This window comes from Allopusillimonas soli, from assembly GCF_004153445.1.
GTDB lineage: Bacteria > Pseudomonadota > Gammaproteobacteria > Burkholderiales > Burkholderiaceae_B > Allopusillimonas > Allopusillimonas soli.
This window is the reverse complement of sequence record NZ_SDQC01000001.1, coordinates 795690-1021898: the sequence shown is the minus strand read 5'-3', so window position 1 is coordinate 1021898 and position 226209 is coordinate 795690. Positions and strand designations below refer to the sequence as shown.

Genomic DNA, 226209 nt, shown 5'->3' with positions numbered 1-226209 from the left:
CCGGGCTCGGCCAGCAGCTTCAGTGTTGCCAGCCCCGCTGCGACGGCCACTGGATTGCCCGACAGCGTGCCGGCCTGGTAGACCGGCCCGAGCGGTGCGATCTGTTCCATGATATCGGCCCGTCCGCCGAATGCGCCGACCGGCATGCCGCCCCCGATGACCTTGGCCAGGGTCGTCAGGTCGGGCGTGACGCCTGTGAGACCCTGCACGCCTTGCGGTCCAGCGCGAAAGCCCGTCATGACCTCGTCGAAGATAAGCAGGGCGCCGTGCTGGCTGCACAGGGAACGCAGGCCCTCCAGGAAGCCCGCCACCGGTTTGACCAGGTTCATGTTGCCCGCCACGGGCTCCACGATGACGCAGGCAATATCATGCCCGTATTCCGCGAAGGCGGCTTCCACCGCATCGATACGGTTGTAGTCCAGCACCAATGTATGCTGGATGAACTCGGGCGGCACACCCGCCGAGGTAGGATTGCCGAAAGTCAGCATTCCCGAGCCGGCCTTGACCAGCAGGCTGTCCGCATGGCCGTGATAACAGCCCTCGAACTTCACGATCTTGTTGCGTCCGGTGGCGCCCCGCGCCAGACGGATAGCAGACATGGTGGCCTCGGTGCCGGAGCTCACCAGCCTGACCTTGTCTATGGATGGAATGCGGGCCACAATGGCCTCGGCAATTTCAATCTCGGCAAGCGTGGGCGCGCCGAAAGACAGGCCGCCAGTTGCGGCATCCTGTACTGCCTTGATGACATCCGGGTGGGCGTGGCCAAGAATTGCCGGACCCCAGGAGCCCACATAATCGATATAACGGTTGCCTTCCGCATCCCACACATGGGCTCCCTGCGCTCGCTGGATGAAGCGGGGGGCGCCGCCCACGGAGCGGAAGGCACGTACCGGGGAATTGACGCCGCCCGGGATGGATTGACAGGCGCGTTCGAACAGTTCTGCGTTGCGGGTCATGAGAGGTACTCTGGAAAAGCTGTTGCGAGGATACATGGAAGGATAACAGTTTGAGGCGCGCCGCCGTCCGCGTCGGCGCACCGGTGCGCGTTCACTCCCGGTGCCTTAGGCGAATAGGGCGGAGCAGCGTGCCGCTGTGGCCCGGATATCGCTGCTGCTGAACAAGGCGCTGATCATGGCTACGCTATCTGCGCCCGCATGGATGACGGCTGCGGCATTTTCGGCGGTAATGCCGCCTATGGCGACGACAGACGGACGGGGCCGTTCCCCGCGGCTTTCGGCCAGCAGGCGGCCTGCCTTGATGTGTTCGAGCGTGGCATGTACCGCCTGGGGCTTTGTGCTGGAGGGATAGATCGCCCCGAAGGCAACATAATCGGCGCCTCCCTCCAAGGCCAGCGCCGCCAGCGCAGGCTCGTTGTAGCAGGAGCAGCCAATAATCTTGTCCGTGCCGAGGGCAATGCGCGCCTCCGCCAGGCTGCCGTCGTCGCGGCCCAGATGCACGCCGTCGGCATCCACCAGCGCTGCCAGGCGCCAGTCGTCGTTGATGATGGATACGACACCCAATGTCCTGCACTGGGCTACGACCTCTCTGGCCTGCGCCACCCGCTGTCCGGGCGCGATGTTCTTGCGCCGCCATTGCAGCGCGGTCATCCCGCCCGCAGCGGCGTTGGCGATGGCTAGGCGCAACGCTTCAGTATCATCCCATTCGGGGGTGATGCCATACAGGCCGCGTGGAAATCGGATTGGACTTGTCATGACGCCGCGCTGCGATTGATCAGGCGCAGGCCCATGCCTGGCTGGAAATAGCGTGCTGCAAGCGGTGCTGCGACGGCGATGGCGGCTTCGACAGCCTGCGGCACCGGTTTGCCGTTGGCCAGTTCCGCCGTGACGGCGCAGGCCAGCGGGCCATCGGCGTCGGCAAGCCGTTCGGGCGGTGGCTGCAGCGGCCAGCTCATGGTTTCGCCGCGGCTGCCCTGCAGCATGTAGCCGCGCTGTCCGGGCCGCAGACTGGCGCCTGTCGTGAGCAGCCACCCGGCACCGAACTCCAGCATGGCCTGCGCGGGTGTCTGTGCGTCGCTGCCGGCAAATATGCCTTGCGACTGCCATTGCTCGAGCAGGAGATGGTCGATCACAACGACATCGGTTTGCGGCAGGAGCAGTTCGAGCATGGCCATCTGCACATCCTCCGTGTCGATGTCTTCCAGGGCGGATTCGTCGGGATAGGGGGCCAGTTGCAGCAACAGCGGGACATGGTTGTAGTCGGCTGCGATCTGGGCGAGCACGCTGACAGCCTCGGCGGTGTACAGGGCTCCCACCTTGATGGCCTGCACATTCATGTCTTCCAGCACGCATCGGGCCTGGTCGTCTATGGTTTCGGGACCTACGGGTAGAATGCTTTCCAGATTGGCGCTGTCGCGGACCTGTATGGCCGTGAGCGTGCCCAGGGGGTGGCAGCCCAGGCTGGCACAAGTAACCGCATCGGCGGGCAGGCTACTGGACCCGCTGGGGTCGAAAGCGCCGAAAATGAGTACAACAGGAGGCTGCGTTGATTGCACGGTATAAAGGCTATGATTTCAGCGGCGACTTTTGGGTAACATGGGGGTATTGCTATTGGGTTTATGGCCCTCAGCCCCCATTCTAATGTAAGCCTTCGGAATTGGCCGGAGCTGGAACGGGTAAATTATTTTAGTGAGTTACAAAACATGCGAACGTGGATGTGTCTGATTTGCGGCTGGATATATGATGAAGAAGCCGGCCTGCCGGAAGAAGGGATTGCGCCCGGTACCCGGTGGGAAGACGTCCCGCCCAATTGGGTCTGTCCCGAATGCGGCGCGCGCAAGGAAGACTTTGAACTGATCGAGGTGTAAATTCAGCTACATCCATATACCCGGTTTTCCCACTCCCCAGGAGGACAAGTCATGAATGAAACGCCCAAACGGTCTGCCCCGGAAGCAAGCGTCGACTTGTCCCGGCAGCTGCTGCTGGCCATGCCCGGCATGGTGTCAGGCGAGCTTGCCGATACGGTCATCTACGTGTGCGAACACACAGGCGATGGTGCGCTCGGCCTGGTCATCAACCGTCCTACCGACATCACCGTGGGTGATCTGCTCAAGCGCATCGACCTCGATCTGTCCGACGATACCGGACCCGTCCAAGATGCTCCCGTCTTTTTCGGCGGGCCGGTCCAGACGGACCGTGGATTTGTGCTGCATGCGCCTGCGGGCGGCTACAGTTCCAGCATTAGCCTGGGCGATGTTGCCCTTACCACCTCCCGCGACGTGCTCCAGGATGTCGCGCAAGGCAAGGGGCCCGTGCGCCTGCTTATTACGCTGGGTTATGCGGGGTGGGGGGCGGGCCAGCTCGAAAGCGAAATGTCGCGCAATGCCTGGCTCAATGTTGCAGCCAATGCCGATATCCTGTTCGATACGCCAGCTGAAAACCGCTATCAGGTCGCCTTGCGGCAACTAGGCATCGATCCGATGATGCTGGCCGGGGAAGCCGGCCATGCCTGACCGGACGCTGCTGGCGTTCGACTATGGCATCAAGAAGATAGGGGTTGCACTGGGCAATACGCTCACCCGCCATGCGCGGCCGCTCGAAATCATCAGGCCTGCCACGCGCGTGCAGCGCTTTACCGAAATCGAAAGAGTACTGCGGGCATGGCAGCCTGACACGGTGGTTGTCGGCTTGCCGCTCACGCTCGACGGCCAGGAGCAATCCGCCAGCGTGCGCAGCCGCCGTTTCGCAAACCAGCTGCGCGGGCGCTTCGGCCTGGATGTCATACTGATCGACGAGCGCGGATCCAGCCTCGAAGCGCAGGCCATCCTGGGTACGAACGAGGCCGATGACGCGATGGCCGCCGCAGTCATCCTCCAACGTTATCTCGATGGCCTTGGCCAATCTGACGCCGCACCATAAAGGCCTGTCTTGTCGCTTCTGCGTTTTCTTCCCCGTTTTCTCCTTGTCGCGATATGGATCGTGGTGGGCCTGCTCAGCGTTGGCCTGATCTACCCCATGGCATCCGGCCGGCTTCGAGCCTGTATGAATCGGCGCTGGTCCCGCATGCTCATGTGCTTGTGCGGGATCCGGGTGACGGTCTCGGGCCAGCCCCGTCTTCATGGTCCCGTCATGCTGGTGGCCAATCACGTGTCGTGGGTGGATATATTTGTGCTGAACGGCGTACGCCCCACGGCATTTGTCGCGAAAAGCGACATCCGCGGCTGGCCCGTCATAGGCTGGCTGGTGGCGGGCGCCGGCACGGTATTTATAGAGCGGGGGCAGCGCCATGCGGTGCGCGCGGCCGGCGAAGCGCTGCGGCAACGCTTTCTTGCGGGAGAGGCCGTGGGCTTGTTCCCTGAAGGCACGACCTCGCCCGGCTACGATGTGCAGCCTTTTCATGCCAGTCTGTTCGAGGCTGCGATTCAGGCAGGAGCCGATATCCAGCCCGTTGCGTTGCGGTTTTTCCACCGTGGGCGGCGCAGCGATTACTTCTCCTTTGTGGGAGAGCAGAACCTCATGCAGAATCTATGGTGTCTTCTGGGCACGCGCGGCGCCAGGGTGGAAGTGGTTTTTCTGGAGCCTATGGACGGTGAGCGCTGCCGCCGGGACGGCCGGGCCAAGGTCGCAGCGCATGCGCACCATGCGATACGCCAGGCGGTTGTGGCTCGACGTGCTGCGGATTGATCCTCAGTGTTTTCCGGGCCGGCGTTGCTGGGGGCAGGGCACGTCGACAAGACCGTGATCGCGCAGCCGCATGGCAGTCAGTTGCCTTCCCCAGATGCAGCCTGTGTCCAGGCAGATGGCGTCGGGGCGTACCATGAGTCCTAGCGTCGACCAGTGGCCGAACACAATGGTGGTGCCGCGCTCCATGGCCCGGCCAGGCACGTCGAACCAAGGCATGATGCCCGGATTTTTGCCTGGTGCGCCCTTATGCGAGAACTCGAGGCGGCCCTGCGCATCGCACATGCGCATGCGCGTCAGAATGTTGATGATGGCGCGTAGCCTGTCGTCGCCACGCAGCGCATCGTCCCATATATCGGGTGTATTGCCGTACAGCTTGCCCAGTGCGCTCTTCCAGTCGGGGCCGGCCAGCACTTCGTGTGCTTCGGCGGCCAGCGCGAGTGTGGTGGCAGTGTTCCAGGTCTTGAAAACCCCGGCATGCACCATGAGATGGCCCTGCTCGTAATGGGCCAGCGGCCGGCGCCTCAGCCAGTCGAGCAGCTCGTCGGCATCGGGCGCATCCAGAATGGGACGCAATGTATCGGATTTCTTCAGGGTACCCGCGCCCGCGGCAACAGCGAGCAGATGCAGATCGTGGTTGCCCAGCACGCAGATGGCGCGCTTGCCCAAGGACTTCACCTTACGCAGCGCACCCAGGGAATCGGGCCCGCGGTTGACCATGTCGCCCGCGAACCAGAGACGGGACTCGGGGTTGCCGGCTATGTCGGGGTGGGCAAGCAGCGCCTCCAAGGGTGCAAGACAGCCCTGAAGATCGCCGATGATCCAGATATCGTTGTGCTTGGCATTCATGCTGCGCTGCGGCTCCAGGGGCTGTTGGCCCGGTTGAAGCGCCGCACGTTGTGCCGGTTCTCCATCAGTATGAGCGCACCGAGCGCAATGCCGAGCGCGGCGAGATTGGGCACCAGGGCCGTAACCCAGGCTGCCCATTTGCTGAGCATGCCGACATTGAGCGCCAACTGGTTCAGCATGAAAAAGCCAACCCCCAGGAGAATGCCGATGAAAACCTTGCTGCCCACGCCGCCCCGACGTGTCTGCATGAAGCCTATCGGCGCCGCGATAGTGATCATGACGAGCAGGGTGAAGGGGTAGGCCATCTTGCGCCACAGTGCAACCACTTGCCTTTCCGTCTGGAGCTGGTTGGCCTTGAGGTAGTCGATATAGTCGGCAAGATCCATGATGGACATGCGCTCGGGCGTGAGCACGCGCGCGATCAGGCGTTCCGGCGTGAGGCTGGTCGCCAGCACGCGTTCGGGCAGCGTGCGCAGCTCGGTAAGAGGCGCGTCGGGCTTGCTGCCGTCCTTGAGCGCGGAAACGGAGTGTGCGTTGATGCGAGTCTGCTTGACATCGTTCAGCACCAGTGTGCCGTCGCCAAAGTGGCCCTTGGCTGCCTGCGAGAACGTTGTGAGTACCTGTTCAGGCCCGAACTCGTACAGTGTGACATCCTCGACGGCGCCGGATGCGCGCAGCCGGGAAATATTAATGATACGGTTGCCGCCGTGTCCATCGGATTCCTTGAACCAGTAGCCGCTGGCCAGGCGCCCGCCTTCCGCCTCGCCCAACAAAGAGAGCTTGGCTTCGCTGACCTTGAGCTCGGCGGCGGGCGTGACGATCTCCGACAATATAAAAGCGCCGATGACCAATGGAATGGTGAGCGTCCACAGCATGGCCATCAGCTTCATCCCGCTCACGCCGGATACCCGCAGGATGACGAGTTCGTTTCGCTGGGCCAGGCCGGCCAAGGCCAGGATGGCGCCGATCAGCAGGCCGATGGGCAGCAGATCGTAGAGCCTGGTGGGCAGTTGCAGGGACTGAAGATAGAACAAGTTGAGCAAGGTGAACTTGCTGCCAACGTCATCCAGCTCTTCGATCAGGGCAAAGAAAGTGAACAGGCCCAGCAGTGCCAGCAGCACGACGGCGCTGGAACGATAGATTTCGCGGGCGAGGTAGCGGCGGGCGGTACGCATCGAGGCAGATTAGCGGGTAAAGCCGAAACTGCAAGATTACCATTAGTGGCCCCCAGGACGGCAGGGGCGTGCTCAAGGTATTTCGACTTGGGACATGCGGTGACGGACCGTGTTTGCCCGCGAACGCAGATAAGCGGTTACGCCGTGCGCGTCGTAGTAATCGGGGTTGGGCAGCATGGCGGCGAGTGTGGCGGCCTGCGAGGCGCTGAGTCTTGAGGCGCTTGTGCGATAGTAATGTCGGGCTGCCGCCTCGGCGCCGAATACATCCTTGCCCCACTGCGCCACATTCAGATAGAGCTCCAGGATACGTTGCTTGCTCATCGCCAGCTCGATCATATAAGTAAGGACGAGCTCCTGCGCCTTGCGCAGGTAGCTGCGCTCGCTGGTGAGAAAAAGGTTCTTGGCCAGTTGCTGGGTAATGGTGGAGCCGCCGCGCCGCTTGTCTGTGCCCTTGCTGGCCTGTCTTTGGTTGTATTTCCAGGCCTTGCGGATGGCCTCCCATTCCACGCCGCTGTGATCGACGAAACCGCTGTCCTCGGATGCGACGACGGCGCGCTTCAGGTTATTGCTGATCTGTTCGTAAGAAACCCATGTATGCTTGATGGCGGCATCGGGGTTTTCCGCGCGCAGTTGGGTCAGGGTGGCATTCATGAATGCGCTGCTGGATGGGTTGCGCAGGCTCAGCCACAGCACCATGACGAAAAGCCCGAACTGATACAGCAGCAGGGCCGCGAAGCCCACGAGTATGGCGGCCAATACCACTTTGGCCTTGTTGATTTTGCGCGCGGAGGCGCGGCCGCGTCGTGCAGCCATGGCTCAGGCGCCGGCGAGCTGGCCGCGCAGCCCCTCCATAACCTGGGTGATGTCCGGGGCGACACCATGCCAGATGGCAAAACTTGCGGCGGCCTGGGCAACAAGCATGCCCAGGCCGTCGGCGGCTTGGGCCGCGCCCGATGCCAGTGCCTGCTGCATGAAAGGTGTGGACTGGGCGGCGTAGACCATGTCGTAGGCCAGCGCGCCTTGGGCATAGAGCCCGGCGGGTAGATCTGGCGATGTCTGGTCCAGGCTGCTGGATGTGGCATTGATGACGATGTCCCAGGCTCCCTCGGCCTCGGGAAGACCGCCGGCCTCCAGCTTGACCGCAAACGACGGGACGCGTTGCGCCACGTGATCACGAAGCTGGCGAGCCCGGTCGGGCGTGCGATTCACGACGCGCAATTTTGCGCAGCCCGCCTGAAGCAGCGGAAACATCACGCCGCGCGCGGCACCGCCCGCACCCACGAGCAGTATGCGGCAGCCTCCTGGCGGGTGACCCAGCCGCACCAGATCATCAAGCAGGCCGACGCCATCGGTGTTGTCTCCCTGAATGGCGCCGTCGTGCAGCCAGAGCGTATTGACGGCGCCGGCCAGATCGGCGCGCGGATGCAGATGGGCCTGTGCCAGGTCGAATGCCTGTTCCTTGAAGGGAACAGTCACGTTCAATCCTGATCCTCCCTCCTGGAAAAAGGCCTGCACCGTGTCGGCGAATCGGTCCAGGGGAGCCTGGATGCGCTCGTAGCTCAGCGAGATGCCTGTCTGATGCGCAAAGGTCTCATGAATATAAGGCGAACGGCTGTGGGCGATGGGATTGCCGACGACGCCATAGCGTGCGGGTGAAGGAGTGCTGGTCACGGGCTGTTCGCCTCCAGTTGTTGATTGACGAAGTTCCAGGTGCGTGTAATGGCCAGAATCTGGGCTTCATGTGCGATGGACGGCGGCAGAGGCGCAAAAGGCGCAGCCAGTTGGACGATACGCGACGCCGCCAGATTCAATATGGCATGTTGCGACGGCCGTTCTATATCGAAGTGATCAAGCGTGCCATCGCTTCGGATATACACCGTTATGCGCAGGCTGCCGTATACCTTGCCGCGCGCTTCTTGTGGATAGTGCTGTGTGCCGATCAGCTCGATTTTTTTGCGCCATGCCTCGACATACGCGGCATAGTCCACGCGCGCCGCCGAAGGCCCGACAAACTGCCGCCGTGGCCTTGCATTGTAGCGGTCGATGCGATCCTTGATGGCACTGATGCGTGCATTGATCACGGCGCTTTCCTGATCGCGTTCATCTTCGCCCTGTTCGCCCGATTGTCCCTGGGAGTCGGGCCTGCGACGGGCCGAGAGCACTTGTTCGCGCGCCAGCAGCCGGGTATAGAGACGTCGCTGCTCGGCTTCTAGCTGTGCCTGCCGCCGGCGCAGCGCGGCCAGCACAATCTCATCCGGCGTCTGGTTGGCAGTGCGTGGCAGCGGTGATGCGGCATAGCCTTCTTCGACCTCTCCTCCGCCGTCGAGCTGCTGCTGCGCCAGCACTTTCGGCTGGAGGGGCATGCGTTCGCTGCGTGCGTTCACCAGGGTCACTTCAAGATTGCGGGGTTGGGCCGGCGGGCGCTGCGGCGTCGCAAAGCGCAGCGCCAGCAGAGCGCCGTGTATCGCCACCGACAGGACGAGTGCGATGGCCAGGTAGTCGTTGCGCGGCGTGTGCGCGCCGGGCAGGGTGGTGACATTCGGCATACGCGCTTTCCGGGATGGCGCCGGATCAGGCGGCAGCGGTTTCCCGCAGCCTGCAGTCCAGCTCCAGTGACAGTTCGTCGAAACCCAGCACGTCCAGTGTAACGGACTGGCCGCGTTCCAGTGCCGGCAAGGCGGGCACGCGCGTCACGAAGGGAGCGCAATCGAGCCGCACGAGATCGTCGCGAATGACAGCGCCCTGCACCGTACGCATGCCCTGCTGCTGCATCCAGCGCATGCACCAGTAGCGTTCCATGGCCGACTGGAAGTCGCCCCATGCCGCGTACTGGGCGTCGAATGCCCCGATGATGGCGTACAAGTCGGCATCCTTGGGCTTGAACGGGGCTGCCAGGCGCGCCGATACGCCGTGCTCCGCCGCGGACAGGATTTGCCACTGATTCACCATGTCGACATAGCGTCGCAGCGGCGAGGTCGACCAGGCATATTGCGGCACGCCTATGGCTTCGTGGGGCAGAGCTTGCGTGGACATGCGGACACGGCCCATTTGCTGCGACCGGTAAATACCGGGCACACCGTGGCGGGCCAGCAGGCCGCCCCAGGTGGCATTGGCCAATATCATGAATTCTGCCACCAGCCTGTCCAGCGGGGCGTTGCGCCGCCGAGGTATAAGTTTTACCGGGGTGTCGGGATCGTCATAAGGCCCGTCGAGTTCGAAGGAATAATCGACGCGGTTGTTGTTCTCGGGCTTGCCCCGCACGGCCTCGCGCTGTGCGCACAGATGGCGCGCCAGCCTCCATAGCGGGCGCAGCCAGTGCGCATAAGGCAGCGGCGCCTCGGGATTGTCGAGGGATTCTTCGGTGACGGCCTCGTCAAGCTGATTGTGGCGCAAGTTTTCACATACAGTGATGCGCTCCAGCCGGGTTTCGGTGGCCAGGATTTCGCCTGTGGAGAGATCGGCGTCCACATACAGCGACAGTGCTGGCCGGGGGCTACCCGCGTCCAATGAAAAGGCGGCGATGAGTTCGGCTGGCAGCATCGGTACCTTGAGGCCTGGGATGTACACGGTGGACATGCGCCCTCTCGCAATGGCGTCCAGATCACTGCCGCGCGTGACTGCCAGACCGGGAACGGCGATATGCACACCCACGCGGACGCGGTCTCCGTCGAGCGGTGTGACAGACAGCGCATCGTCGATTTCAATGGTGCTGCTATCGTCGACGGAGTAGGCCTGTACCTGCGCCAAGGGGAGATCCGCGCCTGCCGAGCCCGGATCGGCCGCAGGCAATTGCGTGCCCTTGGGAAAATGGTTTGCGAAGAAGCGGTACTGATGCAGGGCCAGGGCATGCGGCCAGGCTCCGCAGGACAGAAGAAGTTTTTCCGGTGTTGTTTGCAATTGCTGGACGGCTGCTTCGAAAGCCTTCCATTGCATGGAGTTTTTGTCGGGGCGGGTGATCAGGCTGCCGGCAACCGCGGCAATTTCGGCAGGCAATGATCCCGATACCAGGGCATCGGTCCAGGCCTGCTGCTGTATGGCCTGCTGCCTCTTTTTCTCGATGGCGGCCAGCGCTGCCTGGAGAATATCGGGCGGCGCTGGCCGATAGCAACCCTTGCCACGACGGTGGAAATAGGCAGGCGCGGCGTTCAGCGCAAAAATCAGCGCCGCCTTTTCGACGGCCGAAGGCGTATGGCCAAAGTATTCTTGCGCAAACGCGGCGGCTTCGAACTCTTGTTGTGGAGCGCATTCCCACAGGAAATCGATTTCGAAGGTATCAGCCATAGTGCGCGCCTGCGTGAGCAGATCGGCGGGGCCGGGCTGTTCAAACTGGAACAACACACTGGCCTTTTTGATCTTGCTGCGCTTGCCCGATTCGGATTCGACCTGCATGGTCGAGTCGCTGTCGGAGAATATTTTTGCTGCCTTGAAATTTCCGCTTTCTTCGTAAAGAACGTACATAATGATCCGATGCGGCACGCGCAGCGCGCGTGTCAGTGTTTGGGGGATGGCGCAGGGGCTGGATCGCCCAGGGCAAAGTCCAGGATTTCAGGAAGCCACTGCTCGAAGCCGGTCAGGCCATGATCGCTGCCTTCCAGAATGCGGCCTTGCGCGCCCGCGAACCAGTCGGCCATTTCGCGCCAGTCGAGCACTTCGTCGCCCTTGGCTGCCAGCAGGTAGTAGCGCTGGGGCTGTGTGGGCCGTCCGACCGCCATGTCGGCCAGTTCATCCACATACTCGGGTTCGAACACGAAAGGCGCGTCGGAGTGATACATGCTGTGCGTGCCGACCTGTGTGGCAAGGTCGCGGGCCGCGTAGACAACCGGATTCAGCAGCACAGCGCGGCACTGGTAGCGCTCCGCCAGGCACGATGCGTAGTAGCCGCCCAGAGATGAACCCACCACCACCAGTTGAGTCCGCACCGCCATGCCTCTGTCGTGTGCCGCGCTGACAAGGCGGTCGCAGAGATCCATGGCCAATCGGGGACTGGCCGGCAACTGTGGGCAGAGCCATTGGCCAGACAGACCGCGTTTCGCCATGGCCTGCGCCATGATGGTGGCCTTGTGCGACTGGGGAGAGGAACGGAATCCGTGCAGGTAAAGAATCATGGTCGTTATGGAGAAGTGCGGGCCAGCGTCTCCAGGATTTTTTGGTGTATGCCGCCGAAGCTGCCGTTGCTCATGGCCACGATAGTATCGCCCTGGCGGGCCTCGCTACAAAGGTCTGCCACCATTTTATCCAGTTCAGCGTACACCGTGGCACGGTTGCCCAATGGTGCAAGCACAGCGGCCGGGTTCCATCCGAGCGCATGCCTGCCCTGTGTTTCCCCGTAGCAGAAGATCCGGTCGGCCTGGGCAAGCGCATCCGGCAGCCGGGCTGCCATGGCGCCAAGCTTCATGGTGTTGGAGCGCGGCTCGAGGGCGGCCAGAATGCGCCCTGCGCCAAGCTGCCGCCGCAACCCATCCAGCGTTGTTGCAATCGCAGTGGGATGATGGGCGAAATCATCATAGACGGCCACGCCTCTCACCGTTCCCCGCAGTTCCATGCGGCGCCTGACTCCCGCAAAGCTGGACAGCGCCCGTATGCCCTCGCTGGTCGGCACGCCCGCCTGCTCCGCCGCTGCAAGCGCCGCAAGAGCGTTCATGCGGTTGTGCGTGCCCGTCAAGGCCCAGCTTACGGTACCCAGGACGTCGCCATCGTGCACGATGGCGAATGCATCGCCCGGCGCCGCGGTGGTCAGGCTGGCGGCGCATACGGTTTGTTGCGGGCGAGCTTCGTCCGCCTGCCAGTTCCCGTCGGACCCGAATGTCTGTATGGGTGTCCAGCAGCCCCGCGCCAGGACGCGGTCTATCGCTTCGGATCGGGCGGGGCGCACTATGACGCCTGAAGCGGGGATGGTGCGCACCAGATGATGGAATTGGGTTTCGATGGCCGCGAGATCAGGGAAGATATCCGCGTGGTCGTACTCCAGATTGTTCAGAATGGCCGTGCGGGGACGATAGTGGACGAATTTGGATCGTTTGTCGAAAAAAGCCGTGTCATATTCATCGGCTTCGATGACGAACAAGGATGACTCGCTGCGGTAACGGGCCGACACGTGCAGGCCTGGAGCAACGCCGCCGATCAGGAAGTTGGGGTCCAAGCCTGCTTGCGCCAGTATCCACGCCAGCATGGAACTGGTCGTGGTTTTACCATGCGTTCCCGCCACGGCCAGCACGTGCTGGCCGCGCAGGATATGCTCGCCCAGCCACTGCGGACCGGATACGTAGGGCAAACCTTGATCGAGGATGGCTTCCATCAGTGGATTGCCCCGTGACACGACGTTGCCCACAACGAAGAGGTCGGGTTTGAGTCCCAATTGGTCGGCACCGTAGCCCTCGACCAGGTCTATGCCCTGTTCGGTAAGCTGGGTGCTCATGGGCGGGTAGACGCCCTTGTCGCAGCCGGTGACGCGATGCCCCGCAGAGCGGGCGATCAGCGCCAATCCGCCCATGAATGTGCCGCAGATGCCAAGAATATGTAGATGCATGGTGATCCTCCGGCAGCCATTTTATCCGCCATGTGTGCGGTCTCGTTCGCGGCGCGGCGGCAGGCCATGGGTGCGATGCTATGATGGCCGCTGCAGTGCTTCCTGTTGAATCAGAAGGCTCGCTGGCGCCCAGAGGGGCGCCCGGCCTACAATATCCGGCATGAATCGTCGTCTTTTTCTCGGCGTGGCCGCCCTGGCGGCCGGCGCCCCATTGTATTTACCGGTGCACGCGACCCGCGCGGCAGTCGCCAACCCTTTCTATGCGCAATCGTTTGCGGCCCTGGACGGAAGCGAGGTTGCGTTCACGCAATATCTGGGCAAGCCCGTCGTGCTGAATTTCTGGGCGACCTGGTGTCCGCCCTGCGTCAAGGAAATGCCTGATCTCGAGGCGCTTCACAAGCGGCACGGGCAGGTGCGTTTCGTTGGCCTCGCCATCGATTCCGCAGCCAATGTCGAGCGCTTCAACAAGGAAAAGGTTCATGTCAGCTATCCCTTGCTCATTGCCGGACACAAAGGCATAGAACTGATGCGCAATCTCGGCAACAAGCAGGGAGGGCTGCCCTTCACCGTCGTGTTCGATGCCAAGGGAAGTGTTGCCCACACAGTGCTTGGTCCAGTCAAGCCCGACCAGTTGGAAGCCCGGATCCAGAGGCTTTCCTGACGGCGGATTGCCTTTCATTACAACCGTCTTTTGTAGACAAATAGCGCCATTTAGCGTAAAAAGGCGGTCTGTCTTAACAAAACATCCACAATGGCGCAGCATATTCTCGTCCTGCATGGTCCAAATCTGAACCTGCTTGGTTCGCGCGAACCAGGCATTTACGGACGCCAGACCCTGGCCGATATCAACGCCCGTCTGCAGCAGGTTGCCGCCGAATCGCACGCGCAATGCACGGCCTTCCAGAGCAACCATGAAGGCGCGCTGGTTGACCGCATCCAGGCCGCCGCGCAGGATGGCACCGATTTCATCATTATCAATGCGGCGGCCTATACGCATACCAGCGTGGCGCTGGCCGACGCCTTGTCCGCAGTCGATATTCCTTATATCGAAGTACATTTATCCAACGTTTACAAGCGGGAAGCGTTCCGCCATCACTCCTATCTGTCGTCCAAGGCGCAGGGCGTGGTGGCGGGTCTGGGCAGCTTTGGTTATGAAGCCGCCCTCAGGTTTGCACTGGCCCCGTAGCGCGAGCCAGGCAAGCACGTCATTTTTATATCTACGATCAACAGCCTTACTCTGCGGGCATACTGCGGAGTAATACATGGGAAGCCGGCATGGACTTACGAAAACTCAAGACGCTTATAGACCTGGTTGCCGATTCGGGCATCGCCGAACTGGAAATCACCGAGGGTGATGGCAAGGTGCGCATCGTCAAATTCTCCCAGGTCACGCAGCCTGTGGCTTATGCCCAGGAGCCTGTCGCGGCTGCGCCAGCGGCGCCGGCGGCTCCAGCCGATCCCGCGGCTGCGCCAGCGGAGGCCGCGGCGCCTGCCGGCCATCTGGTCAAATCTCCCATGGTCGGAACTTTCTATCGCGCGCCCAACCCGGGCGCGTCGCCTTTTGTGGAAGTTGGACAGGCAGTGAAGGAAGGCGATGCGGTTTGTATTATCGAGGCCATGAAGCTCCTGAATGAGATCGAGGCGGACCGCGCCGGGGTCATCAAGGAGATTCTGGTGGAAAATGGCGAACCGGTCGAGTTCGGTCAACCTCTGTTTGTTATCGGCTAAGCCATGTTCGAGAAAATTCTCATTGCCAACCGTGGCGAGATTGCGCTGCGCATACAGCGGGCCTGCCGTGAGTTGGGCATCAAGACCGTTGTCGTGCATTCCGAGGTCGATCGCGACGCCAAGTATGTGCGTCTGGCGGACGAATCCGTCTGCATCGGGCCGGCCTCGCCCCGTGAAAGCTACCTGAATATGCCGGCCATCATATCGGCGGCGGAAGTTACCGACGCCGAGGCCATCCATCCCGGCTACGGGTTTCTTTCCGAGAACGCCGATTTTGCCGAACGGGTAGAGAAAAGCGGCTTTGCATTCATCGGCCCGCGGCCCGAAAGCATTCGTTTGATGGGCGACAAGGTCAGCGCCAAGCACGCCATGATAGAGGCCAATGTCCCGGTGGTGCCGGGCTCCGCTGGCGCCTTGCCCGACGATCCGGATGAAATCCGTCGCATTGCCAGCGAAGTCGGTTATCCCGTCATTATCAAGGCTTCGGGCGGTGGCGGTGGCCGCGGCATGCGCGTGGTCTACACAGAGGCGGCCTTGCTTACGGCGGTTGCCACCACGCGCACCGAGGCAGGCGCGGCATTCAACAACCCCGAGGTCTATCTTGAGAAATATCTCGAGAACCCACGGCACGTCGAGATACAGGTGCTGGCCGACGGAGGCCGCAACGCCATCTGGCTGGGCGAACGCGACTGTTCCATGCAACGGCGGCACCAAAAGGTCATTGAGGAAGCGCCTGCGCCCGGCATACAGCGCCGCCTGGTGGAGCGCATAGGCGAACGCTGCGCGGAAGCCTGCCGCAAGATGCAATATCGCGGCGCGGGCACCTTCGAGTTCCTGTACGAAAAAGGCGAGTTCTATTTCATCGAAATGAACACGCGCATTCAGGTCGAACACACGGTCACGGAAATGATCACGGGCATCGATCTTGTCCAACAGCAGATTTTCATCGCGGCTGGCGAGAAGTTCGCTTTGCGCCAGCGCGACGTGCAATTGAAGGGGCATGCCATCGAATGCCGCATCAATGCCGAGGATCCATTCAATTTCATGCCCAGCCCTGGCCGCATCACCAGTTGGCATACACCGGGCGGCCCCGGTGTCCGCATGGAGTCACATGTATTCAGCGGCTATACAGTGCCGCCCAATTATGATTCCATGATAGCCAAGCTGATCACTTATGGCGATACGCGAGAGCAGGCCATTGCGCGCATGGATATTGCACTGTCTGAAATGGTGGTCGAAGGTGTCAAGACCAATATCCCTCTTCATCGGGAACTGCTGCACGATGCGCGCTTCCGTGAGGGGGGCACCAGCATTCATTATCTGGAGCAAAAGCTCTCGCAACGGCCCTGAAGGTAGTGCGCAAGGCAAAAAAACGGGGGCACTGCCCCTGTTTGACTATGGAATGAAGAAATAATGCGCGAACTCGTGCTGTATTGTCTGGAGCATCAGGCCGAGACCCTTTCCGATGGTCTGCTTGATGCAGGGGTGCTTTCGGTGTCGGTGGAGGATGCAGACAGCGACACCGAGGCTGAGCGCGCATTGTTTGGCGAGCCGGGCCTGGAGCCTGAGATACAGGCCTGGCATCGCAATCGTGTGGTGGCCCTTCTTCCCGATGGGCTGGATCCCGGACAGGTGCTGGAGTATGTCCGCGGGGCCGGCCTTGCCGACGCCGATGGCGAATGGGCGTTGCGCGAGGTGCCCGATGCCGATTGGGTCCGTCTGACACAGTCGCAGTTCCAGCCCATCCAGATCGGGCAGCGGATATGGATCGTGCCGAGCTGGCACAATGACAACCCCGAGGTTCCCGCTGCAAAGGGAGAAGGCGACCCTTCTCTGATACGAATCCAGCTTGATCCGGGACTGGCCTTCGGCACCGGCAGTCATCCCACGACCCATTTGTGCCTGGCGTGGCTGGAGCAGGGGCTGACCAAGGGCAGTACCGTTCTCGATTATGGCTGTGGCTCGGGCATATTGGCCATTGCTGCGCGACTGCTGGGGGCCGGCACGACACTGGCGGTGGATATCGACGAGCAGGCGGTTCAGTCGACCCGCTACAATGCACAGGTAAATGCAGCGGATGTGCGCGCCATGCTGCCTGACGAATTGCCCGCTGGCCAGTTCCAGGTTGTTGTCGCCAATATCCTGTCCAACCCCTTGAAGGTGCTTGCGCCCATGCTGGCCAATCGGGTTGCGCCGGGGGGACGATTGGTTCTGTCCGGCGTGCTGGAACGACAGGCGCAGGAGGTTGCCCAAGCCTATGCGCCCTGGCTGGCCTTGAATGTATGGCAGGCGCGAGACGGATGGGTATGCCTGCATGGCCAGTGCTGATCACCGCAATCGGTTTTGATATTTATGGATCTGACTACGCGCTGTCCCCAATGTGGCATTACGTTTTCCGCCAGCCTTGAGCAGCTGCAGCTGCGCAAGGGCTATATCCGGTGCATCAACTGTGCACATATATTCGATGGCTTCGAGGCCGTGGTGGCGAATGGTGATGCGGACAATGCCGCCTTGCGACCGTCTGCGCCCGGCCCGGCTTTTCCGCGGCCTTCGGAGCCAAGGTCCATGCGCCCCGCCGGTCCGCAGGCGCCGGCGGCGCAGGAACAGAAACCCCTGCGGGCTTCAGCGGCGCCGCCTGTCGAGCCGCAGGTGCCCCCCAGTGTGCTTCGCCAACGCGCGGGCCAGGGGCCGAACCATACCATTTCCTCGGGCACTGCACCGCGGGAAGAAGCGTCATTTTCCATCCCATCGTCTAGCGTGAATCCGCATGGTGCTGCTGGCGAGCCCAGCTTCAGCATGGGACGGGACATCCCCGCAGGACGTGAGCCGGTGATCGATCTGGAGCGTGTCCAACCATTTCGGGAAGAGCGCGTCGAGCCGCGTGCAAAGGCGGCCGTGCATGCCGGCCTGGCGGCTGCAGACGATTTCCAGCCCGAACCTTCCTCAGCGAGCGAAATATACGTTGAGCCGCGCAGATCCCATGCGCGCGAAACCCGCCACCCGGCTGCAGTAGCCGGCTACGATGATGCCGGCGCAACGTATGGGGGCGGCGCATCGCTCCTGCGTCTGGTATGGCGGGTGCTTGTCCTGCTGGCGCTCTTGGTGCTGCTGGCCCAGTTGGCTTATGTATACCGAGCGCAGATCGCTGGCGAGGTGCCCATGCTGCGTCCCGCGCTTGAAAAGGCTTGCGCATCGCTTGACTGCCGCGTGCCCTATGCGCGTCGCATTGAGAAAATCGTCATCACCAGTTCGTCGCTACGGCGCGGCTCCGTGGCCGAGGCGCAGGCGGCAGGCCAAACAGAGGGGCAAGCGGCAGGCCGGGCTGGCGGCACAACGGCTCCAGCCGACACAACGGCGCCGGCCGACACCATGGTGCTGCAACTGACACTACGCAACACTTTGCCACAGCCGCAGGAGTGGCCCACGCTCGTGCTGACGCTCACGGATGCATCCGGCACCATGCTGGTGCGCAGGAACCTTCCGCCGGATGCCTATCTGCCCGCGGATGCGCTGTCGCAACCCTTTCCCGCTGACCGCGAAGTGACCATACGCGTTCCCGTCATGCTGAACGGCCAGAAGGTAAACGGCTATCAGCTCGATAAATTCTTTGATTGATTAAGGCGTGCAATGACCGACCGGGTTTTGATTTGTGGTTCGATAGCTTTCGATACCATTACCGTCTTCGAAGGTAATTTCAGAGAACATATTCTTCCCGACAGCATACAGTCGCTCAGTGTTTCGTTTTTTGTGCCGAGCATGCGCAAGGAATATGGCGGTTGTGCAGGCAACATTGCCTACAGCCTGCGCCTGCTGGGCGGCAATCCGGTGCCGGTTGGAACGGTGGGTGGCGATGCGGCCGATTATATTGCTCATATGAAGGAGCTGGGCATCGACACCAGCATGGTGCGCGTACTGCCTGATATGTTCACGCCCCAGTGTTTCATTACAACCGATCTCGAAAGTAATCAGATCGCATCGTTTCACCCGGGTGCAATGACCCGCTCGGACGAAAACGACCTGAGCGGTCAGGAGGCCGCCTGGGCCATTGTGGCGCCGGATTCCAAGGAAGGGATGTTTGCGCACGCGGAGCGGCTGCATCGCCAGGGCACGCCATTCATTTTCGATCTTGGCCAGGCCATGCCACTGTTTTCGGGTGACGATATCCGGCGCATGCTGTCCCTGGCCGATATGCTTACCGCCAACGACTACGAGGCCAGCGTCGTGGCGCAGCGGACTGGGCGCAGTATCGCCGATATTGCGGGAGATATGAAGGGGGCTATCGTCACGCATGGCGCCGACGGAGCCATCCTCTATACTGACGGGCAGGAGATGCTTGTGCCGCCTGTGCCGTCGCTGGCGGTGGTAGACCCAACCGGTTGCGGCGACGCGCACCGCGCGGGCGTGCTGTACGGCCTGACCCAGGGCTGGAGCCTGCTTGATTCGGCGCGCTTGGCGAACGTCATGGGGAGCTTTAAAATTGCTGCCAAGGGTCCGCAGAATCATCGTCCCAGCCTGCAGGATATCGACGCAGCCCTGCACACGCATTATGGCCTACGGTTGAACGCATAACGCAGACTGGCATGCAGTTCGCCCCGCCCTGTTTTCCGGCAATTGCTGCCGGCGCTTCAAAAGGAGTACCCGAGTGCAATCCATTTCTCCCTGGCAATCCGGCGTGCGAGCCAGCCGGCTGATCGCCCTGACGGCAGTTCTCGGCACAATCGCCTTGGTGGCCGGTTGCGCCAACCATAGCGCTTCTTCTTCGGTCTATACATATGGGCAGGCGCAGCGCGAACAAATCGTACGTACAGGCACGGTCGAGGCCGTGCGGCCTGTAACCATCCAGACAGACGAGTCCTCCGGCATGGGCGGGCTGGCCGGGGGCGCCATGGGCGGCGTGGCTGGTAGCGCCATCGGCGGCGGACGCGGCAGCATCCTGGGGGCCATAGGCGGCACCGTATTGGGCGCGCTGGCGGGCAATGCGGTAGAAAACCGCATGGGCAAGAGCCAGGGCCTCGAAATAACCGTCAAGCTCGATAACGGCGAGACGCGCGTCATTGCGCAAGAAGCGGACGTGCCCATTTCGGTTGGGCAGCGCGTGCGCCTCATCAGCGGAAACGGGCCTACGCGGGTCGCGCCGCTGTAGACCAAGCCCTTCGTGCTTGAACGGCGCTTCAGGGCCGGAGCACGAATTGAACGGCACCCCAAAAGTTGGACATTGATGCAACCTTTTGGGGTGTTTTTCAATTTCCTGCGAGATCTGTAGATTTGCTACATGCCAACCAGCGTGAAGGTGAGATGCTGGATAATCATCATGGCAACCTGCGCCAGTACCAGAAGCACCAGCGGCGAAAAATCGATGCCGCCCAGGTTGGGCAGCATGCGGCGTATGGGATCGAGCAAAGGCGCTGTGAGCGTGTGTAGTACCGGCATGACGGGCGCAAGCGGATTAACCCACGACAGAATGGCCTGGATCAGCGTTATCCATAGAATGACATTGAAGGTCCACTTGAGCACAGTGAGCACGGCAGCGATCAGCAGCGCCGGCAGCATGTCCATGCCCGGCAGCTGGCCTATCAGCAATCCCCAGAACGCCGCCTGATAGACCAAGGCCGCCAGCAGGCAGGCACAAATGCTGGACCAGTCAAGCAGGTTTCCTGGCTTGATCACCTTGCGTATGGGTTGCACCAGCCAATCGGTAATGCGCAATATGGCCTGGGAGTATGGGTTGAAGGGGTGCAGTCGGATCGCGAATATCCAGGCGCGGATGATCAGAGCGATGCCAAACAGGGTAAAGATAATATTAAGAAGGAAGTGCAGGACGCTGAGCATGGCAAGGCGTTGAGTGTGTGGAACGCGTCATTGTCGCATGGCGTGCAGGTTGACGGAAGCCGTCGCGTCTTTGCGTGATACAGGATAAAAAAAGCCCGGCTATGCCGGGCTTGGTTTGCAGCGATATCAGGCAGACGCCGCGGAATGCACATCCTTAGGGACGGCCTCCGGTTGGAAAGGGCCAAGACGAAGCGGGATTGATGGTTTGCTTCGCCGCGGGCGCTTCGGCAGCTTGCTTGGTCGCCTGGGCAGCTGATTTCACGCTGGCTTTCTTGGGCGCCTTTTTTGCAGGTCCTTTTTTGGCAGCCGCTTTTTTTGCAGGCGCCTTTTTCGCAGCTGCTTTTTTGGCGGGGGCCTTCTTCACTGCCTTTTTAGCGGGCGCTTTTTTGGCTGCCGCTTTCTTGGCCGGTGCCTTCTTTACTGCCTTTTTGGCTGCTGCTTTCTTGGCGGGTGCTTTTTTAGCTGCCGCTTTCTTGGCCGGAGCCTTCTTGACAGCTTTCTTCACAGCCTTCTTGGCAGTGGCTTTTTTGGCAGGCGCTTTCTTGGCAACCGTTTTTTTCACTGCCTTTTTGGCGGTTGCTTTCTTGGCGGTTGCTTTCTTGGCGGTTGCTTTCTTGGCTACCGTCTTTTTGGCGACTGATTTTTTTGCTGCCACTTTCTTGGCCGGAGCCTTCTTGACAGCTTTCTTCACGGCCTTCTTGGCGACGGTTTTCTTGGCTGCGACCTTTTTCGCCGGTGCCTTCTTGGCTACCGTCTTGCGGGCTGTTGCCTTTTTAGCGACGGTTTTCTTTACTGCTGTTTTTTTGGCGGGTGTAGCTTTCTTGGCGGGTGCAGCTTTCTTGGTTGCCGCCTTCTTGGCGGCCTTCTTGGCTGTTGCCATAGTAATGCTCCTTGAGATCGAGTCGAAGAGAACGTTCACCCATTTGATATGGCCCCCATGTGAGGATGCGACCCATCTCAAATGGCGCAAGCGTGCAGAGTAATGAATACTCCGCACGCCTAGAGTCTAACGTAGCTTCGCTTATCGACCAAGCATTATTCCCAGCTTAGTGCTCCGCCAGTCTGATATTCAATGACGCGTGTCTCAAAAAAGTTGCGTTCCTTCTTGAGATCTATCATCTCGGCCATCCATGGAAATGGATTTTCTTCTTGAGGGAAGAGTGCTTCGATGCCGATTTGCTGGCAACGGCGATTGGCGATGAATCGCAAATAAGACTTGAACATCGATGCGTTCAGACCGAGCACGCCGCGCGGCATGGTGTCCTCAGCGTAAGCATATTCAAGGTCTACAGCCGTTTTGAAGAGTTCGCGAATCTCTTCGCGAAAGGATGCCGTCCAAAGATGCGGGTTCTCAAGTTTGATCGTGTTGATCAGATCAATGCCGAAATTGCAGTGCATGGATTCGTCGCGAAGAATGTACATGTACTGCTCGGCGGCGCCCGTCATTTTGTTCTGTCGGCCTAACGCAAGTATTTGCGTAAAACCAACATAAAAGAACAAGCCCTCCATCAGGCACGCAAAAACAATGAGTGATTTGAGCAGTTTCTGATCTGCCTCGGGGGTGCCGGTCTTGAAGTCAGGATCGGCGATTGCATCGATGAATGGAATCAGAAATTCATCTTTCGCACGGATGGATGGGACCTCGTTGTAGGCATTGAATATCTCGGACTCATCCAGATCCAGGCTTTCGACAATGTATTGATAGGCGTGCGTGTGAATGGCTTCCTCGAAAGCCTGGCGCAGCAGGAACTGCCGGCATTCCGGAGCCGTGATATGGCGGTAGGTGCCCAGCACGATATTGTTGGCGGCCAGCGAGTCTGCCGTGACGAAAAACCCCAAGTTGCGCTTGACGATGCGGCGCTCGTCTTCGGTGAGCCCATTGGGGTTCTTCCACAAGGAGATGTCGCGGGACATATTGATTTCTTGCGGCATCCAGTGATTGGCGCAGGTGGCCAGGTATTTTTCCCAGGCCCACTTGTACTTGAACGGCACAAGTTGATTGACATCGGTCTTGCCATTGATGATGCGCTTGTCGGCGGCGCGAACCCGGCCAGCCGTATCGGCCGGCACAGAGGCAGCCGCGGCTTGCGGTGCGGGCATGGCCGTATCGGCCATGCCGTGTTGGCGGTCTTGCGCCGGCGCCGCGGCGCCGCCGGTGGAGGGCGTCGCGGGTTGCGTGGCAGGCGTTTCGTCCCAGTTCAGCATGATTTCGATTCCCTGAAGAAGTTTATTGGCAGGCTTCGCACTCTTCGAAGCCTTCGTCGCCGGGGCGCAGCGTGCAGACCGTGCCCACAACCTCGGCTTCGGGCAGGGCTGCCATCGCGGACGCCGAGGTGGCTGATGCGGATGAGCTGGCAGCAGCGGTGGGTACGGCATTCAGCTCGCCACCCTTGCCGGTTGATTTTTCCGCGTTGGTGGCGCCTATGGAGCGCAGGTAGTAAGTAGTTTTCAGCCCGCGCACCCAGGCTAGCTTGTAGATGTCGTCCAGCTTCTTGCCCGACACGCCGGCCATGAATATATTGAGCGACTGCGCCTGGTCTATCCATTTCGAGCGGCGAGCCGCGCATTCGACTACCCAGGTCGGGTCGACTTCGAAGGCGGTTGCATACAGATCGCGCAGATCATTGGGTATGCGGTCGATGCGGGCAAGGCTGCCGTCGAAATATTTCAGGTCGGCCACCATGACCTCGTCCCACAGCTTGCGCTCCTTCAGGTCACGTACCAGATAGTCGTTGACGACGGTGAATTCGCCCGACAGATTGGACTTGACGTACAGATTGCGATAGTTGGGCTCGATGCATGGCGAGACGCCGATGATGTTTGAGATGGTCGCAGTCGGGGCAATGGCCACGCAATTGGAATTGCGCATGCCATGTTTGCCGATGTGGGCGCGCAGCGAGTCCCAGTCGAGCGTGCTGCTGTCATCCACTTCGACGTAGCCGCCGCGCTGGTCGTCCAGCAGCCGCAGGGTGTCCTGCGGCAGAATGCCGCGATCCCAGAGCGAACCCTTGAAGCTGCCATAGGCGCCGCGCTCGACTGCCAGCTTGCTGGAGGCCCAGTAGGCGTAGTAGCACAGCGCCTCCATGGAGCGATCGGAGAACTCGACCGCAGCATCGGAAGCAAACGGCACGCGCATCATGTGCAGGCAGTCCTGGAAGCCCATGACGCCCATGCCCACCGGGCGATGGCGCACATTGGAGTTTCGGGCCTTGGGAACGGCGTAGTAGTTGATGTCGATCACGTTGTCGAGCATCCGCATGGCCGTGGCCACCGTGCGCTCGAGCTTGGCATGGTCAAGCACATAGTGGCCGCTTTCGTCCTGCTTCAGGTGGGCGGCCAGATTGACCGACCCCAAGTTGCACACGGCGATCTCGGACTCATTGGTATTCAGCGTGATTTCGGTGCATAGATTGGAACTGTGCACGACGCCCACATGCTGCTGCGGCGAGCGTACGTTGCACGCATCCTTGAATGTGATCCAGGGGTGGCCGGTCTCGAACAGCATGGACAGCATCTTGCGCCATAGCTGCACGGCGGGCACTTTCTTGAACAGCTTGAGCTCGCCGCGGGCAACCTTGTCTTCGTAGCCCACGTAGGCTTCTTCGAAGGCCTTGCCGTATTTGTCGTGCAGGTCGGGGCAATCGGAGGGCGAGAACAGGGTCCACTCTCCGTTTTCCATGACGCGCTTCATGAACAGGTCGGGTATCCAGTTTGCCGTGTTCATGTCGTGTGTTCGACGGCGCTCGTCACCCGTGTTCTTGCGCAGCTCGAGAAACTCTTCGATGTCCAGGTGCCAGGTCTCCAGGTAGGCGCATACCGCGCCCTTGCGCTTGCCGCCCTGGTTTACGGCCACGGCGGTGTCGTTGACCACCTTCAGGAAGGGCACGACGCCCTGGCTCTCGCCATTGGTGCCCTTGATATGGCTGCGCAGCGCCCGCACGGGCGTCCAGTCGTTGCCCAGGCCGCCGGCATATTTGGCTAGCAGGGCATTCTCCTTGATGGCGTCGTAGATGCCGGCCAGGTCGTCGGAAACCGTGGTGAGATAGCATGAAGACAATTGGGAATGCAGCGTACCCGAGTTGAACAGCGTGGGCGTGGAGCTCATGAAGTCGAAGGAGGACAAGACCTCATAGAACTCGATGGCGCGTGCTTCGCGTTCGATTTCGTTGAGCGCCAGGCCCATGGCAACGCGCATGAAGAACACCTGGGGCAGTTCGATACGTTGGCCGCGCAGGTGCAGGAAATAGCGGTCGTAAAGCGTTTGCAGTCCAAGGTAATTGAACTGGAGGTCGCGCTCGGACTTCAGGGCGGCGCCCAGCTTGGCCAGATCGTATTGGCCGAGTTTTTCGTCCAGCAGCTCGCCTTCGATACCGGCCTTGATGAACTGGGGGAAGTACTCGGCGTAGCGCGTGGCCATGTTGGCCTGCGACACTTCCTCGCCCAGAACTTCCTTGCGTATGGTGTGCAGCAGAAGGCGCGCGGTGACCTGGCTGTAGGACGGGTCGTTCTCGACCAGCGCGCGGGCGGACAGGATGGCCGATTTGAACACCTCGTCGACAGGAATGCCGTCGTAGATATTCTTGATGGTTTCCTTCAGGATGCCATCGACATCGATTTCTATGGGCAGGTTCTGGCCGGCGTCGGCGATGGTGGCGCGCAGCAGCGCGACGTCCAGCGGGCGCTTGATGCCGTTGTCGGTGACCTGGATGGCGCTTTGCTCCACGGCGGGCTGCACCGGTGTGCTGCGCGCGCGCTCCTGGGAACGCTTTTCACGGTACAGGACATAGGCTCGTGCCACGTCGTGTTCGCCCGAGCGCATGAGCGCGAGCTCGACCTGATCCTGCACTTCCTCTATATGAAAGGTGCCGCCGCCCGGGCGATTGCGCACCAGGGCATTGACGACTTGCGCCGTCAGGGTTTCGACGAGCTCGCGCACGCGGGCCGAAGCAGCACCCTGGCCGCCATTGACAGCCAGGAAGGCTTTGGTCATGGCGATGGCGATCTTGCCGGGCTCAAAGCCCACGACCGCGCCATTGCGCCGGATGATATGGAAGTTGTCCCACTGGCCCGCGGCCTCCTGGGGGCTGGGCGCCGCGACGGGAGGGGGGGCGGAATGGGACCTGGTTTCGGTCTGGCTGGTTTGCATGAAGGCTCCTGGAATCGGGGCAGCGGCGCATGCGCCGGGCGTTTTCGTGGTTGGCGGAGGCAAACTGCGGTTTGCTGCGAAAAGGCGGCCTGACTGCGTATGGGTGCAGCCAAACCACTATATATTGTGGTTTGTACGTGTTTGAGCACTAATTGTAGTGATAGTCTCGAGTGGTGGCAAGCGCGTTTGGGGCTTGATTTTTGTGGCTGCTTGTGCCTTTTTTAGGCCATATGAACACGCCCGCGCCGCCATGCCCTGTGGCGGCGCGGGTAATGCCAGGAAAACTTGCCAGACAGGCTGGCAAGCAATGCTCAAGAATGCGCGCGTAAAACTTTGTTAACGGATGGCCGGGGAGTATGGGCAGGCCGGGCCGCAGCCCTGAGGCGTGCCTGGCACGCCAGCGCCGCTGCTTCCTTGACGGGGCCGAAGCCGCGCACGGACAGCGGCAGTTCGGCCAGCTCGACCGCGGCTTCGAAGGATTTTTCGTCCAGTCCGGGCAGTATGGCGGCCAGCGCATTGCAGTAGTCGGTGATCAAGGCTCTTTCCAGCCGTCTTTCCCTGGAATGAGCAAATGGATCCAGCCAACTGCCTCGCACGCGCCGACAGCGGGCGAGCAACCGAAACAAATACATCATGCCGGGTCCGAAAGTCATTTTGCGGGGGCGCCCCGTGGCGGGATCACGACGAGCCAGCAAGGGCGGCGCCAGATGGAAACGCAGCGTCACGTCGCCTTCGAATGTTTCTTCCAGCTTGCGCCTGAAACGGCCATCGGTGTATAGGCGAGCCACTTCGTACTCATCCTTGTAGGCCATGAGCTTGTACAGGGCGCGGGCAGCGGCCAGCGCCAAGCGCGGCCTGGCCTGGGGGTGCAGTGCATGCTCGGCGGCCAATACCGTGTTCACGGTATCAATATAGCGCTGCGCATAGGCCGCATCCTGGTAGGCGACGAGGTCCTTTTCGCAGCGTTCCATGACCGCCGTCAGCGGTTCGGGCATATGAATGACTGTGGCTTTCGGCTCAACCGCGCCCAGCGTATCCGGACGCGCCGCCGCCAGCCGGCCCAGTCCAAAAGCCTGCTTGTTGGCCTCCACTGCCACGCCGTTCAACGCCAGTGCGCGCATGATGGCGGCTTCGCTCAGCGGGATGCCGCCGCGCTGCCATGCGTGGCCAAGCATCATCATATTGGCCAGTATGCCGTCCCCCATCAGGGATGTGGCCAACCCATGCGCATCGAGCATGGCATGATCATCTGCGCCGGTGGTTGCACGTAGCTGATCGATCAGGCCCTGGGGGTCGAGGTTGGCCTGTGGATCACGCGTGAACTCGGCTGTGGGCGCCAGATAAGTGTTGAGCACAACCAGCGTGCCATGGCGTCGCAGCGCCTGCAGGGCATCGGGTCTGCTTGCTGCAACCACATCGCACAGAATGGCTGCGTCGGCCTGTTGCGGGCCAATGCGAACGGCGCCAGGCTGGCGGGCATCGCGCGAAAGCCGGATATGGCTGATCACCGCGCCGCCCTTCTGGGCCAGGCCGGTAATGTCCAGCACCGATGCGGACCGCCCTTCGAGATGGGCTGCCATGGACAGGATGGCTCCCACCGTAATGACGCCGGTGCCGCCTATGCCTGCAACCAGAATGTTGCAACATGCTGCCTCGCTTTGCGTCGCGGGCGAGGGCAGCGCGGCGGCGAGCGCTGCCAGATGCTGTGGATCCTGTTTGCCGCGGGCCTTGCGTGGCCTGCCGCCCTCCACGGAAACAAAGCTCGGACAGAAGCCGTCGACGCAGCTGTAGTCCTTGTTGCAGCTGGATTGGTCTATGGCGCGCTTGCGCCCGAACGGCGTATCCACCGGAACCAATGACAGGCAGTTCGATTGGGTGCCGCAATCTCCGCAACCTTCACAGACTGCTTCGTTGATGAACAGGCGCCGGGTCGGTTCGGGCATGATTTTTTTCTTGCGGCGGCGCCGCTTTTCCGCCGCGCAGGCCTGATCATGAATGAGTACCGTGACGCCCGGTATTTCGCGCAGTGTGCGTTGAAGGCGATCCAGTTCGCTGCGCGGATATGCCTTGACGCCCGAGGGCAGATCGCCTGGGCCGTACTTTTGAGGGTCGTCGCTGGTGACAACGATATGACCCACCCCTTCGCCCAGCAACTGCTGGCATATTCCCGGCACGGAAATGCGTCCGTCCACGGGCTGGCCGCCGGTCATGGCCACGGCGTCATTGAACAAAATCTTATAGGTGATGTTCGCCTTGGCTGCGACCGCCTGGCGTATGGCCAGATAGCCTGAATGAAAATAAGTCCCTTCGCCCATGTTCTGGAATACGTGCGGTGTCTTGATATAGCGTGACAGGCCGATCCAGTCCGCGCCTTCGCCGCCCATCTGTGTCAGTCCGCTGGTGCTGCGGTCCATCCATGTTGCCATGTAGTGGCAACCCACACCGGCCAGCGCCTGGCTGCCTTCCGGCACCTTGGTCGAGGTGTTGTGCGGGCAGCCGGAACAGAAATAGGGGCGTCGGCTCAGCGCGGTCGGCGTTGGCTTGCGGGCAATGTCGACCGGAGCGAACGCGGGTCGTGGCGTTTCCCGGGCCGGCTTGGCCGCCGGTGTGTCGGCGCCGCGCGCTTCGGTGCGCCGCCGAGTTTCATCAAACAGGGCCGGCGCACTGTGTTGCGGCAGCGCGTCCGTATCATGCAGCCAGTCCAGCACGGCCGCCAGGACGCTGTCTGGCGTGAGCTGGCCGCTGCGCGCGAGGAGGGTCTGTTCGCGCAAGCCCCGCTCACCGCACACCGTGGGGCGTCTGGCCTGATTGAACAGGAGGTCTTTCACTTGGCTCTCGACAATGGTCGATTTTTCTTCGACCACGAGAATATGGTCCAAGCCGCGGGCAAAATCCAGAAGCCCGGATGGCTCGACGGGCCATATCAGGCCCAGCTTGTAGTGCCGTATTTCCGGCAGCGGAACGCCGGCCAGGTCCGCCTCGCGGTTCAGTTGCGCGAGCGCGTCCTCAGCGTCCAGAAAACCCTTGCCACTGGAGACAATGCCCACGCGCGCGCCGGGGGCCGGACAGGACAGTATGTCCAGGCGGTGGCGGCGCGCGAATGCACGCACGGCTTGCACTCTTTGCAATATTCTTTGCTCAATGGCGGGCGTCAGGAATTCCCGCGCACTATAGGGTAGTGCTGCTTTATGGGGATCGTCGTCGGGTGTGGCAAAGTCGGGGATCGGCTGCAATGCAAACGAGCGCCCGCTTTCCACGGTTTCCGTAACAGCCTTGAGTGCGACCCATGCACCGCTGTAGCGCGACAGCGCCCAACCCCAGCGGCCAAACAGTTCGTACTCGGCAACCGAAGCGGGGTTGATGACTGGAATGTGCCAGGCGGCAAGCGAGGCTTCGCTGGCGTGAGGAATGGATGACGATGCTGCCGTGGGGTCGTCGCCCACCACCATCAGCACACCGCCATGGGGCGAGGCGCCGGCGGCATTGCCATGGTGCAGGGCATCTCCCGCCCGGTCGAGGCCGGGGCCCTTGCCATACCAGAGTGCAAACACGCCATCGACGATGCGATCGTCCCGCATTCCCGCCTGCTGCGTGCCCATGACCATCGTGGCGCCCATATCTTCGTTGATGGCGGGCAGAAAGCTGATCTCGCTTTCCTGGAGTTGATCCTGCGCGCGCCACATGGCCATGTCAACGCCGCCCAACGGCGAGCCGCGATAGCCTGTGACGAAACCGGCCGTGTTCAGGCCCGCAGCCTTGTCGGCGGCGCGCTGTGACAGCATCATGCGGACAAGCGCCTGCGTGCCGGTCAGGAATATGCGTCCTTCGCGGGCGGTCAGGCTGTTTTCCAGCCTGTAGCCCATATCCAGAATGCGAAGTTGATCTGCAATGACGGCTGCCATGTATTGCCTCCAATCTTTTCTCCATGGTAGGCGCGTTGCACATGGTTTTTATTGCGTATTCATCGCGTAAAATCCCTTACAAACGAAATATTCATTTCGTTTAGGGAGGAAAATGGATCAAACTGATATAAAAATCTTGAAACATCTGCAAGAAGATGGTCGCGCCTCGGCGCAGCAGATATCCGATGAGGTGGGCCTCTCGGCGGCGCCCGTATGGCGGCGCGTCAAGGCCATGGAAGCCGCAGGCGTCATCCTTGGCTATTACGCGCAGGTAGACCGGAGCAAGGCGGGGCTGCAGGGATGCATGTTCACGCAGATCAGCCTCGAGCGGCACTCAAGCGAAATGGTCGAGAACTTTGAGCGCTCTGTGCGCGATGCGCCCGAGATTCTGGAGTGCTACGCGGTTACGGGCGACGCTGATTATCTGCTCAAGGTTCTGGTACCCAGCCCGGAAGCATACGACCGCTTCCTGCACCGATTCCTGTTCAATCTGCCTGGCGTGCGGCAGACTCGCACAATTGTCGCCTTGCGCGAGATCAAGCATGATGTGAAGCTGCCGTTGTAGATGGTACGATTCAACCCGTAGGCGTCGCCGTGGGACGCCTGCGTTTTTGCAAGGAAGGCATCTATGCAAGACACTACCATGCGCTGGCGCGTCGTTGGGGCCAGCCTGATCACGGCGGTCCTTGCGGCTGGCTGCACTGCGCCGCGCAAACCGGCACCCGCCCAACCGCCGGCGCCGCCGGCCTGCAAGGCGCCTGCCGCCCATGACAACGTTACGGGCAACTGGCTAAGCATCCACAGACAGAAAGGCGTACGCGGAGAACTGCGTACGCTGTACACACTGAACCCCGACGGCACGCTGGCCTATACCGAACAGCTCAAGCGTTCGGGAAAACCATCGCAGGGCTTATCGGAAACCGGCTGCTGGTCTCGTGCCGGCAGCACACTTGAGCTACGCACGCTCGAATCGAACGGCGCGCCCGTCAACCAGAAAGATCCGATCTACACCAATCGCTATACTGTGATGTCCGCAAGCGGAGACAGGCTGGTTTTGCGCTCGGAAGACGGTACGGAAATCAACGCGCGCCGCATGTCGCCGGGCTATCGGCTGCCGTTCTGATCAGTATGCGCGCACCGCCCGTCAGCCGGGCCCTCTCGCAGGCCTGGAGCGGGCTGTAAAAAGCAAAGGGCAGGGCTCAGGCCGCGGCGAGACGTTCAAGTACGCGTTCGCGGCCTAGAATCGCAAGGACTGCGCCAATGGAAGGCGTCTGCTTGCGTCCGGTGACCACCAGGCGCAGCGGTATGCCCAGCTTCGGCATCTTGACGCCATGCTCCTGCAGCAGCGTCTTGATCAGGGCATCGAGAGACTCGGTATCCCATTCCGCCAGTGCCGCGGCCTTCGCGGCAAAGTCCGCCAGCAGGCCGCGCGCGGCGTCGTCCACATGGGTGGCAAGCAGATCCGGGTCGGCGCAGGTGTAAGGCCCGCAGAACAGCATTGCGCCTTCGGCGAGATCGTTCAGGGTTTCGGCGCGATCCTTGAGCAGCCCCATGACGGCAGCAAGGTCCACCGCCTGCGGGTCGCCTCCCAATGATTGGATGCGGGCCGCTACGCGCTGGGCCAGGTCGGTATTGTCTGCCTGTTTGATGTAGTGGGCATTGACCCAATTCAGCTTCTTTGGGTCCCACTGTGCGGCTGATTTGGTCAGGCTGTGGGTATCGAACCACTGCACCAGTTGCTCGCGCGTGAAGAGCTCGTCGTTGCCGTGGCTCCACCCGAGGCGGGCAAGGTAGTTGACCATGGCTTCGGGGAGGTAGCCGGCCGTGTCGTACTCCATGATGCTGACGGCGCCATGGCGTTTGGACAGCTTTTCCCCGTCGGGACCCAGTATCATGGGCAGATGCCCATATTCGGGAATGGTGGCGCCCAGCGCACGCAGGATGTTGATCTGGCGCGGTGTGTTGTTCACGTGGTCGTCGCCGCGAATGACGTGAGTGATGCCCATGTCCCAGTCGTCCACCACCACGCAGAAGTTGTAGGTAGGCGTGCCGTCGGGACGGGCAATGACGAGATCGTCCAGTTCGGCGTTGTCAATGGTGATGGGGCCTTTGATGATGTCGTGCCAGCCGGTGGCGCCTTCTTGCGGATTGCGGAAGCGCACCACGGGCTTGCGGCCCTCGGGCACCGGCGGCAGCGTCTTGCCCGGCTCCGGGCGCCAGGTGCCGTCGTAGCGGGGCTTGCGGCCCTCGGCGCGCGCTTTGGCTCGCATGACTTCGACATCTTCGGGCGAACTATAGCAATGATAGGCCGTGCCGGCCTCCAGCATCTGCGCGATGACCTCGCGATAGCGATCCATGCGCTGCATCTGGTAAAACGGGCCTTCGTCCGGCTGCATGCCCAGCCACGCCATCCCGTCCAGAATGGCCTGCACTGCTTCGGGCGTCGACCGTGCCAGGTCGGTGTCTTCGATGCGCAGCACAAACACGCCGTTGTGGTGCCGGGCAAATGCCCAGCAGAACAGGGCGGTGCGGGCGCCTCCGAGATGAAGATAGCCGGTGGGCGATGGGGCGAAACGGGTGCGTACGGCGGAAGATGCGGGCGTGCTCATGTGAAATTTCAGGCTTGGGGAGACAGGCGGTGCGTGGACAACAGACCGCTATTGATGAATGCAATAGTGCTATTTTAGATTACGGATAGAATCCCGCAGGAATTCCTGGACATACGCCTATGCTTCGACACCGCTTGGCCGCCCTTTTCGAGCCTCGAACCGTCATGGTCGTGGCGGATAGGACGTTGCCGCTGGACGACGATCCTCCACGGTGGCTGGCCGGCAGCCATGCACATGCCAATGTGGCGCCTGGCCAGCCGATAGCGCTTCCGCCCATGCCTGGGCTGCCCGAGGACGAGCGGCTCGACCAGGCCTTGCTGTGCGTGCCGCCTGAGCGGTTGCCCGAGGCTCTGGCCGTGCTCAAGCCCTTGCGCCCACGCTGTGTGGTACTGCTGCCGCACGTTCAGGCGCCGGCGGATCCGCTGGAGGACATGATCTACTGCCGCGCGTGGGGCAGGCTGAACGACTGCCTGGTGCTGGGCCCGCACAGCCTGGGTGTGCAGAGGCCTCATCTGGGCTTGAACCTGAGTCAGCTGCCGCGCATGGCGCTGGGTGGCAGGGTAGCGCTGGTGGCCCAGTCGCGCTCCATCGCCTCGGCGGTGCTCGACTGGGCGCAGGATATCAACATGGGCTTCTCCGCAGTGGTGTCGCTGGGCGACGAGGCCGGCCTGGATCTGGCCCAGGTCCTGGACTACCTGGCGCTGGACGCACGCACGAACAGTATTGCTTTATATCTCGAAGAGGCGAGCTCCTCGCGCGATTTCGGCAGCGCGTTGCGGGCCGCCGCCAGCATCAAACCCGTGGTCGTGCTCAAGGCGGGTCATGCCGCCGACGCGCACACGACAGAGGATGCCGCCTTCAATGCGCTGCTCAGGCGAGCGGGTGCCGTACGCATCCGCTACTTTGTCCAGCTTTTTTCGGCGATCAAGGTTCTGGGATATGCGCAGCGCCCTCGTGGCAGGCGCATCGCGCTCTTCTCGAATGGCGGCGGAGCCCCTCAATTGGCGCTTGATGTCATGGGAGATGGCGGCTCGGTGGTGCCCGCGGCGCTATCGTCGGCCACCCTCAAGGCGCTGGGCCAAATACTCACGCAGACGGGGCGCGTAGGCAATCCTGTGCTGACCTATACGAACCTCACACCGGTCCGGGTGCGTCAGGTCATTGATGTGCTTGTGGCCGACGCGGGCGTGGACGGCGTATTGGTATTGTTGTCGCCCGACCCGCTTTCCGATCTGGAGGCCGTCGCAAGAGAGCTGGCCGATATAGCGCCCGCCGCGCGCAAGCCCATCGTTACGTGCTTCATGGGGGACGCTACCATGCGGCCCCTGCGTCACATGCTCGACGCCGTTGGCACGCCTGCCTTCCGCACACCGGAGTCCGCCGCCAATGCGTTTGGCATCCTGGGTGCCTATCACTATAACCAGACGCTCGCGCAGCAGACACTTCCGCCGGAGCCGTTAGGCAAGCCTCCGCGCCTGGAAGAGGCGCGCGCCCTCGTGCGCGAAGTGCGCGAGGCGGGCCGGCTGGCGCTGTCCCGGGAGGAGTGTGTACGCCTGCTCTCCTGTTTTCATGTCCCGCTGATTCACATCTCGGCAGCGGACGCGCGAGGCCGTGATATTGATGATGAAGATCTGCCCATGGCCATCCGGGTGCGTCGCGACGACAAGTTCGGCCCGTATATTACATTCGGATCGGGCGGGCAGGATGCGCTGCTGTCCGAGTCTAACCGCACTCTCGAGCTGCCGCCGCTGAACCGCTATCTGGCGCGCCAGCTCGTGCAGCGCAGCACGCTCTGGCGCAAGGCTTTGTCGCGCCGCCTGCAGCCCGCCGTGTATGAAATATTGTTGGAATCGCTGGAGCATATTTCGGGACTGGTATCCGATGTGCCCGACCTGCTTTCACTAACCATAGACCCATTGATTTCCGACGATACGCATCTGCTCGCCCTGGGGGTGCGGGGAGCGCTGTCTCGTTCGCCCATGCTTGTGCTGCCCGAGCATTCGGGCTACCGGCACATGGCCATTCACCCTTATCCGCGGCGTCTTGTGCAGGCCAAGGCATTCAAGAACGGACAGCCCTGGCTGCTCAGGCCCATCCGGCCAGAGGACGCGGAGATTCTGCAGACTTTCATACGCGGCCTTTCGGACGAGTCCCGATACATGCGCTTCGTATCCATGCTGCGCGAGCTCACGCCGCGCATGCTGGAACGATATACGCGCATCGATTACGACCGTGAGCTTGCGCTGGTTGCCACGGTGCTCGTACCCAATCCCGAGCACCGTGGGCATCCCCGCGAGGAGATCATCGGTTTTGCGCACTACCTGCGTAACGCCGATGGCCGCGGCGCCGAGTATGCGCTCGTCATCGGCGACGCCTGGCAGCGCCATGGCCTGGGCGCACAACTGATGCGAGCCCTGATCGAGGCAGCCCGGGAACAGGGTCTGGCCTATATAGATGGTGTCGTACTGGCCACCAACCGCCCCATGTTGAGCTTGATGGCGCATCTGGGCTTCCGCAACGACGTTGATAGCGAGGATCCCACTATGCGCCGCGTATGGCTGGATCTGGGCGATACCCGGCAGCACTGAGCAGGCGCTCGGCCCGCTTGGGCGGCCGGATTCGCTGCGGTCCGCGGGCTTGCGGCTTGCGTTTTTTATACCCAGGGTGGCGGCGCGCCAACTGTCTGGCGCGATGCTGGATCTCAGGCGAGAACGCGGCGCAGGAACGCGGAAATATCCATCACCTCTTCCAGGCACACCGAGTGGGGCATGGGGTAGGTGTGCCATGCCACCTTGTATCCCATGGCGGTCAGTGCGGCTCTCGATGCCTCGGCGCGGTTCAGCGCCACAACTGGATCCATGACGCCGTGCGCCAGGAAAATAGCTGTGTCCTGATTTGCCTGGCTGCGTTCCGCAGGGGTGAGGTCGGCCAGCGGCAGATAGCCCGACAGCCCGATGAGCCCCGCCAGGGTCGATTCCAGTCTCAGGCCGGTTTGCAGGGCAATGGCGCAGCCTTGGGAAAAGCCCGCGAGTACCATGTGCTCGTAAGCAATGCCGCGGTCGTTTTCCCGTTTAAGCAAGGCTTGCACTTGTTGCTGCGAGGCGCGCAGGCCGGCTTCGTCCTCGCGCCGCACCAGATCGAACGCCAGAATGTCGTACCAGGCACGCATGACCATGCCTTGGTTGATTGTGACCGGACGCATGGGCGCGTGGGGAAAGATGAACCGGATGTCCGGCAGTCCGTCCAGCTTCAGTTCGGGAACCAGCGGCGCGAAATCATTGCCATCGGCGCCCAGGCCGTGCAGCCATATCACGGCGCGCTGTGGGTTGGGGCCTGTTTCGATCTCTATGCACTCAAGCGGCGGCGTGGCGCTCATGAACTGTTTCCTTCCAATGACTTGAGCGCCTGGAAAAGCGCCCGGTAATGTTTGCGTTTCGGCTCGCGGCCAGGCGGCAGGCCTGCATTTGCCGCGGCTTCCTTGCGCGCTTCCCGTATGATGGTGCGCAGCGCCTGCACATCCGTGCCCGGGTGTGCGCGCAGGAACGGCGTGAGCGCCTCGTCGTCCTTCAGCAACTGGTCGCGTAGCGCTTCCAGGCGATGCATGGAAGCGGTCTGCTGGCGGGATCCGTATTTCCATGTGTCCAGCTGTGCTCGGATGGCTGGCGCATCCACGTCGCGCATCAGCTTGCCCACATAATGGATCTGGCGCCTGCGGCCTTCGCGGCTTGTCGTGCGTTGTGCCAGCAGGATGGCTTCATACAGTCGATCCGGAAGCGGCAGTTGGCGAAGTTGCGTGGCCGCCAGGTCGACGAGTTCCTTGCCCAGCTGCTGCAGTGCGTGCATTTCGCGTTTAACCTGGGACTTGCTTGGGCGCTCGTTGGCGCTCTCCGCGCTGGCCGGTGCGGTGCCTGGCTGGCCGTCCGGATCAGCACCAGGGTGCACATCGATGGTATCTGACGTCATGAAAGCAAAAATTATGTCGGCGAATTAGCTATGATAACCGTCTGTCCGGTCGTGCGCGCCGTGGCGGCCAGTTCCGGGCCCGCCGCACGCGCCATCGTCCTACCCTTTTTTGCCTTCGATTCCTCTCGAGGCCGTCCAGATCATCTCAATGAACGATTCAACCTCTTCTTCCTTGCCTATCACTCAGAACCAGGCGCTCTTTCGGGAACTTGTCTCCGACGCGCTGGCTCACGCCAGATCGCTCGGCGCCTCCGACGCGGCGGCGGAAGTATCGGAAAGCCGGGGCCTGTCGGTGTCGGTGCGAAACGGCGACACCGAAACCGTGGAGCAAACCCAGGACCGCTCTCTGGATCTCACCGTCTTTGCCGGCAAGCGCCGCGGCTCCGCCTCGACATCCGATTTTTCCCCCAAGGCCCTGCGCGAAACGGTCGAAGCCGCCTGGCATATCGCCCGTTACACGGCGGAAGATCCAGCCGCCGGCCTGCCCGATGCTGAGGATCTTGCCGGCATCCAGGATAGCCAGACCGATCTGGCGCTGCATCACCCATGGAAGATCGACGCGGAAAAAGCGGCTGCCCTGGCTATTCGCGCCGAGCGGGCGGCGCACGATCTGAGCCCGCTCATTACCAATACCGACGGCGCCTCGGTGGATACCTACGAAGGCCATTTTGTGCTGGGCAATACCCGGGGCTTCATGGGAGGGTATCCCTATTCACGGCACGGCTTGTCCGTGGCGCCTATTGCCGGAAAGGGCAATGGCATGCAGCGCGACTACTGGTACAGCGCTGCGCGGGATGCCGCCCGGCTTGCTGATCCGCAGGCCCTGGGCCGCTATGCGGCCGAGCGCACACTGGCGCGCCTGTCTGCGAGACGCATCAAAACCGGGCGCTTTCCGGTCCTCTTCGAGGCGCCGCTTGCCGTTGGGCTGCTGGGCGCCCTGGTCCAGGCCTGCAGCGGCGGCGCCCTCTATCGCAAGGCCAGCTTTCTGGTCGATGCCCTGGGCAAGCCGGTCATGGCGGATCATATCGATATCTTCGAAGATCCTCATGTGCCCGGCGGTATGGGCAGCTCATGCTTCGATAGCGAAGGCGTGCGCACGGCGGCGCGCGACGTCGTGTCCGCGGGTGTGCTGCAGGGCTATTTTCTGTCCAGCTACACCGCGCGCAAGCTCGGCATGCGCACCACGGGCAATGCGGGGGGCTCGCACAATCTACGCCTCGCATCGCGTCTTGCACACCCCGATGACGACTTCCGCGCCATGTTGCGCAAGCTCGACACGGGCCTCCTGGTGACCGAACTCATCGGACAGGGCGTCAACTATGTCACGGGAGATTATTCCAGGGGCGCATTCGGCTATTGGGTCGAGAAAGGCGAAATTCGCCACGCTGTGCAGGAAATCACCATTGCGGGAAACCTGGCCGATATGTTCCGTCAGATCGTTGCGGTGGGCGCTGACGAGATCACGCGCGGCGCCAAGACCACAGGCTCCATCCTGATCGGCCAAATGGCCATAGCGGGGCTGTAAAGCACGTCCCATGCCCTGTTCAGGCTTACAGGAACTGATACAGGGTGTAATATTCGCGGTGGCAGTGTGACCCACTGTATAAAACACTCAAATCCAAAGGAGAGCATTTCATGCAGCGCCGTTCATTCCTCAAAAAGGCCAGTCTGGGCGCCGTCGCGGGCACGACATTGGCCACGCCTGTGTTTGCACAGAGCAACCCTAAGATCAACTGGAAGATGACCACGACGTATTCGCCGTCGTTGCCGCCGCTCTACAATACGGCGGATACCTTCTGCAAGATGGTGAATGAAGCGAGCGGCGGCAACTTCTCCATACGCCTGTATCCCGCCGGCGAGATCGTGCCGGGCTATGGCGTCATGGATGCGGTCAGCAACCGCACTGTTGAAGCAGGCCAGACCGCCTCCTATTATTATTACGGCAAGGATCCTTCCTTCTGCTTCGATACCGCCGTGCCATTCGGCCTGAATACCCGCCAGATGAACGCCTGGATGTACGAGGGTGATGGCCTGAAGCTCATGCGTGAGCTGTTCGCGCCCCGCCATATCATCAACTTCCCGCTGGGCAATACAGGTACCCAAATGGGGGGCTGGTATCGCAAGGAAATCAAATCCATTGACGACCTCAAGGGCCTCAAGATGCGTACGGCGGGTTTTGCGGGCGAGGTACTGTCGCGCATGGGCGTCGTGCCACAGCAAATCCCTCCGGGCGATATTTATCCCTCGCTGGAGAAAGGCACGCTGGATGCGGTCGAGTTCGTGGGCCCCGTCGACGATGAAAAACTCGGCTTCCAGAAAGTGGCCAAGTACTACTATTATCCGGGCTGGTGGGAAGGTTCCGCACAGGTCTCCCTGTACGTGAACGATGCCGCCTATAACGAACTGCCCAGCGCCTATCAGTCGCTTATTGACACGGCATCCCGCGCTGCTGGTTCGCGCATGGTATCCGACTACGATGCACACAACCCGGCCGCGCTGCGTCGGCTCATTGCCGGCGGCGCCGTGCTCAAGGCTTTCCCTCGCGACGTCATGGATGCGTCCTTCAAGACCGCCAACGAGGTCTATAAAGACTTCTGCGACAAGGATCCCAACTTCAAGAAGATTCACGACAACTATATGTCGTTCCGAGACAGCGTTGTGCCCTGGTTCCGTGTGGCCGAAGGCTCTTACGACAACTACCTGGGCATAGCCTTGGCGAACCGCAAGAAATAAGACGCAGCGCGCCGCGCCCCGGCGTGGCGAAATCCTGCCAATGTGCCCTGAAGGGCCGCCATGCAGCGCGTGGCGGCCCTTTTTCCATTCAAGCTCTCCCGCCGATATGATCGCGATGATATTTTTCAATCGATGACATCGATTGTTTTGATTGTTATTAATCATTTTTATATGTGATTTAGGCTGCGTAGAATGCGTGGCAATACAACACCAAGACAGGAGAGAGACAATGAAACTATCCTTGGCTGCAGCCTTCCTGGCTGCGAGCGTCATTGCGGGACCCGCATCCGGCGCGTTCCCTGACAAGCCCATTCGCATGGTCGTCCCCTTCGGGCCAGGCACGTCCACAGACACCACAGCACGGCTTATTGCCGACAGCCTGGCCAAGAAGCTGGGCCAGCCAGTCGTGGTCGAGAACAAACCGGGAGCCGGTGGTGCCATTGGGATCGATATGGTCGCCAAGGCTGAACCCGACGGCTATACCCTGGGTTTCGGCACAGTCGGCACATTCGCGATCAACAAGGGACTCTACAGTTCCTTGCCCTACGATCCGGTCACCGATTTCACCTATCTCGCCATGCCCGGCTACACACCCACCCTGCTGGTGGTTGGGAAGGCATCCCCCTACACCTCCCTGGCAGCGCTTATCGATGATGCGAAACAGCGGCCCGACAAGATTGCCTTCGCCTCGGCCGGCAATGGCACATCGGGGCATCTGGCCGGAGAGTTGCTCAAGGAAATGGCCGGCGTGTCCATGCTGCATGTTCCCTACAAGCAGGGCGCCCAAGCGCTGACGGATACGATGAGCGGTCAGGTGTCGTTCATGTTCTATCACCCGGTGGTCGTGATGCCGCACGTCAAGGCCGGCGAACTGCGAGCCTTAGCAGCAAGCTCCAGCAAGCGATCATCGCTGGCGCCGGACGTGCCCACCATCTCCGAGTCGGGATACAAGGATTTTGATCTCACTGCCTGGTACATGCTGGCCGCACCAGCCAATCTTCCGGACGACGTGCGCCGCAGATTGCTGGAGGCATCGAACAAGGCGGTGCATGATCCCGCCGTGACATCGGCCCTGAAGAAGCAAGGCCTGGAAGGGGGGCCGCTTCCAGAAGACCAATTGTCCGCTTTCGTCAACGACGAGATCAAGAAATGGGCTGGCGTCATCAACGCCGCGGACGCCCGCATCGACTGACACGAACCGCGAAGGGTGGGCGCCCGCCTACGGGTTCCATCCACGCGGGAACATCGCGCATGCAACAGGTATCACATAGGTGCACAACATGAGAATAGGAAAGCAGGATCAGCCGTTTACCGCCATCTCCACTTCGGACGCGGCGTCGATAACGGTCCGGGGCAAGGATCTTTGTGCCGACCTCATCGGCAAGATGAGCTTTACCGACTACTTCTATTTCATGCTCACCGGCGCGCCGCCCTCTGAATTGCAGCGCTATTTTCTGGATGCGCTATTGCTGTCCATTGCCGAACATGGCCTGGTGCCCAGCGTACAGGCTGCACGCATGACATACGTGGCTGCACCCGAAGCGCTGCAGGGCGCAGTGGCGGCTGGATTGCTGGGCTGCGGTTCCGTGGTGCTCGGCAGCGCCGAGGCTTGCGGACGGCTTCTGCATGCGTTGGTGGGCACGGCGCAGGAGACCGGACAGCCATTCGAGCGTGTCGCAGCCGAAGCGCTGGCCGGCATGAAGGCGGAGGGCAGGTCGATCCCGGGCTTCGGCCATCCTCAACATTCCGCGGGCGACCCGCGCGCAGCCACCTTGCTGGAGCTGGCTGGCGCGCGGCAGGCCTATGGCGATCATTGCCGCATGCTGCATACCCTGGAGCAGTGCATGGCAGATGCCGTCGGGCGTGCGCTGCCTATCAATGTGTCGGGCGCCATTCCAGCCGTCGCCCTGGATGTCGGCTTTCCTCTAGCCGCGCTCAAGGGTATTCCCATATTGGCGCGCACGGCCAGCCTTATTGCGCATCTGAACGAAGAAGCCTCCCGCCCCATAGGCTTCGTCATGTCCCATCTGGCGGCGCAGGGCATTCGTTACGACGGGCAATGACATCAGAAGTGGTGGAGCAGGGATGATAAAAGTACTGGATGGAATCAAGGTCATTGATCAGGGCACCTTCATAACAGGGCCCGCAACGGGTATGTTGCTGGCGGACTTGGGCGCAGAGGTGATCAAGGTCGAACAGCCGGGCAAGGGAGACCCGTTCCGCGCATTCAAGAATGGCCTGTACAGCCCGCATTTCCAGACCTACAACCGGAATAAACAGAGCATCGCGCTCGATACGCGGGATCCCGCCGACTTGGCAACCTTCGACGCGCTTATCGAGGCGGCGGATGTTTATATCCAGAATTTCCGGCCGGGCGCCGCGGACAGGCTCAATGCGGGCGCCGACCGGCTGCGTCAGATCAATCCGCGCCTGATTTACTGCGCCATCAGCGGTTTCGGTTCCACCGGTCCGGCCGCGCATCGGCCGGCATACGATTCCGTGGCCCAGGCGGCCAGCGGGCTGCTGCAGCTTCTGGTCAATCCCGGCAACCCCAGGGTGACCGGCCCGGCCCTGGCCGATGCCATTACAGGTATGTATGCGGCGCAGGGAATAATGGGCGCACTGCTCGAACGCTCACGAAGCGGTCATGGCCACAAGGTCGAGGTATCCATGCTGGAAGCCATGTGTCATTTCAACCTCGATGCCTTCACGCACTTTTACTCTATGGGCGAAGTCATGGGCCCGTACAGCAGGCCGCGCGTGTCGCAGTCCTATGTCTTTGAATGCGCCGACGAGAAATGGATCGCATTGCATATGTCCTCCCCCCTTAAATTCTGGGATGGCCTGGCACGCGCCATAGCGCAGCCTGCGCTGCTGGAGGACCCCCGGTTTGCCGACCGGAGCGGCCGTATTGAGCACCAGGAAGACTTGATCGAGATTCTTGGCGGGATCTTCAGGAAGCACGACCGCACCTATTGGTGCCGGGCGCTGGAGGAGCAGGATGTGCCTTATTCGCCCATGTACGATGCGAGCGAGGCGCTGCGGGATCCCCAGGCACTGCATCTGGGCCTGACAGTGACGGGTGAGCACGCAACCATGGGCACCTTCAGAACGGTGCGCTGCCCGATTTCCTTCGATGGCGAGCGTATGCGCGAGGTGGAGCCGCCTCCACTACTCGATGAGCAGCGTGATCAAATACTGGCCGGTCTGGCCAAAGCGGGCAGTGGCGGCCGGGGAAGCGGCGGACGTGGCTGAGCCGTGTTGATTGCCTGGGCTCGCCAGGGTGCTAAGGCAAGCCATCGCGCCGGTTCAGCGGTTTTCCTTGACCAGTCTGGCGAATTCCAGGGCGATCTTTGGATAATGCCTGTTCTTCTTCCACAGAAGGGCGGCCGTGCGGGTGGGGGCGGGGTCCTGGAGAATGATTTTATGGAGACCCGCTTCGTCGGGGATGGCCCGTTCGGAGAGAATGGCCGCCACGGGGTGGTGGCGGATGAGACTGAGGATGGGTCCGACGGTGTTGGCCTCCGCGACGATCAGCGGTTCGATGCGCGCCTTGCGAAAGTGTCCATCCAGCATCTTGCGCGTGGCGTAGCCTTTTGACAGCAGGATCAGCGGCTGGTTGTGCAGCTCCACCATTCGGACGCGTTTTCGCGACGCCAGCGCATGTAGCTTGCTGACGACAAGTACCAGGGCCTCTGTGAACAGCGGCTCGGACCACAAACCTTCATGGCTGGCTGGTGTGTAGGCGATGCCGATGTCCAGCCGTTCGTCCAGGAGGCCAGCCTCGATGTCGTGGGCGGAGAGCTCCTGGAGGTCCAGCCGGACGAGGGGAAACTCCTTCACAAACGGCACCAAGTACTGGCCCAGCGCTTTCACTGAGAATGTGTGCGTGGATCCTATGCTGAGCGTGCCGGTCAGGGGCTGCGCCAGCGAGCGGATGCCTCTGATCGTATCATCTATGCCCTCGACCGCCCTGTTTGCGCCTTCCAGCAGGTACTGGCCGGCATGGGTCAGGGAAATGGATTTACCCTCGCGCCTGAACAGCGGCGTGCCAATTTCGTCCTCCAACTGCTTGATCTGATGGGACAGGGTCGATTGGGTGATATACAGCTTCTCCGCCGCACGGGTGAAGTTCAGCGTGTCGGCGAGGACACGGAAATAACGCAGATGTCGCAGTTCCATGATGCTGGGGCCGGCCTTCCCGGGGAAATAGTGCGGTCGCAATGGAAAATTTCCACCAATATGTTATTATGATCGACTTTTCCGGATGTTTGTACGGGCAACGAACAATGCCTAGACAGGTTAGTAGCGCCGGGAAACCTTCAAATTTTTATATTTAGGACCCATCATGAAGACCTTTGTGGCCAAGCCGCATGAAGTCAAGCGTGACTGGTACGTGATCGACGCCAAGGGCAAAGTCCTGGGCCGTGTGGCCAGCGAAGTCGCACGCCGCCTGCGTGGCAAGCACAAACCAGAATTCACGCCCCACGTTGATACCGGCGATTACATCGTCATTATCAACGCCTCGGAAATCGTCGTTACGGGCAATAAGCGCGAAGACAAAAAGTACTTCCGCCACTCCACTTACCCGGGCGGTATCACGGAAACCAACTTCCGGAAGATGCAGGAGCGTTTTCCCGGCCGTGCCATCCAGAAAGCCGTCAAGGGCATGCTCCCCAAGGGGCCTCTGGGTTACGCCATGGCCAAGAAGCTGAAGATATACGCCGGCGCGGAGCATCCGCATACGGCTCAGCAACCCAAGCCGCTGGATTTCTAAGGACAGGTCATGATCGGTAACTGGAATTATGGAACTGGCCGCCGCAAGACGTCGGTGGCTCGCGTGTTCCTCAAAAAAGGATCGGGCAACATTGTCATCAATGGCAAGCCCGTTGACGAGTACTTCGCCCGCGAAACCGGCCGCATGGTCGTTCGCCAGCCTCTGGTGCTTACAAATCATCTCGAATCGTTCGACTTCCATGTCAACGTGCACGGCGGCGGCGAGAGCGGCCAGGCTGGTGCGGTTCGTCACGGCATCACCCGCGCGCTCATCGATTACGACGAGTCGCTCAAGTCATCGCTGAAACAAGCTGGCTATGTCACGCGCGATGCCCGCGAGGTCGAGCGCAAGAAGGTCGGCTTCCACAAGGCGCGTCGCCGTAAGCAGTTCAGCAAACGCTGATCCGCCTGTCTGGCCTGTATTGGCCTGTCAAGACAGCAGGGCCCCCGGCATGCCGGGGGCTTGTGCCGTTTGGACGCATGCCAAGGGGAACCGAACAAGGGGCCTCGGGTCTATGTTTTCATGACAAGCAAGCAAATCGATACCGCCACAGGCCGGCGCGGCGCCGGCCTGTGGCTGGCTGTTTTGGCTCTGATCCTGGGCCTGGCACTAGGCGCTGCAGGTGGACGTTACTGGTTCAAGGCGCAGGCACTTAGCCGCTACGATGCCTTGAAACAGCAATTGGAAGGGGATCTGGTCAGCGCACGTGCCCAATTGGCCGAATCCCAAGCCCGTGTCGACGCACTCACCGGCAATCTCATGGTCGAGGAAAGCACGCGCAAGGGCCTGGAAACAACCCTGACTCGCGTTCAGGCCGATCTGGGGCAAGCCAACGAAAAATTGGCTTTCTTTCATCAGCTTTTTCCTCCAGGACCAGCGGGCGCCGTCAGTGTGCGGGCCCTCACAATGGAATGGCAGGGCGCAAACCTGAGCTACAGGGCGTTGTTCATGCGAAATGCCCTGCAGGCACCCACATTTCAGGGGCGCATTCAGTTTGTTGCCAAGGGGTCGCGGGACGGAAAACCCGCCAGTGCGGTGCTATTGCCCGCGCAAGGCGCCCCCCAGAACCAAGCGGTCGATTCCGATGCCAAGGATGAGCCTGCCGAAGACGACACGGACGCGTTCACACTGCATTTCGACGAGTTTCAGCGCAGTGCGGGACTTTTGGCGGTGCCTGACGGCTTCACGCCCGAAAGTGTCACGCTGAACGTGCTGGAGGGGGATACCCTGCGGGTATCGCGTAGCATCAAGCTGGACCCCGCTCCCACACCGTAGTGTTATAGTAGTTTCATATGCATGGCGCAGCACTTTGCGCCGCGACGGAGTACCCCATGACCACGAGCACGCTTATTGAATCCGCCGACCTTCAGGCGCCTCCCTCTCCGCTCATCTTCACCGACGCAGCGGCTGCCAAGGTCAAAGAGTTGCTGGATGAAGAGGGCAATCCCGAGCTCAAGCTGCGCGTTTTTGTGCAAGGAGGCGGCTGTTCCGGCTTCCAATACGGTTTTACTTTCGATGAAACCGTCAACGACGACGATACCACCATCGACAAGGAAGGCGTTCAGTTGCTGGTAGACCCCATGAGCTTCCAGTATCTGGTCGGTGCGGAAATCGACTACAAAGATGATCTGGACGGTGCGCAGTTTGTTATCCGCAACCCCAACGCCACGTCCACTTGTGGCTGCGGTTCTTCATTCACGCCCTGATTCACTTCCGGCGCTCAGCCATGCCAGGATAGCGGCATCCCAGTATTGTGGCATGGGCCGCGCCGGTCACGGCCGGCAGGCCGGCTGGCAGGCCTTCGTCATGCGCCCAGGCCAGCCAGGCGAATGCCAGGGCTTCCACCCATTCCACTGGCACGCCCACCTCTGAAGTAGGGCGGACCGCGCAATTCATCGCCTTGTGAAGCGCTGCCATAAGGCAGGGGTTTTTTGCCCCGCCGCCGCATACCAGCACCTCTTGTGTTGCCGGCGCTTGTGCGAGAATCGCCTGGGCGGCGCTATGCGCGGTGAAATCGACCAATGTGGCCTGGATGTCGGCATCTGACAGGCCTTGGCTGCCGAACGCCTGCAACTGATTGTGCAGCCAGGCGCTATTGAACATATCTCGCCCTGTGGATTTGGGTGGCGGCAAACTAAGCCAGGGCTCGGAGGCAAGCAGATGGGCCAGAAGGGCGGGGCTGGATGTGCCTGTGCGGGCCCAGGCGCCGTCGGCGTCAAATGGCAGCCCTTTTTTTTCGGTGATCCACGCATCGAGCAACACATTGGCTGGCCCGGTATCGAATCCGCGTACGGGATGCTGCGCATCGGCGTCAAGGAGGGTAGCGTTGGCGATGCCGCCCAGATTCAGGACTACGCAGGGTGCCTGTGCGCCGAACAGCGCCTGATGAAACGCGGGTACCAGCGGGGCACCCTGCCCGCCAGCGGCGATGTCGCGCGAACGAAAATCGGCAATGACGTCCACGCCGGTGCGCTCGGCCAAGTGAGCGGGTGCGTTGATCTGGATGGTATACCCTGCAGCCGGATCGTGGCGCACGGTTTGTCCGTGTGCGCCAATGGCGCGAACACGCTGGGCGTCAATGCCGGCCCGCTGCATCAGCGCCGCGCAGGCTTGCGCGTACAATGCCGCCAATTGCAGCCCCGCGCGCGCGGCGCGGTCGAGTTCATTGTCGCCGGGATCATTCAGGGATAGGAACGCCGTCCGCAGGGACGGCGACATGGGCAATGAAACGCTGGATAGCACGTGTGGCTGCATTGGCCTGGAAAAATCGGCCAGCACACCGTCGACCCCGTCGGTGCTGGTTCCCGACATGAGACCGATGTAATACGACATTGTCACGCCTGCTGGGCTGACTGGCCCGCCGTCAGCGGCTGGCCAGCCTGGTGGTTTCGCTGTCGCCACGCGCCACCAGGTCGATATGGTCTCGATAGCGGGCAACCATGGTTTCGAAGGCCTGCATCTGATGTGGATCGAGCGTCCGAGCGACGGGCAGATCGACGGACAATGGGTCGACCTGTTTGCCGTCTATGCGGAATTCATAATGCAGATGTGGCCCGGTGGCCCATCCTGTGGCGCCCACATAGCCAATGATATCGCCCTGGGAAACCTTGTCGCCCTTGCGCAAGCCCTTGGCGAACCGGCTTTGATGGCCGTAAAGCGTGCTGTAGTCGCCCCAATGCTTGAGGACGATGACATTGCCGTAGCCGCGCTGCTTGCCAATAAAGGATACAACCCCGTCTGCCGTGGCGTGAATGGGTGTGCCGGTGGGTGCCGCGTAGTCCACCCCTTTGTGCTGGCGCCAGCTTCCGCGAATGGGGTGCTTGCGCATTCCGAATGTGGAGCTGATGCGTGTGAACTTGATGGCATTGCGCAGAAAGGCGCCTTTGAGGCTGTGGCCGTTGAAGTCGTAGTAACTGCCGTTGCCGCCGTCAGGCGCGAACCAAACCGCTTCGTAGACCTTGTCCTTGTTTTCGAACTCCAAGGCCAGGATGCGGCCTGCGCCAACTTCCTGGCCTTGGTAGGCATAAGATTCGTACACCACACGGAAGCGGTCGCCGCGGCGCAGGTCGCGAAGGAAATCGACCTTGCTTCCAAGAATATCGGTCATCTGCATGGTGACCGAGTCCGGGATGCCGGCAGCATCCGTGGCGCCGAACAGGGAGCTGTTTATCTGACCCTCGGCCACGTGGACCTGGGTGGCGGCGACCTCGCTACGCTCTTCGGCGACATAGCCGCCGTTGTCGGGGCGGATTTCCAGCCAGCGGGCGAGATATTTGCCGTCCTTTTCTCCGTCGCCGTGGTTGTATCGCAGCCATACCATGCGACCGTCGGCGTCGAGCGCAGCCTGCACGGTGCGCCCGGGGTACAGCTTATAGATAGCGCGAGCGTTCTTGTTGCGAACAAGGAAAGACTGCAGCCCCGGCTCGTCGATTTGCAGGCGCTGCAGCAACGCGGCGAGCGTGTCGCCGCGCCGGATCTCGGTTTCGCTGATGTAGGGCTGTTCGGATGTGCCGCTGGCAAGCGGTTGGGGGGCGGGAAGCAGAAGGGTTTGTGTGGCCTGGTAAAGCGCGGGAGGTTCGGGCGGCTTGACGACCGCCAGTGCGGCGGCGGTGGCAAACAGGCCCAGGGCGATCAGTACGAGGCCATTGCGAAAAAAGTGGTGAGGGCGGTGCGCGCGAGTAATCTCGCGATAAGAGGGAGTTCCGGTTTTCCCTTTTTCGAACATAAAAACTAGTACCTGGAAATTGCGCGTTGAAAAAAAGCGGATACGACCGGACCTTGGCAGCTGGCCGGTGCCGCCGAACAATACCTTGTACCCGTGTTTTGTAGCTATGCGCTCTGATAAGATGGCGTCGGATGCCGCAACGAGATGCGTTCGACTGCCTGCAGGTTTTGCGCTTGCACGCTATGCTAGCGTATTCAGTTCAGTTTTTCGAGCACTTTTTTCACATTTTCTTTACAAACTTGTCTATGTCGTCCACCGAAGCCCCTATGAGTCCCCAGGTTGAGAGCGATCTGCAGGTGGCCAGACGCGGTTGCGATGAGCTGCTCGTCGAGGCAGAGTTCGCCCGCAAATTGGCCCGCAGTCGTGAAACGGGCAAACCCCTGCGGATCAAACTGGGGCTGGATCCCACTGCGCCCGACATCCATCTGGGTCATACCGTCGTCCTGAACAAGATGCGCCAGTTGCAGGACCTGGGCCACACTGTCATTTTCCTCATCGGGGACTTCACCTCCATGATCGGTGATCCCAGCGGGCGCAATGCCACCCGGCCCCCGCTCACCGCCGAGCAGATCCATGAAAATGCAAAAACCTATTATGCCCAGGCCAGCCTGGTGCTGGATCCGTCCCGTACCGAGATTCGTTACAACTCCGAATGGTGCGATCCCCTTGGCGCGCGCGGCATGATACAGCTGGCGTCCCGCTATACAGTGGCACGCATGATGGAGCGCGAGGACTTTACACGCCGTTTCAAGGGAGGCATTCCCATTTCGGTGCATGAATTCCTGTATCCGCTTATGCAAGGATACGATTCCGTGGCGCTTAAGGCCGATCTTGAACTCGGTGGCACCGACCAGAAATTCAACCTGTTGGTGGGGCGCGAGCTGCAGAAGGAATATGGGCAAGAGCCGCAGTGCATTCTGACCATGCCCTTGCTCGAGGGCACCGATGGCGTGGACAAAATGTCCAAGTCCAAGGGCAACTATATCGGTATCACGGAGGCGCCTGAGTCCATGTTCGGCAAACTTATGTCGATCTCGGATACGCTTATGTGGAAGTATTACGAACTGCTGTCTTTCCGCTCCATGAATGATATCGTTGCACTACAGGCTCAGGTGAGCGAGGGCATGAATCCGCGGGACGCCAAGGTCATGCTGGCCCAGGAGATTGTCGAACGATTTCACAGCCGCAAGGCTGCCGAGGATGCGCTGGCTGCCTTCGAGGCCCGCTTCCGGGACGGCGCCATCCCGGACGACATGCCAGAGATCCGGCTTCCGGGCGCGCCATTAGGTATTCTCAAGGTGCTGCGCCAGGCCGGGTTGGCATCCTCTGGGTCCGAGGCCCAGCGCAATGTGGAGCAGGGGGGCGTTCGCGTCGACGGTGGCCGCATCGAGGACAAGGCCCTCCAACTGCCCGTGGGTACGTATGTCGTGCAGGTGGGCAAACGCAAATTCGCCCGTATCACGCTCACTGGTTGAACCCCTTACTTCAGGAGTACGTTATGCAACTGACCAGCAAGTCTTTTACGGACAACGCAACGCTGCCCGAGCGCTACGCCTTTGGCAAGATAGACCCGCAGGCTCATGTGGCGCTGGCAGGCAACGTCAATCCGCAGCTGGCCTGGACAGACGTTCCAGCCGGCACGCAGTCCTTCGTCGTCATCTGCCACGATCCGGATGTGCCCAGCAAGCCCGATGACGTCAATCAAGAGGGCCGCGAAATTCCAGGCGATCTGCCGCGCGTCGATTTTTATCATTGGGTGCTTATAGATATTCCGGCTTCCAACACCGAAATCGCGGAAGGCGCGTATTCCGATGGCATAACGCCTCGAGGCAAGGCCGGGCCCCTGGCTCTTGATGGCACGCGTCAGGGCGTCAACGACTATACCAATTGGTTTGCGGCAGACCGCGATATGAATGGCGATTACTTCGGCTACGATGGACCTTGCCCGCCCTGGAACGATTCCCTGCCACACCATTACATATTCACCGTTTATGCCCTCGATATTCCGGAGCTGCCCTTCGAAGGCAAATTCACTGGCGCAGATGCCATCAAGGCCATGCAGGGCCATATCCTGGGGCAGGCGTCGATCACAGGCATCTACAGCCTGAACCCCCGCATTGCCGGAAAGCAGGCATAGTGCGTGGCAAGGCCCGGCACTGGCCGGGCCGCCCTGCATGAGAAGCGCTCAGGCAATGCTTGAGCCTTTTTCATTATGGATGGCGGCGGCGTCTTTTCGGGGCCGCTGATACCGGAAAAGGTCCGCAATTTGGCGCGGTTTCGCCGGCATTCGGGCTAAAATGTCTTGTTTTGTCTACGTCCCGCCTTATTTTTCTTCCAGGAACCCCGCATGTTTGACCGTTCTCGCACCCTTGATCAAGCCGACCCCGACGTCTGGGCCGCCGTCCAGAAAGAAAATGTCCGCCAGGAGCAGCACATCGAACTGATTGCCTCCGAAAACTACACCAGCCCGGCGGTCATGCAAGCCCAGGGCACACAACTCACCAATAAATATGCCGAAGGCTATCCGGGCAAGCGCTATTACGGTGGCTGCGAGTACGTCGATATTGTGGAGCAGTTGGCCATCGACCGCCTGAAGCAGATTTTCGGCGCCGAAGCCGCCAATGTGCAGCCGAACTCGGGCTCGCAAGCCAATCAGGGGGTATACATGGCTGTCCTCAAGCCGGGTGATACCGTGCTTGGCATGAGCCTGGCAGAAGGGGGCCATCTTACGCATGGCTCGCCCGTCAACGCATCGGGCAAGCTGTACAACTTCCTGTCATACGGCCTGGATGCCAATGAAGAGCTCGATTACGACCAGCTCGAGAAGCTCACGAAGGAACATAAGCCGAAGCTGATCGTTGGAGGAGCGTCGGCCTATGCATTGCGCATCGATTTCGAGCGCATGGCGCGCATTGCGCACGAAAATGGCGCGCTGTTCATGGTGGACATCGCGCACTATGCCGGTCTGGTGGCCGGCGGCGCCTATCCCAATCCGGTGCCGCATGCCGATTTCGTCACCTCCACTACGCATAAGTCCCTGCGCGGTCCGCGCGGCGGCGTCATCATGATGAAAGCCGAGTTCGAGAAGGCGATCAACTCCGCCATTTTTCCCGGCATTCAAGGCGGTCCGCTCATGCACGTCATCGCCGCAAAGGCGGTGGCCTTCAAGGAGGCCCTCGCGCCCGAGTTCAAGCAATATGCCGCCCAGGTTGTGAAGAATGCCGATGTGCTGGCACGCACATTGGTTCAGCGCGGATTGCGCATCGTGTCTGGTCGCACTGAAAGCCACGTCATGCTGGTTGATCTTCGCGCCAAGGGTATTACCGGCAAGGAAGCCGAGGCGGTCCTCGGCCAGGCGCATATCACGGTCAACAAGAACGCCATACCGAACGATCCCGAGAAGCCGTTTGTCACCAGCGGCGTCCGCCTGGGAACACCTGCCATGACAACCCGCGGATTCAAGGAGGCCGAGGCCGAGCTCACGGGCAACCTCATCGCCGATGTGCTCGATAATCCGCGCGACGAAGCGAATATCGCCGCCGTTCGCACCCGGGTCGACGCGCTGACTGCCCGTCTTCCGGTTTATCGCTGATAAAAACGCCCCTGTCGCAGGGGGCAGGGGGCTGGCCAGCCATGAAATGCCCGTTTTGCAGCAGCTTCGACACGCAGGTCATCGATTCGCGCGTTTCCGAAGAAGGCGATACCATCCGCAGGCGGCGCCGCTGCACCGCCTGTGATCGGCGCTTCACGACCTACGAGCGAGCCGAGCTGGTCATGCCGGCAGTGGTAAAACGCAACGGTACGCGCGTGGAATTCGATGTCCACAAGCTGCGCGGCAGTCTGAGTCTGGCCCTGCGAAAGCGGCCGGTCAGCACCGAGCAGGTCGATGCGGCTGTCGACCGCATAGAAGAAAGCCTACTGGTCAGCGGACAGCGCGAAGTGGAGTCGGATCGCATCGGCGAATTGGTCATGGCCGAACTCAAGAAACTCGATCAAGTGGCATATGTGCGTTTTGCCTCGGTTTACAAAAGCTTTGAAGATATCGGAGAGTTCGTCAAAGCCATCGACGAAATACAGGTCAGTCCGCGCAACTGAACGGGCGAGGCCACACAGGCGCGGTAGCGCCGCACGGATGACGAAGCCGCGCTCGGGTCCGCTGCTTGCTCGCGGCCTGACTGTCGTTGGCTCTTGCAATCCGGCCTGGGGAGAATCACGCTTATGCAGCCTTTAAACGATTCTGCGCCGCCCCTGGAAGGGGACACCGATATTCGCTGGATGCGCCGCGCACTGGCGCTGGCCGAAACCGTGCTTTACGTCACGTCGCCCAACCCGCGCGTGGGCTGCGTCATTGTCCGTGATGGCGTGCTGCTGGCCGAGGGCGCAACCCAGAAGGCGGGCGGTCCGCACGCGGAAGTCATGGCTTTGCGCCAGGCTCGCGAGCGTGGCATCGATATCGCGGGAGCCACCGTCTATGTGTCTCTGGAGCCATGCAGCCACCATGGTCGCACGCCCCCCTGCGTGGATGCGCTGATCGAAGCTAAGCCTTCGCGCGTGGTCATCGCCATGCATGATCCCAATCCCCTCGTGGGAGGGCGCGGCGTGGCCCGCTTGCGGGCAGCGGGTATAGATGTTGCCATAGGTGTTCTCGCAGAAGAATCCCTGGCATTGAACCCGGGTTTCGTGGCGAGAATGGCGCGCGGCACGCCTTGGCTATGGCTCAAGCTGGCTGCCTCCCTGGACGGGCGCATTGCCTTGTCGAATGGCCAATCACAGTGGATTACCGGCAGCGCGGCGCGCGCGGATGGCCATCATTGGCGCGCCCGCAGCTGTGTGGTGTTGACGGGTTCGGGAACCGTGCTGGCTGACGATCCCCATCTCGGAGTACGCGAGGTCAGTACGCCACGCCAGCCCGTGAAGGCAGTCGTGGATACGCGGTTCGAGGTGAACGAGCAGGCGCGGTTGTTTGATGGCTCGCGCGTCTGGATATTCACATGCACGCACAATGCTGAGAAGGCGGCACGCCTGGCGGACCGCAATGCCCTGGTTGTGGAGCTGCCGGACAGTGGCGGTAGAGTGGATTTGGCGGCGATGATGCGCTGGATGGGGGCTCACGATATTAACGAGATACACGTCGAGGCTGGCTCGCGCCTAAGCGGTGCTTTGCTCCAGGCCGACTGTGTGGACGAGCTGCTGCTGTACATGGCTCCCATGCTTGTTGGGCCTGGCCTGGATATGTTGCGCCTGCCCGCCTTGCAGGATCTGGCGCAGGCCTGGCGGTTTGCATTTACGGATGCCCGGGCAATAGGCCCGGACTTGAGGCTGAATGCGCGCCATGCCGGCCGCTGGTCGGCGCTGCTGAGCGCGATTACAGATTGACCGTGCCCCGGCCCAGTTCGATGACGCGGCCTCCTACCTGAATTTCCTGTGCTTCATTCACGCGAAGATGCAGCTGGCAAGGGCGTCCCACAGCCTGTCCCTGGCTGACGTGGTAGCTGGCTGGAAGCGGACGGGCATTGAGCAGCAGCCAGCCGCCCAGATTCGCGCAGGCGGAGCCCGTACCGGGATCCTCTTCGACGCCGCCGCCCTGTTTGGTAAAAAAATAACGGGAAAGCACTTCTCCTCGTGTGGGTGCGTCGAGTGCGAACACATAAGCCGTTTTGCGCCCCAGGCTGCTCGCTGGCCAGCGATCCAGGCGTGTGCTGTCGGGCGCCGCACGGCGCACTGCCTCGGCGGTGCGCACGGGTATCAACAGCTGGTCCGCTCCTGTATCGACCCATATGGGCTCGCCGGCCAGATCATCGGGCCGCAGCCCCAGCAAGCCAGCCATCTCGGTCTGCGGCAGCGGCTCGGCGCGCGCCCGCGGCATGCCGACATGGGGCGCGGTGAAGGTCCACCTGCCGTCTTCGGCCCAAACGGGCACGATGCCCGCCTTGAATTCCAATGTCAGCCGGTCGCCCGTATTCATCAGGTCGCGAACGACGTGCGCCGTCCCCAATGTTGGGTGGCCGGCAAATGGCATTTCATACCCAGTGGTGAAAATGCGCACACGCGCCGCCGCCTGCTCTGAAGGAAAGATAAATGTGGTTTCCGACAGATTGAACTGCAGCGCCAGGGCCTGCATGGTGGCCTCGTCCAAGCCATTGGCATCTTCGAAAACACACAAGGGGTTTCCATGGAAAGTGGCGTCGGCAAATACGTTGAGCAGGCGGAAGGCGTAGGATTTCATGGGGAAGTTTCAGAAGGATGTTGAAAGAGATGGCGTAAATCTGGAGCCTGCAGTCATCATTTTTTCCTATAGGCGCGTTCAGATTTCCCTATTTTCTCTCGAAGTTGTATTCGTCTTACCATCGATTCATCGCAAGATAACACGTTACCTTCGGCGGGAAGCGGGAGACGAGAAATGGCCAAAGCCAAAAAGAATGACTGTGCGGTTGATAGCGCTGGTGTGCATGAAAAACGGCGTCGTCTGCTCACTGTTGCCGGCGGTATGGTCGCGTGGGCTGCGCTTCCTCACCTCTCTTGGGGTGCGAGCCATTACCCGCAGAGTGCGATCACTCTTGTGGTGCCTTTCACGCCCGGGGGGCCGGTGGACATATCCGGTCGCACGATTGGATCGGCCTTGACGTCGAGGCTCGGACAGTCGGTGGTCATCACCAACAAGGCCGGTGCAGGAGGGAGCATCGGTGCCGCCGAAGTATCGCGTGCCCAACCCGATGGCTATCAATTGCTGCTCGCGCTGGATTCCATCATGACGGTCAATCCGACCTTCTATCGAAACAGGGATTATTCTGCGCAAGCGCTGGAACCAATCGGCATGGTAGGAGAATTATCAAGCGTATTGGTGGTGAACTCGAAATCACCAATCCGCTCGGTAGGGGATTTCATCAGCCATGCTCGCAAGACAGTGATGATGTCTGGGTCAGGCGGCAATGGAACGGCGGGTCATTTATATGCGGAATGGCTGAAGCGAGACTTCGGCCTGAAGCTCGAACATGTTCCTTACAAGGGCCTGGCACCCGCCGTGAAGGATTTGCTCGCGGGCGATATAGATTGCATTGTTGCGTTAATTCCTGGCGTATTGCCGCATATTCGTGCGGGGTCATTGAGGGCGCTGGGGCTTACCTCGCCGCGGCCACAAGTCCTGCTGCCAGATCTGCAGCCGTTGTCCGCGCAGGGGTTGACCGGATTCCAGGGTGCATCGTGGCTTGCCGTGATGGCGCCAAGAGGCATTGCACCAAATACCGTGTCTGTACTGGCTGATGCGCTTGCCGCCGCTGTGCAGGATCCGGCGGCCGTTGAACGTCTGCAAAGTGTGGGTATCGATCCCTTTTTCCAGGATGCCGCGCAGGTGCGCGCACGCATTGCGCGTGAATCCAGCCAATGGCAAACACTTCTGGCCCAAATGAAGGGAAGTGCTTGAAAAACATGGCAGAAAGCACTGCCCAAGATTATCACAACACTTTCATGAGGCCGGAATGAAAGGCAGTTCCTCCCCGAATATTCTATTTCTCATGGCTGATCAATTGACAGCCTTTGCGTTGCGTCTGTATGGGAATTCAGTTTGTCGCACGCCGAACATAGACCGATTGGCGAAACGAGCCACACTGTTTACCAGTATGTACTGCAACTTTCCATTGTGCGCACCTTCCCGTGTTGCAATGCTGACAGGCCGCTTGCCCAGTGAAGTGGGCGTGTATGACAACGCGTCGGAGTTTCCCGCGGATACGCCTACCTTTCTGCATTATCTCAAACTGGCTGGCTACTCCACTGTTCTTTCCGGCAAGATGCATTTTGTCGGGCCTGATCAGCAGCACGGCTTTCAGGAAAGATTGACGACGGATATCTATCCGTCCGATTTCGGGTGGACGCCTGACTGGCGGCAGGAGGTTCCGATTGCGCCGACAGGCATGAATATGCGCAGTGTTGTGGAGGCTGGAGTGTGTCGGCGCAGCATGCAGCTTGACTACGACGACGACGTGGTGAATCGCGGAATTCAGAAGATTTATGACCTGGGCAGGCTGCATCGCGACCATCCTTTCTTCCTGGGTATTTCACTGACTCACCCACATAATCCTTATGTTTCCACTGGCGAGTATATGGATCTGTACCGCCGAACAGAAATAGACATGCCCGTCGTGCGGCCCATCCCGTTCGAAGAGCAGGACGCGCATAGTCAGCGTCTTTGGTTCATGTTTCGTCAGGACGAGTATAAGGTCACGGACGAGCATGTGCGGACTGCGAGACATGCCTATTATGCGATGGTCAGCTATGTGGATGCTCAGGTAGGGCGTATTCTGGAAGCGCTGGAAGCCATGGACCTGGACGACTCAACAGCGGTAATCCTGACCTCGGATCATGGCGATATGCTTGGCGAGCGTGGGCTTTGGTACAAGTGGTCGCATTTTGAGCATGCCGTACGGATACCATTGCTTGTGTCGCTGCCAGGGCAGACTCATGCTCGCGTGGAAAGCGCATTGGCTTCACTAGTCGACATCTTTCCGACGCTGATGGATATCGCCGGCATTGACAGCCATCGCAGCCAGCTCGCCAAGATGGATGGCCGCTCGTTGTTTCCTTTCCTGAGTACAACGGAAGGACACGAGTGGACTGTTGACGATAGCCCAGCGGTCTATGGAGAGATGAATGGCGAGGGGGCTCATGCGCCGTGCTTGATGGTGCGGTCGGGCAAGTGGAAGCTGATTGCATCAGAAGGAGACCCTCCTCTTCTGTACAACCTGGAGGATGATCCGCATGAGATCCGCAATTTGGCGCAAGCGCATGGCTTCGCCGCCGAACGAGAGCGGCTGATGCAGCTTATGCAGGCGCGCTGGGATTCGAAAGCCTTGCGTGAGCGCATTATTGAAAGCCAAAAACGGCGGCACCTTATACAGAGAACGCTTTTGACTGGCGATTACCGTGCTTGGGATTACCAGCCCCGGCAGGACGCGTCGAAACTATACGTCCGCGCAGGTGCACAGTCGAGTCCTTCTGTCGTAAAGGGGCGATTGCGCTATCCCAATGTAACGCCAACCGCCCCGGATACTCCCCGTTCCGACACTTGAGCGGGCAGGCCCATCTAGGAGTATAAAATGCATCGTCGACGGTTTTTGAATACTGTGCTGGGCATCGCCGCAACGGCGCCTCACTGGCGCGTAATGGCCGATGATTTCCCCTCCCGGCCGATACGGTGGGTCGTGCCATATCCGCCAGGTGGATCGACCGATACGGTGGCGCGTACATTGGGCGAGCATATGGCATCATTTCTCGGCCAGCGGGTTATCGTTGAAAACAAGCCCGGTGCTGCCAGCAACATCGGAACGGAGGCGGTCATCCGGGCTCCCGCGGATGGTTATACGCTCCTGCTGGCAGTGCCTCCGCTGGCCGTCAATCCAGCGCTTTATCCCGATCTTGGTTTCGATGCGCTCGAGGCATTGCAGGCCGTCTGTCTTCTGGTCTGGAATCCTAATGTGCTTGTTGTTCCTGCGAATTCGAAAATTAAGTCGGCGCAACAGCTTCTGGATGAAGCGAAGGCAAATCCGGACACCGTCACAGTTGCATCCCCGGGCATTGGGACCGTCCCGCATCTTGTAAGCCTGCTGATAGGGCAGGAGCTTGGCATTGACATTGTTCCTGTGCCCTATAAGGGCAGCGCGGCGCTGAAACCGGATCTGATCAGCGGCAGGGTTTACGCAGCAATGGATAACCTCTTTGCTCAGGTTTCCGCTGTTCGTAGCGGACAGGTACGTGCCTTGGCAACATTGGGGCACACACGTTCCCCGCTTCTGCCGGATGTGCCAAGCATGGCAGAACTCGGCCTGACGGATCTGGTGGGCATGGGTTGGATAGGCGTGGTGATCAGGTCTGACGTGATGCGCGAGCGGCGCCGTATCTTGGAAGATGCGCTCATCCGGTCCGTCAACGTGCCATCGGTATCCGAAAAGCTCGGCAGCATGGGGCTGGAAGTGATTGCCAAATCGCATGAATCCTATCAGCAATTTCTGCAAACGGAAGCGAGTAGGTGGCAGAGCACGATACGCAAGGCAGGTGTGTCCGTGGCGTGATATATGCCTCGTTAACCGCTACTGTGTTATGGCGGGCAGCTCGGGTCAAAGCGTATGTCATGAATCAGCTTGCGTATGTGTGCTACGTCTTCATCGCGGGGGTTGGAGCGCCATTTGGCTGTTACGAGCTGCCGCATTAATGCCGGCTTGCGCAGCGATGTGGCTGACAGGATCCCGTGTTCCACTTCTTCCGCGTAGACCAACGGGGCTAGTATCGTGTAGCCGATACCCATGGCGACCAGCCTTTTGATTTCCGTAACAGAATCAACAACGGCGTGTACATTGAGCGCCGTATGGGTACGGCGTGCATGTGCGTGTATGACTTTGCCAAGGCCATGCCTGTCGCTTGTCAAAATAAGCGGCAGGTTCGCTAAAGCTGCGAAATCCTTGGGCTTTCCTGGGTCCAGATCGCCCGGGGGGCCTACCAGGCCCAAGGCCTCGACCGCAAGCGGGGCAATATCGAAACCTTTCAGTGGCTGGGCCGCAAACAACACGCCTATATCGATGCGACGTTTACTGAGTAATTCAAGCAAAAAGCCGGACATCCCTTCCACGATCTCCACATGCACGCCGAGTGTGCTGAGCGATCTATCGATAAGTTGTGCTGTGAAGGCATGTGTCATGCCATTAGGTATGCCAACGCGTATGGCTCTCGGGATTGGCGGCTTTTGCTTTGCATGCCTGGATTTCATGCGTTCGGCGGCTTCCAGGATACCTACGGCATCGCGATAGGTCAGAGCGCCTGTCTCAGTAAGCGTCACGCCGCGCGTTGAGCGTATCAGAAGCACCGTACCCAGCTCGTCTTCCAATGCTTTAATTTGCGCCGTCAGTGCGGGCTGCACGATATATAGTGCCCGGGCAGCCTTTGAAATACTCCTGTGGCGGGCAGCCTCGACGAAGTATCGCAGTTGTCGTAGTTCCATGAGCAGTATGATCGCGAAGGTCCGGTATAAGTACCCATACGGTGAGTCTACTCACAAAGGTCAAGACTATCCAGCGCTTGGCATGAATCTTCAATCGGCATGAGGCAGGTTGAGCTGGTCGCGCACTGCAGTGCAGCCAGCGCATCCCTTTGCGATTTCATCGGGATCGGGTTTGTTGGCCAGCAGCTTCTGTATCGGGCGAAGAGCCGCTTCGACACTGACGAAACGCATCGCCGCATCGCGCAGTACCGCCAATATCCGGCTCTGGCGGAACATGAGCCTCGCAAGGCTTCGGGACGTATCCTGGGCTGCCTCCACCCGCGGACGCTGGGCGGATTCATAGGCGCGAAGCAGGGCGGCCAGATTGCGGCCATTCTCGTGGCGCAGCATGCCTGCCAGCACCCAGGCCGATTCCATTGCCATGCCTGCCCCAATCCCGGCGGTGGGAAGGAAGCCGGCCGCAGCATCTCCCAGCAACACGGTTCTTCCGACGGACCATTGTGGCGACCGGCAATCCGTCAACGGCCAGAAGAAGGGGGTATTGGCTGCTGCAATGGCCTGAAGGCAGCGCTCCATTCTTGGATTGATGACGGTCAGCTTTTTCCTGACCGTGGCAATGAAGTGTTGGGGGCCGTGCCTGGTGTCCTTGATGTCTCCGCCAAGAAATACACCTAATTTTCCCTTGACGGGATAGACCCCATAGAAAAAGCCTGCTCCCCAGAGCTCTTCGGCCAGCGCCATGTCATTGTCCCCTGGTACCCATACCACCCAGCCGCCCCATCCGGTGTCGACTGTTGCGACTTTACGGTCTCCGAGTATCAGTGCGCGGGTCGAAGAGTGGATGCCGTCGGCAATGACGACCAGATCAAAATCGAGGCCGAGGGCTTGGCGGTCGTCGCCGATTTGCACCGCCACATGGTGGCCATGATCTTGCAGCGTCTTTACTGTGGCGCCGAATGTGACATCGCACCCCTTGTCTGTCAGTACAGAAAGAAGCGTCCCTCGCGCGATCCCGCGATAATCACCATAGCACTCGAGCATGCCCGCTAATGAGTCGATGCGCATCATGGCACCGCGGTGCGCGTGAAAGCCGTAGTCGCGCAAGGCCACACTGCGCGCGCGATATATATCGCGTAGACGCAAGTCCATGAACACATCGTCCACCATGGGCATCAGCGCCAGCATGTAGCCGGGATGCGAATCATCATTATTGCGTTCGATTAGAACCGGGTGGTGGCCTTGCTCGCGCAGCAGTTGCGCGAGGGTGATGCCCGCCACCCCAGCGCCCACTATCAGCACCTTGAGATCGTCCTGCGCAGCCTGCGCGTATTGTTCACTGATGGTCGAGGGATTCAACATGGCAATAATGGGGCTTTTCCTGGTAGGGATCGCATTGTCTCGCGCTGAGACCCCTTGCCGCTAGCGGCGATGGCGAAGGGCCTCTCACCGGTCTCAAGGCAGTATAACGGTGCCGCGGGCAGTCATGTCGGTGACAAGTAAGGCGGGCAGCGGTTCGGCCGGTTTACGGCTATGCTGTATCTTCCGATGGAACAATGAGGAACTTGATGATGGACCGGAAAAACAGGATCGTCGGTGCGGTAGTGGCTGGCATGCTGATTTGTGCATTGGCGGCTTGCCAAAAGGAGGGGCCCGCGGAAAAGGCGGGAAAAGAGATTGACAAAGCGATGAGCAGCGCGGGCAACCAGATACAGGCAGCCGGGGACAAGGTCCGCGAAGCGGTTAATTAGTGCGTCGTGATATCGTGCAAAGATGAAAACAGCCCTGGCGGTGCTTCAGCCGCCAGGGCTGTTCGTGCCCTATAGCTACGCTTTTCGTTAGCGTTGTGGCACACCAGCCTTCTTGAACAGATCCGCCCACTGCGGTACCTGCTGTGCGACCTTGTCGGTAGTGCCTGCGGTGTGGCTTGATCAACCAGCACCTCGGCGCGGGTCACTTTGCTGGTGCCTATGGTGCCTCCGGCACCCGCCTTGTTCTCGATGACATCGTTTGTCCAAGCGCGGCCCTGCAGCCGGTCTAGGCCTGGTCTTTCATGCGCGCGGCAATTTTTGCAACATATTCACCCTGGTAGCGGGCAATGCCCAACTCGCGATCATCAGGCTGCCGCGAACCATCCGGTCCGGCGATTGTGGATGCGCCGTAGGGTGTGCCGCCGCCTGGGACGCTGACGTCGAACAGGGCAGGGTTGGTGTACCCGATGGGGACAATGATCATGCCATGGTGGGCCAGCGTGGTCCAGGTTGAGCTGATCGTATGTTCTTGTCCGCCGCCGGTTCCTGTGGATGTGAATACGCTGGCGATCTTGCCTGCCAAACCACCCTTCGCCCATAAGCCGCCCGTCTGATCCAGGAATGTGCGCATCTGGCCGCTCATGTTTCCAAAGCGTGTCGGTGTGCCGAAGATAATGGCATCGTAATCGCCCAGTTCCTGCGGTGTGGCGACCGGCGCCGGCTGCCCGGTTTTCCCGCCGGCTTTGCGGAAGGCTTCTTCGTTCATTGTTTCAGGTACACGTTTGACGGTGACTTCCACTCCCGACACACTGCGCGCACCTTCCGCAATGCTACTGGCCATTTTTTCAATGTGACCGTACATGGAGTAATACAGAACAAGCAACTTGGTCATGAGGCAACTCCTGCTGGGGTGAATAAGTACCTTAGGTGCAATGCTCGGAATCATGACAGGGGCATCGCCACTGATGATTGTTGTACCACGCTTTTCAGGCGCGTCGCGCCAGGTGAGCGCTGATGTCCAACGCACAGGAGCAGCCTTCCTGGGCCGCTTAGTCTTCCTGCACCAGATCATAAGGTACGGGTAGCTCTGGCACAGCAATTCTCTTGCCGTTAATTTGACCTCGCAGCCCAGCTGAGTACTGGTTATCGCGTGGCTGCAGCATGAAACAGTCTTTTCTTAGGCGTTCACATGAATAAAACCAAGAAAGCCGTTTGTATTTGCTCAGTAGTTCTGGTCGCGGCTTTTTCCCTTCCTGCTTTTGCCCAGACTGATACGCAGTCCATGACACCTGATGAAATCGATGCGCGTCATGACGCAGACATGAAGCATTGCGACACACTCAAAGGCAATGACCGCGATGTTTGTGAGAAGGAAGCGGATGCCAGGCGCGACTCGGCGAAGGCAAATGCCAAGGAAGGCAAAGAGACCGCAGAAGCCCGTCAAGAGGCTACGGAAGAGAAGCGCGATGCAAACTATGACGTGGCGAAGGAAAAGTGCGACGCAATGTCGGGTGATGCCAAGGACCAATGCATTGCAAATGCAAAAGCCAAGTACAACAAATAGTCTCATTTTTACGCGGCAGCCTAGCCAAACTTAAAGGATCAATCATGCAAGACAATCAAGCCCCCAATACTCAACCCAACCAGCAGCCCAACCAGCAGCCAAATCAGCAGCCAAATCAGCAGCCAAATCAGCAGCCAAATCAACCGGGACAGTCTCCGGACCGCGACAGACAGGGTCCGTCCGCAACAGACAGCCTCTCTCGGCCAGAAGGCGAGGGCCAATCATCACAAACGGGTAAGCCCAGACAGTGAGGGCAGTTATCGTCCTGGGTGAAAAAGCAATGTACAGGGTCCGCCACGGTGCGTGGGTCACGCATCAACACCCTTGAGCAGCGGTTTGGAGGAGACATTGAATTCCCGGCGCAGGTCGGCCATTGCTGAGGAATTCGACTTGCGGCCTCCGCCGGGCCAGTGCGATAGCACATCCTGCGGCGGAGGACACGGTTTTGGGCTTGTACGAGGTTCATCGCATCCGGTTTTATGGATATAGGCAAAATATGTTGCAGCGCAGCATTATTATTGCTATGCTCACAATTTCGGCATTACTTGATATTTAAACTATTCGGATAAAAATCAGAAGGCTGATCTTTGGAGCAATCAATGGATGATGCGGGCTTCCGGCTCCTCGCCGAAAATGCCTTGGATATGATCTGCTTGGCCGAATCAAATCTAAGCATGAGTTATGCCTCTCCCTCCTGCGAAATAATCCTGGGATGGAAACCGCATGAGATGGTGGGCAAAGGACCCGATTCTTTTGTTCACCCCGACGATCTATCAATTGTTGCTGCAGCGCACAAAAAATTGGAAGTCCATGGTGTCGACCGCAGTCCAACTGTTGTGCGCATGCGCCGAAAGAGTGGAGGGTACATATGGATGGAGATCAATGCCCGCATCATCGCCAAGGAGGATGGTGCCTATCAAGTGGTCCTGGTAATGCGAGATATCAGCGCCAGGTGTGGGATCCCCGACGACACGCCGGACAGTCGGGAACTGTCTTTGCGCATGGCTAAGCGTGTGATCTCACAAATGGACTTGTACGTCACGAAATCCGGGCATATTGCGTTTCTACAGGGGTTCAGGGAGACACTCGCGGGAGAAACAGTGTTTTTCGGTTCCGTGTTGGATCATATAGATGGAAAAACTGTATCCAGACGCCTGGAGTGGTCGCAGGACGGTCAGTGCATCAATAGCGATGATGAGCGGGATTGGATAGTGCGCAAGGCTTAACTGCGTGAGTCCTGACAATGGGGCAGAGTCTAAAACAGCCCCAAAATAATGACACGCTTAATTTATATGTGCTTGATTTTATTGTATTTATTGGCGGACAGAGGGGGATTCGAACCCCCGATACGCTATTCACGTATACACGCTTTCCAGGCGTGCGCCTTCAACCACTCGGCCACCTGTCCGTACACTTTTGACAAAAGCGAAGTCCGCCATTCTAACAGAATTGCCGTCATTTGATTTGCGCAGAGGCGCTGGCAGGCTTTTTGTGCAGTGCCGGCATCGGACTTCACGCACTCACGCTGTCGCGCTTGGGGTCTGGCCTGCATACTATCGCTGCAGGGGCAGCGCCGTCTTATAGGACACCTGTTTCAGCGCAAAGCTGGAACGTATCTTGTCTATGCCGGGTATGGATGTCAGATGCTCCAGGATGAAGTGCTCAAGAGCTGCGATGTCTTCGACCGCGACACGGATCAAATAGTCGGCATTACCCGTCATCAGATAGCACTCCATGACTTCGTCGTGTTCGCCGATTCGGCGTTCGAAATCCGCCAGTGCTTCCTTGTCCTGGGATTTCAGACTGATGGAAATGAATACGTTCAGTCCCAGACCCAAGGACGGCGCATCCACCAGTGCCACATAGCGTTTGATGATATTGGCCGACTCCAGCGCCTTGACGCGCGCCAAGCAAGGCGAAGGCGAAAGATGGATGCGGCGCGCGAGTTCGACATTGCTCAATGAGGCGTCGCGCTGCAGCTCGTCCAGGATGCGTAAATCGGTACTATCCAGTTTCATGGGGATATGCAGATTCAAATGCTGAAAGTTTTTACTTAAAAAGCATTTTATGCTGAAAAATGCGAGTAATGCCTATCGATTCAGAACCAAATACGCATTCTTTCGATGCAGAATAGCACTAGAACGGAGTGCGTACGCCCGCGTTGAGGGCGTCATGGCAGCGCAAGGCGCAGTGGCTTGAGAAGTGAATGGTGACCGATATGCTCATGAATACGTTTGGCCCGAATAGAAATCCTATCGACATTGATCCAGAAGAAACCGGGGAATGGCGGGAAGCCTTGCGAGCAGTGCTTGAAACGCAGGGCCCAGAGCGCGCGGCATTTATCCTTGATGCCTTGCGTGACCAGGCCCGCCGCGATCGGGTGAGATGGATTCCACGCATGGAAACCGCCTATGTCAACACGATTGGCGCCGACGAGCAGCCCGATTTCCCTGGCGATCTGGCGCTTGAGCAGCGACTATGCGCCATCATGCGTTGGAATGCCATTGCCATGGTGCTGCGTGCTAACGCGGCCTATGGCGAACTGGGCGGCCACATTGCGAGCTATGCGAGTGCCGCCGATCTGTTCGAAGTGGGATTCAACCATTTCTTTCATGCGGGCAGCGCAAGCTGTCCGGGCAGGGGGGATTTGGTCTTTTTCCAGCCCCACAGCGCGCCTGGCGTCTATGCCCGGGCTTTTCTTGAGGGACGCCTCGATGCGCATGATCTGGCGCACTACCGTCAGGAACTGCGTGGCCCTGCTGAGGGCGCGCGGGGGCTGTCCAGCTATCCGCATCCATATTTGATGCCGGACTTCTGGCAGTTTCCTACCGGCTCCATGGGCATTGGGCCTATCAGCTCTATTTACCAGGCGCGCTTCATGCGCTACCTCACGCATCGGAACTTACTTGATTGCGCTAGTCGCAAGGTATGGGGCGTGTTCGGAGATGGAGAAATGGACGAGCCCGAGTCCATGAGCGCACTGACGCTGGCTGCCCGGGAAGGCCTGGACAATCTGGTGTGGGTGGTAAATTGCAATCTGCAGCGCCTGGATGGCCCGGTACGGGGCAACGGCCGCATTATTGGCGAGCTTGAGCGTCTGTTTTCCGGCGCTGGATGGCATGTTATCAAGGTGCTATGGGGCAGCGATTGGGATGGGCTGTTCGCACGCGATATTGACGGCGCATTGGCCAATGCGCTGGCCGAGACCGTGGACGGGCAGATGCAGACCTTCGCTGCCAAGGACGGCCGCTACAACAGGGAAAACTTCTTTGGCCGCAACGATGCGCTGGCCCGTCTTGTACAGGGGCTTACCGACGAACAGATCGATCAGTTGCGCCGGGGCGGGCACGACTTGGTCAAGATTCATGCCGCCTATGCGGCGGCCGCGCGGCACGCCGGCCAGCCCACCGTGATTCTTGCCCATACCAAAAAAGGGTATGGCATGGGCAGTGCCGGCCAGGGGCGCATGACTACTCATTCGCACAAAAAATTCGGCACGAATGATCTTCTGGCGTTTCGTGACCGATTCGATCTTCCATTGAGCGATGCGCAAATCCAGGACCTGGCCTTCTACAAGCCTGCGGACGACAGTCCCGAGATGCGTTACCTCCATGGCCGCCGCAAGGCGCTTGGCGGCTATCTGCCGTCCCGTCGCACTGATGCCGACCGCCCCCCGGTACCACCTTGCGACAGCTACGCGCGCTTTGCCTTGGCTTCCGACGGGCGGGAAATTTCCACTACCATGGCGTTTGTACGCATGCTGGGCAGCCTGATGAAAGATGCGGCCCTGGGGCCGCGCGTGGTTCCCATTGTGGCCGATGAGGCCCGCACCTTCGGCATGGCCAATCTGTTCAAGCAAGTCGGCATCTATTCGAGCGTCGGCCAGCGTTATGAACCCGAGGACATAGGCTCCATGCTCAGCTATCGTGAGGCACGCGATGGCCAGATACTGGAAGAGGGCATCAGCGAGGCCGGCGCAATCTCCAGTTGGGTGGCAGCGGCCACTAGCTATAGTGTGCACGGCATTGCGATGCTGCCTTTCTACATTTACTACTCCATGTTCGGCTTTCAGCGCGTGGGGGATCTGATCTGGGCCGCTGCCGACCAGCGTCCGCGGGGATTCCTGATTGGCGCGACATCGGGGCGCACGACGTTGGCTGGCGAGGGCCTGCAGCATCAGGATGGCACAAGCCACCTGCATGCGGCAACTATCCCGAACTGCAAGGCCTACGATCCGGCTTTCGCTTGCGAGTTGGCCGTGATTGTCGATCATGGCATGCGTGAGATGCTGGAGGAGCAGCAGGACGTGTTCTATTACATCACGGTGATGAACGAGAATTACGGCCAGCCGCCGCTGCCTGCAGGGGCGAACGAACACATCCTGCGCGGCGGCTACCTGTATGCAGGCATCGGCTCGGCGCAGGCCTCTGAGCGGGTTACGCTGCTTGGGTCAGGCGCCATCCTGCCCGAAGTGCTCCGGGCGGCGGAGATCCTGGCAGGCTTGGGCTTTGGCTGCGATGTACTCAGCATTACCAGTTGGAGCGAACTGGCCCGCGACGGCAGGCGAGCGGAGGAGGCCGGCCTGTGTGGTGAGCCTGCCGATGCGCCGCATATCACGCAGTTGCTGCGACACTGCGCCGGACCGGTGATTGCGGCGAGCGATTATGTACGTGCCGTGCCCGAAGCCATTCGGGCCTACGTGCCGCAAGGGCGCAGGTATTTTACGCTGGGTACCGACGGCTTTGGCCGCAGTGATACGCGCAGCGAACTGCGTCGGTTTTTTGGCGTCGATGCAAAGGCTGTAGTGGATGCCGCACTGGCGGTCTCAGGCGCAAGCGCCTAGCTGCAGTTCACGCTGACGACGATATCCTGGTCATCCACCTTGAGATTCAGCCTCTGGGGGTTGTATTCCATCGTAATGACGTCGTGAGGCCGCAGGGCTCGCGCTTGCTTGGCATGGGCAGCCTTGCGGTACTGTTCGATCAGATCGGGGCTGACTTTCTTGCCGACCGCTGATTCGGCCAGATCTGCGTCGCAGGTATCGCCGTTCCGCGATTCTGTTGATGCGGAAGGCATGGCGCTGCCGGAATCCGAGATATTGGAGGCGCCGCCGGCGCAGCCGGCAAGAAGGAACACAACGGCGAAGGCGCCGGGAATGAATTTCCAGGGCATGGCAATTCCTTTCTGGGTTCATTCAGGATGAATGGCCTATCCATATGATGAATGGCTACTTCATCATACTGGAAAATGGCTGCATCGCACGCCCGTCGGAAACAAATGGCACGGTATGGTTAATAACCTGTGAAATGTCCGCCTGCCTGCAAGGAGTTGGTAAAATGAATACATACCATCCGATGCCGCACCGGCTCTCGTCGCGCGCGATTGCCGCACAGTCTATGCACCTTATGCGCATCAATCCATGAAAGCCCGAGATGCACATGCCAGAATCCTCCTCCTCGTCCATTCTTGTTGCCGCCTTGTACAAATTTGTGGAGTTGGCCGATTTTCGAGATATGCGTCAACCCTTGCTTGACCTGTGCGAGGCCCGCGGCATTACCGGCACGCTGCTGTTGGCGCGGGAAGGCATTAACGGCACCATTGCGGGCGAGCCCGATGCGCTGCGCGCCGTCCTGACGCATTTGCGCACCGACCCGCGCCTTGCCGATCTGGAGCACAAGGAATCACAGGCGCCCGCAATGCCGTTTTATCGCATGAAAGTCAAGCTCAAGCGGGAAATCGTCACCATGGGCGTGCCCGATATCGACCCGGAAAACATGGCGGGTACATATGTCGAGCCCGACGAATGGAACCGTCTCGTCGACGATCCTGATACGGTGGTGGTGGACGTGCGAAATGACTACGAAGTGGGTATCGGATCCTTCCGAGGCGCCGTCAACCCGCATACCACATCGTTCTCGGCGTTTCCGCAATGGGTCAGGGAGCAGTCGGGCGAGGGCGGTGTTCTGGCCCGAGGCGCCAAAGTGGCGATGTTTTGCACCGGCGGGATACGCTGCGAGAAATCCACCGCCTATTTGCGTTCGCAAGGTTTCGACCAGGTATTTCATTTGCGCGGTGGCATACTCAAGTACTTGGAAACGGTGCCCGAGGCGGACAGCCGCTGGGACGGGCAGTGCTTCGTCTTTGACGAACGGGTGTCTGTGGGACATGGTCTGGCCCCGGGCGAGTACGCATTGTGCCGTGCCTGCCGGATGCCGCTCAGCGCCGAGGACAAGCTGTCGGAACATTTTCAGGAAGGGATCAGTTGTCCCCATTGCCACGATCGCCACACTCCCGAGCAGAAACGCCGCTTCGCCGAGCGGCAGAGACAGGTGGAGCTCGCCCGGGAGCGTCATGCGCGTCACATCGGCGCCAGAATGCCTTCCCCTCACCATACCCGGGATCAGGCCAGCCCGGAGAGCAAATCGTTGCCGACGGGGTCCGAGGGTGAAAGCATGACGTCCGCGCATTGAGTGAGCCAAGCATTGCCCATACTCTATTCGTTCCGTCGCTGCCCTTATGCCATGCGGGCAAGGCTGGCCCTGCTTGCCAGCGGCATGCGTTGTGAACTCCGGGAGGTAGTACTGCGCGACAAGCCCCCCGCCATGCTGGCGGCGTCACCCAAAGGCACAGTGCCCGTGCTGGTGGATGGCGGTGAGGTGGTGGACCAGAGTCTGGACATCATGCTGTGGGCTTTGCGGCGCCACGACCCTTATTCCTGGCTGGCGCCGCAGGCGGAAGACGTGGCTGGCATGCTGGCTCTCATTGACGCTTGCGACCAGCATTTCAAGCCGCAATTGGATCGTTACAAATACCCACAACGTTTCGAGGGCGCTGACGCGAGCGCCAGCCGCGATACCGCAGCCCAGTGGCTGCGGCAACTAGAGGCTCGTCTCGCGAGGCAGCAATACCTTTGTGGAAGCCATATCGCGCTGGCTGACATGGCTATTCTGCCATTCGTACGCCAGTATGCGCATGTGGACGATGGATGGTTTCAGGAGCAAGGCTGGCAACGCCTGTCTGGCTGGCTTGCCAGCTGGGAACAAGGCCCATGGTTTGCGGGAATCATGGCCAGGCACGCCCCCTGGCGGGCGGGCGAGACAGGGCCGGTGTTTCCAGATGAAGCTGCGATTGCGCGGCTGCGTCACCTGGTTGGCGAAACCGCCACAATTGGCGCACAAACGTGACCAAGGAAAATGAGGCACCGAGTCGGCGCCTTGTTTTGCATCAGCCAAACACGCAGTTTCGCAGCGGATTAGTCCATGCCAGGGATCACGGTTGAAAAGCCGCCATCCACATGCGTGACTTCCCCGGTGATGCCCGCAGCTAGATCCGAAAGGAGGAATGCCGCCACGTTGCCCACATCCTCAATCGTGATGTTGCGGCGCAGCGGCGCGTGCTGTTCGACAAATTTCAGGATGCTGGAGAAATCCTTGATGCCGCTGGCCGCCAAGGTCTTGATTGGTCCGGCGGAAATCGCATTGGCGCGAATGCCCTGTGGGCCCAGTGCCGTGGCCAGATAGCGAACGCTGGCTTCGAGCGAAGCCTTGGCCAAGCCCATGGTGTTGTAGTTGGGTACGACCTTCTCGGAACCCAGATAGGTGAGTGTGAGCACCGAGCCATTGCGGCCTTTCATCAGCGGCAGGGCGGCCTTGGCCAGCGCAGGGAAGCTGTATGCCGAAATGTCGTGGGCAATGCGAAACGCTTCGCGCGACATCCCTTCCAGAAAATCGCCTGCGATGGCTTCGCGGGGTGCGAATCCGATGGAATGGACAAGTCCGTCGAAGCCATCCCAGCGGTCGCCCAGTTGAGCAAAGGCTTTTTCGATCTGTTCGTCTTCGGCCACATCGCACGGTATGACAATATCGCTTCCCAGTTCGGAAGCATAGTCGGAGACGCGGTCTTTGAAGCGATCTCCCACGTAGGTAAACGCCAGATCCGCGCCTTGGCGCCGACAGGCGCTGGCGATGCCATACGCAATGGAGCGATTGGAAATCACGCCGGTTACAAGTATGCGTTTGCCTGCAAGGAAACCCATGTGTTCAGTCCTCAAGTTGATTATCCGCGTATGCCCGTTCCTGGTATGCGCAGCTTCTTGCCCAGGGCCAAGGTATTACCCTTCAGGTTATTGAGCCGGCGCAGTTCGGTGACGGACGTGTTGTAGCGCTTGGCCAGCGAAAAGAGGGTGTCACCTCGTTTCACGGTGTGCACGCGTATATTGGGAGAGCGCCGAAGGACACGGATATCGCCTTTGCCGGGCTTGCCGTCGCTGGGCTGTTCGAGCGAAGCCAGCATGATACGACCCTTGGCCGAGCGAGGCACGAGCAGCGTCTGGGCGACGGCGCGATGCTGCTTTTTGCTCAGGCCATTGAGGCTGCGCAGGGTTTTGACACTGATGCCATAGCGTTTGGCGATGGCGGCATAAGACTCGCCCTTTTTGCTCTGATAGGCCTCCCAGGAACTGAGATCTCCCTTATAGGCGGCCAGGTTGGCATTGAAAATATCAACCCGGTCTGCGGGCAGAAGCAGTGGGGCGCCGCGCGAGGCCAGCATGACGGGAAGGTTGTAGGACGCATTAAGCGCCTTGAATTCATCAAGCGGCATCTCGGCCAGTTTCGCCGCAATGGCAACATCCATGTCCTGCTGCTTCCGGATTTGCGCAAAATAGGGAGTATTATCCACTTCGGGCAGGGCAACACCGTAACGGGCGGGATCGGCAATGATGTTTTTGATGGCTTGGAGCTTGGGCACATAATTGCGCGTTTCATCGGGCATATCGAGGAACAGATAGCCCGTGGGTTTGCCCGCAAGCGCGTTTTTCTCCATGGCGCGCCTGACCGCACCCTCGCCCCAGTTATAGGACGCCAGCGCCAGATACCAGTCGCCCTGGAAATCGTACAGGTACGAGAGATAGTCCAACGCCGCCTGCGTGGAGGCAATGGGGTCGCGCCGCTCATCGCGCCACCAGTCTTGCTCAAGATCGTAGTGGCGCCCCGTGCTTGGAATGAACTGCCACAGGCCCGAGGCTTTCGAGCGCGACAGGGCAGTTGGATCGTAGGCGCTTTCAACGAAGGGCAACAGGGCCAACTCTGTGGGCAGACCGCGCTCGTTCAATTGATTGACGATGTAGTACAGGTACTTGCTGGCCCGCATGCTCATGATCTGCACCGACTCGGGGTGCGAGGCGTAGTAGTTGGTCCAGTAGTCGACCAGGTCTGTGTGGAGATTGGGAATGGCGAAACCGCGGCGAACGCGGTCCCACATGTCGCGGGGAGGATGAGTAAGGTCAATGGTGCGCGAAGTCTCGGCGGCCGAGTAACTATGTTTCTCCGGGGCGTATGGGTTCTTGGGGGCGGTGGCGCAGCCTGCCAGGAAGGCGACGAGAAACAGAGTAAATAGACGCAGTATCATTGGCGGTTCATTGAAAATTGTTTTTCCATTCACGCAAACAGGAAAACACCTGGACCGGGTTGGCCAGCGCAATACCGGCTTGCTGGGCGGCGGCCTGGGTTACGGCAGGATGCGAAGTCCTGACGAAAGGGTTTGTATCAAGTTCGCTTTCAATTGTCGAGGGCAGGGTCGGGCGGCTCTGGGCACGAAGCTGCGAGGCCTGCGACCACCTTTGCTGCAGGGCGGTATTGCCGGGCTCCACCTGGAGCGCCCAGCGCAGATTGGACAGCGTATATTCGTGCGCACAACACACCAGCGTTGCCGGCGGCAAAGCGCATAGTTTACCCAGAGATTCCACCATTTGTGCAGGTGTGCCTTCGAACAGGCGCCCGCAACCCCCGGCAAAAAGTGTATCACCGCAGAACAGCACGGGGGTTTCGGCGCCCAGATGCCCGTAGTAGGCAATGTGTCCGGCGGTGTGTCCCGGCACGTCCAGCACGGTCAGCGACGCGTCGATGCCCGGTAGCTGCAGGGTGTCGTTCTCCTTGAGGCGATGATCGCAGGCAGGTAGCTTTTCGGTGGCGGGACCATATATGATGGCGCCGGTCTGCTCGCGCAACTCGAGCACGCCCCCCACATGATCGCCATGATGATGAGTGAGTAAAATGGCCTCCAGCGTCAGGCCATACTTCGCCAGGGCCTGACTGACGGGGGCGGCTTGGCCCGGATCCACCACGACGGCGCGCCTGCCCTGGCGCAGCATCCAGATGTAGTTGTCGGTAAATGCGGGCAGAGGTTCGAGTTCGATACGAGTGTCGGTGTTTGCCATAATCGGGAGAGAATGTGCCTGCCTACCAACCCATTATTCTGGAGCTTGCCGAGTGGCTGGAGACGCCGCCGGGCAAATATGTGCGAAGCTGGGAGCAAGCGCAGGTTGACGCCATGGTGGGTAATGTATTTGGCTATCATGCCATACAAGTGGGCCTGCCGCATTGGGACTTACTGCAATCAAATCGTATTCCGTGCAAGGTGCGCACGCATCCCGAGCACGAAAACGCGGCCGAGGCGGGTGCCGTTCTGGTGGCGGAGCCGGAACGCCTGCCTTTCGAGTCCGGCAGCGTCGATCTGCTGGTGCTCCCGCACGTGCTGGAGTGCTCCGCCGATCCGCACCGCATCCTGAGAGAAGCAGAGCGTGTGCTCGTGCCGGAGGGGCGCGTGGTCATTTCCGGCTTCAACCCTTGGAGCCTGTGGGGCGCAAGCGACCGCATTCCAGGTCTTGATCCCTTGCTGCCCGTACCAGTGCATATGCAGGTATCGCTGCCGCGCCTCAAAGACTGGTTCAAACTGCTGTCCTTCGAACTGGATCGGGGCCGCTTCGGCTGCTACCGTCCTGCTTGCTCGGATCAGGCCTGGCTGGACAGATGGGCGTTCATGGACAAGGCGGGAGATCGCTGGTGGCCGGTATGCGGTGCGGTTTATGTCGTATCTGCTATAAAGCGGGTGGCCGGCATGCGGCTGGTGGGGCCCAATTGGAAAGCGGCTCGCAAGCGTGTGCGGCGTCAGGCTGTTGTAACAGGCAGGCATTCTGTGCAAAAAACCAGGCATCGATGAATACAAACCAAGTAGAAATCTGGACAGACGGGGCCTGCAAGGGCAACCCGGGCGTTGGCGGCTGGGGGGCGTTGCTGCGCCAGGGGCGCCACGAAAAAACCCTATGCGGCGGAGAGGCCGCCACCACGAACAATCGCATGGAGCTTATGGCGGTCATAAAGGCCCTGGGCGCACTCAAGCGTCCCTGTCGGGTCGTCATCCACACTGATTCCCAGTATGTACAGAAGGGCATGAACGAGTGGCTCGCCAATTGGAAGCGCCGCGGATGGCGTACCGCCGACAAGAAACCCGTCAAGAACGCCGATCTTTGGCAGGCTCTGGATGAGCTCGTGGGCGAACACGATGTCAGTTGGCGCTGGGTGCGAGGGCATGCGGGTGATCCTGGCAATGAGCGTGCCGACCAATTGGCCAATCAGGGCGTGGAAATGGCTCGGGCAGAAAATTTACATAATTCCGTGTAATTATTTGAAAACTAGTGCTAAAGTCACATCTTGTCTCTGGAAACGGTAAGGGCGTCTTCTCTGCGTACTGGACCGGGTGCGGCAGCCTGTTGCCAAATTGTATGTGCCTGGCGTGATATCCAGGCTTTTGTTGCCTCATGAAGAACTCCACTCGCGGGATTGCCCTGGCACTGGTGCTGGGTGTTGTATTTGGCGCCATAGGCGCCAGTTGGCTATTGATGCGCTATGGATACCTGGCGGGTTTTGGCGATGGCCATCCCATGTCTGTGGCCGAAAACCAGCCCGTCCCTAAAACACAGGTGGAGGTGGCGCCAGTCGAACAGACGACATTGGCGCGCGATATCGCCGCCGTAGGCAGCTTGCGGTCCCAGGATTCCGTCGTGTTGCGCCCGGAGATCTCCGGACGGATTTCCCAAATCAACTTCGAACAAGGCCGCAGCGTGGAAAAGGGCCAGGTGTTGCTGCGGCTGGACGATAGCGTAACGCGGGCCGAACTCATGCAGGCACAGGCCAATCTCAGTTTGGCCAGAAGTCAATACCATCGCTCTGAACAGCTCGTGAAGCAGGGCTTTATCAGCAAGCAGGCGCGGGACGAGGCGCTCAGCAAGCTCAAGGTGGCCCAGGCAGCCGAGGCACTGGCCCAGGCGCACCAGGACAAGACCATGATTCGCGCGCCTTTCGATGGCGTAATGGGGCTGCGCAATGTGTCAGTGGGGGACTATGTCAGTCCCGACAGCGAACTTGTTCAGCTAGAGTCCCTCGATGTGCTGGATGTGGATTTCCGCGTTCCCGAGCAATATTTCTCCAACGTGCATGTGGGGCAGAAGCTCGTATTGAGTTTCGATACCCTGTCGGGGAAGGCGCGAGAAGGCGAGGTGGGTGCCATCAGCCCCTTGCTCGACGCATCCGGCCGCTCCATTCTGCTGCGCGCCAGAGTAAGAAACGATGACCGCGCCTTGCGGCCAGGTATGTTTGCGCGCGTTCGTCTGCAGTTCTCCGACGACCAGGCGCTGATGATCCCGGAGATTGCCGTGGCGCCGGCGGAAGACGAGCAGTATGTGTTTCGTGTCGTGAACGGGCGCGTCGAGCGTATCTCCGTCAAGCTGGGGCTGCGCAGGGGCGGGCGCGTGGAGGTGGTTGAGGGCTTGATGGCCGGCGATATGGTCGTGACACGCGGGCTGCAGAATATTGCCTCGGGTGATGAAGTGCACACCGTACGTGCCACCACGCCGCCCGCGACGGCCCCGGCCTCCTGAAGGCGGATCAAGGCATGGTGCTCTCGGAAATCTGTATTAAGCGCCCCGTATTTGCGACGGTGCTTTCCCTGGTCATCGTGCTGATCGGCCTCATTTCGTATTCCCGCCTGACCGTGCGCGAGTATCCCGCAATCGACGAGCCGGTCGTCTCGGTGCGAACAGAGTACAAGGGCGCATCGCCTGAGGTTGTGGAGTCCCAGGTTACGAAGCCGCTCGAGGACCAGCTCTCGGCCATTGAGGGCGTGGACGTCATGACCTCGCGCAGCCGTTCCGAGATCAGCTATATCAATATCAAATTCAACCTGAGCCGAGATCCCGACGCTGCGGCTGCGGATGTCCGCGACAAGGTTTCCCGCGCTCGCCGCTACCTGCCCGATGAAGTGGACGAACCCGTCATCAGCAAGGTTGAGGCCGATTCGACGCCCATCATATTCATTGGCGTGGAGATGGGCAGCTACAACCCCATCCAGGCCTCGGATTATGTAAACCGCTATATCAAGACGCGACTGTCGGTGCTGCCGGGCGCGGCTGAGGTGCGGGTCTATGGTGAGCGCCTGCCTTCGATGCGTATATATGTGGACAGATCGAGGCTTGCCGCCTATGGCCTGACCGTGCAGGATGTAGAGGCGGCGTTGAGTGCGCAGAACGTGCTGATACCGGCGGGGCGCATCGAATCGCGCCAGCGCGAGTTCACGGTGATGTCTTCAACCGACCTGCAGACGGTGGCGCAGTTTCGCGACATCATCGTGGCCAACGTCAAGGGCTATCCGGTTCGCATGAGCGATGTCGCCGACGTTCAGATCGGCGCCGCCGAGGATCGCGTTCTGGCGCGCTTCAACGGCAAGTCCAGCCTGACCATTGGCATCACAAAGCAATCCACCGCCAATCCGCTTGACCTGTCGAGGGCGGCGGTGAGTGAAATTGCGGAGATAAATCAGAACCTGCCCACGGGCATGCATCTGGACATGATCTACGACACGTCGGTGTTTATACACGAATCGATCAATTCGGTGTATGAGACTGTGTTTGAGGCCATCATGCTGGTGGTGCTGGTGATCATGTTCTTCCTGCGCAGCGTACGTGCCAGCATTATTCCCATTGTTACCATACCCGTGTCCCTCATTGGGGGATTCGGCGTGATGTACTTTCTCGGGTTCTCGATCAATACGCTTACGCTGTTGGCCATGGTGCTTGCCATAGGCCTGGTGGTGGACGATGCCATTGTGATGCTGGAGAACATCTATCGTCACATCGAGGAGGGCAAGTCGCGGCTTGAGGCAGCCTTCCTGGGCGCCAAGGAGATCGGGTTCGCCGTCATTGCCATGACGTTGACGCTAATCACCGTCTATGCGCCTTTGGCCTTTGCCACCGGGCGCACCGGCCGGCTGTTCATCGAATTCGCCCTCACGCTTGCCGGCACGGTGTTGGTGTCTGGTTTCATGGCGCTGACTCTCACGCCCATGATGTGCTCGACCTTGCTTCGCCATCAGGTGAAGCATGGCTGGCTGTACACAGTGATCGAGCGCATGCTGGTGGGGTTGGGGCACCGCTATCGCAACGGACTCAAGCGAGCATTGCGGCATAGGGTTCTAGTGCTGCTGGTGGGGCTGGTGGTGGCACTGGGCAGCGGGGTGCTGTTCAAGGTGGTAAAGAGCGAGCTGTCACCCCTGGAGGATCGTGGCGTCATCTACGGCATGCTCAGCGGACCCGAAGGCTCGACCATCAACTACATGCTGCACAGCATGGAAAAGGTGGAGCATATTTACCGAGGCATTCCCGAGGCCTCGGGGTATCAATCCATCATAGGATATCCGACCGTGACCGACGGGATCGCGATTCTGCGGCTCAAGCCTTGGGATCAGCGCACCCGCACGCAAATGGAGATTTCGCAGACCCTGCGTCCGTTGTTCAATAGAGAGCTGCCCGGTGTCCGCGCATTCCCCACCAACCCGCCGTCATTGGGGCAGCGGTCCACCTCCAAGCCTGTCAACTACATGATTCTGAGCCAGGCGCCTTATCCGGAGCTGGACCGCATGGTGACGAAATTCGTGAACAAGCTCAAGGATTATCCCGGCCTGCAGAACATTGACACCGACCTACGGCTGAATACGCCGGAGCTTCAGGTGCATATGTTGCGCGACAAGCTGTCGGACTCGGGCATTCAGGTGGATACTGTGGGCCGTACGCTGGAGTCCATGCTCGGAGGGCGGCAGGTCACCCGTTACCGCGATAGTGGCGAACAGTACGACGTAATCGTACAGGTCAAGAAAAAGGACAGGGCCGACCCAGCGGATATATCGGATATCTTTGTGCGCGCATCCGATGGGAGCATGGTGCAGTTATCCAATTTTGTCACCATTAACGAGGGCGTATCGCCCCAGTCGCTGAACCACTTCAACCGCCTTCGGGCCGTCAAGGTCGAGGCTGCGGTGGCACCTGGCTACGCCCTGGGCGAAGTGCTGGACCACATGGACCAAGTTGCGCGTGAAGTACTGCCTCCCACAGTGCAGACAGATTTGGATGGCCAGTCGCGCGAATTCCGCCAATCGTCCGGCGGCATTTACTTGGCCTTTGGCATGGCCATCGCCTTTATCTATCTGGTACTGGCGGCGCAGTTCGAAAGCTGGCGCAATCCCTTTATCATCATGCTGTCGGTGCCGCTGTCCATGACAGGCGCCTTGCTGGCGCTGTATCTTTCAGGCGGGACGCTGTCCATATACAGCCAGATCGGCTTGATTACCCTGGTTGGGCTTATAACCAAGCATGGCATCCTGATATGCGAGTTTTCCAATCAGTTGCGGGCCGACGGCATGGAGATGTTCGAGGCAGTCGAGCGCGCCTGCGAGTTGCGGCTTCGCCCCATTTTGATGACGACGGGTGCGATGATATTGGGCGTGCTGCCTTTGGCCTTTGCGATGGGGGCGGGCGCTGAATCGCGCCGCCAGATCGGCTGGGTGCTGGTGGGAGGCTTGAGCCTGGGCACGCTGCTGACTTTGTTCGTGGTACCCGTCGCGTATACACTGGTTGCTGGCAAGGTGGCGCCTCGGGCCAGCACCACGACCACCTGAGCACGCACACGGGCACCTGATTTTCTTCAGTTTTTATAGATTCGAGACGTGAATACTACAGCGAACGCGGGCACGCGATGCATCGTACTGGATACGGAAACCACGGGCCTGGATCCAACCCAAGGTCATCGCGTGGTCGAACTCGCCTGCGTCGAGATCGAAAACCGCGCCATCACGGGGCGCCATCTGCACTTGTATCTGAATCCCGACCGGGACAGCGATCCCGAGGCGTTGGCCGTTCACGGGCTGACCACGGAATTTCTGTCCAATCATCCGCACTTTGAAGAGGTCGCGCACCAATTGTTGGACTTCGTCAAGGACGCGGAAGTCATCATTCACAACGCCGCGTTTGATACGCGCTTTCTCACTGCGGAGCTTGCCCGTTGTGGGTTGCCGGCTTTCGATACCTTGTGCGCCAAAGTGACAGACTCGCTGCTGCATGCCCGTGAAATGCATCCAGGCAAGCGCAACTCGCTGGATGCGCTCTGTGAGCGCTATGGCATTTCGAATGCACACCGCACGCTGCACGGCGCCTTGCTCGACTCGGAACTGCTCGCCGACGTCTGGCTGGCGATGACGCGAGGGCAGGATGCCCTGCTCATGGATTTTGCCGAGGAAGGCGGGCCGGGCGGGCCCGGGCTGACGGTAGGCAAAGTGGATACATCAACGCTTAGGGTGATTCACGCGACTGACGAGGATCTCGCTGCACATGCGGCGTATCTTGATGCGCTGGACAAGGCATCCGGCAAGCCTTGCGTCTGGCGGGAGATCTCGCCAGACGAAGCGAAAGCAGGCTGATGGAGCCCTCGTAGCTCCAGGCATTGCAGGTTTTTTTTATTGTGGCAGCATGGGCAAAAGAAATGGTTAAATGCACTGCCCTATGCAGTAAGGATAATATTATCTTAGAGGGTTCTTTAGTCAGCTATAAGTATTGATTAAAAATAGCTGTACAAAAGCCGGATCTCAGAAATGAATTGCGTCATTACTATTACTCGACCGAGATATTCGCTTCCTTTATTATTTGCTTATATTTCTCCGTTTCGCTCTTGATGAACGATTTCAGCTCATTGGCAGAGCTTCCCACAGGAGTCAGATACGCTGCCGTGACAGTCTTTATCATTTCAGGGTCTGACATGGCTGTGGCCACGGCAGCACTCAATTTGTCCCGTATCACAGCATCTACGCCTGCAGGCCCGAATAGAGCAAAGAAGCTCTCCAAACTTACATCAGAAAGCCCTTGCTCGCTGAACGTCGGCACTTGGGGCAACAGAGTGGAGCGCTCTTCCGCACTGATCGCCAAGACTCGAACTTTTTTATCTTTAATAAGAGGCACCACTCCTCCCGCCGAGGCGATCAACATTGACAAACGGCCACCCAGTAAGTCAGTTACGCCAGGACCCGTCCCTACATAAGGAATATGCAACAGATCCACATGAGCCTGCCGAGCGAGTCGCAAGCCAATCATGTGCTGTGTCTGGCCAACCCCTGGAGTACCGTATGTCACTTCTCCAGGATGTGCCTTCGCACTTTCGAGCAACTCTGCCAATGACTGAGCCGCAGAGTCTTGCTTGACAATGAGAAATGAGGGTGATTTTGCTATCAGACTAATGGCTGTAAAGTCGTTAATCGGATCGTAGGGCATCTTCTTGCGCAAGAATGGACCGATAGCGTGGGTTGCAGGGGTCCCTACCATCATGGTGTAACCATCGGCAGGCGCAGCCTTAACGAACTTAGTTCCTATGAGGCCTGCGGCTCCGGCCTTATTTTCGACTATCACAGATTGACCTAGTATCACGGATAGCTTGTCCGCAAGTAGGCGGCCTAAAAAATCAGTTGCGCCAGCCGGTGGCCCGGGAACTATGATTGTCACAGGGCGAGATGGGTATGCATCTTCTGCCGAGTATGTCGGGCTAACGCTCAACGTCAGCCCTAGAAAAGCACATGAGGTTAATAGGCGCCACACTCGCTTCAACATACGAAGCCCTCCAAAGAATAATGCCCTTTCGTCATGATGTCTCCTCGTTGAAGCAATCGCTCGTACTGCAAACACTGGCAGCTTTATTTCGGCCGATTATAGGGATCGCAAGCCAGTAAGGTCTAATCCGATTTTTCAATAGACTTATTCTCTTAAAGCATAGGTGCTGTCGTAGATAACCTTATCGACGCATTGCCTTTGCTTTCGCGCGACACATGTCAACAAACGCATCTGCAATGTGATCATCGGACCGGCTGCGCTGTGTCGTTGCACAAATAATTCGATACGGCCTTGACGAAAATCGGAATGGTCGGCATATCAGGCCGGCCATATTGAATGATCTAACCGTTGACTCTGCAAAGATGCCTATACCGAGCCCAGCCCGGACTAACCCCATCATCGTTCCTACGTTTTCCACCTCAAAGGCTGGCCGGAACACCAGCCCCTGACGGCGATACTCTTGATCAATAAGCTGACGCACATTACTCGCCCCTTTTCGGGATATGTGGTCACATGTGTAGACGTCGTTCCAGGAAACGGTTTTTTGTCGAGCAATCGGATGAGCGTTGGTACAAAGGACAACTAGCGGATCGCGAAGCACGTCTTGTTGAACCAGATCATCCATCTCGTCGGCCTTCGCTGTCAGCGCGAGGTCGACCGCTCCCGAACGCACGAGCTCGATACAGGTTTCGGCGAGTACATCGTGAATGTGCAATCTGACGCCCGGATACTGGATAGAAAACCGCACGATCACATCGGGCAGAAAGCTTGCCGCAAATGATGGTGCTACGGCCAAATTCAAAATTCTATGTTTGCCTGATGCGAAATCTCTAATTCGCGCCAGGCCGTTTTCAGCGTTCTCTATTAGCTCTGTTGCGATGTTAAAAAATTCGACCCCAGCTGCTGATAACGCAACGGTACGCGTGTCTCGGTCAAACAGTCGCGCACCTATCACTTCCTCTAAACGGCGGATATTTGCGCTTAGAGCAGGTTGAGATAAGTGCACGAGTCCAGCCGCACGACTGAAGTTCAAAGTTCGAGCGACTGCAAGAAACGCCTCGACCTGCTTGAAGGTAATATTCATATTAAAAACAAATAAGTATATAGAAAAATAGAAATTCCTTAACTAAATTAATTTGGATAAAGTCTGCTTCAACACTCGCCCAAGGAGAAAGCCATGAGCGCTTACCCAAATCAGAATAATCTCTCCATTTCAATCGTCCCTTCCGGCCAAGCCTTGGGAGCAGACGTGCTTGGTTTCGACCTGAGGCATCGCCCCACTCAGGATGAACTTACCTTTCTCACCGAAGCGTGGGCTGCACACTTGGTATTGCGTATCCGCAATCAGCAAGGCCTCGACTTAAACGACTTGATCAGGTTTTCGAAATTTTTCGGCGAGCTAGACAAGCGACCCATATCAGCCGCCGGCCACAGCAGAAGCTCGCTTGATCATTTGCCGCCTGAGGTTACCGTAATCTCCAACATAACGGTAGCGGGTAAATCGATTGGCGCCTTGGGTTCGTATGAGGCAGTGTGGCACTCTGACATGACATACAAAGATACTCCACCCAAGGGGAGTTGCTTGTACTCAGTAGAGGTGCCTCAATCAGGAGGTGACACGTCGTTCGTCAATATGTACCAAGCCTATGATGAGCTAAACAGTGATCTCAAACGACGCCTGGAGCCGCTACGGTGTGTCCACGATGCAAGTCGCAATAGTGCAGGCCAGCTTCGAGACGGCTTTACCGAGGTAGATGACCCACGAAAGACGGTTGGGGCAATTCACCCCGTTGTTCGAACGCATCCCGTCACGGGTCGAAAATGTCTGTTCTTGGGGCGCCGGCGCAATGCCTACATCATTGGTTTTGAACTGGAAGAAAGCGAGGCGCTACTCGATGAGCTATGGGCGCACTGCACGCAATCACACTTATGCTGGACGCAATCATGGCAACTTGGTGACTTGGTACTTTGGGATAATCGCTGCACGATGCATAAACGCGATTCTTTCGATCCGGCCAGCAGGCGCTTGATGTATCGGACTCAGATCAAAGGCGAGGCCGTGAAGTAAATTATGAGTCTCGATAGTTCTTGCAAACTATTTTTGGAGTACCTGCCGCTATTGTCGCCGATGCTAGCATCGCTTTGGGTTGGCCACTACACGCGTTAAGACGATATCGCTTTGGCTGGAGAACGGCCAGAGAAACAGCGACGAAGTTGACCCTTGTTCTTGGCCTTCTCGTTGCTGGATTGAGAGGGTAAGGCCTTGTTAACGATGCTCCAAGGCCCATTCAATAGGTTGTCTGTGTCAGCAGTATTGAAATACCGATACCTATAAAATTAGTTTTCAGAGTAGGTACGTCTTTGATATCCTCTGCCTGAGCCACTCAGGCTTGTGCCGCATGCTTATCGTGAAAGGTTTTGCTGGCATTGGGGCTACCCTGCGTCCACACTCTGGCTAGGAGTTTTCCATTTATCACTTGGATGGCAGCTATTCAAGACACTTCTTAGAGTGCATCTTCGTCCTCCCACTGGCTCAAAGCTTGTGATAAACTAGCTGCCTTCCCTTTGCCGCTGCGCTTTCCCTGAAAGCCCTCCGCGCATCCAAGGGGCGGTTAGCTCAGTGGTAGAGCACTGCCTTCACACGGCAGGGGTCACTGGTTCGAACCCAGTACCGCCCACCAATTTATGCCTTATTTTGTGCCGTCCAGTCTAACAAGCATCGCAAGGGCTTTATCGCGATCAGCGCTGGCTGCTAGCGTCTTGAAGTGCATTTCTACGTCGAATGCCGCGATGGCCTGCGCTCCACAGGCAATGACCAGTTCAATAAGATGTATATCGCCCTTCGAGCGGATGATGCACGCAAAAAAGGGGCTGTAATTTCGGCGTATATTTTTGGCCACTTTCTGCTTAACGGCACGGCAACCCAGAAGCTTACGCGATTCCCAGACGTTTTCCCGCACGTTCGGCAGCAGCTCTGGCTTCTGAGTCCATCCATTTCCGGCGACCTTTCTGGATCGCTGTACGTTCCGGGCCAGCTTCGGCAGGTGTTCCATTCTTAAATGGCGGGGCCGGCGCATACTCAATGATCAGTTGGATGCGACGAGCAAGTTCTTCATCTACCATTTCTGCAACCAGAGCAAGGCCGAAATCGATGCCGGCGGTTACACCGCCACCGGTCAGCCGATTACGGTCTCTCACAACCCGTTCATCGATGTGGCGTGCACCCATGAGTGGCAATAAATCGGCGACTGGCCAATATGCGGTTGCGTCATAGCCGTCAAGCAACCCCGCTGCACCTAATACGAGCCCGCCCGTACATACGCTCGTGACCCATTTAGACCGCGATCCGCGATCCGCTAGAAACGCTAAAACCTCAGGATCGTTCATGCACGCGACGGTTCCCACGGACCCGCCAGGAACAAACAAAACATCCAGATCTTGAGGGCATTCGTCGAATGTATGGCTGGCAACCAAAGGAATGCCAATATCGTTGGATACCGGCACACAGTCTTAAACTCTTCGTATTTCCGGGGCATCAGATCCTTGACCTGGCTGGTCCTTTAGCCGCCTTCGACGCCGTAAGGAAGATTACCGAGCGGCAGTTCTATTCACTGGACGTTTTATCTCATGCAGGCGGGATGGTGCTCAGCAATGCCGGCGTTCCGGTGGGGACGCAATCCGCAGATGAGGCGGTTCCAGATACCTTAATAGTGGTTGGGGGCGATTTATCCTCAATGATGAGGCCGGCTGAGATTAGTTCGATTACCACTCTAGCAGCGAGAACGACAAGGATTGCCAGCGTTTGTACCGGTGCCTTCCTGCTCGCCGAGACGGGGCTGCTTGATGGACGGCGTGCCACCACACATTGGCGCGCGGCGCAAAGGCTTCAACGACGCTATCCCGCAGTCAATGTCGAAGTGGACCGGATCTTTGTTGTTGACGGCCACATCTGGACTTCGGCCGGGATTACAGCGGGCATAGACCTGGCTCTCGCGCTGATCGAGGCCGACCTCGGTGTGGAGATGGCGCAAGAGGTGGCGCGGCATCTCGTCGTGTACCATCGTCGCCCCGGTGGCCAGTCCCAGTTCTCATCCATTTCTCAGATGAAGCCTCAGTCGGACCGAGTACGCGTGGCATTAACTTTTGCACGTAGTCATCTGCATGAACCCTTGCCTATTGAGCGTCTTGCCGATGCGGCACACCTGAGTGTCCGGCAGTTTGGCCGATTATTCCAGAAGGAGACGGGAGAGACGCCAGCTAAAGCGGTCGCGCGCTTGCGTGTCGAGGTTGCCCGAACGCGCCTTCAAAACAGTTCTGAGCCTATCGAGCACGTTGCGCGAGCTGTCGGGTTTACAGATCCCGAAAGAATGCGGCGCGCTTTCGTCAATCTGTATGGATTGCCTCCACAGGCCATGCGGCGGGTGAATAATCAATAGCAAGCTGAAGGCGCGTGGGGCTGACGCCGCTCGTCACGATGCAAGCTCTTGAGTAAATCGTCGTGGGGTGCGTCAATCCTCGACGCCGATATCTTCGTTCCACAACGCTGGTTTCTCGGCAATGAACTGTTGCATGAGTTTGATGCAGCTAGCATCCTGCAATACGTGTAGTTCCACGCCTTGATCGCGCAAAAGCGTTTCGCTGCCCATAAAGGTCTGGTTCTCGCCGATGATAACCTTGCGAATGCCGTAAAGCAGTATGGCGCCAGTGCACATTGGGCAGGGCGACAGGGTGGTGTAGAGAACGGATTCACGATATATGGCTGCAGGCAGTCGGCCGGCATTTTCCAGAGCATCCATCTCTCCATGAAGGATAGCGCTGCCTTGCTGCACGCGCCGATTATGGCCCCGCCCCAGGATGCGCCCTTGATGGACCAACACTGATCCAATGGGAATACCGCCCTCTTGCAGCCCCAGGCGGGCTTCTTTAATGGCTGCCAGCATGAATTCGTCCATAGTCGCCTCTGGTCGTGGATTGTTTCTGTGATTTTCGTGTGGCTGTATCGCGTATCAAGATGGTTGGATAGCTACACGACTTTCTCTGCCGTGCGGTAAAAACGTTCGGGCCCAAAGCGCCAGTAGCATGCCGCATGGGAATACGGTTATAGCTCCGTCGTACCTCCTTGTTCCTCATACTTGACATCTGTTCCTAACCTCCTTATCTCCAGATCTCCTGATTATCAAAAGGTTTCGCATAGCGATTCATATGCTCGGGCTCGCCCTGCAACGGCCTTAGGATTTCAGCTTGGCATGGTGGCAAATGCTCAATATGCCATACAGGTGGACGTTGATTCGATCAACTATATGGGGACGGAGACACATATGAAATCACTAGCACTTATGAAGGGCATATTATGCTTTACGATAGCTCTGTTTTGCACGAATGCTTACTCGGAAATTTATCCCGACAGGGCAATTAGACTGATTGTGGCATTTTCTCCGGGAGGCACTTCCGACACTATTGCACGTTTGCTGGCAGAGCGCATGGCCAAGAAACTAGGGCAACCTGTAGTGGTGGAGAATCACACGGGCGCCAATGGTATTGTAGGAACGCAAGATGCACGCGCTGCACCGGCTGACGGTTATACGATTCTCCTCGTTCCGTCAGGGCACGCGATCAACAGTACCCTTAACCCTGCAGCAAATTACGATCCGATCGAAGATTTCACGATGATCAGTTTGATAGGCACCGTTCCCATGGTCGTTACGGCCAATCCGAACCTGGGTGCCAAGAACATTGCGGAGCTGATCGAGAAGGCCAAACATTCTTCTGAGAAGATAGATTATGGATCGGGCGGAATCGGTTCTTCCAACGAGCTGGCTACCGAACTGTTTGCAACCATGACGGGCATCAAGACACTGAATCATATTCCATACCGTGGCGATGCGCCGGGTATTGCCGACTTGTTGGGAGATCATATCTCCTTCATTTTTCTGAATGTTCCCGCAGCCCTGCCGCTGGTCAAGGATGGCAAGCTGAACGCATTGGGAATTACTAGTGCGAAACGATCGCCACTGCTGCCGGACTTGCCGACAATCGATGAAACCGTCCCCGGCTACGTGGCAGGTTCATGGCACATTGTCATTGGCCCGCGAGGCATTCCTCAAGATAGGGCGGCGCTTTTAAGCAAGACGATTGCAGATATTGTTCACTCGCCTGATTTTTCGAAGAAATTGGCGAGCATGGGGATAGATGGAGTGGGAAGTACGCCGGAAGCATTGCAGGAATTTCTGCGGGCTGAAATCGAAAAATGGAAAAAAGTTATTCATGACGCGCACATAACAATGTGAGTAATACCTGCGGTGCTTGTGTTCTTCAGTACCGCAGAAAAATTATTCTGTTATGGCTACGCATTCCAAGATTCTTACTATTTAGTAGCCGCGAGCACGCAATCGGCCGTGCTGGCCAGAGCAGCCCTGAAGCCTCGACTGGACATCAAGTGCGCCATTTTTGCTGAATTGGTCAGCACGCGAGCACTGCGAGGGTGCTGATAAATTGAGACATAGATGCATGTGTCACTGGTTACCGTGATGCCGGCTTTTATTAAGCCATGCCAAACGCCCATGCGGCTAGCTTCTGCTCGTATGAGGGAATTGGTGTGAATAAAGAATGCCTTGTTAGGGGAGATTGATTTTCCTTTCATCAAGGTGAAAATCTCTTGCAGTTGATTCAACGTGGCATGAGGACAGCCGATAATAACGATATCGCCCGTTGCCGCCTCTTTGCATTGATTGGTGATCTGCCGCTGCTGTTCCAGGTCTGCGGCGGTAACATCAATGATTGGAGGTGATTTAGCATGAGCATAGGGCCGGCCCACATTGAGCGCGGCGTCGACTGTGGGCGCTTCGGGGGAAATGCCCACCATGTGCAGAATGGCGAGGGGAGAATAGGTTGAAAACGCTGCACACAGTCCATACAGGTTTTCGAATGCGGTTTCTGGTCGTAACCCCACGATTGCGGGTATATTTTCCGCGCACTGGCGCGCCACCCAGGCGCCTAGAAGATGAAAATGATGCAGGTCGGCCAGTTCTGCTTTAACCCGCACAACCAGCCGCGCTCTTCGCTCTGAAACGAGATGCATGCCATAGTTGGGAGTCACGCCTGTCAGTGCTGAGGCCAATGCGGTGACGCCCTCTCTATTGGTGCGGGCGCCGAGTACACCATTTACGTAAGGGGCGCAGGCGGACTCACTCCATGCTAATGACTCCCCAAAACGAGGAACATATCCTTGCGAGAATGGGTTGCAGGAGCAGTTGGCATCGGCACCCATGCATACCAAGGCACTGAGCGCACGTTCCTGCATCTCGATGTTCCGGTTGTCCACATTGGTGTCCTGGCGTCGTTCGGCGGACAGAACGTTGGTTGTTGTCGGAACGCAAACCTGAGCGCCATTTGCAGCAAGGCGCTCCAACCAGTGCACGCCAGCAGGCCCCAGAGAGGAGTACGACAATCCGACATGTGCGGAGCGGATGGGTATGAAGTCCTGCGCATGCATTGCCTGTCCCACTCTATGGAGCAGCTGCATCATTCTCTGAGCAGTCGGACCGGCCCCTCCCTCCAGCATGGCCCGTTGTGCGGCAGTCAGTTTCATAGTCGCATAATGACGCCTGTTGCTCCGTTAATGTGCAGCAGGCTGCCGTCAGGAATAGAAAGAATATCCTCCTGCCTGATTTCACCTATTAGCGGTATTTTTGCCAAGATGGCACCGGCGACCAGTATTGTGTCCGGCTTGCCAATAACAATCGCCTCTGGGGACGTACCTTGCTCCGCGAGATTCATTAATATATATGATCCACTACTACTGCCTTTACCTTGTGGAAATACAAGCACTTTTCCTTTTACAGGCACGCCATCCAGAGGATGGCCTGGCTCGTGCAGGATACCGGTCAGGACATCGATACGAGCAACGCTCACAGCTTCATTACAGATCAGCGCCTTGCCTTGAGCTACCCCATCTGCCAAGCCGACCCCCTGAAGAGTAGTGCGGCTCATTCTATTTTCAGGCCCGTCTTCTCAACAGTCGCCGCCCATCGGGAAACTTCCGTATCCAGAAATTCCTGGGTTTCCTTTTGGCTGCGCCATGCTGGGTTGGCGCCAATTGAGGCCAGCTTTTTCTTTGTCTCGGGATCACTCATCATCGTCTGAATTTTCTTATTCAGAACAGTCACGATTTCCTGCGGTGTTCCTTCCGGCGCAACGAGCACGAACCAGGGGGCGGCCAACAGATTGCTCATGCCAAGTTCTTTGAATGAGGGCACATCCGGCAATGCTGTGTTGCGCTCCGGCGTTGATACAGCAAACGCCTGTAGCTTGTGTGCGCGGATCTGCTCAATGACGGCGGGCATATTGTCAAAGTCAATGTCGATATGGTTTCCCATTAAATCGAGTACAGTGGGGCCACTCCCTTTATAGGGAATGAGATTCAAGTTGACGCCAGCGTCGATCTCGAACTGGGCAGTCAGCAGGTGGTGCATGGAGCCGACGGCCGGAAGGCCCGCACGTACCGCTCCAGGATTCTTCTTGGCGTATTCAATCAAGCCAGCTATGTCGTGGGCGGGAAACTTGGGGCTCGCAGCCACGACCACAGTCACATCAATAAGCGTTGCGATCGGAACGAAATCCTTCTTCACGTCATACTTGATTCTGTCCTTGTACAGGGATAGCGATGTGGCCATCGGCCCCGATGAGACAGCGAGCAGGGTATAGCCGTCTGGCGCAGCTCTGGCCACGAATTCCGTCCCGATAATACCTCCCGCTCCACCCAGGTTCTCCACAACGAAAGGCTGGCCCAGTTCCGTTTCCAGGTACTTGGCAACCAGCCTGCCCACGATGTCATTCGTTCCACCGGGGGGAAAGGGAACGACGATTTTGACGGGCTTGGTTGGATAGGCCGATCCGCCCATTGGGGAAGCTGCGCTCGCTGTGCTGCAAACCAGCGCGCTGGCCAGCCCGACCACGGTAGCCAAAATGGCCCTCGACAATCTGATGGGTAATTGCATGCTGCCTCCTTCCACTTTCGGATATGTAGGTTTGTTTTCAGTGGCTTTACAACATTGCGGAAAGTATGGGCTTGATGAGATATGCGGTGCGAATTTGTTTTGCATGTCGAAACAATAAACGCATTCACCTATGAGGCTGAATTATGCTGCATTCGCACCAGTAAAGATTGTGCGGCTGCGATCAGGGGTTATGGATCATTCCGTGCACAGGCGGTGGGCATGTCAGCCCAGATATGGCGCTGAATTCACAGCGAGAGGAAATATCATGGCATTGGATTTCAGTTTTTCGGCACAGCAGGATGAGTTTCGAAAGTTCGTTGCCGATTTCGCGCAACGCGAGATAAAGCCCTATGTCCGGGAATGGGACGAGAAGGCAATCATGCCCAGGCATGCAATCAAAAAAATGGGTGAAGCGGGGCTGCTCGGGATTATTGCTCCAAAGGAGTTGGGTGGAAGCCAAGCTGATTATATTCAGCTGGGTATCGCTATTGAGGAAATAGGACGCGTTGACACGAGTTGCGCAATGATCTGCTCCATACAGAATACATTGCCCAATCTGGTGCCCGGCTGGGGGGATGATATCCGGCGCGAGGTCATCAAAGGAAACCAGCTGGTCAGCATCGCCACCTCGGAAGCGGATGCGGGATCGGATGTGTCAAACATGGAAACAAGAGCTGAGGTTGACGGAAACGAGTTCGTGATAAACGGGCGCAAGATCCACGTTAGCTTGATGCCTGGCGCCACTTTCATGGGCGTGACTGCCAAGGTCAGGCAAGAAGACGGTAAGGAGCGCATCAGCTTTCTGAGAGTACCGGCGGATCTGCCCGGCATATCATCGGAAGAAATGCCTGAGATGGGAACACGGTCGCACCAGCTTGGTGTTGTGAACTTTGACAACGTGCGTATTCCGATTGGAGATGTGCTGGGCGGAAAAGGGGAGGGAAAGGCCACCTTGTATGCTCGCTGGAATGTGAGCCGTTGCCTAAGTGCATTGAATGCACTGGGGACTGCGCAGCAGGTTCTGGATGACACCATCGATTATGTGAAGAAGAAAAAGGTGTATGGCCAGCCCATAGGCCTGTTCCAGGCCATCAGCTTTCCGCTTATCGAGCATTACACCCGAATAGAAAGCTGCCGCTTGATGGCATACAAGGGGTTGTGGATGAACACGCGTAATGAGAATGCGGCACGTGAGGCAGGCATGGCCAAATGGAGCGGCATCACCTCGTCTGTGCAGGCCGTTTACGATTGTCTGCAGATGCATGGTGCCGCCGGATACCTGAAGGACCTTGACATAGAACGCCGTTATCGCGATGTGATCGCGCTTACATTCACGGGCGGAACTATCAACGTGATGAAAATTACGGTCATTCGAGAACTGCTAGGTAAAGAGTTCATGGGTATTAGTGGAGCGCAAGGATAGCCATGACGAGCATCATTTCCTTTCCAGCGTTTGACAGGCTGCGCGAGAGTGATACGGAGTGGGCCTTGTTCGATGTGCGTGAGCTGGCTGAAGCCAACTCAGGACATATTCTCGGCGCGTGTTTCCTTCCACGACGGATGTTGGAACTTCGTATCGGAGAATTGGTGCCTGATACTCGAACTTTTGTCGTTCTTTATGACGATGGCACCAGCAGGCGGGCGGAGTTGGCAGCTGATGCATTGCATCGAGTGGGCTATGAAAACGTCCATGTTCTTGAAGGTGGCCTTGTTGCGTGGTTGAGCAAAGGTAGGGAAGTTACCTCCGGATCCAATGTGGCTGGAAAGATTTTCGGAGAGTACGTACATGAGACCCTGCGTGTGCCGCAAGTATCTGCCGAGACATTGAAAACATGGTTGGATGAAGGCAGGGATTGCATAATCTGTGATATACGCACGCCCGTCGAGTATGCGGACAAGCGCATTCCTAATGCACGTGGCGCGTTTGGTGTGGATCTGGTGTCGGTGGCTCATGATCTGAAGGAGGCTCGATTGCCCATTGTGGTGCATTGCGCCGGACGAACTCGGGGCATTATTGCTTGTCAGGGTCTAAGAGAGCTTGGCCTCGACAATGTGTACGCACTCGAAAACGGTACGATGGGCTGGCAGCTGGCGGGATTCAGACTAGAACGTGGCTCGCCGCAGGGAATTTTATCTCCTACACCCGAAAGTGTGCAGGTTGGAAGGCAATCAGCCATGGCCTTGGCTCGGTCGGCGGGCGTTACCGAAATCGAACCGGATGAACTCGCTGGGCTGATCAAGGAGCGAGATGCACGTGCCAGAAACATCTATGTCTACGATGTGCGACAGGTAGATCAGTACGAGACTGCACATATCCGCGGCGCGCAGGTGCTTCCGGGAGGCCTGGCCATGCAGCGGATAGATGACTATATGCCGGCACGGCGTGCAATCCTGATATTCGTAGACGATGATACCGGGCGCGCATTTCTGACAGCATTCTGGTTTCGCAAGCTGGGATGGCAGGATGTTCGGGTTTTGAGGGGCGGCCTGCAGGTATGGAAGGAAGCCGGATATCCGATAGGGTCGGGGCGTGATCGGTCGACGCCTCTCGGCCTGCGTCAAGCCAGGGAGAACTCGGTACATGTGAGTGCGGATGCGTTGCAGAGCATGAAACCCGAGCCCCTGATTGTGCATGTGGATACCAGCAAGTCCTATGAGACGGCCAGGGTCCCGGGCGCAATCTGGATTCCCTATGGCTGGCTTGAATACCATCTCGGCCAGTATCTTACAGCGTTGGATACGCCCGTCATTCTGACCTGCCGAACGGGCGTTCATTCTGTCTATGCAGCTGCAAATCTGAGGCGCCTGGGATATTCATCTGTGCGTGTACTTGAAGGTGGGATCAATACATGGAAACAAAAATTCACTGTTGACTCCGGATGGCCGGATGGCTTTGTTCGCACGCCAGATGTAGTCGTCCCACCTTATGACTCGAGCCTTGAAGAAATGGCTAGATATCTCGAATGGGAGCAGCGCCTAAGTGAGGACTTATCCGCGGATGCATTTCTTTCTTGGTCAACATAGCGAAATACTGGATCGAGTTTCACTATCTTGATCGATATTGGGTCGGGGATTGATAGGATGATTGCGTGTGTAGCCATTGCATCATATCCAACTTACGGAACGGCAGGAACCATATGAATTTCGAACTCACTAAACAACAAAGGCAAGTTTACGAAACGGTAGGGGAGCTAAGCAGAACAGTGTTCAAACCGAACGCTGCCAGATATGACGCTGAAGCGAGTACTCCCAGCGAGAACATGCGCGCCTTCTTTGATGCAGGGTTGAATGGGATTACCATTTCTGAACGAATGGGTGGAATGGGAAGCGGCACAGCGGGTGAGGATCCTCTACTTTATTTGCTGGCAGTGGAACAGACGGCACGTGGCGATTTGTCCACGGCGCAGTGTTTTCATATCCATTGTCATGGAGCGCATTACGTGGACCAGGTCGGCACCGATGAGCAGCGCGAGCGCGTATTGAAGCCAGTGCTCGAACGGGGCAGCCTTCTTAACGCGACCGGGAGCGAGCCTGGCCGTACATCCCGTGGCGCCTACAACCTTATTACCGCAGCGCAGCCCGCCGAGAATGGCTACATACTCAATGGTATGAAAAACTACGCCACCCTGGGCGCTGACGTGGACTACAACCTAATATTCGCCGGTGTGGCGGGCATGCCGGGCAACGAGGGACACCTTGGCGTTCTGGTTCCGCAGAATGCAAAGGGATTCTCCGTCGTCGAAGGTTCGTGGAATCCGATTGGCATGAGAGGAGCGCACAGCCCATCCCTGAAGCTGGACAACTGTTTTGTCGATAACAGCAATGTTTTAGGCGACTTAGGACTGTACCCACGCGAGCGTTGGCAGGCGCGATTTCACTTGAGCTTTGCTGCCCAGTACCTGGGAGGGGCGGAGGCAATTTTTGACTTGCTTCGCGAGTACCTGCCAAAGCGCGGTACGGCCAGTGATTCATATACACAGCTGCGCATGGGCGAGATCCGAGTGGGGACGGATTCAGTGAGATGGCTCATTTACCGTGCTGCCTGGATGTGGAAGAACAGTGATCGCGAGGCGGCAGAGCTATTTTCCATGTGTGCGAAGCACCGGGCTATTGAAAACGCAGTGATTACCATGGATAAAGGCGCGCAGATCATCGGATCGAGCGCATTCTGGGCTGATTCCCCCATGTCCCGCCTGTTCCGCGATTTGCGTATTCACACGCTGCACGAGAACTTGGACAAGACGGCCGCTACATTGGGTAAGTTTCATCTGGGTGAGCCATACGACACTACTGCTCGCCTGTAACTTTCCGAGCCGGGTTTCATATGAGCTCAAGTTCAAGAGAATTTCGGAATGCGCTGGGGCGGTACCCGACCGGTGTTGCCATCATCAGCGCGCGCGGAGAGGATGGCAAGCTGGTGGGCTTGACCGCAAACTCGGTTACACCCGTTGGCTCTGACCCAGTTCGCCTCGCTTGGAGCCTGGGCGTTGAATCGAGAACGCGCGCGGTGTTTGAGGAGGCAAGCTATTTCTCTGTCAACGTGCTTGCCAGTAATCAGATTTCGGTGGCTAGGCAGTTTGCATCGTCGTTGGCTGATCGCTACGAAGGTATTGACTATGTCGCAGCAGGATCACAGAGCCTGCCAAAAATCCATGGAGCTATCGCCTGGTACGTTTGCCGGCGAACCGATACTACCGAAGTCGGTGACCATGTCATGTTTATTGGTGACGTAGTCGAGAGCGAACTGGCGGATGGTGCGCCATTGCTCTATTTTGCTGGGCGATTTGCCCAGTTTCATTGAGTAGGTGAAGGCGATATATGTTTGATCATGATTATTCCTTGCCAACTGAGTCTTCCTCATCATGGCCGCCTGAGATCATGGAAAGTCTCGGCGACATTAATCGTCCCTTCTGGAATATGGGACGGGAAACCATGCCGCCGGAACAAATCCGGATGCTGCAGACATTCAAGCTGCGGCAGCAGATCGCTTACCTTGCCAGCCATTCCGAATTTTACAAGGAAAGGTTCCAGTCGGCTGGGTTCAGCCTGAGTTCCTACCATTCCATAGAAGACATTAGATGCGTGCCGTTCACCACAAAGGCGGAGTTGCGTGATAGTCAGGAGACATATCCGCCGTTTGGCCTGCATCAGGCAGCATTGATGGAGCAGATTGTTCGTATAACGGCCACTTCCGGCACGACAGGTAAGTCCGTGTTTCAAGGGTATACGGCTCACGATACGCTCAGGCGCTCGGAAAGTCTGGCTCGAGCGCTGTGGGGATTTGGCGTTCGCCCCGGCGACAGGGTTGTCAATGGTTTTGCCTTGAGTATGTTCAACGCGGGTATTCCGTTGTGCGCAGCGGTGGAAAGACTGGGAGCGGTAAACATCCCGGCCGGAGCGGAGCGGCGCGTGGAAGGGATGCTTATACTGATGCAGCAGTTGAAGGCAACAGTGTGGGTGGGCACACCGTCGTTTGCGGCAGCTTTGGCGGAACGTTGCCAGGATGTTTTGGGAATCCCGTCCCAGGAGCTCGGGCTTCGTATTATCTGTGGTGGTGGCGAGTCTGGCTTTGAGCAACCTGCCTTCCAGAAACGCATGGAAGAGGCATGGGGCACGCCCTATGTATACGACTTTGCCTCAACATCGGATGCGCATCCAAACTCGTTCGCCCACTGCAGGCTTCGCGATGGCAAGCATCAGCTCACGCCTGACCTTGCACTTATCGAACTGATCGATCCGGACACAGGCAACGTAATGGAGATGAGTGACGGCGCCCAGGGCGAGTATGTATTTACGCATCTGGATAGGCAGGCATGCCCCTTGTTCAGATACCGAACCGGCGACATCATCAAAGTTCGTACATCGGAATGTGCCTGTGGGCGTACTGGTTTTCGTATGGATATAGTCGGGCGCAGCGACGACATGCTGATCGTCAGAGGAGTCAATGTGTTTCCCTCGGCGGTGCAGTCCATCATCGGAAGATTTGCACCTCGGGTAAGCGGCGTGATGCAGATCGTGCTTCCAAGGCCGGGGCCGGCAGTCATTCCTCCCTTGCAGGTCAGGGTAGAGGCATCGGATGCGAATGCGGAACTGAAAGCGAAGATCGAACAGGCGTTACGCCAAGAGCTGACAGTAAGCGCCAATATAGAGTTCGCCTCCGTCGGGGCACTTGGCCGCACCGAGAAAAAATCGAGGCTTGTTGTATTGGAGAAGTCATGAACAGCACCTTATTGCCATTGCGCGCTCAATCGCCTCAGCATCGCTTAGCGGGTGGGTTGGTGCTTGTCGGATATGAGGACCATGAATTGGGGCCGCAATTTGTGATGGCCAGCGCGTTCAACTCGCTTTCCCTGACACCCAAACTGGTCATGTGGTGTGCGGCTCAAGGCATTGATGGCCGGCCTAGAATACCGATCGGTGCACATTGTGGCCTGAGTGTGATGGCGGCGGATCATCGCGACCTTTGGGCCCAGTGCGCGAAAGATTGCAATGCAGATCGTTTTCAGTGGACGAGAGGGCCCTCACTTGAGGTTCCTTTAGTCGAAAACGCGGCCGCCAACTTTGAGGTGATCGTGACTCAGCAGATAGTTCAAGGCAGCCATGTGCTTTGTATAGGCGAAGTACAATCGTTTGATTACTCAGAGACCTGCGAGGGTCTGCTGAGCTACCAAGATGATCTTCGCATACCCTTGACGTGCGAGTAAATCGGGACGGCCATACAATCGTCACCCCAGTGAATGAGAACAGGCGGAGGCATTCTTCATACACAGACGGTACTACCCCCATCCACCGGAATTACGGTTCCTGTCAGGTGCTTGGATCTGTCTGACAGCAGCCACAACACGGCGTCCGCGATATCCAGGGGCTGGCCGATGTCGCGTGTGAGAACAGGCCTAGCTCCTGTGGCACTTTCGTTTTTTTCATGGCTTGATTTTATGGTCGAAAACCGTTTTGATTCTATCGGACCGGGCGCCACGCAATTCACGCGTATGTTGTCGTTGTAATAGCGATCAGCCAAACCCTTGGTCAGGAGGTTAACCGCCGCGTTGGCGCAACCTCCAGGCAGATGGGTGGGAAGGGGCTGGCGTGCGCTTCGTCCCGAAATATTGATGATGCTGCCCCCGCCTTGCTCAATCATATGTGGGATGACGGCACGGCACGTTCGAACGTAAGCCATGAGCTTGCTGTCCAGTATGTCGCGCCAGGCCTCGTCGTCGAGATCCAGGAAGTCCGCAAATAGTGAGATGGATGTCGAATTGACCAGAGCGTCGATGCGGCCATGCCTGAGTACAATTTCATCCGCGACGGCTCTGATTGTTGCTTCTTGTTTTATGTCCACGGGAATTATGCTGATCTCGCCGATGGGCTGGATGTCGGTTTGCAATGCAGAGAGTTTGTCCTCTGATCTACTCGAAGCCACCGGAGAGGCACCGGCTGCGGCCAATTGACGGCATATTTCTGCGCCTAAGGCCCCAGTTGCTCCCGATACCCAGACTACTTTGCCTTCCAGCGCTGTGCATGGCATGGTTCTCTCCTGGAGATTAAAGTTCTGTGAAGAAGTCCGCCATATTGCCGACTGCCTCAATGTTATCGATCTTTTCGACAAGGCCATCTATCTGGGCTTTACTGAGCGGGCTGAAGCCCTGTCGAAAGCAGTCGTCGGCCTTACTCTCCAGCACGCTTCGACTGATCGTAGCGCAGGTTGAGCCAGGGAAAGAATCTATGCGTTCGCTGACTGCTCTACCGGAGCGAAGGCCAAACGTCAATGTTGCAGGAGCCAGTTCGCCGTGATTATTTGGATCAATCTTTATTTTGACCCGGCGGGTGATGTCTCGTATGCGCGGATCCAGCACTCTTTTCGGGTCGAGATCCTCAAGTTTGAATTGCCCGCGCAGAAGCGCGCACGCCACGGCATATTTGGCATTGAATTGAGCCATGACCTGCGGGTCTTTGGCATTCTGATCGAACTCACCGCCTATCATCCGATTCATGAATTCCGATATGTCGACTTGTGCAGATGCTACATCATCAGCTTTGATATTGTGCTTCTTCATCAGAGAAAGCGTGGCCTCGATCACCGCATGAGAGCATCCGCAACATGGATATTTCTTAATATGGATTGCACAGTTCTCGTAGCGTAAGCCGAGCTGACGCAGCACAGTGTCGGGGTCGCATTCCTGATATAAATTGGAAAGCCCAAATTTTCCTTCAAACGGCATAGTGGGCCCCGTTATGCCTGACTTGGCCAGCATCGCGGAGAAGAGGCCGTTGCGAGCGGCAAAGGCGGCCATGAAACGTTTCGCTAAGCTCTTCTCAAGCATAGCCTGTTGGGTGCCTCCAGTTTGAAACAATGCAATACCCAACGCATGCGTAATTTCGGCTTGGTTGCATCCAAGCAACTTTGCGCTGGCAGCGGCAGTGCCAAATATGCCGAAGACCGAAGTAAAGAACCATCCATTGTGGCCCTGAGCAGAAACGCCCAGGCGGCAATTCAAGTCATCGGCCAGCACAATGGCTGTCAAAAGTGCCTTGCCGCCAAGTTGATGCTGTTGGGACACTGCGACAAGAGCTGGCAGTGTCATGATTGATGAATGCATGACGGCGTCGAGATGCAACGCGTCAAAATCTAGTGCGGCCGCTGAAGCGCTATTTATGAACGCTGCATCCAGAACTGGCGCATGCGCAGGCCTGCCCCATATCCGACATGGAGGGGCACAGTTCGCCACGCTATAGCCCTGAGCGCTCGCCAATGCGTGATACGCCGAATCAATACCGACAGCCTCGGCTCCAGCCCATGCCGTGGACACTGTGTCAAGGATAAGTGACTTGGCCGCGGAGATTGCTTCTGGTGGCAGCATTTCGTATTGAGTACGATCAACATGATGCGCGAGCAAGGAAGACAGGCCGGCATCGGCGTGGCTAGGCGAGCAGGTGGAGGACATGAAAATAGGGCTCCCGCGGTATTACCTGATGGTTATATGTGCATCCTTCGCCACTTTTTCCCATTGCTTCATTTCGGTAGAGATGAAGGATTTGAATTCAGCAGGCGTCGTTCCTTTCGGATTCAGCATTTGCTCCATAAGCTGCTGCTTGATCTGTGGCGCAGATAGCACATCGATGATTACGGAACTCAACGTATTGGTTACCTCGGCGGGTGTGCCGGCAGGCGCGACCAGACCGTACCAGGATCCTATTCTGAAATCTTCCAGGCCCGACTCCTCCAAAGTAGGCACGTCGGGGGCGATGGATAGCCGGTGTGCTCCACCAGATGCGATAACTTTGAGCCTACCCTGCTTTACATAATTTAGTGCACCTGGCACGGTATCGAACATAGCTGAAATATTCCCAGCCATCAGGTCGATTAAGGCTGGTGCGCTGCCTTTATAAACGGCAATGGGGCTTTCCATGCCGGTACGTAGCTTGAGCAATGCAGCGGACAGGTGAGACACCGATCCCAGGGCATTGGCCGCAAGTGTGATCTTTTCCGGATGAGTCTTGGCTGCGTCGACCAAATCCTGAACTGTGTCTACGCCGAGTGAAGGGTTCACCAGCAGAAACATATCCACCGTTGCGACCAGCGACACAGGCGCAAGGTCATTCAGCGTGTCGAAAGGCATTTTTTTCATGACCGCCGGATTGATGGCAAGCCCCGAATAGGCCATTCCCAATGTATAGCCGTCAGGTGCAGCTCCCACAACCGCATTGAGTGCCAGGTTGCCGCCTGCTCCCGGACGATTCTCTACGGCAACAGGCTGATTCAGCCTTTTTTCGAGCTCATGCGCCACCAAGCGCGCGACAATATCTGTTGTCCCGCCCGGAGAAGCGCCCACAAGCATGCGTATTGGTCTTGAAGGGTAATCTTGCGCACAGGCTGGTTCCGAAATTATGGCCATTGCGGCCATAATGATGGCATAGCAGAGCCGAAGCCCCTTATTTTTGGTATCTTGTGCAAACGTCATTTTTCACTCCGCTTTTACGGATGCCGATTGCCGGATTCTATGTACGGATACGGAGCAATCCAGAAAGTTGGATCGCTATGCGAAATGAAAACCGCTGCATCTGCTTTGTTGCCTTATTCTGTTTGTCATATCGAAACGGCCGACTACTCCTCAATTAGGGGCATCGAATGAGCGACTTGTATACCGACCCGGCACCGCGTGATCGATATTTATATGAAGACGATCGCCAATTTGCGACAACTTTGGCTCGCGGTCTTGACCTTTTACGATGCTTCTCTCCATTCAATCCCGAGTTTGGAAACAAGGAATTGTCGGATCGCAGTGGTCTGCCAAAACCGACCGTATCCCGCCTTACTTATACGTTGACCTGCCTGGGTTATCTGAAACAGGATAAGGTGTCGCGCAAGTACCGTCTTGGATCCGCTGTGTTATCCATAGGTTATCCCCTGTTGGCCAACTTGCGTATTCGACAGATCGCCAGGCCTTATATGCGCGAATTGGCCAACTATGCGAAGGGCTGGGTATCGATCGGAATCAGAGACAGGCTCAATATGATCTATATAGAGTCTGAACGCTCGAATAGCATTCTGCGTGCTAAGCCGGATGTTGGCCAGAGCTTTCCGATTTTGGTTTCGTCCATGGGGCGTGCATACCTGGCCAGTTTGCCGGAAATGGAGAGGAATGCCCTGCTTAACCAGATCAAGGTAAAAACGCCCGATCTATGGGCGAAATATGAACGCCAGATTGGACAGTCAATGGAGCAATACAAGATGCGTCGTTTTTGCACGCGGCACAGTGATTTTGTTCCAGATGCACATTCTGTGGGTGTGTGTATGGCGCCGATTTTTGATAATGAACAAATTGCTTTCAATTGCGCTGTTCCGATTTATTCGCTATTGCCTAATCAACTAGAGCAGGAGATCGGGCCGAGGCTTGTTCAAATGGTTCGAAGGATAGAGGCGGTAATTCAGGAGGCCAAAGCTCAACAGGTGGCTTGAATCGTCATTGGTTTCATTTTGGCGTAACTGGTCTGCCAGCGCGCTATCCACATTTGCAAGCATGGGTGCATTTGCAAGTGCGTTGAATGTACCAAACACAAATGACGGTTCCAGCGGTCAGCAGTGACTCATCCGGCATCATCCGCAAACCTGCATGTTACTGGCTCCAGCAGGATCTGGGAGGCCAATGCTGGCGGTCACCCCATCAATGCCAGCCCTCAATCGTAAGACCGCTGGCCAGCTCGGCCTCCTCACGCGACACGTGACGCACAGTCTGGCCGAAGGTCCACACATGGCCTTCCGGATCTCGAGCCCGATAGGTGCGGTCGCCATAGAACTCGTCCGAGGGTTCCTTCAGGATGACGGCCCCCGCTTTCCTGGCCTGTTCACAATGCTCGTCGATAGCATCATGCATACGCACGTGTATCGACTGCGTATTCTTACCGTCAACAGAAGACGGGCTTGCTGTGAAATCGGCCCATTCGGCTCCGACCATGATGTAGCCGTCCCCATACTGCATTTCAGCGTGGACCAGCTTGCCGTCTTGATCCTTGATGATCATGCTGCTTTCAAAGCCAAACGCCTCGCTCAGCCAGTCGATTGCCGCTGACGGATCTCTGTAAAACACGGCCGAGCCCAGGGCCGGGCGGCGAAATGGATCATTCATGGCGATCTCCTTCTCGGTTCGGAATATCTTGACTATTTCACTGCGCGGGAAAGTATTAGTCAAAGGCCGGTTGAACTGTGGCCGCCAATGACATCCGTCTCGATGAGGCTTGCAGTCCGTGCTCCGGTACTCCGCCATGCATTGCAGTACGCAATTTCACGTTCGTACTGTAAAAACACCATTTTCCATCCATATTTTTCCCAATAATGGGATTTTTATGCTGAAAAAGGATGATTGAATCTTGATCACAATATTGCTGCGATGACAAACTAAAAACGTACTGGTTGTAGTGAACTTGTCCATGAGCAAAGGAGATTCAGTGGTGGGGAAGCAAATTCATTTCCTGGCATACAAGGAGTTGCCGTCTGTCAGTCGCGGTGTGGGGATAGTCAATCATCCGGTGGCGACCGCCAAACAGGGATCGACGAGAATTCATTCGGGCTTGACGGAATTGCCCGTGGGCGCGGCCGTTCCGAATCATAGTCATCCGAATGCCGAGGAGCAGGTAACTGTATTGAAAGGCAAGGTGAGGATCAAGATCGGCGATAAACAGCGGGACTGTGAGCCATATGACTCGACGTTCATTTCGGGCGATGTGCCCCACGAGTTCAGCAACATAGGCGACGAGCCAGCGCTGGTGATGGTGATTTACGGTGTGCTGCGTGACCAGAATGTCACCAGAACCTTCACCGAAAGTGGCATGACGGTAGAGATCGGTTCCGATCTGGACCGTTTCCCGGCGCCGGAATCTGCCTGATTGTTCCGTGCTTTCTTAGTGCCTTTATTCGAGAGGTACCTCCATGTCCAAAGCGGAAAAAGACTCGGGCGGGCTCTACTGCTATCTGGCGACGCCATTCAACGAGTCAGGCGGTATTGATACAGGCGTGTTGGCCGAATATACGGCGCAGATGATTGCGCATGGCGTGGTTGGCGTGACTTGCCTGGCTAGCACTTGCGAAGGCCCCTACATGACGGAGCAGGAGCGATTGACGGTGTTGGATACGGTGGCGAAAACCGCGTCGGGAAAAGTGAAGATCAATGTGGGCATAGGTGGGTTATCGACGCTTCAGGCAACCGAGGCGGCCAGGCAGGCCAAGGATCATGGGGCTACGAGTCTCATGCTGGAAATGCAGCAATACTTCCCTGTTTCCTTCGAGGCAGCCTACCGGCATTTTGATGCGGTGGCGCAGGCTTGCGATGTGCCAATCAGGCTTTATAACCTGACCTTGCCTACCGGTTTTGATTTCACACCCGATCGCATTCTGGCAATGTCTTCGATAGGCAGCATCCTGTCTATAAAAGACGCATCCAACGACGTTTTCCGCTTGCGCGATATACGCATGCTGTGCGGCGATCGCTATACCTTGTACTGTGGTTTCCATTACCAGGCTCTGGATGGGTTCCGGCTTGGCGCCCAGGGCTGGGAAGTCATGATGCATCCTGCCATAGCGCAGCCGCTGGTCGCTCTCTACCAGGCGCTTGTGCGGGATCCATGGAGCGCCGAATCCTCGGAACAGTACAAGATGCTTCAACCCTTGTTCTATTTCTTCAAGCAATACGGGGTGCCGCAGTGCATCAAGGAAATTTCAAGGCGATCAGCGCTTGTATTTGGTGAGGTGAGAGCCCCGCTGCAACCGCTGACTGATGCGGCTAAACGCCGTTTGCACACGATTGTGGATCAACTGGAAGAGTGCTGTGTCTGACGATGGACGATCATCCACGCTGAACGGATTTCTGGTGCTGGAAGCGGTAGCGGCTTCCGACAAACCGCTTAGCATCAGACAAATAGAGGATTTGACCGGTCTGCCGCGTTCAACCCTTTATCGGGTGGTGAGGACACTGGTGCACGCCAGGGCGCTGATGTTGGAGCCCGGAGGGAAAAGCTATTCCGCCGGCGACAGGCTGATTGCGCTGGCCAGGGAGGTAAATACGCACAGCGTCCTGCATAACGAGCGGCATACGATCCTGAAGCTGCTGGTCGACGAGATAGGAGAAACATGCAATTTCACCACGCTGGATGCGACTGACGTGGTGTATGTGGACCGGGTGGAGGCGAAATGGCCGCTGCGCCTGCATTTGGAGTCGGGCTCTCGAGTGCCTCTGCACTGTACATCAAGCGGAAAGCTTTTCATGAGTTATATGCCGGCGGATCAGCGGCGCACTTTGTTGAAAAGGCTTCCGCTCACGCCCTATACGGAAAAGACGATTACCGATGCAGCCCGACTGGCAAAGGAATTGACCGCCATACGCAGTGCGGGAATAGCCACCGACGACGAAGGCTATTTATTGGGGCTGATATCCGTTGCAGTGCCGGTGTTTGGAAAAAACAGGAAGATCATAGGAGCGGTTGCGGTGCATGCCCCAAGGGCCAGGCTGGAGCTGGACAAGGCCTTGGAATATGCCAGTTTGCTTAGGCGCGCGGCCAGCGATATAGGAAGCATTTATCGACGATTTAAGTAACGAGCGAAACTGATTGTTTGTCCATAATAAACAGGAGACACAGACATGAAAGAAACAAACCTTACCAGCCGGCGTGGTTTTCTGCGCAGCAGCCTATGTCTGGCAGGAGCAGCTTCCTTGGGCGTCGCTGTTATCGGGAAAGCGAGTGCAGCATCACGCCACAAAATGCTATTTGCTCATACATTCACAAGTGCGAGCGAACAGTATGTGGTGACCGGAATCGATCTGTTCAAGGAGCTTGCCGAAAAATACAGCGACGGCGCACTACTGGTGGATGTGCACGAAGGAGGCAAACTGGGAGGCCAGACGGAATTGCCGCAAAAGGTCCAGTATGGCGCGGTGCAGGCTTGCCATGTGTCAATGCAGAATTTCACACCTTACGCCGAAGTGTACAACCTGCTTGATCTGCCATATCTGTTTCCTTCCACATCGGTTTTCAATCGGTTTTTATCCAGCAAGGAGTTTGAGGCCTCGAGGTTTGGCACAGATCCTTTGAAGAAGGGCCTGAAGATCCTTCCGGGCATGTGGACGAACACGGGTTTTCGGGTGCTCTGTACCAGCAAGCGGTCCAACCGGCCGATTCGCTTGCTGAGCGATTTAAAGGGCATCAAGCTGAGGGTAACCAACTCCAAGGTGGAACAGCAGACCTTCAGCCTCACGCCTGCGAGTCCTGTATCCGTGAACTGGGCGGAAACCTATCAGGCGATGCAGCAAGGCGCAGTGGATGCGTTGAATGTCGGATTGGGGCCGTTGACGGCGAATCGCATTCATGAGGTCGTGGGACATGCGAGCCGCACGAAGCTGAGCTTCAATGCCCATGTCGCCATGGTTTCGCGCAAATGGTATGAAAAACTCCCTGAAGCTGTTCAGCATGCCATCGACAGGGCGGCCGCGGAATGCTGGGAATATCAGAAGCGAGAACAAGATAAGGCCGACGAGCGCATGTGGAAGGATTGGGAGGCGGCGGGCATTCAGGTCACTGATTTGACCGAGGACGAGCACGCTCAGTGGGTGGACGCCATTGGGCATCAGCGGTCTGAATGGGATTCCTGGAAGAACCGTTATGGCGTGGATTTGTATGAGCAGATCCTGGCCTACGTCAAGCAGTCAGCGGTCTGAATCAAAGACACTCTGTCTATGTAGCCTCTATGCGACTATTCGCCGTTGCCGGTGAAAAAGGGAGAAAACATGCTAAGTCGGATCTGGAAAGCCTTGGATGCCAGGCTGGAGGAATGGCTGATAGTTGCCTGCTATATGTATCTGGTGCTCATTATTCTGGTCGAGGTTGCGCGCCGATATGCCTTTGGTGATTCAAGCGAATGGGGTGAAATGACGGCGAGATATGCGTTTGTGTTCCTGGTATATGTATCCACCGCCCATATATCGAAGCACAGAAACCACATTCGCGTCGATCTATTGCCCAGCACATTGTCAGACAAGGGCAGGTTCTGGCTGTATCTGTACTTTGATTTGCTGAATTTGATCCTGGTGGCCTTGACCGTGTATTACTCGGTACAGGTGATGAAACTCCAGATCGAGAACGACACGCTCATGACAGGCCTGGATTTGAATATGGCGTTTGCACAGGCCGCCTTACCGGTTGGCTTCCTGCTGCTGGGCTATAGGGTGATACAGCGGTCGCTGATCATGATCAGGGAATATAGGGCGACTGGCGTGGTTGCCCTGGATGGAGGGGCTCAAAGTGTTTAGCGATACGGCATGCGTTTCCTTGATCGCCATGCTGATGGTGATCCACTTGATTATCGGCGCGCCCTTGTTTCTGGTATTAGGATTGGGGTCCCTGGCAATGGTCGTGACAGTGGGCGTGTACTCAATAGAAATCATTGGCCAAGTACCATTTACAGCCATCGATAACTGGGCATTGCTTGCCATGCCTTTGTTTATTCTGACCGGCGACATCATTTCGAGCGGCCGGGTGGCAAGGGCATTGACGGATCTCGGGGAATCTTTGCTGGGATGGATGTACGGCGGACTGGGAATGTCTACCATCGGCGGATGCTTTTTCTTCGCTGGCACCAGCGGATCCAATTCCGCCGATACTGCGGCAATTGGCAAGATCATGATTCCATCGCTGCTTGAAAAGGGGTATGAGCGGCCGTATGCCGCCGCGCTCTCCGCGGCTGGAGGCTGTCTTGGCATTATTGTTCCGCCCAGCTTGATATTCATCATATATGGCGTTGTAACTTCCACCTCCGTTGGCGATCTGTTCTTGGCCGGCATCTTCCCAGGCGTCCTGATGGCCTTGTGCCTGTGCGTAGCGAATTACATATCTTGCCGATACATGAAATGGGGCGCACAGAGCAAGACGCCGTTCTCGGGCAGCAAGCTTGCGAAAAAGGCTTGGGCAGCCCGGTATGGCCTGCTGGCGCCGGCGATTATCTTGGGGGGAATTTATTCGGGCATATTCACGCCAACCGAATCGGCCGCAGTGGCGGTTGCTTACTGCCTGATAGTGGAAATATTCATCACCAGGGCTGTCCGATGGAGTGAAGTGCCTAGGTTGTTCTTCCGCAGCGGCATCATTACGGGCCTCATCGGACCGATCATCGCGTTTTCGATCCTATTCGGCGAGGTCATGTCGGTATTGCGCGTGCCTGATGCGATTGCGCAATACATGATATCAGCTCACATGGGAATGGTAGGCACCATGCTGATGATCATGCTGCTCTTGATTGTGTTTGGCTGCTTCATGGAAACCATGGCGTCCATCATTATTCTGATGCCCATTCTCATGCCTATCGCCCATTCCATGGGCGTAGACATGGTGCATTTTGGCGTTTTTGTGGTGTGCACGCTCACGATCGGCTATATCACTCCTCCTGTGGGCATCAATCTATTCGCGGCTTCGGCAGTGAGCGGCGTGCCTTATCTGAAGATTGCCGCCAGAATTTGGCCTCTATGCCTGGCCTTGGTGGCAGCCGTGATCATCATAGCTTTTCTGCCAGGCTTGTCGCTGTGGTTTCGATAGTCGTTTTCTCCAGTCGGCAGCAGCCGGGGTGGCGCGAGTGGCCGGAAACTTGATAGCATCTGATTGCTAGCATCTGTAATACAAAGCAATTATGTTATTCCCGACCATCTCATGGAGAATACGATGCATGAACAAATGAAATCCCGAAAATTGATTGCCGCGGTTGCCCTCGGTGTGGCCACGTTGGCATTTTCGGGATGTACAACGACGTTTCCACAAGGAGGAGAGAAGACAATAGCTGAAAAGCACGCCACGATTGACTCGCGTGCTGATAATGTGCTGAATCGTCTTTACGAGGCCTCCCCGGATGCGAAGTCGGCGGTGGCGAAGGCCAAGGGCGTGCTGATCTTCCCGAAGATAATGAGCGGTGGCCTCGTCGTGGGCCTGGAGCATGGAGATGGCGTACTGAGGGTCAATGGCCAGAACCAGGGCTACTACACCACGGCGAGCGGATCAATAGGCCTTCAGGCTGGGGTGCAGTCCCGGGCAATGGTGTTGCTGTTCATGACACAGGAAGCGCTGGACGATTTCCGGAACAGTGAAGAAGGTTGGACGGTTGGCGCCGGCGCCACTGTGGCCGTCGCAAAGATCGGTGCCAATGGTTTGATCGATTCGGATACCCTCACCAAGCCCGTGGTGGCGTTCGTCATGACCAACGCTGGCCTTGCGGCGGGCGTGTCGCTGAAAGGCACGAAGATCACCAAAATGGAGGAGGGGCAGTAATCCAAGTAATAGCCTTGCCTGCCCCGGGGTGTCTGCCGTGGATTTACAACTGTTCAAGTTATAGTTCAACGGAAGCCCGGGCGGGCTGTGGATATTTTTAAGCCCCTCCTTATCCAGACCTTTGTGGTGCGCGCTTAGTCGACGGCCTGGCGTACTAGGGCGTCGAGAGCGCGCATTTCTTCAATTACGATCTTGAACACTGCTTTTGACGCGTTTGAGAGAGGGTGCTTACGGGTTGTGTCTACAAATGCCGTCTGTTGGATGACAGGGTTTGTGATGGGTGTCATGGCAAGTATGCCGGATCGAATTTCCTCGGCCACGGCATGGTAAGGCAGGAGGCTGTAGGCATCGCAATTTACTATCGCTTCCCTTATTAACGTGCCGCTGGTCGCCTCAAGCACCACATTCAGACGCAAGCCGCGACGGTTGCATGCTTCATCAAGATAAGATCTCATGCCATTAGGCCGAGCTGGCAGCACGAGCGGCAGGCGGGCTATCGCTGCCAACTTCAGTGATTTCCTGTCTGAATCGAAGCGGCCAGATCTACCCACCAGATATATAGGCGCATGCAGAATTGCATCGTGTACATCGCGTTGCGTGGGTCTGTATCGATTGAAAATGCCTATATCCGCGCGGCCCTCTGCCAGCATATTTTCCACTTCGCCGCTATAGGCCTCGACTGCTTTCAGCCGAATGTCTGGATACGTGACCAGCATGCGTCGCAAGACCCTGCCTATAAGCGGGCGAGACAAGCCTGGAAGTACGCCGATCGTCACATTGCCGGCCGGCCGGCTGCGCTGAGCCGAGACGTCATCCACCAACTGGCTGGCTGTTTGCAGCATGAGCTGCGCTCGCGGCAGGATTGCATGCCCGATCTCCGTAAGAGACACACCGCGCCCAGTGCGATGAAACAAGCGGCAATCCAGCAGTGATTCTAGCTGCGATACCTGCCGGCTAAGCGCTGATTGCGCCATGCCCAGGGAACTGGCTGCACCGCTGAGACTGCCGTGCTCTGCGGCAGCAACAAAGCAGCGAACATTCTTTAGGTCCAGAAGCGGGCTATCTAAATCATGCATGTCTGAAATCCAGGATATGCGGGTTCTCGTAGGCTGATTCCATACCTATACTCAGCATGACTATTATTTCATTGAAGCAATATAAATGTCTGAAAATGGCGATCCATCCACATTTGCCGGTCCCCTGAATGGGCTGCGCGTGCTTGATATGTCCACCGTTTATGCGGGGCCGTTTGCTGCCACCTTGCTGGGCGACCTCGGCGCGGAAGTGCTGAAGGTGGAACAGCCGGGCCAGGGGGATTCGCTACGCGGCCTGCCGCCGTACAAGGACGGTGTGCCCTTATGGTGGAAGGTGACCAATCGGAACAAGCGTGGCGTCACCATAGATTTTCACCGCCAAGAAGGCCTTGATCTGCTTGCAAAGCTGCTGCCTCGATACGATGTTCTGGTGGAGAATTTTCGGCCGGGAAAACTGGACAGCTGGGGTATCACTAAAGCCTGGATCCATGACATAAATCCCGAACTGACGATTCTTAGGGTAACGGGTTTTGGCCAAACAGGGCCATATAGTCATCGGCCAGGTTTTGCCCGGGTTTTTGAGGCAATGACGGGCTTCACGAATATCTGCGGCGAGGCGGATGGGCCGCCCTTGCATCTCGGTTTTCCCATTGCTGACGCTGTGGCAGGCTTGTTTGGTGCTGTGGGTATTCTGGCAGCGCTGTATCAGCGCCATGCAAACGGAGCCCTAAAAGGGGAAGAGATTGATTGCTCCCTGATGGAGTCCATGTTTCGAATCATGGAGTTCCTGCCTATTGAGTACGATCAGCTAGGCATAGTTCGCCAGCGTTCCGGCAGTTTTAGCCAGTATGCCGCGCCCGGAAATATCTACAGAACACGCGATGGCAAGTGGGCGTCCATTGCCGCTTCAACACAAAGCATTTTCGAGCGACTCTGTCGAGCATTGGGGCGTTCAGAACTGATCGCCGATGAGCGGTTCTTGACCAATCCCATGCGGGTGGCACACCGCCAGGAGATTGATGAAATTATCCGTGACGAAATATCCAAGCATTCGATAGCGTCGCTCTGTGACATTCTGGATGAACATGAAGTTGGATTCAGCCCCATTTACGACATTGCTGATATTTTTCAGGATCCGCACTTTGCCGCTCGCCAGGCCCTCGTAGCGGTACCCGATGATGAACTGGGAACCGTGCGCATGCAGAATGTCGCTCCAGTTTTTAGCAACTCGCCTGGCGCAGTGCGCCATGCAGGCCCATATATCGGGCAACACAACGATGAGGTCTTCGCATCGCTGGGACTCAGTCAAGAGGAAATCACATCATTGAGGGAGTCCGGCGTGATCTGACGTTGCCAATTCTTCGGCTATAGACAAGAAACCACTAGGAGACAATGAAATGGGGAAATTCAATAAATGGGTGGGTGCCGGTATTCTTGCAGTAGCGGCCACAGCGCAGGCCTGGACAGCCTATCCAGAAAAACCTGTAACGATGATAATCGGATATCCGCCCGGCCAGGCCACCGATATAGTGGGCCGCTTGGTGGCGGAGAAGCTTTCGCAAAGGCTGGGGCAGCCATTTGTCGTTGAAAACAAGCCAGGGCAGGGAGCCAGCCTTGCCCTGGCGCAGCTCGCCAAGGAAAAACCTGACGGCTATACCATGGTGCTTTCGGCCACCGCAGCCTACGTCACCAATCCACATCTGTATAAATCCGTTGGCTACGATACGCTAAAAGACTTTCAACCTATCGGCACCCTTATCGACTTCCCGCTTGTGTTGGTTGCCCGTGCTGATGCTCCTTTCAGTGATTTCAAAAGTTTCGTCGCGTATGCAAAGCAACATCCAGGGAAACTGAACCACACATCGTCGGGTAGCGGGACTTTGTCTCATCTGGGCATGGAACTTCTCCAACGCGAAACGGGTATTGAGCTGACGCATATTCCGTATAAAGGGAGCGCAAGAGCCATGACGGATATGGCTGCTGGCAACGTTGATGTCGGAATAGAAACGGTTACCGTAACCAAGCCCTTTATCGAATCAGGCCGCCTCAAGCTGCTCGGCGTCACAGTGTCTGAACGGCTTAAGCTTTATCCCGACGTGCCAACGCTGGCTGAACTTGGCGTTAAAGACTTCAATGTCGCGGCATGGTTGGGCATGGTACTTCCAGCCGGCACGCCCGACGCATATGTCAAGGTAATCAACGCGGCCTTGCAATCAATCTTGCAGGACCCGGAAGTCGCTGCAAAGCTCGAATCTGTGGGTGCTCTGCCGCGTCCTTCCAGTCCCGAAGAATTCGCCGACCTTTTAAAACGTGAATATGAAACCTGGGGAGAAATCGTAAAGCAGTCTGGTGCCAAGGTGGATTAGCCCAGGCGATAGGGGCATAAAGAACATGAGCATGATCTCTGAGATGCATTGTCGAAGGGTGGTATTGCTGCGGCGCCACCCTACGGCAATGCATCAAACAAAAATCCCGGTGTAATCAGCAGCCCCGCCAGTTGCGCCCACTGGATCATTCCGGAATCGACTTTTTCAGATCGCATCAGTAGATTCAGCGTTCCCAGGCAGGCATGCCTTGCCACGATAGGGACGTTGATCACGGATCGCAGGCCCAAGGCATTGATGGTGGTGTGATCATCGAAAGACTGCCGGATGTCATCCACTCCTTGTCCAATGAACAGCCGGCGTTCGTGTAGCACATGGCGTCCCCAGGCCGTACCTGCCTTGTCCTTGCTGTTTCCAACGGGATACGACGATGGATCCGAGCTGTACAGTCTCGTCAATCGCTCATCCCTGGCTTCGTAGCGATTCACCGTGCAAAGCGACTGTTTCAGGACTTCGCGCAGACAGCCGTCGATGGCGGAGAACAATGCATGCGAATCGCCGTTGGCGCAAGCGCGCGTGACTTCGTCCAGATTCCTCAAAGGGATGCGCGCAATACTTGTACTACTGTCAAACATCTGCCAGCCTTATTCGATCCGTATGCCCAGATCGCGCACAATCTCGTCATATTTCTTGGCATCGCGGGCCAGATCCTGGGCAAACTGCTCGGGCGTACTGTCAAGAACCTGTACTGCCATGCCTTCCATCTTTTGAACGACATCGGGATCTTTCAGCGCCTTGTTGATTTCCGTATTCAGCCGGTTCACGATATCCGGCGGCAATCCCGCGGGGCCAAAGGCGCCATACCAAACCGCCAGTTCATATCCGGGCACGGTTTCGCCTACCGTTGGCACGTCGGGCAGCGTGGGTGCGCGCTGCGCCTCCGTAACGGCCAATAATTTCAGCTTGTTTTGCTTTACAAAAGGCAGGGATTGAGTACCCGCGGTAAACAGCAACTGAGTCCGGTTGCCTACGGTATCGAGCGCGGCGGGGGCGCCGCCTCTGTAGGGGACATGCAGCATCTTGATGCCGGTAGCTTTCTCGAACATGGCGGCACTCAGGTGATTGGTCGATCCTGGGCCGGCCGAGGCATACGCGATGTCACCGGGCCTGGCCTTTGCATAGGCGATGAACTCCGCGACATTGTTCGCAGGTACGGAAGGATTGATCACCATGGTGTTGGTGACAAGAGCAAGCTTGGCGATAGGGGTGAAGTCTTTCACGCCGTCAAAAGGCATGTTCGAGTAGAGTGCCTGGTTCATAGTGTGCGTGCTCATGGAGCCCACCAGCAATGTGTATCCGTCGGGCTTGGCCTTCGCGACGATATTGGAGCCTACATTGCCGGATGCGCCTGGGCGATTTTCCACCACAAAGGGTTGCCCCAAGCTTTTGCCCAGGTGCTCGGATAAGACGCGCGCAAGAATATCGGTGGAGCCGCCGGGGGCCCAGGGCACAATCAGTGTTACCGGTTTATCGGGCCACGCGGCGCAGGCCACCGAGGAATAGGCGGCAAGCAGCGCTACGATGGCCGCATTGGCAGCTTTGCGCATATTAAATAACATGTTGGGTCTCCTGATTGGTTGGTTATTGCTTGTGATTGTCTGGTGTATAAGTTGTCAGCAGCCGCAGGCTTGCGATGTTCAGCGCCCTACAGCGTAGCCCTGCATGCCGCGCGGATTGGCGCCGGCACGAAGCACAAGGCGCCCAGCCTTGTCGTGTTGGCGGGTGCAAGCGCTTATCCTTCCTTCAGACCATGGACCGCCCACCGTGACGTCGTGGCCTGCCGCGGCAAGCCTGTCCAGTTCGTCGGAAGCGAAGCGCGATTCAACGACAAGGCGATTTGTTTTCAGGGTTCGGGGCCAGAATGAAGCAGGATAATGCTCGACGTGCCAGGCAGGCGCGTCAATCGCCTGTTGCAAGTTCATACCCAATACGGCGTGCCGTATAAAGAAGGCCAGCGTCCATTGGTCCTGCTGGTCGCCGCCAGGGGTGCCGAACGCCATATAAGGTTTCCCGTCGCGAAGTGCCATACTTGGCGACAGCGTGGTGTTGGGCCGCTTGCCGGCTTGAAGGCGCCCCGGCACCCCCTCGTCAAGCCAGGTCATCTGCAAGCGTGTGTTGACGGAAAAGCCAAGGCCTGGAACGGCGGGACTGGAGGATAGCCACCCGCCGGACGGTGTGGCGGAAACCATGTTCCCAAACTGGTCGATTACATCTATGTGGCAGGTGTCCCCGACAAAGATTTCGTTATCCAGCCAGGAGTCCACAGGAGGCAATTCGGCGAAAGTGGGCTCGCCAATGCCGAACCGCGCATCCGCGCGCGCCAATGCACGCCGGGATACCTCCAGGTCCGGAAGCCGCGGCTCCCGGCCTAACGGTTTTCCCGGCTGCAGCGTCTTTGACGCCTGAGGCGTCAACGTCTGTACGCGGGCTTTCGCGTAGGCTTCGGACAGCAGGGCATCCAGGGGAACGTCCGTGTGGGAAGGGTCGCCATACCACGCCAGGCGGTCAGCCATTGCGAGCTTGGCAACCTCGGCAATGCAATGTACGAATCGAGCCGAGTCTGCCGCGTGGGTGGCGATGTCTGTATGTTGCAGCATTGCCAGCTGTTGCAGGAAAACAGGGCCTTGCGACCACGGCCCGCATTTTGCAACGGTGTATCGGCCGTACTCGATAGTTACCGGTTCCTCGTAGCTTGCTTTCCAGTCCGCCATATCCGATAGCCGGAGCAAGCCGCGGTGCCGCTCTCCTGTGCAATCGATCACGGATTCATTGCGATAGAAACCGTCTATGGACTTTGCCACGAAGCCTTGGTACCAAAGAGATAAAGCGGCATCAATGCGCGCCGTGCGATCCGTGCCCTGGCTTGATGCTTCTTTCAAAATGCGCGCATACATGGCGCCGACGGCGGGATTGCGAAATAGCGCGTTGGGCTTTGGCACGCGGCCACCAGGCAGCCAGATTTCCGCCGAGGAGGTCCAGTCATTGCGAAAGAGGCTTTCCACGGCGAGGATCGCTTGCACGATACGGGGCACCAAGTGAAAGCCATTGTTGGCATATTCGATGGCGGGGCGCAGTACATCTTCCAGCTCCCATGTGCCGTAGTCTCTCAGCATGGTGAGCCATCCCCCGAACGCGCCCGGTACCGTTGCCGGCAGAAGGCCTATGCCGGGGACCATTTCCAGACCTTGGCGCTGGAAAAAATCAGGCGTTGCGAGTGCGGGAGCGGTGCCTTGCCCGCAAATGACGCGCATGCGTTGCTCCGCCTCGCTCCATATCATGATAGGCGCTTCGCCGCCTGGGCCATTCAGATGAGGCTCGACAATTTGGAGCATGAATCCGCCCGCGGCAGCTGCATCAAAGGCATTGCCGCCCCGTTCCAGTACGCTCATTGCGACTTGCGACGCCAGCCAGTGCGTGGACGATACAACGCCAAAAGTACCTTGTATCTCGGGTCTTGTCGTGAACTCGGTCATGGGGGAATCCAGCTTGCGAAGGATTTAAAAAGTATATCCACTTAAAATAACCATGATTGATTAAATAATGATAAATCCATAACCACTTAGTTATCTCAAGGGCGAAAATGGCAAACGAGATGGAAGCCCGCCATTCAGAACCAAGCCCGCTGGGGCAAGACGGCTCAGCGGAGCATGCGGCGGCAAGAATTATTTCCAGGATGAAAATGCGTCATCTCGAGATGCTCAAACGTGTCGGGCAGCACGGATCGCTGACGCAGGTGGCTCGGGAGGCAGGCATTACGCAGCCCGCTGTCACCAAGACGCTTGCTGAAATCGAATCTCTTTTTGGTGCACCGCTATTCGTTCGTTCAGGGCGTGGATTGGCGCCAACCGAGATGGGTAGGCTGGCCATGCTGAAGGCCAATCACATGCTTCACGAACTGCACCATTGGGCCTGTGAAATGGAGGCGGTGCGAAAGGGGCGTAGTGCACGCTTACTGATCGGCGCGGTACCATATATATCAGGTACGCTGCTTACTGAGGCCGTAACGCAGCTCTATGAACGCCATAACATTGTCATCGCCATCAAGCAGGCGACCACCGATCAGCTCGTGCAGGCGCTATGCAACCACGAGTTGGATTGCGTCCTGGGGCGTGCCTCAGCTGTCGCCGGCCGTGACAAACTGTGGCATGAAGTGCTCTATACACAACGTCCGGTGCTGATAGGGCACTTGGATTTGATCAAGCGCCTGAAAGGGCGCAGGCTTGACTGGCGCGCGCTGGCGGCAATCAACTGGATACTGCCGTCGCCTGAGACGCCGGTTGGCGCCAAGATGGCCGAGCTTTTCACTCAGGCGCAGGTGCCCGTGCCGCTTCCTATCATCGAGACTTATGCCATTGACGTGATGCACGGCGTGCTAAGCAAGAACGATAATGTGATTTCAGTGGTGCCCGAGGACATTGCGCGAGATATGATGCGGCGCGGGGCAGTGGGCATTCTCCCCTGGAAGATGGATTGGGAGTTGCCGCCGCTGAGTCTGATAAGGCGTGTACGCCATACGCCAATGGATGCAGAAGAGAAGTTTTCCCGGATCCTAAAGCGCCTTTGCGGCCATGCGCAGGAATGCTAAAGGTATTGTGTAACCGAGCCATTTGTACGTTGAGCGAAGTTGCCTAGGAGATACGTTATGTATTATGGATCGTTGCGCATTCTCTGCTTATATTTTCTTGTGGGAGCCGCGCCCGCTGCAGCACAGTTGGCGGGGCAACAGCCTGCTGAAGCACCGGCACGATTTCAGTACGATGCCCTTGATCTGGTCGTGCCTGCCGGTCAGTTGCCCGACGGTCCCGACTCCTTCGAACGCCATTACGCCCGGGCCTTGGACGAGTTTTCGCATACCGCTTCGCTTGCGCAGCGGCGCGCAGAGGCGGCGGTCAAGCGCGAGACCGCACTGCGAGCGTTGCGCGGCGCAGATGCGGGGGCGAGGATTCTGGACATGATCAGTGGTGAAGCCGGAAGCTTGTTGAGCCAGGTAAATCCGGTGGCTGGAATGGTGTTTGACATGGCCATGGGTGCGGTGCGCAAGGAGCGTGAAGACGGTGCAAGGAAGGCGGAAGCTTTGGCTCAGCAAGCCGAAGATAATCTGCGGCAGGCGGAACTGAACAGGCCCAGGCTCAGGCGTATTGCGGTATGGGATCGCTGGCTGCGTGTCGATGACCTTGATGATGCGAGTGCGGTAATCTACAAGCCTGATGTGGGCGAATATCTGGTGCTGGATACGCGCGAGAAAACATGGGTCAGGCTGGCTGGAGCACCTGAGCCTGACGAGATTGCGGCGTCCATTGCCGACGACCCGGCGCGATGCAATTACACGCCTCAACGTACTGTTAAACAGCTCCCGTCCAAGCGCATTGGCGGGCATGATGCCCTGGGTTATCGGGAGATTGAATACTTGCCCGGCGGTACGCCGGATGCAGCGATTGCCATGGAGTTCGTTTCTTATGTTTCCAGGCAGCGGATACCGGATGAGATTTTGACGCTGCTTAATGGCATGCCTTCATGCCCTCCGGATACCCCCGCCGGACGAGTGTCGGCGGTACCCGACGCCTATGTCACGCTCTATCAAAGCATGGTAGTGCGACGCGCCGGATCCCTGGGAAAGCAGACGCCGCCTGATACGGATATGGACGGCATGCTTGGTTTTGAGCAACACCTGCACATATTGTCGGAAACTGATCGCGACGCCTTGTTCATGGTGCCGCCGAGCTACCGGCAGTTGCAGTGAGCGTTCTCTGGGCTCAGGGGGAGGAGTCGCCGTCAGCACTTGATGAAGCGGGGCTTGCGCAGGTAAGGGCGCAGTTTGTCGAGGCAGCAATACGCGCTGTGCGACTGGGGCTGGACGGCATCGAAATTCATATGGCGCATGGTTACTTGCTCCATCAGTTTCTTTCGCCTCTGGCCAATAGTCGTGCCGACGAGTATGGCGGAAGCCTGGAAAACCGGATGCGCTTTCCGGTAGAGGTCTTTGACGCCGTGCGCGCCGCCGTGCCTCGCGAAATGCCGGTATGGGTGCGTGTTTCGGCCTCGGACTGGGTTGATGGCGGCTGGGATGTATCCAGCACGATCGCCTTGGCAAAGACGTTGAAGAGGCATGGTTGCGCCGCCATTCATGTTTCCAGCGGCGGTGTATCGCCCCTGCAGAAGATAGAACTGGGCCCGGGATACCAGCTAGGGTTTGCCGAGAGAATCAAGACTGAAACCGGCATGATCACGATCGCTGTCGGGCTCATTACGGATGCCGGCCAGGCTGAAGCCATTGTGGCGGAAGGGAAGGCAGATGCCATCGCAATGGCCCGGGCCTTGCTTTATGATCCCAGGTGGCCATGGCATGCCGCCGCGACGCTGGGCGCTCAGGTTGTTGCGCCAAAGCAGTATTGGCGTTCGCAGCCCCGAGCGTTGAAGGATCTGTTCATTGACCAGCATTTCGGCCAGCGCTGAGGGTGCCGCGGAGAAACGTGCGGCACTCCGCTTCTTTATTTGGCTTTGTCTTCCTTGTTTCGCACAAAATCGGCCATATACTTCTGAGGTTCGCCGGTATTGAACGCCGCGCCAAATTCGCGCACGCTGTTGTCGATGGATGTCTGCAGAGGCTCGTCCTCCCATTCACGCATCATGCGCTTTTGCTGCGCCAGCGCCTTGGGGCCCAGGCCTGCCAGCATGGTGCTTATGCGGTCTATCTCGACGTCCAGTTCCGCCACCGGAACGACGCGATCGACCAGGCCAAACGATTCGGCCTGTGGCGCGTCGATAATTTCGCCAGTCAACAACATCCAGTTGGCCCGGGCCTTGCCGATGAGGCGCGGAAGCAGGGCAGCGTGGATCACTGAGGGAATGCCGACCTTGACCTCAGGCATGCCAAAATGCGCAGTATCCGCCGCGATGCGCAGATCGCAGGCGATAGCCAGCTCCAGGCCTGCGCCCAAGCACCAGCCGGGTATGCGCGCGATGACTGGCATGGGCAGTTGGCGGCAGGATTCACACAGCAGTCGCAGACGCTCTATGAATGCAGTTGCGCTCTGCTGGTCCAGCGCCGCCATTTCCTTGATGTCGGCCCCGGCTACAAAGGCTTTGTCTCCCTCGCCGCGCAGGATCAATACCCGTATGTCGCCCTGGGCGGCCACGGCATGCAGTGCGGCCGTCAGCGCCGTCACAACAGGTGTGCCAAGAATGTTCAGGCTTTTTGCATTGCGGATGGCTAGTGTCGCCACGCCATGTTTGCTTACTGTCAATTGTGCATGTTGCTTCCACTGGTCTGCCATGGCATGGGCCTCTGCGTGTAGGGATGTGAGTGGATTGAATCATACTTGCACGCCCCGAGGAAATTCCGGTTTCGCGCCCGGTGGCGGGGACATGCCGCGCATGAATCAGAAATAGGGCGTTAGCAGGGTGTCATCCAACGCCAGAACCGGCGCGGCGGAAGAATAAGGATTTACACGTAATGCGAACGAATATCAATAATATTATCAATTGATATAATGCCAGCATTCCCTGATCGTAATCTGACGGCTATCGCGCGATGAAACTCCTGATCGTTGAGGATCACGACCAGCTCAGGTGGCTGTTGGGCAATCACCTGCAGCGCTGCGGTTTTGAGGTCGATTTTGCCGAGACCGGCTGCCAGGCGCTGGCTTGCTTGAAGGCGGTCAGGTATGACGCCCTCATTCTCGATCTGGGTCTGCCCGATATGGACGGCGGCCAGATACTTACCGCCCGCCGCGTGGGCGGCCTCCATATCCCGCCATGCATTGTGCTGACCGCTCGCGATGCCCTGCAGAGCAAGCTCGACAGTCTGAATGCGGGCGCGGACGACTATGTGCTCAAGCCCGTGGATATCGCTGAGCTCGAAGCGCGCATAAAGGCCGTACTGAGGCGGACTGGGCGAGCCTTTGTCACACTAAGGCAGGGTAATCTCTCTTTTGAGCCACAGTTTCGCCACGCGACGGTCGATGGCCGGATGCTTGAGCTGGCGCGCCGGGAAACCATGCTGCTTGAGGAAATGCTTCGTACGGCGCCGCGCATTGCCATCAAGGATCATCTTGAGGAGCGTATTTATGGCTCCTGCGAAGCGGTAACCCTGAACGCCATTGAGGCCTTGGTGTCGCGATTGCGGCGCAAGCTTGAGGCGGCCGGCTCGACGGTGCGCATCGATACGGTGCGCGGTGTTGGCTACCGGCTTGTCGCGGCGGATCACAATGTGTGATCGCAGTCTTCGCTGCCGGGTGCTGATATCGCTATTGGCCGTTCTCATGCTGGGTTTTGGCGTCTTGGCGCTGTATCTGTACGATACGCGCGATGAGCTGCGGCGCTGCGTCATGTTCATTCAGGCCCAGGAAATCGGTGCTGGCATGGACGCGCAAAGCGATTTCAGCAAGCTGCCCAAGCATTATGCGGGCGGTGAGCTGTCCTACACTTTGTATACAGCTGATGGCAAGGCGCTATGGCATTCCGCGAATCTGGAGCGCCCGCGAAAGCTGCGCAGAGGCACGCTCGAGGAGGAGCTCAGCCTGTTCCGCGCTCCGGTGAACAGCGGCCGTATCATCAATGTGCCAGTCACCCTGTCCGATGGTTCAATTCTCATGGTGGCCAAGGAAGACAGCATGGAGCGCAAGCTGATTGGCGACCTGCTTCGCATGCGTGCCATGCGCGGTCTGCTGCTCCTTGTCCCTTTCTGTTTGCTGGCTACGGGCTTGCTGTTTGTCCTGATGCAATGGACACTGCGGCCCATAAGAAAGGCTGCGCGGCTTGCCGAAGGCATTGGTCCCCATGACCCCGAACGACGCATACCGCTGCGCAAGCTGCCGGGAGAAGTCCTGCCGCTTGCGCGCGCAGCCAATGAGGGGCTCGATCGGCTGGCGCAGGCCTATGCCTATGAACAGCGCATTGCCGATGATGCGGCACACGCATTGCGAACGCCGCTTGCCGTGCTGGATCTTCGGCTGCAAAAGTGCCGCCTGGAGGGTGCCGCCGACTGGCCCGCCATCAATCGGGAGTTTGGGCTGATACACAAACTGGTCAATCAACTGCTGGCCTTGGCACAGCAGGATCGAGTCCAGGCTGGCACCGTGCCGAGCGATGCCCGCACTAGTCTTGCGCGTGTCGCGCGCGAGGCGGCGGCTACGATGATTCCGCTGTTCGAAGCGCATGGACGCAGCATCGTGGTGCGGTTGGATCAGGATGTCATGGTTCGAGGTAGCCCCGATTTGCTGCGCGAGGCGATACGCAACGTACTTGAGAACGCGCTGTATCACGGTGCCGGAACGGTGCGAATGATTCTGTCGAAGGCGCAGCAAGACGCGCCCACGCTGGATATCCAGGATGAAGGGGCGGGGGTGCATCTCGAAACCCAGGAAATCATGTTCCAACGGTTCAGGAAAGGCCGCGAAGCCAGCTCCGGATCTGGGCTGGGCCTCGCTATCATTCGAAGTACGCTGCGCAACGCGGGCGGCGACGCGCACTTTGTCTCCTCTGACCCTTGCATCATGCGGCTGGCTTTTCGCCGGGCCGGCTGATTCCTGACGCCATTCCGTTCTCCTTTTCGATCGAAGGTCTTCGTCAGACTGTGGTCAGCATCCATCGATACAATCCGATTCAATTAATAAAACTGATTCGTATTTCCATTTTCGATTGATGTAAAGGCAAGCAAGCTTGCCGCAAGAGGGGAAAAATGATTGATCGCCGACCAGGCCGAGAACGTTCGCGGGCCCGAGCCTCCTGCGCCTATATTGGCGCCGCAATGCTTGCCGGCCTGACTATGCCGGTTCATGCACAGCAGCAGACTGACGTACCCACATTGTCCAATGTGGTCGTGACAGCCTCCGGATTCGAGCAGATGATCGCCGATGCGCCTGCCACAATTACTGTAATTCCCAGGGAAGAACTGGAGGGCAAGGCTTACCGCAATATCACCGACGCCCTGCAGGATATTCCAGGTGTTTCGGTGGAGGGCGGCGCCGGCGGGAAGTTGGAGAGCACCCAGATAACAATCCGCGGCATGGGCGAGCAATATGTGCTTTTCCTGGTGGACGGCAAGCCCCTGGGCGCTTCCTCGGAGGCCTATTACAACGGGTTTGGCGGTGGTGCTCAGGTGAACTGGCTGCCACCCTTGTCGGCGATTGAGCGCATAGAAGTCATACGGGGCCCCATGTCCTCGCTTTACGGCTCAAGTGCCTTGGGCGGTGTAATCAATGTCATCACAAAGAAAGTGACGGACGAATGGATAGGCAATGTCACGTTGGATGCGACGCTGCAGCAGCATTCGGAATCAGGCAACGCGTATCAGGGTAGATATTATCTGAGTGGTCCGCTTGTTCAGGACAGGCTGGGCCTCACCCTATACGGTTCGCGGTATCAGCGGCGCGAAGACGAATTCGAGGCCGGCTATCCACAACAGCGCATTGTGAATAACAATGCGCGCTTGGACTGGGTGCTGAATGAAAGCCACAGCCTTCAACTTGAAGCAGGCCTGACAACGACGGACAACCAGCGCACGGAGAAGACCGGCGGCCCCAGTGACATGGACAACGAGCGCACCGTCTATGGCCTCACGCACGATTGGAAATGGGGCAGGAACATCAACACCAAGACGTATGTCTTGACTGAGGACGTCAAGATCGAAAACGGAAGCTACGACTCCACCTACAAATCCACGGTGCTGAACACCAAGACGCTTATCCCGCTCGATGCCCACATGATATCGGTGGGGGCGGAGTACAAGACTGAGGAGACAGATCACGACGAAAGCAGATTTCCAGGGTCAAAGTCGCTTAACCTGACGCGCTGGCAGACGGCCCTGTTCATCGAGGATGAGTACAACCTCACGGACGATTTCGCCTTGACCGCCGGCCTGAGATTCGACAAGAACGAGCACTACGGCACCCATCTGACGCCGCGTCTTTATGGCGTGTATCACTGGGATGACAATCTGGTTCTGAAGGGTGGCGTGAGCGGTGGCTATAAAACACCGACCTTGAAGCAGGCGGATGACAATATTGTGGAGCAGGCGGGGAGGGGGCGTTCGTGGGACATGGGCAATCCTGACCTGGAGCCCGAAAGCAGCACCAACTATGAGCTCGGGTTCGCATGGTCCTCGCCCCAGGACGTCAACTTCGGAATCATGGCGTATCACACCCGGTTCAAGGACAAGATTGGAAAGCAGTATCTGTGCAGTACGCCGGCGGGCGCTCCCCCCTCATGCACATACAATAGCGAAACCCGGTACAGCATCCAGCAGTACACAAACCTGGACTCGGCCATATTGCAGGGCGTAGAGGCCAGCTTCAGCATGCCGCTGGGCGCAGTAAGGCTGATTACCAACTACACCTACTCCGACAGTGAAATAACCAGCGGCCAGGATGAAGGCAAGCCGCTGAACAACACGCCGCGCCATATGTTCAATCTGGGCCTCGACTGGCAGGCCGGCGGCAGGCAGAACGTCTGGGGCAAGATGAAATACAAGAGCGATACCATAGACGGTGGCGAAGACCGCATTCCCTCATACACCCTGGTCGATGTGGGCACCACTTACAAATTCAGCAAGCACATTACCGGTTTCCTGGCTGTCTACAATGTGTTCGATAAACAAGTGGACAGCGAGCTTTTTGGCAAGACGCTTGATGGCCGCAGGTATTACGCGGGATTGTCGCTGGATTTCTAGCGGTAATGGCCATCGCGCTGAGTTCGATGGCCATGCTTCAGCGTGGCGCGGGGCCGAGATGCCGTCGGGGCGGGGGGCTATGGGACGGTATTGCTGCCCGGCATGCCGCCTTCATTTTCGAGCCGGCCTATCTGCTTGGTCTCCGAGCGGCTGAACCGTAGCCGCACACCCGCACCGCCGCCATTTTCAGGAATGAAAACCGCGCCCAGATCCTCCAGCGTACTCTGCAGTAACTGTATCGTGCCGCTGTCTGGTTCGTCGGCTTTCTGTTCGAAACTTTCTATGGTGCGCGCGTCCACGCCCGACCGCCTGGCCAGCTTGGCTATTGTGACTTCGACAAGGGCGCGTGCGGCGCAGCATTGGGCTCCGGTGATCATGTCGGAAACTCCTTCGAGGAATGACTCAACTCTAGCGCAAACCGTCCTGCGCCGCAAAGGCGGCGATGACTCACGCAGTTGCAATAATGCTTTGCCGAGACTCGGTGCTGACAATATACTGAACAGCTAGAGGCCTTGCCGGCAACTGGCAGATTATTCCGGACGGGGGTGTGCAAATGTCCACACGGCGAAATTTTCTCGCAGGCATGTCCGCACTTACATTGGAATGTGCCTTCAGGGGGGGACGCCAGACCGCGGATGCGGCAACGGTATCTCAGGTGCGCCGCATTCCTTCTTCCGGCCAGCCATTGCCGGTAATTGGCATGGGCACCTCAGACAGTTTCAATGTGAGCGCATCGGAAGCACACCGAGCGCCGCTGCGCGAGGTGTTGCGCCGTTTTTTTGCCGCGGGCGCGTCGGTCATCGATACCGCGCCCAGCTATGGGCAGTCTGAGGCGGTGCTTGGGAGCCTGCTGGCTGAGCTTGGCTTGCGGGAGCGCGCCTTCCTTTGTACCAAGATTGGCGCGCATGGCCATGAGCGTGGGCTGGCCCAGTTTCAACAGTCTCTTCAGCGATTGCGGACGGACAGGGTGGAGTTGCTGCAGGTGCATAACCTCATCGACTGGAAAGCCCAGATGGCCAGCATCGTCGAGCTCAAGGCGTCAGGCAAGGTACGGTATTCTGGGCTCACTCATTACACGGACAGCGCGCAGGATGCATTGACAGATGCGGTTCGGGAGGCCAGGCCGGACTTTCTCCAGATCAATTATTCAGTTATTTCTACGCACGCGGAGCGGCGGCTGTTTCCCATGGCGCGCGATCTCGGCGTGGCAGTCATTGTCAATCGCGCTTTTGACGACGGCAGGCTCTTCCGGTATGCGGCAGGCAAGCCCTTGCCGCCATGGGCCGCGGAGGTCGGTATCAGCTCCTGGGCACAGGCGTTTCTGCGCTTTGCACTGAGCCATCCCGCCGTGACGGTGGTTATTCCAGCGACCAGCCGGCCCGACCGGCAAAGCGACAATCTGAAAGCCGGAGTGGGGCCGATGTTGACGCCGGAGCAGAGGCGCTCCCTGCGCGCGATGTTCCAGTGAGCATCTCACCCATGGAAGACAGACACGCAGTTGGTGCGCTGAACCGCCTGTTTAATTTCAAGCGGGGCGAGGGGCCGGCGGTGGCGAGCGGGCTAGCGATGTTCTTCCTCTTGTTCACCGCCTATTTCATGCTGCGCCCTGTTCGGGAAACAATGGGGCTGGCCGGTGGCGTGGAGAACCTGCAGTGGCTCTTCACGGGTACTTTCCTGGCCACCCTGGTGGCGATGCCGCTGTTTGGATGGCTGGCGTCCGCCGTGGCGCGCGGCCACATCCTGCCGTGGGTCTACGGCTTTTTTACACTTAATCTGCTTGGCTTTGCGATCGTTCTTTCCTTGATGCCCGGCAATGTTTGGGTTGGCCGAGTTTTCTACATATGGCTTTCGGTTTTCAATCTGATGGCCATTTCATTGGCATGGAGTGTGTTGGCGGATATCTTTTCCGGAGATGCGGCACGCAGGCTGTTTGCCATGATTGCCGGCGGCGCCAGTCTGGGCGGCCTGGCTGGGCCTTTGCTGGGCGCGGCGCTGGTGACGCCGCTGGGGCATGGCGGCCTGCTGTTTCTGTCTGCCGTGTTGCTGGCGGGTAGCGGCAGCGCATCGCTATACCTGCATCGCTGGCGTGACAGGCATCCGCAAGCCGGCGCGATGGAGCCAGATGACGCACAGCGCCATCGTCCCCTTGGCGGCAACCCCTTCGCGGGGTTTTTTGAGGTTGTCCGCTCACCTTATATGCTGGGCATTGCCTTTTTCGTGGTGCTGTTAGCCAGCGTCAACACCTTTCTTTACTTCGAGCAGGCGCGCATTATTGCCGAGCGGTTCCCGGATCCGGCGCGCCAAACCCAGGTGTTCGGATACATCGATGCCGTGGTGCAAACCTTGGCCATTCTCACGCAAGTTTTCTTTACCGGCCGGATAGCGCAGCGCCTGGGGGTGGGCGTGTTGTTGACAGCGGTGCCCGTGTTGGTGGCCATTGGGTTTTTGTGGCTGGCGCTGTCTCCGTTTTTTGCCGTGTTGGCGATGGTCATGGTGGGCCGCCGTGCGGGCGAGTACGCGCTTGTCAGGCCGGGGCGCGAAATGCTCTATACCGTTGTGCCTGCGGAGCAAAAATACAAGGCCAAGAATTTCAACGACACGGTCGTGTACCGCGGCAGCGATGCCCTGAGTGGGTGGTTGAAACGGGGTGTTGATCTTTTGACCGACCAGCCAGGCATTGCGTTGTGCCTAGGTGCAGGCATTGCGTTGATTTGGGCGCTGGCAGGCGCATGGCTGGCACGCCGGTATAGGCGAGGGCCGGTGCCGCAGGCCGGCGACGGCAGTTCCGCAGACCCAGAGAGACCGCAGGCCCTTCACAACTCCTGAACACGCCTTGAGGAGCAGGCCACTACCCGGAAGGTCTCGTCTTCCTTATGCTGAGTGCTCTTTTCTCGTCTCATGCCTGGCAGCGCAATGGTGGCTGCGCCTATGCGAGCCTGCCCTGCGCTTTATTGGGGCGCCAGCAGAACAGTCATCAAGTGGCTGCATCAATAAAAAGGAGCAAATTATGAATAGAAGAAGATTCTGCCTGGCTGCGGCGATGATTCCGGCATTGCATGGCTTGCCGGCTGTGGCGGCAAGCCTGAAGGACGGCGGGCCTGTCACCATGGTGGTACCTTTTTCGCCGGGCGGCAATCTCGATACCGTGGCGCGGGCGATTGCGCCTGAGCTTCAGGATCTTCTGGGCACTACCGTTGTGGTTGAAAACAAGCCCGGTGCAGGCGGCGTGATCGGCGCGGCGCTGGTGGCCAGGGCCAAGCCGGACGGACATACTTTGTTGGTAACCACACCCAATGCCATCACGGTCGCACCCTTCATGACGTCGACTGACTACACGCTCAAGGATTTCACTTCCGTGGGCGAGATTGCCGCGGCTTCTCTCGTGGTGGTCGTCAATCCGCAAGGGCGCTTCAAGACCATGCGTGAACTGCTTGAACAGGCGCACAAAAAGGAAGGCTCTGTCACCATGGGCCACGCTGGGCTGGGGACAACCAATCATATTGCGTTGCTCGGTCTTGAAGATGCGGCAGGCTGCAAATTTACGGCAGTGCCCTACAAGGGCTCGGCACCGGCCGTCACGGCGCTGCTGGGACAGCAGGTAGACGCCATCATCGACCAAGTTACGGGCTCTTATGCCAATATCAAGGCGGGAAAGCTGCATGCAATCGCGGTGCTGTCGGCCAAACGCGACCGTTTTCTTCCAGACGTGCCGACGCTTGCAGAAGCTGGCGTGAAAGGCTTCACCGCGATGACGCAGGCCGGCCTCCTGGCTCCGGCGAAGACGCCCAAGGCCGTCATTGCTCAATTGAATTCGGTATTGAACAAGGCGCTTCAAACAGATGCGGTTCAGCAGCGTATGACCAATTCAGGCAGTACAGCCATGCCCTCGGCGCCGGAGGATTTCCAGCACATACTCCAGGCGCAACTCGAGAGGGCCAGGACACTGGATGCGCAAGGCAAGCTGACTGCCGACTGAGGAGATCATGACCAAACCCTGTCTTCCTGTACGCAGCGAGATCCAGCCGGTGGGCTTCCACATGCCAGCCGGCAGCTGTAATTCGCACGCGCATATATTCGGTCCATTCGATCGGTTTCCACTCGCCGGCGATCGGAGCTATACGCCGGATGCTTATCCGGTTGCTGCATTCATCAGGCATCTCGACCGCTTGGGTATGGATCGCGGTGTCCTGGTTACAGGCAGTGCATCCGGCACGGACAACAGCATTGTGCTGGATGCGCTTGAGCATCATGGGCAGCGATTGCGCGCGGTTATTGTGCCGCACGTCGCCATGTCCGATAACGAACTCGATCGATATGCACAGGCAGGAGTACGCGGCGTGCGGGTGAACCTTTATCGGCTGGAAGGGCGAGCGGTGTACCGGAATGGCGTCGGGCTGGATGTATTGCAGGCGCTCGCGCCGCGTCTTGCTGCGCGCGGCCTTCATGCGCAAGTATGGATACATGCGCCAGATCTGCCTGAGCTGATGCCAGCGCTGAAAGCGCTCAAACTGCCCTTGGTCGTGGACCATATGGGCCGCATGAGCACAAGCCGCGGTGTGACCGACCCCGGATTTGTGTTTCTGTGCCGGCAGCTTGCTGACGGTGCGGTATGGGTGAAGATATCCGGCGCCGACCGCAATACCGCAATGGGGCCGCCTTATGATGATGTGGATCCCTTTGCGCAGGCATTGCTGTCCGCAAACAGTGAGCGGATCGTCTGGGGAACAGACTGGCCCCACATCAATTATTACGATCCGGAGAAAGTGCCGGATGATGGCATGCTGTGCAATCTGCTTGCCCGCTGGATGCCGCAGGAGGCGTTGCGCAAAAAGGTGCTGGTGGAAAACCCGGCGCGGCTCTACGGTTTCTAGCGGCGCCCTGCTGCCATGGATGCGGGGCCTTCTCCCATGCCTTCGCAAGCGTCCACCAAAAACTGGCGGAATACATCCGCCAATCCGGAGGGGGCGCGGCGCTTGGGCCACAGCAGGCCCACATCCATCGGAGCGACGGAATCGGAGATCGGTATGGCCATGATTTTCTTGCCTTCCAGCGACCAGGGGCGATAGACCAGATCCGACAGAATCGTCACGCCGAATCCGTGCGCGACCAGCCCGCGCACAGCCTCGAGCGATCCTGTGCGCAGTGCGACTTTCAGTCTTGCGGGCGTGCTCGAGAAATGCCTTGCGGCGGCGGCATCCGCATCGTCCACAGTCAGCAGAATATGCGCGTGCCTGGCTGCTTCGGCCAGGGTGACTGTGGGGTGCCGCGCGGCGGGGTGGCCGATGCCAGCCCATAGACGGCGGCGGGAGCGCACCAGCAGACGGTGGCCATAGCTGTCCAGGGCTGCGATATTCGACAGCAGGCCTATGCCAAGCTCGATGGACTTGTCTTTCAGCGCCGATTCCAGCGCCACGCGGTCCATGTCGACGAGATCTATTTCAACGTGCGGATAGCTTCGCTTGAATCGGCTGAGCAGCTCGGGCAGAAAATAGCCCAGTACGGTATAGGTAGCCGCGATACGTATGGTGCCGCGCGCCGCCTGCGGAAGCAGGCTGGCCTGCCGCATGGCATCCTGAACCGAATCCATGACATGGCGCGCATGGTTGAAGAAAGCCTGCCCTTCGGGCGTGAGAGCCACGCCGTGCGGAAGGCGCTCGAAGAGCCGCGCCTTCAGCTGGCGTTCCAGGCTTTGCACGGCGCTGGTAATAGCCGACTGCGAGACATTCTCGGCTATTGCCGCAGACGAAAACTGCCCCGTCCTGGCGGCGGCGATAAAGTAACGGAATTGCCTTAGCGTGACTTCGTTCTTCATCTGTTTTTTTGATACCAGATAGCTGAAACCATGATTTTACGATAACGCGGCAAGCTCCTACACTGGCCGCAATAATCAGGACGAGAGTGATCAAAGGAGACCGAGGATGAATGCTCCCCTTGACGAGACGGCGCGCAAGGCGCTTGCGGACGTAAGCCTCGACGATAAATACACACTTGAGCGCGGCCGCGCCTACATGAGCGGAACGCAGGCGCTGGTTCGCCTGCCAATGCTTCAGAAGGTGCGCGATCGCGCCGCCGGCCTGAACACGGGCGGCTTTATTTCGGGCTATCGAGGCTCGCCGCTTGGGGCGCTGGACCAGGCGCTGTGGAAGGCCAGAGATTACCTTCGGGACAGCGATATCGTGTTTCAGCCGGGCCTCAACGAGGATCTTGCCGCCACCTCGGTGTGGGGCACGCAGCAGGTCACCTTGTACCCCGACGCCACGCGCGATGGCGTGTTCGGGATGTGGTACGGCAAGGGTCCGGGCGTCGATCGAAGCATGGATGTATTCAAGCACGCCAATGCGGCAGGCACCGCGGCGCATGGTGGCGTGCTTGTATTGACCGGCGACGACCATGGCGCCAAGTCTTCAACGGTGGCACATCAGTCCGAGCACGACCTGATTGCAGCGGGCATTCCCGTGCTGTATCCGGCCAGTGTGCAGGAATACCTCGACTACGGCCTGCATGGTTGGGCCATGAGCCGTTATGCCGGCGTGTGGGTGGCCATGAAATGTGTGACCGAAGTGGTGGAGTCCACGGCCTCGGTCGACATCGACCCCGATCGCGTGCAGGTGCGCATTCCTGATGATTTCGCGATGCCTGATGGCGGCGTCAATATTCGCTGGCCCGATCCGCCCCTCGACCAGGAGGCGCGTCTGGTGGACTACAAGTGGTATGCGGCGCTTGCCTATGTGCGCGCCAACAGGCTCAACCGTATCGTGATCGATACGCCGGCACCGCGCTTCGGCATCATGACAGCGGGCAAGGCCTATCTGGACACGCGTCAAGCCTTGGCGGACCTGGGCCTGGATGAGGCAGCCTGTGCCCAGGCGGGCATCCGCCTCATGAAAGTCGGCTGCGTCTGGCCCCTGAACGCACAGGATGCGCAGGAGTTTGCTTCGGGCCTTGAAGAGGTTCTGGTCATTGAGGAAAAGCGACAGATTCTGGAATATGCGCTCAAGGAAGAACTGTACAACTGGCCTGACGCGCTGCGTCCCAAGGTATACGGAAAATTCGATGAAAAAGACAACGCAGGGGGAGAATGGTCCGTACCGCGCGGGCAGTGGCTCCTGCCAGCCAAGGGCGAGCTGTCGCCCGCGCTGATCGCCGGCGCTATTGCCCGGCGGCTGGACAAGGCAAATCTGTCCGTCGCGTTGCGGGCAAGGATTGCGGCGCGGATTGCGATTATCGAAGCCAAGGAGGGCGAACCGGAACGCCTCCCACAAGTTGACCGCAAGCCCTGGTTCTGTTCCGGCTGTCCCCATAACACCTCTACGCGGGTGCCTGATGGTTCGCGTGCAATGGCCGGCATAGGTTGCCATTACATGGCGATCTGGATGGATCGCAAGACGGAGACATTCAGCCATATGGGCGGCGAAGGCGCGGCATGGATAGGGCAGCAGCATTTCACGTCCGAGAAGCATGTATTCGTCAATATTGGCGACGGCACGTACTTCCATTCCGGGCTGCTGGCCATACGCGCATCCATTGCGGCCAATGCGAACATAACCTACAAGATTCTCTACAACGATGCAGTCGCCATGACGGGGGGCCAGCCTGTCGATGGCGTGCTGAAGGTCACCGACGTCATTGCCCAGGTGCACGCCGAAGGCGCGCGCCGGATTGTCGTGGTCACGGACGAACCCGAGAAGTATCAAGGAATGCGGCTTGCGGGCAATGCGCCGGTCTACCATCGCGACGAGCTGGATCGGGTACAGCGCGAACTGCGCGAGGTTGAGGGAACGACGGTGCTTGTCTATGACCAGACCTGTGCCACGGAAAAGCGCCGGCGCCGCAAACGCGGCGCCTATCCGGATCCCGCCCGCAGGGTGTTCATCAACGATGCGGTGTGCGAGGGCTGCGGCGACTGTTCCACCAAGTCCAATTGTCTGTCCGTCGAGCCGCTCGAGACGCTCATGGGTACGAAACGCCGCATCAACCAGTCGTCTTGCAACAAGGACTTCTCCTGCGTCAATGGCTTCTGCCCCAGCTTTGTGACGGCGGAGGGCGCTCAGATGAAAAAACCTTCCCGCGACCGGACCCAGGTCGATACAGGGCTGCTTCAAGCGCTTCCTTCTCCCGTGCTGCCAGCCATCGCGCGAACCTATAGCATATTGATAACGGGAATAGGCGGCACGGGTGTCGTCACCATCGGCGGTTTGCTGGGCATGGCGGCGCATCTGGAAAACAAGGGGGTTACCGTGCTGGACATGGCGGGGCTGGCGCAGAAAGGCGGGGCGGTCCTGAGCCATGTGCAGATTGCGGCGTCGCCGCAGGACATCCACGCCACGCGCATAGCCACGGGCGAGGCGGCGCTTATCATTGGTTGCGACGCCATTGTGACAGCCGGTGCAGAAGTGATGTCAAAGGTGCTCAAGGGCACGACATACGCCGCCATCAACAGCGCGCCAGTTCCCACCGCCGCTTTCATCCAGGATGCCGACTGGCGATTTCCGGCCAGGGGAACGCACCAGCGGTTCCTGGAAGCGCTGGGCGAGGGCTGCGCTTTTCTTGATGCCAATGCATTGGCACTGGCCATACAGGGCGATGCCATCTATGCCAACCCCTTGATGTTGGGCTTTGCTTGGCAGAAAGGGTGGATTCCGCTTGCGCATGCAAACCTGCTGCGGGCGATAGCGCTCAATGGCGTGAAGGTTGAGGAAAACAAGGAGGCCTTCGAATGGGGCAGGGCGGTGGCGCATCATGGTGTGGAGGCCGTGATGAACGTACTGCCGGACACGCGTGGCAAAGCCCAGGTCATCGCGCTGCCGGAGACATTGGACGCGCTGGTGGCGCGGCAGTCGTCCTTCCTGGCGGGCTATCAGGATGCCGCTTATGCCAAGCGGTACGGGGATGCGGTCGAACGCATCCGGCAGGCTGAGGGCGCACTGGCTTCGAAATCTTCGCAACGCCTGTCCATGGCGGTGGCGAGAAATCTCGGCAAGCTGATGGCATACAAGGACGAATATGAGGTGGCGCGCCTGTACACCGATCCGGCTTTTATGGAGAAGCTGCGTGATGCATTCGAGGGCGAACCTGGAAGGGACTATGCACTGCATGTGCACCTGGCGCCGCCGCTGTTAGCCGGCAAGAACGACAGCGGCGAACTCGTCAAGAAGAAGTACGGGCCCTGGATGATGAAGGCATTCGCGGTGCTTGCCCGGCTGAAGGGGTTGCGCGGCACCCCGCTGGATATCTTCGGCTGGACGGCGGAACGCCGCCAGGAGCGGCAACTGGTCGAAGCGTATTTCGCAATGCTGGATGAATTTGTGGAAAGCCTTTCCGAGGATAATCTGGACACGGCCATTGAGTTGGCCACGCTGCCTGATGCCATACGCGGCTTTGGGCATGTGAAGGAGCGCGCCATCCAGGCGGCGCAGGCGAGGCGCGAGCGGTTGCTGGCGGCATACAGGACAGCTGGCCGGCTTGATCGCGTCGCATGACGGGTCGGGCCTCAAATGGCCTGCCGCTGCCGCTGCCGTTTCACGGGCAGCTGCGATTAATGCTGCGCTGGCTGCTCCCGCGCGCCGCGCGCGACGACCTTGCCGTTGCGGGCACCGAGATGCTTGCCTTCGCGCCAGGTGGGCATGCCGTTCACGATCACCGTGTGGATGCCTTGTGCGGGACGGGTCGAGTCGTGGTAGGTGGCCTGGTCGGAAACGGTATCGGCATCGAATAGCACAATGTCGGCATGAAAGCCCGGTTTTAGCTGTCCTCTGTCTTGCAGGCCGAAATTGCGTGCGGTCAGGCCAGTCATTTTCCAGATTGCCGTTTCAAGCGGGAACAGGCCGACTTCCCGGCAATAGTGGCCAAGAACCCGAGGAAAAGTGCCCCACAGGCGTGGGTGGGGTTTTTCTCCGGTGGGGATGCCATCCGATCCTATCATGGTGTCCTCGAAGGCCAGAATGTTGCGCACGTCGCCCTCGTCCATGCTGAAATAGATGGCGCTGGCAGGTTGCAGGCGGCGCGCGGCCTCGAGCTTGGAGACTTGCCATTGTGCCGCGATATCATCGAGATCGCGCCCTGCGCAATCGGGATGGCTGGCACTGGAGGCAATCATGACACGGCCGGCGAGGCGTTGCTCATCAATATGCAGCATGGTGGAGCTGGCGTTGTAGGGATAGCAGTCCAACGCAACGCATTGGCACTGCATGGCGGCGCGGATGCGGGGCAGCGTGATGGCGGATTTGCCGAAGTTTTGCGGATGCTGCAGCTTGTGATGGGAGATAACCACCTGGATGTCCAGTTCGCGGCCGATGCGGAACGTTTCCTCCAGCGAGTCCATCGTACCGTCGGATTCATTGCGCATATGCGTTGCATATAGGCCGCCTGCACTGCTCAGCGGGCGGCCGACATCAATGATCTCCTCGGTGGAGGCTGCCGCGGCAGGCGGGTAGTACGTGCCGGTGGACATGCCGATGGCGCCGGCGTCCAGGGCTTCGGACAGCATGTCCCGCATGATGGCTATTTCATGTGCGTTGGCTTCGCGGCCTAGTGTTTCCATGGCGCGCACGCGTAGCGTCGAATGGCCCACCATTGCCGCGACATTGACCGCGGCCGGGGTGTTTTTCAATGCTTGTATATAGTCGGAAAAACGTTCGAAGCGCAGGTGCTGTTCACCGTCAAGTAGATTCAGGGGCGCGGGCATGGGCGTGTCGGCCTTCAGGGGCGCGATGCTGATGCCGCAGTTGCCGGTAATCACGGTGGTAACGCCCTGCGTAACCTTGAATGTCATGTCCGGCTGCAAAAGCAACGCAAGATCGTCGTGGGTATGCGAATCGATGAACCCTGGGGATACGATCATGCCTTTTGCATCGATCGTATCGCGTGCGCGGCAGGCGCCGAGATCGCCCACGGCGGCGATGCGTCCATCGAGGACAGCGACGTCGGCGTCGAACCGGGGGCGCTTGCTGCCGTCGATAACGGTTCCATTGCGCACGATCAGATCATATATGACGGGAGAAGTCGTTTGCTGCATGGCAGTCCTTTTGATACTTCGATATGGCCGGCTTGGTCAGCGCATGTGGCAGGCCACAAGTTGTGGCGCCGCGCCGGCTGTGTTTCGCGGTGTCAGCTCAGGCCGTTGCGCCCTGCAGATGTCTGTTGCAAGCGGACAGCGGGTATGAAACCGGCAGCCCGAGGGAGGGCGTGCCGGACTTGGCGGATCCCCCTGAAGCAGCCGGCGGGTCATGGGCGTGCCTGGCTCGGCCTTGGGTACAGCGGAAAGCAGGATCTCGGTATAGGGATGCCTGGGACTGGAAAAAAGGGTGTCACGATCCGCGATTTCCATGATGTGTCCCAGATACATTACCGCGACGCGGTGGCTGATATGGCGTACCACGGTCAGATCGTGAGCCACGAACAGATAGGCGACACCCAGATCGCGCTGCAGGTCTGTCAGCAGGTTGATCACTTGCGCTTGAACGGATACGTCCAATGCGGACACCGGCTCGTCGCAGACGATGATCTTGGGCTGCAATGCCAGGGCTCGCGCAATGCCGAGGCGCTGGCGTTGCCCGCCGGAAAATTCATGAGGGTACTTCTTCATGGATTCCGGTCTTAGCCCTACCTTGGAGAACAGCCATTCCAGGCGTTCCCGGCGCCCGCGCACATTGCGGGTATCGGCGCTGGGAAAGTTGCTCATGGGCTCCATGACGATCTGCCCGGCTGTCATGCGCGGATTCAGCGATGCATAGGGGTCCTGAAAGATGATCTGCATGTCGCGGCGGCGCTCACGCATCTGCTCCGCGCCCAGGTTCATGATTTCTTCGCCATCAAGCCGTATTGAACCGGAAGTGGGTTCTATCAGGCGCAGTATGGATTTTCCCGTTGTCGACTTGCCGCAGCCCGACTCTCCCACCAGGGATAGCGTTTCGCCACGGCCGACGCTGAACGAGATGCCATCCACGGCCTGCACATCCGGGCGATTCCTGCCGAACCAGACGCGGGATCCCGGATAGTGTTTTGTGAGCGCCGTGACCTCCAGCAAAGGGGCGGGCAGCGGCGCCAGCCCATCGGCAAGCTCATCGGAAAGAGATTCGACATGGCCCGCGGTATCCGCGCGGCCTGCCGCAATCACGCGGTCCGCTTCAAAACAGGCCGCGATGTGCCCCGGCCCCTGTCCGGCCAGCGGCGGTACCTCGGTGCGGCAGCGTTCGGTGGCGAACTTGCATCGCGGCGCGAAGCTGCAGCCGGGCCCCAGGTCGTGCAGAGCGGGTACCAGGCCGGGGATTTCCTCCAGGCGCTCGGCGCCCGTGTTCATGGAGGGCATGGCGGCCAGCAATGCGCGTGTATAGGGGTGTGCAGGGCGGGCGAACAGCTCGGCAACGGATGCCTCCTCCACCTTGCGCCCCGCGTACATCACCACGACACGGTCGCAGCATTCGGCGACCACGCCCAGATCATGCGTGATTATGATGACGCCCATGCCGAGCTTTTGCTGCAAATTGCGCAGCAAATCCAATATCTGGGCCTGTATGGTCACGTCCAATGCCGTGGTCGGCTCATCGGCTATCAGCACGTCGGGATTGCAGGCAAGAGCAAGGGCTATCATGACCCGCTGCCGCATGCCGCCGGACAGTTGGTGAGGATATTCGTCAATGCGGCGCTCAGGTTCGGCAATCTGCACCAGCTCCAACATCTCGAGCACGCGTGCATGCGCTTCGCTGCGTCCGACCTTTTGGTGCAGCATGATAGTTTCAGCAATCTGGCGCCCTATGGTCAGCACCGGATTCAGCGAGGTCATGGGCTCCTGAAAGATCATGGAGATGCGGTTGCCCCGTATGGTCCGCATTTGCTTCTCCGACAGCGCCAGCAGGTTTGTGCCCCTGTAGCGCACTTCGCCGCCAGCATAGCGTCCGGGCGGTGTGGGCACAAGACGCATGACGGAAAGCGCGGTGACGCTTTTCCCGCAGCCAGACTCGCCGACCACACCAAGGGTTTCGCCGGCGCTGACGCTGTAGGACACGCCATTAACGGATCTTACTGTCCCGGCAAGGGTATCGAAATAGGTGGAGAGATTGTCGATTTCCAGCAGCGGTGCGCCGCTTTGGTCCGATGATGACATGGGTTTCGCCACGACAGTCCTACAGTTGGTTGGCCAGGCGCGGATCAAGCAGGTCGCGAAGACCATCGCCCAGGGAGTTGATGGACAGCACGGTCAATGCCAACAGCAGGCCGGGGAAAAGAATGATGTGCGGGGCGAGCGCCACCACATTGCGCCCATCGGAGATCATATTGCCCCAGCTGGGGATCTGGGCGGGCACGCCCACACCCAGGAATGACAGCACCGCTTCAGTGAGCACGGCGGATGCAGCGATGAATGTTGCCTGCACGACCACTGGCGCCAGCGTATTGGGCAGTACATGGCGCCAGAGAATGACCGGCAGCCGCGTGCCTATGGCATGCGCGGCCTCTACGAAAAGCTGTTCGCGCAGCGTCAGGGCAAGCGAACGCACCAGCCGGACCATGCGCGGTACTTGAGGCACTGTGATCGCAACGATGACCGTGGTGAGGCTGGGGCGGACAATGGCCACCAGCGCAATGGCAAGCAAGATATCGGGAATCGCCATCATGCCGTCCATGATGCGCATGATGATGGCGTCGGCCCAGCGTATGAAACCCGCTGCAAGTCCAAGAAGCACGCCGCACACAGTCGAGAGGGCTGCCACCGACAGCGCAACCACCAGCGAGACGCGGCCGCCCCAGACAGCGCGGCTGAATACATCGCGTCCCAGCGCGTCTGTGCCGAAATAGTGCGTAGCGGAAGGCGGCTTGAGCCTGGACAGCGGATTGATGGCAATGATGTCATGCGTTGCAATCCAGGGCGCAAGCAGGGAGATCAGCGTGACGAACACCAGCAGTGCGCCGCCCAGATAGAGCATGGGGTACTTGCGCAGCGAGCGCCAGCGCAATGCGCGTCGGCGCCGTTCGTCATCGGCATTGCGGTCCAGGGATATCGCGGCGCTTTCCTGCATGGCTTGTCTTCTCCCTGTCTCAGTAGCGTATGCGAGGATCGAACAGGCCGTAGCTCAGATCGATCAGCAGATTGATGGCGACATAGGTCGCGGCGGACACCAGCAGCACGCCCTGGATAACCGGATAATCGTGGTGCAGCACCGCATCGATGACCAGACGGCCAACGCCGGGAATGGCAAAAACGGTTTCGGTTACCACCACGCCGCCTATCATCAGCGCAATGCCAACGCCTACCGTGGTTGCGATGGGAATGGCGGCATTCATCAGTGCGTGGCGCAAAACAGGAAGTACGGCCAGCCCCTTGGCGCGTGCGGTGCGGATGTAGTCTTCATGCAGCACATCGAGCACGGTCGCGCGGGTCATGCGCGTAAGCAGTGCGATATACACCAGGGCGAGATTGATACAGGGTAGCGCAAGACTATGCAGCCACGGGATGACGCCCTCCGATAGGTTCACATAGCCTTGTGCGGGAAACCATTGCAGCTTGACGGCAAAACCGTAGATGAACATATAGCCAACCAGGAAGACCGGCACGGAAAAAGCCAGGACGGCAAATATCATGACAATGCGGTCTATCCAGCTACCGGCCCGATAGGCGGCCAGCACCCCAAGGGGTATGGCCACCACCACCGAGATGAGTGTGGTCAGAAAAGCGATGGACACAGTGGGGCCCAGGCGCTGTGCCAGCAAATGCGTAACCGGCGCCTGGGTATAGATGGACGTGCCCAGATCGCCATGCAGTAGCTTGGTAGCCCAGATGATGAACTGGCGCCACAGCGGCTCGTTAAGCCCCAGCGCTTCGCGCAGCCGCGCGATATCGTCGGTGGTTGCATAGTCGCCGGCGATCAATGCGGCGGGATCGCCGGGCGACAAATGGATCAGCATGAAGACCACCACCGCAACCACTGCGACCACCGGTATGACCGCTAATACGCGCTTGATCAGATACTCCATGCCTGTTCCGTAATGTCAGCTATTGTCCAGTCAGCGATCAAGCACCCACACGTTAGGCAAGCCCCACAGCTTGTCGGTGTTTTTGATGCTTTTCTGGGTTGAGTACACCGTGGAATATTGCCCGATGGGCAGATTCGGAATGGTGCGGTAAGCCTCGACCTGGAAGGCATCCAGCAGCTTCTTTCTTTCGGCGGAATCCGTGGCTGCAATCCATTTGCTGCGCAGTTGGTCCAGCTTCTCGTCGCAGGGCCAGCCGGGCAGCGAGTTACCGCAGGCTGCGCCGAGGTAAGTGTTGGTAATCGGGGAGTCCACATTGAACTGCGCAGCCGCCGATACGAAGGCGTTCCAGCCACCTTCGCTCACCGGAACCTTCTTGGCCCGGCGCGCGGTCAGCGTGGACCAGTCCATGGACAGCAGATCCACCTTGATGCCGATGCTTTGCATGGCCTGCGCAGCCACCAGGGTAGCGGTATTCAGATAGCCCACATCTGCTGGCAGCATCATGGCGATCTTCTCGCCCTTGTAGCCAGACTCGGCCAGCAGCTTCTTGGCCAGATCGAGGTCGGGTTTCTTGAACGATTCCGAGCCTGCTGACGTTTCATTGGCGCTGCCGCAGATGAAGAATGTGTCGCAATGCTTGACGCGCAGGTCGTCGGGATAGCCCATGGCCGCCGTGGTGTCGTTCTGATTGATGGCGTGTGCAACAGCCTGACGAGCCTTTTCGTTGTCGAAGGGCGGCAAGGCGTGGTTCATGACCAGATAGACCTGCTGTTGATTCAGCGTGCCTGTTGTCAGATTCTTGTCTTCGCGCAGCGTGGCAATGAAATCGGGCGGAACCTGTTCGATCATGTCCACTTCCTTGCTTTTCAGTGCGGCGATGGCACTGTTGGCATCGGGGAGAATGACCCATTCGACACGATCCATATGGGATTCATGGCTGCCGGCCAGGCCATCGGGCGCTTCCTTGCGGGGCACATAGTCAGGATTGCGGACAAACACAACCTTGTTGCCGGGCGCCCATTCGTCACGCTTGAACAGATAAGGTCCGGAGCCCACGACTTCATTGAGCGGCTTGCTGGTGGGCTGGCTGGCGAGCCGCTCGGGCATGATGAAGGCAGGATAGCTGGACGCCTTGGCCAGGCCGTCGAGCACGAGGCCGAAGGGCCGCTCCAGCGTGAGCGTGAACGTATTATCGTCCACGGCAGCCCATTTTCCGCCGGCCGCGGTCATGGCATGTCCGATATTGTCTCGGGCTTGCCAGCGTTCGAGCGATGCAATGCAGTCGGCCGATGTGACGGGTTTACCGTCGCTGAATTTCAGGCCTGGCCTGAGTGTGAATGTCCAGGTCTTCCCGTCGTCGGACTTCTTCCAGGTATCGACCATCTGGGGCTGCGGCTCGCCCTTGGCGTTCATGCTGAACAGTGTGTCATACACCATATAGCCGAAGTTGCGTGTAATGTATGAAGTCGTGAACATGGGGTCCAGTATCTTCAGGTCGGCGTAGGGGACCATGCGGAGGGTTTTTCCTTCGGCCATGGCTTGGTGGCCGCCCAACAGCGAGCCGGCAATGGTCATGGCGATGGCCAGCGGCGCAATAATGCTTTTTTTCATAATGCGATCCTTGAGTCGGAGTTGTTGACGTTCCTGCCTGGGGTTGTGCTAGCCGGCCTTGCGGTCCAGTGGCCATTTGGGTTTGCGTATCTTTTCATAGGAAAGGGTCCACCAGTCCGGTGTTGCCACACCCTGGCCGCCCACGTAGATGATGTGGTGGGCGATCTTCGAAAAAGACGCATGAAAGTGCTGGGCTGACTTCACCACCACTATTTTCTTGGTGTCGAGATCGCAGCCCATCTGGGTGAAAAGATCGGTGTTCATTGCCTGATTGCGCTGGCTCGTCAGGACGATCTCGATGCCTTCAGCTTCCACCAGCGCGGCATCTCCCATGGGAACGGGCGCGCCGGCAAGGCCGGTCATGATCAGCTTCGGTTGTATGGCCTTGACCACGCACCGCACGTCGACGGGATCGCCCGAAAGGGGGCCGATCTTGCCGCCCAGGCGCATCGTCAGGCGCGCGCCGGGCTGTGCATCGAAAGCGATGCGAACGGCCACTGGATCCCACAGGGGGCCCAGGGCGGCGTTGCCGATGCCGCGCTCCAACATGCGGCGAAGAATGAATGTTGAATCGCCCGGCGCGCCGCTACCCGGATTGTCGGGGCGGTCTGCCAGCACGATGGGTCCGCCGTCGGCGGCCAATGCCTCGTCCAACGCCTCGTCTATGCTGCGATACGGCACCAGAAGCTGTTCACGCATGCCAATGAGCTCGTCGGCCAATTGTCGCGCCAGTTTCTGCGCGTTCTCCGCATTGCCGTCGCTGTAGACCAGAACGCGGGTGCCCATCTCCGGCACGTCGCCGGTCGCGAAGCCATGGGCAACAGAAACGGAAAGAATGCCGTTCTTGCCCTCGAACGACTTCATGCGCTGTACGAAACGCATGCCGGGATCGCGTGTGGTATGCATAGGCACGATCATGTCGCAATCGACCAGAGCGGCGACGGGATCAATCCGCTTTGCATGCTTCTGCGCACAGAGTTCGACCAGTTCTTGCGCACGGTCCACGATGTCGGTATGCGGATATTCCTTGAAAAGCACCAGTACATCGGCGCGATCCACCATGAGGCGGGTCAGATGAGCGTGCAGATCCAGTTCCGCACCGATGATGGCATCGGGACCGACGATTTCCCGAACCCGGTCAAGGACGTCGCCTTCGCAGTCGTCGTAGCCATCCGCCACCATCGCGCCATGCAGGGACAGCAACACAATGTCGACAGGCATGGCTTTGCGCAGGTCGTGCAGCAGTTCGTCGCGCAGCGTCTCATACGTGGCGCGGGTCGTAACGCCGCTGGGTGGGGCGGAGGCAATCATGCCTTCGCGTATCGTCCATCCCAGCTCGGCGGCGCGCTGCCGTGCAATACAGAGCGGCGCGCCATAGAAGCCGGTTCTGTCGGGATATTGGCCTGCTGGGAAGTATTCATGGCTGCGGAAGCTGTCCATGCTGGTGGGCATGGGGGAGAAAGTATTGGTTTCTGTACCCAAGGCCCCGCAAAATACGATTGCCACTGCGTCGTCCTCCAGGGAAGTGGCTCTTGGACTCAAGCCTGTTCCCGGTATGTGTTGTTATGGAGTGCACCCGGCTCTGGTGTGCCGTAATGCTACTTCTTTTATTATGAGTGCAGGACGAATATTGACCAATAACCAAAGCCAGAGTGCACTTAACATTTGGTTATGACATGCGGATGTACGGGGCATGGGGTCCGTGCGGGCGCGCCGGCCCCATGGCATACGGTCAGGCGTTGATCCCGCCATCCACGTCAAGTGTTGCACCGGTAATATGGCGCCCGCCTTCGCCTGCAAGATACAGCACCATCGATGCGATATCGTTGGCCTGCGCGTAGGCGGGCAGCGCCATGGTTGCCACGGCGGCGGGGGCTTTCGGTCCGTCGGCGGGATTCATGTCGGTGTCGGTGGGGCCGGGCTGCACCAGATTGACCGTGATGCGCCGTGCGCCAAGGTCGCGCGCAACCCCCTTGGTCAAGCCGATCAGCGCGCTCTTGCTTGCCGAGTACAAACTGATTCCAGGGCGGCCCACCCGTGTGGCCAGGCAACTGCCAATGGAAATAATGCGGCCGCCATCGGGGAGGTGCCTGACTGCCTGCATGATGGCCGCGAACACGGCCCGCAGGTTGACCGACATGGTGCGATCATAGTCTTCCAGTGTAAGTTGGTCGATTGTGCCGGGCAGCAGGTTGCCGGCGTTGTTTACCAGAATATCCAGGCGCCCCAGTTCTCCGGCTGCTTGATCCACGGCCTTCGTCACCTGGGCAGCATCCGCGGCGTTGGCTGCGATAGCAATGGCGCGCCGCCCCGACGCGCGGATTTCCTCGACAACCGCCTCGGCGAGTGTCCCGGAGTTGGCATAGGTGATGGCGACGTCGGCCCCCTGCGCCGCCAGAGAGCGGGCAATGGCGGCACCTATGCCCCGGCTGCCGCCGGTGACCAGTGCGACTTTTCCTGTCAGGGCTTGCATGTTGAAAACTCCTTGTTGCGTATTGGAGGCCGATTCTGGCCTGGATTTATTATTGACTAATTAGTCAATAATTGAGAAAAAAATAAGTGAAGCGTATGCAGTTTTTATTGAAGTATCGTCAGCACGCCCTCGCTGGCGTCGTCAAGAAACGCCTTGTCGTGCACGGACCGTCCCATTGCACGCAGGCCATAGTAGCCCGCCATGAAGGCACGCGCGGCAGGAAGAGGGGAAAGATCGCCGCGCAGCTCGCCGTCGCGCTGGGCAAGGGTGAACAGATGGCACAAGGTGCGCTCCATCCAGTTTGCATGCGTACGACTGATCCGGCCGACTTCGGGGTCTTTTCCAGCGCGCTCCAGAGCGGCGGCCATGGCCATGCAGCCTCGCTGTTTTGCTGGATCCAAATCCTGCGCCAGGCCCCATCGGATAAGGCTTCTCAATCTGTCTTTGAGCGGACCGGGTCCGTCCAGGATGCGTGCCTGAGCCTGGATGCCCTGCTCGTGGTAGCGCAGGAGCGCCTGATGGTAAAGATGCTGTTTGCTGCCGAACGCGTTGTACAGGCTGCCGCGCTGCAGGCCGGTGCACTCGACCAGCGCCTGCGTCGAGGTGGCTTCGTAGCCGTGGGTCCAGAACGCTTCCATCGCCGCGTCTATGACGGTATTGTGATCGAATTCCCGGGGTCTTCCACTCATGGTTGGCGCTCAATGACATGCAAAGTAGACAAGGCCATGCGGCCGCAGAAGTCAGATTTGACCAATATTTAACCGATTAGTCAAATATAAAGCTTTCATGGCACCCTGATGGGAAGCGGCCTCTGAATCAGGCGGCTGGCGCCTGCTAGCGCACGAAGCTTGGCAGATAAAGACTGATGGCGGGAAACAGAATCAAGATGGACAGGCGGACAAAGTCGCCCACGACAAAGGGCATGACGCCGCGAAATATCGTCGGAGTGGAAACCTGGGGCAGGACGCCGCGCAGCACAAAGACATTCATCCCGAACGGAGGGGTGATGAAGCTGATTTCCGTGACCGTGACGACGAGCACGCCGAACCAGATCAGGTCGAAGCCCAGCGCTTGCACCAGCGGATAGAACACAGGCACGGTAAGCAGGATCATGGACATGCTTTCCAGGACGCAGCCCAGTACGATATAGATCAGGCACATGATCACAATAACGACCAGCGGATTGACATGGAAATGGTCGACCGCGTCGAGCAGGTCCTGCGGCAGAGAAGTGAAGTTGATGAAGTTGGCGAGCATTAGGGCGCCGATCATGACCATGAAAATCATGCCCGTGGTTTTAGCCGATTCCACCACGACCTCCACGAACGACGGCCATGATAGCGCGCCGCGCGCGGCCGCGAATGCAAATCCGAGAAAGGCGCCGATCCCGGCGGCCTCCGCTGGCGTAAAGACGCCCGCGTATATGCCGCCCATCAGCATGCCGATGAGCGCCAGCACAGCCCATACGCGCGCGAGTGCTGTCCGTATCTGCGGCCAGGTGCTGCGCTGGCCTTTGGGGCCCGCAGAGGGGTTGCGCCGCACCACCCATGAGACGGCCAGCATGTAGCAGCCGATGGCGACCAGGCCGGGCAGGACGCCGGCCGCAAACATCTTGCCTATGCTTTGTTCGGTAAGCAGGCAATACACGACCATGATGATGGACGGCGGAATCAGAATGCCGAGGGTGCCACCGGCCGCGATGGAGCCGGTGGCCAGTTCCTCGCTATATCCCAGGCGCCGCATTTCCGGATAGGCCACTTTGGCCATGGTGGCGGCCGTTGCAAGGCTGGAGCCGCAAATGGCGCCGAATCCACCGCAGGCGAGCACGGTTGACATGGCAAGGCCGCCGCGACGATGTCCCAGCAGGGCATGTGCGGCGTTGTAGAGTTCCCGGGACATGCGTGATTGCGTCACGAAGTTGCCCATGAGGATGAACAGCGGCAATACGGAAAGCAGGTACTGGAAGCCGCTTTCGTAGACAACTGCGCCGGCCATGGCGTAGGCCGAACTCCAGTTGCGCAGCAGACCCAATCCGACGAAACCCACCAGGGCCATGGCGAATGCCACAGGTACCCGCATGAAGATCAGCAGCAGCATGGCGCCCAGGGCGATCAGGGATTCAGTCATGGGTGGATGGGCTCGGTGCGGGGCTGGACGGTGCGATGAACACGTTCAGCAATTGATATACGGCGTCAAGGGCAAGCAGACCCGCCATGAAATAGACAAAGGGCGCCAGGGGGATATGCAGCAGCGCGGTCATGTCGCCATAGTTCGCCGTGCTTGCCGCCTTATGCAGCGTTACCCAGGCAAGAAAGCCGCTGACGACGGTTGCGACCAGCGCAGCCACAGTATCTTGCGCACGCAGCACGCCCGGGGACATGAAGTGGCTGAAGCTGTCCACGGTAATGTGTCCGCGTGCGCGCGTCATCAGCGGGATGCTCGAGAAGATCACGGCGACCATCATGAGCTCTACAAGCTCCACCGTACCCGATACCGGACGATTCAGCAGATAGCGCCCGCTCGCGTCGACAACCGTGAGCAGGCTCATGCCGCACAGGCTGAGCACGGTGATCAGCTTGAGTGCGGCAGTGATGAATCGATCCAGGCGGCGTATCACGTTCCGGCATCCAGTTTCTTCAGCTCGGTGCGGAACGATTCCAGCGCCGCCGGCCCGTCTATGCCCTTGGCGGCGGCCTCATCCAGCCAGATTTTCTCGAAGCCTTTTGTGCGCTCGCGCACAGCCTGCACAAATGCGCTGTCGGCCTTGATGACATTGATCTTTCCGCTATCCATGACGGCCTGGCCTTCCGCATCATGCTTGTCCCAGGCCTTGCCTGCCAGTTCGGCGATGTGGCGGCCCGATAGCTTGAGCAGTATCTTTTGGTCTTCTTCCGAGAGTCTGTCGAAGGCATCCGGGTTCATGATGACGGCATGTGTATCCGAATAGAGTCCGCCCGGGAAAACGGTGGCGTTCTTGACGACGCCATCCAGCTTGAAGGACACCAGGGATTCGGCCGGAAAGAATACGCCGTCGACCACACCCATGCTCAGCAGTTCGTAAGACTCTGGCGCTGGCTTGGCAATGGGATTTGCACCCACTGCCTTGGCTACATCTGCTGCCATGCCGCCGCCAACGCGTATTTTTAGTCCCTGAAAGTCGTCGATGGTTTTCACCGGCTTCTCGGTCGTAAACACGATACCAGGCCCGTGAGCATACATGCCGAGCAGGCGTACGCCCTTGTGTTCGTCCGCCTTCAGCAAGTATTTCTCATAGGTATCCCAGGCCGCGACCGAACGGGAGACCGCCGTGTCTCCCGAGAACGGCATGACGGCAAATTTGGTCAGCTCGAATCGGCCGGGATAATAGGCATGAGAGATGAAGGATATGTCGACGAGGCCGTCCCGTACGGCATCGAAATGGCCTGCGGGATTGGTAACCGGCTTGGGCAGAATGCGCAGCGTGACACGGCCATCGGTGGCTTGCTTGATCTCCTTGCCCCAAGGAACAAGAAAATCGGCGACGACTGCGTGCGTAGGGGGCAGCCAGCTGGATACGGTCAGCGTAACGTTCTTGGCGTGAGATGTTGCGGCCAGGCCGAGCGTGGCGCTGGCGATGAGAGTGGCGGCAAGCTGTCTGTACATATTGTCTCCTCAGGTTTGTTGTCTATTGTCCGCATTGGCGGCCGGCGTTGTTCCGCGCTCGGCCCGCATGGCGTGGCGGGCGCGGTTCATCAATGTGTTCAGATCCGGGTCCGCGCGAAAACCCGACCGAAGCGCGTCGGAGGCATCCAGAGGGGGCAGTCGGCCGAATTGGGCTTCGATGTGTGCATCCGGGTTGTAGCGCACCCGCTGTGATGAGACGCCTTCCGTCTGGGCGTCACAGGCAGCCACGATATCGCCTATGGATGTGCGCAGCGCGGGCAGCGTCCATGCGATGCGCGCGCCGGCGGGCCGAGCGGCCAGTGTGGCGGCATGCAGCAGATTGTCGATGCAGCAGGACAGCGACATCAGCCATACTGTTGCCTTCGGGCTTACCGGCAGCGTGCAGGATTGGCCCTGTATAAGCGAGCGGATGAGGACGCTGGTGAACAACGACCAGGCGCCGTTCGACATGGGCGGGCGCGGCACGATGCCGGGCAGGCGCACGGCGCGGCCCCGGATGTAGCCTCGGCGGGTATAGTCCGCCAGGAGTATCTCGATGACCTGCTTGTGCGCACCATAGCTCAGCACGGGCGCCGGTTGCGTGTCGTCGTCGACGTGTCCGGGCAGCGGTGCGCCGAAGACGGCGATGCTGCTGCTGAAGACCAAAGCGGGTGCATTGCCTTGTATGCGCAATGCCTCCAGCAGGCCCATCGCGGCCTCCAGATTGACGCTCAGGCCTAGGGGGAAATCCAGTTCGGCGCGGCCGCTGGCGATGCTGGCCAAGTGGAATACGAGATCGGGTGTGGGATCCAGCATGGCGGCGCGCGTGGCTTTGTCCGCAAAGTCTCCGGCGACCAGCCGCATGCGCGCGTCGGTTGGCGGCTGCGCGAACGCCAGATCGCACAGTGTTATGCAATCAATGGTGCCGTAGCCGGGCAGATCCCGCAGGCCGACCAGGCGCTCGGCAAGCGCGCGTCCGATATAGCCGTTGGCGCCGGTCACCAGCACATTCATGACCGCTCCTTCCGCAGTAGCGCGTCATAGCTGCTGCGCCATGCGAGCCCGCTGCGCGCATCTTCCCGGGGCACATACTCGCAGCCAACCCAGCCGGCATAGCCTTCGCAAACCAGCCAGCGCAGCGCTGCCTTGACTTGCGGGTCGGACAGGTCGGGTTCATGCCTGCCCTGTGGGTGCGCAAACTGTACATGGCGCACCCATGGCCACACGGCATGCAAGGTGCTAACCAGGTCCAGGCCCTCGCGCTGACAGTGATACAGATCGAACTGCAAGCGCACCGCATCCTCTCCGACTTCGCGGATGATGTCGACGGCCTGCTCGGGCAGATAATAGAAGTAGCCTGGCATGTCCAGCCTGTTCAGTGCTTCCAGTGTGAGCGCCACGCCTGCCTTCGCTGCCAGCGGCGCTGCAAGGCGCAGGTTCTCGACAAGCGTCCGGCGGCATGCATGCCGGTCTGCATTGCGGCCGGGCATGCCCGCCATGGCATGAACAATGCGGCAGCCAGTTTCCTGGCATATGTCCAGCGCCGCCTGCATGGCGCGGCGGAATTCTTCTTCGCGCCCCGGCAGGCACGCAAGGCCTTTCTCGCCGCCGGGGCCTGGCGGCGTATTGATCAGCGCAAGTGTCAGGCCGTGTCGCTTGAGCAGGCCGTGCAATGTGCGGGGCGTTATGTCGTAGGGAAACAGAATCTCCACCCCTTCGAAGCCGTCGCGTTCGGCGAGCGCAATCCGTTCTTCCAGGGGCAGGCCCGGGTAGAGCAGGGTGAGGTTGGCTGCCAGTTTCACATCCGGCTCCCGCATTCCGGCCGCATATCGCTCATGCCTCCTCCGGTGTTTCGTAGGGCCACTGGACGGCGCCCGAGTGCGTGACTGCGCCTTCGTGTGCCGGCCGCACCAGTAATGCGTACTTCTCCAGTGCGCCAGCCAGCCGCTCCTGCGGCGCAGGCACATGTTCCGCGCGGCGGCGCGCCAGTTCCTCATCGCTTAACTCGACATCAAGCCGATTGCGGTTGGCGTCTATGTGAATAATGTCTCCGTCGCGAAGCAGGCCTATCGGGCCGCCCGCCGCCGCCTCGGGACCCACGTAGCCTATGCAGAGACCGCGCGTGGCGCCTGAGAACCGGCCGTCCGTCAGCAGGGCCACTTTCTCGCCCATGCCCTGGCCGTACAGCGCTGCCGTCACGCTGAGCATTTCCCGCATGCCGGGGCCGCCCTTCGGGCCCTCATTGCGAATCACCAGCACCTCGCCGGGACGGTACGTACGTTCGGATACGGCCTTCATGCAGGCCTCTTCATTCTCGAACACGCGCGCCGGCCCGGAGAAAACCAGCGATTTCAGGCCGGCAATCTTGAGCAGTGCGCCTTCTGGGCTCAGATTGCCTTGCAGTACGGTGACGCCGCCCGAAGGGTGAATGGCGTGTGCGCAACTGCGTACGACCTCTCCATCGGGCGCTGGCGCGTCGGCCAATGCCTCGTGTAGCGCGCGTCCGTCCAGGGTCGGAACGTCTCCGTTCACATAGCCGCCTTCGAGCAGCGATTTCAACACGACCGGCACGCCACCGATCTGATGCAGGTCACGGGCGAGAAAGCGCCCGCCAGGCTGCAGATCCGCAATCAGCGGCGTACGCTGGAACACCCGCGCCACATCCTCGAGTGTGAAGCGGATGCCCGCCTCGTGGGCGATTGCGGGAATATGGAGCGCGGCATTGGTGGAGCCGCCCGTTGCGGCCACCGCCGCGCACGCATTCTCGAGACTGGCAAGCGTTACGAGATCGCGAGGCAGCGGCCCGCCGGTTTCCAGTGTGCGCATGACCTGGGCGCCTGCCTGCTGTGCGATGGCCAGCCGTTCGCTGTAGACATTGGGCATCATGGCCGAACCCAGCGGAGACAGCCCCAGCGCCTCGCCGACCATCGCCATGGTGTTGGCGGTGAACTGACCCGGACAGGAGCCCGCCGAAGGCGTACAGGTTCGCTCCATGCGGTCAAGATCCTCACGCGTCATGTCGTTGTGCTGCACCCTGCCCACGGCCTCGATGGTGTCCAGTATGGTGACCTGTCTGCCCAGGGCAAAGCCGGGCAGCGTGGCCCCGCCGTACAGGAAGACAGCGGGCACATTCAGGCGCACAATGGCCATCATCATGGCGGGCAGCGTCTTGTCGCAGCCAGCGAAAGCAACCAGACCGTCATAGGCATGCCCGCGCACCACCAGTTCGACGCTGTCGGCGATGGTTTCGCGCGACAGCAGGCTCATGCGCATGCCGGCATGATTCATGGATGTGCCGTCGGACACGGAGATGGTCGAGAACGAAACCGGCACACCGCCGCCCGCGGCCACGCCTAGCCGGGCCCGATCGGCCTGCGGTGCGAGGCCCATGGAACAGGGAGTATTCTCGCCCTGGGTGCTCACAATGCCAACGACCGATTTCTGCATGGCGGCATCGTCGTAGCCCGTGGCGCGCAGAAATGCGCGATGCGGCGCCCGGGTCAGCCCCTGCGTAACCATGCGCGAACGATGCTTATGAAGAGTCATGCCTGTTTCCTGTCTATATCGGTTCAATGGGATATTGCAGCGCCGGCTTCCGGTTCCGGCCATGTATCCCACAATCTGTCGAATGCCCAGCAGATGTCCCGCACCATGGCCTGTTGCGCTTGTTGTGCGTCCCGGCGCGCGATGGCATCCACGATGGCCGCGTGAAACTCCGCCATCGGTCTTTCCTCGGAGTGCATCAGCTGCCGCGTGGCGCGCAGGTAGGGGCCGGATTGCAGCCACAGGCTCTCGATGGTGGCCAGCATCGAGTCCGAGCGGGCCGCCCTGTATATGGAAAAATGAAAGCGCTGGTTGTATTCGAGCCCTTCGAGTATCGATTCGGGCCGAGCAAGCGACTGTCCGATGTCGTCGGCGGTGCGGTGTAGCGCTTCCAGTTCGCCGGGCGTGATCTTCTCCACCGCCCAGGCCGTCACGGTGCCTTCGATCAGCACGCGCGCTCGGCGTATGTCCTCCAGTCGTTCGCGCGACATGACGGGCACACGCATGGAGCGACTTCTCATGGGCTCGACGGCGCGCTGGGCGGCCAGGCGCCTCAATGCCTCGCGCACCGGCATGGCGCTGGTGCCGAAAGCGTCGGCCAGTTCCTGGATGCCCAGCACTTCGCCGGCGGCATGGTCGCCGCGCATGATGCGGTCGCGCAGGCGGCGGTACACCGCCTCATTGACCGAGGTATGTTCAAGAGAGACAAGCTCCGGGTTGGCCATTATTTTGATCTTTGATCAAACATCAAAGATCAAAAGATAATCAACTCCGGCAGGCCGGCCTATAGAGGTTTCCCCTGATTCCCTGGCCGCGTTATGCTTTTGCCTTTCCCATCGAGTAGGCGGCATGCCACGGCCTGTATGGCCGAATGCCACAAGGAGCGTTATTCAAATGCCAGTTCTCAAGCGTCTTTGCGTATTTTGCGGTTCCAGCAGTGGAAATGATCCCGCCTATACGGAAGTGGCCGGATTGCTGGGTGCGGCCATCGCCCGGGCGGGCATCGAGCTTGTATATGGTGGCGCTTCCGTGGGTCTGATGGGCGTGGTGGCCGATGCCGCCTTGCACGAGGGCGGCCGGGTCACGGGCGTTCTGCCGCAGTCGCTTAAAGACAAGGAGCTGGCGCATGCCGGCTTGACGGAACTTCATATTGTCGAATCCATGCATCAGCGCAAGGCGATGATGGCGGAACTGTCGGATGGTTTCATTGCCTTGCCCGGTGGTGTCGGCACGCTGGAGGAGATATTCGAAGTCTGGACCTGGGGGCAACTGGGATATCACAGGAAGCCATGCGCAGTGCTCAACGTGGCGGGCTTTCATGATGCCTTGATTCAATTTCTGGATCACGTGTGCGAGCGGCAATTCATGAAGCAGGCGCATCGAGACATGCTGGTGGTGGCGGACAATGTGCCGCTGCTGCTGGACCAATTGCGAGAGTATGAGCCGCCCGCCGTACCCAAATGGATCAAGGCCGCTGAGCGCTAGCCGCGTCTCGCGCGCCATGGTATACACAGATTGATTGGCGAACAGGGGGTAAATATCGATGGTGCGGAATTCTCAACAAGGACGGCATCGAGGCTGTCCCCTGCCACTTTCGGCCGGCGCGGCGGCGCTGCTGCTGGCATTGGCCTGTATGGGCGCGAATGCGACGACGCAAGAAGCCAGCGGGGCTGCCCCGGGCACAACTGTGTCACCTTCCACTGAGCGTGCGGGTAGTCCGCCGGCGCAGCAAGCCGATATTGATCAGGCACAAGAAGACGGCCATGACCGAACAGTTGTCGCGGCCAGCGGTGGCAAGATAGACGCCATTACCCTGTCTTCGGGAGGGCTGGCGGAAATCAGCCGAAGCGTGCAATTGCACGACGGCCAGGCGCTGCGCGTGCAGGTGCCGCTGGAGCAGGTGAACGACATTCTCAAGAGCCTGGTGGTGCGCGATCCGGCGGGCACGATAGGAAGCGTAAGTCTGGACGGCCTCTCGCCTGTCGAGGAAACGTTCCGCCGCCTGCCTTTTTCGGGCGAGGATCTGGGTTCACTGCCTGATTTGGCCAGGGATCTGCAAGGGGTAAAGGTACGCGCCCGCTCAGGCGGACGCAGCGTGGAAGGTCTGGTCCTGGGTGTCGATGACGCGGCCCGCGCTGCGGACGGACGCCATGACGAAAGCGAGACGCATGCGCCGGTTCTGTCTGTGATGCAGGACGATGGCGCGATTCAGGCGTTGGCGCTGGGCAGCGATGCAACGCTGGATGTCCTCGATCCAGCCATGCGCGCGAAGATCAGGCATGCCGCGCTGGTCAGCGGCCGGGGACGAAACGACGAGGTGCGTGTGCTCGACATCGGGCTGACGGGTACGGGCGACAGATCGGTGGGCCTGTCTTATGTCGTGCCCGCCCCTGTATGGAAGACGGCTTATCGCCTGATCGCGAACGACGAGGGGCATGCGCGCCTGCAGGCTTGGGCGATCATAGAAAATGCCACGGGCGAGGATTGGCGCGATGTGCAGATTACGCTTTCGTCAGGTAAGCCGGTCACGCTGTCGCAGCAACTGTTTAAGCGTTATTGGCACGCGCGTCCCGAGGTGCCGGTTCAGGCGCAGAGCGCCCAGGCGCCGCGCCCGGATTCTGAGAAAGGGGTGCCTGCCATGCATGCCAAGGCCATCCCTGCTCCAGCTCCCATGCTGGCGGCGCGCGGCCTGCGCAATGGGGTAGCGCAGCGCGAGACGGCGCAAGACAGCATCGCGCCATCGCGCCCCCAGCAACAGGCCGTGGCGGTCGAGAGCGACACGAGTGCAAGCTACATGCTGCCCGAGATGGTGACGCTGGCCGCAGGCAAAACCTATACGGCGCCTTTTGTTGACGCGCGGATCAACGCCGAGCGTGTTTCCCTCTATCAGGCTGGCCAACAAGGCACGCACCCCGTCGTGGCATTATTCCTGAAGAACGATACCCAGGCGAGCCTGCCTCCCGGGATACTGACAGTCTACGATCAGGGAGGCTATGTCGGCGATGCGCAGCTTGCGGGTATTCCCAAAGGCGAGAGCCGCATGGTCAGTTTTGCGGGAGATGCCAAGGTCACGGTGCGTCGCGACAGTGTCCCGCAGGAGGAAGTCAGCAAGGTGACCGTGGCTGACGGCGTATTGAAGATCAAGCGCGTGGCCCGACTTGTGACGACCTATTCCGTCACCGGCGCGGCTGACGCGCCGCGCACCGTCATCATCGAGCATCCGAGGCGGCAGGGCTGGACACTTTCTTCCGACGCGCTCGACAGCACGACGGCTTCCCGTTACCGGCTCAAGCTGGTGTTGAAGGCCGCCGGGCAAGGCAAGGTGAGCGCCGTCGAGTCTCAGACGCGCAGCGAGACCTTCTCGTTGGTCGATGCCGATGCCGACACATTGATGCAATGGTCGGGCAGTGCGGCCGATCCGGAAACGGCGAAGCAGCTTGCGCATCTGGCCGAGCTACGCTCGGCCGTGGCGCGGGCGCAGGAAGCGCTTTCCAAGACAGAGGCTGAGCTGAAGCAGGCGGCACAGGATCAGGCGCGCATACGAGACAATCTCGCCGCTGTCCCGGCCCAGAGCGAGCTGGCACAACGCTATCTCACCATGCTTGCCACCGAGGAAGACCGCATTGGCGGCTTGCGTACCGATGCGAACCGGGCGCGTGCGAATCTTGAAAAGGCAGTCGAGAACATGACCGCCTTTATCAAGACGTTGGCCTGAGAAAGGCGCCGCCATGGAACTGCGCCAGCTGCGCTATTTTGTGCGGGTAGTGGAGTTGGGCAGCATGGGTCGGGCAGCCCAGGACCTGGGCGTGGTGACTTCCGCGCTCAGCCAGCAGATCAGCCGGCTGGAGAGTGAGCTTAGCACGCGATTGCTGCAGCGCACGTCGACGGGCGTGGTGCCCACCGCGGCGGGCATCGCCTTGAGGCAGGAGGCTGAGCTGGTGCTGCGGCATGCGGCCAACGCAGCGGACGCGGCGCGAGCGGCAAGGCTGTCTGGCCAGGTTACCATCGGCATGGCCCCCACCACATCCTCGGTGCTGGGTGTGCCGCTGCTGCGCGCCATGGAGCAACGCTATCCCGAGGTCAGGCTGCATTTGGTGGAAAGCCTGTCGGGTAATCTGGCGCATATGCTGAGCCGGCGCCAGCTGGATCTGGCAGTGTTGTTCCATGCCGGCAGCCAGCGAGGCTGGAATGTGCGCCCGGTGCTGAGCGAGCAGCTCTTCGTGATTGCGCGGCCCTCGCTGTACGGCTTGCCGGCTTCGGGCAGCCTATCCCTGAGCGATATCATCGATCTGCCCCTGGTTCTGCCCACCGGATCGCATGGCCTGCGCGTCATTATTGACGCCGCATTTTTTCATTATGGCCGGGAGCCCAATGTGGTGGCTCAGGTGGATGGGCTGTCCATGCTCATGGATATCGTGCACGCTGGCGTGGCGGCCACCATACAGCCGGGCGCCGCGGTTGTGCGCGCACAAGAGGCCGACTTTCTGCGCCTGCCTCTTGATCACGACACCATGGTGCGCCGCAATCTCATAGCGAGTCTGGCCGATGATCAGCTGTCTCCTGCGGGATTGGCGGCGCGCATCGTGCTGGGCGATGTCATGCGCGAGCTGGTGGCGCAGGGCAGGTGGCCCGGCGCCAGCTTGGTTGCATGATCGTATTCACAATTTGTGAATACCTATAGTCTCTTTCATCGTAGCCAGAGAACAGCAAACCAGATACATTGCCAGCGTATCGGCTCGTTGCCGCGCGGGACGGCGTTCCGTCCGCAGTGCGGTGTATATGGAAGACACTATGTTGGATGTACTTGTTATCGGCGGCGGCAATGCCGCCCTGTGCGCTGCGCTCTGCGCCCGCGAGGCGGGTGCGAGCGTGATGCTGCTGGAGGCGTCGCCGCGCGCATGGCGCGGGGGCAATTCCCAGCACACCCGCAATCTACGCTGCATGCATGATGCCCCCCAGGATGTCCTGGTCGAAGCTTATCCGGAAGAAGAATACTGGCGCGACCTGTTGGCTGTTACCGGTGGGCAGACGAATGAACACCTGGCCAGGCTGGTGATACGGGCATCCTCATCCTGTAGAGGATGGATGCGCAAGCACGGCGTGCATTTTCAACCGCCCTTGTCCGGCGCACTGCACGTGGCGCGTACCAATGCCTTTTTCATGGGCGGCGGCAAGGCGCTGGTCAATGCCTACTATCGCAGCGCGGAACGGCTGGGCGTGGAGATACGCTACGATTCGCCGGTGCATGGGCTGGAGGTTCGCGACGGTCGTTTTTTGGCGGCGTTCACCGAGTCAGAACGCATCGAAGCCCGTGCCTGTGTTCTCGCCGCCGGCGGATTCGAGTCCAACCGCGAATGGCTGCGCGAGGCCTGGGGCCGCAATGAGCGTGGCGAATGGCCGGCCGACAACTTCCTGATACGCGGCACACGCTACAACCAGGGGACGCTGCTGCGCCACATGTTCGATGAACATCGGGCAGACGAGATAGGCGACCCCACCCAGGCGCACATGGTAGCCATCGACGCGCGTGCGCCGTTGTATGACGGCGGCATTTGCACCCGGATCGACTGCGTGTCATTGGGTGTGGTGGTCAATCGGGAAGCGCATCGCTTTTACGACGAGGGCGAGGATTTCTGGCCCAAGCGCTATGCCATATGGGGCAGGCTGCTGGCTGGCCAGCCCGGTCAGACCGCCTATTCCATCATTGACAGCAAGGCAGTGGGGCGTTTCATGCCGCCCGTGTTTCCCGGGCACAGGGCCAGCACTTTGCCCGAGCTTGCACGCAAGCTCGACCTGGATGTCGATGTGTTCATGCAGACACTCGGCAGCTATAACGCTGCGTGCAGGATCGGCACATTCGACCACACGCGGCTGGACGACTGTCATACCGAAAATATCGAGCCGCCCAAGACGCACTGGGCGCTGCCGCTGGATACACCACCTTATTACGGCTATCCGCTGCGTCCGGGCGTGACATTCACTTATCAGGGATTGCTGACCGATGACACCGCCGCCGTGCATTTTGGCGGCGTCGCCAGCGATAACTTGTTCGTGGCAGGGGAAATGATGGCTGGCAACGTGCTGGGCAAGGGATATACGGCGGGTATCGGCATGTCCATTGGTACGGCATTTGGCCGGATTGCGGGCACCAACGCCGCCGCAGCAGCGCATAATCCTGCAAATCGGATGGAGGCCAGCCATGCAGCAGCTTGAAACGCTGGCAAGCGACGCACAGGATCTGGGAAGCGGCATGGTGGTGCTGGCCGCCTCCGAGGCCGAGGCTGCCAGACAGCTGCAGATCTGCAATGCATGCCGCTATTGCGAAGGTTTCTGTGCCATGTTTCCGGCCATGACCCAACGGCTGATGTTTGAAAAGGCCGACATCCATTACTTGGCGAATCTGTGCCATAACTGCGGCGCCTGCCTGCATGCCTGCCAGTACGCGCCGCCTCATGAATTTGCCGTCAATATTCCGCGCGCCATGGCGCAGGTAAGAGGACAGACTTACAAGGACTACGCCTGGCCGCCAGCGCTGGGCCGCCTGTACGAGCGCAACGGACTCGTGCTTGCACTGGCGCTCGCCGCGGGCCTGGCGCTGTTCCTGGTTTTGGCCGCCGCGTTGACGGGGTCTCTCTGGCGCGGCGTCGTGGCCGGAAATTTCTACAATGTATTTCCGCACAACCTGATGGTGTGGCTGTTTGCGCCGGTGTTCATTTTTGCCGTGCTGGCGCTGGGCATGGGGACGCGTGGTTTTCTTGGTCGTATCGGCCCGGCCACCCTCGGCGGCGCGCCGGCGACACCGCCCGCCATGGGCGAGGCGACCGGCGCCGCATTGACGCTCAAGTACCTGGATGGCGGCCATGGCGAAGGATGCAACAACGAAGATGATGCCTTCACGCTTTCTCGCAGGCGCTTTCATCACCTGGTCTTCTACGGTTTCATGTTGTGTTTTGCGGCCACCTGTCTGGGCACGGTGTACCACTATGTGTTTGGCTGGGAGGCGCCATACGACCTGCCCAGCCTGCCCAAGATGCTTGGCGCGGCCGGCGGCATTGGCTTGCTCATCGGCACGGCGGGGCTGTGGCGCCTGCAACGGCGACGCCATCCCCTGCATGGGGATCCGGCGCAAAAGCCCATGGATCTGGGTTTCATCGCACTGCTTTTCATGATCAGCGCAAGTGGCCTTGCTCTGTGGCTGGGACGCGATACGCCCGCAATGGCTCTGCTGCTTTGTCTGCACCTTGGCGCCGTCATGGCGCTGTTCCTGACCATGCCCTATAGCAAATTTGCGCATGGCTTTTTCCGCAGTGCCGCGCTGCTTCGTTTTGCTGTTGAAAAACGCGGAGTCGGCGCGTCCGTAGAGAATACGGATTGATTCCATAAACCGGGAGGAAACAAAAATGAAAAAACATGTCTTGATGGCCGGTATTCTGTGCTGCGCCGGCGCCCTGTTGACAGGCGGGCCGGCGCGCGCCGTGCAGGATTTGCCGGACAAACCCATCACGTTGATTGTGGGCTTTGTGGCGGGAGGCGCGGCTGACACTTCCGCGCGCGTGGTTGCCGAGAAGCTGGCCGAGAACACCGGCCGTTCGATTGCCGTGGTCAATAAACCGGGCGCGGGCGGCAACATCGCGCACCAGTATGTGGCCAACGGGCCGGACGACGGTTCCATGCTGCTGCTTGGATCGGTGGGGCCCTTGACCGTGGCGCCCCACCTGATGGATGTGCCTTATGATCCCTTCAAGGATCTGGCGCCGATATCGGGCGGCGTCAATTTCCCGAATGTGCTGGTTGTGCACAAGGCTGCCGGGGTAAAGACGTTCAAGGAGTTCATTGCGCTGGCCAAGTCCGATCCCGACAAGGTCGACTTTGCTTCCACGGGTTACGGCTCCGCTTCGCACATGGCGGGAGAGCTTCTGAATATCGAGGCGGGCATCAACATGGTGCACGTGCCGTACAAGGGCGGCGCGCAGGCCATGCAGGATCTGCTGGGCGAGCGGGTCATGTCCTATTTCTCGGCGCCGCCCACGGCCATGCCGTATGTGGAGCAAGGCCGCCTGATCCCGCTAGCGACGACCGGCCTGAAACGGCCGGATTTCCTGCCCGATCTGCCCACCATTGCCGAGTCGGGGTATCCGGGATTCGAGGCGCTGAACTGGTACGCCTTTGTCGCGCCTGGCAAGACACCCCCCGCTATTCTGGATCGCTGGAACGAGGAGATAGTGAAGGTCCTGAATGATCCGAAAGTGAAAAAGACCTTGAGCGAGCATGGACTGATTCCGCATCCGACCACGCGCGAAGAGTTTGCCGCCTTCATGCATAAAGAGTCGGACAAATGGGCCCGCATCATCAAGGAGCGGCATCTCAAGAAATAGCGCGGGAGATTGCGCTGGGCTGTGGTAGCGTATTGCCGATCAGGGCATGAATACGCGAGGCAAGCATGTTCAGGTGGTTGAGTGGCAAAGGCGCTACGCAACGGGGCGTCGAGCGGACGCTGGCGCAGATTTCCGATGACAACTGGAAGGCGTCGCTGCAGCGTCACGATTTCCTGGCTGGATTGTCGCCGGAGGAGGAACACGCGTTGCGCCAGCGCGCTGCCTGGCTATTGGCCAGCAAGACATTCAGCGGCGCAGGCGGCCTGGTGCCGACGGACGGCATCATGTTGTCTGTGGCCATCCAGGCGGCGCTGCCCATACTCGCCCTGGATCCGCGACTCTACGAGGGCTGGACGGAAATCATTCTCTATCCAGGCGGGTTTCTCATTCCGAGAGTCGATATGGACGAGGCGGGTATTGTTCATGAGTATGTCCAGGAGGCATCCGGAGAGGCCTGGGAAGGGGGGCCCGTCATTCTGTCATGGGAGGACAGCGACGCGGACCCTGGCCGCGGCACGAATGTTGTCATCCACGAGTTTGCCCACAAGCTGGACCTCTACGCGGGCGAGGCCGACGGCATGCCGTCGCTTGGCGCACATCCCGATATGCGCGCCGGCGTGTGGCGCACCATTCTTCAGGCATCCTTCGAACAATTCAACCAGGCCCTGACCGAAATAGAAGACGCTATTCCACATGATGTGGATCCCGAGTCCGAGGCCGCGGATCCCTGGTTTGCCGGCCTACCGCTGGATCCATACGCCGCGACCGACGAGGCTGAGTTCTTCGCCGTCAGTTCCGAGGCATTTTTCGTGTCGCCTGAACCACTGGCGCGCTGCCTGCCAGACTGGTTTGCGCTGCTGCGGCAGTACTACCGGCAAGACCCGCTGGCGCGGTTGAATCAGACGGTAACACGTTGATCCATTGACTTTTCCATGCTGTCATATCAATAATGATTACGTAGTCATACGTAGGCTGGCAAATTCGGCAAGGACGCATCATGGCACTTTCCATCAAGCAAATACATCCCTTTTTCGTTGGCGAGGTCACGGGTGTGAATCTGCGCAGCGCGCAGGAACACGACTTGGCGCAGTTGCGTGCTGGCATGGATCGCTACGGTGTACTGGTGTTTCACGACCAGCCCATGGACAATGAGGCGCAGCTTGAATTTGCCCGGCGGTTCGATGGTGTGCTGCATACAAAGACTTCATTGTCCGTGCTGGAGAAGAACCGCTTTGGCAGCGATGCGCTGACGGATATCTCGAACGTCAACGACAAAGGCGAGTTGCTGAAAAATGACGACCGGCGCAGAGTCAGCTCGCTGAGCAATCGCCTCTGGCATACCGACGCATCCTTCCAGGATCCGGCGGGACGGTATTCCATGCTGTCGTGCAAGGTCGTGCCTCCTGTTCGCGCCGACACGGAATATGCCGACATGTACACGGCATATGACACGCTGGACGATGAAACCAAGGCCTTGATAGAGGGGCTGCACGCCTTTCACTCCATCGTCTATTCGCGACATGTGCTCGGCTTCGAATTCTCTGACGAAGAGAAAAACAAGCTGCCCGGCGCGACGCATCCGCTGGTACGCATCAATCCCAACACCGGCAGGCGCTCGCTTTATCTGGCCTCGCACGCGTCGCATATCGTTGGCTGGCCCGTCCCTGAAGGGCGGGCGCTACTGCGCGACCTGACCGAGCATGCCACGCGCGCCGAGCTGGTCTACAGCCATAACTGGCGGCCCGATGACTTCGTGATCTGGGACAACCGCTCCACCATGCATCGCGGCCGCCGGTTCGACGACAAGAAATACCAGCGCGAACTGCGCCGCACCACGACCCTGGACATGGAGCCCGCCATGGCTTGAAGGATGGGGCGTGACGGCAAGCGGGTAAATACAAGTTCATAACCGCCACAAGGAAGAGACAATATGAGTGCTGACCCTACATCAGGCAGGCCCGCGGCTGTCGCGCCGTCGCCCGCCGATCCCGGCGCGATTAGCGCGGCAACACAGGGCGCCGCGATTCCCACCACATTCTGGGGCTATGTAAAGTCCTTTGGGCCGGGTATCGTGCTGGTGCTGACATGGCTAGGCGCGGGCGACCTGGTGGACAACGCGGTTGCGGGGGCGCATTACGGCTACGCATTAATGTGGGGCTTGGCCCTGGCTCTGCTGGTGCGCTATTTTCTTGTCAGCATCATCGCCAACTATCAATTGATGAATGTCGAAGGCCACAGTGTCTTTGAAGGCTACCGGCGCGTCTGGCGCTATTATCCATGGCTGCTGGGTGTCGGCGGCGTTGCGCTTGGACACTTCTACGAGTCCTACACCATCCGGGGATCCGGAGAGGCGCTTTTTCATCTGACCGGTGTCGGCTCGACGCTGATCTGGAGCGTCGTGACGGTGGCCGCGGCGGTGCTGATTACCGGCAAAGCGATCTATCGCTATCTGGAAAACGTGGAGAAGCTGATTCTTGCCGTCCTTGCCGTGAGCCTGATAGGCGGCGCCATCATGGCCAAGCCGGATGTCGGCGCGATCGTTGCCGGAACACTGGCATTCGATGTGCCGGATCAGGTGGGGTCGTTTGGCGCCGTGCTGATCGTCGTTTCATTGATCGGCGCCGTGGGCGGCTCGCTTGCCAACCTGCTTTACCCTACCTTCATGAAAGAGAAGGGCTACATAAGGCCTGAACATCGAAAGGTGCAGCGATTTGATTTGCTGTTCGGGATCGTGGTCATCATAGTGCTGGATTTGGCTGTCTGGGTCATGGGGGCCGAGGTCCTGCATCCGCGCGGCATTGTGATCAGCGACTTCAATGATCTGGCGCAACTCCTGGGGCAGGTGGCTGGCCGCGTGGGCGAGGTCATCATTTATCTTGGCGTGCTCTGTGCATGTTTCAGTTCGGTGATTGGCTATGCGCACGGCTTTCCCAAGATGGCGATGGATTGCCTGTACAGCATGTCGCCGGAGCGCGGCGAGCGGTACCGAGACAGCCCCAGCAAAGATCCACTTTTTCGCTGGGCCTATTTTCTCGTGGCGATATTGCCCATTGTGTGGGCCATTCCGGGCATGCCTGGGTTCATCTGGCTGACGGTTTTCGTCAATGCCGCGCAAATCGTCTTGATGCCCCTGGTGTCCATTGGTCTGATCGTGCTGATCAACCGCAAGGATCTCATGGGTGAGCGCGCAGGCAACATGGTGCATACTGCCGTGCTGGTGTTCCTGACTCTGCTGGCGCTGTGGGGATCCTATGTCACCTTCAAGTCCATGCTGGCTGGGTGACGGTGCACGGACGGCGCTCCGTCATTGCGCGGAGCGCCGGGTGACAAGCGTATTGGTGAGTCGTATAGTGCGTGTCGGCAGATCGGGATCGCGCATGCGCTGGCACAGCCGTTCGACCGCCAGCGACGTCATGGTTTCCAAGGGCTGGCGCACGGTCGTCAGACTGATGGCGTCCCAGCCAGCCATGGGGATGTCATCGTAGCCGACTACCCACATGTCTTCGGGGATCCGGCGGCCCGTGGAGCGCGCGCCGTCTAGCGCGCCGATCGCCAGTATATCGTTGGTGCAGAACAGCGCGTCGATATCGGCGTGGCGCTGGAGAAGCGCCCGTCCCGCCTTGTAGCCGTTCTCGTAGTTGAAGTCCTCGAATTCGCAAGTGGAGCGAAGCAGTGCAGCGCCGCCACATCGCTCGACTTCCCGCAGAAAGCCCGCCACGCGCGCCTTGATGGTGCTGGCCTCGGAGTGGCCTGAAATAAGACCGATACGGCGCCGTGCTGCTTTCAGAAAGTAGCGCGCCACCAGTGCCCCACCCGCTTCATTGTCGCTGATGACGGCATCGAAGAGGGAGGTGGACAGGCTGCGGTTCATCAGAATGGCGGGTTTGCTGACGGCAATGGCTTCATGGTGCAACAGCGTGGCATCGATGGCGGTGGCGAAAATCACGCCATCCACGGCGCTTTCCGCGATGGCTTGAGCCGTTACGGCGTCCAGTTGTCCCGGCGTCTCCCATACGGTGGTGCGCAGCCCGCGCTGCGCCAGCTCGCCGACCAGCAAATGGAGCAGGGTGGGGTAGAGCGGATTGGCGAGATCGGCAACGACGACCGCTACGGATCCGTTGCTTCGGGTTTTCATGGAGCGCGCGGCAGCGCTCGGGGCATAGCCGTGCTGCGCAATGACAGACAGCACATGCTCACGCGTTTTGTCATCCACGTTGGGCAGACGGCGGATGACGCGCGAAACTGTACTCTGCGACACACCTGCAAGTCGGGCGATATCCTGGCTGGTCAGTTTCCTGTTCATGGCCCAATGATGGTTTTGCTGTCTCGCTGCGCCGCTGGCGGCGCGCCGGCGTGTCGGAAGGGTTTATACCAATGATATCAAAGCTATATCAGGCAGGCTGAAAATAATATTAGACAGGGCGGCATGCGATTACATAGTGTTATGTTTTCCCTAGTATAAATATCACAGGAGGCGACACATGAGGTGCCAGACTATCCTCAAGACGCTGGTTGCGGGCATTTTCGTCATGGCCGCGGGCGCCGCGTTTTCCAAAACCGTCATCAAGGCCAGCAGCTGGCATCCGCCCAAGCACCCCGGTGTGGTGGGCGGCTACGAGCCCTTCATGGACTACGTCAAGAAGGCCTCGAACGGCGATATCGATTTCAAGTTCTGGAGTGGCGGCGCGTTGCTGGGAGCCAAGGACACGCTGCCGGGTGTTGAAAACGGGGTTGCGGATATCGGTGTGCTTGCGCTCACCTACTTTCCGGCGGAATTTCCCTATTTCCAGCTGATATCCGATATGGCGATGCTCTCCAGCAACCCGCCCGCGGTGGCCGGCGCCGTGGCCGAACTGGTGGCGCTGGATTGCGAACCCTGCCGCAAGGACTTTCTGGACAAGGGGCTGGTATTCACATCGGGCTATTCGACGACACCGTACACCCTGATTTCCAAGGAACCGATCAATGGCCCGGATGATTTGAAGGGCAAGAAGTTCCGGTCGGCGGGTACGCTTTGGGATCGCTGGACAAGCTATGTCGGCGGCACGTCGGTGAATGTTTCCGCGGCGGAGATGTTCGAGGCGCTTGATCGAGGCGGCGTGGACGTGGCGGTGTTCTCGCCATCGGCACTGCAGTCGTACAGCTTGTGGGACGTAGCCAAGTACGATGTCATGCTGCCGCTCGGCACCTACGCTGCCATGTCGCTCTTTACCATGAACCAGGCGTTCTGGCAGGACCTGACCGATGAGCAGCGGCGCATTCTGCTGGATGGTTCGGCTGTCGGCGCCATGGGTACGACCTTCGCCTACATGAATAGCGACAAGTCGGCGGAAGCCAAGGCCAAGGAACATGGCGTCAGTCTGGTCGAGCCGAGCGAGGCGCTATTGCAGCAACGCAGCGAGTTTGTGGAAGCCGATTTGAAGAAGGTGGCGGAAATCGCCAAGACGCGCTATCACATTGACGATGCGCCGAAGTGGATAGCCAAATACCGTGAACTGCTCAAGAAGTGGGAAGGCATCGTGAAGGAGACCGGCGGCGACCAGGCCAAGCTGGTCGAGGCCATGCAGAAGGAAATCTATGCCAAGATCGATCCATCTACTTACGGCATGTAGCGGCTGAGCCGGAAAGAGGACACCATGTACAGTCTTATCCGACGCATTGAGCGCTGGATGATATTCGTTGGCGGCGCATGCCTGGTCGCCATGATGCTGCATGTCAGCATTGATGTCATCAGCAAGTATGTGTTCAACCACCCCGTGCCGCTCACCATGGAGATGGTGTCCTACTACTACATGACCGCGGTGGCTTTTCTTCCCCTGGCTGCCCTGGAGCGCAAGGGCGCTAGCCTCGTCCATGTCGAGCTGGTCTATGGAAAGATGTCCCGCCGCTTGCGCACGGTAGTGCTGCCTATGGCGCTATTGGCGAGCGCGGCCTACTGCGCATGCGCGGGCTATGCGGCATGGAAGCCTGCCGTCCGGGCCATGCGCACGGGCACGTACGCCGGCAGCGACATCATTGTGTCGATATGGCCGACCCGCTTCCTGCCGGTCGTGGGCTTCGCCCTGCTTGCGCTTGTACTGCTGGCCAAGGCCGTGAATGTCGTGCGCCACGGCATCGAAAGCGAAGGCGAGGAAGATTTGCTGGAGAGCGTGCGTGAAGAGGGGATGACATGATGGATGGTATTTCCCTCGGGCTGGCATCCCTTGTCGTCGTCATTGTTCTGCTGGCGCTGCGCATACCCGTCGGTGTCGCCTTGGGCGGCGTGGCCTTCGGCGGCATCTGGCTGTTTGCGGGTCCGCGGGCGGCATGGGGCACGCTCTCCCAGGTTCCCTACGAGTTCACGGCTCACTGGACACTCAGCTCCATTCCCATGTTTCTGCTCATGGGCTATGTGGCGTATTACTCCCGTATCACCGAAGCGCTTTTCCGAACGGCGCAGCTATGGCTTGGCCGCCTGCCGGGTGGCCTGGGCATCGCATCGGTGTCGGGTGCGGCGGGCTTTGCCGCCGTGACGGGCTCGAGCATGGCCGCGGCGGCGGCCATGGGGCGCATCGCGGTTCCTGAAATGATGAGGCTGGGCTACAACCCTGGTTTCTCCGCCGGAATTGTTGCCGCGGCGGGCACCATCGGGTCCATGATTCCGCCCAGCATCATCATGATTGTCTATGGCGTCTTTGCGGAGGTCTCCATAGGGCAACTGTTCATTGCGGGTGTGATCCCGGGGATTCTCACGGCCATCTTCTATTCCATTGTGATTGCTACGCGCGTGACCATCACGCCGTCGATTGCGCCCAGGCTGGCGCAGACGCCACCCATGTCGGTCCGGATGCGTTCGCTGCTGGAAATATGGCCGTTCATGCTGTTGGTGATAGGCGTGTTCGGCGGCCTTTTTTCAGGCATATTCACACCGACCGAAGCGGGCGCGGTCGGCGCGTTCCTGTCCTGCATCATCGCTCTGCTAAAGCGCGCATTGACGTGGAGCGTCATCAAGCAGGCCACGGTGGAAACCATAAGGGGCACGGCCTCCATCTTTTTCATTGCCATAGGCGCGGCCTTGCTGACGCGCTTCCTGGCCATGACGGGCCTGCCCGATTTCCTGTCGCAGCATATTGCGTCCATGCATGTCAGTCCGCTGGTTCTGATGATAGGTATAGCGGCGCTCTATCTATTCCTCGGTATGTTTCTCGACCCGTTGGGATGCATGCTGCTGACTCTGCCCATCGTCCTTCCCATCCTGGAGAACCAGGGCGCCAATCTGGTCTGGTTCGGCATCCTGCTGGTCAAATTCCTGGAAGTGGGGTTGATCACGCCACCGGTGGGACTGAATGTCTTTGTGATCAAGGAGATATTGGGCAACAAGGTGCCTCTTTCCAAGATATTCGGTGGCGTCACCTGGTTTATCGCCTCGGATATCGTGTTGATCGCCATACTGGTGTGGTGGCCGCAGATTGCGCTCTTTCTGCCCCAGTATGTGAAGTAGCGAAGATGAGGCGGGAAGCAGTCGGGCGGTGATCCCTATTTTTTCTTGTTTGCGCGGCGGTTCAGGAAATCGTGCACTGCCTGCGCGTGTCCCGGTGTCTTGTGGGCAATGGCTTGAAAGCCGGCAGCCATTTCAAGGACTGTGTCCAATCGGCCAAGCTGGGCCTCGCGCAGCAGGCGCTTGCTCATTCGGACGGCCTCGGGCGGGTTGACGGCAATACGGCGCGCCAGCGCCAGGCTGTCCTCGCGCAGTTGTGCGGCCGGGCTGACCCGCGATACCAGCCCCCAAGCCAATGCCTGCTGGGCATCGATGGCATCGCCGGTAAAAGTCATTTCCGCGGCGCGCGACATCCCGACTGCGCGCGGCAGCAGCCACGCGCCGCCATCGCCGGCAACCAGGCCCATCTTGACGAAGCTTTCGGCAAAAAAGGCCGTATCGGCGGCAATGCGGATATCACACATGCATGCCAGATCGCATCCCGCACCTATGGCGGGGCCATTGACCGCGGCGATGGTGGGGATCTCTATGTTCTGCAAGGCCAAGGGCAGGCGTTGGATGCCGAACTGATAAGCGTGACGCAGCGTTTCCACTTTCACGTCGGGTTCGATTTGGCGTCCCATTTCCTTGATATTGCCGCCCGACGAGAACACCTTGCCGGCACCGGTCAGGATCAGGACACGTACCGATGGATCGCGTTGCAGGCGCTCGAGTTCGGCCAGCAAGTCGTCCACCATGCTATTGCCGGTGAGGGCATTGCGTGTGTCCGGATCATTCAGGGTCAGGGTGACGATGCCGTGATCGTCCTGTTCTGTTTGCAAGATACTGCTCATGGATACCTCGGCTTGGCGTTGCGGCGTTGAACGCTCGCGCGCTGTTGGATTTGGAGATGGCAGTCGCCCTGTGGGGCGAGGCATGCTGCGGCCAGCATAGCGGCACACCCGTCGCATGGCCAATATTTTTTTCGGCCCCGTCCATACACAAATGCTATGGCGCCTCGCCGATACCGTTAACATATCGTTCGCGAGAAAAATAATATTAGACAGCTAAAGCCTCATGCAGCGATAGTAAAGCCTTTAATCAAGCGACGCGCGGGCCGCACGCAATGTTGCGCAAGCGGCCGGTGCGCGGCGCGAAAGCCGCCATCATGCTGGACACCCTGCCCCTGACCTGGATACCCGAAGAAGACGAGGCGCTGCGGACGGAAGTGCGCAGGTTTCTTGATGAAACACTGAAGGATATACCTGACGACGTGCGCGCTCGATCATGGTTGGGCTTCGATGCGGCATTCAGCCGCAAGCTTGCGGACAGGGGCTGGCTGGGCCTGTCTTTGCCAAGGCATTACGGCGGCGCGGAAAAGGGCGCTTTCGCGCGGTACGTCATTTCCGAGGAACTGCTGGGGGCCGGCGCGCCGGTGTCGGCGCATTGGATTGCCGACCGGCAAAGCGGACCTCTCATACTGAAGTACGGAACGGAACAACAGAAATCCTACTATTTGCCGCGTATTTGCCGCGCCGAGGCATTCTTCTGTATAGGCATGAGCGAGCCGGGGTCGGGTTCCGATCTTGCCAGCATCCGCACACGGGCGGTTCACAACGACAAGGGCTGGCTGCTTAATGGCAGCAAGATCTGGACAACGAATGCGCCCCGGTCTCACTTTATGATCGCGTTGGTCAGGACCTCGGGCGAGCCGGCGGACCGCTACAAGGGATTATCGCAAGTCATCGTGGACCTGACTCTGCCCGGCGTTGATATCCGCCCGATTCGGGACCTGTCGGGCGACGCGCATTTCTCGGAAGTTTTTTTCGAGAATGTGCAGTTGAGCCCGGACGCGCTTGTCGGCGAGGAAGGCGATGGCTGGGCTCAGGTCAATGCGGAGCTCGCCTTTGAGCGCAGCGGCCCCGAGCGGCTGTATTCGAGCATGGTGCTGGTGGAATCATGGCTGCGCTACTGCCGCCGACGCGGCGAAGCCGGCGCATTGTCCAGCGTTACGCTGGGCCGCATCGTATCCTCACTGGCGGTGCTGCGGGCTTTGTCCATTTCCCTGGCCGGCCAGTTGGCAAGGGGAGAGAGCCCGGCCATGCAGGCAACCCTGGTCAAGGACCTGGGCACGGAAATCGAGCAGGCAATACCGCGTTTGATTGGCGATGCCGTCGCCAATGACCCCCACGCCTGCCGGGACATCACGCTGATGCGCACGCTGGCTTACCTGGAGCAGCTTGCGCCGTCATTTTCGCTGCGCGGCGGCACACGTGAGATTCTGCGCGGCATCATTGCCCGCGGTCTCGGCCTGCGTTGAGGAACGGATACATGGAAAACCTGCTTGCTGATTCTTTTGAACGCCTGCTGGCGCAAGTCTCCTCCCCCGCCGCTGTGCGTACGGTGGAGGAGGGCGGAGACCCAGCTGCCTTGTGGGCGCCGATAGAGGCGTCCGGATTTCTGGATGTGCTGGTTCCGGAAGAGCGCGGCGGCGCGGGTCTGGGGCTGGCCGACGCATTCCCGCTGTTCATGTCGGCGGGACGGCACGCCTTGCCCTTGCCCTTTGCCCACACCGTGTTGGCGCGCGCGTGCCTCGCCAGCGCAGGTCAGGACATTCCTGAAGGGCCCATTACGCTGTTGCCTTCGGACGGCCTGCTCTGGGAGGCGGCGACGTTCAGTGCCCTTGTACCCTACGGCGCCAGCGCGGACTGGGTATTGACCACTATGGAAGACCGGTCGGTGCTGCTGCCTGTTGCCGCGGCAACGCGCGAGGGTGCAACCGCCCGCGGCGGCATTCGCCACTTGCTGGTGTGGAACGCACTGCCGCTGGAAAGCATTATTTCAGGGCCGGCGCAGGCCGATATTGCCGCGGTATCGGCAGCGGCCCATGCCGCGCTGATTGCGGGCGCAACGGATCGCGTGGTCAGCATGACGCTGGACTACGCGGACCAGCGTACACAGTTTGGCAAACCCATTGGAAAATTCCAGGCGATTCAGAGCCAGCTTGCTGTGATGGCAGAGCGCGCGCTCGTGGCGCGCATCGCAGCCGGCATGGCCTGCCAGTCATCGGACTGGATACCTCAGCCCCTGCTGGCGGCTGTCGGCAAAGGCCGAGCCAGCGAAGCCGCGGCGATCGTGGCGGATATAAGCCATGCGGTCCATGGCGCCATCGGCATTACCGAAGAATACGATCTGCAGCTTTACACGCGCCGCTTGCGGGAATGGCGCCTTTCGGGCGGTGCCGAGGCCCACTGGGACCATCAAGTCGGCGAGGCCTTGCTCGCGTCCGAAACGTCAGCGCTGTCTTTTCTGTGCTCAGCCCTGTTTCCCGCTGCGCGGGATTGCTGAATGATGCGTGGAGTCAGCCGATGAGGAACTTGGATGCCTTTCTTTCCCTCGCGGACTTCGAGGCTGCCGCGCGGCGCAGGCTGCCGCATGCAGTCTTTGAGTATGTCGTGGGCGGCACGGAGGATGGATTATCGGTCAGGGCCAATCGCGCATGCTTCGATGCGCTGCCCATGCGACCGCGGGGGCTGGCGGGTGTCGCCGGACGCAGCCAGTCGGTCTCGCTGTGGGGCATGGCGTATCCGTCGCCGGTGGGTATCGCACCCATGGGCGTGACGGCCATCTGCCGCCGGCGCTGCGACATGGCGCTGGCGCGGGCTGCACGCAGTCGCGGCCTGCCGTATGTGATTAGCGGCGCCTCATGCGTTGCGCTTGAGGAGATCCAGGCCGACCCGGGTGGGGCTTGGTATCAGGGTTATTTTCCGGGGGATACGCAGAGGCTGCAGCGCATCATCGAGCGACTCAAGCGGGCTGGCATCGAGGTGCTTGTGGTGACCAGCGATACGCCGGTGGCGGCAAACCGTGAAAACAATCAGCGCAATGGCTTCACGATTCCGTTCCGGCCCAGCGGGTCCCTGCTCCTGGATGGGCTGCGCCACCCACGGTGGTCCATGGAGGTTTTCTTTCCTACCCTGTTCAAGGACGGCATCCCGCGCTTCATGAATCTCTATGAGGAGCCGGGGCCGGCCATCACAGCGGAGCCCGCACATGGCTTTCGCGGGGGCAGGGATTTGCTCACCTGGGAGCATATGCGGTGGCTGCGCGATCATTGGCAGGGCAAGTTGGTGGTCAAGGGCATTGTGCATCCGCGGGATGCGCAGATGGCGGTGCGCTGCGGCATGGACGGCATCATCGTCTCCAATCACGGAGGACGCCAACTGGACGGCGCCATGGCGCCGCTTACGGCGCTGCCCGCCATCCGGGACAGCGTTCCGGATGACTTTGCCGTCATGCTGGATGGCGGTATTCGTCGTGGAACCGACGTCCTGAAAGCTGTCGCCCTCGGGGCGAATATGGTGTTCATTGGACGTCCGGCATTGTATGGCGCCGCCGTGGCGGGCGAGGCGGGGGCTGGCAAGGTGCTGGATATTCTGCATGCCGAGATCGATCGCAATCTGGCCTTGCTGGGATGTGGGCAAATTGAAAACTTGAATGCGGATTATCTGGACCCAATACAGCTTGGACGGTTCGTCGGCAAAAGGCTCGATTGATACGGGGTCGCCGCTGCCTGTGTGTGCAAAGCGGCATCGAAACAAGGGAGTGGATAAATGGCGAGAGAGCGGAGCGAAGCCATCATCGTGACCGAGCATGGCGCGGCCGGTGTCATGCAATGGCGGGAAGTGGATGTGCCCGAACCTGCAAAAGGCGAGGTCACCATAGTCAATCATGCCATGGGCGTGAATTTTATCGATGTCTACCATCGCAGCGGTTTGTATCCGGGCAGGCTGCCGCACGGCATAGGCGTCGAGGGCGCTGGCACGGTGCAGGCCGTGGGCCCAGGCGTGGATTTTCTAATGCCCGGAGATCGTGTCGCCTATGCCATGAGCGCGGTGGGCGCCTACGCGCGTCGGCGTACGCTTTCCGCGGCCGCGCTGGTGAAGCTGCCGGATGCCATCGGTTTCGAGGAAGCCGCTGCAGTCATGATGAAAGGCCTGACCTCGCAATATCTGCTGCGCCAGACTTATCGGGTTCAGCCGGGAGAGACCATTCTTTTTCATGCCGCGGCGGGAGGTGTTGGGCAGATCGCCTGCCAATGGGCGCGCCATCTTGGCGTCAAACTCATCGGCACCGCGTCCAGCCCTGAAAAGGCGGCACTGGCGCGGGAGAACGGCGCGTGGGAGACCATAGACTATTCCCGTGAAGACGTCGTTGAGCGCGTCATGGATCTTACCGATGGGCAGGGCGTGCCGGTGGTATACGACGGTGTCGGTCAGGCCACCTGGGAAGCTTCACTCGCCTGCCTGCAGCCGCGCGGCCTGATGGTCAACTTCGGCAGCGCGTCGGGACCTGTTCAGGGTGTGAGCCTGTCCGCCCTGCAAAAGAAATCGCTGTATGTGACCCGGCCGGGAATCACCGCTTACCTTGACACGCACGAAAAGCTCGAGGCGGCTGCTACCGACCTGTTCGATGCCATGCGGCAGGGCGCCATCAAACCCAATATCTCCCATCGCATGCCTTTGCGCGAAGCCGTGCGGGCCCACGCCCTGCTGGAGTCCCGCCAGACTACCGGTTCGACCATCCTGATACCCGGCGATTGACCGCCTGGGCGCCAGCCAGGACCTTCGCGCCGGATGGCGGTTCGACAAACCGGCTCGCTAAAGCAGGCCCGGGTATGCGCCGCCATCGATCAGCAGGTTCTGACCGGTGATGTAGCCAGCATGGGCGCTGCAAAGAAATGCACAGGCGTGGCCGAACTCAGCGGGTACACCAAAGCGGCCTGCGGGAATTGCGTCGGCCTGGCGCCGTGTTTCCGCTTCCAGCGGCACGCCTGCGCGCTCGGCGCGTACGGCATTGTTCGCCCGCAGACGATCTGTGTCGAACTTTCCGGGAAGCAGGTTGTTCAGCGTTACGTTGTGCGGAGCAAGCTGGCGTGCCACGCCTGCGGCAAAGCCCGTGAGACCCGCGCGCGCGCCATTCGACAGGCACAGGATATCCACCGGTGACTTGACCGCCGCTGATGTGATGTTCACGATGCGGCCAAATTTCCGTGCAATCATGTCGTTTACAGTGGCCTTGATGAGTTCGATGGGCGCGAGCATATTGGCCTGCAGCGCCGCCTGCCAGTCGTCCGGTGTCAGCTCGCGGAAGTCGCCGGCCTTGGGGCCGCCTGCATTGGTAATCAAGATATCCACCTGCGGGCAGGCCCGCAGCGCCATGGCGCGGCCTTCAGGCGTACTGATGTCTGCCGCCACGGGTACGGCTTGAACGCCGGTTTCCTGCGCAATTCGCCTGGCGCTCTCCTGCAGTGGGCCGCTGGTACGCGAAACCATGACCAGATGAGCGCCTTCTTCCGCCAGGGCCGCCGCGCATGCATAACCCAGGCCCTTGCTGGCCCCGCACACAAGCGCCCACTTTCCCTTTAGTCCAATATCCATGTCTCCTTCCTCCCGTATAGCGTTAGCCTCGGTTGCTTGACGCTACATGGTATAGGCTCTATGTTTTCGGTTCCAATATTATTCTTGCGATAACCGATATTTTTTATGTATGAGGAGCGGCCATGGATTTCCGTCATTTGCAGCAATTTGTCGTGCTTGCGGAAACCCTTAATTTCCGTCGCGCCGCCGAGCGGCTGCACATGTCGCAGCCCCCGCTTTCGGTGTCCATACGCAAGCTGGAATCGGAGCTGGGAGTCGATCTGTTTGTGCGCGGCAAGGACGGTGTCCGTCTCACCCCCAGCGGCGAGGCGGCGCTTGCCGACGCGCGGCGCGCCCTGTTTCACGCCAATCAGTTCAACGAGGCTGCGCGGGCTGCGTCGACTGGCGATGGCGGGGTATTGCGGGTCGGTTTCGTTGGCTCGGCCACGCACTACATCCTGCCGCGCATAGTGACCGCCTTTCGCAGCCGGCATCCTGGCGTGCAGCTCGTGTTGCGGGAAGCGACCTCCGTGCGCATCATGCAAGGCCTGGAAGACGATACGCTGGATGTGGGTGTGGTTCGGGTGCCCGTGTCATCACATGCGGGTACACGCCTGCTGCCCTTGCAGACCGAGCCTTTCATTCTCGCCGTGCCGAGCGCCCATCCCCTGGCCAAGGTCAATCCCGTTCGCCTCCAGGACTTGTCGGAGGAGGGCTTTATTCTCTACACGCAGTCAGACGCGGCGGGGTTGCGCATGGCTTCGATTCACGCCTGTCAGTTGCGGGGGTTCACGCCGCGCCTGGCACAAGAGGCGGTCCAGGTGCAAACCGTGTTGAGTCTGGTGGAGGCCGGTCTTGGCATTGCGCTCGTGCCATCGATCAACCGGCGTCTCAACAGCGAAAAAATTACGTACAAGGCGCTGGCCGATTTTCCCGAGAGCGCCTCGATCGGCATTTCCCTGACCTGGCGTCCCGATGTCGAAACACCGGCGCTGCGCAACTTCCTGCAGGTGGCCAGCCAGCTTTTCGACCTGCAATAGCGGCCAACAGGCAGCCGGGCCTGGGCTGCCTGTCCCCATTTCCGAGAATGAACGGCATTTACAGTGAAGTGCCATTCAGAATGCTTGCGCTTTTTTATAAAAAATAAAATCAAAAAATCAATAAATAAAAAATAAATTGCAAATAATGAAATTTAGGCGTTCAATATGAAGTGCTGTCAACACGGAAATGGAATGCTTGCTTCAGGGGCTTTTCCCTGGAGATGGCATGAGGCGACAGGGAGAGGAGCCAGCATGCGTCAAAATCAAAACCTGCCACGCACCGGCGGCCAGATACTGGTCGACCAGCTTCGCATACACGGCGTGGATCATGTCTTCTGCGTTCCGGGCGAAAGCTATCTCGCGGTGCTCGATGCGCTGTATGACTCGGGTATCAATGTCACCGTGTGCCGCCAGGAGGGCGGTGCCGCCATGATGGCCGAGGCGCATGGCAAACTTACCGGCAAGCCCGCCGCGTGCTTTGTCACGCGCGCGCCGGGCGCCACCAACGCCACGCCGGGCGTGCATGTTGCATCACACGATTCCACACCCTTGCTCGTCTTTGTGGGACAGGTGCAGCGTGGCGTACGAGAGCGCGAAGCGCTTCAGGAGCTGGATTACCGGGCCGTCTTTCGACCCATGGCCAAATGGGCCACCGAGATCGACAGTGCGGCCCGTATACCTGAAATCGTCTCGCGTGCTGTGCACTTGTGCATTTCGGGACGGCCCGGCCCTGTTGTCATCGGCCTTCCGGAGGACATGTTGGTTGAGTCGGCGGTTGTGGGCGATGCCCGACCGGCTGTGCCTGTGGCGTCTTTTCCGGGACCGGACCAGATCCGCCAGTTGCAGGATCTGCTGGCACATGCCGAGCATCCCCTTATTGTGCTTGGCGGATCGCGCTGGAACGAAGAAACCGTCGCGCGCTTCGCAGAAACGGTTGGTCGGTGGGACATGCCTGTGGCTGTATCGTTGCGCCGCCAGATGCTTTTCCCTGTGGACCACCCCTGCTATGTGGGCGATCTCGGTTTTGGCCCCAACCCCAGGCTGGTCGAGCTGGTGAAACAGGCCGACCTGATTGTGCTGTTGGGCAGCCGCATGTCGGAAGTGCCCAGTCAAGGCTACACACTGCTCGATATTCCTGTGCCGCAGCAGACGCTGGTGCATGTGCATCCCGATGCGGCGGAGCTTGGGCGCGTATACGAGCCAACGCTGGCCATCAATGCCGCGCCGCAGGCCTTTGTCGATGCGGTGAAGGCCATGGATTTGCCGAAGCTGGCTTCGCGTTCGCAATATCGGCAGGCAGGCCGCGAGGCGTGGCTGTCATGGAGCGACACCAGCTGCATTTCCTCGCCGGGCACGCTGCAGATGGCGGAGGTCATGAGCTATCTCAATGAGCGGCTGCCGAAGGATGCCATTATCTGCAATGGCGCGGGCAATTACGCAACCTGGGTGCACCGCTTCCATAAGTTTCGCCACTTTGGCACGCAGTTGGCTCCGACTTCGGGTTCCATGGGTTATGGCGTGCCGGCGGCGGTGGGGGCGAAGCGGTTGATGCCTGAACGCACGGTCATCGCCTTTGCCGGCGATGGATGCTTTCTCATGCACGGGCAGGAATTCGCCACCGCCGTGCAGTACGGGCTGGCGGTCATGATCATCATCGTGGACAACGGCATGCTGGGTACGATACGAATGCATCAGGAGCGCGAATACCCGGGCCGCGAAGTGGCGACCAGCCTGCGCAACCCCGATTTTGCAGCGTATGCCCACGCATTCGGCGGGCACGGCGAACGGGTGGTCAAGACCGACGAGTTCCCCGGCGCCTTCGAACGGGCGCTGGCATCGGGCAAGCCATCCATCATTCATTGCCTGATCGACGCTGAAACCATCAACCCTTCCTACACGCTCAGCAGCGTGCGCGAAGCAGCCATTGCCGCCGGACGATGAGGTCCGGGAGCAAGGACAAGGAGTGCCTGATATGACCAGCCAATATGGAAATCTGATCGACGGCGAATGGGTGTCGACGCCGGAGGTCAATGTCAACATCAATCCATCCGATACAGACGATGTAGTGGGCAGATATGCGCGAGGCGGCCGGGATGATGCGGTTCGCGCCATCGAAGCGGCGAGGCGGGCCTTTCCCGCCTGGGCGCGCTCGGTGCCGCTCGACCGGCACGACATGCTCATGCGCGCATCGGCGGAGGTTCTCGCCCGGGCCGATGATCTGGGCCGTCTGCTTGCCCGTGAAGAGGGCAAGACATTGGTGGAGGGGGTTGGCGAGGCTCGGCGCGCCGGTCAGGTACTCGCCTTCATGGCTGGTGAATCGCTGCGCATCGGTGGCGAGCGTATTCAGGGCCTTGCGGCGGGCAGCGACGCCGAAGTGACGCGTGAACCGCTGGGAGTGGTCGCCGTGATCACGCCATGGAACTTTCCCATTGCCATCCCTGCATGGAAAATCGGCGCGGCGCTGGCGTATGGCAACTGCGTTGTGTTCAAGCCGGCGGAACTGGTGCCCGGCTGCGCATGGGCGCTGACCGACATCCTGCACCGCGCGGGCGTTCCCAGGGGTGTCCTCAATCTTGTCATGGGCAGCGGCAGCAAGGTGGGCGCGGTATTCGCAGAGCACGAGGACGTCGACGCCATGACGTTCACCGGTTCCGTGCCGACAGGCCGCGCTATCGCGGCGGCCTGTGTTGCAGGCCCGACCATGAAGCGCATGCAGCTGGAAATGGGCGGCAAGAACCCCCTGGTCGTGCTGGACGACGCAGATCTGGACAATGCCGTCGAATGCGCGGTGAATGGCGCGTTCTACAGTGCCGGCCAGCGTTGCACAGCCTCGTCGCGCTTGATTGTCACAGCGCCGATTCATGACCGCTTTGTGAATGCCGTCATTCAACGCCTGAAATCGCTCAGAATCGGCCATGCGCTTGATCCGGAAAATCATATCGGACCGGTGGTGGATCAGAGGCAGCTGGATATCGACCTGTCCTATCTGGATATCGGGCAGCGGGAAAATGCCAGGCTGGCATGGGGTGGCGACAGGCTGCAGCGACCCACGCCAGGCTTCTATTTGCAGCCGGCCTTGTTCACGGACGTCGAGCCCGGGATGCGGATTGCCCGTGAGGAGATATTCGGCCCGGTGGCCACCGTGCTCAAGGTAAAGGACTACGAGGAAGCGCTTGCGGTGGCCAATGATACCGAATTTGGACTTTCCGCCGGCATTTGCACGACCAGCCTGAAGTATGCCAGCCACTTCAAGCGCAACAGCGAAGCCGGTATCGTCAAGGTGAACCAGGGCACCAGCGGCCTTGATTTCCACCTTCCCTTCGGCGGCCGCAAGGCGTCCTCATATGGCCCGCGCGAGCAGGGCCGATATGCCGCCGAGTTCTATACCATCGTCAAGACATCGTACACATCGCCGGGCCAGCCCTGATGCGAACCAGGCTGCCGAGTCCGGGGAAAGCCGGAACGCAGTCCGACCCAAGGAGAAGACATGAGCATACATACGGGAACGCGGCCTCCTGTTTCCGCGGCGCTGATTGCGCGCTTCAATGGGCTTGAGACCAGCACCATCGGCAATGTGCTGGACGACCTGGGCCTTGGAGGCATTATTCTCAACATCAAGCCTGTCGGGACCGGCATGTCTTTTGCCGGAGCGGCGCTGACGGTCAAGGAGGTGACCGGCGCTCAGCACACCTACCGGCCCGAAGAATTTGGCCTGGGGGCCGTGGTGGACGGCATCCAGCCGCTGGATGTCGTGGTCATCGACAATGGCGGCCAGCAGGTTTCCACATGGGGCGGGGTTGCGTCGGAGGCCGCCGCCCGCAATGGCGCGGCGGGGCTGCTGGTCGATGGCGGCATACGCGATGTGGACGAGATCATGGCGCTGGGATTCGCCGCATTCTCCCGCCATGTCGTGCCCCTGTCGGCCAAGACCCGTGTCAAGGTCATCGAAATCAACACGGTCGTGAAAATTGACGGCGTGGCCATTGCGCCGGGGGATATCATCGTGGGTGATTCCACCGGCGTGGTGCGGGTGCCGCTGGCCAGGGCCGAGGAAGTGGCCGCCCGCGCATGGGAATTGGCCGAGCAGGATAGCCAGGCCATCAAGGAAATACGGGCGGGGCTGAGTTTCACGAAAGCGCTGAAGAAATTCTCCAAGCTTTAGAATACTGGCATTTCATGCATCCGGTAGAACATGGCTAAGCGCAATACGGCAGCATCCATCGACAAAGACGATACCGTCCGGCCAAACCCACGTGTCGCCTCGCCGTCCGGCACGCTGGCGCGCGGACTTGCCATCATGGACGTCCTTCTTGCTTCCAGCCAGCCTTTGTCCCTGATGGAGATCGCGGCACGGGTCCGGCTGGATCAAAGCACCATTTTGCGCATACTGCGGGTACTGGAGTCCGAGGCACAGGTGCTGCGCCTGGCCGATGGAAAGCGCTATATGCCTTCTCCGAAAGCACTGCGACCGTTGCCGCTGCTCCATCCGCTTGAGCAGCTGCGCCGCGAGGCTGCGCCCATGCTGCGTGACATGGCCGTGCGCATCTCGCAAACCGTTGTTCTGGTGGTGTACTTTGGCCTGCAGCGTGTGGTTCTTGATGTGCTGCAGGTGCACGGCTCGTTGAGCCCCTATTATGAAAGCTGGCTTAGAGGGCCACTGCATGCCTCGGGGCCGGGCAAGGCGCTTCTGTTGTCCATGCCGGCGCAGAAGCGCCGCGAAGTACTGGGCTCAGAGCCCTACAAAGCCTATACAGAGCACACATTGTGCACATGGCGTGACTTTCAGCGCAACATGGAAGAGGCGGCCACACTGGGTGTCATCAGCGTATGCGACGAGTTTTATGACGGGCTGACCGCCATGGCTGCGAACTTCCACAATGACCAGGGCCGGGCCCTGGGCTGCATTGTGGTCACGGGTCACTCGGCTGATCTGGATGCCAGTGAGCGCATCCGGGTTGCCCGGGAATTGGCCAATTGCGCTCGGCTCATGCCTTTTCAGGCGGCCTCGCTGCGACAGCTGGAACAATTGGCGGGCGCCTGAGCCAGGCAAGCGGCGACGGCTTCAACGCCCATGCCCACTGGGCGCGTGTACGCCGCATCAGATTCCTTTCCAGGCCAGGCCTACGGCCAGCAGCACCATCACGATGGCCACGGCGCCATCGAGCACCCGCCAGGCGCGCGGATTGGCGAACAGAGGTGCGAGCAGGCGCGCGCCCAGGCCCAGCACCGACAGCCAGATGACGCTGGCCGACAGTGCGCCGGCTGCGAAACCCAGGCGGGCGTCGGCGAAGCCGTGCGCCAGCGATCCGACAAGCATCATGTCCAGCCAGAAATGGGGATTCAACAACGTGAAGCCGGCGGCGCTGAGCAGGGCGGCTCGGCGCGAAGAGGCTGCCGCGCGGCTGGCTGCCAGCCCGCTGCCGGGCTTCAGCGCGCGCCTGCCCGCTTGAAATCCGTACCAGGCAAGAAAGGCGATGCCTGGCCACAGAATAATCGCGCCCAGCCATGGAACATGACGTGTTGCTGCTTGCAGACCCCAGACGCTGACAAAGATGAATATGCCGTCCAGCAGAGCGCACAGCATGAGGATGCTGGGAAGATAGGCCCGCATCAATCCTTGGCGCAGGATGAAGGCGGTCTGGGCGCCCACGACGGCAAATAGGCCAAGGCCGGTTGCCGTGCCGCTGGCCCAAGCTGTGAAGAGGGAAGGAAGTGTGGCGACGCCGAACATGGATTATCCAGGTAAAGACGGATGAAAGGGGGAAACAGGACGGTATTGTGGCGTCGCGGGGATATAAAATAAAGCTAATTTATTTAAATCCAGTTAAGGAAATCTAAAAATGAAACTGGAGCATGGAAATCTGCGCGCGCTGGCCGCCGTGGTCAGGGAAGGCAGCTTTGAGCGCGCAGCCGCCGCGCTCAATGTCACGCCGTCGGCCATATCCCAACGCATCAAATCGCTGGAGGAACGCATGGGGCGGCTGTTGGTCTTGCGGACCGCGCCGGTGCGGGCCACCGCCGACGGCATGATACTTGTGCGACTCGCGGAGCAGACCGCATTGCTTGAGCACGATGCCCTGGGTATGCTGGGATTGGACGGCAGTGCCGTGCCGTCCAGCATTGCGGTGGCGGTTAATCACGACAGCCTTGAAACCTGGTTCATGCATGCGGCGCGGCACTTTGCCCAGCGCAGCCAGATCACACTGGACATGCAGTCGGAGGATCAGGATCATACGGCTGATCTCCTGCGCCGGGGCGACGTGCTAGGCGCAGTCACCACGCTGTCCGATGCGGTGCAGGGTTGCCGCATTCATGTATTGGGCAGCATGCGTTATGTGGCAACCTGCTCGCCCGAGTTTCACGCGCGCCATTTTGCACAGGGGGTCGGCAAGCGCAGCCTGGCATCGGCGCCGGTGCTGGTATTCAATCGCAAGGACGATCTGCAAGCCCGATTCGCCCGCCGCATCATGGGTGACACGCCCTGGCAACCGCCTGTCTGGTGGCTGCCTTCATCGCGCGCATTCGTGCAGGCCACGCTGGATGGGCTGGGGTGGACCATGAATCCCGTGCCGCTGGTCAAGCATTTGCTGGACGAGGGCAGCCTGATGCCGCTACGCATGCACGCACACGAGGACGTGCCGCTGTACTGGCAACATTGGCGCACGGGATCGCAGGCCATGGATGCGCTCACGGACGCGGTGCTGGCGGCGTCCAGGACACTGGTCAAATCACGAGGCCGCGGCCAGGAGACGTCGAGGACGCCTGCTCGGCCTTCGCGGCGCCCCATGCCATAATGGTTCACACCAGTGGCCACTTTTGAAGGACGGCCTATAACAGACCAAAGGAGACAGCAGGCATGGCCCTCGACCCCGTATTTGATTTTGCAGTTGTCGGTGCAGGCATGGCGGGGGCGTCGGTGGCTTATCGGCTTGGGCTGCAGGGGGCGTCGGTTGTCGTGCTGGAGCAGGAGGCGCAACCCGGCTATCACACGACAGGAAGATCGGCGGCCATTTTCATCGAAACCTACGGTACGCCTCAGATCCGTGCGATGACCCGCGCCAGCCGCGACTTCTACCTGAGCCCGCCGGAAGGTTTTGCGGAGCATCCCATACTGTCTCCGCGCGGTGTTCTTTACATTGCCGAGCCGGGGCAGGAGGACAGGCTTGCAGCGGAGCAGCGTGAGTTTGAGCGGCAGGGGCTGGACTGCGAGGCCTTGAACGCGCAACAGGCCGTTGCCATGGTGCCGTGCCTGCTGCCCGGCAAGCTTTCCGGTGCACTTCTTGATCCGGTGGCCAGCGACATGGACGTGCATACGCTGCACCAGGGATTTTTGCGGGGTATGGCGCGCCATGGCGCCGTGCTCCAGTGCAAGTCGCAGCTGTGCGGCGCACGTCGCGAGCAGGCTGCCTGGCGGCTGCAAGTCAGCGGCGGAGAAACGCTATGTGCCCGCACGCTGGTGAATGCGGCGGGCGCCTGGGCCGACCCCGTGGCGCAGCTATGCGGCGTGGCGCCTATCGGCATTCAGCCCATGCGGCGCGCCGCATTCATTTTCCCCGCGCCGGATGAATACGACAGCGCTGGTTGGCCGGTCGTGTCCGACATCGCCGAAACGTTTTATTTCAAGCCGGACGCTGGCGCCATGCTGGGTTCGCCCGCGAATGCGGATCCGGTTTCGCCCCACGATGTTGTGCCGGAGGAGCTCGACATTGCCACAGGCATCTATCGTATCGAGTCTTCGACGACGCTGCGCATACGCCGCCCTACGCATACATGGGCGGGTCTGCGTTCGTTCGCGCCCGACCATGAGTTCGTCATCGGCTGGGAAGAGGGAGTGCCTGGCTATTTCTGGCTGGCGGGCCAGGGCGGATATGGCATACAGACTGCGGCGGGAGCGTCTGAACTGGCGGCGGCCCTGTTGCTTGGGCAGCCCGTGCCCGAGTCGTTGGCGCGGTTCGGTGTCACGGCCGAGGCGGTGAGCCCCCGGCGCCTGCGCTGACGGTCGTCGCGGCCGGCTGGGATACATCGACCCATTGCCCCCGCACCAAATCCACAAGACGCGTCGGATTGATCTTCACCGTGGAGTTGGCCGAGCCTGCGGCCGGCATGACGATGTCGTACTCGCGCAAGGAAATGTCGCAGTACACCGGCAGCGCGGTGGCGAGCCCGAACGGACAGACGCCTCCGACCGGGTGGCCGGTCAGCGTGAGGACAGTCTCGGCATCCAGCATTTTCACCTTGCTCCCGAAGGCCTGGCGCAGTTTTCTGTTGTCCAGCCGCACATCGCCGCGCGTTACGACCAGCACCGCCCTGTCTCCGGCGCGAAGTGAAAGTGTCTTGGCTATCTGGCCAGGTTCCACGCCATGCACTTCGGCCGCCAGACTTACCGTGGCGGTACTGTCGTCGGTTTCGATGATATCGATATCGGGGGCGTGCTGTTTAAGAAACTGCCGGACGGATTCAAGACTCATGGGTATACGGCCGCGCCGGTGCAAGAGGTTGTTGCCTGCGAAAGCCTGCTTGCCGGGGGCATGGGAACAAGGGATGCAAACCGACTGATTGTAACGCCTGCCTGTCTGGCAGGCTCGCACACGGCCTATGCTATAGTGCCAGCGCGGGCGTCAGGCCCATCAGCCGTACTGTCCGCGCGTTCTCAGGGCGGGGTGCAATTCCCCACCGGCGGTAGTGGCGTGCAATGCGCCTAGCCCGCGAGCGCCTGTCCGCGCATATCATCATGCCTGACGGGGTCAGCAGACCTGGTGCGATTCCAGGGCCGACGGTCATAGTCCGGATAAAGCGAGAGCGGGATATCGCCGGGTTCCTCGCCGCATGTGCATGCCGGTCGGCTGCATCTGCATGGCCGCGTTTCCAGGTACGTTTTCCTGTCTGTCCATGCCCTGTTTTTATATTCACGAAAACAGGAGTCCATCATGCTTACCCGAACACCTCCACAGGATCCTGCCGGCCAGGCCAAACGCATTGCCTTCGTCCAGGCGGGCTGGCATGGCGACATCGTGGCTCAGGCCCGGCTTGCCTTTATTGATGAAATGGCGATGCTCGGCCATGATGCCTCCTCGATAGATGTCGTCGATGTACCCGGCGCGTTCGAAATTCCTCTCCATGCCCGCCTTCTTGCCGAAAGTGGACGCTATGCGGCAATCGTGGCTGGCGCGCTGGTGGTCGATGGCGGCATCTACCGGCACGAGTTTGTGGCACATGCAGTTATATCGGGCTTGATGCAGGTACAACTGGAAACGCGTGTGCCGGTGTTATCCTGCGTGCTGACACCACAGGAACGGTTTGAGGGCGAAACGCTGCACCGGTTCTTTTTCGAGCATTTTCAACTCAAGGGCAGGGAAGCCGCGCAGGCTTGCGCCGCAACGATCGCCTCCCTGAACCAGCTTCAATTGATCAGAGAGTAAGCGTATGTTTACGGGAATAATCCAGGGCATTGCGGCGATTGAGGCCATCCAGGACCAGCAGGGGCTGCGCGCCTTCGATCTTGTCTTTCCGCCTGGTTTCTGTGACGGGCTTGAAGTCGGCGCCAGCGTTTCTGTGGATGGCGTTTGCCTCACCGTGACGCGCATTCTTTCCCCGACATCGGCAAGCTTTGACATCATGCTCAAGAGCCTGGACCTGACCACGCTTGGCGGCTATGCCGAAGGCGGCCAGGTGAACGTCGAGCGCGCGGCGCGCGATGGCGCCGAGATTGGAGGGCATCCTCTGTCGGGGCATGTCGATTTTCGTGCCCCGGTTCTCGATGTACGCGTTATGGACAACAATCGTGTCCTGCGCCTGGGCATTCCGCCCGATTTCCGCAAGTATGTCTTCAGCAAGGGTTATATCGCGGTGAACGGCGCCAGTCTGACGGTGGCCGAGGTCGATCGCGAAGAGGGCTGGTTCGATGTGTGGCTCATACCCGAAACCCGCCGCGCAACTGTATTCGAGCAGAAGCAGGCCGGTGATCTACTCAACGTGGAGATAGACCGCAGCACCCAGGTCGTGGTCGATACGGTGCGAGAGACCGTTCAGGCGTGTTTCGGGCGGCTGCAGCCTCTGCTGGAGGCGGCGCTGCGTGAAAAGGGGCTGGCGTTGGAAGATCTGCTGCAGCTTCCGCGGTCGCGTTGACGCGGCAAGCCAGACGCGCCGCGTCCGTCCGCGGCGAAGTCGGGTATTCAGTCCGCCTTCGCCGCGCGCAGCAGCCAGGTTGCAATATCGCCGGCAATAGCGTCGCTGTTGTCGTCCATCATCAGCAAATGGGAGTTGCCGCGTACGCCGCGCCGGGCCATTTCCCACCAATCCACTCTCGCACCGGCCCGCTCCAGCTCATGCCTGAATGCCGCCGCTTCCCGCATGAGGTCGCACCACAAGGGCGTCGCGTCCAGGTTGTCGCCGTATACGAACAGAAATTCGGTGCCATCCATGGCGCGCAGTGCGTCTCCGGAAAGAAACCCCGACGGCTCCAGCAGCACCATGGCCCGGACGATGTCCGGGCGGGTGCTGGCCGCCTGGAGCGCTATATAGCCGCCGTGGCTGTGTGACACCACGGCGCAGGGTCCGACGCGGTCCAGCACGGCGCCGAAGGCCTGAATCGCCGCCGGATTGTTGGACAACCAGCGCGGCACGGCGCCCATGGCCAATTCATCCAGGCAGTCGACCGGAAACCGCTGTCCGGCGAAGGGCTGCCGTTGAGGAAAGCATTCCGCAGCGCCGATACGGAAAAGACCCCATGCTTCCTGGGTGTTGCGCACGATGGGCGGCCCTGGCCACACATCTTCGAACGGCGTCCAGCCTGCGCGACCACGCTCCACATTATCGACCACATTCACGGTGAAGCCCGCTTTCACGAAATGCTGTGCCCAGCCCGCGCGGCCGTCGGGTGTCTGTTCCCACATTGCGCCTGTCATGCCGCCGCCATGGAGGAACACAACAGGCAGTCCGCCGTTCGGCTGCTCGGGCACGAAGTACTGCACATAGGCCTGTTCAATATGATAGAGGCCGTTGGGATCGTACGTCATGCTGGCGGTATCGGTGAAAGAAATTGTACGCGTCGGGCGCCCCTCCACCACGAGGCGGCGCCCTCCCGCGTAGAAACTGCCGAATCGCGCGATGCCGGTCATTGCGTCACGCATTTATTTCTTCACCAGCGGGCACTGGCTTTCAGCCAGCGGCCAGACGAGGTCCTTGCCCGGAATCGTGGCGACGATGTCGTAGTCGTCCCATTCACGCTTGGATGCCTTGGGCGACTTGACCTGTGCAAGCAGCATGTCCCGCTCCACCAGACCATCGGGACGGACATGGGCGTTCTGGCTGAACGCATCGTCGATCGGCAGCGAGCGGAACTTGGCCATTACCGCATCGGCATCGTCGGTGCCGGCCGCCTTGACCGCCTGGAGATAATGCCGCACCGAGCCATAGACCCCTTCCTGAAGGAAGGTGGGTGCCTTGCCCAGGCGTTCCTGGAATTTTTTGGTGAAGGCACGCGCGCCATCATTCATGTCCCAGTAGGAAGGCACCGTCAGATAAGTGCCTTGGGCGCTTTCCAGGCCAAGGCTGTGCACGTCGGTAATCATGAGCAGCATGGCCGCCATTTTCTGCTCGCCCGTGCCTATGCCGAATTCGCCGGCCTGCTTGATGGCATTGATGGTGTCGCCGCCGGCATTGGCCAGGGCAATGACCTGTGCGCCCGAGGACTGAGCCTGAAGCAGGAAGGAGGAAAAATCGGCCGTATTGAGGGGATGGTAGATGGTGTCCAGCACTTCGCCGCCATTGGCCTGCACGACATCCTGTGTGTCCTTGGCCAACTGTTTTCCGAATGCGTAGTCCGATGCAAGAATGAACCAGGTTTTCTTGCCGCTTTTGACCACCGCGCTAGCGGTACCCCGCGCCAGCGCATAGGTGGTGTAGGTCCATTGCACAGTGTAGGGAGAGCACTTTGCTTGCGAGAGCGCAGTGGTTCCTGCGCTGGACACCAATACGATCTTTTTCTTCTCGCGGGCAATATTCTGGACAGCCAGCGCGACGGACGAGTTGGGCAGGTCCACAATGGCGTCCACGCCGTCGACATCGAACCATTTGCGCGCGATGGCGCTGCCAACGTCCGGTTTGTGCTGGTGATCGCCAAAAATAACCTCTATCGGATGCCCCAATACGCTGCCGCCCGCTTCTTCCACGGCTATGCGCGCGGCCTCGACCGAGCCCTTGCCCGTCGCGTCGGATACCACACCCGACATGTCGGTGAGTACGCCTATCTTGATGGGATCCGCTGTGGCGGCGTGTGCGTGCAGTGGCGCGGCCAGCGCCAGGGCGGACAGCAGGGCGGTGAGATGTTTGCGGTTCATGGATGTCTCCTGTGTGGGTTGCCGCGGCTGCATCTCGGGTCGCGGTCATTCTTGTGGCAATTGAACGGTATTATCGCGCCTGTCGGGAGGTTCAGCACATCATCGCACTTTTCCGCCTACACGACTGTCTTTTTCCTCCCCAGTGTTTTTCCAGCAGGTACGGGGATGGTCGCCGACCACCACTGCGGTTCGCAACCTAGCCAACACGCTGCGGTGCCAGGGAATTGCCGGAGCCGGCGGCTTGATCTATCAGGCAGTTGCGCACAACAGCGCCGCGGTGCTGCAGGATGGGGTGGATTATGCGCAAGCGCCGCGGGCCTTAGCGGCGGCCCTGCGATTGCACGACGGCGAACACCCCGCTTGCTCTGAACACCTTTTCGTCATTGATATACAGAAAACACTCGGCGTACGCAATACGGCGCCCGGCGCGCTGCACGTCGCAGCGTGCGATGATCCAGTCTCCGACCTGCGCCGGTTTGTAGAAATCGCTGGAGAGGCTGACGGTAACCAGGCCCTGCCCGTCGTAGTGTTGCGCCACCGCATCGCCCAGCGCGCTGTCGGCGACGGTCATGAGAAAGCCGCCATGGCCGATTGCCCGCAGATTGCGATGTTTTTCCTGGACCTGGACGGCCAGGGCTTCAAGCTGCCCATCCACGATGTGATCGTAGAAGGGGCCGCAGAGATCCATGAAGTCGCTGGGATGGTCGCGCAGTACAAACCCTGCGGGAAGAGCATGATGTGTGTTCATTGAAGGGTACGATGAGCCAGCGCTCGTTTGCCAGTTGTTGTTGCAGTGCAGTAGCAAAGTATAGCGTCAGGCATCCGCCTTTTTGTGCAAATCGTCAGCGGGACGCAATTATGTACGCTGCGTGGACACCATGCCGCGAAAATGCCTGCCCGCCATTGTTTCCGTTTCCTGATCGAAGGCGAGCGCCCAGCCGATGGGCTGCGATCGTGTGAGTTCGGGGATGCTGCGATACTGAATCCGCGTGCTCTGGTACTTTCTCATGACCGATGGAATGAGTGCGACGCCCAGGCCGCTTTCCACAAGCGCCAGCACAGTCTGTATCTGGACGGCCTCCTGTTTCACGCTGGGCATGAAGCCTGCGCGCTGGCAGGCGGCCATGGCGGAAGCATGCAGGCCGGCCGCATCGGCGGCGGAATACATGACGAAGTGTTCGTCGGCCAGTTCCGATAGCCTCAGCCGCGGCTTGTGCGCCCAGGGATTGTCCACAGGCAACGCCACCACGAAGCAGTCGCGATCCAGCTCCAGAAGCGAAACGTTTGAATGCTGCAGCAGCGGCGTACGGACCAGGCCTAGATTGAGTTCTTCCTGTTCGATCATTTGAAGGATGCGGCTGGAGGTGGCTTCACGCAGCTCCAATTCCACACGCGGATGCTCGGTGCGGAAACGCGGCACCAGCTTCTGCAGCAACCCAAAACTGGTGGAACCCACAAAGCCCACGCGCAATATGCCCCCCACGCCTCTTTCAGTGTTGTGCACCAGATCGACAAACTGCTCGGCATGAAACAGAATACGGTACGCCTCCTGCAGTGCGGCCTGGCCGCTGTGCGTCAATGACACGCCCCGGGGTTCGCGAATGAACAACTGGGTGCCCAGCTCTTGCTCGAGCTTGCGAATGGAAACGGTGAGCGCGGGCTGCACGATGTGCAGGTCTTGTGCTGCGCGAGTGAAATTGAGGCGCTCGGCGAGTGCGACGAAGTGTCGGATGCGGCGCAGATCGACCGAGCGTATGGGATCCATTGTATTGATACTGGAAATGGCAAAGGGCCTGGATTACATGAAGCGATAGCAAATGGTTATGGATTTTACGCGATAATGTATTGGACGCCCGTCCGCCGAATTGCGTACGCTTTCCACAGCGCGCATCGGCATGCTCAAGGCCGCCGGGCTCGCTGCGCAAGCGCACATGCTGGCGGCCCGATGCTCGGTCACGCCGCAGACCAGAACAACAAATGAGAGAGACATGACACTGAATCTGACACGGGAGGGCGCAACCGCCGTCCTCACCATGAATCGTCCTGCGCAGCGCAACGCTTTGAGTCCCGATCTGCGCGCTGCCTTTCTTGATGCATTCCAGTCGATACGCGATGACGATGCGGTCAAGGCGGTAGTGCTCACGGGAAGCGGCGGGCACTTCTGTGCGGGCGGTGACATCAAGGCGATGGCCCAGGCGCGCGAGCAAGGAGCCGACGCGTTCAGCGGCCGTCAGCGCCTGTTGAAGATGCAGCGCTGGTTCGACATGCTGGTCGATCTGGAGAAGCCGGTAATCACCGCCATTGAGGGGAGCGCCTTCGGTGCGGGCCTCTCCCTGGCGCTCGCCGGCGATTACGCGATGGCGGCGCCAAGCGCCACATTCTGTGCGGTTTTCGCGCGGATCGGCTATGTGCCCGACCTGCTGGGCATGTATCTGTTGCCACGCGCGGTAGGGTTGGCGCGGGCCAAGGAAATGGTGTTCACCGCGCGCGTGTGCAATGCCGAAGAAGCACTTGCGATGGGGTTGATCCAGGAAATTTGCGAGGGCGATGTTGTGGAAGCGGCGCTTGCCAGGGCAGCGCGTTTCCATGCAGCGCCCACCCAGGCCATCGGATTGGCCAAGACGATCATGAACCGTGCCTACGAATCAGACCGGGAAGCCGTCTACGCGAAGGAGGCTATGGCCCAGGCACTTTGCGGACAGAGCGGCTACCATCAGGAGGCCGCGCGACGCTTCATCGAGAAGCAGCCCCCCGTCTATAACTGGAAATAAACAACGAGAGCGAGGATAGTTGCTATGGACAATGGCGCATTTCAAATGAATGGCCGCAGCATCATTGTGACGGGTGCGGGACAAGGCATCGGCCGCGCGGTCGCGGAAAGAGTGCTCGGCCTGGGAGGGCGCGTCATCGCGGTCGACATGAACCCGGATACGCTGGCACAACTGCAGCGCGATCACGACGCGTCCCGCTTGTTGGCCGTCCCGGGCGATGTATCGGACCCGGCATTCGCCCCTGAGGTCGTGGACAAGGCGATCGAGCAGTTCGGGGACGTCGATGGCCTGGTCAACAATGCCGGCATCATACGCCCCGCCATGATCGAAAAAATGTCCGTGGCCGACTGGAACAAGGTGCTGGATGTGCATCTGGGCGGTTCTTTTCATTTTCTGCAGGCGACGGGGCGCCATATGTTGCAGCGAGCAAAGGAAACAGGTGCATCGCGTGCAAGTATCGTCAATATCAGCTCGGATGCGGGGCGGCGCGGCACCATAGGGCAGATCAACTACGGCGTGGCGAAATCAGGCGTGCTGGGCATGACCATGAGCGCGGCGCGTGAATGGGGGCGGTATGGCATACGCATCAACTCCATTGGCTTTGGCGTCATTGAGACGCCCATGACTGAAACCATACGCGGCGACAAGTTTCGCGATACTTATCTGTCGCAAATTCCATTGGGACGTTTCGGCAAACCGGAGGAGGTGGCTTGGCCGGTGTGCTTCCTATTGTCGGAGGCGTCTTCGTATATTACCGGCCAGCACATCTTCGCCAATGGCGGCATGGTGATCGGCGTCTAGCCGGCTCCCTGCGCCAGCGCCGCGCGGAGAGCGGCGGCCTCTTTGGCCAGATCTTCGCGGCTGGATTGCGGGGCCGGCCGGAAGGTCACGTCCTTCTGCTCCATGTACTGAATGGACGTAATATCCTTGGCTGAAAACAGCGGCACGACATGCGCATGCGCATGATCGATATCGGTTCCGGTAAATACAAAGCCAACGCGTTCGCAGCCATAGTGCGCTTTCATGGCTCGCGCCAGCACCTGCCCCGACTGCAGGATGCCTGTCGCCAGATCGGCAGGCAGATCATCGAAGTAGGGGTAGTGCTTGCGTGGAATGATCAGCACATGCCCCGGACGTATGGGCCGGACATCAAGAAAGGCAAGCAGGTCGGGGGTCTCGTGCACAATGGTGGCGGGAATGCTTCCCTTCCCGATGGCGCAGAACAGGCATGGTGTCTCCGGTGACATGTCTCGGTATCCTTGTTATGGGCGCGTCTTCCATTGCGGCGCGTTTCATGAATCACCGCGTATCATAGCGTGAGGCGTCCGGCGAGGGCCCGGATAGGGGCGACATGGCCCCGCCCGGGCGTGGTTGACATGCAGGGCGTAGTGAATAATAGTTCTTCCAGAGATGTTGCCGTGCTTATCCATAAGAAGGCGGCAAGCCGACCGAGGCAGTGATGCTGCCGGCGACGAAAGGTTGAAACAAGGAGGCAAGCACCAGATGGACGACAACGGCAAACAGCGCAGGCGAGGCTGTGCATACACGGTGGACGACATGCCACGGTACATGCTGCGGGTTGTGGCTGAGGTCTGCGCCGGCATGATGCCAAGCGGAGAATGACCATGGCGCAATGTGAAGTCGTTCAGCTTGTATCGATCAGCCCCCGCTTCGACACAGAGCTTGTAAGGCGCTATGGCGCGTTGCCCTTGTTCGATAAGCATTCGGCGACCGATGTGCCGCCGGAGGCCGGCACGGCACGGGTTCTGGTGACCACGGCGCGCGCCGGTTTTGACCGAGGTCTCATTGACCGTCTGCCCGCCCTGCAGGCTGTGTGCAGCTGGGGTGTGGGCTATGACACGCTCGATATCGATGCGGCCGCCGAGCGAGGCATCGCGGTGAGCAATACGCCCGATGTGCTGGATGATTGCGTGGCTGACCTTGCGTGGGCACTGCTGCTTGCGGTGGCCCGCAAGGTGGCGCAAGCCGATCACTATGTAAAGGCGGGGCGGTGGCGTGACATGGGAGGCTTTCCCCAGGCCATGCGAGTGTCGGGCAAACGCCTGGGAATACTGGGCATGGGCCGCATAGGCCGCGCCATTGCCAAGCGCGCAGCGGGGTTCAGCATGGATATCGGCTATCACAATCGACGCGCCCATCCGGAAGCCGCTGGCCGCTATTTCGACAAGCTGACCGATCTTGCGGACTGGTGCGATTTCCTTGTTGTCGCTTGCCCTGGCGGTCCGCAAACACGCCATCTTGTTGATGCACAAGTGCTGCGTGCTCTGGGGTCTGAGGGTATTCTGATCAATATCGCCAGGGGTTCGATTATCGATGAACAGGCGCTGGAAGCCGCGTTGCGCGATGGCGTCCTGGGCGGTGCCGGTCTGGATGTGCTTGAGAGCGAGCCGGTGATGCCCGCTTCATTCCGCGGCATGGATCATCTTGTGCTGACGCCCCACATAGGCAGCGCTACCCGGGACACCCGCGGGGATATGGAGGATCTGGTGCTGGCCAATGTCGAGGCCTGGCTGGCCAAGGGCTGCCTGCTGACACCGGTGAGGTAGCGCGGCGAGGCCATGCCAGGAGTCCGGCCCGCACAGCGGGCCGGATTCAGGCGGCAGGGGCGCTGTTGCGTTTAATGTGCAAAGTACAAATCGTGCAGGCGTTCCATGTCCACTTCGCTGGCGGGCATGTCCAGGACGACTCTGCCAGTTTGCATGAGATAAACCTGGTCAGCCACGCCCACCGCACGATGTGTGCTCTGTTCTACCAGAATGATGGTGCGGCCTTCATCTTTAAGCCTTGCCAGTGTCTGGAACAGTTCGTTGACGATGACGGGTGCCAGTCCCAATGACGGCTCGTCTATGATCAATACACGCGGGTCCGACATCAGTCCGCGTGCCATGGCAACCATCTGGGCTTCTCCGCCCGACAAGGTGCCGGCAGCCTGCTTGCGGCGCTCGCGCAAGCGGGGAAACATCGCATAGGCGTGTTCCAGCCGCGTCTTGGCCTCTGCGCGCTTGCTGCGGGGAAAGGCGCCGAGCATCAGGTTTTCCTCGACGGTCATGTCCTTGAATATCATCCTGCCTTCGGGAATCATAACCATGCCCAGGCCGGGCATATCCCAGGTAGGCGTGCCTGCCAGGGCCTGGCCATCCAAAGTAATGGTTCCCGCCGACGCCGGCACAATCCCCATGATGGTTCTGAGCAGCGTCGTCTTGCCCGCGCCGTTCGGCCCGATGATGGTTGTCAGCTTTCCTTTGGGCACGCTCAGGGATACATCCCACAGAATATTGATGGATCCATAGCCTGCGCGCACATCGCGGATCTCTATCATGTCTGGCCTCCTGTATAGCTGCGCACGACCTCGGGATCATTGAATACATCGTCGGGCGTGCCCAGTGCTATCAGATGGCCAAAGTCCAGTGCGGCAACGCGATTGCATAATTGGCCAATTGTCTCGATATCGTGCTCGATGATGACGATGCCCACCTGGAAACGCGCATGCAGATCCCGCAGCATGCCAACGAAACGGCGCTTGCCGGCAGTTTCGAGTCCGGCAAGCACCTCATCCAGAAGAAGCAGCTTGGGCTTGGTGCAAAGGGCTTTGGCAATCTCCAATGCCTTCAATTCAGTGAGCGCCAGCTCGGTCGCCGCATTGCGTTGCGCCAGTGCGGCCAGGCCCGTGAAGTCCAGCACTTGCGCAATCTGCTCATCGTCGGTGCGGCCTGTGGAGAAGCGCTGCGCAACCACCAGGTTTTCGCGTACAGTCAGCTCGGCCAGGGGCTGCGGGATCTGGAATGTGCGTCCGATGCCCAGGCGCGCGCGCCGATGCAGCGGCATGCGCGACAGGTCTGCATCCTGAAAACGTATACTGCCGGACGTGGGGCGGACGAGACCCGAGATTGCGTTGAACAGCGTCGTCTTCCCTGCGCCGTTGGGCCCCACCAGCCCCAGCACCTCATTGCGATGTGCGGTCAGCGTCACGGCATCGACAGCAGTCAGTGCGCCGAAGCGAATCGTCATGTCGTCAAGCTGAAGCATGATTCCTCCGGTTTGCCAGCAGGGGAAGCAGGCCGCGCGGGCTGAATATGATCATGGCTACCAGCAGCGCGCCCAGTATCAGTTGGTGGCCGGATGGAATCAGACTCTTGAATACGAGCTGATCGACCAGATAGACCACGAGAGCGCCCAGCAGGGGGCCGACCACAGTGCGATAGCCGCCGAAAATCGCGGCAATGATGGGCAGTGTTATCCATACCCCGTTAAAGGCGTAGTCCGGTTCCAGAAAGTTGATGTAATGCGCATTGAACGCACCGACGACGCCCGTCATGAAGGCCGATACGAACAGCATCATGGCCTTGAGCAGCGTGCTGTTCACGCCCAGCACGCGGGTGGCGTCCTCGGTCTCGTGCATGGCCCTGAGCGCAATACCGTAATGGCTGCGACGTATTGCGCCATAACACAGTACAAAGACAAGCAGTATCGTCAGTATGATGAGATAGTTGCCGGTCTTGCCTGCAAGGTCCAGGCCCAGCACATGAGGGAAGCGCGGTATGCTCGATATACCGCCCGATCCGCCGGTCATGGACGACCATTCCGTGGCGACGATCTTGAATATATGGGCATAGGCTAGTATGGCCAAGGCAAAGTAGGGACCGCGAAGCCGCAACACGGGCAGCATGACAATGGACGCGATGGTGGCGCCAAGACCGCCCAGCAGCATGGCTGCCAGCACCGGGACCCCTGCCTTCATGGTAAGGATGGCAGATACATACGCGCCCACGCCGAAGAAGGCCGAATGGCCGAAACTGACCATGCCGCCAAGGTTTCCGAGCAGGGCCCAGGCAAGCGCGACGCCGCCCACGACCAGCGATGCGGTGATCAGGCTCATGATGTAATGGCTGTCGCCCACTATCAATGGAACAGCCACATAGGCAGCTATGATCGCTGCCGTGATGCTTAGTGTGCGTGCAATCATCCGCGCCTCCCCGCTGAGCCGAACAGGCCGTTAGGCATAACAAATAACACCAGAAGAAACAGCACCATTCCAGTCAGCTCCTGCAGTGCGGAGCTGGCCAGCGTTACCGTCAATGCCTCGGTAACGCCAAGCAGCAAGGCGCCGACCAGCACGCCGGGAATGGATCCGATGCCGGCCAGGACGGTGATGATGAAGGCCTTGATTGTCAGTACGTGTCCGAGCGAAGGCTGGATCACGCCGTAGCTGAATATGGCCACGCCCGCGAATGAAGCCAGCAGCCCAGCAATGATGAAGGACACCAGCTCGGTTCGCCTCGGGTTGATGCCCATCAGCGATGCTGCGGCCCGATTGCCCGCGACGGCGCGCACCGCCCGTCCATACCAGCTGCGCGAGAGCCACCACCATACTCCGCCCATCAACAAGATGCTAATGCCGAAGAACAGGGGTTCGCTGCGCATGCTGAACAGCGGCCCGATCACAATGGCATCCAGCAGCCAGGATGACGACGTGGAGCGGATGTCGGCGGACCAGATGAGGAGGATCAGATTGGTGAGAATGACACCGATTCCGTAGGTCAGAATAAGCGAGTTGAGTTCTCTGTCCGATTTGATCAGGCTAACCAGGTAATACATGATCGCCGCTGAAAGACACACAACAATCAAGGCCAACGGTATCGCCAGCATGGGGTTCAGCCCCGTTGACGATTCAAATGTATAGGCAACGTATGCAGCGAGCAGCACCAGTTCGCCGTGCGCCAGGTTGATGATCTTCATGGTGCCGAAGACCAGCGCCAGTCCGAGGGCGATCAGAGCATATGAGCCGCCCTGAAGCACCCCGGAATAGAGCGCCTGCAGAATAAGTTCCAGCATGTAGGAATAGTCCGTTTATTTCCAGGGGACGCCCGGGTATTGCATGGGCGCGGTGGCGTCTTCCTTGGGCCAGACAATTTCTATTTTCTTGCCCTGATGCTGTCCCATGTGGTGCGTGAAATTCAGGTTGTCGCCGTTGGTGAATTGCACGCGCCCAATCAATGTCTTGGCATCCGTGGCGGCAAGCTCCTGGGCGATACCTCCCTTGTCCGCGGTGCCTTTGTCTGCAGCGCGGGCGATGGCATTGAAGAGCAGCATGGATTGCACATAGCCGAATTGGCCGAGATAGTCTGGATCCTTGTCGAACAGTTTTTTATAGGTGTCGTGGAAGGCCTTGCCTTCTTCGGTGGTGAAAGTGGCTGGATAGGGAAGCAGCGCCGTACCATATACCTTCGGCATCAGATCCGGGAAGTCGGCAGCCATCTTGGGCGTCGCAAGCGACCAGACGCCCACCAACGCCTTGACATCCGGCTTGAGAACCTTGGCGGCACGCAGTATGCCGATATAGTCGTTCTCGTAACCCACCATCAGTATCACGTCAGGCCTGTCCTGCAGCCGCACTTTGTTCACGATGGGCTTGAAATCGGAGATGCCGGGGTCAAAGGCATGCATGGCCACTTTCAGGCCCTTGGCCTCCAGGTCCTTCTGGACATCCTGTGCAAGATGCTGCGTGGCTTCCTTGGTGGAGTAGATCATGGAGGCGGACTTGGCCTGCATCGCCTGCAAGACGCCGACCATCGCTTTCTCGTAGCCCGCCGTGTTGTTGATGCGGAAAAATGTCTTGTATCCGCGCTGAACCAGACCGTTGGCCACACCGCCCGACGTGATGTATGGCAGGCCGAGCTTGTTGGCCGCATCGGACGCCGGGCCGATAATATTTGAGCCATAACCGCCGGTGAAGGCGACGACACCTTCCGAGGCGAGTTTTTCCACGGCGGCCACGGCCTTGGCCGGGGATGACTCGTCATCCTGCGTCAATAGCTTGACTGTATGCTTGCCGTTGGTCTTGTTGAACACCTCGACCGCGACCTGTATGCCTTCGTGCATGCCGTGCCCAACCCTGGCCAGCGGGCCTGTCAATGGCTCTTGTTCGCCGACCAGGAATTCGTCGGCGAGGGCTGACGGCGCATGCAGCGAGAGCGCGAGTGCCGCAACCAGTGCCAGTCGTTTGTATCCTTGTGGTTTCATCTTGCTTGTCTCCTAGGTTTGATGATTATTCGCGCCTGTCATTGGCGCCTCCGGATGCCGCAGGCGCTGCGCCATCTGCTTCAGCTCATGTTTGAGTATCTTGCCCGTAGATGCGGCAGGCATGGTCTGCATGACAACGATCAGCGAAGGCCGCTTGTATGGCGACAGCTTTTGTTCCAGCCACGCGTCCAGCACCCGGGTATCAAGTCCGTTGCTGTCGGGATCCAATTCAACGAAGGCCACGACCTCTTCGTTTCCCTCATCGGCCGGACATCCCACTACAGCGGACTGCACGACCGCGGGGTGCGCGTTGAGCGCCGCTTCGACTTCCACCGGGTAGACGTTAAAGCCCGACCGGATAATCAGCTCCTTGCTGCGGCCTATGATGAACAGCGCGCCATCGCTGTCCAAGCGAGCCATGTCTCCCGTGCCAAGCCAACCGCCTTCATGGATGGTGTCGAGCGTGAGTGCCGGATCCCGGTAATATCCCTTCATGATGTTGGGACCACGGACCCACAGTTCGCCGGCCTCGCCTGCTGGCGCCTCCCGGCCCGACTTGTCGACCACGCGAATTTGCACACCAGGCACCACCGGGCCTACCGATGTGTCGTCACGCGGCGCCTCCATGCGGGTCTGGCTTACGGTAGGCGAGGTTTCCGTTTGCCCATAGCCATTGTGCAATGTGCGCCCGAAGAGCGCTTCGACATTGTGCTTGAGGGTCATGTCCAGCGGTGAGCCGCCGGCATAAATGAACCGCAGGGCGGAATCGGCTGGCTGCCAGTCGCCGCGATCCGATTCCAGTAGACGCGCATACATGGCGGGAACGCCCTGCAGCATGGTGATGCCTTCGTGGCTGATGGCATGCATCAGCGTGTCCGGTCTGTATCTCGCGGCAAGATACAGGCTCGCGCCCGCATACAGCGTAGCCATCAGCATGGAGGCCAGCCCGAATACATGAGTAATCGGCAAGACCCCGTAGGCGCGGTCCGTGGCGGTCATCCCGCGCACGCCGCTGGAGGTCGCGGCAATGAACAGCAGGTTGCGGTGCGTCAGCATGACGCCCTTGGGCTTGCCTGTGGTGCCGCTTGTATAGATAAGCGCCGCCACCTGGTCCTTGCTCTCGGCGTGCACAGGCTCAGGCTCGCATTGTGCATCCAGACGGCCTGCACGCAGCTCGCAGGCCGGAATGTCGGGCATGTCGGGCAGCATGAAGCGCGCCGCGCCGTCGCGCTCTGCGTGCCCGCCGGCTTCGACCGAAATGCCTGTGGTGTAGAAGCAGAGCCTGGGTTGGCAGTGGCTGCGGATGTTATCAAGTTCAGCTGCTGTCAAGCGCGCGTTGACGTTCACTACCCAGGCGTCCAGCCGCATGACGGCAAAAAGAAGCACCACCTGGGCTATGCAGTTTTCCGCCACAATCATCACCCGGTCGCCCGGGCGCACGCCTTGTTCACGCAACAGCGTGCTGGCATTGTCGATGGCGGCGGACAACCGTCCGTACCGGATCGCATGGCCGTCCTGGACCAGTGCCGTCCCGTCTGGCGTTTCCTTCGCCCAGCGCCGGACGATGTCCGGCAGCCGGGCAGGCAGCGCACGCAGCAGTGCTGCCTCCTGTGCCTGGGTCATTGGCCGCGCGCCTCGCGTATCATGTTGCGAGCGATGACCAGTTGCTGGATCTGGGTGGTGCCCTCGTAGATGCGGAACAGACGTACATCGCGGTAGAAGCGCTCTATGCCGTAGTCGGACACATAGCCGGCCCCGCCATGGATCTGAACTGCCCTATCCGCGACACGGCCGCACATTTCAGTTGCAAACAGCTTGCAGCATGATGCATGCGTACCTACGTTTTCGCCGGCGTCGCGCCGCCGCGCCGCGTCGATGACCATGCATCGCGCCGCATAGGCCTCGGCCTTGCTGTCGGCCAGCATGGCTTGAATGAGTTGAAAGTCCGCGATGGGCTGGCCGAACTGTTCGCGTTCCATTGCGTAGCGCAAGGTATCGTCGAGCATGCGCTCCGCAACACCGACGCTTACCGCTGCAATATGCAATCTGCCTTTGTCCAGAACTTTCATTGCTGTCTTGAAGCCGACGCCTTCACGTCCGCCGATGAGGTTTTCGGCCGGAACGCGGCAGTTCTCAAGCACCACATCGCAGGTATGCGCACCGCGCTGGCCCATTTTCTTGTCCACTTTCCCCAGAGAGAGGCCTGCGGTATCCGCTTCGACGATGAAGGCGGAGATGCCGCCGCCGCCTTTTTTCTGCGGATCGGTGCGTGCCATGACAGTGAAGATGCCGGCCTCCGGCGCGTTTGTGATGAAACGCTTGGTGCCGTTGAGCACGTAGTGGTCGCCATCGCGCACGGCGGTGGTTCTCAGCGAGGCGGCATCGGAGCCCGCGCCCGGTTCGGTCAGCGCGAATGACCCGATGATTTCTCCTGACGCCAGGCGAGGCAGATACTTGGCCTTCTGTTCGGGCGTGCCGTCGATGACAATGCCTTGCGCGCCGATGCCGTTGTTTGTCCCAATGAGCGAGCGGAATGCCGGCGACGTTTTGGCGATCTCGAAAGCAAACAGCACCTCCTCTTCCATGGTCAGATCCAGGCCGCCGTACTGCTCCGGGACCGACAGACCGAACAGCCCGAGGTTGCGCATCTGTGCGACGACCGTCTCCGGAATGGTATCGGTTTCCGCCACCTGCTCTTCGATAGGAACCAGTTGCTCACGCACGAAGCGCGATACCGAATCCAGCAGGATATTCAATGTTTCCTGATCTCGTATCATTTCTTTCCTTATGCCTCAGTATGGATATTGATCCGGCGGCGGTTCATGCAAGGCCGATTCGCGATTCCACGTCGCGCACCAGCTCGGCCAACCTGGGCCCCAGATCGTTTTCGAGCCTGCTGCGAGACAGCAAATAGGCAGGACCGCCGCAGTTGAGCGCCATCTGCTTATCGCCATGCACGGTGCGCAGCGGCACGCCGACGGCGTGAATTTCCGGCTGCCACTCGCCCTGGTTGATGCAGAAACCCTGTTTGGTGTACATGTCCAGCGCCTCGTCGATATCGCGCTGAATCCGCGGCCAGTTATCCGGATCGGTCTTCTGGATGTCCTGCAGGACGGCGGAGCGCTCATGCTGGGATATGCCGCAGATCATGGCCTTGCCCATGGACGTGGTGGCAACCGGTATGCGCGATCCCACGTCCAGCCGCAGCGTGACGCGCGAACTTCCCCGGCAGGTTTCGACATAGATCATGTCGAGCCGATCGCGTACGCCCAGCGACACCGACAGGCTTGAATATTCCGCCAGCTCCTGCATGTAGGACCTGGCCATATTGCGCACGTCCATGTTTGCCAGCAGCGAATAACCCAGGCTGAGCACGCCCGACGCCAAGCCGTACTTGCCCAGGTTTTCCGAGTATTCCAGATAGCCTAGCTTGCACAGGGTGTAGGTGAGACGCGAAACCGTGGGCTTGGGAAATCCTGTCTCCCGTGAGAGCTCGGCATTGGTGAGATGGCTCTTTCCTGGCTGGAAGCAGCGCAGGATGTCCAGCCCGCGCGCCAACGCATTCACGAACTGCCTGTCGCCGCCGTGTTCCGTGCCACCCATATATTGACCTTGCCTCCGTATTGTTGTCTGGCTCGAATCGGCCATTTACATATCGCGACTGAATCGCGGGCTGCGTCATTCTGTCACGGAGATTTTGGCGATGCAAATATTTCGGAATGGCCGTTCGCAATGCGGAACATTAAAAAGCTTTTCATTGTTGTGAATCGGATTTATTATACTGACCAGTCTATATAAGTTTTGCCAGACCCATTGGAGCCTTGTCATGCCTCGTCCGCCCGCATCGCAGCCGTCCGCCAAGAGCCGTATCCTTGCCTGCGCCTCGGATCTGTTCTATCGCAAGGGCATCAACCACGTTGGCATCAATGAAATCATCGAGACCAGCGGCATTGCCCGCATGACGCTCTATCACCATTTCAAATCCAAGAACGACATCGTGGTAGCCGTGCTGGAAGCCCGCATGACTGAACGCCGCGACGCCATCACCCATGCCATTGATGCGGCGAGGTCGCCGCGCGACAAGGTGATGGCGGCATTTGGCTATCTGCGCCAGATAGTGAGCACGCCCGAGTTTCGCGGCTGTGTGTTTATCAATGCCACAGTGGAACTGGCGGATGCGTTGCACCCCGGCGCCGTGTTGTCCGCAGAGCAGAAGCGCAGAATGGCCACATGCTTCGAACAAATTGCTCGGGAGGCGGGCTGGCCGAATCCGGTGGAGTTCGGCCTGCAATGCCAATTGCTGTGGGACGGCGCAATTGCGGGCGCCCAGGTCAACTACAGCGCGGATCCGGTTGGCGATGCATGCAAGGTGCTGGATGCCTTGATCACCGCAAGGGCTTCAGGGGCGTTGAAACGCGGCAACGTCCGGACTGCGCACGACAGCAATAGAAAGAAGGAGTGCGCGCATGCTGCGAGATAATTCTCTTCCCATGGCGTTGCCGCCTGGTCAGACACCTGTCGTTTCTCTTGCAAGAGCCTGGTCGCTGTCCGGGGCCGCAGCGGTCTCGGTGGGGTTTGCGCGCTTCGACTATGCGCTCATTCTGCCCGCCATGAAAGCCGATCTAGGCCTTACCTATGCCCAGGCCGGGTGGTTGAACACGGTCAATGGGCTGGGCTATTTGCTCGGGGCGTTGCTGGCCATCTTGGGCGTAGGGTGGCTGGGCAACCGCCGCCTTTTTATCGGCGGCGTCATCCTGACTACAGCCGCCCTGGTGGCCAACGGCTTGACGCACGACTTCACCTTGCTTGCCGCATGCCGGTTTTTTGCTGGACTGGGCGGCGCCGGCGCATTTATCTGCGGCGCAGTTCTTGCCGGCATACTGGGCGGCCGTGCAATTGCTGTTTTCTTTGGCGGCGCCGGGCTGGGCGTTGCTGCTGGCGGAGCCGTCTTGCCCTGGCTGTTTCATGCTTCAGGGCCGTCGGCCTGGCCCCAGGCCTGGATCATGACGGGCGCCGTATGCGCGGCACTGTCATTCCTGGCCATTCAGGCCGTGGGCGGAATGGCCGAGCCCTCCTCGCGTCGCCTTGATGCCAGTGGATCATGGCGGGGCTGTGTCGCGATTTACCTTGCCTATTGCGTGTTCGGGCTAGGCTACATCGCCTACATGACATTCATGATCGCATGGGTGCGCCAGCATGCGCAGGCATCAGACTGGCTTACGCTGCTTGCCTCCGCCACGTGGGTGGTGCTGGGCGTGGCCGCCATGGCGGCGCCCGCGCTATGGCGCGGTTTGCTTGCCAGGTGCCGCGATGGCCGTGCCATGTCCGCGGCCTTGCTGGTCGTGGTGTTGGGCGCGGCGCTGCCGCTGGCATTGAACGGCGCGACGGGTATCCTGCTATCGGCGCTGCTGGTGGGCGTCAGTGTACTGATCGTGCCTTCGGCCATGACGCATTTCATCAAGGCCAATATGCCGCAGCGGGCCTGGGGCAGTGCCATGGCCATCGCCACCAGCCTGTTCGCGGCGGGCCAATTCATAGGACCGGTGGCCTGTGGCTGGTTGAGTGACTACTACGGCTCTCTTTCGGTGGGGCTGGCGGCATCGGCGATAGTCCTGCTGCTGGCGGCGGTGCTGGCCGCATGGCAAAAGGCGCTGCACTGAAGCCGGAATGGCGGGCGCCATACGGCCTGACGGCATGAGATTCAGGCCAGATTCTCCCTGGCCCATTTTTCACAGTCGATGGCAAGCACCATCATCATGCGGATAATCTCGGCCTCCGGCTTTCCCGCTGCGCGCTGCGCGTCCGCGAATGCGTCCATGCTGGCGTCGGTCGGAAACCAGTCTTTCTCGGGCTGCAGTTCCAGACCGCTCAAATGCTTGATGTTGCCGTTGGGCAATATGTACCAGGTGCTCATTCCCGCGTTGTAACACGAAGACGCCTGCGGTCGTCTGGATGCGAGCGTAAAATCGATGACATCCGTCCATCTGCCAGGAGCTGCCATGAACGCCCGTATCCCCGATAACGCCATCCCGCCCCAGCTCGATCCGGGGCAGGCGCAGGCCTTTGTGGATGAGAAATGGGACAGCGAAATCGTTCCCGCCCTGACCGACTATATTGCAATACCCGCCAAGAGCCCGGCCTATGATCCCGACTGGGAGAAAAACCAGTACATCGAGCGTGTTGTGCGAGATGCCGCGCAGTGGGTGGAGGCCCAGAAGGTATCGGGCATGACCCTGGAGGTCGTGCGATTGCCGGGCCGTACCCCCGTCATCTATTTCGACGCGCCGGCCACGCGCAAGGACAATGGCGATACGGTGCTCATGTATGGCCATCTGGACAAGCAGCCCGAGTTTTCCGGCTGGCGCAGCGGCTTCGGCCCATGGACGCCGCGATACGAGGATGGCAAGCTGTATGGCCGGGGCGGTGCTGATGATGGTTATGCAGTCTATGCATCTCTGACCGCCATTCTTGCGCTGGATCGCCAGGGGGTGCCGCGTCCCCGTTGCGTGGGGCTGATCGAAACCTGTGAAGAGTCGGGCAGCTACGATCTGCTGCCTTATGTCGACGCCCTGCGTGACCGTATGGGCAACGTTGCCCTGGTGGTGTGCCTGGATTCAGGCGCCGGCAACTATGATCAGCTATGGATGACCACCTCCTTGCGCGGCCTGGTCGCGGGCACGTTGGAGGTCCAGGTGCTGGACGAGGGCGTCCATTCGGGTGATTCAAGCGGTGTGGTGGCATCCAGCTTCCGTGTCCTGCGGCATGTGCTCGACCGGCTAGAAGATAGCAAGACGGGGCGCCTGCTGCCCGAGGCTTTTCATTGCGAGATTCCCACCGACCGCGTCGACCAAGCGCGTGCCACAGCCGATATTCTGGGCGATGAGGTGTGGCGCCGCTTTCCCTGGAGCTGTGGCGCCGATGGCAGTTTTGTGCTACCAATGACCACAGATCCCGAGACGGCATTGATCAATCGCACCTGGCGGCCCACGCTTTCTGTGACCGGTGCCGACGGCCTGCCTCCATTGGGCAATGCCGGCAATGTGCTGCGCCCACGCACGGCTTTCAAGCTTTCATTGCGCTTGCCGCCGCTGGTTGAAGCCGCTCCTGCTGCGCAAGCGTTGAAGGCACTGCTTGAAGCCGATGCCCCCTATAACGCCAAGGTTGTTTTCAAGCCCGATCAGGGCGTGGCATCGGGCTGGAATGCGCCCGAGTCGGCACAGTGGCTGGAGCAGGCGCTGGATGCCGCATCGCGCCAGCATTATGGCGCGCCTTGTGGCTACATAGGCCAGGGGGGCACCATCCCTCTCATGAATCTGCTCCAGCAGGGCTTTCCGAAATCTCAGTTCATGGTATGCGGCGTACTCGGGCCGCATTCGAACGCCCATGGGCCCAACGAATTCCTGCACGTGCCCTATGGCAAGAAGCTTACCGCCGCTGTGGCGCAGACAATCGCGGCACTGCCAACGGGGGAGTAAGCCGGCTGGCAGGCCGAGTGTGGTTAGTTGATGTGAATACCGCTGCGCTTCTGCACGGCTTCATACCGCTCGCGCTCCTCTCGCAAGAATTGCGCGAACTCGGCAGGCGTGTTGCCTACAGGCTCCACACCTTTTTGCTGAAGCTGGGCCTTGATTTCTGGCTGCCGGACCACTTCGCCCACCCATTGCGCCATCTTTTCCAGGATGGCGGGATCGGTTCCTTTCGGCGCATAAATGCCGTACCAGTTTGTGAAACGATATTTGGCATATCCGTCGAGTTCCGACACAGCCGGCACGTCGGGCAGCACACTGGAGCGGCGCTCGCTGGTCACGGCGACGATGCGCAGTTTGCCGGTCTGATGCAGATTGATGACGGGCGGCATACCCACGATGGCCATGGGTATCTGGTCGCCGAGCAGGTCTGTGATTGCCGGCGCGGCGCCACGATAGGCTACGTGCATGATATTGGTGCCCGCGACCAGATTCAGCGACTCCCCAGCGAACTGCATGGTGCTGCCGACGCCGGGCGTGCCGTAGGACATGGGCTCGCTTTTGGACAGCGCGAGCAACTCGGGCAGCGTCTTGGCGGGCACTGAAGGGTGAACGGTGATGGCAAGCGGTGTTTCGCCTACCAGGGTAATGGGCAGAAGATCCGTTTTGGGGTCATAGGCTGTCTTCTGCCCAGCAATCTGGCCAACCAGCACTTCCGCGGGAGAAGCGACAAGCAGGGTATAGCCGTCGGGAGCGCTGCGGGCAACGGTTTGCGCGCCGATGGTTCCCGACGCGCCTGTCTTGTTCTCGACAATGAATTCCTGGCCCGTCCTCTTTGATAATTCGCTGGCAATCAATCGCGTCGAAAAATCTGTGCCGCCGCCCGCCGGGTAGGGCACAATCAAACGGACAGCCTGCTGCGGCCATGCGCCGCTTGCCACGGCGGGATGCAGCGTGGCCGCGAGCGCCAGCGCACACAGTGCGCCCAGGCATTGATGGATTTTGAGCATGTTTGTCTCCTTGTCGTTTTAATAAACAGTCAGCAAGGCCGGCTACAAGAAATCGGCGGCGCACCCCGGCGCGGGTGTGAAACCCAAATCGCCCCGCGCAATCACGGCCTCTCGCCCGCCGTTCCGGGCAAGCAACTCGGCTTGGCGCTGCTTTGCGAGCGCGTCGACGGCATCGGGATCGCACAATGTGCACAGCTGTTCGTGGCACTGTGCCAATATCGGCGCGTAATCAGGATTTTGGCCCAGGTCCTCGAGCTCCTCGGGATCCCGCTGCAGGTCGAAGAGCTGCGATGGGTAGTCGGGATGCGCGTAGTACACATACTTGTAGGGCCCGTTGCGAACGGCGAATGCCCCCACGGTGGAGCCCATGCCGTGATACTCCGACAGCACAGGACGGTCGGGCTTCTGCCCCGAGATGATCTCCGCCAGATTGACGCCGGGCAGATCCAGCAGGTCATCAGGCAGTGTTTCTCCCACGCAACGCATGATTGTGGGAAAACAATCCACATGACTGACCGGCGTGTCTATAACCCGGCCGACGGGAACATCCGGGCCGCTTAGTATGAGCGGCACGGCTGCCGTTTCGTCGTACATCGTGGACTTGCCCCACAGCCCTCGCGTACCCAGATTGTCTCCGTGGTCGCTCGTGTACATGACGCGCGTGTTGGCAGCCAGCCCTGTTTCTTGCAGCACGCCCAATATTTTTCCGATTTGTTCGTCGAGGAACGATACAAGACCGAAATACCCCGCAAGGGCGCGCTTCACATCCGCAGGCGTTTCAAAATAATCGTCGTAGCAGAAGCTGTTGCGGTAGTCATTGAGATAGGGATGCTGGGACCTGAGTTCTTCCTCGTACAGCTTGGGCATGGGCAGGTCCCGATTCCAGTAGCGGTAGAAATGTTCCGGAGGCGCGGTGAGCGGAAAGTGCGGCGCCACGAACGATACGAACAGCACCCATGGCTTTTCGCGGCTACGCTGGCCTTGTTCGCGCAGCCATATCTGTGCCCGGGCACAGATATCGCGGTCGTAGATGGTGTAGGTGGACTCGCCGGCGCCGGCCATGGACGCCATCTTTCTGGCGCCGCCGCGCCGAGGCAGGTCCTGGCGGATCAAACCCATGAGGTCGCCCTTGCCTTCGATGATATGCATGGGTATCTGCTCCTCGGTAAACCCATGATCCTCGTGTGGCGACTTGAAGTGCAGCTTTCCGATGGACACGACATCGTGTCCCGTGCTCCGCAAGACATGGTGCCAGGATGGAACCGATCCATCGTAGGCATCGGCATTGTCCCAGAATCCGATCTGGTGAATATACTTGCCGCAGGCAAACGCAGCCCGTGCCGGAATGCATACGGGACTGGCCGTGTAGGCGCTGGAGAAGCGCGTGCCTGTTGCGGCCAGCTTGTCGATGTGCGGTGTTTGCACAATAGGATGCCCGGAACAGCCCATGATCTTGGGGTTGTGTTCATCGGACATGATGATGACGAGATTTTCGGGTTTCATTGGCAGCCTCAGTTCTATATATCTACAATACTATATAGAACTAAAGAAATGCAAGTATAGTAATTCTTGCATAATATGGCGAAGGCCCAGTCCCTAAACCTCATCCAAAGCAAATGACACAGCCTTCCGAAGCTTTTCTAGATGTTCTTGCCCGCCGTCTGGCGCATTATGCGCGGCCCGGCTTGCCCAAATACATGGTCTTGCGGGATGCCGTGTCGGGTGTGATCGCAACGGGGGCAATTGCGTCTGGTACGCGCCTGCCGACGGAGTCGGAGTGGGCCCGTCAGCTGCCTTTGAGCCTGGGCACCATCCAGCGCGCCTTGCGCATGCTGGCCGAGGATGGCGTGGTCATGCGCAAGCAAGGGGACGGCACTTACGTCGCCGGGGACGAAAGCGGCACAATGCATGCGCCCATGCACTGCAGGTTCCTCAATGACGACGCAAGCGGTTACTTGCCTGTATATCCCAAGATATTGTCGCGCTATCAGGCGGCGGAGCATGGGCGCTGGACGCCGCACTTGGGATGCGAAAGATCATTGTGCATTGAGCGGCAACTGGATATCGGACACGAGTTCTCGATATTTTCCCGTTTTTATATAGATCCCGAACGCGTGCCCACTTTCTCGCGCCTGAGCCTGCCCAGGCTTGCCTCTGAGAATTTCAAGGAAATCATTGTGCGGGAAACGGCGCAGACGATAGGCCGTATCAACCAGTTTCTCGTGAGCGCGACTTTTGACGCCAGGATGGCATCAGTGCTGAATGTGCGGGCCGACAGCGCGGGCCAGTGCTTGATAATCTTCGCGTATCTGGGAAAGGAAAATCCCATTTATTACCAGGAACTGTACATTCCACCCAACAACCGCGTCCATCATTTGTCCAACGATGCACGCGAGGAAGCCGCATTCGAATACTGAATGCGGCTGGGAGCGCTTGCGCTCAGGTGTTGTCCTTGACCTTGGCGTCGGGGCCGTTTTTCTTCACGGACTCAATGCCATTGTTCATTGCCGCCGTGCCGGAATACGTTTCGCTGCGGCCGATTTCCTGGCCATTGCTGGCGGTCAGTGTGAAATACGGATCGCCGTTCTTGTTGGCAAGGCGCTTGTAGCGGTCGTTGTTTGGCGAATTCTTTCGAACGGACTCTATGCCGTTTTCCGCGGCAGCCTTGGTTGTATACCGCTCGCTGGTCAAAATGATCTCGCCGTTGCCGGCCTTGAGATTGAACATGAATTGATCGCCGCTACGCTTCAGATCGTAAGTGCCGCTCATTTGACTATCTCCGGGTTCTTTTTATTCAGATACTGGTAATGGACTGCCATCAGCCCAGCCGATGATATCCCGGTAATGCACGTCCGAAGTTTACGAATGGTTAATTTGCCGGTGAAATTAAGTAATTTCCCTAATCATTATCAATACATGGGAATGCAAATATCTGATTTTGAGAAACACCCGCTAAAGTAGGCCATTGCATTCTCACTGGCCAATATCGGCCAATTCAGGATTCGATTTATACATGGACGAGGCGGCAATCAAGGGCGGCGCAGACCGCGTTCTGTACGTGCTGGCCACATTGGCCAGGCTGGAGCGCCCGGTTGCCATGCCTGAACTGGTCGAACTGACCGGGTTGGCCCAGAGCACCTTGTACCGGCAGCTTGCGCTGCTCAAGCGCTGGGGCTTTGTCATAGGCGACAACAGCGCCTATTCGCCCGGACCCATGTGTGTGCCGCTGGCCTGGGGGTTTGACCAATCGTCTTTTCTCCGCCGCGAAGCGCACGATCAGCTCGATGCGCTTTCACGCGAATCGGGTGAGTCCATCGGGCTGCTGGTTGCCGCCAAGGACCAGGTGGTTTGCCTGGACATGGTGGAAAGCTCCCACTCGCTGCGCTGTTCGTTCCAGAAGGGGCGCAGCCTGCCATTGTCCAGGGGGGCGTCCGCCAAGGCGCTGCTTGCATTCATGAGTGCGGCGCAACAAGCTGCGACGCTCCAGCGTCTCTACGGGGAGGCACCGCAGGACGCACCGGCGCGGACGGCGCTTGCGCAGCAATTGATCCAGATCAGGGCCCAGGGCTATGCCATCTCCGATGGCGAGGTCGACACCGGGATATGGGGCGTGAGCGCCCCCATCTTCCAGCAGCCCGGCAGGCATGCCACGGCGGTAATCACCTTGATGGCGCCAAGCACCCGTGTGCGGGACCGGACACAAGGCTTCGTAGGTCTGACCGTTCAGGCGGCCTCGCACATCTCTCAGCGGCTGCAGAGCCTCTGATTTGCAACATCCATCCAACCTGCAGCAGACACCAAAGGACTGACCATGAAAACTTCGAAATACCTGATGAGCGGCCTGCTGGCCGCGGCGCTCGCCACCCTGGCTCCCGCCAGCCAGGCTGCGGGCGACACGATACGCATCGTGACAGACCCCACGTTTCCGCCCATGGAAATGACGATAGACGGGAAGCGAACCGGTTTTGACATCGAAATGACCGAGGCATTGGCCAAGGCCATGGGCAAGACCGTAGCGTGGACCGACATTGATTTCAAGGGCCTTATCCCAGCCGTGCTATCGGGTCGTGCCGACGCGGCGATGTCGGCCATCTATATTACTGACAAGCGCAAGCAGGCTGTTGACTTTACCGATTCCTATTACGCCGGCGGCCTCGTGGTGCTTACCAAGGACGACAGTCCCATCAAGACGCTGAAGGACCTGGATGGCAAGCGGGTTACCGTGCAGGTCGGCACCAAGTCGGTTGGCTACTTGCAGGAACACTTCCCGAAGGTGCACCGTGTCGAGGTCGAGAAGAACCAAGAGATGTTCAATCTGGTTGGGGTGGGACGCGCGGACGCCGCAGTGACTGGAAAGCCTGCCGCCAAGCTTTATGCACAACAGAACCCGGGGTTCAAGGTTCTGGATGAGCAGATCACCACCGAAGCCTATGGCATTGCAGTCAGCAAGAACGAGCCCGAACTGACCAAGGCGTTCAATCAGGCGCTCAAGACCATCAAGGAAAATGGGGAGTACGACAAGCTCATCCAGAAGTGGTTTGAGGGTAAAAAACCATGAACTTCGACTTCACGCCGGTTCTTGCCGATTGGTCCGCCCTGATGCAGGGCGCTTCGGTCACCGTGGAGGTGACCGTTTGCGCACTCGTGCTGTCTTGCTGCCTGGGCTTGTTGATTGGCATAGGCCGTCTGAATCCTGAACGCCGCTTCGTGTATGGATGCTGTAGCGTCTATCTGTCATGCTTTCGCGGCACCCCGCTGCTGGTGCAACTGTTCATATGGTTCTTCGGCCTGCCGCGCTTTGGCATTCTGCTGCCCGCGTTTGTATGCGGTGTGCTGGGGCTGGGCATGTACTCCGCCTCCTATGTGTCGGAGGTGGTGCGCGGCGCCATTCAGTCGGTGGATCGCGGCCAGCGTGAGGCGGCCCGCTCGCTGGGTATGTCGGGCAGGCAGGCCATGATGAAGATCATTCTTCCGCAGGCTTTCGTGCGGATGATCCCGCCGTTGGGCAATGAATTCATCGCCTTGATCAAGAATTCGGCGCTCGTTTCCCTGGTGACGATTCATGACCTCATGCATGAAGGGCAGAAAATCATCAGTGTGTCCTATCGTTCCCTGGAAACCTATCTTGTGATCGCACTGATTTATTGGATACTCACAAGCGTCACGACGCTGGTGCTGCGCCGCGTGGAATTGCGTCTGCAGGCGGGAGGAATGGTTCAATGAACGCACCCGCCATGATCAGAATAAGCCAGCTGCATAAGTCCTATGCCGACAACGATGTGCTGAAGGGCATAGACCTGGAGGTGGATCAGTCCCAGGTCGTGGTCGTTATCGGGCCCAGCGGGTCGGGCAAGAGCACTTTGCTGCGTTGCTGCAACGGCCTGGAGGTGGCGCAGCGGGGCACGATAGAAATCTGTGGAGAACGCCTGCTTGACCACGGCACGCTGCTTGCCGAGAAGGCGTTGAACAGGCTGCGGACGCAGGTCGGGATGGTATTTCAGTCCTTTAATCTTTTCCCGCATCTCAGCGTGCTGGACAACGTAACGATTGGTCCGCGCACCCTGCGCGGCATGCGCGCGGAACAGGCCAATGAGCAGGGCGAGGCGCTGTTGGCGAAGGTGGGCTTGGCCGCCAAGGCAACGGCCATGCCCAACAGTCTGTCGGGCGGGCAGAAGCAGCGCGTGGCGATCGCGCGCGCCCTGGCCATGGAGCCCCGGGTCATGCTGTTCGACGAGCCGACATCCGCACTCGATCCGGAACTGGTGGGCGAGGTGCTTCAGGTGATGAAGCTGCTGGCCAAGGAGGGTATGACCATGATGGTGGTAACCCATGAAATGGGTTTTGCGCGCGACATGGCTGACCGCGTGGTGGTGATGGACCAGGGCAGCATTATTGAAGCGGATACGCCAGATGTCATTTTTTCCAGGCCCAAGGAGGAACGCACGCGCTCCTTTTTGCAAGCAGTGCTAAACAGCGTGCCTCTTGGAGCATCGAGTTGAATCACAATACTGCTTGGCAAGGGCGGGATGACTCTGCGGAGCGGGGGGATACGCGTCGCCTTTTTCATATTGTCCGCGAGTCCGACGCGGGGTTTGGTCCTGGCGACATGGTGTTGCTGGGTTTCGCATGCGATGACGGTGTGCGGCGCAATCATGGCCGGCCGGGAGCGCGGCATGGGCCGGCTGCGATTCGCCGTATGGTGGCGGGGCTGCCGGCGCACGACCTTTCGCCATTCTGGGATGCCGGCGATGTCGTCTGCGAAGACGGCGATATCGAAGCGGCGCAAAACCGGCTTGCCGTTCACATCGCGCGGGTGCTGGATGCTGGCGCGCTGCCTCTTACGCTAGGGGGAGGCCACGAGGTTGCCTGGGGGAGTTTTCAAGGGCTTGCCATGCACCTGGAGGCGCAGGCATCTGCCGCGCACGGCAACATTCTGGTGCTCAACCTGGACGCGCATTTCGATCTGCGCACCAGCCGGCCAGGTTCGTCGGGCACGCCTTTCGACCAGATTCTCGAACAGGCCCGCCGGCAGGGCCTGCCGGTGCATTACGCCTGTCTGGGCATTGCCCGTACGGGCAACACGCGCGCCCTGTTCGACCATGCCGATGCGCTCGGCGTCACGTATTTCGAGGATACGGCCATGCAGGAATCTTGCCTGGCCCAACGCCTGGATGATGTGCAGGGTTTGCTGGCACAGGCCGACATTGTCTATCTGACCATAGACCTCGACGTCTTGCCGGCAGGGGTGGTGCCAGGTGTGTCCGCGCCGGCGGTGTTGGGTGTGCCTTTGCATGTTGTCGAGACGCTGGTCCGGGCTGTCAAGGATTCGGGCAAGCTGCGCCTCGCCGATATCGCGGAAATGAACCCTGATTTTGATCGAGACAATCAGACTGCCAGAGTGGCGGCGAGATTGGTGTGGAATCTGCTTTAGTTGACGGCATACATGCATTAGGATGGTGCGGTGTACTTTCCATGCCTGTTTGCCATGAATCCGCATCTACCGCCACTCAATCCCCTGCGCGTATTCGAATGCGTGGTGCGCCAGCAAAGTTTCACAGCGGCCGCCAGGGAACTGCACATCACGCAAGGTGCTGTCAGCCACCAGATACGCGCCCTCGAGAACTGGCTGGGGTTCAAGTTATTTGAAAGAACCGGCGGACAGTTGCGGCCCACGGGTGGCGCGGCCATCTATGCCAGGGCGCTGGACGGCGCTTTCAAGGACATTGTCCGGGCCACGCAGGAGCTGGCCTCCACAGGCGCCCAGCAGGTTCTGATTGTCAGGGGCCACACAACTTTTTTCACGCACTGGCTCATCCCCTTGCTGCCGGCATTCCAGAAGGCGCACCCCGAAATCAGGCTGCGACTGGCCACAAATGTGGAATGGGTGGACTTCAGCCGCGATCAGGCCGATGTAGGCATACGCTATGGCGATGGCAAATGGGAGAACCTGTGCTGCGATCTGTTGTTCAGCGATGAACTGACTCCGGTCATGGCGCCGGAATTGGCGGCGGCGCTCCCTCGTCCCTGTCCCCTGGAGGCACTGCTCGCGCTACCGCTGCTGCACTCGAATCGGCGTCCTGATCGCTGGCCGGATTGGATACGTGCGGCGAAGGGGAAGCGGGCCTTTTGCGCCGGCGACATGTATTACGAAGATCTCAGTATTATCTACGAATGCGCCATGCAGGGGCTGGGCGTGGCGCTGGGCCAGATGCGCTACCTGCAAGGCGAATTGGCACAGGGCAAGCTGGTGGCGCCTTATCCCTTTGTGCTGCGGCGCGCACTGGGGTACTACCTGGTATGTCCGCAGTCGCAGGCGAACGACAGCAAAATCGCCTGCTTCCGCAACTGGTTGCTGGCGCAGGTCTAATTGCGCTTGATGCCGGCTTCCTTGATGACCTTGGCCCACCTGCGGCTGTCCGATTTCATGAGCGCTTCGAAGTCTTCCGGTGTGCCGGGCGTCACGGTCGCTCCCATCTGTGCCAGCTTCTGGCTGATGGCAGGATCCGCCTGCACCTCGCGTATCGCCGTGTTGATCTTGTCGACAATGGGCCGCGGTGTTTCCGCCGGGACCGCAATGCCGAACCAATTGGTCACGTCATAGCCTTGCAGGCCCGCCTCCTGCATGGTCGGTACATCCGGAAGCAACTGCGAGCGCTTGCTGCCCAGGACGGCGAGCGCTCGCAGCTTGCCCGCCTTGATATAGGGCAGGGCCTGCACCAGACTGTCGAATGTCAGCGACACTTGTCCGCCCAGCAGGTCGGTGAAGCTCGGTCCGCTGCCCTTATAAGGTATGTGCACCAGCTTCACGCCAGCCATCTCATTGAATAGCGACCCCGCCAGATGAGGTGCGCCGCCCACGCCCGAGGATGAGTAGTTGATCTGGCCCGGCTTCTTCTTCGCAAGCGCAATGAGCTCCTTCACATTATGCACAGGCAGGGAAGGGTTCGTGACAAGAACGAAATGCACGGCCACCGCTTGTGCCACTGGCTGGAACGCCGTGATGGGGTCCAGCGACATGGGGTAGAGATGCTGGTTTACCGAGAAGTTGCCCATCGTCCCCATGAATAGCGTGTAGCCATCGGGGTTGGCCCGCGCAGCGGCTTCGGTGCCAATCACACCACCCGCGCCGGCCTTGTTATCGACAATGACCTGTGTATGCCAGATGGCGCCGAGTTTGTCGGCAAAGATGCGTGCCACGATATCGGTGCCGCCGCCCGGCGGGAAGCCGACAATCATGCGTACCGGTTTGTCGGGGTAGGCGGATGCGTCTTCGGCTTGCACGACGGTCGTGAAGGCCGCTGCTACCGCACAGATGGCTGCGCTCGTGACGGCCATACGCCGTACAGCCTGCAAGGCCACGCTTGAAATGGTGTGCATGATCATACCTCCGTCCTGGTCTGCGAATTCAGGAATGCCTTGGCCGCATCGACGTCGAGCAGGGGGTACACATCCATGTGGGCGGGAATGATATCGGCCCATTCGTTCATGAAGCGATGCAGGGTGGCTGTATCGTCCACATCGAAAAGCGCCACCGCACCTCTTCCAACACGGGCATGCACTGATCTGCAGAGCCCTTTGTCGAGCAGCGGCTGCATCCAGTCCCAATAGCGGCTGCGCATGTCGATCAGCGTCGTTGGCCGTTCCGGACGGGGGGTGCTGATAACCAGAAATAGCATGATGTCTCCTCCTTGATGGGTTTAGTTCTTTTGAGCCGTCGCCGCGATGTCGGCATATTTTTCGACCGAAGTGGCCAGGTAGCTTCCAAATGCCTGAGGCGAACTGCTCGGCATCGCTTCGATGCCCTGCTGGGCCAGGCGTTCACGCACCGCGGGTGTATTCAATACCTTGGATACCGCTGTGTGCAGCTTGGCAATGACATCATCTGGCGTGCCTGCCGGGGCAAGCAGCCCGTTGAATGTTTCGTCCTGAAATCCGGTAAGTCCGGCCTGGTCCAGCGTGGGCACGTCGGGCAGCATGGGGGAGCGCTTTAGCGTCGTAACCGCAAGGGCGCGAAGCTTGCCGGCTTTGACGTTGGGGCCCGAGGTGCTGACCTGATCGAACATGGCATCCAGTTGGCCGCTCATGACATCCAGTAGCGCTTTGCTGTTCCCTTTGTAGTAAACATGCAGAAATTCAACGTGGGCCTGGTTTCCGAAAAGTTCGGCCGCGATATAGCCCGTGGAGCCCAGGCCCGATGATCCCATGGTGAGCTGGCCGGCGCGGTTCTTCGCAGTGTCGATGAAGTGCTGGACTGTTGTCTGCGGGCTGTCGGGCGGCGTGACCAGTACCATAGGAATGCTACAGGTTTGCGTAATCGGCGCGAAATCCTGGAGCGCGTCATAGCCGGCGTTGGGCAGGAACTCGGGAACGGATGCGAAGGTGTTGGCAATGGCCAGTAGCGTGTACCCGTCCGGCTTGGCCTCCGCGACATGGCGTGTGCCGATCGTGCCGGATGCGCCTGCCTTGTTCTCGACGACAATGGGTTGTCCGAACTGTTCGGACAGGCCTTTTGCCAGGATGCGGGCAAGCATGTCCACAGTGCCGCCCGGCGCAACAGGGACCACAATGGTAATGGGGCGATCAGGATAGCTGCTGGCTGCCCCGGCTGTGGAGGCCAGTGCCATGGCGCTGGCCAGTGCCAAGCTCCTCAGAGTCCTATGCATGGTTTGTCTCCTCGATGAAGCCATATAGCCTGGCCGGATTGTCGACCAGTATTTTGCGTGCAATGGGTGTGCTGCCCGCCCAGGCGATGCACCGCCTCAGTGCGCGTAAATCGTCTTCTTGACGATTGGGCGTGATCTCGCCGGGAGGCCGCTTTGGGCCGGCGGCCGCGCCGGGGTGAGGCCAGTCGCTGCCCCAGAGCATGCGGTCGGGGTTGGCATCAATCAGTGCGCGTGCCAGGGGCTGCACGTCTGGATAATCGTTCTTGTCGGAGATGCGATAGGGCGCGGACAGCTTGACATACACCGCGCCTTTGCGCACCAGTGCAAGCAGCTCGCTGAAGCCTGGTTGTGACAGGCCCGGCTGCGCTTGGGCGCGGCCGAAGTGGTCGACCACAAGTGGAACAGGCAGGCTCTCTATCAGGCCGGATAATGCCTGCAGCACATGCAGATTGGTATAGGTCTGCACATGCCAGCCCAGCGGCTGTACAAGTTGGGCCATGGCTTCAAGCATGGGGCCCGCGGTGGCCGGGTCGCTTTCGCCGGCGGTCTCCAGATTGACGCGCACCCCGCGCACCCCCTGATGGTGCAGGCGCCAGAGATCCTGAAGCGATGCCTGGGGAGACACCACTGCCACGCCGCGTGCATGGGGCGCAAGACGGCGCAGCACATCCAGCATGCACGTGTTGTCTTCGCCATATGGGCTGGCTTGGACCACCACCGTGCGCTGCACACCCAGTGCCTCGCATAGCGCCACAAGCGCTTCGGTGCTTGCCGCCGGCGGTGTATAGGTACGATTGGGATGCAACGGATACCGTTCCGTGTCGGCATCGAATACATGGACGTGGCAATCGCAGATGCCTGATAGCGAAGGCGTATCTTCCCGGGGCTTGATCACGGTAGCCTCCCCCTAGCTCGCATAGGAAGGATAGCTGCCAGGCTCGGCATCAAGCAGGCGCAGCATGGCATGCCACTCCAGCTCGCCATAAGCACGCCGGGTTCCTGGCTGATAGAGATGTGCGGCGCGCGCAAGCGTGGCCTCATCGGGTATGCACAAGGCGTCGAGGCCGGCACCCATGGCGTCCACTTGCGCACGGCAGGCCATCTCAAGCTGATACATCAAATTGAACGCCTGGGGGACCGATGCGCCGCAGACCAGGAGTCCGTGGTTGCGTAGAATCATCGCATTGTGTTCACCCAGGTCGGCCAGCAGCCGCTTTTGCTCCTCCAGGTCGATCGCCGGTCCTTCGAAATCGTGATAAGCGATGTGACCGTGAAACCGGGAGGCTGTCTGCGTCAGCGGCAACAATCCGCAGCGCATGGCGGATACAGCCATGCCCGCGCGCGTGTGCGTATGTATGACGCAGTGCACATTCTGTCTTGCACGATGAATGCATCCATGGATAACGTAGCCGGACTTGTTTATCCCGTATGCGCTATCGGGTTTGCGGTGAATCTGTCCATCAAGGTCGATTTCCACGAGGCTGGATGCGGTAATCTCCTTGTACAGCAGGCCATACAGATTGATCAGAAGGCGGCCGCTCCGATCGGGGATCTGGCTGGTGATGTGGTTATAGATCATATCGGTCATGCCGTATCGATCCATGAGGCGATAACAGGCTGCAAGCTTGCAGCGCTCTTCCCACTCCGCATCGCTCACCTCGCTCCTGAGCGAGGGAAAATTGGTTCCGTATTGCATGTTGCTCACGCAAATGCTCCTATGCTTTACATTAAAAAAACTAATGGCAAGCGCACGCAGACCGCCGTCGCGCATATCGAGGCCTGTCTGCATGCTATGCATGAAAAAAGTATAGGCAGGGATGTGTGAAAGGGCTATCGAGATATTCTCAAGACAGCATGAGAAAAAATAATGAGGGAACTGGACGGTCGCTGATGGCGTTTCTCGCGAGCGGCGCGGACGCCGTCAGAGAGGCGATGCCGTCGAAAGAATGTGCGGGAGCCGCGCCCCGGTGTGGGCGGCCGGGGGCGGGCGTAAAGGCTGGCGCGGGACCAAGGGGCGGTGCCCTATGCCGGGCTCCGCGTTCTGGAGCTTGTTAGTGCTTGACCAGCGGGCAGGTGGATTCGGACAGCGGCTGGAAGGCTTCGTCACCTGGTATGGTGGCGATCAGCTTGTAGTAGTCCCAATCCTTGGCGGATTCTTCCGGCGATTTCACCTGCATGAGATACATGTCGTGCACCATGCGTCCATCAGCCCGGATTTTCCCGTTCTTGGCAAAGAAGTCATTGACCGGCATCTCGCGCATCTTGGCCATGACAGCCTCGGTTTGATCGGTGCCAGCCGCTGCGATCGCCTTCAGGTAGTGCATTGTTGAAGAATAATTTCCCGCCTGGATGGCGGTCGGCATCTTCTTCATACGCTGATAGAAACGCTCGGACCATTTTCGTGTTTCGTCGTTCATGTCCCAATAGAAGGCAGCCGTGAGCAACAATCCCTGCGCCTGCTCCAGTCCAACGCCATGAATGTCCGTAATGAATACGGCCAGGCCCGCAAGATGCTGTTTTGCAGGATCAACACCGAACTCGCGCGCCGCCTTGATCGAGTTGATGGTGTCTGCGCCGCCGTTGGCCAAGCCGATGATCTTGGCACCGGACGCCTTGGCGCTCAGAATGAAGGACGAAAGATCATTGGCATTGAATGGGTGGCGGGCGCTGCCGATGACCTTGCCGCCGTTGGCTTCGACCACCTTGGTGACGTCCTCCTCGATCTGTTTGCCAAACGCATAGTCGGCGGTTAGGAAATACCAGGTGTCGCCGCCGTTCTTCACGATGGCCCTGGCGGTGCCATGCGCCATGGCATAGGTATCCCATGTGTAGTGGATGCTGTTGGGCGTGCAGGCGGCATTGGTCAGCCGCGTGGTGCCGGCGCCGTTGATGATGGCGATCTTGTCCTTCTCTTTGGCGATGTCGACTGCTGCGAGCGCGGCGGCGGAGTTGGTCAGGTCGGTAATCATGTCCACTTTGTCGACGTCAAACCACTTGCGTGCCGTGCTGGACGAGATGTCGGGCTTGCTGTGGTGGTCGGCGGAAAGCACTTCGATGGGTTTGCCCAGTACCTTCCCGCCAAAATCCTCCACCGCCATTTCCACTGCGGTGACCGACCCCTGGCCGGACAAGTCGGACAGCGCGCTGCTCATGTCGGTTATCACCCCGATCCGCACGATGTCGTCGCTGATGCCGGCACCCTGTGCCGCAGGGGCTGCGAACAGAAGCAGGGCCGAGAGCGTGGCCGCCGCCGGTTTTAATTGAAATTTCATGTTTGTCTCCTATTTTTTCTTAAATGGAACTCTTGGTCAGGCCGCCATCGACGCAAATGTTTTGCCCGGTGATGTAGGCCGCATGCCGGGATGCCAGAAAGGCGCACAGCGCACCAAAATCCTTCGCGGTGCCCAGCCGCTGCATAGGGATGCTTTCGGCCATTGCCTTGCGTACGGCCTGCTCGCTCTGGCCCTGTCGCCGGACGCGATCATCGATTACGCGCTGCAGCGCGCCGGTGTCCATCAGGCCCGGCAGCAGGCCATTGACCGTGATGCCTGCAGCTGCCACTTCCCGCGCAAGCGAACCCATGGCGCCAGTCAGTCCGATGCGCAAGCTGTTTGACAATGCCATGTTGGGATACAGTTCCTTCACTACGAAGGAGGTGATGTTGATGATGCGTCCATATCCACGTTCGCGCATGCCCGGCAGCAGCGCGCGCACGATTTCGAGCGGACCCAATACATTGGTTTCGTAACTGTGGCGCCAATCGTCGAGTTTTGTTTCCTCGAACGGCGAGGCGGGCGGGCCGCCCGCATTGGTCACGATGATGGATGGCTGCCCGATGGCCAGCACACGCTCCACCAGTGCCTGGCGAGCACGCGCGTCGCCGATGTCGCCTTGTGCGAATGTGCTGCCAGCCAGTTGCGATACCGCCGTCTGGCCGCGTTCGGCGTTCCTGCCATTCAGGATCACGCGTGCTCCCGCATCGGCCAAGGCCTGTGCGCAACCCCATGCCAGCCCTTGCGTTCCGCCCAGTACTAGCGCGATTTCTCCTTTTATGCCCAGATCCATGATCTACAGTCCTCCGTTTGGTCTGTCGCCTGGCGGACAGGCTATCTGTACCGAAACCCTCGGCATGATGCCCAGGGCGTACTTGCGCGGCGCGCGTCCTGGCCCTAGAACGGGCAGGATGGATCGAAGCGCGGATTCCTGCGCTCGCGCAGCGAGGCAACACCCTCCTGCACGTCGGGCCCTGAGAATCCCATGAACTCCAGCGCCAGCGATGCATCGAAGGTGGGGCCTGCCATGCGCAGCCAGTTGTTCAGGGCGTACTTGGTCCAGCGGATGGCGGTCTGCGAGCCTGCCGCCAGGCGCTGCGCGATTTCGAAGGCCTTGCCCACCAGCTCCTGTTCCGGTACGGCCAGCGATACCAGCCCGATGCGCTCGGCCTCTGTGCCAGACACCGCATCGCATAACAGCAGGTAGTACTTGGCTTTGGCCATGCCGCACAACAGCGGCCAGACGATGGCGGAATGGTCGCCGGCGGCAACGCCCAAACGGGTGTGCCCGTCTATGATGCGCGCATTCTCCGCTGCGATGGACACATCGGCAAGCAGCCCCGCCACGAGGCCCGCGCCCACCGCTGGACCGTGCATGGCCGACACCACCGGTTTTGAACAGTTGATCACGTTGTAGACCAGGTCGCGCGCCTCGCGCCACACGCGCGCACGAACCTGGAAATCGTCGGCCATGTCCTGCACCAGGCTGAGGTCGCCCCCCGCCGAGAAACCTTTGCCTTCGCCGCGTATGATGGCCACCCGCGTTTCGGGGTCGCGGTCTATGTCGTTCCAGATGGTGGACAGCTCGCGATGCATGTCATGGTCGGCTGTGGACAGCTTCTTGTTCGCGCTTTGCGAAGCCCCCATCACCAGTTCCAATATGCCGTTGTCGTGGTGGTTGATGGTCAGCGATCTGTACTTGCTGTAGTCTGGAGTGCTGGTCATGAATAGTCCTTGCATGTGAACTGGCGGCCGCCGCCGCGGTAATCATTGCGTACCCGGGCCTTGAATATGCCTGGGCAGGTCTTCGAGGCCGGATCAGATTTTCTTGCGCTTCTGCCAGTAGGGTTCTTTCAGAATTGTTTTCTGTATCTTGCCTATGGGAGTTTTGGGGAAACTGTCCACGAACTTGATCAACCGGGGCCGCTTCAGGCGTGCCAGCCGGGCCTCGCATTGGGCTATTACCGCTTCCTCGGTCAAGGTGCGGCCAGGTTTGAGCAGAATGTACGCCGCCGGCAGCTCCCCCCAACGGTCATCCGGTATGCCGAACACGGCACATTCTGCCACCTCGTCCAATTGGTAGATGGCATCCTCGATTTCCTTGGGGTAGACATTTTCCCCGCCTGATATCAGCATATCCTTGGCCCGATCGACCAGTGTGATGAAGCCTTCCTCGTCCGACACACCTATGTCGCCGGTGAGTCCCCAACCGTTTCCGAGCTTGAAGAAGGCAGCCGTTTGCTCCGGCTCGTTGTAGTACTCCAGCATCAGGTTGTCGCCGCGCGAGGCCACCTCGCCCATCTCGCCTGGGTCGGTGCGGCTGCCGTCCGGCCGCAACACAGCCACGTCGACGTTGTAAGGCTGTTGGCCGACGCAGCCCAGCTTTTCAGGCAGGCGATACCAAGGCAGGGCGGCGATGACGCCCACCTCGGACTGTCCGTAGATCTGGGTCAGGCGCAGCCTGGGCAGGCGCTTCATCAGGTCGGCCTGTACCCAGTCGGGCATCGGGGCACCGGCAAAAGACAGCTTGGTCCAGCTGTCCAGGCCCATTGTTTCCAGATCGGGCAGCGTAGCCAGGGCATTGGCTTGTGTGGGTACCATGAAGGTGGCCGTGACGCCTTCGTCCCGTACTGCCTGGATGAAATTTTCGGTGCTCCAGGGCGTGACGAACACAGTGGACGCACCGGCGAGAATGGCCGGCTGGAACATGATGTTGAGCGCCGCCACATGGAAAAGAGGCGTGACAATAGCCACCACGTCACGCGGGCCGATGTTTTCTTCGACCATGACCGTATGCGCCGTGACATCCCGTGCGCGATGACTGGCCAGCACACCCTTGGGACGCCCGGTGGTGCCGCCGGTGTAGGTCATGCAGAAGGCGTCGTCCTCGCAAAGCACGATGTCGGGCGGTGTATCGGGCTGGCCGTGGATGAAGGCATCGAAGCTGACTGTACCGGCATCCACGCCGCTGGAGCCGATCATGACATAGTGTCCTATGCCGGGGCATTGCGCGCGCACGGCGGCTACCTTGTCGGCCAATGCGGCGTCGAAGATAAGCACTTCGGTATCGGATTTATTCAAGGTCCACGCCAGCTCGTCGGGCGCATACAGAACGGAAATATTGTTGAGTACGCAGCCCGTGCGCGCCACGCCGAAAAAGACGGCGCCGTATTCCGGCAGATTGCGCGCCAGCATGGATACCTTGGCGCCTTTTTCCAGGCCGAGGTCGAGCAGTGCGTGTGCAAGCTGGTTTGCCTGCGCATCCAGGTGCGCGTAACTGACCTGTGCGCGCCTGTCGGGCCCGCGATAGGTAATGGCAATTTTACGCGGGAAGCGGACTGCGGAACGCCGCAGCATGTCTCCTGTAAGCATGATTCCGCCTTTTCTGAATTATGGAAACAGTTTTCGCTAATCATAAACATGGGGTGTAAGGACGTCAATGCTTTGCGCCAGCCCCTGGGCTGATGTACAGTCGTACGCGCCTGTAACACTTACGGAAAGCGGATCATGAACAAGCCCATGCGGGCCGGCGTGCAGTCTGTCGAGAACGGGCTCGACCTGATTCTGGTCGTTGCCCATCACCGGCGTCCCATGAAAATCACCGACATTGCGGACATGGCCGGCATATCGCCCAGCAAGGCGCATCGCTATCTGGTTAGCTTCATGCGTACGGGCTTCATCGCGCAGGATCCGGAAACGGGCCTGTATGGCATGGGGCCCGTTGCGCTGGAGTTCAGCCTGTCCTGCCTGGCCACGATCGAGCCCATTTCCATCGCCACCGTGGAGGCTGGCCGTCTGTGCCGCGCTGTCGGACACACCGTCGCCATTTCCGTGTGGGGCAGCTTCGGGCCGACCGTAGTGCGCTGGGAGCAGCCGAACAGGCCAGTCATGGTCAACGTCGGCCTGGGCTCCGTGTTTCCCCTGTATCGTTCCGCAACTGGACGGATATTCGCCGCATTTATGGATGCGGAGGCCGTTCGCAATTATCTGGATTCCGCAGCCAGTCTCGACAGGCGGGAGAGCGGCAAGGAAACCGTCGAACAAGTCCGCAGGCGCGGCCTGGCTCGTGCGGAGGGCGATTTCATGAGTGGCATGAGCGCGTTTGCCGCGCCGGTGTACGATGATCGGGGGCGCCTGGCGCTGGCCATGACCGTGCTCGACTACAAGACCAATTTCGATCATCGCTGGCGCGGACGTACTGCGAATGCGCTGCGCGAGTCCGCTGCGAACGTATCGCGCGCGCTGGGTTGGAGAGGCAATGCATAACGACGATCATCTCAAGGAAACGCTCATTCAAAGCCAGTCCCTGTGCGACGGCAGCTTCCTCAAGGTGCGGCGCGATACCGTGCGCCTGCCTGATGGCGGCACGTCCACGCGCGAGTACATCGTCCATCCGGGAGCGGTGGTGATCATTCCGCTTCTTGACGATGACCACGTGCTCATGGAGCGGCAGTACCGCTATCCGGTCGGCCGTGTCATGACTGAATTCCCGGCCGGCAAGCTGGATCCGGGCGAGGATCCGCTGGCCTGCGCCAAACGGGAGCTGCTGGAGGAAACCGGCTATGCCGCGGCCCAGTGGGCGCACGCCGGCGATCTGCACCTGGCCATTTCCTATTCGACCGAAATCATTCATATTTTTTTCGCGCGACATCTTACGGCTGGCATGCAAAGCCTGGACAGCGACGAGTTCCTGGAAATGAAGGAAATGGCCATCACGGACGTGCTGGCCGCGTGTCGCAATGGCGGCATCACCGATGCCAAGACGCTCACATGCAGTCTGTGGCTGCAGAATGTGCGCAGCGGTGCGTGGCCGCTGCAGTGGCAGTAGGGGATCTGGCGGTGGGTGCCGGGCAGGCTGGAGAAAGGCTGCTGCACAGACACGAGGCGTAGATTCAGGTACTCTTTTATTTCAAACCATACAGGAGTAACCATCATGCCTCAGGCATCTGCCCGCCACATCCTCGTTGACACCGAGGCCAAGTGCAATGAACTGAAGTCCGCCATAGAAAACGGTGCCGATTTTGCGCAGGTTGCGCGTGAAAATTCCAGCTGCCCCTCCAGTCGCGATGGCGGCAACCTGGGAACATTCGGCCGTGGCCAGATGGTCAAGGAATTCGACGAGGTCGTTTTCAGCGCCCCGGTGGGCGTCGTGCAAGGCCCGGTCAAGACGCAATTTGGGTATCACCTGGTCGAAGTCACGAGCCGTCAGGACTAATGTGAAAACCATCACCTACTACCTGTCGCCCCAATCGCCCTGGACCTACCTGGGGCACGACAGGCTGGTTGCCATTGCGCAGAAGCATGGGGCAGCAATCGAGCCCCGGCCCTGTGCACTGGGTAAGGCCATCTTTCCCATTTCGGGCGGCTTGCCGCTGAACAAGCGCTCGCCTCAGCGCCAGGCCTATAGGCTGGTCGAACTGCAGCGCTGGTCCGAGGTTCTCGGTGTGCCGCTGAATCTGCATCCGCGCTTCTTCCCGATTGACGAGTCCATTCCCGCCACCGCCATTGCCGCGGCCATACATCTGGAAGGCAATGCAGCCGCACTGAAGTTCGCGGGCGCCATACTTCGCGCTGTATGGGCCGAGGAGCGCGATATTTCCAATGAGGACACACTCGCGGAATTGGCCGGCGGGTGCGGCCTTGATGGGGCGGCCATCCTGGCCGCACGGCCGCAGGCCTTGGGTCGTTATGAAGCCTACACCCGCGATGCCATAGAGCAGCAGGTATTTGGCGCGCCTTGGTATGTCTACAAAGGCGAGCCTTTTTGGGGACAGGACAGGCTTGATTTCCTGGATCGCGCTCTGGCCGCGTAGCGAGCGGGGTTACCGCCTCATTACGGCGCGCGCGGCAGCATGCCGGTCCAGCGCCACAGAGATCAGAAGGAGGGCCAGGCCGCCCAAGGCCAGCAGGCTGCCGACCCAGCCTGGGGCTGTCCAGCCGTGACCCGCGGCAATGGCCATGCCACCCAGCAAGGGCCCCAACGCATTGGCTAGATTGAACGCCGAGTGGTTCAGCGCGGCGGCGAGGCTTTGTGCATTCTTGGCCACATCCATCAGGCGCGTTTGCAGAATGGTGCCCAGGGCCCCCCCGAAGCCGATCAGGAAGACCGTGATGGCTACGGCCCAGATATTGCCTGCGGTCAGGGTAAACAGCGCCGTGGTGGCGGCGCTCCAGAGCAGCAGGCCGGCGGCGGTTCGCATCAGCGCCCGGTCTGCCAGCCAAGGCACCAGGATATTGCCAAGTGTCATGCCCACGCCGAATATGCCCAGCACGACCGGTACGGTCTGCGGCGCCGCATGGGTAACCTGCAGCAATGTGTCGGCCAGGTAGGTGTACACGGCAAACAGTCCGCCAAACCCGATGGCGCCCACACCCAGTGTCATCCAGACCTGCAGGTGTTTCAGCGCGCCCAGCTCCCGCAATGGGCTGGCGCCGGGGGCGGGCCCGGTGCGGGGAACCAGAAGGGCAACCAATACGACAGTGAGCAGCCCAGTGGCGGCGACCAGCCCGAATCCCCAGCGCCATCCCACAGCCTGTCCAAGCCAGTTCGCAAAAGGCACGCCAATAATGGTAGCGACGGTCAGACCGAGAAACATGCGCCCAACAGCCTGGTTGCGCCGGGACAGCGGCACCAGCGACACGGCAACCAGCGAGGCGACGCCGAAGTAGGCGCCATGCGGCAGTCCGCTGAGAAACCGCAGCGCCAGCAGTGATTCATAGTTTGGGGCCAGTGCGCATAGGCCGTTGAACAGTGCAAAAAGCCCCATGAGCCATACCAGCAGCGTGCGGCGAGCCATGCGGGCAGCCAGGACGGTGAGCACCGGCGCGCCCACGACCACGCCAAGCGCATAGGCGCTGATGACATGACCGGCGGTGGGGGCGTCGATATGCAGGTCGCGTGCGAAGTAGGGCAGCAGGCTCATGGTGGCGAACTCTGTCGTCCCGATTGCGAACGCGCCGATGGCCAGGGCAAGCAGCACCAGCCATGCCGGCGCGGGCTGATTTCTTGGTGTGAATGGGAAGGTCATGCGGGATTTGGGTGTGACGGACATGCGCCCGAAGCGACAGTTGGCGTCGATGGGCATGGAAATTGTACTTCAACGCTCGCCAGCCTATTTGGCCTATGATCCCAACAAGAACTTTGCCTCTGTCGGGCTTGCCACACGCGCTCCATTATTCAGCACCCAGGAACGATACACGCATATGAAATCCCATCAGCTTTGTCCGCAGCGCTATTTTGAGGACTTCCAGGTCGGCGAACGCTTCAACATCCCCTCGCGCACCATGACGGATGCCCTGTTTGCCGCCTTCCAGATGGCCAGCGGCGACAATCATCCCATCCACTACGATATAGCGTATTGCCGTGCGCACGGCATGCCGCACATGCTCGCACACGGCTTTCAGGTGCTGATACAGACTGCGGCGGGAGCGGGGCTTTTTCCGCATATGGTCGAGGCATCGCTCAAGGCTTTCATTGAGCAAAGCAGCCGCTTCGTCAAGCCTGTTTTCGTCGGCGATACCTTGTACCCCAGCCTCGAAGTTGCTGAACTGGTGCCTGGCCGTACAACGGGCGTGCTGATCATGCGCTCGGAGATTCGCAACCAGCGCGATGAAGTCGTTCTGGAAGGCACACAGAAATATCTGCTCCGCAAGCGCCCCGCCTGATTTTCAGGCAGGCGGCCGCCGTTTTGGCAAGCGGCCGTCCCAATTTTCCCTTGGAGCAAGAAACATGCGTCCTCTCGAAGGCACACGAATCGTCGACCTGAGCAAAGTGGTGGCCGGGCCGCTCTGTGCCCAGTATCTGGGCGACCTGGGCGCCGACGTAATAAAGGTTGAACCTCCCGGCGTCGGGGACGACACGCGTGCGTGGCTACCGAAGAAGCAGGGGGAATCGGCCACATTCCTGGCCGTCAACCACAACAAGCGCAGTATTGCGGTGGACCTGAAAACGGAGCAGGGCCGGGCGATTGTCCATGAACTTGTGAAGCGGGCCGACGTGGTCATTCAGGGCTTTGGCGCAGGCACGGCCCAGCGGCTGCACGTCGACTACGACACGCTCCGAACAATCAACGAACGCCTGATCTACTGCGAGATTTCCGGCTATGGACGCAATGGCCCCATGGGCGGGGAGCCTGGATACGATGTCATGCTGCAGGCCTTCAGCGGCATGCTCAGCACCATTGGACAGAAGGACGGCACAGTGGCGCGCGTGAGCTTTTCTCCAGTGGACATGGGCACCGGCATGCACGCGGTGTCGGGGATCCTGGCAGCCTTGCTGAACCGAAGCACGACAGGCAAAGGCGCGTATGTGGAAGTGTCCCTGCTGGACACGGCCATGGGCTACATGAGCTATATGGCACACAACTTCTGGGCTTCGGGAAGGGTGCCGTCGCCGCAGGGCACCGCGCACCCTTCGCTGTGCCCCTATCAGGCGTTTCGCACCCAGGACGGCCAGATTATGCTCGGCGTGGGGAACGACAGGCTCTGGCAACGGTTCTGCCGGGAGGCTGGTCTGCAGGCTCATATGGATGCTCCCGAGTTTGCCACCAATGAAAACCGTGTCGCTCACTTTGACCAGACCTGCGACTTGGTCCAGGCGCGGCTGCTCGAAGACACCACGGCCTCCTGGCTGTTGCGCCTGCAGGCGGCAGGCGTGCCAAGCGCTCCGTTGCACACCCTGGACCAGGCACTGGGGCACGAACAACTGCAGGCGCGTGGCCTGGTTGTGAGCAGCGAGCACGCCACGCTGGGCGATGTTCAGCATATTGCCTATCCTGTCGCCTTCGATCATCAGCCGCGTACACCGCGTCGCGCACCCCCTGTTCTCGGTGAGCACACTCGCGAGATTCTCGCTGAAATCGGCATCGACGATATCGACGCGCTGTTGGCTGGGAAAATTGTGGCCTCATAGCCGGTTCACGTCTGGCCATTGTTGCAAAACTGATTTCGAGTTATAAGTAAATTCAAAAAAAGAATATAAAATCCACACACAGAAATAACTTGACGTCATGAAAAGAGGATTCATTATGAAAGAACAGACCAATCTGATCCGTCGGCGCTTGCTGGCATCGGCTGGGGGAGCGGTGGCCTGGGCCGGTTTCGGCGGGAGCCTGGCGCATGCTGATTCCACGGAGCCGGCTTCCAGCTCGTCGCCTGGGCCGGTATCGGCGGAAAAGCCTTTGCCTGGCTATGCCAAATGGAAAGATGCGAACAGCATGATTGTTCACAGCGCCAACACAGTGGAGACGAGGCGCGATGCCTTTGGTTCCGCGGGCATCACACCGCTGGACAGACTGTACATCCGCAATAATCTGACGCCGCCTTCCGAAGACATCGTGAAGGATCCCGACAGCTGGAAAGTGGAGATTTCAGGCGTCAAGTCGCCTCGCAGCTTTACGGTGGCCGAGCTGAAGACCCTGGGTCTGGAGACCGTCACCATGGTGCTGCAGTGTTCCGGCAACGGGCGCGGTTTCTTTCCGCACAAGCCGAGCGGCACGCAGTGGACAGTGGGCGCGGCGGGTTGTGTCTCGTTCACAGGTGTGCCCGTCAAGGCGGTGCTCGAAGCGACGGGCGGCATGGCCGATGGCATGAAGTACATGACCAGCACGGGTGGAGAGGAGATTCCCGCCGGCCTGGATCCGAATACGCTCATGGTCGAGCGGTCTGTGCCGCTGTCGGGTATAGAAGACGCCATTCTTGCATGGGAAGTCAATGGCGAAGCGCTGCCGCTGGCGCATGGAGGGCCGCTGCGCATGATTGTTCCGGGCTATGCAGGCGTCAACAATGTGAAGTACGTCAAGCACGTCGCTTTCACCAAGGATCAGTCGCCGGCAAAAATCCAGCAGAGCAGCTACCGCTTCTCGCCTATCGGCGTGAAGGGTACGCCTGAATATGATTCCATCTGGGAAATGGATCCGAAATCGTGGATTACCATGCCGTCCGACCCGAATCAGCCCGTTAAGGCGGGCCGGGTGCAGATTACCGGCGTGGCAATGGGCGGCATGAGCGAGCCAGAGAAAGTGGAAGTGTCCGTTGATGGCGGCAAGTCCTGGAAGGAGGCCGAGTTCATCGGACCGGATCTGGGCAAGTACGCATGGCGCAGCTTTGTGCTCTCCGCCGAACTGAAGCCGGGTACCTACCAGATGGCTTGCCGCGTCACCAACGAAGACGGCAAGTCCCAGCCCGAAAACCGTGTCGAGAACAATCGCGGCTATGTCAACAATAGCTGGCGTGATCACATGGTTGCCATCAAGGTGGCCTAAGACGCCTGTCAAGCAGAAAGATGTATCGCCCCGCCGCCAGCGGCGGGGCTTCCGGAGTATTTGATGAAGCATATAGCAGCAACAATTCTGGCGGCCTGGGCACTGGCCGGCGCCGCCAGTGTCAGTCTGGCCGCCGACCAGGCCGTTCTCGAACGCGGCAAGGCGTTGTTCATGTCCGAGGCAACACCGGCCTGTGCGGTCTGTCATACTTTGGCGGATGCGGGCTCCGCCGGAGCAATCGGGCCGAATCTGGATGAAATGAAGCCTGAACTGGACCGCATCCGCAAGGCGGTCACCGAAGGCGTGGGCGTCATGCCTTCATTTGCCTC

General features: G+C 59.5%; 214 protein-coding genes, 2 tRNA genes, 1 pseudogene and 1 riboswitch (2 of these 218 running past the window's edge). Of the genes and pseudogenes, 120 read left to right on the top strand and 97 right to left on the bottom strand.

Annotated elements, in window-relative coordinates; genetic code table 11:
• The 3 genes from hemL to thiD form a co-directional block, all read right to left on the bottom strand.
• On the bottom strand, positions 1–956 hold the 5' portion of the coding sequence (hemL, locus tag ERD78_RS04800) for a glutamate-1-semialdehyde 2,1-aminomutase (protein ID WP_129968087.1). The gene continues 322 nt to the left of window position 1, outside the view; the window shows 956 of its 1278 coding nt (coding positions 1–956); its start codon is at positions 954–956; its stop codon lies beyond the left edge, outside the window.
• Between the two features lie 105 nt (positions 957–1061).
• Positions 1062–1712, bottom strand: a complete 651-nt coding sequence (gene thiE, locus ERD78_RS04795) for a thiamine phosphate synthase (RefSeq protein ID WP_129968086.1) — start codon at positions 1710–1712, stop codon at positions 1062–1064.
• On the bottom strand, positions 1709–2512 hold the full coding sequence (thiD, locus tag ERD78_RS04790) for a bifunctional hydroxymethylpyrimidine kinase/phosphomethylpyrimidine kinase (protein WP_129968085.1): 804 nt from the start codon (positions 2510–2512) through the stop codon (positions 1709–1711). The genes thiE and thiD overlap by 4 nt, the downstream gene beginning before the upstream one ends.
• Before the next feature lie 147 nt (positions 2513–2659).
• Between thiD and ERD78_RS04785 the strand changes: the two genes are divergently transcribed.
• Genes ERD78_RS04785 through ERD78_RS04770 form a run of 4 tightly spaced genes read left to right on the top strand, consistent with a single transcriptional unit; the run spans position 2660 to position 4640 of the window.
• Positions 2660–2824, top strand: a complete 165-nt coding sequence (locus ERD78_RS04785; RefSeq protein ID WP_102068856.1) for a rubredoxin — start codon at positions 2660–2662, stop codon at positions 2822–2824.
• Between the two features lie 51 nt (positions 2825–2875).
• Entirely contained in the window at positions 2876–3469 is a 594-nt protein-coding gene (locus ERD78_RS04780) for a YqgE/AlgH family protein (RefSeq protein WP_129968084.1), read from the top strand.
• On the top strand, positions 3462–3875 hold the full coding sequence (gene ruvX, locus ERD78_RS04775; RefSeq protein ID WP_129968083.1) for a Holliday junction resolvase RuvX: 414 nt from the start codon (positions 3462–3464) through the stop codon (positions 3873–3875). The genes ERD78_RS04780 and ruvX overlap by 8 nt, the downstream gene beginning before the upstream one ends.
• Before the next feature lie 9 nt (positions 3876–3884).
• Positions 3885–4640, top strand: coding sequence for a lysophospholipid acyltransferase family protein (locus ERD78_RS04770; RefSeq protein WP_129968082.1), 756 nt, complete (start codon positions 3885–3887; stop codon positions 4638–4640).
• A gap of 3 nt (positions 4641–4643) precedes the next feature.
• Here the strand turns inward: ERD78_RS04770 and ERD78_RS04765 are convergent, their stop codons facing one another.
• The 8 genes from ERD78_RS04765 to mpl all read right to left on the bottom strand — a co-directional run bounded on the left by ERD78_RS04765 (position 4644) and on the right by mpl (position 13187).
• Positions 4644–5486, bottom strand: coding sequence for a symmetrical bis(5'-nucleosyl)-tetraphosphatase (locus tag ERD78_RS04765; protein WP_129968081.1), 843 nt, complete (start codon positions 5484–5486; stop codon positions 4644–4646).
• A complete protein-coding gene (gene lptG / locus ERD78_RS04760) occupies positions 5483–6661 on the bottom strand; it encodes an LPS export ABC transporter permease LptG (RefSeq protein ID WP_129968080.1) in 1179 nt (392 codons plus the stop codon). Before lptG ends, ERD78_RS04765 begins: the two co-directional genes overlap by 4 nt.
• Positions 6662–6733: 72 nt before the next feature.
• A complete protein-coding gene (gene mtgA / locus ERD78_RS04755; RefSeq protein ID WP_129968079.1) occupies positions 6734–7474 on the bottom strand; it encodes a monofunctional biosynthetic peptidoglycan transglycosylase in 741 nt (246 codons plus the stop codon).
• Positions 7475–7477: 3 nt separating this feature from the next.
• Positions 7478–8332: a shikimate dehydrogenase gene (gene aroE, locus ERD78_RS04750; protein WP_129968078.1), complete on the bottom strand. Its 855-nt coding sequence runs from the start codon at positions 8330–8332 to the stop codon at positions 7478–7480.
• Positions 8329–9207 carry an energy transducer TonB gene (locus ERD78_RS04745; RefSeq protein WP_129968077.1) on the bottom strand — a complete coding sequence of 293 codons (879 nt, stop codon included), beginning with the start codon at positions 9205–9207 and terminating at the stop codon, positions 8329–8331. The genes aroE and ERD78_RS04745 overlap by 4 nt, the downstream gene beginning before the upstream one ends.
• Before the next feature lie 25 nt (positions 9208–9232).
• Positions 9233–11119 carry a ribonuclease catalytic domain-containing protein gene (locus ERD78_RS04740; RefSeq protein WP_129968076.1) on the bottom strand — a complete coding sequence of 629 codons (1887 nt, stop codon included), beginning with the start codon at positions 11117–11119 and terminating at the stop codon, positions 9233–9235.
• Between the two features lie 32 nt (positions 11120–11151).
• On the bottom strand, positions 11152–11766 hold the full coding sequence (locus tag ERD78_RS04735) for a YqiA/YcfP family alpha/beta fold hydrolase (protein WP_129968075.1): 615 nt from the start codon (positions 11764–11766) through the stop codon (positions 11152–11154).
• 5 nt (positions 11767–11771) lie between these two features.
• Entirely contained in the window at positions 11772–13187 is a 1416-nt protein-coding gene (gene mpl, locus ERD78_RS04730) for a UDP-N-acetylmuramate:L-alanyl-gamma-D-glutamyl-meso-diaminopimelate ligase (protein ID WP_129968074.1), read from the bottom strand.
• A gap of 160 nt (positions 13188–13347) precedes the next feature.
• Here mpl and ERD78_RS04725 point away from each other — a divergent pair, with 160 nt between their 5' ends.
• The 8 genes from ERD78_RS04725 to ERD78_RS04690 all read left to right on the top strand — a co-directional run bounded on the left by ERD78_RS04725 (position 13348) and on the right by ERD78_RS04690 (position 20058).
• A complete protein-coding gene (locus ERD78_RS04725; RefSeq protein ID WP_129968073.1) occupies positions 13348–13848 on the top strand; it encodes a TlpA family protein disulfide reductase in 501 nt (166 codons plus the stop codon).
• 90 nt (positions 13849–13938) lie between these two features.
• Positions 13939–14373 carry a type II 3-dehydroquinate dehydratase gene (gene aroQ / locus ERD78_RS04720; protein ID WP_129968072.1) on the top strand — a complete coding sequence of 145 codons (435 nt, stop codon included), beginning with the start codon at positions 13939–13941 and terminating at the stop codon, positions 14371–14373.
• Positions 14374–14462: 89 nt separating this feature from the next.
• The gene (gene accB / locus ERD78_RS04715) at positions 14463–14915 is read left to right on the top strand and encodes an acetyl-CoA carboxylase biotin carboxyl carrier protein (protein ID WP_129968071.1); all 453 of its coding nucleotides are present in this window, start codon (positions 14463–14465) and stop codon (positions 14913–14915) included.
• 3 nt (positions 14916–14918) lie between these two features.
• A complete protein-coding gene (accC, locus tag ERD78_RS04710) occupies positions 14919–16265 on the top strand; it encodes an acetyl-CoA carboxylase biotin carboxylase subunit (RefSeq protein ID WP_129968070.1) in 1347 nt (448 codons plus the stop codon).
• Positions 16266–16328: 63 nt separating this feature from the next.
• A complete protein-coding gene (prmA, locus tag ERD78_RS04705; protein ID WP_129968069.1) occupies positions 16329–17243 on the top strand; it encodes a 50S ribosomal protein L11 methyltransferase in 915 nt (304 codons plus the stop codon).
• Positions 17244–17267: 24 nt separating this feature from the next.
• Positions 17268–18530, top strand: coding sequence for a zinc-ribbon and DUF3426 domain-containing protein (locus ERD78_RS04700; RefSeq protein WP_129968068.1), 1263 nt, complete (start codon positions 17268–17270; stop codon positions 18528–18530).
• Between the two features lie 12 nt (positions 18531–18542).
• Complete coding sequence (locus ERD78_RS04695) at positions 18543–19484, top strand: carbohydrate kinase family protein (protein ID WP_129968067.1); 942 nt, start codon at positions 18543–18545, stop codon at positions 19482–19484.
• Between the two features lie 73 nt (positions 19485–19557).
• Entirely contained in the window at positions 19558–20058 is a 501-nt protein-coding gene (locus tag ERD78_RS04690; RefSeq protein WP_245152326.1) for an outer membrane lipoprotein, read from the top strand.
• A 125-nt stretch (positions 20059–20183) separates the two neighbouring features.
• On the opposite strand, the gene ERD78_RS04685 is transcribed toward ERD78_RS04690, so the two are convergent.
• The 5 genes from ERD78_RS04685 to ERD78_RS04665 all read right to left on the bottom strand — a co-directional run bounded on the left by ERD78_RS04685 (position 20184) and on the right by ERD78_RS04665 (position 29792).
• Positions 20184–20744: a YggT family protein gene (locus ERD78_RS04685; protein WP_129968066.1), complete on the bottom strand. Its 561-nt coding sequence runs from the start codon at positions 20742–20744 to the stop codon at positions 20184–20186.
• A gap of 154 nt (positions 20745–20898) precedes the next feature.
• A complete protein-coding gene (locus ERD78_RS04680; RefSeq protein WP_129968065.1) occupies positions 20899–21624 on the bottom strand; it encodes a histone H1-like repetitive region-containing protein in 726 nt (241 codons plus the stop codon).
• Between the two features lie 155 nt (positions 21625–21779).
• On the bottom strand, positions 21780–22949 hold the full coding sequence (locus ERD78_RS04675; RefSeq protein ID WP_129968064.1) for a ribonucleotide-diphosphate reductase subunit beta: 1170 nt from the start codon (positions 22947–22949) through the stop codon (positions 21780–21782).
• Between the two features lie 22 nt (positions 22950–22971).
• Complete coding sequence (locus ERD78_RS04670) at positions 22972–25890, bottom strand: ribonucleoside-diphosphate reductase subunit alpha (RefSeq protein ID WP_129968063.1); 2919 nt, start codon at positions 25888–25890, stop codon at positions 22972–22974.
• 311 nt (positions 25891–26201) lie between these two features.
• Positions 26202–29792, bottom strand: coding sequence for an indolepyruvate ferredoxin oxidoreductase family protein (locus ERD78_RS04665; RefSeq protein WP_129968062.1), 3591 nt, complete (start codon positions 29790–29792; stop codon positions 26202–26204).
• A 112-nt stretch (positions 29793–29904) separates the two neighbouring features.
• On the opposite strand from ERD78_RS04665, the gene ERD78_RS04660 reads away from it, so the two are divergent.
• Complete coding sequence (locus tag ERD78_RS04660) at positions 29905–30357, top strand: Lrp/AsnC family transcriptional regulator (protein ID WP_129968061.1); 453 nt, start codon at positions 29905–29907, stop codon at positions 30355–30357.
• Positions 30358–30420: 63 nt separating this feature from the next.
• Complete coding sequence (locus ERD78_RS04655) at positions 30421–30915, top strand: hypothetical protein (protein ID WP_129968060.1); 495 nt, start codon at positions 30421–30423, stop codon at positions 30913–30915.
• 76 nt (positions 30916–30991) lie between these two features.
• Here the strand turns inward: ERD78_RS04655 and gltX are convergent, their stop codons facing one another.
• Positions 30992–32401, bottom strand: coding sequence for a glutamate--tRNA ligase (gene gltX, locus ERD78_RS04650; protein WP_129968059.1), 1410 nt, complete (start codon positions 32399–32401; stop codon positions 30992–30994).
• 119 nt (positions 32402–32520) lie between these two features.
• On the opposite strand from gltX, the gene ERD78_RS04645 reads away from it, so the two are divergent.
• Positions 32521–34989: a bifunctional acetate--CoA ligase family protein/GNAT family N-acetyltransferase gene (locus ERD78_RS04645; RefSeq protein WP_129968058.1), complete on the top strand. Its 2469-nt coding sequence runs from the start codon at positions 32521–32523 to the stop codon at positions 34987–34989.
• 113 nt (positions 34990–35102) lie between these two features.
• Here the strand turns inward: ERD78_RS04645 and ERD78_RS04640 are convergent, their stop codons facing one another.
• The gene (locus ERD78_RS04640; protein WP_129968057.1) at positions 35103–35777 is read right to left on the bottom strand and encodes an alpha/beta hydrolase; all 675 of its coding nucleotides are present in this window, start codon (positions 35775–35777) and stop codon (positions 35103–35105) included.
• Positions 35774–36364 (bottom strand): ribosome biogenesis factor YjgA, encoded by a 591-nt coding sequence (yjgA, locus tag ERD78_RS04635; RefSeq protein WP_129968056.1) that lies wholly within the window; start codon positions 36362–36364, stop codon positions 35774–35776. The genes ERD78_RS04640 and yjgA overlap by 4 nt, the downstream gene beginning before the upstream one ends.
• Before the next feature lie 148 nt (positions 36365–36512).
• On the opposite strand from yjgA, the gene pmbA reads away from it, so the two are divergent.
• From pmbA to ERD78_RS04610, 5 genes are all read left to right on the top strand, one after another.
• The gene (gene pmbA, locus ERD78_RS04630; RefSeq protein WP_129968055.1) at positions 36513–37889 is read left to right on the top strand and encodes a metalloprotease PmbA; all 1377 of its coding nucleotides are present in this window, start codon (positions 36513–36515) and stop codon (positions 37887–37889) included.
• 110 nt (positions 37890–37999) lie between these two features.
• Positions 38000–39097, top strand: coding sequence for a TRAP transporter substrate-binding protein (locus tag ERD78_RS04625; protein ID WP_129968054.1), 1098 nt, complete (start codon positions 38000–38002; stop codon positions 39095–39097).
• Positions 39098–39326: 229 nt separating this feature from the next.
• Positions 39327–40289, top strand: coding sequence for a Bug family tripartite tricarboxylate transporter substrate binding protein (locus ERD78_RS04620; RefSeq protein WP_129968053.1), 963 nt, complete (start codon positions 39327–39329; stop codon positions 40287–40289).
• A gap of 88 nt (positions 40290–40377) precedes the next feature.
• A complete protein-coding gene (locus ERD78_RS04615) occupies positions 40378–41160 on the top strand; it encodes a citryl-CoA lyase (protein WP_129968052.1) in 783 nt (260 codons plus the stop codon).
• Between the two features lie 22 nt (positions 41161–41182).
• Positions 41183–42352, top strand: a complete 1170-nt coding sequence (locus tag ERD78_RS04610) for a CaiB/BaiF CoA transferase family protein (protein ID WP_129968051.1) — start codon at positions 41183–41185, stop codon at positions 42350–42352.
• Positions 42353–42406: 54 nt separating this feature from the next.
• On the opposite strand, the gene ERD78_RS04605 is transcribed toward ERD78_RS04610, so the two are convergent.
• Positions 42407–43279: a LysR substrate-binding domain-containing protein gene (locus ERD78_RS04605; RefSeq protein WP_129968050.1), complete on the bottom strand. Its 873-nt coding sequence runs from the start codon at positions 43277–43279 to the stop codon at positions 42407–42409.
• Positions 43280–43445: 166 nt separating this feature from the next.
• Between ERD78_RS04605 and rplM the strand changes: the two genes are divergently transcribed.
• The 4 genes from rplM to erpA all read left to right on the top strand — a co-directional run bounded on the left by rplM (position 43446) and on the right by erpA (position 45580).
• Positions 43446–43874 carry a 50S ribosomal protein L13 gene (gene rplM / locus ERD78_RS04600; RefSeq protein ID WP_129968049.1) on the top strand — a complete coding sequence of 143 codons (429 nt, stop codon included), beginning with the start codon at positions 43446–43448 and terminating at the stop codon, positions 43872–43874.
• A 9-nt stretch (positions 43875–43883) separates the two neighbouring features.
• Entirely contained in the window at positions 43884–44276 is a 393-nt protein-coding gene (gene rpsI, locus ERD78_RS04595) for a 30S ribosomal protein S9 (RefSeq protein ID WP_129968048.1), read from the top strand.
• A gap of 120 nt (positions 44277–44396) precedes the next feature.
• Positions 44397–45149: a DUF6776 family protein gene (locus ERD78_RS04590; RefSeq protein WP_129968047.1), complete on the top strand. Its 753-nt coding sequence runs from the start codon at positions 44397–44399 to the stop codon at positions 45147–45149.
• Between the two features lie 56 nt (positions 45150–45205).
• Entirely contained in the window at positions 45206–45580 is a 375-nt protein-coding gene (erpA, locus tag ERD78_RS04585; protein ID WP_129968046.1) for an iron-sulfur cluster insertion protein ErpA, read from the top strand.
• A gap of 1 nt (position 45581) precedes the next feature.
• Here erpA and ERD78_RS04580 read toward each other — a convergent pair whose 3' ends face one another.
• Both ERD78_RS04580 and ERD78_RS04575 read right to left on the bottom strand, forming a co-directional pair.
• A complete protein-coding gene (locus ERD78_RS04580; protein ID WP_129968045.1) occupies positions 45582–46706 on the bottom strand; it encodes an anhydro-N-acetylmuramic acid kinase in 1125 nt (374 codons plus the stop codon).
• Between the two features lie 31 nt (positions 46707–46737).
• Positions 46738–48099, bottom strand: coding sequence for a M23 family metallopeptidase (locus ERD78_RS04575; protein WP_129968044.1), 1362 nt, complete (start codon positions 48097–48099; stop codon positions 46738–46740).
• A 245-nt stretch (positions 48100–48344) separates the two neighbouring features.
• On the opposite strand from ERD78_RS04575, the gene tyrS reads away from it, so the two are divergent.
• The 5 genes from tyrS to ribD all read left to right on the top strand — a co-directional run bounded on the left by tyrS (position 48345) and on the right by ribD (position 53475).
• The gene (gene tyrS, locus ERD78_RS04570; protein WP_129968043.1) at positions 48345–49574 is read left to right on the top strand and encodes a tyrosine--tRNA ligase; all 1230 of its coding nucleotides are present in this window, start codon (positions 48345–48347) and stop codon (positions 49572–49574) included.
• A gap of 23 nt (positions 49575–49597) precedes the next feature.
• Positions 49598–50236 (top strand): YbhB/YbcL family Raf kinase inhibitor-like protein, encoded by a 639-nt coding sequence (locus tag ERD78_RS04565; protein WP_129968042.1) that lies wholly within the window; start codon positions 49598–49600, stop codon positions 50234–50236.
• 210 nt (positions 50237–50446) lie between these two features.
• Positions 50447–51691: a serine hydroxymethyltransferase gene (glyA, locus tag ERD78_RS04560; RefSeq protein ID WP_129968041.1), complete on the top strand. Its 1245-nt coding sequence runs from the start codon at positions 50447–50449 to the stop codon at positions 51689–51691.
• Positions 51692–51732: 41 nt separating this feature from the next.
• Positions 51733–52194: a transcriptional regulator NrdR gene (nrdR, locus tag ERD78_RS04555; RefSeq protein WP_129968040.1), complete on the top strand. Its 462-nt coding sequence runs from the start codon at positions 51733–51735 to the stop codon at positions 52192–52194.
• Between the two features lie 123 nt (positions 52195–52317).
• Positions 52318–53475 carry a bifunctional diaminohydroxyphosphoribosylaminopyrimidine deaminase/5-amino-6-(5-phosphoribosylamino)uracil reductase RibD gene (ribD, locus tag ERD78_RS04550; protein ID WP_245152325.1) on the top strand — a complete coding sequence of 386 codons (1158 nt, stop codon included), beginning with the start codon at positions 52318–52320 and terminating at the stop codon, positions 53473–53475.
• Here the strand turns inward: ribD and ERD78_RS04545 are convergent.
• Positions 53465–54325 carry a PhzF family phenazine biosynthesis protein gene (locus ERD78_RS04545; protein WP_129968039.1) on the bottom strand — a complete coding sequence of 287 codons (861 nt, stop codon included), beginning with the start codon at positions 54323–54325 and terminating at the stop codon, positions 53465–53467. The two genes, ribD and ERD78_RS04545, sit on opposite strands and share 11 nt — an antisense overlap.
• Positions 54326–54499: 174 nt before the next feature.
• On the opposite strand from ERD78_RS04545, the gene ERD78_RS04540 reads away from it, so the two are divergent.
• Genes ERD78_RS04540 through ERD78_RS04530 form a run of 3 tightly spaced genes read left to right on the top strand, consistent with a single transcriptional unit; the run spans position 54500 to position 58160 of the window.
• Positions 54500–55519 carry a Bug family tripartite tricarboxylate transporter substrate binding protein gene (locus ERD78_RS04540; RefSeq protein WP_129968038.1) on the top strand — a complete coding sequence of 340 codons (1020 nt, stop codon included), beginning with the start codon at positions 54500–54502 and terminating at the stop codon, positions 55517–55519.
• Positions 55520–55574: 55 nt separating this feature from the next.
• Entirely contained in the window at positions 55575–57161 is a 1587-nt protein-coding gene (gene betC / locus ERD78_RS04535) for a choline-sulfatase (protein ID WP_129968037.1), read from the top strand.
• A 27-nt stretch (positions 57162–57188) separates the two neighbouring features.
• On the top strand, positions 57189–58160 hold the full coding sequence (locus tag ERD78_RS04530) for a Bug family tripartite tricarboxylate transporter substrate binding protein (protein ID WP_129968036.1): 972 nt from the start codon (positions 57189–57191) through the stop codon (positions 58158–58160).
• A gap of 26 nt (positions 58161–58186) precedes the next feature.
• On the opposite strand, the gene ERD78_RS04525 is transcribed toward ERD78_RS04530, so the two are convergent.
• Together ERD78_RS04525 and ERD78_RS04520 are read right to left on the bottom strand one after the other, a co-directional pair.
• On the bottom strand, positions 58187–59083 hold the full coding sequence (locus ERD78_RS04525) for a LysR family transcriptional regulator (RefSeq protein ID WP_129968035.1): 897 nt from the start codon (positions 59081–59083) through the stop codon (positions 58187–58189).
• 90 nt (positions 59084–59173) lie between these two features.
• The gene (locus tag ERD78_RS04520) at positions 59174–60442 is read right to left on the bottom strand and encodes an FAD-dependent oxidoreductase (RefSeq protein WP_129968034.1); all 1269 of its coding nucleotides are present in this window, start codon (positions 60440–60442) and stop codon (positions 59174–59176) included.
• 206 nt (positions 60443–60648) lie between these two features.
• Here ERD78_RS04520 and ERD78_RS04515 point away from each other — a divergent pair, with 206 nt between their 5' ends.
• Positions 60649–60831: a hypothetical protein gene (locus ERD78_RS04515; protein WP_129968033.1), complete on the top strand. Its 183-nt coding sequence runs from the start codon at positions 60649–60651 to the stop codon at positions 60829–60831.
• A gap of 286 nt (positions 60832–61117) precedes the next feature.
• Here the strand turns inward: ERD78_RS04515 and wrbA are convergent, their stop codons facing one another.
• Positions 61118–61723 (bottom strand): NAD(P)H:quinone oxidoreductase, encoded by a 606-nt coding sequence (gene wrbA, locus ERD78_RS04510; RefSeq protein ID WP_129968032.1) that lies wholly within the window; start codon positions 61721–61723, stop codon positions 61118–61120.
• A gap of 297 nt (positions 61724–62020) precedes the next feature.
• Here wrbA and ERD78_RS04505 point away from each other — a divergent pair, with 297 nt between their 5' ends.
• Together ERD78_RS04505 and ERD78_RS04495 are read left to right on the top strand one after the other, a co-directional pair.
• On the top strand, positions 62021–62395 hold the full coding sequence (locus ERD78_RS04505; protein ID WP_129968031.1) for a hypothetical protein: 375 nt from the start codon (positions 62021–62023) through the stop codon (positions 62393–62395).
• Between the two features lie 599 nt (positions 62396–62994).
• Positions 62995–63621 (top strand): PAS domain S-box protein, encoded by a 627-nt coding sequence (locus ERD78_RS04495; RefSeq protein WP_129968030.1) that lies wholly within the window; start codon positions 62995–62997, stop codon positions 63619–63621.
• 91 nt (positions 63622–63712) lie between these two features.
• Here the strand turns inward: ERD78_RS04495 and ERD78_RS04490 are convergent.
• Positions 63713–63803: transfer RNA gene (locus ERD78_RS04490), tRNA-Ser, on the bottom strand.
• Positions 63804–63948: 145 nt separating this feature from the next.
• Positions 63949–64413 carry an Lrp/AsnC family transcriptional regulator gene (locus ERD78_RS04485; RefSeq protein WP_129968029.1) on the bottom strand — a complete coding sequence of 155 codons (465 nt, stop codon included), beginning with the start codon at positions 64411–64413 and terminating at the stop codon, positions 63949–63951.
• Positions 64414–64601: 188 nt separating this feature from the next.
• Here ERD78_RS04485 and mdeB point away from each other — a divergent pair, with 188 nt between their 5' ends.
• Positions 64602–67238, top strand: coding sequence for an alpha-ketoglutarate dehydrogenase (mdeB, locus tag ERD78_RS04480; RefSeq protein WP_245152324.1), 2637 nt, complete (start codon positions 64602–64604; stop codon positions 67236–67238).
• Here the strand turns inward: mdeB and ERD78_RS04475 are convergent.
• On the bottom strand, positions 67235–67567 hold the full coding sequence (locus ERD78_RS04475; RefSeq protein ID WP_129968028.1) for an I78 family peptidase inhibitor: 333 nt from the start codon (positions 67565–67567) through the stop codon (positions 67235–67237). The genes mdeB and ERD78_RS04475 overlap by 4 nt on opposite strands.
• A 266-nt stretch (positions 67568–67833) precedes the next feature.
• Here ERD78_RS04475 and trhO point away from each other — a divergent pair, with 266 nt between their 5' ends.
• Together trhO and ERD78_RS04465 are read left to right on the top strand one after the other, a co-directional pair.
• Positions 67834–68865: an oxygen-dependent tRNA uridine(34) hydroxylase TrhO gene (trhO, locus tag ERD78_RS04470; RefSeq protein WP_129968027.1), complete on the top strand. Its 1032-nt coding sequence runs from the start codon at positions 67834–67836 to the stop codon at positions 68863–68865.
• Positions 68866–69579, top strand: coding sequence for a glutathione S-transferase (locus ERD78_RS04465; protein ID WP_129968026.1), 714 nt, complete (start codon positions 68866–68868; stop codon positions 69577–69579).
• A 68-nt stretch (positions 69580–69647) separates the two neighbouring features.
• Here ERD78_RS04465 and fabI read toward each other — a convergent pair whose 3' ends face one another.
• The 3 genes from fabI to gloB are packed head-to-tail and all read right to left on the bottom strand — an operon-like array spanning position 69648 to position 72611.
• Complete coding sequence (fabI, locus tag ERD78_RS04460; protein WP_129968025.1) at positions 69648–70430, bottom strand: enoyl-ACP reductase FabI; 783 nt, start codon at positions 70428–70430, stop codon at positions 69648–69650.
• 20 nt (positions 70431–70450) lie between these two features.
• Entirely contained in the window at positions 70451–71803 is a 1353-nt protein-coding gene (locus tag ERD78_RS04455) for a LysM peptidoglycan-binding domain-containing protein (RefSeq protein WP_129968024.1), read from the bottom strand.
• A 7-nt stretch (positions 71804–71810) separates the two neighbouring features.
• Positions 71811–72611, bottom strand: coding sequence for a hydroxyacylglutathione hydrolase (gloB, locus tag ERD78_RS04450; RefSeq protein ID WP_129968023.1), 801 nt, complete (start codon positions 72609–72611; stop codon positions 71811–71813).
• A 14-nt stretch (positions 72612–72625) separates the two neighbouring features.
• On the opposite strand from gloB, the gene ERD78_RS04445 reads away from it, so the two are divergent.
• The 5 genes from ERD78_RS04445 (at position 72626) to dnaQ (ending at position 78976) form a co-directional block, all read left to right on the top strand.
• A complete protein-coding gene (locus ERD78_RS04445) occupies positions 72626–73393 on the top strand; it encodes a class I SAM-dependent methyltransferase (protein WP_129968022.1) in 768 nt (255 codons plus the stop codon).
• The gene (gene rnhA / locus ERD78_RS04440; RefSeq protein WP_129968021.1) at positions 73390–73854 is read left to right on the top strand and encodes a ribonuclease HI; all 465 of its coding nucleotides are present in this window, start codon (positions 73390–73392) and stop codon (positions 73852–73854) included. The genes ERD78_RS04445 and rnhA overlap by 4 nt, the downstream gene beginning before the upstream one ends.
• 137 nt (positions 73855–73991) lie before the next feature.
• Entirely contained in the window at positions 73992–75110 is a 1119-nt protein-coding gene (locus ERD78_RS04435) for an efflux RND transporter periplasmic adaptor subunit (protein ID WP_129968020.1), read from the top strand.
• Between the two features lie 14 nt (positions 75111–75124).
• The gene (locus ERD78_RS04430) at positions 75125–78178 is read left to right on the top strand and encodes an efflux RND transporter permease subunit (protein ID WP_129968019.1); all 3054 of its coding nucleotides are present in this window, start codon (positions 75125–75127) and stop codon (positions 78176–78178) included.
• 48 nt (positions 78179–78226) lie between these two features.
• Positions 78227–78976: a DNA polymerase III subunit epsilon gene (gene dnaQ, locus ERD78_RS04425; RefSeq protein ID WP_129968018.1), complete on the top strand. Its 750-nt coding sequence runs from the start codon at positions 78227–78229 to the stop codon at positions 78974–78976.
• A 190-nt stretch (positions 78977–79166) separates the two neighbouring features.
• Here dnaQ and ERD78_RS04420 read toward each other — a convergent pair whose 3' ends face one another.
• Both ERD78_RS04420 and ERD78_RS04415 read right to left on the bottom strand, forming a co-directional pair.
• On the bottom strand, positions 79167–80153 hold the full coding sequence (locus ERD78_RS04420) for a Bug family tripartite tricarboxylate transporter substrate binding protein (protein ID WP_129968017.1): 987 nt from the start codon (positions 80151–80153) through the stop codon (positions 79167–79169).
• 181 nt (positions 80154–80334) lie between these two features.
• A complete protein-coding gene (locus tag ERD78_RS04415; RefSeq protein ID WP_129968016.1) occupies positions 80335–81237 on the bottom strand; it encodes a LysR family transcriptional regulator in 903 nt (300 codons plus the stop codon).
• 93 nt (positions 81238–81330) lie between these two features.
• Here ERD78_RS04415 and ERD78_RS04410 point away from each other — a divergent pair, with 93 nt between their 5' ends.
• Together ERD78_RS04410 and ERD78_RS04405 are read left to right on the top strand one after the other, a co-directional pair.
• Positions 81331–82221: a TauD/TfdA dioxygenase family protein gene (locus tag ERD78_RS04410; protein ID WP_129968015.1), complete on the top strand. Its 891-nt coding sequence runs from the start codon at positions 81331–81333 to the stop codon at positions 82219–82221.
• 538 nt (positions 82222–82759) lie between these two features.
• Positions 82760–82834 (top strand) — tRNA-Val (locus ERD78_RS04405).
• A gap of 250 nt (positions 82835–83084) precedes the next feature.
• Here the strand turns inward: ERD78_RS04405 and ERD78_RS04395 are convergent.
• The gene (locus ERD78_RS04395) at positions 83085–83657 is read right to left on the bottom strand and encodes a DJ-1/PfpI family protein (protein WP_129968014.1); all 573 of its coding nucleotides are present in this window, start codon (positions 83655–83657) and stop codon (positions 83085–83087) included.
• On the opposite strand from ERD78_RS04395, the gene ERD78_RS04390 reads away from it, so the two are divergent.
• Positions 83609–84589, top strand: a complete 981-nt coding sequence (locus ERD78_RS04390; protein WP_129968013.1) for a GlxA family transcriptional regulator — start codon at positions 83609–83611, stop codon at positions 84587–84589. The genes ERD78_RS04395 and ERD78_RS04390 overlap by 49 nt on opposite strands.
• 72 nt (positions 84590–84661) lie before the next feature.
• Here ERD78_RS04390 and ERD78_RS04385 read toward each other — a convergent pair whose 3' ends face one another.
• The gene (locus ERD78_RS04385) at positions 84662–85105 is read right to left on the bottom strand and encodes a nucleoside deaminase (RefSeq protein ID WP_129968012.1); all 444 of its coding nucleotides are present in this window, start codon (positions 85103–85105) and stop codon (positions 84662–84664) included.
• 366 nt (positions 85106–85471) lie between these two features.
• On the opposite strand from ERD78_RS04385, the gene ERD78_RS04380 reads away from it, so the two are divergent.
• Positions 85472–86440, top strand: coding sequence for a tripartite tricarboxylate transporter substrate binding protein (locus tag ERD78_RS04380; RefSeq protein WP_167668840.1), 969 nt, complete (start codon positions 85472–85474; stop codon positions 86438–86440).
• 77 nt (positions 86441–86517) lie between these two features.
• On the opposite strand, the gene ERD78_RS04375 is transcribed toward ERD78_RS04380, so the two are convergent.
• From ERD78_RS04375 to ERD78_RS04365, 3 genes are read right to left on the bottom strand one after another with little or no spacing between them, the layout of a single operon-like run.
• Positions 86518–87741 (bottom strand): aconitase X catalytic domain-containing protein, encoded by a 1224-nt coding sequence (locus tag ERD78_RS04375; RefSeq protein ID WP_129968010.1) that lies wholly within the window; start codon positions 87739–87741, stop codon positions 86518–86520.
• Positions 87738–88142 carry an aconitase X swivel domain-containing protein gene (locus tag ERD78_RS04370; protein WP_129968009.1) on the bottom strand — a complete coding sequence of 135 codons (405 nt, stop codon included), beginning with the start codon at positions 88140–88142 and terminating at the stop codon, positions 87738–87740. The genes ERD78_RS04375 and ERD78_RS04370 overlap by 4 nt, the downstream gene beginning before the upstream one ends.
• Positions 88139–89149 carry a Bug family tripartite tricarboxylate transporter substrate binding protein gene (locus ERD78_RS04365; protein ID WP_167668839.1) on the bottom strand — a complete coding sequence of 337 codons (1011 nt, stop codon included), beginning with the start codon at positions 89147–89149 and terminating at the stop codon, positions 88139–88141. Before ERD78_RS04365 ends, ERD78_RS04370 begins: the two co-directional genes overlap by 4 nt.
• 265 nt (positions 89150–89414) lie before the next feature.
• Here ERD78_RS04365 and ERD78_RS04360 point away from each other — a divergent pair, with 265 nt between their 5' ends.
• From ERD78_RS04360 to ERD78_RS04335, 6 genes are all read left to right on the top strand, one after another.
• Positions 89415–90572, top strand: a complete 1158-nt coding sequence (locus ERD78_RS04360; protein WP_167668838.1) for an acyl-CoA dehydrogenase family protein — start codon at positions 89415–89417, stop codon at positions 90570–90572.
• A gap of 2 nt (positions 90573–90574) precedes the next feature.
• A complete protein-coding gene (locus ERD78_RS04355) occupies positions 90575–92173 on the top strand; it encodes a rhodanese-like domain-containing protein (protein WP_129968006.1) in 1599 nt (532 codons plus the stop codon).
• Positions 92174–92286: 113 nt separating this feature from the next.
• Positions 92287–93453 (top strand): acyl-CoA dehydrogenase family protein, encoded by a 1167-nt coding sequence (locus tag ERD78_RS04350; protein WP_129968005.1) that lies wholly within the window; start codon positions 92287–92289, stop codon positions 93451–93453.
• A gap of 20 nt (positions 93454–93473) precedes the next feature.
• Positions 93474–93950: a flavin reductase family protein gene (locus tag ERD78_RS04345; RefSeq protein WP_129968004.1), complete on the top strand. Its 477-nt coding sequence runs from the start codon at positions 93474–93476 to the stop codon at positions 93948–93950.
• A 17-nt stretch (positions 93951–93967) separates the two neighbouring features.
• Complete coding sequence (locus ERD78_RS04340) at positions 93968–95368, top strand: phenylacetate--CoA ligase family protein (RefSeq protein ID WP_129968003.1); 1401 nt, start codon at positions 93968–93970, stop codon at positions 95366–95368.
• Positions 95365–95853 carry a flavin reductase family protein gene (locus tag ERD78_RS04335; RefSeq protein ID WP_129968002.1) on the top strand — a complete coding sequence of 163 codons (489 nt, stop codon included), beginning with the start codon at positions 95365–95367 and terminating at the stop codon, positions 95851–95853. Before ERD78_RS04340 ends, ERD78_RS04335 begins: the two co-directional genes overlap by 4 nt.
• Before the next feature lie 56 nt (positions 95854–95909).
• On the opposite strand, the gene ERD78_RS04330 is transcribed toward ERD78_RS04335, so the two are convergent.
• The 3 genes from ERD78_RS04330 to ERD78_RS04320 are packed head-to-tail and all read right to left on the bottom strand — an operon-like array spanning position 95910 to position 99108.
• A complete protein-coding gene (locus ERD78_RS04330; RefSeq protein ID WP_180029186.1) occupies positions 95910–96674 on the bottom strand; it encodes an SDR family NAD(P)-dependent oxidoreductase in 765 nt (254 codons plus the stop codon).
• A gap of 16 nt (positions 96675–96690) precedes the next feature.
• On the bottom strand, positions 96691–98091 hold the full coding sequence (locus ERD78_RS04325; protein WP_129968000.1) for an MmgE/PrpD family protein: 1401 nt from the start codon (positions 98089–98091) through the stop codon (positions 96691–96693).
• A 21-nt stretch (positions 98092–98112) separates the two neighbouring features.
• Positions 98113–99108, bottom strand: coding sequence for a Bug family tripartite tricarboxylate transporter substrate binding protein (locus tag ERD78_RS04320; RefSeq protein ID WP_129967999.1), 996 nt, complete (start codon positions 99106–99108; stop codon positions 98113–98115).
• A 167-nt stretch (positions 99109–99275) separates the two neighbouring features.
• Here ERD78_RS04320 and ERD78_RS04315 point away from each other — a divergent pair, with 167 nt between their 5' ends.
• Positions 99276–100106, top strand: coding sequence for an IclR family transcriptional regulator (locus ERD78_RS04315; RefSeq protein WP_129967998.1), 831 nt, complete (start codon positions 99276–99278; stop codon positions 100104–100106).
• Between the two features lie 205 nt (positions 100107–100311).
• Here ERD78_RS04315 and ERD78_RS04310 read toward each other — a convergent pair whose 3' ends face one another.
• Entirely contained in the window at positions 100312–100773 is a 462-nt protein-coding gene (locus ERD78_RS04310) for a VOC family protein (protein ID WP_129967997.1), read from the bottom strand.
• A 301-nt stretch (positions 100774–101074) separates the two neighbouring features.
• Between ERD78_RS04310 and ERD78_RS04305 the strand changes: the two genes are divergently transcribed.
• From ERD78_RS04305 to ERD78_RS04275, 7 genes are all read left to right on the top strand, one after another.
• Positions 101075–101530 carry a cupin domain-containing protein gene (locus ERD78_RS04305; protein WP_218940754.1) on the top strand — a complete coding sequence of 152 codons (456 nt, stop codon included), beginning with the start codon at positions 101075–101077 and terminating at the stop codon, positions 101528–101530.
• 43 nt (positions 101531–101573) lie between these two features.
• Positions 101574–102476 carry a dihydrodipicolinate synthase family protein gene (locus ERD78_RS04300; RefSeq protein ID WP_129967996.1) on the top strand — a complete coding sequence of 301 codons (903 nt, stop codon included), beginning with the start codon at positions 101574–101576 and terminating at the stop codon, positions 102474–102476.
• On the top strand, positions 102469–103233 hold the full coding sequence (locus ERD78_RS04295) for an IclR family transcriptional regulator (RefSeq protein WP_167668836.1): 765 nt from the start codon (positions 102469–102471) through the stop codon (positions 103231–103233). Before ERD78_RS04300 ends, ERD78_RS04295 begins: the two co-directional genes overlap by 8 nt.
• A gap of 45 nt (positions 103234–103278) precedes the next feature.
• Entirely contained in the window at positions 103279–104352 is a 1074-nt protein-coding gene (locus ERD78_RS04290; protein ID WP_129967994.1) for a TRAP transporter substrate-binding protein, read from the top strand.
• A gap of 69 nt (positions 104353–104421) precedes the next feature.
• Positions 104422–104943: a TRAP transporter small permease gene (locus ERD78_RS04285; RefSeq protein WP_129967993.1), complete on the top strand. Its 522-nt coding sequence runs from the start codon at positions 104422–104424 to the stop codon at positions 104941–104943.
• Complete coding sequence (locus ERD78_RS04280) at positions 104936–106222, top strand: TRAP transporter large permease (protein WP_167668835.1); 1287 nt, start codon at positions 104936–104938, stop codon at positions 106220–106222. The genes ERD78_RS04285 and ERD78_RS04280 overlap by 8 nt, the downstream gene beginning before the upstream one ends.
• 135 nt (positions 106223–106357) lie before the next feature.
• Positions 106358–106945 carry a BPSL1445 family SYLF domain-containing lipoprotein gene (locus tag ERD78_RS04275; RefSeq protein ID WP_245152322.1) on the top strand — a complete coding sequence of 196 codons (588 nt, stop codon included), beginning with the start codon at positions 106358–106360 and terminating at the stop codon, positions 106943–106945.
• 134 nt (positions 106946–107079) lie between these two features.
• On the opposite strand, the gene ERD78_RS04270 is transcribed toward ERD78_RS04275, so the two are convergent.
• Positions 107080–108021: a LysR family transcriptional regulator gene (locus ERD78_RS04270; RefSeq protein ID WP_129967990.1), complete on the bottom strand. Its 942-nt coding sequence runs from the start codon at positions 108019–108021 to the stop codon at positions 107080–107082.
• Positions 108022–108106: 85 nt separating this feature from the next.
• Between ERD78_RS04270 and ERD78_RS04265 the strand changes: the two genes are divergently transcribed.
• Together ERD78_RS04265 and ERD78_RS04260 are read left to right on the top strand one after the other, a co-directional pair.
• Positions 108107–109327 carry a CaiB/BaiF CoA transferase family protein gene (locus ERD78_RS04265; RefSeq protein ID WP_129967989.1) on the top strand — a complete coding sequence of 407 codons (1221 nt, stop codon included), beginning with the start codon at positions 108107–108109 and terminating at the stop codon, positions 109325–109327.
• 49 nt (positions 109328–109376) lie between these two features.
• A complete protein-coding gene (locus ERD78_RS04260) occupies positions 109377–110345 on the top strand; it encodes a Bug family tripartite tricarboxylate transporter substrate binding protein (RefSeq protein WP_129967988.1) in 969 nt (322 codons plus the stop codon).
• Positions 110346–110425: 80 nt separating this feature from the next.
• On the opposite strand, the gene ERD78_RS04255 is transcribed toward ERD78_RS04260, so the two are convergent.
• The 3 genes from ERD78_RS04255 to ERD78_RS04245 form a co-directional block, all read right to left on the bottom strand.
• Positions 110426–110938 carry a GAF domain-containing protein gene (locus tag ERD78_RS04255; protein ID WP_129967987.1) on the bottom strand — a complete coding sequence of 171 codons (513 nt, stop codon included), beginning with the start codon at positions 110936–110938 and terminating at the stop codon, positions 110426–110428.
• Between the two features lie 9 nt (positions 110939–110947).
• Positions 110948–111910, bottom strand: a complete 963-nt coding sequence (locus tag ERD78_RS04250) for a Bug family tripartite tricarboxylate transporter substrate binding protein (RefSeq protein ID WP_129968345.1) — start codon at positions 111908–111910, stop codon at positions 110948–110950.
• 90 nt (positions 111911–112000) lie between these two features.
• Complete coding sequence (locus ERD78_RS04245; protein ID WP_129967986.1) at positions 112001–113836, bottom strand: gamma-glutamyltransferase family protein; 1836 nt, start codon at positions 113834–113836, stop codon at positions 112001–112003.
• A 206-nt stretch (positions 113837–114042) separates the two neighbouring features.
• Here ERD78_RS04245 and ERD78_RS04240 point away from each other — a divergent pair, with 206 nt between their 5' ends.
• The 3 genes and pseudogenes from ERD78_RS04240 to ERD78_RS04230 form a co-directional block, all read left to right on the top strand.
• Entirely contained in the window at positions 114043–114948 is a 906-nt protein-coding gene (locus ERD78_RS04240) for a LysR family transcriptional regulator (RefSeq protein WP_245152321.1), read from the top strand.
• A gap of 57 nt (positions 114949–115005) precedes the next feature.
• Positions 115006–116103, top strand: coding sequence for a hypothetical protein (locus ERD78_RS04235; protein WP_129967984.1), 1098 nt, complete (start codon positions 115006–115008; stop codon positions 116101–116103).
• Between the two features lie 11 nt (positions 116104–116114).
• Positions 116115–116816: pseudogene (locus ERD78_RS04230) on the top strand (oxidoreductase); the annotation flags it as partial.
• A 35-nt stretch (positions 116817–116851) separates the two neighbouring features.
• Here the strand turns inward: ERD78_RS04230 and ERD78_RS04225 are convergent.
• Positions 116852–117637 carry an enoyl-CoA hydratase gene (locus ERD78_RS04225; RefSeq protein WP_129967982.1) on the bottom strand — a complete coding sequence of 262 codons (786 nt, stop codon included), beginning with the start codon at positions 117635–117637 and terminating at the stop codon, positions 116852–116854.
• A 257-nt stretch (positions 117638–117894) separates the two neighbouring features.
• Here ERD78_RS04225 and ERD78_RS04220 point away from each other — a divergent pair, with 257 nt between their 5' ends.
• The 3 genes from ERD78_RS04220 (at position 117895) to ERD78_RS04210 (ending at position 122031) form a co-directional block, all read left to right on the top strand.
• Positions 117895–118578 carry a response regulator transcription factor gene (locus ERD78_RS04220; RefSeq protein WP_129967981.1) on the top strand — a complete coding sequence of 228 codons (684 nt, stop codon included), beginning with the start codon at positions 117895–117897 and terminating at the stop codon, positions 118576–118578.
• Complete coding sequence (locus ERD78_RS04215) at positions 118571–119887, top strand: sensor histidine kinase (RefSeq protein ID WP_167668834.1); 1317 nt, start codon at positions 118571–118573, stop codon at positions 119885–119887. The genes ERD78_RS04220 and ERD78_RS04215 overlap by 8 nt, the downstream gene beginning before the upstream one ends.
• Before the next feature lie 155 nt (positions 119888–120042).
• Entirely contained in the window at positions 120043–122031 is a 1989-nt protein-coding gene (locus ERD78_RS04210) for a TonB-dependent receptor domain-containing protein (protein WP_129967980.1), read from the top strand.
• A 77-nt stretch (positions 122032–122108) separates the two neighbouring features.
• Here ERD78_RS04210 and ERD78_RS04205 read toward each other — a convergent pair whose 3' ends face one another.
• Positions 122109–122408, bottom strand: coding sequence for a helix-turn-helix domain-containing protein (locus tag ERD78_RS04205; protein WP_129967979.1), 300 nt, complete (start codon positions 122406–122408; stop codon positions 122109–122111).
• Between the two features lie 176 nt (positions 122409–122584).
• Between ERD78_RS04205 and ERD78_RS04200 the strand changes: the two genes are divergently transcribed.
• The 4 genes from ERD78_RS04200 to ERD78_RS04185 all read left to right on the top strand — a co-directional run bounded on the left by ERD78_RS04200 (position 122585) and on the right by ERD78_RS04185 (position 126902).
• Positions 122585–123499: an aldo/keto reductase gene (locus tag ERD78_RS04200; RefSeq protein ID WP_129967978.1), complete on the top strand. Its 915-nt coding sequence runs from the start codon at positions 122585–122587 to the stop codon at positions 123497–123499.
• An 11-nt stretch (positions 123500–123510) separates the two neighbouring features.
• A complete protein-coding gene (locus tag ERD78_RS04195; RefSeq protein WP_129967977.1) occupies positions 123511–124857 on the top strand; it encodes an NTP/NDP exchange transporter in 1347 nt (448 codons plus the stop codon).
• 181 nt (positions 124858–125038) lie between these two features.
• Entirely contained in the window at positions 125039–126007 is a 969-nt protein-coding gene (locus ERD78_RS04190; RefSeq protein WP_129967976.1) for a tripartite tricarboxylate transporter substrate binding protein, read from the top strand.
• A 7-nt stretch (positions 126008–126014) separates the two neighbouring features.
• Positions 126015–126902 carry an amidohydrolase family protein gene (locus ERD78_RS04185; protein ID WP_129967975.1) on the top strand — a complete coding sequence of 296 codons (888 nt, stop codon included), beginning with the start codon at positions 126015–126017 and terminating at the stop codon, positions 126900–126902.
• On the opposite strand, the gene ERD78_RS04180 is transcribed toward ERD78_RS04185, so the two are convergent.
• Positions 126899–127843 (bottom strand): LysR family transcriptional regulator, encoded by a 945-nt coding sequence (locus tag ERD78_RS04180; protein WP_129967974.1) that lies wholly within the window; start codon positions 127841–127843, stop codon positions 126899–126901. The genes ERD78_RS04185 and ERD78_RS04180 overlap by 4 nt on opposite strands.
• A 106-nt stretch (positions 127844–127949) precedes the next feature.
• On the opposite strand from ERD78_RS04180, the gene ERD78_RS04175 reads away from it, so the two are divergent.
• Positions 127950–131510: an indolepyruvate ferredoxin oxidoreductase family protein gene (locus ERD78_RS04175; protein ID WP_129967973.1), complete on the top strand. Its 3561-nt coding sequence runs from the start codon at positions 127950–127952 to the stop codon at positions 131508–131510.
• A gap of 56 nt (positions 131511–131566) precedes the next feature.
• On the opposite strand, the gene ERD78_RS04170 is transcribed toward ERD78_RS04175, so the two are convergent.
• From ERD78_RS04170 to ERD78_RS04100, 15 genes are all read right to left on the bottom strand, one after another.
• On the bottom strand, positions 131567–133045 hold the full coding sequence (locus ERD78_RS04170; protein ID WP_129967972.1) for an N-acyl-D-amino-acid deacylase family protein: 1479 nt from the start codon (positions 133043–133045) through the stop codon (positions 131567–131569).
• A gap of 36 nt (positions 133046–133081) precedes the next feature.
• Positions 133082–135133: an ABC transporter ATP-binding protein gene (locus ERD78_RS04165; RefSeq protein ID WP_129967971.1), complete on the bottom strand. Its 2052-nt coding sequence runs from the start codon at positions 135131–135133 to the stop codon at positions 133082–133084.
• Positions 135134–135152: 19 nt separating this feature from the next.
• On the bottom strand, positions 135153–136043 hold the full coding sequence (locus ERD78_RS04160) for an ABC transporter permease (protein ID WP_129967970.1): 891 nt from the start codon (positions 136041–136043) through the stop codon (positions 135153–135155).
• A 19-nt stretch (positions 136044–136062) separates the two neighbouring features.
• The gene (locus tag ERD78_RS04155) at positions 136063–136998 is read right to left on the bottom strand and encodes an ABC transporter permease (protein WP_129967969.1); all 936 of its coding nucleotides are present in this window, start codon (positions 136996–136998) and stop codon (positions 136063–136065) included.
• Between the two features lie 30 nt (positions 136999–137028).
• Positions 137029–138609 (bottom strand): ABC transporter substrate-binding protein, encoded by a 1581-nt coding sequence (locus ERD78_RS04150; RefSeq protein WP_129967968.1) that lies wholly within the window; start codon positions 138607–138609, stop codon positions 137029–137031.
• A gap of 48 nt (positions 138610–138657) precedes the next feature.
• Positions 138658–140109, bottom strand: coding sequence for a M81 family metallopeptidase (locus tag ERD78_RS04145; protein WP_342365337.1), 1452 nt, complete (start codon positions 140107–140109; stop codon positions 138658–138660).
• A 232-nt stretch (positions 140110–140341) separates the two neighbouring features.
• Positions 140342–141082, bottom strand: coding sequence for an SDR family oxidoreductase (locus tag ERD78_RS04140; protein ID WP_129967967.1), 741 nt, complete (start codon positions 141080–141082; stop codon positions 140342–140344).
• Positions 141083–141186: 104 nt separating this feature from the next.
• Positions 141187–141771, bottom strand: coding sequence for a TetR/AcrR family transcriptional regulator (locus tag ERD78_RS04135; RefSeq protein WP_129967966.1), 585 nt, complete (start codon positions 141769–141771; stop codon positions 141187–141189).
• A 145-nt stretch (positions 141772–141916) separates the two neighbouring features.
• The gene (locus ERD78_RS04130) at positions 141917–143209 is read right to left on the bottom strand and encodes a TRAP transporter large permease (protein WP_129967965.1); all 1293 of its coding nucleotides are present in this window, start codon (positions 143207–143209) and stop codon (positions 141917–141919) included.
• A complete protein-coding gene (locus ERD78_RS04125; protein WP_245152320.1) occupies positions 143202–143699 on the bottom strand; it encodes a TRAP transporter small permease in 498 nt (165 codons plus the stop codon). The genes ERD78_RS04130 and ERD78_RS04125 overlap by 8 nt, the downstream gene beginning before the upstream one ends.
• A complete protein-coding gene (locus ERD78_RS04120) occupies positions 143696–144724 on the bottom strand; it encodes a TRAP transporter substrate-binding protein (RefSeq protein ID WP_129967964.1) in 1029 nt (342 codons plus the stop codon). Before ERD78_RS04120 ends, ERD78_RS04125 begins: the two co-directional genes overlap by 4 nt.
• Positions 144725–144733: 9 nt before the next feature.
• Positions 144734–145738, bottom strand: coding sequence for an NAD-dependent epimerase/dehydratase family protein (locus ERD78_RS04115; RefSeq protein ID WP_129967963.1), 1005 nt, complete (start codon positions 145736–145738; stop codon positions 144734–144736).
• Positions 145735–146526, bottom strand: coding sequence for a hydroxypyruvate isomerase family protein (locus ERD78_RS04110; RefSeq protein ID WP_129967962.1), 792 nt, complete (start codon positions 146524–146526; stop codon positions 145735–145737). Before ERD78_RS04110 ends, ERD78_RS04115 begins: the two co-directional genes overlap by 4 nt.
• A 31-nt stretch (positions 146527–146557) precedes the next feature.
• Positions 146558–148270 (bottom strand): dihydroxy-acid dehydratase, encoded by a 1713-nt coding sequence (gene ilvD, locus ERD78_RS04105; protein WP_129967961.1) that lies wholly within the window; start codon positions 148268–148270, stop codon positions 146558–146560.
• Between the two features lie 23 nt (positions 148271–148293).
• Positions 148294–148992, bottom strand: coding sequence for a GntR family transcriptional regulator (locus tag ERD78_RS04100; protein ID WP_129967960.1), 699 nt, complete (start codon positions 148990–148992; stop codon positions 148294–148296).
• 169 nt (positions 148993–149161) lie between these two features.
• On the opposite strand from ERD78_RS04100, the gene ERD78_RS04095 reads away from it, so the two are divergent.
• From ERD78_RS04095 to ERD78_RS04055, 9 genes are all read left to right on the top strand, one after another.
• The gene (locus tag ERD78_RS04095; RefSeq protein WP_129967959.1) at positions 149162–149752 is read left to right on the top strand and encodes an LOG family protein; all 591 of its coding nucleotides are present in this window, start codon (positions 149162–149164) and stop codon (positions 149750–149752) included.
• Between the two features lie 202 nt (positions 149753–149954).
• Positions 149955–151982, top strand: coding sequence for a DUF4139 domain-containing protein (locus ERD78_RS04090; protein WP_167668832.1), 2028 nt, complete (start codon positions 149955–149957; stop codon positions 151980–151982).
• A 13-nt stretch (positions 151983–151995) separates the two neighbouring features.
• Positions 151996–152919 carry a LysR family transcriptional regulator gene (locus tag ERD78_RS04085; protein WP_129967957.1) on the top strand — a complete coding sequence of 308 codons (924 nt, stop codon included), beginning with the start codon at positions 151996–151998 and terminating at the stop codon, positions 152917–152919.
• A gap of 139 nt (positions 152920–153058) precedes the next feature.
• Positions 153059–154480 carry an FAD-dependent tricarballylate dehydrogenase TcuA gene (gene tcuA, locus ERD78_RS04080; RefSeq protein WP_129967956.1) on the top strand — a complete coding sequence of 474 codons (1422 nt, stop codon included), beginning with the start codon at positions 153059–153061 and terminating at the stop codon, positions 154478–154480.
• Positions 154467–155642 carry a tricarballylate utilization 4Fe-4S protein TcuB gene (tcuB, locus tag ERD78_RS04075; RefSeq protein ID WP_129967955.1) on the top strand — a complete coding sequence of 392 codons (1176 nt, stop codon included), beginning with the start codon at positions 154467–154469 and terminating at the stop codon, positions 155640–155642. The genes tcuA and tcuB overlap by 14 nt, the downstream gene beginning before the upstream one ends.
• A 25-nt stretch (positions 155643–155667) precedes the next feature.
• On the top strand, positions 155668–156642 hold the full coding sequence (locus tag ERD78_RS04070) for a Bug family tripartite tricarboxylate transporter substrate binding protein (RefSeq protein ID WP_129967954.1): 975 nt from the start codon (positions 155668–155670) through the stop codon (positions 156640–156642).
• Between the two features lie 65 nt (positions 156643–156707).
• The gene (locus ERD78_RS04065; RefSeq protein ID WP_129967953.1) at positions 156708–157559 is read left to right on the top strand and encodes a M90 family metallopeptidase; all 852 of its coding nucleotides are present in this window, start codon (positions 156708–156710) and stop codon (positions 157557–157559) included.
• Positions 157560–157639: 80 nt separating this feature from the next.
• Positions 157640–158509 (top strand): TauD/TfdA dioxygenase family protein, encoded by an 870-nt coding sequence (locus ERD78_RS04060; RefSeq protein ID WP_129967952.1) that lies wholly within the window; start codon positions 157640–157642, stop codon positions 158507–158509.
• A 63-nt stretch (positions 158510–158572) separates the two neighbouring features.
• Positions 158573–159925, top strand: a complete 1353-nt coding sequence (locus ERD78_RS04055) for an Nramp family divalent metal transporter (protein ID WP_129967951.1) — start codon at positions 158573–158575, stop codon at positions 159923–159925.
• Between the two features lie 21 nt (positions 159926–159946).
• Here the strand turns inward: ERD78_RS04055 and ERD78_RS04050 are convergent, their stop codons facing one another.
• Positions 159947–160945 carry a LacI family DNA-binding transcriptional regulator gene (locus ERD78_RS04050; RefSeq protein WP_129967950.1) on the bottom strand — a complete coding sequence of 333 codons (999 nt, stop codon included), beginning with the start codon at positions 160943–160945 and terminating at the stop codon, positions 159947–159949.
• Between the two features lie 178 nt (positions 160946–161123).
• Between ERD78_RS04050 and ERD78_RS04045 the strand changes: the two genes are divergently transcribed.
• The 3 genes from ERD78_RS04045 to ERD78_RS04035 are packed head-to-tail and all read left to right on the top strand — an operon-like array spanning position 161124 to position 164122.
• Complete coding sequence (locus ERD78_RS04045) at positions 161124–162254, top strand: C4-dicarboxylate TRAP transporter substrate-binding protein (protein ID WP_129967949.1); 1131 nt, start codon at positions 161124–161126, stop codon at positions 162252–162254.
• Between the two features lie 24 nt (positions 162255–162278).
• A complete protein-coding gene (locus ERD78_RS04040) occupies positions 162279–162815 on the top strand; it encodes a TRAP transporter small permease subunit (RefSeq protein WP_129967948.1) in 537 nt (178 codons plus the stop codon).
• On the top strand, positions 162812–164122 hold the full coding sequence (locus ERD78_RS04035; protein WP_209019939.1) for a TRAP transporter large permease: 1311 nt from the start codon (positions 162812–162814) through the stop codon (positions 164120–164122). Before ERD78_RS04040 ends, ERD78_RS04035 begins: the two co-directional genes overlap by 4 nt.
• Before the next feature lie 35 nt (positions 164123–164157).
• Here ERD78_RS04035 and ERD78_RS04030 read toward each other — a convergent pair whose 3' ends face one another.
• The gene (locus ERD78_RS04030; protein WP_129967947.1) at positions 164158–164952 is read right to left on the bottom strand and encodes a crotonase/enoyl-CoA hydratase family protein; all 795 of its coding nucleotides are present in this window, start codon (positions 164950–164952) and stop codon (positions 164158–164160) included.
• A 314-nt stretch (positions 164953–165266) separates the two neighbouring features.
• Between ERD78_RS04030 and ERD78_RS04025 the strand changes: the two genes are divergently transcribed.
• Genes ERD78_RS04025 through ERD78_RS04010 form a run of 4 tightly spaced genes read left to right on the top strand, consistent with a single transcriptional unit; the run spans position 165267 to position 169701 of the window.
• Positions 165267–166418 (top strand): acyl-CoA dehydrogenase family protein, encoded by a 1152-nt coding sequence (locus tag ERD78_RS04025; protein WP_129968340.1) that lies wholly within the window; start codon positions 165267–165269, stop codon positions 166416–166418.
• 11 nt (positions 166419–166429) lie between these two features.
• The gene (locus ERD78_RS04020; RefSeq protein ID WP_129967946.1) at positions 166430–167446 is read left to right on the top strand and encodes an acyl-CoA dehydrogenase family protein; all 1017 of its coding nucleotides are present in this window, start codon (positions 166430–166432) and stop codon (positions 167444–167446) included.
• Between the two features lie 20 nt (positions 167447–167466).
• A complete protein-coding gene (locus ERD78_RS04015; protein ID WP_129967945.1) occupies positions 167467–168654 on the top strand; it encodes an alpha-hydroxy acid oxidase in 1188 nt (395 codons plus the stop codon).
• Positions 168655–168711: 57 nt separating this feature from the next.
• On the top strand, positions 168712–169701 hold the full coding sequence (locus tag ERD78_RS04010) for a quinone oxidoreductase family protein (RefSeq protein ID WP_129967944.1): 990 nt from the start codon (positions 168712–168714) through the stop codon (positions 169699–169701).
• Between the two features lie 57 nt (positions 169702–169758).
• Here ERD78_RS04010 and ERD78_RS04005 read toward each other — a convergent pair whose 3' ends face one another.
• A complete protein-coding gene (locus tag ERD78_RS04005; protein ID WP_129967943.1) occupies positions 169759–170538 on the bottom strand; it encodes an SDR family oxidoreductase in 780 nt (259 codons plus the stop codon).
• 122 nt (positions 170539–170660) lie between these two features.
• Between ERD78_RS04005 and ERD78_RS04000 the strand changes: the two genes are divergently transcribed.
• The 5 genes from ERD78_RS04000 (at position 170661) to ERD78_RS03980 (ending at position 176598) form a co-directional block, all read left to right on the top strand.
• Positions 170661–171557 carry a LysR substrate-binding domain-containing protein gene (locus tag ERD78_RS04000; RefSeq protein ID WP_129967942.1) on the top strand — a complete coding sequence of 299 codons (897 nt, stop codon included), beginning with the start codon at positions 170661–170663 and terminating at the stop codon, positions 171555–171557.
• Positions 171558–171809: 252 nt separating this feature from the next.
• Positions 171810–173498, top strand: coding sequence for a thiamine pyrophosphate-binding protein (locus ERD78_RS03995; RefSeq protein ID WP_129967941.1), 1689 nt, complete (start codon positions 171810–171812; stop codon positions 173496–173498).
• Between the two features lie 31 nt (positions 173499–173529).
• The gene (locus ERD78_RS03990) at positions 173530–174984 is read left to right on the top strand and encodes an aldehyde dehydrogenase family protein (RefSeq protein ID WP_129967940.1); all 1455 of its coding nucleotides are present in this window, start codon (positions 173530–173532) and stop codon (positions 174982–174984) included.
• A 60-nt stretch (positions 174985–175044) separates the two neighbouring features.
• Positions 175045–175719, top strand: a complete 675-nt coding sequence (locus ERD78_RS03985) for an RraA family protein (protein WP_129967939.1) — start codon at positions 175045–175047, stop codon at positions 175717–175719.
• A 30-nt stretch (positions 175720–175749) separates the two neighbouring features.
• On the top strand, positions 175750–176598 hold the full coding sequence (locus tag ERD78_RS03980; RefSeq protein ID WP_129967938.1) for an IclR family transcriptional regulator: 849 nt from the start codon (positions 175750–175752) through the stop codon (positions 176596–176598).
• Positions 176599–176655: 57 nt separating this feature from the next.
• Here the strand turns inward: ERD78_RS03980 and ERD78_RS03975 are convergent, their stop codons facing one another.
• Positions 176656–177288 carry a LysE/ArgO family amino acid transporter gene (locus ERD78_RS03975; protein ID WP_129967937.1) on the bottom strand — a complete coding sequence of 211 codons (633 nt, stop codon included), beginning with the start codon at positions 177286–177288 and terminating at the stop codon, positions 176656–176658.
• A gap of 109 nt (positions 177289–177397) precedes the next feature.
• Here ERD78_RS03975 and ERD78_RS03970 point away from each other — a divergent pair, with 109 nt between their 5' ends.
• Positions 177398–178351: a LysR family transcriptional regulator ArgP gene (locus ERD78_RS03970; protein ID WP_129967936.1), complete on the top strand. Its 954-nt coding sequence runs from the start codon at positions 177398–177400 to the stop codon at positions 178349–178351.
• Between the two features lie 62 nt (positions 178352–178413).
• Positions 178414–179553: an NAD(P)/FAD-dependent oxidoreductase gene (locus ERD78_RS03965; protein WP_129967935.1), complete on the top strand. Its 1140-nt coding sequence runs from the start codon at positions 178414–178416 to the stop codon at positions 179551–179553.
• Here ERD78_RS03965 and ERD78_RS03960 read toward each other — a convergent pair.
• Positions 179516–180025 carry a YbaK/EbsC family protein gene (locus ERD78_RS03960; protein ID WP_129967934.1) on the bottom strand — a complete coding sequence of 170 codons (510 nt, stop codon included), beginning with the start codon at positions 180023–180025 and terminating at the stop codon, positions 179516–179518. The genes ERD78_RS03965 and ERD78_RS03960 overlap by 38 nt on opposite strands.
• Before the next feature lie 174 nt (positions 180026–180199).
• A riboswitch (FMN riboswitch) is annotated at positions 180200–180362 on the top strand.
• 122 nt (positions 180363–180484) lie between these two features.
• Here ERD78_RS03960 and ERD78_RS03955 point away from each other — a divergent pair.
• Together ERD78_RS03955 and ERD78_RS03950 are read left to right on the top strand one after the other, a co-directional pair.
• Positions 180485–180976, top strand: a complete 492-nt coding sequence (locus tag ERD78_RS03955; protein ID WP_129967933.1) for a 6,7-dimethyl-8-ribityllumazine synthase — start codon at positions 180485–180487, stop codon at positions 180974–180976.
• A 4-nt stretch (positions 180977–180980) separates the two neighbouring features.
• Positions 180981–181682, top strand: a complete 702-nt coding sequence (locus ERD78_RS03950) for a riboflavin synthase subunit alpha (RefSeq protein WP_129967932.1) — start codon at positions 180981–180983, stop codon at positions 181680–181682.
• 47 nt (positions 181683–181729) lie between these two features.
• Here ERD78_RS03950 and ERD78_RS03945 read toward each other — a convergent pair whose 3' ends face one another.
• The 4 genes from ERD78_RS03945 to ERD78_RS03930 form a co-directional block, all read right to left on the bottom strand.
• Positions 181730–182686, bottom strand: coding sequence for an alpha/beta hydrolase family protein (locus ERD78_RS03945; protein ID WP_245152319.1), 957 nt, complete (start codon positions 182684–182686; stop codon positions 181730–181732).
• Positions 182687–183895, bottom strand: coding sequence for an ABC transporter substrate-binding protein (locus ERD78_RS03940; protein WP_129967931.1), 1209 nt, complete (start codon positions 183893–183895; stop codon positions 182687–182689).
• A 319-nt stretch (positions 183896–184214) separates the two neighbouring features.
• Positions 184215–184643, bottom strand: a complete 429-nt coding sequence (locus ERD78_RS03935; protein ID WP_129967930.1) for a PaaI family thioesterase — start codon at positions 184641–184643, stop codon at positions 184215–184217.
• A gap of 108 nt (positions 184644–184751) precedes the next feature.
• Positions 184752–185660 carry a LysR substrate-binding domain-containing protein gene (locus ERD78_RS03930; protein ID WP_129967929.1) on the bottom strand — a complete coding sequence of 303 codons (909 nt, stop codon included), beginning with the start codon at positions 185658–185660 and terminating at the stop codon, positions 184752–184754.
• 223 nt (positions 185661–185883) lie between these two features.
• On the opposite strand from ERD78_RS03930, the gene ERD78_RS03925 reads away from it, so the two are divergent.
• Together ERD78_RS03925 and ERD78_RS03920 are read left to right on the top strand one after the other, a co-directional pair.
• Positions 185884–186666 carry an enoyl-CoA hydratase/isomerase family protein gene (locus ERD78_RS03925; protein ID WP_129967928.1) on the top strand — a complete coding sequence of 261 codons (783 nt, stop codon included), beginning with the start codon at positions 185884–185886 and terminating at the stop codon, positions 186664–186666.
• A gap of 24 nt (positions 186667–186690) precedes the next feature.
• The gene (locus tag ERD78_RS03920; protein WP_129967927.1) at positions 186691–187467 is read left to right on the top strand and encodes an SDR family NAD(P)-dependent oxidoreductase; all 777 of its coding nucleotides are present in this window, start codon (positions 186691–186693) and stop codon (positions 187465–187467) included.
• On the opposite strand, the gene ERD78_RS03915 is transcribed toward ERD78_RS03920, so the two are convergent.
• On the bottom strand, positions 187464–187913 hold the full coding sequence (locus ERD78_RS03915; protein ID WP_129967926.1) for an HIT family protein: 450 nt from the start codon (positions 187911–187913) through the stop codon (positions 187464–187466). The genes ERD78_RS03920 and ERD78_RS03915 overlap by 4 nt on opposite strands.
• Before the next feature lie 378 nt (positions 187914–188291).
• On the opposite strand from ERD78_RS03915, the gene ERD78_RS03910 reads away from it, so the two are divergent.
• A complete protein-coding gene (locus ERD78_RS03910) occupies positions 188292–189233 on the top strand; it encodes a 2-hydroxyacid dehydrogenase (protein ID WP_167668831.1) in 942 nt (313 codons plus the stop codon).
• A gap of 71 nt (positions 189234–189304) precedes the next feature.
• Here ERD78_RS03910 and ERD78_RS03905 read toward each other — a convergent pair whose 3' ends face one another.
• Genes ERD78_RS03905 through ERD78_RS03870 form a run of 8 tightly spaced genes read right to left on the bottom strand, consistent with a single transcriptional unit; the run spans position 189305 to position 197310 of the window.
• Positions 189305–190006 (bottom strand): ABC transporter ATP-binding protein, encoded by a 702-nt coding sequence (locus tag ERD78_RS03905; protein WP_129967924.1) that lies wholly within the window; start codon positions 190004–190006, stop codon positions 189305–189307.
• Positions 190003–190713, bottom strand: coding sequence for an ABC transporter ATP-binding protein (locus tag ERD78_RS03900; protein WP_129967923.1), 711 nt, complete (start codon positions 190711–190713; stop codon positions 190003–190005). The genes ERD78_RS03905 and ERD78_RS03900 overlap by 4 nt, the downstream gene beginning before the upstream one ends.
• Positions 190700–191650 carry a branched-chain amino acid ABC transporter permease gene (locus tag ERD78_RS03895; protein WP_129967922.1) on the bottom strand — a complete coding sequence of 317 codons (951 nt, stop codon included), beginning with the start codon at positions 191648–191650 and terminating at the stop codon, positions 190700–190702. Before ERD78_RS03895 ends, ERD78_RS03900 begins: the two co-directional genes overlap by 14 nt.
• Complete coding sequence (locus ERD78_RS03890; protein ID WP_129967921.1) at positions 191647–192519, bottom strand: branched-chain amino acid ABC transporter permease; 873 nt, start codon at positions 192517–192519, stop codon at positions 191647–191649. The genes ERD78_RS03895 and ERD78_RS03890 overlap by 4 nt, the downstream gene beginning before the upstream one ends.
• 15 nt (positions 192520–192534) lie before the next feature.
• Positions 192535–193707 (bottom strand): ABC transporter substrate-binding protein, encoded by a 1173-nt coding sequence (locus ERD78_RS03885; RefSeq protein ID WP_129967920.1) that lies wholly within the window; start codon positions 193705–193707, stop codon positions 192535–192537.
• A gap of 12 nt (positions 193708–193719) precedes the next feature.
• Entirely contained in the window at positions 193720–195330 is a 1611-nt protein-coding gene (locus ERD78_RS03880) for a class I adenylate-forming enzyme family protein (protein ID WP_129967919.1), read from the bottom strand.
• A complete protein-coding gene (locus ERD78_RS03875; RefSeq protein WP_129967918.1) occupies positions 195327–196484 on the bottom strand; it encodes an acyl-CoA dehydrogenase family protein in 1158 nt (385 codons plus the stop codon). Before ERD78_RS03875 ends, ERD78_RS03880 begins: the two co-directional genes overlap by 4 nt.
• Before the next feature lie 43 nt (positions 196485–196527).
• Positions 196528–197310: an IclR family transcriptional regulator gene (locus ERD78_RS03870; RefSeq protein WP_209019938.1), complete on the bottom strand. Its 783-nt coding sequence runs from the start codon at positions 197308–197310 to the stop codon at positions 196528–196530.
• A 223-nt stretch (positions 197311–197533) separates the two neighbouring features.
• Here ERD78_RS03870 and ERD78_RS03865 point away from each other — a divergent pair, with 223 nt between their 5' ends.
• Together ERD78_RS03865 and ERD78_RS03860 are read left to right on the top strand one after the other, a co-directional pair.
• Positions 197534–198187, top strand: a complete 654-nt coding sequence (locus ERD78_RS03865; RefSeq protein WP_129967916.1) for a TetR/AcrR family transcriptional regulator — start codon at positions 197534–197536, stop codon at positions 198185–198187.
• Positions 198174–199367, top strand: coding sequence for a YbfB/YjiJ family MFS transporter (locus ERD78_RS03860; RefSeq protein ID WP_129967915.1), 1194 nt, complete (start codon positions 198174–198176; stop codon positions 199365–199367). Before ERD78_RS03865 ends, ERD78_RS03860 begins: the two co-directional genes overlap by 14 nt.
• A 41-nt stretch (positions 199368–199408) precedes the next feature.
• Here ERD78_RS03860 and ERD78_RS03855 read toward each other — a convergent pair whose 3' ends face one another.
• Positions 199409–199621 (bottom strand): hypothetical protein, encoded by a 213-nt coding sequence (locus tag ERD78_RS03855; protein WP_129967914.1) that lies wholly within the window; start codon positions 199619–199621, stop codon positions 199409–199411.
• 85 nt (positions 199622–199706) lie between these two features.
• Between ERD78_RS03855 and ERD78_RS03850 the strand changes: the two genes are divergently transcribed.
• Positions 199707–201182 carry a M20 family metallopeptidase gene (locus ERD78_RS03850; protein ID WP_129967913.1) on the top strand — a complete coding sequence of 492 codons (1476 nt, stop codon included), beginning with the start codon at positions 199707–199709 and terminating at the stop codon, positions 201180–201182.
• Positions 201183–201205: 23 nt separating this feature from the next.
• Here the strand turns inward: ERD78_RS03850 and ERD78_RS03845 are convergent, their stop codons facing one another.
• Together ERD78_RS03845 and ERD78_RS03840 are read right to left on the bottom strand one after the other, a co-directional pair.
• Entirely contained in the window at positions 201206–202183 is a 978-nt protein-coding gene (locus ERD78_RS03845; RefSeq protein WP_129967912.1) for a Bug family tripartite tricarboxylate transporter substrate binding protein, read from the bottom strand.
• Between the two features lie 42 nt (positions 202184–202225).
• The gene (locus tag ERD78_RS03840) at positions 202226–203692 is read right to left on the bottom strand and encodes a sulfatase family protein (protein WP_129967911.1); all 1467 of its coding nucleotides are present in this window, start codon (positions 203690–203692) and stop codon (positions 202226–202228) included.
• 107 nt (positions 203693–203799) lie between these two features.
• Between ERD78_RS03840 and ERD78_RS03835 the strand changes: the two genes are divergently transcribed.
• The gene (locus ERD78_RS03835) at positions 203800–204600 is read left to right on the top strand and encodes a GntR family transcriptional regulator (RefSeq protein ID WP_129967910.1); all 801 of its coding nucleotides are present in this window, start codon (positions 203800–203802) and stop codon (positions 204598–204600) included.
• A 22-nt stretch (positions 204601–204622) separates the two neighbouring features.
• Here the strand turns inward: ERD78_RS03835 and ERD78_RS03830 are convergent, their stop codons facing one another.
• Entirely contained in the window at positions 204623–204952 is a 330-nt protein-coding gene (locus ERD78_RS03830; protein WP_129967909.1) for a YegP family protein, read from the bottom strand.
• 244 nt (positions 204953–205196) lie between these two features.
• Here ERD78_RS03830 and ERD78_RS03825 point away from each other — a divergent pair, with 244 nt between their 5' ends.
• The 6 genes from ERD78_RS03825 to ERD78_RS03800 are packed head-to-tail and all read left to right on the top strand — an operon-like array spanning position 205197 to position 210050.
• Positions 205197–205949: an IclR family transcriptional regulator gene (locus tag ERD78_RS03825; RefSeq protein ID WP_129967908.1), complete on the top strand. Its 753-nt coding sequence runs from the start codon at positions 205197–205199 to the stop codon at positions 205947–205949.
• A 45-nt stretch (positions 205950–205994) separates the two neighbouring features.
• Positions 205995–206741, top strand: coding sequence for a transporter substrate-binding domain-containing protein (locus ERD78_RS03820; RefSeq protein WP_129967907.1), 747 nt, complete (start codon positions 205995–205997; stop codon positions 206739–206741).
• Positions 206738–207406 carry an amino acid ABC transporter permease gene (locus ERD78_RS03815; RefSeq protein WP_129967906.1) on the top strand — a complete coding sequence of 223 codons (669 nt, stop codon included), beginning with the start codon at positions 206738–206740 and terminating at the stop codon, positions 207404–207406. Before ERD78_RS03820 ends, ERD78_RS03815 begins: the two co-directional genes overlap by 4 nt.
• Complete coding sequence (locus tag ERD78_RS03810) at positions 207403–208182, top strand: amino acid ABC transporter ATP-binding protein (protein WP_129967905.1); 780 nt, start codon at positions 207403–207405, stop codon at positions 208180–208182. The genes ERD78_RS03815 and ERD78_RS03810 overlap by 4 nt, the downstream gene beginning before the upstream one ends.
• On the top strand, positions 208179–209114 hold the full coding sequence (gene hutG / locus ERD78_RS03805; protein WP_218940752.1) for a formimidoylglutamase: 936 nt from the start codon (positions 208179–208181) through the stop codon (positions 209112–209114). The genes ERD78_RS03810 and hutG overlap by 4 nt, the downstream gene beginning before the upstream one ends.
• 54 nt (positions 209115–209168) lie before the next feature.
• A complete protein-coding gene (locus tag ERD78_RS03800) occupies positions 209169–210050 on the top strand; it encodes a LysR substrate-binding domain-containing protein (RefSeq protein WP_129967903.1) in 882 nt (293 codons plus the stop codon).
• Here the strand turns inward: ERD78_RS03800 and ERD78_RS03795 are convergent.
• The 9 genes from ERD78_RS03795 to ERD78_RS03755 all read right to left on the bottom strand — a co-directional run bounded on the left by ERD78_RS03795 (position 210047) and on the right by ERD78_RS03755 (position 218990).
• Positions 210047–211060, bottom strand: coding sequence for a Bug family tripartite tricarboxylate transporter substrate binding protein (locus ERD78_RS03795; protein ID WP_167668830.1), 1014 nt, complete (start codon positions 211058–211060; stop codon positions 210047–210049). The genes ERD78_RS03800 and ERD78_RS03795 overlap by 4 nt on opposite strands.
• 2 nt (positions 211061–211062) lie before the next feature.
• Positions 211063–211359 carry a DUF3303 domain-containing protein gene (locus ERD78_RS03790; RefSeq protein ID WP_129967901.1) on the bottom strand — a complete coding sequence of 99 codons (297 nt, stop codon included), beginning with the start codon at positions 211357–211359 and terminating at the stop codon, positions 211063–211065.
• A 21-nt stretch (positions 211360–211380) separates the two neighbouring features.
• Positions 211381–212346, bottom strand: a complete 966-nt coding sequence (locus tag ERD78_RS03785; protein ID WP_167668829.1) for a Bug family tripartite tricarboxylate transporter substrate binding protein — start codon at positions 212344–212346, stop codon at positions 211381–211383.
• Positions 212339–213241 carry an amidohydrolase family protein gene (locus ERD78_RS03780; RefSeq protein WP_129967899.1) on the bottom strand — a complete coding sequence of 301 codons (903 nt, stop codon included), beginning with the start codon at positions 213239–213241 and terminating at the stop codon, positions 212339–212341. Before ERD78_RS03780 ends, ERD78_RS03785 begins: the two co-directional genes overlap by 8 nt.
• 12 nt (positions 213242–213253) lie before the next feature.
• Positions 213254–214042, bottom strand: a complete 789-nt coding sequence (locus ERD78_RS03775) for a class II aldolase/adducin family protein (protein ID WP_129968338.1) — start codon at positions 214040–214042, stop codon at positions 213254–213256.
• 355 nt (positions 214043–214397) lie between these two features.
• Entirely contained in the window at positions 214398–215618 is a 1221-nt protein-coding gene (locus ERD78_RS03770) for an ABC transporter substrate-binding protein (protein WP_129967898.1), read from the bottom strand.
• Positions 215619–215637: 19 nt separating this feature from the next.
• Positions 215638–216411 (bottom strand): SDR family oxidoreductase, encoded by a 774-nt coding sequence (locus ERD78_RS03765; RefSeq protein ID WP_129967897.1) that lies wholly within the window; start codon positions 216409–216411, stop codon positions 215638–215640.
• Between the two features lie 104 nt (positions 216412–216515).
• Positions 216516–217343, bottom strand: coding sequence for an enoyl-CoA hydratase/isomerase family protein (locus ERD78_RS03760; protein WP_129967896.1), 828 nt, complete (start codon positions 217341–217343; stop codon positions 216516–216518).
• A 93-nt stretch (positions 217344–217436) separates the two neighbouring features.
• Positions 217437–218990, bottom strand: a complete 1554-nt coding sequence (locus tag ERD78_RS03755) for an AMP-binding protein (RefSeq protein ID WP_129967895.1) — start codon at positions 218988–218990, stop codon at positions 217437–217439.
• 135 nt (positions 218991–219125) lie between these two features.
• Here ERD78_RS03755 and ERD78_RS03750 point away from each other — a divergent pair, with 135 nt between their 5' ends.
• From ERD78_RS03750 to ERD78_RS03735, 4 genes are all read left to right on the top strand, one after another.
• On the top strand, positions 219126–219884 hold the full coding sequence (locus ERD78_RS03750; protein WP_129967894.1) for an IclR family transcriptional regulator: 759 nt from the start codon (positions 219126–219128) through the stop codon (positions 219882–219884).
• On the top strand, positions 219877–220446 hold the full coding sequence (locus tag ERD78_RS03745) for an NUDIX domain-containing protein (protein WP_129967893.1): 570 nt from the start codon (positions 219877–219879) through the stop codon (positions 220444–220446). The genes ERD78_RS03750 and ERD78_RS03745 overlap by 8 nt, the downstream gene beginning before the upstream one ends.
• 105 nt (positions 220447–220551) lie before the next feature.
• Positions 220552–220833, top strand: a complete 282-nt coding sequence (locus ERD78_RS03740) for a peptidylprolyl isomerase (protein ID WP_129967892.1) — start codon at positions 220552–220554, stop codon at positions 220831–220833.
• Between the two features lies 1 nt (position 220834).
• Entirely contained in the window at positions 220835–221431 is a 597-nt protein-coding gene (locus ERD78_RS03735) for a 2-hydroxychromene-2-carboxylate isomerase (RefSeq protein ID WP_129967891.1), read from the top strand.
• Positions 221432–221440: 9 nt separating this feature from the next.
• Here the strand turns inward: ERD78_RS03735 and ERD78_RS03730 are convergent, their stop codons facing one another.
• On the bottom strand, positions 221441–222646 hold the full coding sequence (locus ERD78_RS03730) for an MFS transporter (protein ID WP_129968337.1): 1206 nt from the start codon (positions 222644–222646) through the stop codon (positions 221441–221443).
• A gap of 175 nt (positions 222647–222821) precedes the next feature.
• Here ERD78_RS03730 and ERD78_RS03725 point away from each other — a divergent pair, with 175 nt between their 5' ends.
• The 4 genes from ERD78_RS03725 to sorU form a co-directional block, all read left to right on the top strand.
• Positions 222822–223283 (top strand): MaoC family dehydratase, encoded by a 462-nt coding sequence (locus ERD78_RS03725; protein WP_129968336.1) that lies wholly within the window; start codon positions 222822–222824, stop codon positions 223281–223283.
• Between the two features lie 64 nt (positions 223284–223347).
• Positions 223348–224529: a CaiB/BaiF CoA transferase family protein gene (locus tag ERD78_RS03720; RefSeq protein ID WP_129967890.1), complete on the top strand. Its 1182-nt coding sequence runs from the start codon at positions 223348–223350 to the stop codon at positions 224527–224529.
• Positions 224530–224644: 115 nt separating this feature from the next.
• On the top strand, positions 224645–225880 hold the full coding sequence (gene sorT / locus ERD78_RS03715; protein ID WP_129967889.1) for a SorT family sulfite dehydrogenase catalytic subunit: 1236 nt from the start codon (positions 224645–224647) through the stop codon (positions 225878–225880).
• Positions 225881–225943: 63 nt separating this feature from the next.
• On the top strand, positions 225944–226209 hold the 5' portion of the coding sequence (gene sorU / locus ERD78_RS03710) for a SorU family sulfite dehydrogenase c-type cytochrome subunit (protein ID WP_129967888.1). It continues 67 nt past the right edge of the window; the window shows 266 of its 333 coding nt (coding positions 1–266); its start codon is at positions 225944–225946; its stop codon lies beyond the right edge, outside the window.

What these genes read in the sequence shown, in the direction of transcription:
- thiE (WP_129968086.1), bottom strand. Translation starts at nt 1,712, where the DNA reads ATGACAAGTCCAATCCGATTTCCACGCGGCCTGTATGGCATCACCCCC.
- ERD78_RS04785 (WP_102068856.1), top strand. Translation starts at nt 2,660, where the DNA reads ATGCGAACGTGGATGTGTCTGATTTGCGGCTGGATATATGATGAAGAA.
- ERD78_RS04780 (WP_129968084.1), top strand. Translation starts at nt 2,876, where the DNA reads ATGAATGAAACGCCCAAACGGTCTGCCCCGGAAGCAAGCGTCGACTTG.
- ruvX (WP_129968083.1), top strand. Translation starts at nt 3,462, where the DNA reads ATGCCTGACCGGACGCTGCTGGCGTTCGACTATGGCATCAAGAAGATA.
- ERD78_RS04765 (WP_129968081.1), bottom strand. Translation starts at nt 5,486, where the DNA reads ATGAATGCCAAGCACAACGATATCTGGATCATCGGCGATCTTCAGGGC.
- lptG (WP_129968080.1), bottom strand. Translation starts at nt 6,661, where the DNA reads ATGCGTACCGCCCGCCGCTACCTCGCCCGCGAAATCTATCGTTCCAGC.
- mtgA (WP_129968079.1), bottom strand. Translation starts at nt 7,474, where the DNA reads ATGGCTGCACGACGCGGCCGCGCCTCCGCGCGCAAAATCAACAAGGCC.
- ERD78_RS04745 (WP_129968077.1), bottom strand. Translation starts at nt 9,207, where the DNA reads ATGCCGAATGTCACCACCCTGCCCGGCGCGCACACGCCGCGCAACGAC.
- ERD78_RS04740 (WP_129968076.1), bottom strand. Translation starts at nt 11,119, where the DNA reads ATGTACGTTCTTTACGAAGAAAGCGGAAATTTCAAGGCAGCAAAAATA.
- ERD78_RS04735 (WP_129968075.1), bottom strand. Translation starts at nt 11,766, where the DNA reads ATGATTCTTTACCTGCACGGATTCCGTTCCTCTCCCCAGTCGCACAAG.
- mpl (WP_129968074.1), bottom strand. Translation starts at nt 13,187, where the DNA reads ATGCATCTACATATTCTTGGCATCTGCGGCACATTCATGGGCGGATTG.
- ERD78_RS04725 (WP_129968073.1), top strand. Translation starts at nt 13,348, where the DNA reads ATGAATCGTCGTCTTTTTCTCGGCGTGGCCGCCCTGGCGGCCGGCGCC.
- aroQ (WP_129968072.1), top strand. Translation starts at nt 13,939, where the DNA reads ATGGCGCAGCATATTCTCGTCCTGCATGGTCCAAATCTGAACCTGCTT.
- accB (WP_129968071.1), top strand. Translation starts at nt 14,463, where the DNA reads ATGGACTTACGAAAACTCAAGACGCTTATAGACCTGGTTGCCGATTCG.
- accC (WP_129968070.1), top strand. Translation starts at nt 14,919, where the DNA reads ATGTTCGAGAAAATTCTCATTGCCAACCGTGGCGAGATTGCGCTGCGC.
- prmA (WP_129968069.1), top strand. Translation starts at nt 16,329, where the DNA reads ATGCGCGAACTCGTGCTGTATTGTCTGGAGCATCAGGCCGAGACCCTT.
- ERD78_RS04700 (WP_129968068.1), top strand. Translation starts at nt 17,268, where the DNA reads ATGGATCTGACTACGCGCTGTCCCCAATGTGGCATTACGTTTTCCGCC.
- ERD78_RS04695 (WP_129968067.1), top strand. Translation starts at nt 18,543, where the DNA reads ATGACCGACCGGGTTTTGATTTGTGGTTCGATAGCTTTCGATACCATT.
- ERD78_RS04685 (WP_129968066.1), bottom strand. Translation starts at nt 20,744, where the DNA reads ATGCTCAGCGTCCTGCACTTCCTTCTTAATATTATCTTTACCCTGTTT.
- ERD78_RS04680 (WP_129968065.1), bottom strand. Translation starts at nt 21,624, where the DNA reads ATGGCAACAGCCAAGAAGGCCGCCAAGAAGGCGGCAACCAAGAAAGCT.
- ERD78_RS04675 (WP_129968064.1), bottom strand. Translation starts at nt 22,949, where the DNA reads ATGCTGAACTGGGACGAAACGCCTGCCACGCAACCCGCGACGCCCTCC.
- ERD78_RS04670 (WP_129968063.1), bottom strand. Translation starts at nt 25,890, where the DNA reads ATGCAAACCAGCCAGACCGAAACCAGGTCCCATTCCGCCCCCCCTCCC.
- ERD78_RS04665 (WP_129968062.1), bottom strand. Translation starts at nt 29,792, where the DNA reads ATGGCAGCCGTCATTGCAGATCAACTTCGCATTCTGGATATGGGCTAC.
- ERD78_RS04660 (WP_129968061.1), top strand. Translation starts at nt 29,905, where the DNA reads ATGGATCAAACTGATATAAAAATCTTGAAACATCTGCAAGAAGATGGT.
- ERD78_RS04655 (WP_129968060.1), top strand. Translation starts at nt 30,421, where the DNA reads ATGCAAGACACTACCATGCGCTGGCGCGTCGTTGGGGCCAGCCTGATC.
- gltX (WP_129968059.1), bottom strand. Translation starts at nt 32,401, where the DNA reads ATGAGCACGCCCGCATCTTCCGCCGTACGCACCCGTTTCGCCCCATCG.
- ERD78_RS04645 (WP_129968058.1), top strand. Translation starts at nt 32,521, where the DNA reads ATGCTTCGACACCGCTTGGCCGCCCTTTTCGAGCCTCGAACCGTCATG.
- ERD78_RS04640 (WP_129968057.1), bottom strand. Translation starts at nt 35,777, where the DNA reads ATGAGCGCCACGCCGCCGCTTGAGTGCATAGAGATCGAAACAGGCCCC.
- yjgA (WP_129968056.1), bottom strand. Translation starts at nt 36,364, where the DNA reads ATGACGTCAGATACCATCGATGTGCACCCTGGTGCTGATCCGGACGGC.
- pmbA (WP_129968055.1), top strand. Translation starts at nt 36,513, where the DNA reads ATGAACGATTCAACCTCTTCTTCCTTGCCTATCACTCAGAACCAGGCG.
- ERD78_RS04625 (WP_129968054.1), top strand. Translation starts at nt 38,000, where the DNA reads ATGCAGCGCCGTTCATTCCTCAAAAAGGCCAGTCTGGGCGCCGTCGCG.
- ERD78_RS04620 (WP_129968053.1), top strand. Translation starts at nt 39,327, where the DNA reads ATGAAACTATCCTTGGCTGCAGCCTTCCTGGCTGCGAGCGTCATTGCG.
- ERD78_RS04615 (WP_129968052.1), top strand. Translation starts at nt 40,378, where the DNA reads ATGAGAATAGGAAAGCAGGATCAGCCGTTTACCGCCATCTCCACTTCG.
- ERD78_RS04610 (WP_129968051.1), top strand. Translation starts at nt 41,183, where the DNA reads ATGATAAAAGTACTGGATGGAATCAAGGTCATTGATCAGGGCACCTTC.
- ERD78_RS04605 (WP_129968050.1), bottom strand. Translation starts at nt 43,279, where the DNA reads ATGGAACTGCGACATCTGCGTTATTTCCGTGTCCTCGCCGACACGCTG.
- rplM (WP_129968049.1), top strand. Translation starts at nt 43,446, where the DNA reads ATGAAGACCTTTGTGGCCAAGCCGCATGAAGTCAAGCGTGACTGGTAC.
- rpsI (WP_129968048.1), top strand. Translation starts at nt 43,884, where the DNA reads ATGATCGGTAACTGGAATTATGGAACTGGCCGCCGCAAGACGTCGGTG.
- ERD78_RS04590 (WP_129968047.1), top strand. Translation starts at nt 44,397, where the DNA reads ATGACAAGCAAGCAAATCGATACCGCCACAGGCCGGCGCGGCGCCGGC.
- erpA (WP_129968046.1), top strand. Translation starts at nt 45,206, where the DNA reads ATGACCACGAGCACGCTTATTGAATCCGCCGACCTTCAGGCGCCTCCC.
- ERD78_RS04580 (WP_129968045.1), bottom strand. Translation starts at nt 46,706, where the DNA reads ATGTCGTATTACATCGGTCTCATGTCGGGAACCAGCACCGACGGGGTC.
- ERD78_RS04575 (WP_129968044.1), bottom strand. Translation starts at nt 48,099, where the DNA reads ATGTTCGAAAAAGGGAAAACCGGAACTCCCTCTTATCGCGAGATTACT.
- tyrS (WP_129968043.1), top strand. Translation starts at nt 48,345, where the DNA reads ATGTCGTCCACCGAAGCCCCTATGAGTCCCCAGGTTGAGAGCGATCTG.
- ERD78_RS04565 (WP_129968042.1), top strand. Translation starts at nt 49,598, where the DNA reads ATGCAACTGACCAGCAAGTCTTTTACGGACAACGCAACGCTGCCCGAG.
- glyA (WP_129968041.1), top strand. Translation starts at nt 50,447, where the DNA reads ATGTTTGACCGTTCTCGCACCCTTGATCAAGCCGACCCCGACGTCTGG.
- nrdR (WP_129968040.1), top strand. Translation starts at nt 51,733, where the DNA reads ATGAAATGCCCGTTTTGCAGCAGCTTCGACACGCAGGTCATCGATTCG.
- ribD (WP_245152325.1), top strand. Translation starts at nt 52,318, where the DNA reads ATGCAGCCTTTAAACGATTCTGCGCCGCCCCTGGAAGGGGACACCGAT.
- ERD78_RS04545 (WP_129968039.1), bottom strand. Translation starts at nt 54,325, where the DNA reads ATGAAATCCTACGCCTTCCGCCTGCTCAACGTATTTGCCGACGCCACT.
- ERD78_RS04540 (WP_129968038.1), top strand. Translation starts at nt 54,500, where the DNA reads ATGGCCAAAGCCAAAAAGAATGACTGTGCGGTTGATAGCGCTGGTGTG.
- betC (WP_129968037.1), top strand. Translation starts at nt 55,575, where the DNA reads ATGAAAGGCAGTTCCTCCCCGAATATTCTATTTCTCATGGCTGATCAA.
- ERD78_RS04530 (WP_129968036.1), top strand. Translation starts at nt 57,189, where the DNA reads ATGCATCGTCGACGGTTTTTGAATACTGTGCTGGGCATCGCCGCAACG.
- ERD78_RS04525 (WP_129968035.1), bottom strand. Translation starts at nt 59,083, where the DNA reads ATGGAACTACGACAACTGCGATACTTCGTCGAGGCTGCCCGCCACAGG.
- ERD78_RS04520 (WP_129968034.1), bottom strand. Translation starts at nt 60,442, where the DNA reads ATGTTGAATCCCTCGACCATCAGTGAACAATACGCGCAGGCTGCGCAG.
- ERD78_RS04515 (WP_129968033.1), top strand. Translation starts at nt 60,649, where the DNA reads ATGATGGACCGGAAAAACAGGATCGTCGGTGCGGTAGTGGCTGGCATG.
- wrbA (WP_129968032.1), bottom strand. Translation starts at nt 61,723, where the DNA reads ATGACCAAGTTGCTTGTTCTGTATTACTCCATGTACGGTCACATTGAA.
- ERD78_RS04505 (WP_129968031.1), top strand. Translation starts at nt 62,021, where the DNA reads ATGAATAAAACCAAGAAAGCCGTTTGTATTTGCTCAGTAGTTCTGGTC.
- ERD78_RS04495 (WP_129968030.1), top strand. Translation starts at nt 62,995, where the DNA reads ATGGATGATGCGGGCTTCCGGCTCCTCGCCGAAAATGCCTTGGATATG.
- ERD78_RS04485 (WP_129968029.1), bottom strand. Translation starts at nt 64,413, where the DNA reads ATGAAACTGGATAGTACCGATTTACGCATCCTGGACGAGCTGCAGCGC.
- mdeB (WP_245152324.1), top strand. Translation starts at nt 64,602, where the DNA reads ATGGTGACCGATATGCTCATGAATACGTTTGGCCCGAATAGAAATCCT.
- ERD78_RS04475 (WP_129968028.1), bottom strand. Translation starts at nt 67,567, where the DNA reads ATGCCCTGGAAATTCATTCCCGGCGCCTTCGCCGTTGTGTTCCTTCTT.
- trhO (WP_129968027.1), top strand. Translation starts at nt 67,834, where the DNA reads ATGCCAGAATCCTCCTCCTCGTCCATTCTTGTTGCCGCCTTGTACAAA.
- fabI (WP_129968025.1), bottom strand. Translation starts at nt 70,430, where the DNA reads ATGGGTTTCCTTGCAGGCAAACGCATACTTGTAACCGGCGTGATTTCC.
- ERD78_RS04455 (WP_129968024.1), bottom strand. Translation starts at nt 71,803, where the DNA reads ATGATACTGCGTCTATTTACTCTGTTTCTCGTCGCCTTCCTGGCAGGC.
- gloB (WP_129968023.1), bottom strand. Translation starts at nt 72,611, where the DNA reads ATGGCAAACACCGACACTCGTATCGAACTCGAACCTCTGCCCGCATTT.
- rnhA (WP_129968021.1), top strand. Translation starts at nt 73,390, where the DNA reads ATGAATACAAACCAAGTAGAAATCTGGACAGACGGGGCCTGCAAGGGC.
- ERD78_RS04435 (WP_129968020.1), top strand. Translation starts at nt 73,992, where the DNA reads ATGAAGAACTCCACTCGCGGGATTGCCCTGGCACTGGTGCTGGGTGTT.
- ERD78_RS04430 (WP_129968019.1), top strand. Translation starts at nt 75,125, where the DNA reads ATGGTGCTCTCGGAAATCTGTATTAAGCGCCCCGTATTTGCGACGGTG.
- ERD78_RS04420 (WP_129968017.1), bottom strand. Translation starts at nt 80,153, where the DNA reads ATGTTGAAGCGAGTGTGGCGCCTATTAACCTCATGTGCTTTTCTAGGG.
- ERD78_RS04415 (WP_129968016.1), bottom strand. Translation starts at nt 81,237, where the DNA reads ATGAATATTACCTTCAAGCAGGTCGAGGCGTTTCTTGCAGTCGCTCGA.
- ERD78_RS04410 (WP_129968015.1), top strand. Translation starts at nt 81,331, where the DNA reads ATGAGCGCTTACCCAAATCAGAATAATCTCTCCATTTCAATCGTCCCT.
- ERD78_RS04390 (WP_129968013.1), top strand. Translation starts at nt 83,609, where the DNA reads ATGTATGGCTGGCAACCAAAGGAATGCCAATATCGTTGGATACCGGCA.
- ERD78_RS04385 (WP_129968012.1), bottom strand. Translation starts at nt 85,105, where the DNA reads ATGGACGAATTCATGCTGGCAGCCATTAAAGAAGCCCGCCTGGGGCTG.
- ERD78_RS04380 (WP_167668840.1), top strand. Translation starts at nt 85,472, where the DNA reads ATGAAATCACTAGCACTTATGAAGGGCATATTATGCTTTACGATAGCT.
- ERD78_RS04375 (WP_129968010.1), bottom strand. Translation starts at nt 87,741, where the DNA reads ATGAAACTGACTGCCGCACAACGGGCCATGCTGGAGGGAGGGGCCGGT.
- ERD78_RS04370 (WP_129968009.1), bottom strand. Translation starts at nt 88,142, where the DNA reads ATGAGCCGCACTACTCTTCAGGGGGTCGGCTTGGCAGATGGGGTAGCT.
- ERD78_RS04365 (WP_167668839.1), bottom strand. Translation starts at nt 89,149, where the DNA reads ATGCAATTACCCATCAGATTGTCGAGGGCCATTTTGGCTACCGTGGTC.
- ERD78_RS04360 (WP_167668838.1), top strand. Translation starts at nt 89,415, where the DNA reads ATGGCATTGGATTTCAGTTTTTCGGCACAGCAGGATGAGTTTCGAAAG.
- ERD78_RS04355 (WP_129968006.1), top strand. Translation starts at nt 90,575, where the DNA reads ATGACGAGCATCATTTCCTTTCCAGCGTTTGACAGGCTGCGCGAGAGT.
- ERD78_RS04350 (WP_129968005.1), top strand. Translation starts at nt 92,287, where the DNA reads ATGAATTTCGAACTCACTAAACAACAAAGGCAAGTTTACGAAACGGTA.
- ERD78_RS04345 (WP_129968004.1), top strand. Translation starts at nt 93,474, where the DNA reads ATGAGCTCAAGTTCAAGAGAATTTCGGAATGCGCTGGGGCGGTACCCG.
- ERD78_RS04340 (WP_129968003.1), top strand. Translation starts at nt 93,968, where the DNA reads ATGTTTGATCATGATTATTCCTTGCCAACTGAGTCTTCCTCATCATGG.
- ERD78_RS04335 (WP_129968002.1), top strand. Translation starts at nt 95,365, where the DNA reads ATGAACAGCACCTTATTGCCATTGCGCGCTCAATCGCCTCAGCATCGC.
- ERD78_RS04330 (WP_180029186.1), bottom strand. Translation starts at nt 96,674, where the DNA reads ATGCCATGCACAGCGCTGGAAGGCAAAGTAGTCTGGGTATCGGGAGCA.
- ERD78_RS04325 (WP_129968000.1), bottom strand. Translation starts at nt 98,091, where the DNA reads ATGTCCTCCACCTGCTCGCCTAGCCACGCCGATGCCGGCCTGTCTTCC.
- ERD78_RS04320 (WP_129967999.1), bottom strand. Translation starts at nt 99,108, where the DNA reads ATGACGTTTGCACAAGATACCAAAAATAAGGGGCTTCGGCTCTGCTAT.
- ERD78_RS04315 (WP_129967998.1), top strand. Translation starts at nt 99,276, where the DNA reads ATGAGCGACTTGTATACCGACCCGGCACCGCGTGATCGATATTTATAT.
- ERD78_RS04310 (WP_129967997.1), bottom strand. Translation starts at nt 100,773, where the DNA reads ATGAATGATCCATTTCGCCGCCCGGCCCTGGGCTCGGCCGTGTTTTAC.
- ERD78_RS04305 (WP_218940754.1), top strand. Translation starts at nt 101,075, where the DNA reads ATGAGCAAAGGAGATTCAGTGGTGGGGAAGCAAATTCATTTCCTGGCA.
- ERD78_RS04300 (WP_129967996.1), top strand. Translation starts at nt 101,574, where the DNA reads ATGTCCAAAGCGGAAAAAGACTCGGGCGGGCTCTACTGCTATCTGGCG.
- ERD78_RS04290 (WP_129967994.1), top strand. Translation starts at nt 103,279, where the DNA reads ATGAAAGAAACAAACCTTACCAGCCGGCGTGGTTTTCTGCGCAGCAGC.
- ERD78_RS04285 (WP_129967993.1), top strand. Translation starts at nt 104,422, where the DNA reads ATGCTAAGTCGGATCTGGAAAGCCTTGGATGCCAGGCTGGAGGAATGG.
- ERD78_RS04275 (WP_245152322.1), top strand. Translation starts at nt 106,358, where the DNA reads ATGAAATCCCGAAAATTGATTGCCGCGGTTGCCCTCGGTGTGGCCACG.
- ERD78_RS04270 (WP_129967990.1), bottom strand. Translation starts at nt 108,021, where the DNA reads ATGCATGATTTAGATAGCCCGCTTCTGGACCTAAAGAATGTTCGCTGC.
- ERD78_RS04265 (WP_129967989.1), top strand. Translation starts at nt 108,107, where the DNA reads ATGTCTGAAAATGGCGATCCATCCACATTTGCCGGTCCCCTGAATGGG.
- ERD78_RS04260 (WP_129967988.1), top strand. Translation starts at nt 109,377, where the DNA reads ATGGGGAAATTCAATAAATGGGTGGGTGCCGGTATTCTTGCAGTAGCG.
- ERD78_RS04255 (WP_129967987.1), bottom strand. Translation starts at nt 110,938, where the DNA reads ATGTTTGACAGTAGTACAAGTATTGCGCGCATCCCTTTGAGGAATCTG.
- ERD78_RS04250 (WP_129968345.1), bottom strand. Translation starts at nt 111,910, where the DNA reads ATGCGCAAAGCTGCCAATGCGGCCATCGTAGCGCTGCTTGCCGCCTAT.
- ERD78_RS04245 (WP_129967986.1), bottom strand. Translation starts at nt 113,836, where the DNA reads ATGACCGAGTTCACGACAAGACCCGAGATACAAGGTACTTTTGGCGTT.
- ERD78_RS04240 (WP_245152321.1), top strand. Translation starts at nt 114,043, where the DNA reads ATGCGTCATCTCGAGATGCTCAAACGTGTCGGGCAGCACGGATCGCTG.
- ERD78_RS04235 (WP_129967984.1), top strand. Translation starts at nt 115,006, where the DNA reads ATGTATTATGGATCGTTGCGCATTCTCTGCTTATATTTTCTTGTGGGA.
- ERD78_RS04225 (WP_129967982.1), bottom strand. Translation starts at nt 117,637, where the DNA reads ATGGCAGACCAGTGGAAGCAACATGCACAATTGACAGTAAGCAAACAT.
- ERD78_RS04220 (WP_129967981.1), top strand. Translation starts at nt 117,895, where the DNA reads ATGAAACTCCTGATCGTTGAGGATCACGACCAGCTCAGGTGGCTGTTG.
- ERD78_RS04215 (WP_167668834.1), top strand. Translation starts at nt 118,571, where the DNA reads ATGTGTGATCGCAGTCTTCGCTGCCGGGTGCTGATATCGCTATTGGCC.
- ERD78_RS04210 (WP_129967980.1), top strand. Translation starts at nt 120,043, where the DNA reads ATGATTGATCGCCGACCAGGCCGAGAACGTTCGCGGGCCCGAGCCTCC.
- ERD78_RS04205 (WP_129967979.1), bottom strand. Translation starts at nt 122,408, where the DNA reads ATGATCACCGGAGCCCAATGCTGCGCCGCACGCGCCCTTGTCGAAGTC.
- ERD78_RS04200 (WP_129967978.1), top strand. Translation starts at nt 122,585, where the DNA reads ATGTCCACACGGCGAAATTTTCTCGCAGGCATGTCCGCACTTACATTG.
- ERD78_RS04195 (WP_129967977.1), top strand. Translation starts at nt 123,511, where the DNA reads ATGGAAGACAGACACGCAGTTGGTGCGCTGAACCGCCTGTTTAATTTC.
- ERD78_RS04190 (WP_129967976.1), top strand. Translation starts at nt 125,039, where the DNA reads ATGAATAGAAGAAGATTCTGCCTGGCTGCGGCGATGATTCCGGCATTG.
- ERD78_RS04185 (WP_129967975.1), top strand. Translation starts at nt 126,015, where the DNA reads ATGACCAAACCCTGTCTTCCTGTACGCAGCGAGATCCAGCCGGTGGGC.
- ERD78_RS04180 (WP_129967974.1), bottom strand. Translation starts at nt 127,843, where the DNA reads ATGAAGAACGAAGTCACGCTAAGGCAATTCCGTTACTTTATCGCCGCC.
- ERD78_RS04175 (WP_129967973.1), top strand. Translation starts at nt 127,950, where the DNA reads ATGAATGCTCCCCTTGACGAGACGGCGCGCAAGGCGCTTGCGGACGTA.
- ERD78_RS04170 (WP_129967972.1), bottom strand. Translation starts at nt 133,045, where the DNA reads ATGCAGCAAACGACTTCTCCCGTCATATATGATCTGATCGTGCGCAAT.
- ERD78_RS04165 (WP_129967971.1), bottom strand. Translation starts at nt 135,133, where the DNA reads ATGTCATCATCGGACCAAAGCGGCGCACCGCTGCTGGAAATCGACAAT.
- ERD78_RS04160 (WP_129967970.1), bottom strand. Translation starts at nt 136,043, where the DNA reads ATGCAGGAAAGCGCCGCGATATCCCTGGACCGCAATGCCGATGACGAA.
- ERD78_RS04155 (WP_129967969.1), bottom strand. Translation starts at nt 136,998, where the DNA reads ATGGAGTATCTGATCAAGCGCGTATTAGCGGTCATACCGGTGGTCGCA.
- ERD78_RS04150 (WP_129967968.1), bottom strand. Translation starts at nt 138,609, where the DNA reads ATGAAAAAAAGCATTATTGCGCCGCTGGCCATCGCCATGACCATTGCC.
- ERD78_RS04140 (WP_129967967.1), bottom strand. Translation starts at nt 141,082, where the DNA reads ATGCAAGCCCTGACAGGAAAAGTCGCACTGGTCACCGGCGGCAGCCGG.
- ERD78_RS04135 (WP_129967966.1), bottom strand. Translation starts at nt 141,771, where the DNA reads ATGAGTGGAAGACCCCGGGAATTCGATCACAATACCGTCATAGACGCG.
- ERD78_RS04130 (WP_129967965.1), bottom strand. Translation starts at nt 143,209, where the DNA reads ATGACTGAATCCCTGATCGCCCTGGGCGCCATGCTGCTGCTGATCTTC.
- ERD78_RS04120 (WP_129967964.1), bottom strand. Translation starts at nt 144,724, where the DNA reads ATGTACAGACAGCTTGCCGCCACTCTCATCGCCAGCGCCACGCTCGGC.
- ERD78_RS04115 (WP_129967963.1), bottom strand. Translation starts at nt 145,738, where the DNA reads ATGAATGTGCTGGTGACCGGCGCCAACGGCTATATCGGACGCGCGCTT.
- ilvD (WP_129967961.1), bottom strand. Translation starts at nt 148,270, where the DNA reads ATGACTCTTCATAAGCATCGTTCGCGCATGGTTACGCAGGGGCTGACC.
- ERD78_RS04100 (WP_129967960.1), bottom strand. Translation starts at nt 148,992, where the DNA reads ATGGCCAACCCGGAGCTTGTCTCTCTTGAACATACCTCGGTCAATGAG.
- ERD78_RS04095 (WP_129967959.1), top strand. Translation starts at nt 149,162, where the DNA reads ATGCCAGTTCTCAAGCGTCTTTGCGTATTTTGCGGTTCCAGCAGTGGA.
- ERD78_RS04085 (WP_129967957.1), top strand. Translation starts at nt 151,996, where the DNA reads ATGGAACTGCGCCAGCTGCGCTATTTTGTGCGGGTAGTGGAGTTGGGC.
- tcuA (WP_129967956.1), top strand. Translation starts at nt 153,059, where the DNA reads ATGTTGGATGTACTTGTTATCGGCGGCGGCAATGCCGCCCTGTGCGCT.
- tcuB (WP_129967955.1), top strand. Translation starts at nt 154,467, where the DNA reads ATGCAGCAGCTTGAAACGCTGGCAAGCGACGCACAGGATCTGGGAAGC.
- ERD78_RS04070 (WP_129967954.1), top strand. Translation starts at nt 155,668, where the DNA reads ATGAAAAAACATGTCTTGATGGCCGGTATTCTGTGCTGCGCCGGCGCC.
- ERD78_RS04065 (WP_129967953.1), top strand. Translation starts at nt 156,708, where the DNA reads ATGTTCAGGTGGTTGAGTGGCAAAGGCGCTACGCAACGGGGCGTCGAG.
- ERD78_RS04060 (WP_129967952.1), top strand. Translation starts at nt 157,640, where the DNA reads ATGGCACTTTCCATCAAGCAAATACATCCCTTTTTCGTTGGCGAGGTC.
- ERD78_RS04055 (WP_129967951.1), top strand. Translation starts at nt 158,573, where the DNA reads ATGAGTGCTGACCCTACATCAGGCAGGCCCGCGGCTGTCGCGCCGTCG.
- ERD78_RS04050 (WP_129967950.1), bottom strand. Translation starts at nt 160,945, where the DNA reads ATGAACAGGAAACTGACCAGCCAGGATATCGCCCGACTTGCAGGTGTG.
- ERD78_RS04045 (WP_129967949.1), top strand. Translation starts at nt 161,124, where the DNA reads ATGAGGTGCCAGACTATCCTCAAGACGCTGGTTGCGGGCATTTTCGTC.
- ERD78_RS04040 (WP_129967948.1), top strand. Translation starts at nt 162,279, where the DNA reads ATGTACAGTCTTATCCGACGCATTGAGCGCTGGATGATATTCGTTGGC.
- ERD78_RS04035 (WP_209019939.1), top strand. Translation starts at nt 162,812, where the DNA reads ATGATGGATGGTATTTCCCTCGGGCTGGCATCCCTTGTCGTCGTCATT.
- ERD78_RS04030 (WP_129967947.1), bottom strand. Translation starts at nt 164,952, where the DNA reads ATGAGCAGTATCTTGCAAACAGAACAGGACGATCACGGCATCGTCACC.
- ERD78_RS04025 (WP_129968340.1), top strand. Translation starts at nt 165,267, where the DNA reads ATGCTGGACACCCTGCCCCTGACCTGGATACCCGAAGAAGACGAGGCG.
- ERD78_RS04020 (WP_129967946.1), top strand. Translation starts at nt 166,430, where the DNA reads ATGGAAAACCTGCTTGCTGATTCTTTTGAACGCCTGCTGGCGCAAGTC.
- ERD78_RS04015 (WP_129967945.1), top strand. Translation starts at nt 167,467, where the DNA reads ATGAGGAACTTGGATGCCTTTCTTTCCCTCGCGGACTTCGAGGCTGCC.
- ERD78_RS04010 (WP_129967944.1), top strand. Translation starts at nt 168,712, where the DNA reads ATGGCGAGAGAGCGGAGCGAAGCCATCATCGTGACCGAGCATGGCGCG.
- ERD78_RS04005 (WP_129967943.1), bottom strand. Translation starts at nt 170,538, where the DNA reads ATGGATATTGGACTAAAGGGAAAGTGGGCGCTTGTGTGCGGGGCCAGC.
- ERD78_RS04000 (WP_129967942.1), top strand. Translation starts at nt 170,661, where the DNA reads ATGGATTTCCGTCATTTGCAGCAATTTGTCGTGCTTGCGGAAACCCTT.
- ERD78_RS03995 (WP_129967941.1), top strand. Translation starts at nt 171,810, where the DNA reads ATGCGTCAAAATCAAAACCTGCCACGCACCGGCGGCCAGATACTGGTC.
- ERD78_RS03990 (WP_129967940.1), top strand. Translation starts at nt 173,530, where the DNA reads ATGACCAGCCAATATGGAAATCTGATCGACGGCGAATGGGTGTCGACG.
- ERD78_RS03985 (WP_129967939.1), top strand. Translation starts at nt 175,045, where the DNA reads ATGAGCATACATACGGGAACGCGGCCTCCTGTTTCCGCGGCGCTGATT.
- ERD78_RS03980 (WP_129967938.1), top strand. Translation starts at nt 175,750, where the DNA reads ATGGCTAAGCGCAATACGGCAGCATCCATCGACAAAGACGATACCGTC.
- ERD78_RS03975 (WP_129967937.1), bottom strand. Translation starts at nt 177,288, where the DNA reads ATGTTCGGCGTCGCCACACTTCCTTCCCTCTTCACAGCTTGGGCCAGC.
- ERD78_RS03970 (WP_129967936.1), top strand. Translation starts at nt 177,398, where the DNA reads ATGAAACTGGAGCATGGAAATCTGCGCGCGCTGGCCGCCGTGGTCAGG.
- ERD78_RS03965 (WP_129967935.1), top strand. Translation starts at nt 178,414, where the DNA reads ATGGCCCTCGACCCCGTATTTGATTTTGCAGTTGTCGGTGCAGGCATG.
- ERD78_RS03960 (WP_129967934.1), bottom strand. Translation starts at nt 180,025, where the DNA reads ATGAGTCTTGAATCCGTCCGGCAGTTTCTTAAACAGCACGCCCCCGAT.
- ERD78_RS03955 (WP_129967933.1), top strand. Translation starts at nt 180,485, where the DNA reads ATGCTTACCCGAACACCTCCACAGGATCCTGCCGGCCAGGCCAAACGC.
- ERD78_RS03950 (WP_129967932.1), top strand. Translation starts at nt 180,981, where the DNA reads ATGTTTACGGGAATAATCCAGGGCATTGCGGCGATTGAGGCCATCCAG.
- ERD78_RS03945 (WP_245152319.1), bottom strand. Translation starts at nt 182,686, where the DNA reads ATGCGTGACGCAATGACCGGCATCGCGCGATTCGGCAGTTTCTACGCG.
- ERD78_RS03940 (WP_129967931.1), bottom strand. Translation starts at nt 183,895, where the DNA reads ATGAACCGCAAACATCTCACCGCCCTGCTGTCCGCCCTGGCGCTGGCC.
- ERD78_RS03935 (WP_129967930.1), bottom strand. Translation starts at nt 184,643, where the DNA reads ATGAACACACATCATGCTCTTCCCGCAGGGTTTGTACTGCGCGACCAT.
- ERD78_RS03930 (WP_129967929.1), bottom strand. Translation starts at nt 185,660, where the DNA reads ATGGATCCCATACGCTCGGTCGATCTGCGCCGCATCCGACACTTCGTC.
- ERD78_RS03925 (WP_129967928.1), top strand. Translation starts at nt 185,884, where the DNA reads ATGACACTGAATCTGACACGGGAGGGCGCAACCGCCGTCCTCACCATG.
- ERD78_RS03920 (WP_129967927.1), top strand. Translation starts at nt 186,691, where the DNA reads ATGGACAATGGCGCATTTCAAATGAATGGCCGCAGCATCATTGTGACG.
- ERD78_RS03915 (WP_129967926.1), bottom strand. Translation starts at nt 187,913, where the DNA reads ATGTCACCGGAGACACCATGCCTGTTCTGCGCCATCGGGAAGGGAAGC.
- ERD78_RS03910 (WP_167668831.1), top strand. Translation starts at nt 188,292, where the DNA reads ATGGCGCAATGTGAAGTCGTTCAGCTTGTATCGATCAGCCCCCGCTTC.
- ERD78_RS03905 (WP_129967924.1), bottom strand. Translation starts at nt 190,006, where the DNA reads ATGATAGAGATCCGCGATGTGCGCGCAGGCTATGGATCCATCAATATT.
- ERD78_RS03900 (WP_129967923.1), bottom strand. Translation starts at nt 190,713, where the DNA reads ATGCTTCAGCTTGACGACATGACGATTCGCTTCGGCGCACTGACTGCT.
- ERD78_RS03895 (WP_129967922.1), bottom strand. Translation starts at nt 191,650, where the DNA reads ATGATTGCACGCACACTAAGCATCACGGCAGCGATCATAGCTGCCTAT.
- ERD78_RS03890 (WP_129967921.1), bottom strand. Translation starts at nt 192,519, where the DNA reads ATGCTGGAACTTATTCTGCAGGCGCTCTATTCCGGGGTGCTTCAGGGC.
- ERD78_RS03885 (WP_129967920.1), bottom strand. Translation starts at nt 193,707, where the DNA reads ATGAAACCACAAGGATACAAACGACTGGCACTGGTTGCGGCACTCGCG.
- ERD78_RS03880 (WP_129967919.1), bottom strand. Translation starts at nt 195,330, where the DNA reads ATGACCCAGGCACAGGAGGCAGCACTGCTGCGTGCGCTGCCTGCCCGG.
- ERD78_RS03875 (WP_129967918.1), bottom strand. Translation starts at nt 196,484, where the DNA reads ATGATACGAGATCAGGAAACATTGAATATCCTGCTGGATTCGGTATCG.
- ERD78_RS03870 (WP_209019938.1), bottom strand. Translation starts at nt 197,310, where the DNA reads ATGGGTGGCACGGAACACGGCGGCGACAGGCAGTTCGTGAATGCGTTG.
- ERD78_RS03865 (WP_129967916.1), top strand. Translation starts at nt 197,534, where the DNA reads ATGCCTCGTCCGCCCGCATCGCAGCCGTCCGCCAAGAGCCGTATCCTT.
- ERD78_RS03860 (WP_129967915.1), top strand. Translation starts at nt 198,174, where the DNA reads ATGCTGCGAGATAATTCTCTTCCCATGGCGTTGCCGCCTGGTCAGACA.
- ERD78_RS03855 (WP_129967914.1), bottom strand. Translation starts at nt 199,621, where the DNA reads ATGAGCACCTGGTACATATTGCCCAACGGCAACATCAAGCATTTGAGC.
- ERD78_RS03850 (WP_129967913.1), top strand. Translation starts at nt 199,707, where the DNA reads ATGAACGCCCGTATCCCCGATAACGCCATCCCGCCCCAGCTCGATCCG.
- ERD78_RS03845 (WP_129967912.1), bottom strand. Translation starts at nt 202,183, where the DNA reads ATGCTCAAAATCCATCAATGCCTGGGCGCACTGTGTGCGCTGGCGCTC.
- ERD78_RS03835 (WP_129967910.1), top strand. Translation starts at nt 203,800, where the DNA reads ATGACACAGCCTTCCGAAGCTTTTCTAGATGTTCTTGCCCGCCGTCTG.
- ERD78_RS03830 (WP_129967909.1), bottom strand. Translation starts at nt 204,952, where the DNA reads ATGAGCGGCACTTACGATCTGAAGCGTAGCGGCGATCAATTCATGTTC.
- ERD78_RS03825 (WP_129967908.1), top strand. Translation starts at nt 205,197, where the DNA reads ATGGACGAGGCGGCAATCAAGGGCGGCGCAGACCGCGTTCTGTACGTG.
- ERD78_RS03820 (WP_129967907.1), top strand. Translation starts at nt 205,995, where the DNA reads ATGAAAACTTCGAAATACCTGATGAGCGGCCTGCTGGCCGCGGCGCTC.
- ERD78_RS03815 (WP_129967906.1), top strand. Translation starts at nt 206,738, where the DNA reads ATGAACTTCGACTTCACGCCGGTTCTTGCCGATTGGTCCGCCCTGATG.
- ERD78_RS03810 (WP_129967905.1), top strand. Translation starts at nt 207,403, where the DNA reads ATGAACGCACCCGCCATGATCAGAATAAGCCAGCTGCATAAGTCCTAT.
- ERD78_RS03800 (WP_129967903.1), top strand. Translation starts at nt 209,169, where the DNA reads ATGAATCCGCATCTACCGCCACTCAATCCCCTGCGCGTATTCGAATGC.
- ERD78_RS03795 (WP_167668830.1), bottom strand. Translation starts at nt 211,060, where the DNA reads ATGCACACCATTTCAAGCGTGGCCTTGCAGGCTGTACGGCGTATGGCC.
- ERD78_RS03790 (WP_129967901.1), bottom strand. Translation starts at nt 211,359, where the DNA reads ATGCTATTTCTGGTTATCAGCACCCCCCGTCCGGAACGGCCAACGACG.
- ERD78_RS03785 (WP_167668829.1), bottom strand. Translation starts at nt 212,346, where the DNA reads ATGCATAGGACTCTGAGGAGCTTGGCACTGGCCAGCGCCATGGCACTG.
- ERD78_RS03775 (WP_129968338.1), bottom strand. Translation starts at nt 214,042, where the DNA reads ATGCAATACGGAACCAATTTTCCCTCGCTCAGGAGCGAGGTGAGCGAT.
- ERD78_RS03770 (WP_129967898.1), bottom strand. Translation starts at nt 215,618, where the DNA reads ATGAAATTTCAATTAAAACCGGCGGCGGCCACGCTCTCGGCCCTGCTT.
- ERD78_RS03765 (WP_129967897.1), bottom strand. Translation starts at nt 216,411, where the DNA reads ATGGATCTGGGCATAAAAGGAGAAATCGCGCTAGTACTGGGCGGAACG.
- ERD78_RS03760 (WP_129967896.1), bottom strand. Translation starts at nt 217,343, where the DNA reads ATGACCAGCACTCCAGACTACAGCAAGTACAGATCGCTGACCATCAAC.
- ERD78_RS03755 (WP_129967895.1), bottom strand. Translation starts at nt 218,990, where the DNA reads ATGCTTACAGGAGACATGCTGCGGCGTTCCGCAGTCCGCTTCCCGCGT.
- ERD78_RS03750 (WP_129967894.1), top strand. Translation starts at nt 219,126, where the DNA reads ATGAACAAGCCCATGCGGGCCGGCGTGCAGTCTGTCGAGAACGGGCTC.
- ERD78_RS03745 (WP_129967893.1), top strand. Translation starts at nt 219,877, where the DNA reads ATGCATAACGACGATCATCTCAAGGAAACGCTCATTCAAAGCCAGTCC.
- ERD78_RS03740 (WP_129967892.1), top strand. Translation starts at nt 220,552, where the DNA reads ATGCCTCAGGCATCTGCCCGCCACATCCTCGTTGACACCGAGGCCAAG.
- ERD78_RS03730 (WP_129968337.1), bottom strand. Translation starts at nt 222,646, where the DNA reads ATGACCTTCCCATTCACACCAAGAAATCAGCCCGCGCCGGCATGGCTG.
- ERD78_RS03725 (WP_129968336.1), top strand. Translation starts at nt 222,822, where the DNA reads ATGAAATCCCATCAGCTTTGTCCGCAGCGCTATTTTGAGGACTTCCAG.
- ERD78_RS03720 (WP_129967890.1), top strand. Translation starts at nt 223,348, where the DNA reads ATGCGTCCTCTCGAAGGCACACGAATCGTCGACCTGAGCAAAGTGGTG.
- sorT (WP_129967889.1), top strand. Translation starts at nt 224,645, where the DNA reads ATGAAAGAACAGACCAATCTGATCCGTCGGCGCTTGCTGGCATCGGCT.